Here is a 222,713-nt window from a genome sequence, read left to right as displayed (position 1 = left end):
AGTACGAGCAGATCCAGCACATCCAGGAGGACGACCTCCGGCCCGGCGACCTGATCTTCTGGGCGACGAACCCGAGCGACCCGGGCACCATCCACCACGTCGCGATGTACATCGGCGGCGGGATGATGATCCACGCACCCCGCACGGGCAAGCCGGTCCAGATCGACAGCGTCTACTACTGGATCCCCCCGAACTTCTTCGGTCGCCCGTAAACAACCCAACTCTCAGACCAGCCGGTGGCCGCCGTCGGCGTGTAGGACGGTGCCGGTGATGAAGCCGTTGTGGAGTAGGGCGAGAATGGCGGCGGCGATGTCGTTGGGGTGGCCGATGCGGCCTACCGGGAGGCGGGCGCCCGCAGGACGGGATTGTTCGAGTCGGCAAGCCAGACGGCGGCGTACCGGGCCACCAGTGGGCGGCCCGCCAGAGGTCGCCACACGACGTCCGGGGTAGCGGCGCGGCGGGACCCGAGGCTGATCGCCGACCGCCGTACCAGCAGCGCGGACCGGAGCTGGGAGTGGCTCATGCTGATGTCGCTCAGCCGTACGCCGGGACCGATCCGGCGGAGCGTGTCGTCGTGGAACTCCGGCGCGGCGGCCCGCGGGATCCAGATCAGCTCGAGGCCGGTGAGGTCGTCGAGGGTGAGCTCGCGCCGGTCGGCGAGTGGGTTGCCCGCGGTCAGCAGGACCCCGAGTTCCTCGTCGGCGAGGTGTTCGGAAGTGATTGCCGGTGGCAACGTCAGTGGCGTACGGACCAGGCCGAGGTCGATCTCCCCGGCGCCGAGCATCCGCAGCTGGTCGGTGGTGGTGCCGGCCTCCAGCGTCACGGTGCTGTTCGGGAAGCGTTCGGTGGCGAGCTGTTCGAGGGCGGCCGGGAGCCGGCCGGGGATGCCGTTCAGCAGGCCGAGGCGCAGCACCGGCTCGTCCAGGCCGGCGGCCCGGCGCGTGTCCTTCAGCACCAGGCCGGCCGCCTGCAGGGTTTCCCGGGCGCGGGCCAGGAAGACCTGCCCGGCCGGGGTGAGTTCGACACCGCGGGAGTGCCGGATCAGCAGCCTGGTGCCGACCTCGCGTTCGAGCTGCTTGATCTGCTGGCTGAGCGTCGGCGTGGAGATGTACAGCCGCTCGGCCGCCTTACCGAAATGCAGTTCCTCGGCGACGCCCACGAAGTACCGCAGCTGCCGAAGCTCCACCCCCGGATTTTATTCGGGCGCGGATCGCCAGGCCATCACAATCCGCCGCTGCGCGCCGGCGCACGCGAGAGCTCGCGCGATACGGGCGATTGCGATGGCCTGGAGAATCGCGTCACGGCGTGGCGACGAGGCGGCCGAGGCTGCTGCGGGCGTCGAGGGTTTCGTGGATCTTGGCTACCTCCGCGAGCGGGTGGGTGGCGTGGACGACGGGGCGGAGGTCGCCGGTCTGCCAGCGGCGGACGACCTCGGCGAGGTCGGCGTGGGCCGCCTCCGGGCGGGCGTTGCGCCAGCCCATGATCGCGACGCCGGTGACCGACTTGAACCCGAACAGCGCTCCGGCCGGGACCGCGGGCAGTTCGGTGGTGATGGCGCCGTACGACACCATCGTCCCGACCGGCCGGATCAGGCCGAGGCCCTGCTCGAAGACCTTCCCGCCGATCGCGTCGAGAACCGCGTCGACGCCGTCCGGCGCGAGTTCGCGGACCTTGGCCGGCCAGTCCGGGTCGGTCAGATCGACGGCCTCGGCGCCGAGTGAGCGGATGAAGTCGAGACGGTGCGGCGACGAGGCCGTACCGATGATCGTCTTCGGCTCGTACGAGCGCGCGAGCTGGACGGCGAGGTGGCCGATGGTGCCGGCCGCGGAGTGGATGACCACGGCGCCACCGACCGGGACGTGTGCGCTCTCCAGCAGCCGGTAGGCGAGCGGACCGGTCATCGCCATCATGGTCGCCTCGGCCGCGTCGGCGTCGTCCGGGATCGGCGCGAGGAAGGCGGCGTCGACGGCGGCGTACTCCGCGAACGCGTCCTCGGCGAGCGCGGCGACCCGCTGCCCGACCGCGACGCCGGGCGGGGTCTCCGGGCCGAGCGCGGTGATCCGGCCGACGACCTCACCGGTCAGCGCGCCGGGGAGCGGGCGGTCCCAGGGCGTGCCGCCGCGGCGCCGGACGGTGTCGATCGCGTTCGCACCGATCGCCTCGGCCTCGATCAGGACCTGACCGGGGCCGGGCTCGGGTACGGCGACCTCGTCGAGCTGGAGGACGTCGGGACCGCCGTGGCGGTGGTAGCGCACTGCGCGCATCGTGGGTACTCCATATCGTGGGAGATGGCAATAATGGGAGAATCCCACGATAACTCCGGACGGAGGCGTTGCCAATAGAGTTGGTGAGGTGAACAAGTCGCCGAACCATCGGCTGTCCGACCAGGTGCTGTTCGCGCTCGGCCGGTCGAGCCAGCACGCCCAGCGGCTGGTCCGGCAGCACATGACCGAGGGCGGCGTACGGACGGTGCACTACCACGTACTGGCGAGCCTGGCCGACGACGGCGAGGCGGTGCAGGCGACGCTCGCGGACCGGATCGGGATGGATCGCAGCGACCTGGTCACGCTGCTCGACGAACTCGAGGAACTGAAGCTGCTGGCGCGCCGGGTCGACGCCGCCGACCGGCGCCGCAAGATCGTCGCGATCACGCCGGCCGGGGAGAAATACCTGACCGACATGGACCAGCTGATCTACGCCGCCGAGGCGGACCTGCTGGCACCACTGACCGCGGCGGAGCGCAAGACCCTCCTGGCCCTGCTCCGCCGCGTCTCAGGAGATTAGTGGCCTTCGGCCTTGAGGCGTTCGAAGGAGGCGGTGATCTCCTCTTCGGCGGCGGTGCGGCCGACCCAGGTGGCGCCCTCTACGGACTTGCCGGGCTCGAGGTCCTTGTAGACCTCGAAGAAGTGCTGGATCTCCAGCCGGTCGAACTCCGGCAGGTGGTGGATGTCGCGCAGGTGCTCCTGGCGCGGGTCGCCGGCCGGGACGCAGACGACCTTGTCGTCCGGACCCTTCTCGTCGGTCATCCGGAACATGCCGATCGCGCGGGCCTTGATCAGGCAGCCCGGGAAGGTCGGCTCCGGCAGCAGCACGAGCGCGTCCAGCGGGTCGCCGTCCTGGCCCAGGGTGTCCTCGATGAAGCCGTAGTCGGACGGGTACTGCGTCGCGGTGAACAGGGTGCGGTCCAGTCGCAGACGGTTCGTCTTGTGGTCCAGCTCGTACTTGTTGCGGGTGCCCTTGGGGATCTCGATGAAGACGTCGAACTCCATACGGCAGATACTGTCACGGTTCGGACCGACGAAATGACAGGAGCAGCCCGGTGGCCCGACCTGCCCGTGCGGCATTCGTCACGCTGCTGACCACCGCACTGTGCGCGGGACTCGTCAGCAGCGCCCGCGCCGTACCCGCATCCGTGCAGACAGCCTCCGTGCAGACAGCCTCCGTGCAGGCACCTCCGGTGCTGGCTCCGCTGACGACAGAGGGTGCCGCTCCGACCGCAGCTGGTGTCGGTGCAGCCCTGGCCGCCGTCCTGAAGGACCCGTCGCTCGGCCCGCACCACGGCATCTACGTGTACGACGCCTCGCGCGGGAAGCCGGTGTTCTCGGTCGGCGCGGTCACGCCGTACACGCCTGCCTCCACCCTGAAGCTGCTGACCACGGTGTCGGCGCTGGAGACGCTCGGGCCGGACCACACGTTTGCCACGAAGGTCGTGAGCACGGGCAAGGGCTCGATCGTGCTGGTCGGTGGCGGCGACCCACTGCTCGCTGTGAAGCAGGCGAACGACTACCCCGCCCGTGCGACGCTCCAGGCTCTCGCAGCGAGTACCGCGAAGGCCCTCAAGGCGCAGGGCGTCGCGTCGGTCACTCTCGGGTACGACGCCTCGCTGTTCACGGGCCCTGCCGTCAACACGCACTGGGAGGAGAACTACGTACCGGAGGGCATCGCTGCGCCCACCTCCGCGCTGTGGGTCAACGAGGGCCGCATTGCTGCCGGCATGGCGAAGCGCTCGCCTACACCGCCGCTGGCCGCGGCCATCTCGTTCCAGAAGCTCCTCCAGCAGTACGGCATCAAGGTCGTGGCTGCGCCCAAGGCGGCTGTCGCACCGTCCACGGCCACACCGTTGTCGCAGGTGAAGTCGCCGGCGCTCGGGCAGATCGTCGAGTACATCAACCTGCACAGCGACAACGACGGGGCCGAGACCCTGTTGCGGCACGTCGGCATCGCCACCGGCAACGGAGGGTCGTACGTCGGTGGCGTGAAGGGTGTCCGCGCCACCCTGACCAAGCTGGGCCTGGACGTGTCCAAGGCGACGATCTACGACGGCAGCGGGCTGACCCGCGCCAACAAGGTCCCCCTGGAACTGCTGGCCGGTGCGGTGCGGGTAGCCGTCTCGAAGGACCACCCGGAGCTGCGGCACCTCCTGACCGGTCTGCCGATCGCGGGCTTCAACGGGAGCCTCCGAGAGCGCTTCACGACCGCAGGCACCGGCCCTGGTACCGGACTGGTGCACGCGAAGACCGGCACCCTCACCAGCGTCCACAGCCTCGCCGGGTACGCCCGGGACCGCACCGGGACGCTCCTGGTCTTCGCGATTGCCAGTGACAGCGTCCCGGTCCCCAAGACCCTCGATGCTCGCGCGGCCCTCGACCGCGCGACCGCAGCGCTCGCCAGTTGCGGCTGCTGATTGTTGGGACAAACCACTAGGGTCTTTGTATGAGTACGGCGGAAGGCGGGACCACGACCGAGATGGTCGACTGGCAGCTGGCGACCGGCGTGGCGCGGAAGCTGGTGCGCCCTGGGCCGGCGGTCAGCCGTGCGGAGGCGGACCAGGTGGTCGCGGACCTGCGGCAGTTCGCTGCCGAGTCCGAGGGGCACGTCCGCGAGTTCACCGGTCTGCAGGCCACGTCGGCCACCGCGCCAGTGGTGATCGTCGACCGGCCCGGCTGGGTGCAGGCGAACGCCGACGGCTTCCGGACCGTGCTGCAACCGCTGGCCGACAAGCTGCGCGAGAAGGCGGACCGTGCCGCCCTGTCGTCCGCGGTGGGGTCCCGGGTGACCGGGATCGAGGCCGGCGCACTACTGGCGTTCTTGGCGTCGCGGGTGCTCGGCCAGTTCGACCCGTTCTACCCGGCGCAGCCGGATCCGGACCGGCCCGGGCTGACGGGGCGGCTGCTACTGGTGGCCCCCAACGTGATGCACGTGGAGTCCGAGCTCGGCGTCGTACCGCGGGACTTCCGGCTGTGGGTGTGCCTGCACGAGGAGACGCACCGGGTGCAGTTCACCGCCGTACCGTGGCTGCGGGACCACCTGCGGTCGGAGATCGCCCTGTTCCTGGACCAGGCCGAGCTGGACGCATCGGCGTACGCCGCGATGTTCCGGGAGGCCGTGCAGCGGCTGGGACGGTCGGTGCGGGGTGAGGCCGAGCTGAGCCTGGTGGACCTCATGCAGTCACCCGAGCAGCGTGCGGTGCTGGACCGGTTGACCGCGGTCATGTCGTTGCTGGAGGGGCACGCCGACTTCGTCATGGACGGTGTCGGGCCGTCGGTCATCCCGACCGTCGAGACCATCCGGTCCAAGTTCACCTCCCGGCGGGCCAGTGGGAACCCGGTGGACCAGTTGTTGAAGCGGCTGCTCGGCCTGGACGCCAAGCTCCGGCAGTACAAGGACGGCGCGGCGTTCGTACGTCGCGTCGTCGACCGTGTGGGTATGGAGGGCCTCAACCGGGTCTGGACCGGTCCGAACACGCTGCCGACCAAGAACGAGATCGCGAACCCCGATGCCTGGGTCGCCCGACTCCACGGCTGAGGGCCTGATCGCGCAACGGCGGGGGAAGCTCCACCCCGCCGTCGCCCGGACGCGTGAGGCCGTACGGGCAACGCTGTCCGAGTTGCCGCGGGGTACGACTGTGCTCGTGGCGTGCTCGGGCGGCACGGACTCGCTGGCGCTGGCGGCCGCGACCGCGTTCGAGGCACCGAAGCTCGGGCTGCGGGCGGGGGCGGTAGTGGTGGACCACGGGCTGCAGGCTGACTCCGCACACATTGCGGAGATCGCTGCTGAGCAGTGCCGGTCTGTTGGGTTGGATCCGGTGCAGGTGCGGGCTGTTGAGGTCGGTACTGACGGTGGGCCTGAGGGGGCGGCTCGGGTGGCTCGGTACGACGCTCTGCGTGAAGTAGCGGATGAGCTGGCGGCCGATGTCGTTCTGTTGGCCCACACACGTGATGATCAGGCGGAGACTGTTCTACTGGGCCTGGGGCGTGGGTCTGGGGCTCGGTCGTTGGCCGGGATGGCCCCTGCGGTCGGGTTGTTGAGGCGGCCGTTCCTGGAGGTGCCTCGGGCTACCACGGCGGCTGCGTGTATTGCCTCCGGGCTGCGGCCGTGGCACGACCCGCACAACGACGACCCGCAGTACACACGGGTACGGGTGCGGCACGAGGTGCTGCCGGTGCTCGAGGAGGCGCTGGGGCCTGGCGTGGTCGAGGCCCTGGCCCGTACGGCAGGCCTGCTCCGCGCGGACGCCGACGCGCTCGACCAGCTCGCCGCGGACGTCGCGGAGACCGCGCTGAGCCGTGTGGAAGGCCAGGTCCGCTGCGACGCCGGCGTACTCGCGGACGAGCCCGCCGCGATTCGTACGCGCGTACTGCGGCAGGCTGCGCTGGAAGCCGGTTGCCGGGCCACGGACCTCTCCGCCGGGCACGTCGCCGCGGTCGACGCACTCGTCACCGACTGGCGTGGCCAGCGCTGGATCGATCTACCGCAAGGGATTCGCGCCGTGCGCCGGGGCGGATTCATCGCATTGGGCCCGGATGTGACAGGCTGATCGCGTGGATGCTTCGGACATCGAGAAGGACCTGAGCACGATCCATTACGCCGAGGACCAGATCCTGGCGAAGCTGCGGGAACTGGCCGGGCGGATCGAGCAGGACTACGAGGGCAAGGACCTCCTCATCGTCGGCGTTCTCAAGGGTGCCGTGATGGTGATGGCCGACCTCGCCCGGGCGCTCACCCGGCACGTCGAGATGGACTGGATGGCGGTCTCGTCGTACGGCTCCGGGACCAAGTCGTCCGGCGTGGTCCGGATCCTCAAGGACCTGGACACCGACATCAGCGGCCGGCACGTGCTGATCGTCGAGGACATCATCGACACCGGCCTGACGCTCACCTGGCTGGTCAGCAACCTGCAGTCCCGCGGCCCGGCCTCGGTCGAGATCTGCACCGCGTTCCGCAAGCCCGACGCGGCGGCCAAGATGGCGGTCCCGGTGAAGTACGTCGGGTTCGACCTGCCGGACGAGTTCGTCGTCGGGTACGGGCTCGACTACGCGGAGAAGTACCGGAACCTGCGCTGCGTCGCGACACTGGCGCCGCACGTCTACTCCTGACCGGCCCCGGCAGGCAGACTTGGTGACGGCCTGTACAACAGGTCGCAGCCGTCCTTTCGTGACCCTCGTGATGTGTTGTCTTGTGCGACACGAGACACTTGGGATGGTGTTACCGTCACAAGCCCGCATTCCCGGGCCTGCCGAGCTAGGAGGGACGGGGCCTCGGCCCCGATCATGGACGTGAAGCGCATCTTCCGCGGACCCCTGTTCTGGATCGTCGTCGCCTTCCTGGGCGTGCTGGTGATCGGGCAGCTCCTGACCGGCTCGACCGGGTACAAGACCGAGCCCACCGGACAGGTCGTCCAGCTGATCCAGCAGGCCAAGTCGTCGAGCGACAAGACGATCAAGTCGGTGACGCTGAACAATCCGGACGAACAGATCCGGGTCGAGAAGACCGACGGGACCAAGATCCAGGCGCACTACGTCGACGGCCAGGGCGAGACCCTGGGGACCGATCTGCAGACGCTGTTCCAGGACGGCAAGATCGAGCGGTACGACGTGGAGAACCCGAAGCCGAGCTTCATCGGCCAGGTGTTCTCGACGCTGATCCCGTTCCTGCTGATCGCGGTCGTGTTCATCTTCTTGATGAACTCGATGCAGGGCGGCGGCTCCCGGGTGATGAGCTTCGCCAAGTCGAAGGCGAAGCTGGTCACCAAGGACACCCCGAAGACCACGTTCGCCGACGTCGCCGGTGTCGACGAGGCGATCGAGGAGCTGCAGGAGATCAAGGAGTTCCTGCAGGAGCCGGGCAAGTTCCAGGCGGTCGGCGCCAAGATCCCGAAGGGCGTGCTGCTGTACGGCCAGCCCGGTACGGGTAAGACCCTGCTGGCCCGCGCGGTGGCCGGCGAGGCCGGGGTGCCGTTCTACTCGATCTCCGGTTCGGACTTCGTCGAGATGTTCGTCGGTGTCGGTGCCTCCCGGGTCCGGGACCTGTTCGAGCAGGCCAAGACGAACGCCCCGGCGATCGTGTTCATCGACGAGATCGACGCCGTCGGCCGGCACCGTGGTGCGGGCCTGGGCGGCGGTCACGACGAGCGCGAGCAGACCCTGAACCAGCTGCTGGTCGAGATGGACGGCTTCGACGTCCGCGGCGGTGTGATCCTGATCGCGGCCACCAACCGGCCCGACGTGCTCGACCCGGCGCTGCTGCGGCCCGGCCGCTTCGACCGGCAGATCGCCGTCGACGCGCCGGACCTGCCCGGCCGGCAGAAGATCCTCAAGGTGCACGCCCGCGGCAAGCCGATGGCGCAGGACGTCGACCTCACCGCGGTCGCCCGCCGGACGCCGGGTATGACCGGTGCCGACCTGGCGAACGTACTGAACGAGGCGGCGCTGCTCACCGCCCGGTCGAACGCGCAGCTGATCGACAACCGCGCGCTGGACGAGGCCATCGACCGCGTGATCGCCGGCCCGCAGCGCCGGACCCGGCTGATGTCGGACAAGGAGAAGGTGCTCACCGCGTACCACGAGGGCGGCCACGCCCTGGTCGCGGCGGCGCTGCCGCACTCCGACCCGGTGCAGAAGGTGACGATCCTGCCGCGGGGCCGGGCGCTCGGCTACACGATGGTGATGCCGGACGAGGACAAGTACTCGACCACCCGCTCGGAGATGCTGGACAAGCTGGCCTACATGCTCGGTGGCCGGGCCGCCGAGGAGATGGTCTTCCACGACCCGACCACGGGCGCGTCCAACGACATCGAGAAGGCCAGCGCGCTGGCCCGCGCGATGGTCACCCAGTACGGCATGACCGAGCGGCTGGGCGCGATCAAGTTCGGCCAGGACAGCAGCGAGCCGTTCCTCGGCCGCGACTTCGGCAGCCAGCGGAACTACTCCGAGGAGATCGCGGCCGCGGTCGACGAGGAGGTCGGCAAGCTGATCCTGAACGCGCACCAGGAGGCCTTCGACATCCTGGTCGAGAACCGGTCGGTGCTGGACCACCTGGTCGAGGAGCTGCTGGAGAAGGAGACCCTGGACAAGCACCAGATCGCCCGGATCTTCGAGCCGGTGATCATGCGCGAGCGGCGGCCGGCCTGGACCGGCTCGTCCACCCGGGTGCCGTCCGACCAGCCGCCGGTGATGCCGGTCCCGACCGCCGCCCAGCAGAACGGGCAGAACGGGCACGAAGGCTCGCTGTCCGACGTGCTGCCGGGTGGTTCGGTGGGTCCGGACGAGGCGATCCGCCCGCCGGACTACGGCAGCGGGCCGACCCCGCCGAGCCACCAGTAGTACCAGCGCGAACGCCGCCACCCAGATGGGTGGCGGCGTTTTCGTGTTCCCGGCAGGTAGCGTTCCAAGGATGACGTCACCGAAGTTCGACCACGCGCGGGCGGAGCGGGCGGTCCGCGAGCTGCTGTTCGCGATCGGCGAGGACCCGGACCGCGAGGGGCTGCGGGACACGCCGGCCCGGGTGGCCCGGTCGTACGCCGAGATCACCGCGGGGCTCGGGCAGGGCGCCGAGGACGTGCTGACGACCACGTTCGCGCTCGAGCACGACGAGATGGTGCTGGTGAAGGACATCGAGGTGTGGAGCCTGTGTGAGCACCACCTGGTGCCGTTCACGGGCGTCGCGCACGTCGGGTACATCCCGAGCCGGGACGGGCGGATCACCGGGCTGTCGAAGCTCGCCCGGCTGGTCGACGTCTACGCGAAGCGCCCGCAGGTGCAGGAGCGGCTCACCACGCAGGTCGCGGAGTCCCTGGTCGAGATCCTCCAGCCGCGCGGCGTGATCGTGGTGATCGAGTGCGAGCACCTGTGCATGACGATGCGCGGCGTCCGGAAACCGGGCGCGAAGACGATCACCTCCGCCGTCCGCGGCCAACTCCGCAACCCCGTCACCCGCGCCGAAGCGATGAGCCTGATCGTTGGGTGAACCACCCGTAGCCTGCGGACCCCTGGGCTCGTTGAAGTTTGAGAGTCCGGGACTATGGACATTCTGTCGCTGAGCGTTTACTTTCCGTAGTGGTGCTTGGCCAACGGGGACCAGGTGCCGGTGTGAGGAGGACAGGATGTCGGGGCGTTTCCGGATCGGCGCCGCATTGGCCGGGGTCGTCGTCCTGACGGCGGGCGGACTCGCGGCAGCGAACTGGGCCACCGCGGACACGCGGATCAAGACCACGCCGAAGACAGGCGTCAAGACGCCGGTCGACCCGCTGGTCGCCGAGACCCTGCAGTCCGAGCTCGGCTCGGACGCGGGATTCGTCGGCAGCTACTACGACGATGCCGGCGAGCTGATCGTCGCCGTCTCGGACATGTCGACGGCCGCACTGGTCCGGCAGATCGGGGCGATCCCACGCCTGGTCAAGTACACGGCCCACCAACTGAACGCCGTCCAGGGCGAGCTGAACCACCTGGCCAGCACGTCCAGCGCCGGCAAGGTCCGGTCCTGGTACGTGGACCCGGTATCGGGGACCGTGGTCGTCTCGGTGCCGAGGAACGCGCACGACCTGATCACCGAGCGGTTCCTGTCCCGCGCCGAGGCGAACGGCGACCAGGTCACGATCCGCCGGGTCGCCGGCACGATCCGGACCACCGCGGACGACTTCGGCCTGCGCGGCGGCGTCCAGGTCGACAAGAACACCGGCTACGTCTGCTCGCTCGGCTTCAACGCCCGGACCCGCAAGGGCACCCGGATCTTCCTGACGGCGGGGCACTGCACAGCCGGCAGGCCGTCGTTCTCGCGGAACGGGTACGTCCTCGGCGACACGTACACCTCGACCTTCCCGGGCAGCGACTTCGGCTCGGTCGGCGTGATCGAGGGCTGGGACCAGCAGGGGTACGTCGAGGGCTGGGGCAACGGCAACGTCGCGGTCAAGGGGATCGCGGACGCCACCATCGGGTCCACCCTGTGCAAGTCCGGGAAGAGCACCGGCTGGACCTGCGGCCGGATCGTCGCGCGGAACGTGACCGTGAACTACGGCAACAACCGGGTGGTCCGCGGCCTGTTCGAGCACACCGCGTGTGTCGAGGCCGGCGACTCCGGCGGCGCCAACATGACCGGCAACTACGCCCAGGGCATCACCAGCGGCGCGGCCCTGATCAACGGCCAGTGCCTGGAGAAGTACGGCCAGACCAACGAGTCGTACTCGCAGCCGATCGGTGTCGTTCTGCAGTCCACGGAATCGCGGCTGATCCTCGCGAATTGAGCCCAGCCTTCGGCTTGGGGGTGGCGGCTACTACGGTGTGTGGGTGAGAACTGAGCCGTGGGGTCACGTGGACGGGTTGCCGGTGCTGGACCGGTGCCTCGTCATGGGCGTCGTGAACGTGACGCCGGACTCGTTCTCCGACGGTGGCGAGTGGTTCGAGCCGAGCGCCGCGATCAAGCACGGCCGGGAACTGCTGGCCGAGGGCGCGGACCTGCTCGACGTCGGCGGTGAGTCGACCCGCCCGCGGGCCGTCCGGCCGTCCGAGGAGGAGGAGCTCCGCCGGGTCCTCCCGGTCGTCGAGGCGCTCGCCGCGGACGGCGCGATCATCTCGGTCGACACGATGCGGTCCCGGGTCGCCGAACTCGTCCTGGACGCCGGCGCCACGATGATCAACGACGTGTCCGGCGGCCTCGCCGACCCGGACATGCTCCCGCTGGTCGCGGAGCGCGCAGCGCCGTACCTGTGCATGCATTGGCGCGGCCACTCGATCGACATGCAGAACAAGGCGGAGTACGGCGACGTCGTCGCGGAGGTGATCGCCGAACTGGCCGAACGCCTCGAGGCGTTGCGCGCGGCCGGCCTCGACCTGAACCGGGTCGCGCTCGACCCCGGGCTCGGGTTCGCGAAGAACGCCGACCACAACTGGGAGATCCTCCGCCGGATGCGGGAATTCGCCGTACTGGAAAGACCGTTGCTGATCGGTGCGTCCAGGAAGACGTTCCTCGGTAGGCTGCTCGCCGACGAGCAGACCGGTGAACCCAGACCGGCCGTACGACGAGACGACGCGAGCGTGGCCGTATCCGCCCTGGCCGCCGCCGCCGGTGCCTGGTGTGTCCGGGCGCACGCGGTGGCACCGAACGTGGACGCGGTCCGAGTGGCACAGAGATGGGGAACGGTATGACGGATGCACCACGGCAGGGCACTGGAGGCGATGCTGCACGTGGGGCCACCGTCGAGGACGCCGTCCTGAACGCGAACACCGCGTTCTACAACGCCTTCGAGGCGGGTGACCTGGACCTGATGGCGGCCGTCTGGCTGCCCGAACCGGATCCGGTCTGCGTCCACCCCGGAAACGCGGCGATCTCCGGGTACGCGGAGATGATGCGGGCCTGGGCGATGATCTTCGCGAACACGCCGTACATCCAGTTCTTCCTCACCGATGTGCAGGTGCGGGTTGATGAAGACGTGGCGTACGTCACGTGTACGGAGAATGTCCTGTCGTCGGGCGAGGGTGCGCCGGAGGACGGGTTCGCGGGCGGCAAGGCGTACGCGACGAACGTTTTCCGCCGAACTTCCACCGGCTGGCGGTTGTGGATCCACCATGCCTCCCCGGTACTGTCGTCGTCTGGGGGCCGACAGGAGGAGGCGGAATGAGCGGTACCCCATTTTCTCCTGATGTGATCGAGATCCGGGGCATCCGTGGGTTCGGGCGCCACGGGGTGTTCGAGCACGAGCGGGCCGACGGACAGGAGTTCGTCGTGGACGTCCGGCTCGAGCTGGACACCCGGGCCGCCGCGGCCTCCGACGACCTGGCCGACACCGTGAACTACGGGGTGGTGGCCGAGCAGGTGCACCGCGCGATCGAGAACGATCCGGTGGACCTGATCGAGACCCTCGCCCAGCGCATCGCCGACCTCTGTCTCGCCGACGACCGGGTGACAGCGACGGCCGTGACCATCCACAAACCCTCGGCGCCGATCACGGTGCCGTTCGACGACGTTGTCCTGACCGTGCAGCGCAGAGCCGGAGAATCCTCGTGACTGAGACCCCTAGTCCCCACGTCATCGACGCCGACACCCTGAGCGGCGGCCTGAAGCCGATCCGCCAGGTGATCCTGTCGCTCGGCAGCAACCTCGGCGACCGTGAGGCGAACCTGCAGGGCGCGGTCGACGCGCTGCGGGACACCCCGGACGTCGTGGTGGTCGAGGTGTCGCCGGTCTACGAGACCGAACCGGTCGGCGGCCCGGAGGAATCGGGCCCGTACCTGAACATCGTGCTGCTCGCCGACAGCACGCTCGCCGTCGACCTGCTGCTCGAACGCGCGCACGCGGTCGAGGAGGCGTTCGGCCGGGAGCGCAGCGTGCCGGGCGCGCCGCGGACCCTCGACATCGACCTGATCACCTACGGGCAGAAGACGATCGAGACCGAGGAGCTGACCATCCCGCACCCGCGCGCGCACGAGCGGGCGTTCGTACTGGCGCCGTGGCTCGACATCGAGCGGGACGCCGTACTGCCGGGCCACGGCCCGGTCGCGGAGCTGCTCGCCAAGGTCGGGACCGACGGTGTGACCAAGCTCGACATCGAGCTGCAGTAGTGGTGTCCGGCGGTACCGAGCCCGGTCGGGCACCCCAGCAGGAACCGCCCTCGGGTTCGGTGCGGCCGACGTCGCGCCGGCTGCTGATCGCGATCGCCGTACTCGGCGTCGCGGTCGGCGTCACGCTGGTGAAGGCGGTCGAGGCCGGTGGTGGGGTGGCGCCGGCCGTGTCGTGGCTGACGCTGGTCGCGTGGGCGTTCCTGGCCGCGCTGCTGTTCGCGGCGGCCCGCAACACCCACCAGCGGATCCAGGTCCGGCGGGAACGGATGGAGCCGAGCCGCGCGGTCTTCCTGTTGATGATCGGGAAGGCGAGTGCTTTTGTCGGCGCGTTGTGCGTCGGTGTTTACGCAGGGTTCGCGTTAAGCTTCGTGCAAGCAATGGGCTTCTCGGGGCCTCGTAACCGTGTGATCATGGCCGGCGCTGCGGCGGTGATCTCAGTGCTGGTCGTCACGGCCGGATTGTTGCTCGAACGCGCGTGTCGCATTCCCGAGGACCCCGACGAAACCCCTTAACATGGCGACCCATGGGGTCAAGGGGTAGCCGCCGTCGAACCAGGACCACAGTTCTCACCGTCGCCAACGGTCTGTTGATCGTTGTCTGCCTGGGAGTGAGTATCGCGCTGTTCTCGCAGAACGCGTGGATCCTCCGGGCCGCCGCGGGTGGGGCTGTGCTGGTGGCGATCGCTGCCTCCGTGTTGTTCCGGCACCAGTTGCTGGTGGAGCGGTTGGCGCACTCCGACGAGCGCGCGCAGGTCGCACAGGAGTACTCGCGGATCACCAGCGCGCGGGTTGTCGAGAACGCCGAGTTCGTGGATCTGATGCAGCGCCGGCTGGACAAGATCGATCAGCGGCTGGACAAGATCGACCAGGAGGTCGCCACGGTGGTTGCCGCGGGCGACAAGCACTCGCAGGCCGACGCGCCGACCGTCGTGGACCTCAAGCTGCGAGGTCTGGCCGCTTCCTGAGGTCCCGCCCCATACTGCGGTCATGGGGCTGGACGCGCGCTATCCCGCGGTGACGATGAACGACCCGAACGGCCATGTCACGGTCTACAACGAGGACCACCTCCCGATCGGGCAGCTGGGGCCGACGCCGTACGAGTCGCCGTCCGTCAACGTGACGTGCCGCCGCAAGGCGTGGGACGACCTGTACTGGTACCGCCTGCTGAACCCCGAGGCCTTCCCGTTCCCCGCCGACGAGGCGTACGTCTCCGCCGACGAAACCCACGAACTCAACCCCGGCGAGCCCTACCCCATCCCCGACTGCGCCACCGGCTGCCCGATCAAACTGGCCCAAGCCGCCGCCGTCGGCGCCCTGGCAATAGCCGGAATCACCGCCGCAGCCGCCTGGCACCGCAAACGCCAATCCCTCGACACCGCATAGCCGCCCGCCTGTTGGACCGCGGACAGACGCCCCGCGCCGGCAGCACGTAGGTTCGTGGTGTGGATCTTGCGAGCTTGTTGAAGGTGGCTGGGGCTGCGGTTGAGGTGGGCCGTGGGGTGACGGAGCGGATGGCGCCTGGGGTGCTGACGTCCAAGGGGGATCGGGACATGGCGTCCGAGGTGGACTTCGCCGTGGAGCGGGAGGTGCGGGCGTTCCTCGAGCGGGAGACGCCGGGGATCGGCGTACTCGGCGAGGAGGAGGGCGGCGCGACCGACGGCACCCGGTGGGTACTGGACCCGATCGACGGCACGGTGAACTTCATCCACGGCGTACCGCTCTGGGCGATCTCACTCGGTCTGATCCACGAGGGCCGCGCCGTCGCCGGCGTCATCGACCACCCGGCACTGAACACGTCGTACGCCGCCGCCGAGGGCCTGGGCGCGACCTGCAACTCCAAGCCGATCCGCGGCAGCGAGTGCTCGAACCTCTCCGACGCATTGGTTGCCGTAGGCGACTATGCGGTCGGCCCGAACGCGGACCAGGTGAACGCCGACCGGATCGCCCTCACCCAGCGCCTGTACCCGCGCGCCCAGCGCCTCCGCATGATCGGTACGGCCGCCACCGCCCTGACCTGGACCGCGAACGGCTACTTCGACGCGCTCATCATGTTCTCCAACAAACCCTGGGACACGATGGCCGGCGTAGCAATCTGCCGCGAAGCAGGCGTCACCGTCCTCGACCTCGACGGCACCGACCACACCCCCGACTCCCACGGCGTCTTCGCAGTCGCAGACGGCATCCGCGCAGAACTCCAGGACCTCCTGCGCGGCCGGGAAACTTTTCGCCACTGAGCGACAGTTTGTTTCCCAGCCGAGCGTTGTCCACAAGGGCATCTGCAAGGCGCCGCGGGGTGCGTCATGCTGGCTCGGGTGGATTGGTGGTGGCGACAGCAACTGGCCGACGAGGGTCTCGACGTACTGATCCACGTGCAGAGCCGCGTGGTGTCGCGCGCGCAACTGCTTGCGGCGGGGCGGTCCGAGGCCGAGGTGCGCCGTCGGCTCCGCAGCCGTCGTTGGCAGACCGTCCACCCTGGCGTCTACCTGACCCACACCGGGCCGATCGGGTATGACGAGCGGGTCGTGGCGGCGTTCCTGTACGCGGGGCCGCAGGCGGCGTGGAGCCACTTCACGGCGGCGGAGCAGTTCGGGCTGATCAAGCCTGACGGCCGGCGTCCGGTGTACGTCACCATCCCGTGGCACCGGCGAGTCCGCGCTCGCAAGAACCTGGTGATCACCCGGGATTCGCGCTGGGCGGACCGGCTGGCCGCGGTCAGCCCGCCGCGGAGCCGCCCGGCCGAAGCCGTCCTGGAGATCGTCGGCGTCTCCGGATCGCTCGACGCCGCAGCCGCGTACGTCGCCGAAGCCTGCCAGAGCGGAAGGGTGGCACCGGAACAGATCCTGGCCGCCCTCGACGGCCGCCTCCAGCTCCGGCACCGAGCCGCACTACGGGCGATTCTCACCGATGTCGCGCAGGGCACGCACTCGCTGCTCGAGCTGCGCTATCTGCGCGACGTCGAGCGCGCGCACGGCCTCCCGCGAGCGAACCGGCAACGTGCCGTGGACGGCGAGTACACCGACGCGGCCTATCCGTCGTACGGGCTGGTGGTCGAGCTGGACGGGCGCTTCCACTTCGCTCCGGGGCAACGATGGCGGGACCTCGACCGGGACAACCGTGCCGCGCTGCGGGCCGAGGTGACGTTGCGGTACGGCTGGCTCGACGTCACGAGCCGGCCGTGCGCGGCTGCCGTACAGGTCCTGCAGGTGATGCGGCGCAAGGATCCGTCCCTCAGCGCGCGCCCCTGCACCGCGTCCTGCCCGGTTCGGTGAGGTGGCTGGGAAACAAACTGCCAGTGGTTGGACATTTGTTTCCCAACCGACCGCCCTATTTGTCGATGTCGCCGACGACGAAGAACATGCTGCCGAGGATGGCGATCATGTCGGGGATCATGGTTCCGGGGAGGAGGGCGGGTAGGGCGGAGATGTTGTTGAAGCTGGCTGAGCGGAGTTTGAGGCGCCACGGGGTCTTGTCGCCGCGGGAGACCAGGTAGTAGCCGTTGATGCCGAGTGGGCTCTCGGTCCACGCGTACGTCTGGCCCTCGGGGACCTTGAGGATCTTCGGCAGCCGTACGTTCACCGGACCGGCCGGCATCGCGGACAGCTTGTCGAGGCAGGCGTCGACCAGGTCGAGCGACACCTTCACCTGTTCGAGCAGTACGGCGAACCGCGCGAAGCAGTCGCCCTCCGGACGGGTCACCACCCGCAGCACGTCCTGCAGCTCGCCGTACGCGAGGTAAGGCTCGTCGCGGCGCAGATCGGCGTCCACCCCGGAGGCGCGGGCGATCGGCCCGGAGACGCCGTACTGCGCGACGAGTTCCGGGGCGAGCTTGCCGACGCCGACGGTACGGGCGCGGAAGATCTCGTTGCCGAGGATGATCTCCTCGATGTCGGGCAGCCGCTTGCGGACCGCCGCGGAGGCGGCCGACGCGCGTCCGAGCCAGCCGTACGGGAGGTCCTCCTTCAGCCCGCCGACCCGGTTGAACATGTAGTGCATCCGGCCGCCGGACAGCTCCTCCATCACCGCCTGGATCGTCTCGCGCTCACGGAACGCGTAGAACACCGGCGTGATCGCGCCGAGCTCGAGCGGGTACGAGCCGAGGAACATCAGGTGGTTCAGCACCCGGTTCAGTTCGGCGAGCAGGGTACGCAGCCAGACGGCACGCTCCGGGACCTCGAGGTTCATCATCCGCTCGACGGCGAGCACCACGCCGAGCTCGTTCGCGAACGCCGACAGCCAGTCGTGCCGGTTCGCCAGCACGATGATCTGCCGGTAGTCGCGCACCTCGAAGAGCTTCTCGGCGCCGCGGTGCATGTAGCCGATGATCGGCTCGCAGCCCACGATCCGCTCCCCGTCCAGCGTCAGCCGCAGCCGCAGTACGCCGTGCGTCGCCGGGTGCTGCGGCCCGATGTTGAGCACCATGTCGGTCGTCGGCAGGTCCGTCCCGGCGCCGCCCCGCTCGTACGCAGGGTCGAATCCAGCAGCTCCTGCCCCGACTCCGACCACTCTTTCCGTGCTCATGCCCCCTATCGTGACAGGCTGGACCCGTGGATGACCTCTTCGCACCCTCGGATGTCAGTTGGACGCCGGTCTCGCCGAAGCTGGCTACGCTGCGGCGGCTGACCGCGGCGATCTTCGCCGGGCTGGCTGCGATCGCGGCGCTGCTCGCGCTCGGGCTGACGGTCGGCTGGGCGTACGGCGTTCTCGCGGCCGTGGTGATCGCGTTGGTGTTCGGCTGGGCGTGGATCCTGATCGGGCGCAACCAGCGGTCCTGGAAGTACGCCGAGCGTGAGGACGAGCTGCTGGTCAGCCACGGGATCATGTTCCGCGAGCTGGTCGTCGTACCGTACGGCCGGATGCAGTTCGTGGACGTCACCGCCGGGCCGCTGGAGCGGGCGTACGGGATGGCCACGGTCGAGCTGCACACGGCGACACCGGCCACCGACGCGAAGATCCCCGGCCTGCACCCGGACGAGGCCGGCCGGCTGCGGGACCGGCTGTCCGCCCTCGGTCATTCGCAGGCGTGGGGCCTGTGACGCAGCAGGTTGTGGAGACCGTCGGGCAACGGCTCCATCCGCTGACCCCGTTCGTGAAGGGCTGGGGGTACTTCGTCGTCGCGGCCGTCGCCCTGGTCAACAACGAGGGCCTGCGGCAGAACCTGACCTTCGCCGGTATCGGTCTGGGCGCGGTGCTCGTCGGCGGGATTCTGCTCGGCGCGCTGTCCTGGTGGTTCACCAAGTGGCAGCTCACGGGCGAGGCGATCCGGGTCGACAGCGGGTTCCTGTTCCGGCGGACGCGGATCATCCGGTTCGACCGGATCCAGGCGATCGACGTGGCGCAGCCGTTCGTGGCCCGGCTGTTCGGCATGGCCGAGCTGCGGATGGACGTGGCCGGTGGCGGTAAGAGCGACGGCAAGCTGAGCTACTTCCGGTACGACGAGGCGCAGGAGCTCCGTACGACGCTGCTGGTCCGTGCCAAGGGCGAGAAGGCTGCTGAAGAGCAGACTGTCGAGCAGCAGGCAGAGGCGGTCGCCCCGCCGCTGCTGACGGTTCCTACCAGCCGACTGCTCGGTGCGACGCTGCTGTCGTCGACTGTGGTCGGTAGTGCGGGCGCTCTGATCTGGTTGATCGTCGCGACCATGGTGCTGAACTTCCACGTCGGTCTGTTCGCCGGTCTGCCGCTGCTGCTCGGTGTCGTGCAGCCCATCTGGAAGCAGGTCGTCGGGAACCACGGGTTCACTCTGTCCGAGTCCAGCCATGGTCTGCGGACGAAGCGCGGGCTGTTCGACGTACAGCGGCAGACGATTCCGCCTGGGCGGGTCCAAGGGCTGTTGATCACCGAGCCGCTGATCTGGCGGCTGCTGGGGTGGTCGCGGGTCGAGCTGGACATCGCCGGCGTCGCGGGGAAGAAGGAAGACGGCGACGACATCCTGGAGGGCGCACAGCTGTTGCCGGTGGGCGAGCGGACCGAGGTGGCGTACGTGCTGAACCGCGTGCTGCCTGGGTTCGACCTGAGCCGGATCGAGCTGCACCCGTCGCCGCAGCGGGCCAAGTGGTTGCGGCCGATCGGCTGGCGGTACCTGACGTACGGCGTGGACGAGCAGGTGATGGTGACCACGCGCGGCTGGGTGAGCAAGCGTACGTCGATCGTGCTGCACCACAAGACGCAGTCGGTACGGCTGGAGCAGGGTCCTCTGCAGCGGAGGCTGCGGTTGGCGAACGTACATGTGGATACGCCGCTCGGCCCTACCGATGCTGTTGCGCTGCACCAGGACGAGGTGGCGGCTGCGGCGCTGGTGGACGCTCAGGCGGACAGGGCGCGTGCGGCACGTCGTACTGTCTCTTCGTCGGCCGCGGTCCAGACCCAGCCGAACGCTCCTAGTCCGGAGGGGTCCAGCAACTCGGCGGCCTCACCTGCTGAGGACAGCTCCGACAGGTAGCGCACGGGGTCGTCCTGTGCGAGCTGCAGCAGTGGTCTGGTGGCTGACACGCCGAGGCTCTTCAGTGCGTCCCGCTGCGAGATCAGCCGGCCGCCCAGTGAGTCCAGTGCTACGTGCGCGGTGATGTCACATGTCCCGTCGGGCGTGGGTTCACACTCCCGCCCGTTCCGGAAGCCGGTAAGAGTCCCGTACGCCGGCCTGTTCGCCTTCACGTGCCCGTAGTCGACGGCAACGGCGAGACTTCCTACCGTGAGCCGACTGACGACGTTGGCCCAGCACTGATCACGAGCAAGCCCAACCTCAGCCCGCTCCCCCGGCACCCCGGGCCACCAGTGTTGTAGCCAGGACAGGTCTTCGTCTTTGACAACCGGTCCTGGGCTCTCGTCGGCGAGCAGGTAGCGAGGGATGCCTTCGTCGTCCCACTCGACGACCTCGCACGGGACGTTGTCCAGCCACTCGTTGGCGATCACCAGGCCGCTCAGTTGGTCGGGCAGGTCGTCGTCCAGTTCGATGTCGACAACAGTCAGACCACAGGCTCGCAGTACCTCTCCGAGCTCGCCGGACCCAGCCCCGATGTCCACAACCCGATCGAGGTCGAGCTCAGCAGCCAGCCGCGCAAGCGCCTGCCCGAAGAGCGCCGACGCGTGGACCGACGTACGGAAATGGTCGACCGGCCGCTCCCGGCGGTAGAAGCCGCCGGGGCCGTACAGAGCCCGTTCCCAGGCGTCCCGGAAGGTCCCGGTCACGTCCGCCCTCCGCAGTCGATGTGGACCAGACCGACCCTAGGATCGGTATCGTGGCGATCCTCCCAGAAGAACTCGGTCTGATGTTTGCCGGTCAGCCGGCGTTCGACGTGGTGGGTGCGGACCGGCCGTTCGCCGTCACCCCCGAATGGCTGGCCACGACCACGGCGAAGCTCCGGGAGATCGTCGACCGGGTGCCGAACGACGATCCGACCAACGGCAGAGCCGGTTACCGGGACGGCACGCCGCGGCTGGGCAGCAACTTCTACTACGTGGTCAGGAGCCTGCTGCCGCCGTTGGGCATCGTGATCGGCGGGGCGCGCAACCTGGCCCTGCTGCTGGCCGGTGACTGGCGCACTGAGCCGCAGGCCGTCGACCCCGATCCGCTCACCTGGTCGGCCGGGCCGACCGAGTTCATCATCCCGTTCCCGTTGCGGAACAAGCTGAGCCCGGACCTGCAGGAGCCGTACGTCCGGGCCTGCCGCGACATGCTCGACCTGCTGGCCGGTATCCCGGGGCTGGAGACCCGCCGGGCCGCGATGGCCACCATGCTCGACGACGTCCTGGCCGACCCCGGCTTCCTCGAATCGCACACCAGGTCGACGCGGCCCACGATGACGAAGCGCTGGGCGGAGCGGTTCACCGCCGACGACCTCCGCCACGCGTACCCGCACCTGTCCGGCAACCCGCTCGACCTGATGGCGTACGGCGTGAACCGGCTGCAGGCGGCGTACGAGAAGATCGCCGCGACCACCCCGGAGCAGGAGCAGCCGTTCGCCGTAGAGCTGGCCGCCGTACTCCGGCAGCTCGGCCGCAGCAGCATCCCGGCCGGCCTGTCGTTCACGACGCTCGGGCCGTCCGGCGCGTCCGACGTCCAGCAGGCGCTGGACCGGACGAAGTCCGCGCTCGAACCGGCCGAGTGGCGCCGTCGCCAGCTGGACCGGATGAGCCGGGCCGTCGAGGCCGGAGCGCCCTACGAGGCGCGGGAGTACCTGGCGGCGATCTACCAGGTCTGCGCCAGTCTCAACGGCTTGCCCGACCAGCCGAAGGCGCCGAAGGACCTGCTGATGACCGTCGGGTTCGTCCGCAGGTTGCGGGACCTGAACGCGCTGCGGCCGCCGAGTCCCGCGGAGACCGCCGGTACCGCGGCCGAGGGGGACGAGACGCCGGACCCGCAACGGCCGGAGCCGCCGGCCGGTGGTGACCCGATCGCCGAACTGGCCGCGATGACCGGGCTGGGGCCGGTGAAGGCGCGCGTGCACGAACTGGTCGCCGAGGCGAAGCTGGCGAAGGTGCGGATCGAGGCCGGGCTGCGGCTGCCGAAGCCGATGGGCCACCTGGTCTTCAGCGGCAACCCGGGCACCGGCAAGACCACGGTGGCCCGGATCCTGGCCGAGGTCTACCGGGACCTCGGCATGCTGTCGTCCGGGCATCTCGTCGAGGTCGGCCGCGCCGACCTGGTGGCGACGTACATCGGCCAGACCGCGCCGAAGGTGACCGAGGTGGTCGAACGGGCGCTCGGCGGCGTGCTGTTCATCGACGAGGCCTACTCGCTCTACAACAGTTCCGGGCGGGACTTCGGCCGGGAGGCGGTTGCGACGCTGATCCAGCTGATGGAGAAGCACCGCGACAACCTGGTCGTGGTGATGGCCGGGTACCCGGCCGAGATGTACGACCTGCTGGACAGCAACCCCGGGGTCAAGTCGCGGATCCGGACGTACGTGAACTTCCCGGACTACACCGACAAGGAACTGCACGAGATCTTCCTGGCCGCGGTCGAGCAGGCCGGGTTCGTGCTCGGTGACGGCGTGTCGGAGATGATCCTGGCCGGCCTGCACAAGGTGCCGCGGGCGCCGGGCTTCGGCAACGCACGGACGATCCGTACGCTGCTGGAACGGATCGCCACGCAGCAGGCGGTCCGGCTGTCCGCGCTGGAGTCGCCGAGCCTCGAGCAGGTCCGGTCGATCGAACGCGAGGACGTGCCGACGGCGTCCGAGGGGAGCCTCGGTGACCTCCGCCGGCACCAGGACGCGCGGGCCGAGCTGGCCGCGATGACCGGACTGACCGAGGTGAAGGCCACCGTCGAGCGGCTCGCCGCCGAGGCCAAGGCCGACGTACTGCGGGCCAAGGCCGGGATGCCACCGCCGGAGCGGTCGCGGCACATGATGTTCACCGGCAACCCGGGGACCGGGAAGACCACGGTGGCCCGGCTGGTCGCGGAGATCTACCGGGACCTCGGGCTGCTCGGTGTCGGGCACCTGGTCGAGACGACCGGGAACGACCTGGTGGCTGATCGGTACGGCGGTACGGCGCCGCGGGTCCGCAGGGTGGTGGAGCAGGCCCTCGGCGGGGTGCTGTTCGTCGACGAGGCCTACACGCTGGCGGATCTGGACGATCTCGGGCGGGAGGCGATCGCGTCGCTGATCAAGCACATGGAGGAGCATCGCGACGATCTGGTCGTGGTGCTCGCCGGGTACACCGAGCCGATGGAGAAACTGTTCCAGGTGAACCCCGGACTGCGCTCCCGGATCCCGAACTCGGTGGAGTTCCCGGACTACTCCGAGCCGGAGCTCGAGCAGATCTTCGAGTACCTCAGCGGCAAGGCGGGATACCTGGTGGCCGACGGGGTGGTGGCGAAGATCGCCGGGCTGCTGGAGAACCTGCGGAACGCGCCGAACTTCGGCAACGGCCGCGACGTACGCAACCTGTTCGAGGCGACGGTCTCGCAGCAGGCGGTGCGGATCAACGCACTGCGCGAACCGAGTGTCGAGCAGGTGCGGACGCTGATGCCGGCCGACGTACCGGAGGAGTGGCGGCCGAACGACGCGCCGACCGCTGTGGGGTTTCAGCTCAGGAGCTGAGCTGTACGGCGCCGAACTGGCTCCAGACGCCCTGTGCGTCCTCGCGCCACAGGCCCAGTTCGGTCAACTGAACAGTCGGAGCTGGTGTGGTGGCCAGGGCGGCGTTGGCTTCGGCTACGACCGACGGGCCGCCCTGGGTGGAGGACGAGATCGTCAGGTGTGGATGCGGTTCCGCGAAGTTGCCGCCGTACGGCGGGCATTCCGGGAACGCCGCGAACACCTTCAGCAGCAGCGCGCGTACCTGGTCGAACGGTTCCGGCTTCAACCACGCCGTTCCGTTCGGGAACTGGCCCGCGGTCGGAAAGCTCAGCTCGAACGGCTGTACGTCGGTCAGTGCGGCCTGTAGACGCGCCACGTCCGCGTCCGTCGGCTCGGTGACCCAGGGGACCAGCACAGTCACGTGTGGCGGGATGAGCTCGGTCAGCGGAACCTGCGGCCGCGCAGACGACCGTGACACCGAACGCCACCGGTCCGTGTACGCCGCCAACTCCGGCACTGTGATGAGGATCGCCGTCAATTCAGTCCTTGCAGCCCACGCTTCACTCACCGCGCCATGCTCTCATCACCTACTCTGACAAGTAGATCGTCTGGTACCCCACAGCGGGACTGGAACGAGAAGAGAGTGAGTGATGGAACGGATCGGCTTGATCGGAGCCGGCCGGGCCGGGACCGCCCTGGGAGCAGCCTTGGCGGCAGCCGGACATCCCCTGGTCGGAGTGACCGCGCGGTCGGACGCGTCGCTGGAACGCGCTGCCCGCCTTCTGCCCGGTGTCCCCGTACTGACCGCTGACGAGGTCACCGACCGCGCTGACGTAGTGCTGGTCGCAGTACCGGACGCCGTCATCCGTGAGGTCGCGCAAATGCTGCCGCTGACCAGTGCGCAGTACGTCGTCCACCTGTCCGGAGCCCACGGCCTGACGCCGCTGGCAGGTCTCGAAGCCACGCCCGTCGCGCTGCACCCAGCCATGACGTTCCCGGGCGGACCTGTGGCGCTGGACGGCGTCATGTTCACCGCTACTGGACCTGACACGGCCAGAGCGCTCGTAGAGCCTCTGGTGAAGGCCCTGGGCGCGCAGGTGCAGTGGGTCGCCGACGACCAGCGCACGGCGTACCACGCGGGTCTGGTCCACGGCGCCAATCACCTGACGACCCTGGTCACCCAGGCGGTCGCCGTACTACGGGAAGCGGGCGTGACCGATCCGGTGGCCACCCTCCAGCCGTTGCTGGCCACAACCCTCGACAACACGCTGCGATCCGGTCATCATGCGCTCACCGGGCCGATCGCCCGGGGCGATGTCGACACGGTGGCAGCACACCTGGCCGTACTGAGCGGTCGTACGCGGAGCACCTACGCCGAGCTGGCCAGGGCGACGGTGGAACTGGCCGACTGGCTGGAAGCGGGACAGGTCGCCGGATTCGGCGAAGTACTGAACGGGCACCGGGCAGACCGGACAGGGGAGGCACCGCGATGAGACTCACCCAGACCAAGGCCGAGCTCCGGGCAGCGGCCGCGATCCGGCCGCGGGCCGTCGTGATGACCATGGGCGCCCTGCACGAGGGCCATGCCGCGTTGCTGACCGAGGCCCGCGAGCGGGTCGGACCGGACGGCAGCGTGGTACTGACGATCTTCGTGAACCCGTTGCAGTTCGGGCCGACCGAGGACTTCGACCGGTACCCGCGGACGCTGGCCAGCGACCTGGCGATCGCGAAGAACGAGGGCGTGGACCTGGTCTTCAACCCGTCCCGCGACGAGCTGTACCCGAACGAGCCGTCGATCACCGTGCACCCCGGGCCGCTGGCCGACGAGCTCGAGGGCGTGTTCCGCCCGGGCCACTTCTCCGGCGTACTGACCGTGGTGTCGAAGCTGCTGCACCTGACCGCGCCGGATCTCGCGCTGTTCGGCGAGAAGGACTACCAGCAGCTGACGCTGATCCGCGAGATGGTGTGCGACCTGGACATGGACGTCGACATCGTGCCGGTGCCGACCGTACGTGAGCCCGACGGGCTGGCGCTGTCCTCACGCAACCGGTACCTGAGCGAGACTGAACGTGACGAGGCGTTGGTGCTGTACCGCGCGCTGAGCGCCGGCGCCAAGGCCGGGATGAACGGACCCGACGCTGTCCTGGCCGCCGCGCAGGCCGAGCTGGAGGCGGTGCCGTCGGTGAAGATCGACTACCTCGCGCTCCGCGCCCCCGACCTCGGCCCGGTCATCGGCCCGGGCGAGGCGCGGATGCTGATCGCCGCCCGCGTGGGTCTGACCCGTCTCATCGACAACATTTCCATCACCCTTCGATGAATTCGGTTGATACCGTCGCGGGATGACCGCACCTCCAGTCCCGCAACGGCTGGCCGCTCCTGAGCCTGGTTGGACCGACGCCGTCGACGTGGTGGTGGTCGGGTCCGGGGTCGCCGGGCTGACTGCTGCCCTCAAGGCCCGCGAGCTGGGCTCGGTTCTTGTGGTGACGAAGGATGTCGTTGCCTCCGGCTCCACCCAGTGGGCCCAGGGCGGGATCGCCGCCGCCCTCCATCCGGAGGACTCGCCCGAGGAGCACCTGCACGACACCCTCGTCGCGGGCGCCGGCCTGAGCGACCCGGAGGCCGTCCGCGTCCTCGTCACCGAAGGACCGGACGCGGTGCACGACCTGATCGACTTGGGTGCGCGGTTCGACACGCTGGCCGACGGCGAGATCTCACTCGGCCGTGAGGGCGGCCACCACCGGAACCGGATCGCGCACGCCGGCGGCGACGCGACCGGCGCGGAGATCGAACGGGCACTGGTCGCCGCGGTGAAGCGCGCCAAGGACATCCGGATCATCGAGCACGCGCTGGTGCTGGACCTGCTCAAGGCCGCGGACGGCGCGATCGCCGGCGTCACCCTGCACGTGATGGGCGAGGGGCAACTGGACGGCGTCGGCGCGATCCGTGCCCGGGTGGTGATCCTGGCCTCCGGCGGTCTCGGGCAGTTGTACGCGGCAACGACCAACCCGAGCGTCTCCACCGGCGACGGGATGGCGCTCGCGCTACGCGCCGGTGCGAAGGTACGCGATCTGGAGTTCGTCCAGTTCCACCCGACCGTGCTCTGGCTCGGAAAGAGCGCGAAAGGCCAACAGCCACTGGTTTCCGAGGCTGTCCGCGGGGAGGGCGCGTTCCTCGTCGACCACACCGGAAAGCGTTTCATGCAAGGGCAGCACGAGCTCGCGGACCTGGCGCCGCGGGACGTCGTGGCGAAGGCGATCATGCGGCAGATGCTTGCCACCGGCAAGGATCATGTGTACTTGGACGCCCGGCACTTCGGCGACGAGTTGTGGCGGGTCCGGTTCCCGACCATCCTGGCGTCCTGCCGTTCGCACGGCATCGACCCGGTCCGCGAACTGATCCCGGTCGCGCCCGCCTGCCACTACTCGTCCGGCGGCGTCCGCACCGACCTGAACGGCGAAACCTCCGTTCCCGGCCTGTACGCCTGCGGCGAGGTGGCCTGTACCGGCGTCCATGGCGCCAACCGGCTCGCCTCGAACTCGCTGCTCGAAGGGCTCGTTTTCGCCCGCCGGATCGCGGCGCACCTCGCGGACGGGCTGCCGGCCCAGCGCGAGCCGGTCGAAGACCGCCGTACGCCGGGCCTGGTCGACGCCGACGTCGTACCCGAACTGCAGCGGGCGATGACCGTCGGCGCCGGGGTGATCCGGAGCGCGGCCGGCCTGGCCGAGGCAGGCGCGACGATCGGCAAGCTGGGCGAGCTGCCCGCGGGCGAGCCGGGGACACCCGGCTGGGAGGCGACGAACCTGGTGACCGTCGCCTCCGCGCTGATCGCGGCCGCGACCGCCCGGGAGGAAAGCCGCGGCGCGCACTGGCGCGAGGACCACCCGGACCGCGATGATCTGCTGTGGTTCGGCAGCCTGGACGTCACGCTCGACGCGCACGCTGTGCCGCAGCCCACGTTTGTTCCGCGTGAATCCCGAGGAGAATGACCGGCATGGATGAGACAGTCGACCGGCAGTGGGTCGGTGACCTGGTGCGGGCGACCATCGAGGAGGACCTGGCCGGCGGCGTCGACGTGACCACCACGGCCACCGTCGACCCGGACCAGGTGTCGGTCGCCGAGCTGGTGGCCCGCGCCGACGGCGTGGTGGCCGGCCTGGAGATCGCCGAGCTGGTGCTCCGTCAGGTCGCCGCACCCGACGAGATCGAGATCGAGTACTCGGTCCGCGACGGCGCGTCCGTGCACAAGGGCGACGTACTGATGACGGTGCGTGGCAAGACCCGGCAGCTGCTGACCGCCGAGCGCACCACGCTCAACCTGCTCTGTCACCTGAGTGGAGTCGCTACGCTGACCCGGCGCTGGGTGGACGCGGTCGAGGGCACCGGTGCGATCATCCGCGACACCCGCAAGACGATGCCGCTGCTCCGTTCGCTGGAGAAGTACGCGGTCCGCTGCGGTGGTGGGAAGAACCATCGGATGGGCCTGTCCGACGCGGCACTGATCAAGGACAACCACGTGGTCGCGGCCGGTGGTGTCGCGGAGGCGTTCCGCCTGGTGCGCAAGGCGTTCCCGGACCTGTCGATCGAGGTCGAGGTGGACTCGGTCGACGACGCGCTGATCGCGGTCGAGTCCGGCGCCGAGCTGATCCTGCTCGACAACATGGACGTCCCGCAGCTGCGCGAAGCCGTCGAGAAGGTGGCCGGTCGCGCCCGGCTCGAGGCCTCCGGCGGGCTGACGCTCGAGGGTGCACGGGCCGTCGCCGAGACCGGCGTCGACTTCCTCGCGGTCGGTGCGCTGACACACTCCGCACCGGTCCTCGACATCGGTCTGGATCTTCGGGAGCCCTGATGCTGCTGGCCGTTGCCGTCGAGAACACCAGGACGCTGGTCGGCCTGGTGTTCGAGGGTACGGTCAAGCGGCACTGGTGGGTCGGGACCGATCCCCGTCGTACGGCCGACGAGTGGGCCGTACTGCTCCAGGGTCTGCTCACCGGCGAGGCTCCGGTGAGCGGGATCGCGGTGTGCTCCGCCGTACCGCATGTCCTGCACGAGCTGCGGGCCGTCGTCTCCAGGTACTACCAGGACGTCCCGAGCGTGGTCGTCGAGCCGGGTGTGAAGACCGGGCTGCCGGTGCTGGTGGACAACCCGCGCGAGGTCGGTACGGACCGGATCGCGAACGCGCTCGCCGCGGTCACGCTGTACGGCGCGCCCTGCCTGGTGGTGGATGTGGGTACCGCGATCACCATCGACGTGGTCAACCCGGCCGGCGCGTTCATCGGCGGGGTGATTGCCCCCGGCATCGAAACGGCGACCGACGCGCTCGGCGAGGCAGCCGCGCAACTGCGCCGGGTCGAGCTGGTCCGGCCACGATCGGTGGTCGCGAAGAACACCGTCGAGGCGCTCCAGTCCGGTGCGATCCACGGCTTCGCGGCGCTGGTGGACGGACTGGTCGCCCGGATCCGGACCGAGCAGTCCCTGACCGACGACCTCCCGGTCGTCCTCACCGGCGCCCTCGCCCCGCTCCTCACCGGCCAGCTCACCACCCCCGTCCGCGACGAACCGCTACTACCGCTGCGCGGCCTCTACCAGGCGTACACCCGCAACTTCGGCTAGAAAGCTCTTGTGTGCTTGAGGTGATCTGGATCACCATGAAGGCAGCCGAGGTGGGGGAGACCATGAGAGCTGCTTATCGGGTACTGGCGATTTCTGTTGCGGTCGGTGTGGTGCTGCAGGCGATGTTCATCGCGCTCGCGTGGTTCACGGCGCTGAAGGACATGAACGGCGGCGCGGTGATCGACAAGAACACCGACGAGAACCTCGGTCGGACCCTGCACAGCGTGTTCGGCTCGGGCGTCATTCCGATCCTCGCGCTGGCGTTGCTGATCGTGTCGTTCTTCGCGCACGTCGACCGCGGAATCAGGTGGGCGCTGTACGTCTTCGGAGTGCTCGTCCTGCAGTTCCTGCTCGCGGCCGTCGCGTACAGCGCCCCGGTTGTCGGGCTGCTGCACGGCCTGAACGCGTTCGCGCTGGCCGCGGTCGCGAGCATGGCCGCGCGACGAGCAGCCGGCGCACCAGCCGCCGCTTCGGCCGACTCGACCACTTAGATGCTGTTGGCAACTGACAGCCGGCCAATCAGCCCGAGTGGATCGGGCGGCCGACTGTGAGTGCCGTACGGAGCGAGTCGGGGAGGCCGTTGAAGGCTGAGTCCGGCTGGGTGCCGGTGGCGTCGAGGGTCTTGGAGAAGAACGCCCGCGCCGCCGCGGCCAGGGCGACGTCGAGTACGTCGGTATCCGTGAGCCCGACCGCCTTCAACGCGTCGACGTCGGCCTGCGTGACCGCGTCCGCGCCGAGCGCGACCTTGCGCGCGAACGCCATCACGGCGCGGTCCACCGGGTCGTTAGGCGGCTCCTCGACCAGCGCCGCGACCTCCTCGGACGTGTAGAACTTGTCGGCCAGCACCTGGCCGTGCGCGAGGCTGCAGTAGCTGGACTTCAGCGCGGTCGCCGCGGCCAGCGTGGCGAGTTCGTAGCGGCGCAGGTCCATCGACTCCTTGATCGCGCCGTTCAGCTGTTTCCACGCTTCGTACACGGCGGGTCGCGCAGCGAACGTACGGACGAAGTTGGGCACGTGCCCGGCCGGCGCCCGGTTCGCGTCGAACATCCCGGGATTTTCGGGCGTGCTGATGAAAGCCATCGCGGTATCCCCCCTCTGTGGCTGCTCTCACGTTAGAACCGCGATACCGATCCGGCAACGGTCGTGCCGGGTGGGTACCTGTCACTGGGTATGGTTCACCCGGTTCAGTCGTGAGGCACGGAGGTGGTCGGAGTGCGGCGTACGGTTGCCGGCGCCCTGGCGGTACTGGCGGGGGTCACCTGCCTGACCGCCTGTGCCTCCGATCCGGCGCCCACCGACGTCGGCGTCGCCTGGGCACCCCAGGGCGGCGCGGTACTGGTCACCTGGAAGGACAGCGGCCAGCCGAACCGGATCACGATCGAGGGCGTGCTCAGCGAGAGCCCGTCGTACGTGAAGTACCTGCCGGCGAGCGCGCCGAACAAGTGGCAGATCCCGACCTCGGAGTTCCCGCCGGACGGCAACTACAAGATCGTGGTCGAGACCGGTACGTCGCAGGGCGGCGTCACCAGCAAGCCCTCCAAGTCGCCGGTGTTCGACACCGACGGCCCGGTCCGGCCGAGCGCGGCCACCGTCGCCCAGCAGGGCCGCGGCGTACTGATCAGGTGGTCCGTCCCGGTCGCGCCGCAGGACTTCACGCCGAACGACCCGCTGGACGTGAAGGGCAAGAAGACCCAGAAGTACGTGCCGATGATCGGCCGCCCGGGGGAGATGCTGAAGGCGATCGGACCGGCGACCACCTCGAACCGGCAGGTCGTCAAGAGCATCAAGCCGCCGTACATCTTCCAGCTGCGTACGCAGAACGAGTGGAGCGCCCGCGCCGGTGGCGAGGTGCTCGGGCTGACCAGTTCGATCAGCGGCACCGTTCCGCCGAAGGCGCAGTTCAGCGTGCCGATCCGGGCCCGCGGCCGGGTCATCCTGCACCAGGTCGACTGCGACCTCGACGCGCCGTGTACGAGCCGGCGGGCCACCCCGGCCGGCGTACCGGTCGTCGTACTGACGCAGGTCACGCCGGACGCCCGCTGGACCCCGGCGGCGCGCGGCGCGACGACCGCGGGCGGGTACTACGACATCGCCGTACCGACGGCGGGCAGCCGGCCGTACAAGATCATCGTTCCGGTCAACACCAAGGGCGGGATGTTCACCGGTACGTCGACCAGCAGGCCGGCGTACACGAAGAGCGTGGTGCGGATCGCGTCGGCCGGGTTCACCGGCGGCGACACGGCCGTGAAGAAGGGTTCGACGGTGACCGTGTCGGTGGCGGTCGCGCCGGGGCTGAACACCACCGTGATGCTGCAGGCCTGGAACCGGCAGACCCGGCGGTGGATGGACTCGAAGGCGCTGGCAATGCGTGCCGGGCGGGCGGCGCTCGCGTTCAAGGCCGCGCAGCCGGGTGACTTCGTCTACCGCATCGTGGTGCCGGGCGCGATGATGTTCGGCCGTCCGATGGACGGGATCACCACGCCGGGGTTGCAGCTACACGTCCGCTGACTCGACGGAGCCCGGCGCGGTGCTCTCGACCTGTTCGCGGCGGCGCTTGCGGACCTTGTGGAGGACGTACAGCCCGACGGCGACCACCGCGATCGCGATCAGCGCGCCGACCGAGACCCGGCCGAAGATCTTGTCCGCGTTGTCGCCGATCTTGTACGCGACCACGCCGATCGTGGTCGCCCAGGCGATCCCGCCGGCGGCGTTCGCGGCCAGGAACCGCGGGTAGTGCATCCGCAGCATGCCGGCCATCGGGCCCGCGAAGATCCGCAGCAGCGCGACGAACCGGCCGAAGAACACCGTCCAGACGCCGTACTTGTGGAAGTACTTCTCCGCCCGGACGATCCGGTCCTCGGAGAAGTGGTGGAACCGCCGGCCGAGCCGCTCGAACAGGCTGCGGCCCGCCTTCCGGCCGATGAAGTACCCGATCGAGTCGCCGACGATCGCGCCCAGCGCGGCCGCCAGGATCACGAACTCGATCTTCAGGTGGTGCTGCGACGCGAGCAGCGCGGCCGCGATCAGCGTGGTCTCACCGGGCAGCGGTACGCCCATGCTCTCGACCCCGATGACGAGGCCGACCACGAGGTACGCCAGCACGGCGACACCGGTCGGGATGGCGATGGCCTGCGCGAGCAGCAGAGGTTCCCCCATGCACCCATAGTGACATCGGGAGCCAACCGATTAGGTGCCGGGGCAACTATCTGGGTGAGATTTCAGGGTTGTGCCCGTTTCCTGACGGAATCTCGACGGGAACCTCGGCCGGAACTTTCGGGGTCTCGCCGGTGAACGCCTTGGTGACGTTCTGCAGTGCGGTGGTGACTTCGGACGGGATCACCCAGAACGTGTTGCCCGGGCCCTTGGCCAGTTCCGGCAGCATCTGCAGGTACTGGTACGCGAGCAGCTTCGGGTCTGGGTCGTTGCGGTGGATCGCGTCGAAGACCGTGTCGATCGCCTTCGCCTGGCCCTCGGCGCGCAGGATCGCGGCCTGCCGCTCGCCCTCCGCGGTCAGGATCTTGGACTGCCGCTGGCCCTCGGCGGTCAGGATCGTGGCGCGCTTCTCCCGCTCGGCGCGCATCTGCTTCTCCATCGACTCCTTGATCGAGATCGGTGGCTCGATCGCCTTCAGCTCGACCCGGTTCACCCGGATGCCCCACTTGCCGGACGCCTCGTCCAGGACACCGCGCAGCGTCGAGTTGATGTGTTCGCGCGACGTCAGCGTCTTCTCCAGGTCCAGCGAGCCGATCACGTTCCGCAGCGTGGTCACGGTCAGCTGCTCGATCGCCTGGATGTAGTTCGCGATCTCGTACGCCGCCGCGCGCGGATCGGTGACCTGGAAGTACAGCACCGTGTCGATGTCGACCACCAGGTTGTCCTCGGTGATCACCGAGCGCGGCTCGAACGACACCACCTGTTCGCGCAGGTCGATCAGCTGCCGCGGCCGGTCGACGAACGGGATCACCACGTTCAGGCCTGGTTCCAGCGTGCGCAGGTACCGGCCGAGGCGCTCGACGTTGCTGGCCCGGGCCTGCGGGACGATCCGCACGGTCCGCAGTACCAGTACGACCGCGAGCAGCGCGACGACGATCCCGATGATCAGTTCGGCCATGGCTCCTCCTGGGGATGGACGAGGGCGGTAGCCCCCTCGATGGCGAAGACGTCGACCCGGGTGCCCGCGGGGATGTGCAGGTCGGGGTCGTAGGACCTGGCACTCCACTCCTCGCCGCCGATCCGGACCCGGCCGGCGTCGCGGTCACAGGCCGCGAGGACGACGGCCTCCCGGCCGACCAGCGCGGCCACGCCGGTCCGGATCCCCGGGTGCCCGGTCAGGTGCCGGCGGGCGACCGGGCGGACCAGCGTGATCATGGCTGCCGCGGTGGTCGCGAACGCGACCACCTGGAAGCCGATCCCGAGCCCGGTCGCGCCGATCCCGGCCGCGGCCAGCGCCGCGACGGCGAGCAGGAGCAGGTCGAAGGTCGCTGTCATCAACTCGGCCGTGCCGAGGACGGCGGCGACGATCATCCACAGGATCCACGACTGCATGCGAAGTACCTCTACTTCGAAGGTACTCCGAGATACGCCCCCAAGCAGCTAACGGTTCAGCTCTGCTCCGGGCCGGGCACGATCGCGATCAGGGTGCTGACCTGCCGTGACCCCGGTCGCGGCCCCTTCGACGCCCGCTTCTTCTCGAACCGGTTGATCAGCTCGGTCAGCTCCTTGCCGAGCTCCTTCGCCTCGTCGTAGGTCAGCCACAGGCGCGACCGGCTCAACGAGCTGACATCGTCCCACGGGTCGTCCGCATCGATCTCCGCGAACCCGTTGATGACCGCGTCCGTCGTACTGCGGATCATCGCCTGGCCGGCGGCCCGGCCCGCGCCGGTGGACTGCGACGAGATCACCAGGCTGCGGGCGGGCGCCTTCCAGGGGCGTTCGCGGCCGTCGGCGGACTCGTCGGCGCGTTCGAGGATGCCCCACTTCTCCAGCGCCCGGAGGTGGTAGCTCATCGCGGACGGCGTCAGGCCGACCAGCTCGGCGCATTCGGTCGCGGTCAGCACCTTGCCGTTGAACAGCTCGTCGATGACCCGCTGCCGGGCCGGGTGCGCGAGCGCGCGGATCGCCCGCGGATCAGTGATCACCAGCCGTTTCTTCGTACCCACGAGATCAGCGTAGCGAACCGCTTGACGCCGTCAAGTCTGAAGTGTTTACTTCACAACTATGAAGCAATCACTTCAGACTTCGATCTGGTCGCACCGCGACATCCGGCTGGTCCTGCCGGCTCGCGCCCTGTCGTACACCGGCGACGCGATCGCGATGATCGCGCTGATGCTGCGGGTCTCCGACGGCCACGGCCCGGCCGCGGTCACCGCGCTGCTGCTCGCGTTCGCCGTACCGACGGTCGCGATGATCCCGTTCGCGGGACGGATCGTGGACGGGTACGACTCGCGGACCGTGCTGGTCTGGTCGGGGTTGCTCCAGGTGGCCGCGGGCGCCGGGGTCGCGTTCGTGCACGACCTGGTCCCGACGCTGGCGCTGGTCTGCGTACTGCAGCTCGGCCAGGCGGTGGGCGGTCCGGCGTGGGGTGCGCTGATCCCGCGGATCGTCGGCGAGGAACTGGTCGGTCGCACGACCGGTACGAGTCAGGCGCTGATCGGCGTCGCGACGCTGGCCGGGTCGGCCGCGGGCGGCGTCCTGGTCGGCTCGGTCGGCAGCCGCGGCGCACTGCTGGTCGACGCTTCCACCTTCTTGGTACTGGTCTTCGTCGCGCGGTTGGTCCGCACCCGGCGCCGGCCCGAGCCGGGCAGCGACACGGCGAAGGGCGGCGTGCTGGCCGGACTGCGCGCGATCTTCGGCGACAACCTGCTGCGCATCCTGGTCCCGGCCCTCTGGCTGTTCGTCGTCGTGGGCGAGGCGGTCAACGTAGTGGAGGTCTACCTGATCACCGGCGAACTAGGCCTCGGCCCGGCCCTCTATGGCGCCGCCGGCGCGGCAACCGGCCTGGGCGCCATCGCCGGCTCCGCCTTCACTGCTCGCCTACACACCGACCAAGCACGGTCCCGAGCTGTCATAGCAGGGATGGCGGCAATCGGTGGTTCGTGCGTGTTGATGGGCCTCGCCGGAAACATCGTCACGCTGATGATCGCCGCGACCACCATCGGCGTCGGCAGCGGAATGCTCAACGCCGCAACCAGTTCGCTGGTGGTGACCCGGGCGGCCGAAGCGGTCCGCGGCCGCGTCATCGCCGCTCTGAACGGCACAGTCCGTACGTTCAGTGTTCTCGCCCTGCTCCTCGGTGGTGCGGCAGGCACGCTGCTCGGTCCGCGCGGCACCTTCGTGACCTGCGGTATCGCCTGTGCGGTGGCCGCCACGGTCGCCGGCGTCCTCGTCGTACGGACAAAGGATTCGGAGCTGGAGGCGGTCCTTCATTAGCCTTGAGGCATGACTGACGCACACGTGGACCCGGTGAACCCCGACAGCGGGCAGGACGACCTGCCCGAGCAGATGCGGGTCCGCCGGGAGAAGCGTGACCGCCTGCTGGCGGAAGGAGTACCGGCGTACCCGATCTCGGTCGGCCGGACGCACCTGCTGAAGGACCTGCGGGACAAGTACGACGCGCAGGAGCTGGAGCCGGACACCCGGACCGGCGAGCAGGTCTCGGTGGCCGGTCGGGTGATCTTCCTGCGCAACACCGGCAAGCTCTGCTTCGTCCGGCTCCGCGAGGGCGACGGGACCGAGCTCCAGGTGATGCTGTCGCTGGCCGACCTCGGCGAGGAGGAGCTGGCCCGGTTCAAGCAGCTCGTCGACATCGGCGACCTGCTGGCCGTGCAGGGCGAGGTGATCACCAGCCGGCGCGGTGAGCTGTCGGTGCAGGCGACCGCGTGGCAGATGGCCGCGAAGACGCTCCGCCCGCTGCCGAACGAGCACAAGCCGCTCAGCGAAGAGGCCCGCGTCCGGATGCGGTACGTCGACCTGATCGTCCGCCCGGAGGCCCGGGAGATGGTCCGCGCGAAGGCAGCCGTACTGAAGGCGCTGCGCGCGACGTACGACGAGCACGGCTTCGTCGAGGTCGAGACACCGGTGCTGCAGCTGACCAACGGCGGCGCCGCGGCCCGGCCGTTCTCGACGCACCTGAACGCGTTCGACCAGGAGATGAAGCTCCGGATCGCGCTCGAGCTGGACCTGAAGCGGGCGATGATCGGCGGCGTCGACCGGGTGTACGAGATCGGCCGTACGTTCCGCAACGAGGGGCTGGACTCGACCCACTCGGCGGAATTCTCGATGATCGAGGCGTATCAGGCGTACGGCGATTACGACACGATGGCCGAGCTGATCCAGGAGCTGATCCGGAACGCGGGCCGCGCGATCGGCCGTACGTCGATCACCGGACGCGACGGGCAGCTCATCGACATCGAGCAGCCGTTCCGGCACGCGACGCTTTTCGGGCTGCTCTCCGAAGCGGTCGGCGAGACCGTCGACGTGACCACCGACCTGGCCACGCTGCTGAAGTTGGCAGAACAGCACGGGGTCGAGCTGCAGCCCGGACGGAATGCCGGCGAGATCGCCGTCGACTTGTTCGAGAAGCTGGCCGAGCACACGCTGATCCAGCCCACCTTTGTCCGCGACTATCCGGAGTCGGCCCGGCCGCTGGCGAAGCCGCACCGGGAAATTCCCGGACTGGTCGAGGCCTGGGACCTGTTCTTCAACGGCGTCGAGCTCGGGGTCGCGTACTCGGAGCTGAACGACCCGGTGATCCAGCGCGATCGGCTGGAGGCGCAGTCGGCACAGGCCGCCGCCGGCGATCCGGAAGCGATGGAGCTGGACGAGGACTTCCTCCGCGCGATGGAATTCGGCATGCCGCCGGCCGGTGGCATGGGGATGGGCCTGGACCGGTTGGTGATGTTGCTCACCGGCGTCGGTATCCGGGAGACGATTCTGTTCCCGTTGCTGCGCCCTGAGTGATTCCTGATAGTTGCATAGCACAACGGCTCGGACCGGCCAATTCAGGGTCGAATTGATTCCGGTCCAGCCGGTTTCACAAGCCGTGAATACTCTTGGTCACGACCGCTGCGCAGTGTTGATGAATGACACGGGCCCGGTTTGTGCGGTACAAATCAGGTGCAAACAATTCGGCGCGGAAAGGTTGTCATCGATGGCGCAAAGGGTGCAGGTGGTTCTCGAGGACGATCTCGACGGCGGTAAGGCCGACGAGACCGTCACTTTCGGGCTGGACGGAACGACGTACGAGATCGACCTGTCCAAGAAGAATGCCGCCAAGCTGCGCGACGCCCTGGCCGCATATGTCGGCTCCGGCCGCCGGGTGGCCGGCCGGCGTGGTGCGGCGGGCCGGTCCCGCGGCCGTGGCGGCCGTTCGGCGTCGGACTCCGCGGACATCCGGGCCTGGGCCAAGGAGAACGGGTACGACGTGAGCGAGCGCGGCCGGATCTCCGCCGAGGTGCGCGCGGCGTACAACGAAGCCAAGTAATTCCCAGCAGCCGCCGGTCCCGGCCCCTCATCGAGGGCGCCGGGACCGTCCGCATTCCGGTTGTTCCACAGAGTGGGATCCGGGCGTGTCGGGCGTGATCACTGACCGGACAGGTAGTCCGGGGAATTCGCTGGTGGCGAACATGCTGTTGCGAGCCGGGCAGGCGGGAACACGCTGGGGACCAGGTCGGTTGTTCCCTTGTGATGCCGCCCGGGTGGCCGTCGGAAGCGTGATCGGGTGTTCGCCGAGAGCGAGCCTGTCGGTGCCGGGGACTAGCATGCAGGTACGGGGGTCGGCCAACACGGCACGTCCGACTCCTCTGAGGCAAGGAGCGCTTTGGCGATGTTTGAACGATTTACGGACCGCGCCCGTCGGGTAGTCGTCCTGGCTCAGGAAGAGGCCAGGATGCTCAGCCACAACTACATCGGGACCGAGCACATCCTGCTCGGCCTGATCCACGAGGGTGAGGGTGTCGCCGCCAAGGCTCTCGAGAGCCTGGGTATCTCGCTCGAGGCCGTTCGTTCCCAGGTCGAGGAGATCATCGGCCAGGGACAGCAGGCACCGAGCGGGCACATCCCGTTCACCCCCCGCGCCAAGAAGGTGCTGGAGCTCTCCCTGCGTGAGGCCCTGCAGTTGGGCCACAACTACATCGGCACCGAGCACATCCTGCTCGGCCTCATCCGCGAGGGTGAGGGTGTCGCCGCGCAGGTCCTGGTCAAGCTCGGAGCGGACCTGAACAAGGTCCGGCAGCAGGTCATCCAGCTGCTGTCCGGGTACCAGGGCAAGGAGACCCAGACCACCGGCGCCGGGACCCAGGGTGATGCCCCGAGCAGCTCCCTGGTGCTCGACCAGTTCGGCCGGAACTACACCCAGTCCGCCCGCGAGGCGAAGCTCGACCCGGTGATCGGCCGGGAGACCGAGATCGAGCGGGTCATGCAGGTGCTGTCCCGGCGGACCAAGAACAACCCTGTCCTGATCGGTGAGCCGGGCGTCGGCAAGACCGCCATCGTGGAAGGTCTGGCCCAGCAGATCGTCCGTGGTGACGTCCCGGAGACGCTGAAGGACAAGCAGATCTACTCCCTCGACCTGGGCGCCCTGGTGGCCGGTTCGCGCTACCGCGGCGATTTCGAGGAACGCCTGAAGAAGGTGCTCAAGGAGATCCGCACCCGCGGCGACATCGTGCTGTTCATCGACGAGATCCACACCCTCGTCGGCGCCGGCGCGGCCGAGGGCGCGATCGACGCGGCAAGCATCCTGAAGCCGATGCTGGCCCGCGGCGAACTGCAGACGATCGGCGCCACCACCCTCGACGAGTACCGCAAGTACGTCGAGAAGGACGCCGCGCTGGAGCGCCGGTTCCAGCCGATCCAGGTGGCCGAGCCCTCGATCGCGCACACGATCGAGATCCTCAAGGGCCTCCGCGACCGGTACGAGGCGCACCACCGGGTGACGATCACCGACGCCGCGCTGGTGAACGCCGCGCAGATGGCCGACCGGTACATCTCCGACCGGTTCCTGCCGGACAAGGCGATCGACCTGATCGACGAGGCCGGTGCCCGGCTCCGGATCCGCCGGATGACCGCGCCGCCGGACCTGCGCGAGTTCGACGAGAAGATCGCGACCGTCCGCCGGGAGAAGGAGTCGGCGATCGACGCGCAGGACTTCGAGCGCGCCGCCCGGCTGCGGGACGACGAGAAGAAGCTGATCAACGCCAAGTCCGAGCGGGAGAAGCAGTGGAAGGCCGGCGACATGGACGTCGTCGCCGAGGTGGACGAGGAGCTGATCGCCGAGGTGCTCAGCACCGCGACCGGCATCCCCGTCTTCAAGCTGACCGAGGAGGAGTCCTCGCGGCTGCTGGACATGGAGAAGGAGCTGGCCAAGCGCTACATCGGCCAGACCGACGCGGTCAAGGCACTGTCCCGCTCGATCCGGCGCACCCGCGCCGGCTTGAAGGACCCGCGCCGCCCGAGCGGCTCGTTCATCTTCGCCGGCCCGTCCGGTGTCGGTAAGACCGAGCTGTCGAAGGCGCTGACCGAGTTCCTGTTCGGTGACGAGAACGCACTGATCAGCCTCGACATGTCGGAGTACTCGGAGAAGCACACGGCCTCCCGGCTGTTCGGTTCGCCTCCTGGGTACGTCGGCTACGAAGAGGGTGGCCAGCTGACCGAGAAGGTGCGCCGCAAGCCGTTCAGCGTGGTGCTGTTCGACGAGGTGGAGAAGGCCCACCCGGACATCTTCAACTCGCTGCTGCAGATCCTGGACGAAGGCCGGCTGACCGACGCCCAGGGCCGCGTGGTCGACTTCAAGAACACCGTGATCATCATGACCACGAACCTCGGCACCAAGGACATCGCGAAGGCGGTCTCCCTGGGCTTCTCGCAGGCCAACGACACCACCTCGTCGTACGAGAAGATGAAGGCCAAGGTGACGGAGGAGCTCAAGCAGCACTTCCGTCCGGAGTTCCTGAACCGTGTCGACGAGATCGTGGTCTTCCACCAGCACACGATGGCGGACATCGTCCAGATCGTGGACCTGATGGTCGCCCAGATCGAGCAGCGGCTGAAGGACAAGGACATGGGCATCGAGCTCACGCCCGCCGCGAAGGAACTGGTCGCCAAGCGTGGCTTCGACCCGGTCCTGGGTGCCCGGCCACTGCGCCGCGCGCTGCAGCGCGACGTGGAGGACGTGCTGGCCGAGAAGATCCTGTTCGGGGACCTGCGCCCCGGCCAGATCGTCCTGGTCGACGCGGCACCCGAAGGTACGGTCAACGCCGACGGCCTGACCGAGTACTTCACCTTCACCGGTAACCAGAAGTCGACCACCTCCGACCTGGAGCTGACCGACCTCACCACCGGCGGCGGCACCACCGGCGTCCAGGACTCGTAACCCCAACCGAACACCCCACAAGACGCTCGGGCGGCCCATCCGCCCGAGCGTCTCGCACGTCCACCCACCACCCACCCGGTGCGGGCGTCTCGTACGCGCACCCCATCCCGTCCGCACCTCGTCCGGCGGCCCAGCTCCTCGTTGGCTTGCCCTCCACCACTCCGGCCCTCGCCGCGCCCCCGGCTCTCGCCGCGCCCCCGGCTCTCGCCGCGCCCCCGGCTCTCGCCCCGCCCCGGGCCTCGCCCCGGCCCGGGCGTCGGGTCCGGCCCCTCCAGCCCTGATCGCCTCGGCTCGCTGAGTCGTGGTGGATGTTTCTGGGGGTGGTTGGCGAGTCGTGGAAATCGGTCGTCTGGAGCAGCCGTTTTTCACGACTCGGCGGAGGTGACGGGTGCTTTGTGCACGAGCCGGCGAGGGGCGGGTGTGGTACAGGCCGGATTGAGGGTGGGGTGGGTGGGGAGTACTGCGGGGCGGCGCGGCGTACCGGGATGACACGCGGGATTTGCGCGGAGGCTACTGATTGGTCGTATCGTCCTGCGGAGCGTGATCATTCCGATGCCGATGCGACTCGCGCGCACCGAGGTTTCGATGGGAAGATCGCGCGACTGCTGATGAAGCAGTTACCTACCGCCTGTCTACCGCGTTGTAACCCTGTGAGCACGCTGTTCGGACCCGGACTGTCGGAAAGGGGGCCGGGAATGGAATCATCTCGTCGCATGGACGCTCCGCGTCTGCCGCTGACCCAGGAACCGGTCGCCGACACCGGTTCCTTTGGCGTGCGGCAGGCGGGTGGAGTCCTCGAGCGGGCACAGCGGATCGCGGACACGCTCCGCGAGCAGGCCGAGCACGAGAACGACCTCGCCCGCGACGAGGCGAGCCGGGTCCGGGCCGCGAACGAGCGCCTGAAGGCCGAGGCCGACGCCGCCGCGAAGAAGCTCCGCTCGGACGCGATGACGGCGGCCCAACGGGTCCTGAACGACGCCGAACGGGCCGCCGAACAACTCCGCACCGAGTCCGAGACCGATGCCGCCCGAGTCCGCGATGAGGCCGACGAGTACGCGGACGCGCTCCGCGCCCGATCGACCGCCGATGCCGAACGAGTCCGCGCGGAGGCCGACGAGTACGCCGACGGGCTCCGGGCGCAGTCGACCGCCGAGGCCGCACGGGTCCGCGCGGAGGCCGAGGAGTACGCCGACCGGCTGCGTGCGGAGTCGACGTCGGAGGCGGACCGGGTCCGGCGCGAGGCTGCCGCCGCGGCCGAGCAACTGACGGCCGAGTCGACGGCGGAGGCCGAGCGGGTGCGGCGGGAGGCTGACGCGGCGGCTGAGCAGCTGACGGCCGAGTCGACCGCGAGGGCGGATCAGGTGCGTAGCGACGCCGCGGTCGTCGCGGAGCGGCTGCGGACCCAGTCCGAGTCCGCCGCCGCGGCGCTCCGGGAGGCCGTCGCGGAGGAGGTGGCCAAGCTCCGGGACGACGCGGAAGCGGCGGCCGCCCAGCTGAAGGCCGAGAGCGAGGCCGCGGCCGCGAAGGTGACGGCGGACAGTGAAGCGGCGGCCGCGAAGCTGAAGGCCGAGAGCGAGGCGGCGGCCGAGCGGTTGCGGGCCGAGTCGCAGGCCGCGGCCGATCGGCGGGTCGCCGCCGCGGAGGTCGAAGCGCAGCGGGTGAAGGACGAGGCGGACGAACTGCTCGAGGACGCGCGGCTGGCCCGCGAGTCGGCGCAGACGGCCGTCGACCGGGCCGGCCGGGAAGCGCAGCAGCTGGTCGCGGACGCCGGTGAACAGGCCGCGTTGGTGTCGCAGGCCGCCGTCCGCAACGAAGCCGACCTGATCGCCCGCGCCGAGGCCGAGGCGAGCGAGCTGCGGGCCGCCGTCGAGCGCGAGGTCGAGGGTGCCCGGGAGAAGGCCCGCGTGCAGATCGCCGAGGCGCATGCCGAGATCGAACGGCTGCGCGGCGAGAACCGCACCGAGCTGGAACGCCGTACCGCCGAACTCGAGGAGACCGAGCGCGCCAAGCTGGCCGCGATCTCGCTGGAGATCGACAAGCTCCGCAACGAGGCGCTCGCGGAGATCGCCGAACGCAAGGCCGAGACCGAGGCCGGCAACGAGCGGCTGATGGCCGACGCCCGCGCCCAGGCCAAGCTGGTGGTGGACTCGATCGAGGCGGACCGCCGGACGGCGTCCGCCGAGGCGCAGCGGATCGTCGAAGAGGCGAACCAGGCGGCCGAGGCGGCACTGGCCGAGGCCGAGCAGCAGACGCAGTGGAGCAAGCAGACCGTTGACGGCCTGATCAGCGCGGCCGAGGCCGAGGCGCAGTCGATCCGCGACCAGGCCGTGGCCGACGCGGCGGCGTACCTGAAGCAGAAGCGGGCGCACCTGCGCCGCGTGGTCGGCCGTTCGACCAGCCGGCTGAAGCAGACCCAGGACGCGATCGCCAAGGAGAACGCCGAGCTCACCCAGCTGGCCGAGACCACGCTGTACTCGGCCGGCGAGCAGGCCGAGGCGACCCTCGAGGCCGCCAAGCGCGAGGCCGAGAAGGTCACCAGCCAGGCCCAGCTGCGCGCCGACCGGCTGAAGACCACCGCCGCCGAGGACGCCCGCGAGATCATCGAGCGCGCGAACCGGCGCGAGGCCGAGGCCGAGGCGAGTACGCAGGTACTGCGGGAACGCGCCGCCAACGACCTGTCCGAGGCGCAGCGCCAGTCGCACGAACTGATCCGCAAGTCCCGCGCCGAGGCGCAGCAGCTCGAGGCACAGGCCCGCGAGCACGCCGACGACCTGCGCGCGCAGGCCCGAAAACTTCTCGCCGACGCCGAGGCGAGGGTCGCGGCATTGAACCAGCGCCGTGATGAGATCACCAAGGAGCTCACCCAGCTTTCGGGTGTGATCGAGGCACTCGCTGTACCGGGGTTCCGCCCAGGTGGTGGAATGTCTTCCAGTGAGGGTTCCACGGGGGAATCAGGATGAGGACGTGACAGTCAGATCCTTGTCAGTGACAATGTGTGATCCACCCACCCATCGAAGTGAGCATCGGAAAACATGAGCAGTGAAAGCCCAACCCCGTTCCGTACCGTTCTGCGTGGCTACGAGCCTGCCCAGGTGGACCAGCACATCCGTGAGCTGACCACCTCCCTGACCGCGTTGCAGCAGCAGTCCGAGCAGCTGCAGCGGCACGTCCAGGAGCTGCAGTCCCGCACGGACGCTGCGGAGGCGGCCGTCATCTCCGCCCAGGAGGACTCCAAGGACCGCGCCCCGACGTTCACCGAGTTCGGTGAGCGGGTGGCGAAGATCCTGTCGCTGGCCGACGACGAGGCCCGTGACCTGGTGACCCGCGCCCGCACCGACGCGGAGGCGATCGTCGCCGACGGCGAGGCGCACGCGAAGAAGGTCCGCAAGGAAGCCGAGCAGTACTCGCTGGACTGGAAGAGCGAGGTCGACGCCGAGGCCGCCCGGATCCTCGAAGAGGCCCGGACCCAGGCCGACGACATGCGTGACGAGGCCGAGCGCGACGCCACCGCGCGGCGCAGCGAGGCCCAGGCGCTGTACGAGCAGGAGCGGGCCAAGTCCGCCCAGGCCGCGGCCGCCTTCGAGACCACCCTGGCCGAGCGCCGGGGCAAGGTCGAGCAGGAGTTCGCCGCCCGTACCGCGCTGGCCGAGCAGCAGCTGGCCGCCGTCACCGACCGCGCTGCTCAGGTGCAGCGAGAGGCCGACCGGTCCCGGTCCGAGGCCGAGCGGCTGTCCCAGCAGCAGCTGGCCGACGCGAACCGGCAGGCCCAGGAGATCGTCGCCGCCGCGAAGGACAAGTCCGAGCGGATCCGCGCCGAGTCCGAGCGGGAGCTCGCGGCCGCGACGCAGCGCCGGGACAGCATCAACGCGCAGCTGACCAACGTCCGCCAGATGCTGGCGACGTTGTCCGGCCAGCCCGCGATGCCGCTCGACCTGCTGGCCGACGACGACGCGGACGCCACCACCGGCAGCAAGAAGAACTGAAACACCCTTGAGAAGCCGGCCCGAGAGTCTCTTGGGCCGGCTTCTTCATGTCGGCAACCGATAGTTGCTGTGGGCCAGCGGCTCGACGAGGCCGTCGGCAACCAATCCGTCCAGGGCGCGTTCGCGCTGTACGGCATCCGGCCAGCAGGCGTCGAGGGCTTGTTTGGGCACGGGCGCACTGGCGTTGCGGAGTACTGCCAGGAGGCGGCCCCGGGCTTGACGATCCGTACCTTCGTACGTCTGCCCCTTGCGCGGCGGGCCGTCGTACGGCGGACTTCCGGCCAGGACCCAAGCGCACCGCGACTGGATCGGGCAGTCGGCGCAGTGTGGTGTGCGGGCGGTGCAGACGAGGGCACCGAGTTCCATCGAAGCGACCGCCCAGCGCGCGGCGGTGGACTCGTCGTCGGGCAACGCGCTGACGGCGAGCCGTTGGTCGGCGGCGGTGGGGGAGATGCTCGGTTGCGCGACACCGGTCAGCGAGCGGGCGAGGACCCGCCGTACGTTCGTGTCGACGACCGCGTGCCGTTGACCGAACGCGAACGACGCAATCGCAGCCGCCGTGTACGTCCCGACGCCGGGCAGTGCGAGCAGGGCGGCGTGGTCGTCCGGCACTTCGCCACCGTGACGCTCCACGATCGCCTGAGCGGCCGCGTGCAGCCGTAGGGCGCGCCTGGGGTACCCGAGCCGGTCCCAGGCCCGCACAGCCTCACCTGGAGCCTCTGCGGCCAGGTCTGCCGGAGTAGGCCACCGCTCCAACCAGCGCTGGTACGCCGGGAGCACCCGGTTGACCGGTGTCTGCTGCAGCATGAACTCGCTGACCATCACGGCCCACGCGCCGGCACCCGGCTCGCGCCACGGCAGCACGCGCTTGTTGACGTCGTACCAGGTCAGGACTGGGTAGTGGAGAGCTGACGGCGAGCCTGAGTGGTCCAGCACAGTGCCGATATTAGAGTGCGCTCCATGAGCAGCCTGCTCCGTCCGGTCGGGCACCTGCCTGCCAGCGTGTACTGGTTCCGGCGGGGGCTGGTGCTCGCGATCGTGGTGGTGCTGGTGATCGTCTTCTCGAGCCTGTTCGGTGGCGGCGGCGACGCCGGGAAGGCCTCCGCGTCGGATCCGCAGCAGGACCCGGCCACCGCGCCCCCGGCCTCGACGACTCCGACAACGACGCCGACGGCAACTACCGCGGGGACCAAGAAGCCGACGACGACGCCGACTCCGACCAAGACGAAGACCACGCCGCCGACGGACCTGCCGTGCAAGGCGTCCGACCTGAACGTCAACGCGCTGCCGGCGAACCGGAAGATCGTCTCCGGCTCGGTCCTGAACTTCGTCGTCCAGTTCGTCCCGACCGGCGACGGCTGCAAGGCGTCGATCGGGTCCGACAAGCTGACCGTCACGGTGACGTCCGGTACGGACCTGATCTGGAGCACCACGCAGTGCGAGAGTGCGGTCCAGAACGCCACCCTCGTCGTTGCCAAGGGCAAGCAGTCGGCGGTGACCGTACCGTGGAACGGACATCGTTCCAGGCCTGGCTGTCTGCCGGGTCAACCGGTCGCCAAGCCTGGAACCTATGTCGTCAAGGCCGAGTACAACGGCCGGCTGTCAGCCGCGCAGGCTTTCCAGGTCGTCTGACGGCTTGTCCTGCGCGCGCACCGGCTTGGCGAACAGCAGCGCCGCCAGCAGGCCGACCAGGAGTACTGCCGCCGGCAGGATCAGTGCCTGTGCCATCGAGTCGCTGAAGCCCTGGTGCAGGAACTGCGGCAGCTTGCCGCTGAACGCGCCCTCGCCCGCCGACCCTCCGCCGGGAGCGGCCGGCAGGTTGTGCGCCAGCCGCGACTCCATCAGGACGGCGATTCCCGCACTGCCGAGGACCGCGCCGATCTGCCGGGTCGTGTTGTAGACGCCCGCACCGGCCCCGGCCTGGTGCAGCGGCAGGTTGCGGGTCGCGGTACTGCCGATCGGCGCCCACATGAAGCCGTTGGCCACGCCCAGCAACGCGATCGGCAGCAGCAGCTTCCAGATCGGCACGTCGGGCTCGATCACCTGGCTGAGCCAGAACAGCGCGACCGAGCAGCACGCCAGTCCGAAGCCGGCCAGGTAGCGCGGATGCGCCCGGTCGGTGAGCCGGCCGACGAACGGCGACAACGCACCGGTGATCACCGCCATCGGCACCAGCAGCAACGCCGACTTGGTCGGCGAGAGCCCGCGGACGGCCTGCGCGTACAGCATCAGCGGGAACGTCATCGCGGTGATCGCGAAGCCGACCGAGGTGATCGCGGTGTTGGCCAGCGAGAAGTTGCGGTCCTTGAACAGTCCGAGCGGCAGCAGCGGCTCGCCGCGGTTGCGGGACTGCCAGCCGACGAAGATCGCGATCACGACCAGGCCGGCGATGATCAGCGACCAGACCGAGATCGGTCCGCTGATCTTGCCCCAGTCGTACTTCTGTCCTTCCTGGATGCCGAACACCAGGCAGAACAGACCGATCGAGCTCAGCACCACACCGAGGATGTCGAACTTGTGCTCGTGCGTCGGCAGGTCCGGCACCAGCCGCATCGCCAGCACGAAGCCGACCACGCCGACCGGCGCGTTGATGAAGAAGATCCACTGCCAGCCGAGACCGTCGACCAGCACGCCGCCGAGGATCGGGCCGACCAGGGTCGCGACGCCGGCGGTCGCGCCCCACAGGCTCATCGCCCGGCCGCGCTGGTCGGGCGGGAAGATCCTGGTGATGACGGCCATCGTCTGCGGCGTCATCATCGAGGCGCCGAGGCCCTGGAACACCCGGGCCACGATCAGCATCCCGATCGACGTGGTCAGCCCGCACCACACCGACGCGAGCGTGAACAGTGCCAGGCCGGTCAGGTAGACCTTCTTCGGCCCGATCCGGTCACCGAGCCGTCCGGTCACCAGCAGCGGCACGGCGTACGCGAGCAGGTACGCGCTGGTCACCCAGATGACGTTGCCGACATCGGTCTTGAGGTCGCTGAGGATCGCCGGGGTGGCGACCGAGACGATGGTCGAGTCGACCAGGATCATGAAGAAGCCGACGACGAGCGCCCAGAGCGCGGGCCACGGCCTCACGTGGTCTTGCTGGGAGTCCTGAGGGATAGCCATTCCAAGTCCTTGCTCTCGATACGTTCGACGGTGGCAGCGATCCAGTCGCGTTCGGCCGCGACCTGGCCCCGGACGTAGTCCGCGGCCATCCAGTACCGCTCGGGTACGCCGGCCCCCCGCGCGAGGCCGATCGCCTCGTCCACGTCGGCCAGCCAGTCGTCCAGTTCCCCGACCCGCCGGCGCAGCCGCAGTACGGCGTCGTCGGCCTCCAGGTTGTGCGCCTCGCTCAGTACCACCGGGAACACCGGGTACTCGTAGGCGAAGCTCTCCAGCCCGCGCTCCACCCGGTCGGTCAGCGCAGCGCTTCCTTCGGGGGTGATCTCGTACGTCGTCCGCTCCGGGCGGTTCCCGGCCCGCTCGGTGCCGATCGCGCGGACGTAGGTCTGCCCGGCCAGTCGCTCGACCGTGTGGTAGAGCGAGCCGGGCCGGACCTTGACGATCCGGTTGTTGTGGCGGCTCAGCAGCAGTTGGTACATCTCGTACGCGTGCATCGGCCGCTCGTTCAGCAACGCCAGCACCGACATCGCCAGCGGAGTGAGTTCAGCCATGATCCTCCAAGCGGAATGTTCCATGTGGAGTATTCGCCAGGGTAGGCAGGAATGCAAGACGCCCCCGGTTCTTTCACGAACCGGAGGCGTCGGGTGACTCTCAGTGGCTAGACGTAGCGTTCCAGGATGCTGGACTCGGCCAGCCGGGACAGGCCCTCGCGGACCGTGCGGGCGCGGTTCTCGCCGACGCCCTCGACCGTCTGCAGGTCGTCGATGCTTGCCGCGAGCAACTTCTGCAGGTGGCCGAAGTGGTCGATCAGCCGGTCGATCACGGCCCCCGGGAGCCGCGGCACCTTGGCCAGCAGCCGGTAGCCGCGCGGGGTGACCGCCGCGTCGAGCTGTTCGGCGCCGCCGATCTGCAGGGCGCGGGCGACCTGGCCGATGTCGAGCAGGTCGGTGGCGCTGACCGCGTCGAGCTCGAGCAGCACGTCGTCGGCGGTCTTGGCGCGCTTCCCGGTGGCCGGCGGGAGGTAGTCGCGGACGACCAGTTCGCGTTCGCCGGCGACGCCCGCGACGAGTTCGTTCAGCTGCAGGGTGAGCAGCCGGCCGTCGGTGCCGAGCTCGACGACGTACCCGTCGATCTCGGTCGCGATCCGGCGGACCATCTCCAGCCGCTGCGCGACCGCGGCGACGTCCCGGACCGTGACCAGGTCCTCGATCTCCAGCGCGGACAGGGTGCCGGACACCTCGTCGAGCCGGAGCTTGTACCGCTCGAGGGTCGCGAGGGCCTGGTTGGCGCGGGACAGGATCGCGCCGGAGTCCTCCAGGACGTAGCGCTGGTCGTCGACGTACAGCGCGATGATGTGCATCGACTGCGACACCGAGATCACCGGGAACCCGGTCTGCCGGTGCACGCGGTCGGCGGTGCGGTGCCGGGTGCCGGTCTCCTGGGTCGCGATCGCCGGGTCCGGCATCAGGTGCACGGCGGCGCGGATCAGCCGGGTGGCATCCCGGTCGAGGACGATCGCGCCGTCCATCTTGCTGAGTTCCCGCAGTCCGGTCGCGGTGAACTCGACGTCGATCTCGAAGCCGCCGGTGGAGATCGCGTCCACGGCCTTGTCGTGCCCGAGCACGATCAGTGCGCCGGTCCGGCCCCGCAGGATCCGTTCCAGTCCTTCGCGTAGTTCCGTACCGGGAGCCACCGCTGCCAGCGTCGCCCGCAGCCGGGCGCCGGTGTTGTTCTTGTCCGTGTTCGCCGCCACGGAACCTGAGTCTATGCGGTTCCCAGCGGGCCGGTGTGCGGATATCCGCCGCCCTGCCGGGTCCGGCGGGTGCGTTCCGCTGCACGTATGCAGGTGCGCGTGCACCCGCCCGTGCATCCGGACCGTGCAGTACCTGTTTCGCGCTCGGCGACCTAGGACGCCTGCCGCGTCAGGGGCAGCGGATGACCTGACCGGCGTACGACAGACCGCCGCCGAATCCGAACAGCAGTACCGGCGCGCCGCTCGGGATCTCGCGCTTCTCGACCAGCTTCGACAGTGCGATCGGGATGCTCGCGGCCGAGGTGTTGCCGGACTCGACAACGTCCTTGGCGACCACCGCGTTGACCGCGCCGAGGCGCTTGGCGAGCGGCTCGATGATCCGCAGGTTCGCCTGGTGCAGGACGACGCCGCCGAGCTCCTCGGGCTTCAGGCCGGCCTTCGCGCAGACCTGCTGGGCGATCTCCGGCAGCTGTGTGGTGGCCCACCGGAAGACGCTCAGGCCCTCCTGCTGGAACGGGCCCTCGCGACCCTCGATCCGGACCGCGTCGGACATCTCCGGCACCGAACCCCAGACCACCGGGCCGACACCGGTGGTGTCGTCGTCGGCGACCAGGACGGCCGCGCCGGCGCCGTCGCCGATCAGTACGCAGGTGGTGCGGTCGGTCCAGTCCGTCCAGTCGCTGAGCTTCTCGACGCCGATCACGATCGCCTTGGTGGCGGCACCGGCGCGGATCGCCTGGTCCGCGGTCGCCAGCGCGTACGCGAAACCGGAGCAGGCGGTGTTCAGGTCGATCGCGGCCGGGTTGCCGAGGCCGAGCCGGGCGGCCACCCGGGCGGCGATGTTCGGTGAGCGGTCGATCGCGGTGCAGGTGGCGACGATCACGTAGTCGATCTCGGTGACGTCCAGGCCGGCGTTCGCGATCGCCTTGTCGGCGGCCCGCCAGGCCATCTCGTCGCATGCCTCGTCCGGGGCCGCGATCCGGCGCTCCCGGATGCCGACCCGGCTCTGGATCCACTCGTCGTTGGTCTCCACCATGGTGGCGAGCTCGTCGTTGGTGAGCACCCGCTCCGGCTGGTAGTGGCCGAGCGCGACAACTCTTGATCCGGTCATCTGCCTGCTCCTGCGGGGGTGGTCGGCGTGGGGGCGCCCCCAGCGTACGTTCCCGAACCACTCGCTGTTGATCCCCCGTCTCACACCTGTGGCAGGGAACACAGGGCGTTACGCCAAGCCGGCGGCGCTGAGGGCGGAACGGAGGTCGGGGGCGGCGAAGGTGCGCAGGCCGTACTTCTTCTGGATGTCCATCGGCTTCGCCTCGCGGCTGCGGTTCGGGACGTCGGCCGGGATGATCGCCTTGGTGAACCCGAGCCGGGCCGCCTCCGCGAGCCGTTTCTCCAGGCCGCCGACGCGGCGCACCTCGCCGGCCAGGCCGACCTCGCCGATCGCGACCAGGCCGGGATGGATCGGTTTGTCCATCACCGAGGACGCGACCGCGATCGCCACCGAGAGGTCCGCGACCGGTTCGGTGATCTTCACGCCGCCGACCGTCGCCACGTACACCTCCTGGTCGGTCAGTTTCAGCCCGGCCCGGTTGCCCAGTACGGCGAGCACCATCGCGACCCGCGACGACTCCAGCCCGGACGTCGTACGGCGGGGCTGTGGGGCGGCCGACGGGCCGACCAGGGCCTGTACTTCGGCGAGCAGCGGCCGGCGGCCCTCCATCATCACGGTCACGCACGTACCCGCGACCGGCTCGGCGTGCTCGGAGACGAACAGACCGGTCGGGTCGGTGACCTCGACGATCCCGGTGTCGACCATGTCGAAGCAGCCGACCTCGTCGGACGGGCCGAACCGGTTCTTGGTCGCGCGCACCATCCGGAACCCGGAGTGCCGGTCGCCGTCGAACGCCAGTACGACGTCGACCAGGTGCTCGAGCATCCGCGGCCCGGCGATCGCGCCGTCCTTGGTGACGTGGCCGACCAGGACGACCGCGATGTGCCGCTCCTTCGCCAGCCGGACCAGCGCGCCGGTCACCTCGCGCACCTGGGTGACGCCGCCCGGCGCACCGTCGACCTCGGGGTGCGCCATCGTCTGCACCGAGTCGATCACCAGGAACGACGGCTCGACCGCGTCGACCTGACCGACCACGGCGCCCAGGTCGGTCTCGGCCGCGAGGAAGAGCTCGTCGACCAGGGCGTCCGTCCGGCCGGCGCGCAGCCGCACCTGGGCGGCCGACTCCTCACCGGACACGTACAGCGTCCGTTGCCCGCCGCGCGCGGACTGCGCCGCGACCTCCAGCAGCAGCGTGGACTTGCCGACGCCCGGCTCACCCGCGAGCAGGATCACCGCGCCCGGCACGACACCGCCGCCGAGCACGCGGTCCAGCTCGCCGATCCCGGTCGGGCGGGACTCGGCCTCGATCGCGGACACCTTGGCGATCGGCATCGCCGGTGAGGACACCGGTCCGGCGGTGATCCGGGCGGCCTTCGGCGCACCGACCTCGGCGACCGTGCCCCACGCCTGGCACTCGCCGCACCGGCCGATCCAGCGCGCCGAGGTCCAGCCACACTCCGAGCACGCGTACGCCGGCTTGCCCTTGGTCTGAGTCGCCGCCTTCGCCATGGACCCCAACCTATTCGAGGCCGCCGACAAAACGTCCTAAGGCGCGTTTCAGCCAGGTGCCGGCCTTGCGGTGCGGTGGGTCCTCGCCGACCTCCGGGACGTCGGCGATCCGCTGCGCGGCGTCGAGGTACCGGGTGAGGATCTCGCTCCCGGCCGTCCGCAGCAGCCGACTTTGTTCGAGCAGCAGCAGGGCGGCCTCGCGGTTTCCGGCGACAACCTCCGCGGAGCCGAGGTGCTGCAGGCAGCGGGCGTGGCCTTCGCGTTCGTCGATCTCGGCGTACAGATGGGCGGCGTGCGCCCAGCGGCTCACTGCCTCGTGCCGGTTGCGTTGCATCCATGCGGCGACACCGATGAGCTCCAGGGAGTGGGCCTCGCCGCTGACGTCGCCTGCTGCGGTCGCATGGGCGTGTGCGGGGCGCAGGTGTTCCAGAGCGCCTTGGCTGTCGTACTGGTACAGGTGAACGACCGCCTGGTTGATGGAGATCGCCACGTCGGCTGCCAGGTCCGGTCCGGGTCGTCTGAGGCGTGCCTCGTCCAGCCGGTCCCGTGCGTTCAGCACTGCTTCGTCGCGGTCGTTGCCGGCCGGTGCGCGGTCCGCGACGGCCAGGTTGATCAGGGCTCGCTCGACCTGCCGTCGCATCCGCAGGGCGAACGCGGTCCGGCCGTTGGTGGCGATGTTGGCCGAGACGCTCAGCCTGGCGCTGGCCGTCTCCAGATCACCGAACATCCGGAACGCCGTTGCAGCGCGGGTTGCTGCAAGTTCCGCGAGGCTTCGGCGTCCGGCCGCTTCGGCTGCGGCACTGAGCATGTCGCTGAGTTGCAGGAGGGCGTCCGGATCCGGGCGCCGGACGTACCAGGCCTCCAATGCATCGCAGATGCGGGCGAAATCGTCGATCTCGTCGTTGTGCGGCTTCTCGGTTGCCAGCAGTTGCCGGAGTCGGTCCTCGTTCAGCGAGAACCATTCGGCCGCTGCCATGCCGCCTGCAGTGGAGCCCAGCGCGATCATCCACTGCTCGGCCTCTTCCGCAGCCGCATGCAGGTCAGTAGCTCCTTGTTGCTTGCGTTTGCGTGCCCGCCGGGCGCGCGAGCGCAGTCGCAGGAACGAGACGATCACCAGCAACGCTGTGACGGAGTAGCCGACCCACTGGACGATGCCGCGCTGGCCGAAGCTCTGGTTGAGCAACTGCGACATGAGGTCGGTCAGCAGACCGGATGCGACCGCACCGATCGCCAGTGAGAACTCCTGAGTCCGCGAGGGCTCTTCGGGTTCGTCGCTCATGGTCGGCTCCCTGTGGTCAGCCCGCGTACGACCGTGCGCCAGAACGACAGCAGGAGCACCACGGGTACGACGGACGCAACGGCGGCCGCCGCAGCGACCGGCCCGCTCGACACGGAGAACTGCCGCGCCTCACCCCACAACACCAGTGAGAGCGGCGTCGTACCTGGTCCGCTGATCAGGAACCCGACGATGAAGTCGTTCCACACCAGGGCGAACTCCAGCACCGCAACAGCAACCAGAGCAGGGCGATACGTCCGCTGCACAGTCGCGAGTACGGCGCTCTGCCGCACTGGTCCTTGCAGCGCCTCGGAGACCACGGCTGGTGGTGCGGACGCGAAGGCCGACCTCAGCAGCAGTACCGCGAACGGCAGGCCGGCCGCCGCGTGTACGAGTGCCAGTGCGACCCGTGACCCGGCCAGCCCGGCTGCGTCGATCGCGTCCCGCAGCGGGGCGGCGTACATCTGCACTGGCGTCACGGCGAGTACTACGAGCACGGCCATCGCCAGGCGGCCCAGTCGTGGAGGCAGCCCGCCCCAGGCGATCAAGTAGGCCGTCGGCACAGCGATCACCAGTAGTACAGCGGTGGCAGCGGTCGCGATGACCACCGTGGAGAGCAAGGCGCGGAACAGCCCGACGTTGGCGGCCGCAGCGATCGACGAGAACCCCAGGCCGGAAGGAGACCACCAGCCACGCAGCCCTGCCTCGCGTGGCGAGTGCAGCGCAGTGGCGACGAGTACTACAGCCGGAAACACCCACACCAGTGCGACGGCCGACCCGATCACCCAGCCGAACCGCCGTACTCGCCTGCTCGGCGCGGGCCTTCCGAGCGACGGTTCCTGCCGTACGACGGTCACCGGCATCGCCCAGCGTCGCCGGCGCAGTCCGCGTACGCCGATCAGTCCGACCGCTGCGACGATCGCGAACAGCACCACGCCGAGCGCCGCCGTACGTCCCTGGTCCACACCGGACGTGGTCGCCCGCCACCAATTCAGCCCGAGTACGTCGGCCGACCGCTGCATGGACCCTGGTACGACGATCAGCACCAGGTCGAAGACGCGTACCGCAGCGATGACCAGCGTCAACGTGACGACCCCGGTGATCGGGCGCAGCAGCGGGATCTCCAACGCACGCAGGCGTTTCCAGCCCTTCACCCCTTCAGCCGTGAGCGCCCGCGACACGTCGTCGGGTATCGCGTCCAGGCCGGCGCGGAACAGCGACACGACGTAACCGAGCCACGTCCAGCCGAACGCGGACATCAGGACCAACCAGAACAGACCAGGACCCAGCCATACCGGGCTCGTGCCGAAGAGCTTCGTCCAGACCGCTGTGATCGTGCCGCGTTCCGGTGTGGGGTCGTAGATCATCCGGAAGGTCGCACCGGACGCCAGCACCGACACCGCGAACGGTATGACAAGTGCGGGCTGCAGGAGCGTCGTGACCGCGGGCAGCCGATAACTCAACAGTGCAAGGGAGAACCCGACCGCGACTGTCCCGAACGCGATCAGTACCCACAGCAGACTGTTGCCCACGGCATGCAGTGCGGCCGGGTCGCCGATCACCGCGAAGTTCCCGAGACCGAAGTGGTTGCCGGTGGTGAACGCCTTCACCACGGTCACGCCGATCGGGATCAGTAGCAGGCAGCTCAGCAGTAACGCCGGCAGCCCGAGCAGATAGGGACCGGCCGGACGACGCGGCTTGCCTTGTACGGGCCGCCCGGTGATCTCGCGGCCGACGACCTCCAGCGACAGGCCGTTGGTGTGCAGGCCCATCAGCTCTCCTCCAGCTTCTGCAGGTCGCTCATCGCGGTGTCGACAGCCGCGGGTACGGCGTCCGCGCCATGTCCACCCACTGCGATCAGGAAGTCGGTCAGCACCTTCCAGAGACCGTTGATGCCGCCGAGCGCACCGAGAAGGTCGGACAGGTCGAACTGCAGCTGTTTGCCAGGCAGGGCGAGCTGTTCCGCGAGCCGGGTGAGCTCCGGCGTGTACCCGGTGGTGCGGCCGTCGACGAGGAACCCGCTTTCCTTGATCCACGGGTCCACCGCGGTGGGTTGGGCCAGCCGCCGGACCAGATCGCGGGAGTTGTCGGTGATCGGCGAGGTCAGCACCATCACGTCACCCCCGACGACCACGGGCGCCGCCGCGCCCGACGACATCGGCGGGAACGTGAAGAGCCCGATGTCGCGGGGGTCCGCCGCGAACGAGCGCACCACCGGCTCGGCGAAATCGGACGCGAGCACCATCGCCGCTCTGCGATGCCCGAACACCTCAACGAGCGCATCCGGGAACTGCTGGACGAGCGACTCGTTCACGCCGCCCGCCAGAGCGCCCGGAGCCGACCACATCGTTCCCAGCAGCCGTAGGGCAGCAGCGAACTGGGGCTGTTGCGACGGGCGCGGGTGCTCCGCTGTTGCGAGTCCGGCGTACACAGACGGCGCTATGCCCAGCAGGATGTTCTCCAGGAAGTCGGTGAGTACCCAGCCGTCTCCTGCGCCGAGCGCGAGCGGTGTGACGCCCGCTTGTACCAGTGTCCGGTTCAGCGACAGCCACTCCGACCAGTGCTGCGGTGGCTGTACGCCGACCTTCTCGAACACCGACGGGCGGTACCAGACTGCCGACTTGTGTGCGGTCTTGAACGGCACGCCGTACGTCGTACCGTCCTGCACGAGCAGCTCCCGCCAGAGCCGGGCCTGGCCGGGTCGAGCGATGTCGTCCGGTATCGGCGCGAGCTCCTTCAAGTGCTGCCGGACGAGACCGGGCTGCGGAAGCATGACCACGTCGGGTCTCCTGGCAGCTGGCGAGCCAAACGCAGTGGAGATGTCATCGCCGAGCGGAACCACCTCAACCGGGTAACCCAGCGCGCCAAGATCGTCCAGGACGGTGTGGAACGCGCGTAGCTCCTCACCGCTCCAACTGACAGCCACACGGACTGCACGACGGAGACCGAGCACGTCACTGGAACACCCCGTGAGCAAGAGTGTTCCTGCGGCAGCCAGGAACGTCCTGCGGCTACTCAACATCGTCGAATCCGGTCGTGCGGGTCGTGCTGGTCGTAATGAGCAGCAGAGCGACCGAGGCGAGTTCGGGGTTCGGGCGGATCGACAAGAGCGAGCCCCACGTCGGCAAACCGTTCGCGTCCTCCAGGACGATCGCCCGTGGATAAGCGCCGAGTGCACGAGCCACACCGGCCAAACGGCGACGGCCTGGGGTGATCTCGTGCGGGTAGCGGTCCAGCACGTCCTCGAGACCACAGGCGAAGGCCTGGACCCGGCTCTGGTCGCGGGCAGCCTGCTTGGTGATCGACTGCGTCGTGAGGTGCCCGTGTACGACGTTGCCGAGCACGGTGAGGTGGGGGAGCAGTCCGCCTTCAGCAGGAACCAGCCGGACCGGCCCGCCGGGGAGAACGATCGCCTTGGGTGGCGGTTCCTCCAGGCCACTCACAATGTCGGCAAGCTGCCGACGGTCCGCGGCTTGCGGCACCACCACGGCACGCTGCTCACCTACACCGACCCAGAGCCGCTCGGGCAACCCCGGCACGCGTTCGACCAGCAGACCTTGGTCCATTGGTGGCCGGCGCCTCCCCAGAGTTGCCCCGTCGAATGGTGCGTCAACCCTATGAGTACCGGAGGTCGCCCCGCAGGCCGCAGAGTGTCGCTCAGTAGCTGCGGCTCCACAGGTTGACGGCGTAGTCGACCTCGACACCGGTGTGCGACGCGAGGATCCGCTTGGCGTCCTTCGGGGTGAACTCGATCCGCACCACCGCCTCCAGATCGGCGCGGGTCTCGAACCGCCAGCCCATGTCGAGCGGTGTCCGGTGCCAGCCGCGGTCGGTCCAGAACCGTTCCACGACCGGTGCCTTGATCATCGGGTACGACGTACTGAACCACTGCCCGAACGTCGACCGGGTGCCGTCGTTGTCGATCACGAACGCGGTCCCGCCGCGGCGCATCACCCGGTCCAGCTCGGCCAGTCCGGGCTCGCATCCCGGCCCGAAGAAGTACGCCCAGCGCGCGTGCATCACGTCCACCGACGCGTCCGGTACCGGCAACCGCTGCGCCGATCCTTGCCGTACCTCGACGTTCGGCAACGCCTGGGTACGCCGCCGCGCCGCCTCCACGAGACCGCCGTGCGGCTCCACACCGACCACGCGAGCGGCCGTCGCCGCGAACCTCGGCAGGTAGAACCCGGTACCGCAGCCGATGTCCAGCACGTTGCCGCCGGCCCAGTCCCGGATCGCCCGCATCGCCGGCTCGATCACCCCGTTCGGATCGACAGCCCGGTTCTCGAGCTCGTACACCTTCGGGTGCTGCCAGATGTTCGGGCTCGGAATCCCGCCGTCCGCGATGCTCACCGTCAGACCCTAGCCATTGCCTGCTTGGTCGTGGCGGCCAGCAGGGCCGCCGGAACGAGCAGGATGCCGCAGAACACGGCCAGCCAGTGGAAGCCCAGGTACGCGAGGACCGGGCCGGCAGCTGTGCCCGAAAGGGAAGCCAGGATGCCCATCGTGAGGTCGGAGAGGCCCTGGGCCGAGGTGCGGATCTCGTCGGGTACCGAGCGGGACAGCAGGGTGGAGCCCGCGACCAGACAGGCGGACCAGCCGAGGCCCAGCGTGAACAGCGCGAGCCCTGTCAGCGCATGGGCGTCGTCGGGGGCTACCGCGGCCAGGGTCATCGCGATGGCCAGGATGCCGAGGCCGATGCCGATCGTCGGGATGCGGCCGAGCCGGTCGGCCAGCCAGCCGGTCACCGGCGACAGGGCGTACATGCCGGCCACGTGACCGCTGATGACGAAGCCGACGATCGTCAGCGAAGCACCGTGGTGCCGTAGATGTACGGACGTCATCGACATGACTCCGACCATCACCGCGTGAGCAGTAGCAATTGCCAGCAGGCCCAGGCGGGCGTGGGGGATGCTGATGACCTGGCGGAACGTCTGTGCGAGCGGCTGGCGCTCCACCTTCGTCGGACGTACCTGGCTGCGCATCCCTAGCCAGACCGTGGCGGCGCTGAGACCGAAGGCGACCACGGAGAACACGTACGGACCTGCCAGCGCCAGGAGGCCGAGCGACGTGCCGATCGAGCCGCCGACGCCGGTCAGGTTCGGGCCGACGATGACGCCGATCGTGGTGGCCCAGACGACCAGGCCGAGCGAGCGGGCGATCCGGCTCGGTTCGGCCGCGTCTGTCGCGGCGTAGCGCGACTGGAGGTTCGAGGCTGAGCCGCTGCCGAAGAGGCAGCCTGCCGCTAGGAGGAGGGGGAGGGAGCCTAGTTGTGCGGCGAGGATGGTCAGTGCGGCGCCGGCGAAGGCGATCAGATAGCCGATTGTCAGCGAGATCCTTCGACCGTGGGACCTGGCGAGGCTTGCCAGGGGGACCGCGAGGATGGCGGCGCCCAGGGTGGTGGAGGTGGCGACGAGGCCGGCCAGGGAGGTGGAGCCGGAGACGTTTTCGGCGAGCAGGGCCGCTACCGCGAAACCGCTCGCGGTGGCGACGCCGCCGAGGGCGTTGCCGGCCACCAGGACCCGGAGAGTTGTCCGCTGCCGCTCGCTCGTCACGAGCAAACCCTCTCATGAACCTGACAGGGAAGCCGCTTATAGGATCGACCTGACATAAGTCCGTACGTGCTTCGGTTGGAGTCCGGATGTCCGACATCGCGATCGTTCCTGCCCCGCGTGAACTCACCGTCGACGAGGGCCGGTGGATCACACCCGACCCGGTCGCCGACGCCGTCCGGGACGTCGTCGAGAACCTCGACGCCGCCGAGTACCGGATCGACATCAGTACCGACGGGGCCCGGCTGACGGCCGGTTCCGAGGACGCACTGCGGCACGCGGAGACGACGTACGCCCAGCTCGTCGAGGCCGCCGAGGACGCCGGGGACGGGAAGGTCGCCGTACCGCTCGCGCACGTCGCGGACGCGCCGCGGTTCGGCTGGCGCGGGATGATGCTCGACGTCGCCCGGCACTTCATGCCGAAGGACTTCGTGCTCAAGGTCATCGACGTCCTCGCCCTGCACCGGCTGAACGTGCTGCACTTCCACCTCACCGACGACCAGGGCTGGCGGGTGGAGATCGAGGCGTACCCGAAGCTGACCGAGGTCGGCGCGTGGCGCGAGCAAACGATGGTCGGGAAGATGTCGCACGGCCAGACCGAGTTCGAGTACGACGGGACGCGGCACGGTGGGTTCTACACGAAGGCCGACCTGCGCGAGATCGTCGCGTACGCCGCCGAGCGCGGGATCACCGTCGTACCGGAGATCGACCTGCCGGGGCACATGCAGGCGGCGATCGCGGCGTACCCGGAGCTCGGGAACCACCCGGACCAGCAGCTCACCGTCCGGCCGTACTGGGGGATCAGCGAGGACGTGCTGAACGTCAACGACGCGACGGTTGAGTTCGTGAAGACCGTGCTGCGGGAGGTGCTGGACGTCTTCCCCTCGCCGTACGTGCACCTCGGCGGGGACGAGTGTCCGTCGGTGCAGTGGGGCGAGTCGGAGGAGGCCCAGAAGCGGCAGGCCGACCTCGGGCTGGACGAGCCGGGGCAGCTGCAGGGGTGGTTCACGGCGCAGGTCGCGGAGGTACTCGCCGAGGAAGGGCGCCGGCTGGTCGGCTGGGACGAGATGGTCGAGACCGACTGCCCGAAGGACGCGGTCATCATGGCGTGGCGGAGCGCCGAGCGCGGCGTGGTCGCGGCGAAGGCCGGCCACGAGGTCGTGATGGCGCCGTGCGAGTCGGTGTACTTCGACTACTACCAGGGCGACCCGGCGACCGAGCCGCTGGCGATCGGCGGGAACATCCCGCTGGACAAGGTGTACGACTTCGAGGTGGTTCCGGCGGCGCTGTCGGAGGCCGAGGAGGCGCTGGTCGTGGGGACGCAGTGCCAGATCTGGACCGAGTACATGGAGGGGCCCGAGCAGGTCGGGTACATGCTGCTGCCGCGGCTGTCCGCGTTCGCCGAGCGGGCGTGGGGTTCGCCGAAGGTGTCGTACGAGGAGTTCCTCGGCCGGCTCCGGCCGCACCTCGCCCGGATCGAGAGGCTCGGGGTGAACTACCGGCCGCTGGATAGCTGAGGGGATAACAAATCTCCGTTAGCCCTGTTAGAAGGGGTAGACGACCCGGCCGGGCCCGGCAAAGGATAAGAGGCCGGGTCGGGAGCGGAGGCGCGCACATGACCGCTGTAGGGCCGCTGGATGCGATGTTCCTGGGTGGGGAGTCGCGGGAACAGCCGATGCATGTCGGCGGGCTGATGCTGTTCGAGCTGCCGGAGGGCGCCGGCCGGGACCACGTGTTCCCGGAGAGTTCGCGGGACTTCGTGTCGCGGCTGTACCACGACCTGCTCGCCGCGCCGCAGGTGAACCCGCTGTTCGCCCGGCGGGTGCGGAACCGGGCGGTCGATCTCGGGTACTGGTCCTGGGAGCAGGACGACGACGTCGACCTCGAGTACCACGTACGGCTGTCCGCGCTGCCACGTCCCGGGCGGTACCGCGAACTGTTCGAGCTCACCAGCCGCCTGCACGGCACGCTGCTGGACCGGCACCGCCCACTGTGGGAGATGCACCTGATCGAAGGCGTCGAAGGCCGCCGCTTCGCCGTCTACAGCAAGATCCACCACTCCCTCCTCGACGGCGTAACCGCCCTCCGCCTCATGCAACAAACCCTCACCACAGACCCCACCCGCACGAACATGCCGGCCACCTACGCCCTACCGGGCGGCGGGTGGGCGTCCGGTGGCTCGGGTGGTGGAGGTGCAGGGGCGCCTACGCCGGCCGAGTTGCTCGCGGCCATCGGCCGCCTTCCTGGGCGAGCCCTCGGGTCTGCGGTGCACACCGTTGGTGGGACCGGGCGGTTGCTGGCGGATCTGGCCGGGTTGCCGCCGGCGGGGCTCAGGGGTTTGCTTCATTCGACGATGCCGTTTCAGGCGCCTCGGACGGTGTTGAACCAGCCGGTGACGGGGGCTCGGCGGTTTGCGGCGGAGTCTTGGCCGATGGAGCGGTTGGAGAAGGTGCGGGCGATCACCGGGGCGACGGTCAACGACGTACTGCTGGCGATGTGTTCAGGGGCCTTGCGCAACTATCTGCTGGACCTGAACGCACTCCCCGACAAGGCGCTGACCGCGATGGTCCCGGTGAACCTGCGGACCGCGAGCAGCGGCCCCGGCGGCGGCAACTCGCTCGCCACGCTGATCGCCGACCTCGCCACCGACCTGTCGGATCCGGAGCAGCGCATCCGCCGCATCATGGCGTCGACGGCCCAGGCGAAGAGCGTGCTCTCGGACCTCACCCCGCTGCAGAACCTCGTCGTCGGCGCGCTCGGTTTCGCCGTGGCCGGCCCCGGCGCGGTCCTGCCCGGAGTCGCCGGCCGTACGACGCCGCCGTACAACATCGTCATCTCGAACGTCCCCGGCCCCACGGAGAGCCCGCTGTACTGGAACGGCTCCCGCCTGCTCGGCCTCTACCCGGCGAGCATCGTGATGAACGGCCAGGCGCTGAACATCAGCGTCACCAGCTACGCCCACCAACTGCACTTCGGCCTGATCGGCTGCCGCCGCACCGTCCCACACCTGCAGCGCATGCTCACCCACCTCGAAACCTCACTGGCCGAGCTGGAGAACATCCACTAGATCCGGACAACCCCGTTCGGAGTCTGGAACACGGCGGCCACCAGCCCCGGCTGGCCGTTGGGGCCGACCCAGCCGACGTCGAGGTCGTCGAGCAGGTGGTCGGCGGGGTGCCCGATCCAGTCGGTCACCCGGGTCGGGTCGCCCGCGATCTCCAGACCGGTCAGCTTGACGTCCTTGCCGCCGATCGACGGGTGCTCGCCGAGGTCGTCCCAGTGGATGAAGAACGGCAACTGCGGGTCCGCGATCAGGCCCTTGACGCCGATCTGCCGCCAGGTCAGGTTCACCCCGTCCGGCCGGTGCCGGTTGCCGGGCACCGCCTGCCGGCCGAGGCGCTTCTCCATCGCCGCCATGTCGGTCACCTCGACGACCCAGCCGAGCCAGCCGCCGCCCAGCTCCTTGCGGGCCCGGACCGCCTGACCGAACGGCGCCTTGTCCGACGCCGGGTGGTCGAGCACGTCGACGACCTCGATGTAGCGGTCGTTCTCCAGCGGGAGGATGTGGTTCACCGTCCCGAACCGCGGGTGCACCCCACCGTCCACGAACTCGGCCCCGAGCAGCGCGGAGAGCCGCTCGACGGTCGCGCGGCAACCGTCCGGTCCGCACGCGTACGACAGATGATCCAGACGCATGTCAGCCATTCTTACCCCCGCCACCGACAGTCGCCGTACCCAGGGTGTGTCGGAGCGCACTCGAATAGGCTCGGACCCATGCGTACGCTCGTCATCGGCGGAACCGGTCACATCGGCACCTATCTCGTCCCGCGACTCGTCCGGCTGGGCCACGACGTCACGGTGCTCACCCGCGGCGAACGGTCGCCGCACCACTCCGACGGGACCTGGGCGAAGGTCGCCTTCGTCCAGGCCGACCGGGACGCCGAAGATGCCGCCGGCACCTTCGGCCGCCGGGTCGCCGACCTGAACCCCGACGTCGTCATCGACCTGATCTGCTTCACCGAGGACAGCGCCCGCCAACTCGCCGAGGCGCTCGACGGCAAGATCCAGCACCTGCTGCACTGCGGCACGATCTGGGTGCACGGCCCGAGCGCCACCGTGCCGACCCGCGAGCACGCACCCCGCCGGCCGTTCGGCGAGTACGGCATCCAAAAGGCCGCGATCGAGGACTACCTCCTCCGCAAGGCCCGGCGCGACGGCTTCCCGGTCACGATCGTCCACCCCGGTCACATCTGCGGCCCGGGCTGGGTCCCGGTCAACCCGGCCGGCAACTTCAACCCGGCCGTCTACGAGAAGCTCGCCCAAGGCCGGGAGCTTTCGCTGCCGAACTTCGGGCTGGAGACGCTCAACCCGGTTCACGCTGCCGACGTGGCCGAGCTCTTCGTCGCCGCACTCACCAGCCGGGCCACCGCGCTGGGCGAGAGCTTCCACGCGGTCGCCAGTGACGCGTTGACCCTGCGCGGGTACGCCGAAGGTGTCGCGCAACGGTTCGGCAAGGAAGCACAGCTGGTCTTCCTGGCGTGGGACGAGTGGGCGGACATCATGCCCGAGCAGGACGTGGCGGCGACCCGCGACCACATCCTGCACAGCCCGAACTGCTCGATGGAGAAGGCCGAGCGGCTCCTCGGCTACCGGCCGCGCTACTCCGCGATCGAGGCCGCGCTGGCCGGCATCGACTGGCTCGTCGACACCGGCAAGATCACTGCTTAGAGGCGGGATGCACCAGCAGCGGGCGAGCTGCTTCCAGGTGCTGGCGGCACAGGTCGGCGAGTACGTCGTACGCCTTGTGGCCCATCAGCGTCTGCAGCTCGACCTTGCTTGACTCGAACACCGGCTCGACGGCGATGTGCGCCTCGGTGTTGCCGGTGCAGTACCAGTCGAGGTCGTGCCCGCCCGGGCCCCAGCCGCGACGGTCGTACTCCGCGATGCCGACCTCGGTGTACGACGTACCGTCCGGGCGCTCGACCTCGCGGAACGTCCGCCGGATCGGCAGCTGCCAGCAGACGTCCGGCTTGGTCTCGACGAAGTGCACGCCGCGCTTGAGCGCGAGCCCGTGCAGCGCGCATCCGGCGCCACCCGCGAACCCGGGGCGGTTCAGGAAGATGCAGGCACCGTCCCAGACCCGGGTCTTGCGCTCGCCCTCGTCGTCGGTCTCGACCCAGCCGTTCGCGCGACCCTCCTTGCGGAACTGCCAGTCGTCCTTGGAGAGCTCCTTGACGTACTTCTTCACACGCTTCTCGTCGTCGGCGTCGGAGAAGTGCGCACCGAGCGTGCAGCAGCCGTCGTTCGGACGGCCCTTGTAGATCCCCTGGCAGCCGCCTCCGAAGATGCAGGACCAGTTGGACGTCAGCCAGGTCAGGTCGCAGCGGAAGACCTGGTCGGAGTCGTCGGGGTCGACGAACTCGACCCAGGCGCGGGGGAAGTCGAGAGAAACCTCAGGCACCTGGAAAGCCTACGCGCAACCGGGAAGCCACCGATACTCCGGTTGTCCAGTAGCGTGAGGGTATGCGGCTCGGCGTACTCGACGTGGGATCCAACACCGTCCATCTGCTCGTGGTGGACGCTCATCGTGGTGCCGCGCCGCTGCCGGCGTACTCGCACAAGACCGAGCTGCGGCTGGCCGAGCACCTGGACGAGCATGGCAAGATCGACCAGTCCGGTGCGGACGGGCTGATCGCGTTCACCAAGGAAGCCGTCGAGCTGGCCGAGGACAAGGGCTGCGAGTCGGTGCTCGCGTTCGCCACGTCGGCGCTGCGCGAGGCGCCGAACGGTGAGAAGGTGCTGGACCGCGTCCGCTCCGAGACCGGCGTGGACCTCGAGGTGCTCAGCGGCGAGGACGAGGCGCGACTGACGTTCCTCGCCGTCCGTCGTTGGTTCGGCTGGTCGTCGGGCCGGCTGGCCGTGTTCGACATCGGCGGCGGCTCGCTGGAGATCGCGGCCGGGTCGGACGAGCAGCCGACGGTGGCGGAGTCCGTGCAGCTCGGTGCCGGCCGGCTGACCCGCGAGGCGCTGACGTCGGACCCGCCGGACAAGGACCAGGTACGCGCCCTGCGCCGGCGGATCCGGATGGAGCTCGCCGCGGTCGCCGGTCCGGTCCTGCGGGCCGGCCGGCCACAGCGTTCGGTGGCCACCAGCAAGACGTTCCGTTCGCTCGCCCGGATCACCGGCGCGGCCCCGTCCGCCGACGGTCCGTACATCCCGCGCACGCTGAACCGCGACGACCTGAACGAGTGGATCCCGAAGCTGACCACGATGACGGCCGCCGAGCGGGCCGCCCTGCCGGGGGTCTCGGCCGGCCGCTCCGCGCAGCTGACCGCCGGTGCACTGGTCGCCGACGCCGTGATGGACCTGTTCGACCTGCCCGCGCTCGAGGTCTGCCCGTGGGCGCTCCGTGAGGGCGTCATCCTGTCTCGGCTCGACCAACTGCAACCCCGATGAGCTCTCGTACGACCGCGAAGATCGGTCTGTCCACCGCCTCCGTCTACCCCGAGTCCACCGCCAGCGGTTTCGAACTGGCCGCCCGGCTCGGGTACGACGGTGTCGAGGTGATGATCGGGATCGATCCGCTGAGCACCCAGATCGACGCGATCCAGCGGCTGATCGACTACCACCAGCTGCCGGTACTGGCGATCCACGCACCGACGCTGCTGATCATGCAGCGCGTCTGGGGTACGGACCCGTGGAGCAAGCTGGAGCGCAGCGCCGAGGCGGCCAAGGAGCTCGGCGCGGACGTGGTCGTCGTCCACCCGCCGTTCCGCTGGCAGCGGGACTACGCGCGCGGGTTCGTCGAGGGAATCGCCAAGCTCGAGGCCGAGACCGGCGTGACGCTGGCGGTCGAGAACATGTACCCGTGGCGCGCGCCCGGGCGGGACCTGCAGGCGTACGCGCCGAGCTGGGACCCGACCGAGCAGACGTACGCGCACACCACGCTCGACCTGTCGCACGCGTCCACCGCCGAGCAGGACTGTGTCGAGCTGGCCGCGACGATGGGCAGGAGCCTCACCCACGTACACCTCACCGACGGCACCGGCTCCGCGAAGGACGAGCACCTGGTCCCGGGCCGCGGGACGCAGCGCGCCGCCGACCTGCTGAACGAGCTGGCCAAGCAGGACTTCCGCGGGCACATCATCATCGAGATCAACACCCGGCGGGCGACCAGCCGTTCCGAGCGTGAGGTCGACCTGGTGGAGTCGCTGGAGTTCACCCGCCGGCACTTCGTGAAGTCCCGGCGGACGCCGTTCGCGGTCACCCCGGACGGTGAGATCTCGGAGCTCACGCCGTGACAGCTGCCCGCCGTACGCCGGGCCGCCGACCAGGTGGACCGGACACGCGTGGGGAGATTGTCGAGGCGGCCCGGGAATCCTTTGCGGACAAGGGGTTCGCGGCCACCTCGATGCGGGCCGTCGCGCGCCAGGCCGGTGTCGACGCGGCGCTCGTCCACCACTACTTCGACAGCAAGGACGAGCTGTTCATCGAGGCGCTGGCACTGCCGGTGGATCCGCGGCTGATCGCCGCGCACATCGTCGACGGGCCGCGGGACGAGATCGGCCGCCGGATCGCGACCACGTTCCTCGGCGTCTGGGAGTCGCCGGACGGGCAGCAGCGGATGAAGGCGCTGTTCCGGAGCGTGCTGAGCAGTGACGAGGTGGCCCGGATGATGCGCGAAGGCATCACCCAGCTGATCGTCCAGCCGGTCTCGCAGATGCTCGACGTACCGGACGCCAAGCTGCGGGTCGGTATGGTCGCGACCCAGCTGGTCGGGACCGCGGTCGTCCGGTACCTGGTCGAGCTCGAGCCGGTCGCCTCGGTCGACGTCGCGACGCTGATCGACCGGTTGGCCCCGGTCCTGCAGCAGCACCTGACCGGCTGATGGAGATCCCGCGCGACGCCGAGATCCGCGAGCTGCACCGCACGTATGCGCCGAGCCGGGCGGCGTTCGACGTCGTGTACGAGCACTGCGAGCTGGTGGCAGAGGTGGCGGCGCAGTTCTTCGCCGGCCTGGACGTCGACACGGAGCTGGTCCGGGCCGGGGCGTTGCTGCACGACATCGGGGTGTACCGGCTGGACTCGGCGGCGTACGTACGGCACGGCATCCTCGGGCACGAGCTGCTCGCGTCGCTGGGGTTCCCGGTCGAGCTGTGCCGGTTCGCGTCGTGTCATACCGGCGTCGGGATCACCCGGGAGGACGTCGTCCGGCAGGGGCTGCCGATCCCGGCCGACGACTACCTGCCGCGGACGCCGGAGGAGGAACTGGTGATGTACGCCGACAAGTTCCACAGCAAACGGACGCCGCCGGTGTTCGTGTCGGCCGACACGTACGCCACGGAGGTCGCCCGCTTCGGCGCCGACAAGGTGCTGCGGTTCGCGCAGCTCCGGCAGCGGTACGGCGACCCGCGGCTCGGCGAGCTCAGCGCCGCGACCGGATACGCCGTCGTCTGAAGGTATTGCGGGGCAGCGACCTGCGCGCTAAATTCATCATATGATGAAAAACGCGGTGAGCTGTCACGACCTGGTCGTGGTGCGCGGCGAGCGGGAGGTGCTGCACGGGGTCGGGTTCGACCTGCACGCCGGGACCGTGACCGGTCTGCTCGGGCCGTCCGGATGCGGCAAGACCACGCTGATCCGCGCGATCGTCGGACTGCAGGCGCGGGTCACCGGCGACGTCTCGGTGCTCGGCCTGCCGGCCGGTGCGCCGAAGCTCCGCGGCCGGATCGGGTACGTGACCCAGGAGCCGAGTGTGTACGGCGACCTGACGGTCCTCGAGAACGTACGGTTCTTCGCCGCGGTGCTCGGTGTCGCCGCCTCCGAGGTGGACCGGGTGATCTCGGCCGTCGACCTCACCCAGCATGCGGACGCCCGGGTGGACAGCCTGTCCGGCGGTCAGCGTTCGCGCGCTTCGCTCGCGGCCGCACTGCTCGGCAGTCCCGAGCTTCTGGTGTTGGACGAACCAACGGTCGGCCTGGATCCCGTACTGCGCAGGGATCTGTGGGCGTTGTTCCATCAGTTGGCGGATGCCGGGTCGACGCTGCTCGTGTCCAGTCACGTGATGGACGAGGCGTCGCGGTGCGACCGGTTGCTGCTGATGCGGGACGGTGAGCTGCTCGCCGACGAGACGCCCACGGCGCTGCTCGACGCGGTCGGGACCACCGACATCGAGGAGGCGTTCCTCACGTTGATCGAACGGAAAGCGGGTGCGCGATGACTCCACGGGTGACGTTCGCGATCGCGGCCAGGGTGCTGGCCCAGCTCCGCCGGGACCACCGGACGGTGGCGATGCTGATCCTGCTGCCGGCCTTCTTCATCAGCCTGATGTGGTGGATCTTCCACGACTCCCCGAGGGTGTTCGACCAGGCCGGCGGCCCGCTGCTGGCGGTGTTCCCGTCGATCATCATGTTCGTCGTCACGTCGGTGACGACGCTGCGAGAACGTTCGAGTGGCACGTTGTCGCGGTTGTTCACGATGCCGATGTCGAAGCTGGACTTCCTGCTCGGCTACGCGCTGGCGTTCGCCCTGGTCGCCGTCGTGCAGGCCGTGGTCGTGGTCTCGATTTCCCTTTATCTGCTCGGTTTGGACATCCAGGGCTCCGCGTGGCAGTTGGGCGTGGTCGCCGTCCTGGACGGCGTACTGGGAGCGGCTCTCGGCCTGTTCGCCAGCGCGTTCGCGGCCACCGAGTTCCAGGCGGTCCAGATGATGCCGGCCATCATGATCCCGCAGATCCTGCTCTGCGGACTGTTCGTCCCGCGCGAGCACCTGCCGTCGGTCCTGCACGCGATCAGCGACGTACTACCCCTGTCGTACGCCGTGGACGCCGTCCTGGGAGTTGCCAAGGGCAACGGGTTGACCACCGGAACAGGTGGCGACACCTTGGTCGTGGCAGCCTTCATCCTCGCTGCCCTCGGCCTTGGTGCCGCCACCCTCAAACGCCGTACTGCTTAGGGGAAGCTGCGGATCAGCTTGCCGTTCTGGTCGTAGGCGCCGCCCTTGGGCTGGGCCTTGATGTCGTACTTGTTGTGGGCCTCCCAGGTGAAGGCGAACCAGCCGTCCTTGACCGGGACCTTGGTGACCGGGCCGTTGCCGATCGACAACCGGACCTCCGTGGCGTTCGGCACTCGGCCCCAGCCGACCCAGTTGTACCCGGAGCAGGTGTCGTTGGTGCAGCTGCCCAGGCCACCGCCGCCGGCAACGAACAGCTCAGCGGGCTTGCCTTGGGTGGCCGGCGCGAGGATCGGATCGGACGAACCGAGCCGGTCCAGCGTGAAGAATGCAGTGGAGACCGGAGACCGCGGCGCCACCGTCTTGCTCTTGGAGATGCCGCACGCGACCAGTTTCCGGCCCGACGGCGACACCGCGAGGAGCTCCGACCGGGTGAGGCTGTCCGATCGGGCGGACGCCACCACCCGCCAGCCGGTCAGGTCGATCCAGCTCTGCACCGAACACTTCAGGAGCTGGTCCGCGGTGCTCCGCGGGAACGGGTCCGCCGCCGCGGCGGCGATCGTGGCCGCGGTCGGCCGGTCGCCTCCGGGAACGGTGCACTCGGCGTACTGCTGGCCGCTCTTGATCTGGTACTGGGTCATGTCGCCGACCCGGTAGTAGGTCTGCGGCTGGAGTGGTCGCTTCTCCTGTGGGTTCTGCAGTGCGCAGCGACGTTCGGCCTCGGCCCGTTTGATCCGCTGGTCGGCTGCTTCCTCACCCCGAGGTACGCCGGGGACAGGTTCGAACGATGCGCTCTGCTGCCCACTCCCGGCGACGGTCGGCTGCTTGTCCGCCGCGATCAGATTGGGCACCAGGCTGACCGCAAGAGCCACGGCGGCCACACCGGCGGCTGCCCCACCCGCGCCGAGGAGCCGGCGGCGACGCCTGCCGCGACGACCGCGTTCCAGGACCTGCATCGTGTCCAGGGGCTGCAGTGGTTCGTCGTCGGCGAGCCTGTGCAGCTCGGCGCTGACCTCACGTACGTCTTCCATCTCGTTCTCCTTCACAGCGCCGCCCGGCCCGTCCGCCGGAGGTCGATGGCTCGTCGGAGAGTGTCGAGGCCCCGCGCCGACTGGCTCTTCACGGTGCCTTCGGAGCAGCCGAGGAGTTCCGCCGTCTGCTCGACGGACAGGTCCTCGTAGTAGCGCAGTACGACGCACGCACGCTGCCGCGGTCCGAGTGACTTGAGTGCCGCGAGCACCTCGTCCCGTTCGGCGTACCCGTGCGCGAAGTCGTCGAGGCCCGTCCGGTCCGGTACCTCGGCCGTCGCCACCTCACGCCGCCACGGCCGGCGGTTTCCGTCGTACGCCGCGTTCACGACCATCCGGCGCGCGTACGCCAGCTGGTTGCCGACCCGCCGTACCTTCGGCCATGCCAGGTACAGCCGGTAGAGCGCGTCCTGGACGATGTCGTCGGCCCGGTGCCGGTCGCCCGACACCAGGAACGCTGTTCGCCGCAATCCCGCGCCGGCCTGTTCGACGAACTCGACGAACTCCCGGTCTCGCTCCGCCATCCTGCCTCCACTCTCCATCTCTCCCTCAAGACGGAAAGGCCGAACTCCCAGGTTGCACCCTGATCAGCCCGAGAGATGGGAGACGTTGTGCCAGGCCGGGTCCGGGGTGGTGGTCACGGTGACCTTGCCGTGCGGCCAGCCGGTGGTGGCGGCCTGGAGCTGGGCGTCGGCAGGGGTGGTGCCGTCGGTGTAGTAGTGCAGGATGCGGACGCCGCCGGAGGTTTCGTGCGCGAGGAGGTTGCCGGAGCCGCCGAGGCGGTCGGTGAGGTGGTCCTCGAAGGCGCGGAGTTCGTCGAGCATCTCGGACTCGGGCAGGCCGTCGTCCCGGACGACGGGATACCGGATCGACACCGCCACGTGCGTGTCGAGGTGCGGCCGGCGGATCGAACGCAGCGGGTACTCGGCGGTCGCGATCACCCGTTGCCCGTCCCGCGTACCCTCCAGCATCTTCCAGGCCGGACTGCCGTCCTCGAGCGTGTGTTCTGCCGCGAACCCGGCCACCGCCGGCAGCAGTTCCATCACCGGTACGGCGTCGTCGGGCACGTCCGCGAGCGTGTCGATCGCCCCGACCCAGGTCTCCACCATCTCCTCGCCCAGCACCAGGTCCAAGATCAGGAACGTCACCCGCCGCTGCACGTCCACCGACAGCGACGCGAACGAAGGATGGTGGACGCCGACGTGCACCGACGCGGAGTCCGGCTCGATCGACACCAGCGACTCGTCGATCGCGACCGGCGGGAGGCCCTCGAACTGGATCGTCACGGCAGGCCCCGGCCGGCGCAGATCGGCGTACTCCCAGATGTCGTCCGACGGCGGTGCCGCGCGCAACCAGCGGCGGGCGGTCGCGCGCTGCGCCGGGTTCCCGGCGGCCGTGACGATCAGCACGTGCTCGGCGTGCAGTCCCGGGCCGAGCTCCCATTCCAGGTCCGGGTGGATCCGGCCGACCCGCTCGTTCAGCTCGTCGTTCGCGTCGCCCGGTTCCCGGCGGGCGACGGCGTCCGCGACGGCCGCGCTGCCGGTGGTCGTCCACCAGGACCAGAACGCACCGATCGGATCGGCCTCCACGGCGTTCCGGCGGCGGCGTCTGAAGATGGGCATAGCCGCATCCTCTACCAACCAGGGGTGCGACCAGCGATCCTGAAGCGAACCAGTGGCCACGCTGGTGTGGTGCCCGCCACACGATTAGGGAGCGTCCGGTTCAGGCGCGTAGCCTGCATTCACCACTGGCAATGGGTGGGTTGATGAGGAGGAACACGTAGTGCTTCGGCGAGTCCTGCTGGGCATGTCCCGCAGCCCCCAGATCAAGAAGGCCGTGTCGTCGCTGCCGGTGTCCAGCGGCATCGTCGCGCGGTTCGTCGCCGGTGAGACCGCGCCGGAGGCCGTGCTCGCCACCGAGAAGCTGGTCAGCAACGGCCTGCGGGTCACCCTCGACCACCTCGGTGAGGACGTCACCGACCTGGCCGCCGCGACCGCCACCGCCGACGCGTACCTGGACCTGCTGAAGAAGCTGTCCGCGGCCGGCCTGACCGCGAACGCCGAGGTCTCGGTGAAGCTGTCCGCGGTCGGCCAGGCGCTGCCCGGCGACGGCGAGAAGATCGCGCTGGAGAACGCCCGGACGATCTGCCACGCGGCCCGCAACGCCGGTACGACGGTGACCCTCGACATGGAGGACCACACCACCACGGACTCCACGCTGGGCATCCTCCGCGAGCTGCGCCAGGACTTCCCGGAGACCGGCGCGGTCCTGCAGGCGTACCTGCGGCGGACCGAGGCCGACTGCCGCGACCTCGCGCACGCCGGCTCCCGGGTCCGGCTCTGCAAGGGCGCGTACAAGGAGCCCGAGTCGGTGGCGTTCCAGGAGAAGCGCCAGGTCGACAAGGCGTACGTACGGGCGATGAAGGTCCTGATGAACGGCGACGGCTACCCGATGATCGCCTCGCACGATCCGCGGCTGATCTCGATCGCGGGCGCGCTGGCCGACCGCGCCGGCCGCAAGCCGGGCTCCTTCGAGTACCAGATGCTGTACGGCATCCGCCCCGAGGAGCAGCTCCGGCTCGCGGGTCTCGGCCACACCATGCGGATCTACATCCCGTACGGCGAGGACTGGTACGGCTACCTGGTCCGCCGCCTGGCCGAGCGCCCGGCGAACCTGCAGTTCTTCGCGCGCTCGCTGATCAGCAAGAAGTAGTCAGCACGGATAGCCGTAGTCCGTTCCGTACCAGGCGCTCCAGCCTGTGAAGTTCCTCGTGGTGCCGTCGTTGAGCTCGTACATCTGCCAGCGGACGCACTTGCCTTCGACGTGGTCGTAGTTGCACTTGCCCCAGCCCTGAGCGGCCGGGAGCGCCTGGCAGTACCGGTCCTTGCCGTAGTTGGTCTGTACGTGCACGACGGCGGCCCAGCCGTTGGCGTCGCCGTCGATCACCCATTGGTCGTCACCGACCCACTGGTAGCAGGTGGCGCCGATCTCGTAGCCGTAGAGGATGCAGTGGTCGACGGGCGCTGTGTACGAATAGCCGGCCGCCGACATCGTCGCGGGGGCGACCGCGGTGGCCATGGTCGGGTTGGTCAGCGTTCCGGTGTCGCTGTCATCGGCGACGGCGGTGGCTGGGGCCGGGCCGCTGATCAGCAGCAGGAGAGCGGCGGCGGGGAGGGCGAGGGCGCGCAGCAGTCGCATGGGCGGTTCCTTCTCGGGGCGGAGGAGTGGGAGAGGAGAGCCTATGTCCCGGCTGGTGAGCAGTGGGACCGGGATCTGGGCAGTTCGTCAGTAGTCTGTGGGCATGAGTGCAAAGGTGGCCGTCCTCGGGGCGGGTGTGATGGGGGAGACGTTGCTGTCCGGGCTGATTCGGGCCGGCCGGCGACCGGAGGACCTCCTGATCACCGAGCGCCGGGAGGAGCGCGCCGCCGAGCTCCGTGAGCGGTACGGCGTCGACGTCGTGTCGAACCTGGACGCCGCGAAGCAGGCGGACACGCTGGTTCTGGTGGTGAAGCCGCAGGACATGCCCGACCTGCTCGCGGAGATCGCCCCGGCCGTGCAGCCGACGCAGACGGTCGTGTCGCTCGCGGCCGGTATCAGCACCAGCTTCGTCGAGTCGCGACTGCCCGAGGGTGTCGCCGTCGTCCGCGTCATGCCGAACACGCCGGCCCTGGTCGACGAGGGGATGGCCGCGATCTCCCGCGGCGCGCACTGCGACGAGAGTCACCTGGAGCTGGCCGAGAGCCTGCTCGCCGCGACCGGCCGGGTGATCCGCGTCCCGGAGAAGCAGCAGGACGCGGTGACCGCGATCTCCGGATCGGGTCCGGCGTACCTGTTCTTCGTCGTCGAGGCGATGATCGAGGCCGGCGTCCACATGGGTCTTCCGCGCGGTACGGCGACCGACCTCGTCGTACAGACCGTCGTCGGATCCGCCAAGCTGCTCCGCGAGACCGGCGAACACCCGACCGTACTGCGGGAACGCGTCACCTCTCCCGGCGGTACGACAGCCGCCGCCGTCCGCGAACTCGAGGACCACAAGGTCCGCGCCGCCTTCCTCTCCGCCATCGAAGCCGCCCGCAACCGCTCCCGCGACCTCGCAGCCGAATAACACCTCTTGCTCAGGTGGCGTTAAGGTAACTCCGCCGAGGTTTCCTGCCATGTTCGAGGGATGAGTTCGCCCATGGGTAATGGTTCGGTCGAGCCGGCCACCGCGCCTGTCCAAGCGCAGCAGGAGCACGAGCTGCCGCAGCTTCCGTGGCGGGTGCCGCTGGACCCGGCGCCCTGGTGGGCGTGGGCGTTGTTCCTGCTGCCGTTCGTCGCCGTGCCGGCGCTGAACTCGTGGCTCTGGATGGGTGCTCGCGACATGCTCGCGGTCGGCCTGCTGACGATCATCGGCGCGTCCGTGGTCCGGGTCGCCGGCGGCGTCGTGCTGTACCGGGTCGAGCTGTACCCGACCGGCCTGAAGGCGCGCACCAGCATGCTGATCCGCAGCCTCGCCTGGCAGGACGTCGGCAAGATCGAGATCGGCGAGGACAGCGTCGTACTGACCCGCGGCCCGGACGAGCACGAGATCAACGGCATCCCGAAGGACCGCACCGCCGAGGTCGCCGCGGTGATGGAAGGACTGCGCGAACGCTCGCTGACCACCCAGGTCCGCCGGCACCGCCCGCGCCCCGGCATCGGCACCGCCCTCGTCCTGCTCTACGTCGTACTCTCCATCGGCGCCTTCATGCTCCGCTGGCACCTGGTCATCTGACCCACGGTCCCTCGCCGGAGACTCGCTCCACGGTGACGCGGGCGATCACGCCGGTGTCCCAGATCCCTTCACCGAAAGGGAATTCGGGTACGCCTAGGTAGCGCTGCGACTCGCGGTCCATCAGCGCCTTGTACTCGCGCCGGATCCCCGGCCCCTCGAGCTTCGCCGTACCGCGCAGCACGAGGTACTGCGTGGTCCCGCGCGAGGTGACCTGGTCGTCCTGCACGACCAGCGTCACCCGCGGGTCGCGGAACAAGTTGCGGGTCTTGCGATGCGGCGCCTGGATGCCGATCAGGATGTCGTCGCCGTCGCGCTCGGCCCAGACCAGCGAGGCCTGTGGTGATCCGTCCGGGTCGACAGTGACGATCGTGACGTTCTTCGGCTCCTCGAAGAGCCGGTGTGCGCTGTCCGGAATTGTGCTCATGTCCCGAACGCTAGGTACTGCCGTGGGAACCTCTGGGTACCCTGGCCGCTGTGTACGGTGTAGAACCCGGTGACGTCTTCCTGGCCGACTGTCCGGCGCGCCTCGCGGTGGAGGTGATCGCGGACAAGTGGTCGGTCGTCGTGCTGTGGGGACTGAACGACCACCCGCGCCGGCACTCGGAGCTGATCGACCTGGTCGGCGGCATCTCGAAGAAGATGCTGACCCAGACGCTCCGCCGGCTGCAGGCCAACGGCCTCGTCACCCGCACCGACCACGGGGGCGTCCCGCCGCGCGTCGAGTACGACCTGACCGAGCTCGGCCGCACCCTGATGGGCCCGATCCGCCTGCTCACCGAATGGGCCGAAGAAAACGGCGAGAAGGTCCTCGAGGCCCAAGAGAGAAGATGACCCCATGGACTTCTCTTTGTGGCCCGCAGCGGCTCGTTCCTGGCAGTCTGTGCTCGAAGGGGCGGAGTACGCCGAACGCACCGGATGGCACGGGGTCTGGATCGCCGACCATTTCATGCAGAACGGGGACGACCTCAGCGTCCCGGTGAACGAATGCCTGGCGTTGATCGCGGGGATCGTGGCCCGGACCGAGCGGGTGCGGGTCGGGTCGATGGTGCTCGGCAACACGTACCGGCACCCGGCCGTGGTCGCGAACGCCGCCGCGACCATCGACCAGATGGCGGGCGGGCGGTTCGTGCTCGGGATCGGGGCGGGGTGGCAGGTCAACGAGCACCAGGTCTACGGCATCGAGCTGCCGGCTGTCGGGCCGCGGCTCAAGCGGTTCGAAGAGGCTTGTCAGGTCATCACCGGGTTGCTCACCCAGGAGCGTACGACGTTTGACGGCAAGTACTACCAGTTGCACGACGCCCCTTGCGAGCCCAAGCCTTCCCGGTTGCCGATCCTCATCGGAGCGTCTGGTGAAAAGGTTGCCCTTGGCATCGTTGCTCGGTATGCGGACGAGTGGAACCACTGGGGGCGGCCGGATCTTGCGGCTCAGAAGGGCGTGGTGTTTGCCCAGCACTGTGTGCGGATAGGGCGGGATCCGCAGAGCGTACGGCGCTCGGCTCAGACGTTCCTGGAGGTGGTTGTGCCGGGGGACACCGAGGCGGCCGAGCGCAAACAGCGGCTCGAGAGCCGAGGCATGCACGTAGTGATGGGGTCCGCGCAGGAAGTGCTGGATGTGGTGGCGCAATACCCGGCAGCGGGAATCGACGAGTTGTTGGTGCCGGATGCGTTCCTGGGGGAAGGCAGCCGGCGGTTCGACGCGCTGGACCGCCTCCACAAAGAGGTACTGGCGAAGATCTGAGCTGGCGGGGCGAAATTGGCGGCACGCGCCCACGTGGATATACGTTCCTCGCGTGCTGCTGACCTACCTCGACGAGTCGTATACGAAGGAACGCTTCTACATCGCGGCGCTCGGTTGCCCAGATGAAGTCGCGATCCCGCTCGCGAGCGATCTCGAACAGGTCGTGCAGGACGCGGCGACCGCGTACGCGATCGCACCCACGTCCGAGTTGCACGGGCATGCGCTGTTATCCCGTCAAGATCTTCTTGTGCGGGGTCGACATTCCCGCGCTGCGGCGTCGCTACAGCTATCCCGAAGCACCGCATTCGGTGGTGCTCCAGCATGGGTTGGAGCGCGTGAACGACAACGCTCGCAACACTCCCGAGCGGGTGCTGGTCATCGCGGACGAGGTTGCCGAGGCGGATGCACATCGACAGGCGCTGATCGACTATCGGAGGTATGGAACACCCGGCTACCTGTCGAGCACGCTCGGCCAGGTTGTCGACACCATTCATTTCGTGCCCTCGCACACCAGCCGCCTGCTGCAGGCCGCCGATCTGATCGCCTTCCTCCACCGTCGGCGCGAAACCCACGCCGAGTCGGACGGTCGTGCGCAGCGAGCGAACGAGCGGATCTGGGGGCATATCGAACGCCGGATCGTCCATCAGCGACTGTGGGTGCCCTAGACGCACGGAAGCCCCGCCGTTGGCGGGGCTTCTGGCTTACCGGATTCCCTCTCGGGCCTCCTGTGCCTGATTCTACTACAGGACTCCACGGAAGTGGCACTGGGCGACCACGACCAGCTCAAGATCCGGTGCACCAGGTCCTACATGGAGAGGGTCGCCACGATCGGCCAGTGGTCGCTGGGGAGGTGGCCTTCGGGGCGGTGGTGGGAGACGGACGCGTCGGTGACGGTCCACTCCGGGGTGACCAGGAGGTGGTCGATGCGGTCGCCGTCGACGGCGCCGGTGAAGTCGTGCCAGCTGCCGCCTTCGGACAGCGGTACGGCGAGCCGCAGCCCGGCGTCGACCAGCGTCTTGACCGGCGGCGAGTCCGGGGTCGCGTTCAGGTCGCCCAGTACGATCCACGGCAGCGATCCGCTGATCCAGCGCGCGATCAGCCGCGACGACTGCAGTTGCGCGACCTCGCCGGCGTGGTCGTAGTGCGTGTTGACGACGCCGATCGTCGTACCGTTGCGGTGCCGCAGCCAGGCCAGCGTCGCGATCCGGGTCAGGTCGGCGTCCCAGCCGATCGAGCCCGGCGTCCCCGGGTCGTCGGACAGCCAACGGGTCTCGTACCGCTCGATCCGCCAGTCGCCGGGCCGGACCAGGACGGGGGAGTGCTCGCCGGCACTCATCCCGTCGTCCCGGCCGGCGCCGACGATCTCGTACTTGCCGAACCGCCAGCGCAGGTACTCGAGCTGGTCGGGCAGCACCTCCTGCAGCCCGACCACGTCCGCGTCCAGCTGCTCGATCGCCGCCACCGTCGCCTTCCGCCGGACCGGCCATGCGTTGTCGCCGTCGGGTGCGGAGGAGTTCCGGATGTTGAAGGAAGCGACACGAATACCTGGGCGGATCTTCATGGCGCAGATCCTGCCAAACCCATGGCCCGGTACGCAGCCTGCAGCCGGGGCGTACTCGCGTCGAGCGCCCGGTCCCGGCCCTGCGCGAGCAGGTGATCGATCGCACCCGGGTCGGTCGCCAACCGCGCGTACTCCTTCTGCAGCGGCTCGATGACGGCGAGTACGGCGTCCGCGACGTCCTGCTTCAGCGCGCCGTACGACGTGTACGACGCGGCCAGCTCGACCGGATCGCGGTCCGTGCAGGCGGCCAGGATGTCGAGCAGGTTCGTCACGCCGGGCTTGGTCGCCTCGTCGTGGCGGACCTCGTTCTCGGAGTCGGTGACCGCGCGCATGATCTGCCGGCGGATCACGTCCACCGGGTCCAGCAGCCGGATCGTGCCGACCGCGTCGTCGGCGTCGGACTTGCTCATCTTCGCGGTCGGGTTCTGCAGGTCCTTCACCCGGGTCGCCAGCGCCGCCTTGTTCAGCTGCGGTACGACGAACGTCTCGCCGTACTCGCGGTTGAACCGGATCGCGACGTCCCGGGCCAGTTCGACGTGCTGGTCCTGGTCGCCGCCGACGGGTACCCGCTCCGCCCCGTACAGCAGGATGTCCGCGGCCATCAGGCACGGGTACGTGAACAGCGACGCCCGCGTCATCGGGCGGTTCCTGCCCTTCTCCTTGTACTGGATCATCCGGGACAGCTCACCGACGTACGACGTGCACTCGAGCAGGTACGCCAGCTGTGCGTGCGTGGGTACGTCGGACTGCACGAACACCGTGCCCTCGGGGACGCCGGCCGCGAGCATCAGCGTCGCGAACTCGCGGGTGAGCGTGGCGAGTCTTCGGGGGTCGTGCTTGGTCGTCATCGCGTGCAGGTTCGCGACGAAGTAGAAACCGTCCGGATCCGTGAACCGGCGCAGCGCGCCGAGGTGGTTGCCGAGCGTCAGCCGGCCGGACGGGGTGATGCCGGAAAGCGAGGTCATGATCGTGCCCTTTCGGTGAGATGGCCCCACCGAGAGCACGAAAAAGGCCGCCTCGGTGAGGCGGCCTTGGTGGCTGCGTGCGAACACGCGCTGGGATGGACCGCCCTAGGCGGCCCACCACAGCTGCAAGTTCGTGTTCACGAAATCAGCTTAGCAGCGATTGGACGATCAGTTCGTTGCGCGCGTCCTGGCCCAGCGGCACCGACGGGTGGACGCCGTCGCGCAGGTAGTTGGTCAGCCGGTACGGCTTCACCCACAGCCATTCGGCCCACCGGATGATCCGCAGGTTCGAGTACTTCTCCTGCGCGTCGTACAGCTGCATGTTCAGCCACGAGCTGTTGCGCTGGTCGGCCAGCTGCACCGGCGCGGTGACGGACCTGCGGACGACCTGGAGGTTGACCCAGTACAGCGTCCGGTTCTGGCCGACGATGCTGACCGCGCGGGCGACCTGCGCGGCGAACTTCGGCGGGTCGAAGATGTCGTTCGAGCCGCTGGCCATCAGGATCCGCCGCGGCAGCCCGTACGTCGACGCGATCTGCTGGAGCGCGTCGACCGCGCCGGAGGTCGGGCGGCTGGACCAGTTGTGGACGGCCAGCTGGGTGCCGTTGCGGTTCAGCAGCCGGATCGCCAGCGCCTTGCCGTCCTGGACCGAGATGCTGTCGCCGAACATATAGACGCCGTTGGTCTCGCGGGTGTGCTGGAACTGCGCGGCGGTCGAGATCGCGTGCGTTGCAGTCGTCCAGGACCCGGCCACGCCGGAGCCGTACGGCCCGGTGGACGCGGACGTACTGGCGAACGCGGAGGTGCTGTCAGCCGCGCTCGTCTGCGCGGATGCGGTCTGGGTCGAGCCGGCCGCCGTCACAGCGGCCGCGGCTGCGCCCACCGTGAAGATCTGCCGACGGTTGGGTTTCATTTGCCTCACAGGGAGAACCTTGGGCCCCTCGGTCAAGTACTCGCAAGTCCGAATCTCACTGTCCGCAGTCAGGCGACACCGGAACAGATGCAGATTCTGCGGTTTCTCGACCTGGATTTGCAAAACCTGTAACGCTTTGCAGTCCGCCGCCGATGAATCGACTGTTGGACCTAACGGGTTGGCGCGGCCAGGGAGGGGTGCCGCGCCGCCCGTTCGTCCTTCACCAGGTCTTCGATCAACGGCCCCGCGACCGCCATCAGCTCGGCCGCGGGTACGTCCAGACCGTCGAGCTTGACCAGGTGCCGGGAGATCACCAGCCCGAGCGTGAGCGCGCCGAGCACCCCGGACCGCACCAGCGCGTCGTCCCCGGGCAGTTGGTCCGCGATCTGCCGCTGCTGGGCGGTCATCGCCGTACGGACCTCCTCGGCCGCCTCCGGATGACTGAACATGGCCCGCAGTGCGGCCAGCGCGGCGGCTGGTTCCTCGGTCAGCTTGCCGGTCAGTGCCGCGATCAGCTGCTCCGCGATCTCCGCGGGCGAGCCCTCGATCGCGCCGTCCGGAGGGATCGAGGCTGCCTGCGCGAACAGCTTCTCCTTCGAGCCGAAGTACCGCATCACCAGCCCGGGATCGCTGCCGGCCCGGGTCGCGACCATCCGCACGGTGGTCCGGTCGAACCCGTGTTCGCCGAACAACTCCCGCGCCGCGGTGAGGATCCGGACCTCGGTCTGCCTGCGCTGCTCCGCCCTCGTGGTCACGGCCTTCAGTCTACGCCCGTTGACTGATACGCTTTCGGTCAACAGACGTAGACTGAAGGGGAGAGACGATGATCCAGGCGATCCTGCTGGCCTTCCTGGCCGGGCTGATGGCGCTGAACGGCGTCCCGCACTTCGTCACCGGAATCACCGGACACGAGTTCCCGAACCTGACCGGCAACTCCGCCACCAACAACGCCCTCGACGGCCTCGCGGCCTTCGCGATCGCCGCCGCCCTGCTCGCGGCCGCCCATGTCGGCGCGCACCCCTGGGCTGCCCTGCTCGCGGGCGCGTGCGGCGCCGTCCTGATGACCGTCTTCCACGCCCGCCGGGGTGCCTACTGGATGAGCCGCCGCTTCGGCAGGCCACTTCCGGAAGCCTGACCGTTAAGGTCAGGAGCATGAGTGGTGAGGCGTTGCTGGTCTTCGACGACGGGTTGACGGCGTACGACTTCGGCCGTGGGCATCCGATGAGTCCGATCCGGGTCGAGCTGACGATCAAGCTCGCCCGCGAGTTCGGGGTGCTCGACCAGCTCAAGATCGTGCCCGCGCCGGCCGCGGACGACGCGCTGCTCGAGACCGTGCACACCCCGGAGTACGTCGCGGCCGTGAAGCGCGCCGGCGAGGACCCGGACGAGTCCGACCCGGTGCACGGTCTCGGCACGTCGGACACGTACTGCTTCCCGCACATGCACGAGGTCTCCGCCCGGATCGCCGGCGCCTCCGTCGAGGCGGCCCGCGCGGTCTGGGAGGGCGACGTACTGCACGCCGCGAACATCGCCGGCGGGCTGCACCACGCGATGCCCAACCAGGCCAGCGGATTCTGTGTGTACAACGACCCGGCGATCGCGATCCAGTGGCTGCTCGACCACGGCGCCGAGCGGGTCGCGTACGTGGACGTGGACGTACACCACGGGGACGGCGTACAGGCCGTGTTCTACAACGACCCGCGCGTACTGACGGTCAGCCTGCACGAGTCGCCGACCACGCTCTTCCCGGGTACGGGGAGCGCCGGCGAGACGGGCGGGCCGAACGCGGAGGGTACGGCGGTGAACGTCGCCCTCCCGCCCGGGACCGGCGACGCGGGCTGGTTGCGTGCGTTCCATGCCGTCGTACCCGATGTGGTGAAGGCGTTCCGGCCGCAGGTGCTCGTCACGCAGCACGGCTGCGACTCGCACGTCGAGGATCCGCTCGCGCACCTGACGAAGACGATCGACGGGCAGCGGGCGGCGTACGTCGCCCTGCACGACCTCGCGCACCAGCTCACCGGCGGGAAGTGGATCGCGACCGGTGGCGGCGGGTACGCGATCATCGACGTGGTCCCGCGGGCCTGGACGCACCTGCTGGCGATCGTCGCCGGCAACCCGATCGACCCGGCGACGCCGGTGCCGGACGCGTGGCGCGAGGAGGTGCAGTTGCGGTTCGGGCGGGTCGCGCCGGTCCGGATGACCGACGGCCGGGACGCCTCCTACGTCGACTGGTCGAACGGCTACAACCCCGACACCTGGCTCGACCGCGCGATCCACGCAACCCGCGAGGCCAGCTTCCCTTTGTTAGGTCTTGATCCGAGCTACTGAGTCACACGAGTCCCCCTCTTTCCCATTCGTACCAACAGCCACTACTCTCGTGACATGCACGGACGTAGGTGCCGGAGGGGAAGCCGGCGCACGATCCGTGCTGGAAGTGCGGTGCGCAATGGCATCAAAGAAATCCGGTGGTGAGCAGCCGCTCGCCGAGGTGAAGTTTCTGACCGTGGCGGAGGTCGCCACGGCCATGCGCGTGTCCAAGATGACGGTGTACCGGCTGGTGCACTCCGGTGAGCTGCCCGCGGTGCGGGTGGGTCGTTCGTTCCGGGTCTCCGAGGACGCGGTGCACGACTACCTCAAGGGCGCCTTCTTCCAGGCCGGATAACACAGAAGCCGAAGGGGCCGGATCTACGGACCGGCCCCTTCGTCATGTCCGGAGTGCCCGCAGTGCCACGGCGGCCTGCTCGACCACCTCGGCCGGCAGCCCGGACCACAGCTCGTGATGGGCGGCGGCGCTCGCCTTCACCGCCTTCTCTGCCAGCGCGACCCCCTCGTCGGTCAGGCGAATCTGCGTACCACGGCCGTCGGCCGGATCAGGCTCCCGTACGACCAGACCCCGGCGTACCAGCTGGTTCGTGACGTTGCTCGTACCGCCCGTCGACAGCAGCAGGCTCCGGCTGAGGTCGGACGGCTTCTGGCGGTACGGAGTACCCGAGCGGCGCAGCGACACGATCACGTCGAACTCGGCCGTCGTCAGCGCGAGGTCGCGGAGCACCCGCCGGGTGGCCTCGTTCAGTACGCCGGACAGCACCAGGATCCGCTTCGTCAGCTCGCTGGTCGGATAGAGCACCTCCGGCAGCTCCTGGCCCCACGACGCGATCAGCCGGTCCACCGGATCGTCGTTCATGGTTGACATCCTAGAATGCTTTGATGATAGCTTTTCATAAAGCTTTCTATTGAGGGAGATGTTCGTGAGGCTGTTGCTCAAGGGCGGGACCGTGATCGACACCCACCCGGAGGTGGTCGTCCGGCGGAACACCGACGTACTGATCGAGGGCGGGCGGATCGCCGCGGTCGGGGCCCAACTGGTCGCCGACGCCGAGGTGATCGACGCGCGGGGCCGGCTCGTGCTGCCCGGGTTCGTCGACACGCATCGGCATCTGTGGCAGACGGCGTTGCGCGGGATCGCGGTGGACGCGGACCTCGGGGTGTACTTCGAGCGGGTGCTCGCCGGCTTCGGTTCGCGGTTCCGCGCGGAGGATGTTGCTGCGGGCAACCTTGTCGGGGCGCTGGAGTGCCTGGACGGCGGGATCACCACGGTGCAGGACTACTCGCATGTGCAGCGGACGCCCGATCATGCCGACGCGGCGCTGGACGCGCTGGAGCGGAGCGGGATCCGGGCGGTGTTCGGGTACGGTCCGTCGCCGTTGAGCGGTGGTGCCGTGGATGCGGGGGAGATGCGGCGGATCATGGCGCGGCGGTCGGAGCGGCTCGGGTTGGCGGTGGCGGCGATCGGTCCGTCGTTCGCCTCGTTCGAGACGGTACGGGCGGACTGGGAGCTGGCGGATTCGCTCGGGGTGCCGGTGGTGGTGCACATCAGCAGCAGTTCGGACACGCCGGATCCGGTGACGCGGCTACGGGACGCCGGGCTGGCGCGGGCGAACACGTTGTACGTCCACGGCAACAACCTGCCCGACGCCGAACTGAAGGTGATCGCCGAAACCGGGGCCTCGGTCTCGGTCACGCCGACGGTCGAGGCGCGGATGGAGATGGGCCGGCCGCTCGCCGGCCGGTTGCGCGCGGCCGGCGTCGGCATCAGCCTCGGCATCGACGTCGTCACCACCTCCGGCGGCGACATGTTCCGCGCGATGCACGAGCTCCTCGCCCTCGGCCACAAGACCTTCACCGCCGCCGAAATCCTCCAGCTGGCAACGTACGGCGGCGCCCAGGCCCTCGGCCTCCCCGACGTCGGCTCCCTTGTCGTAGGCAACCAAGCCGACCTGATCCTCCTCCGCACCACAGACCTCAACCTCGCCGACGGCCTCCACGACCCAGTGGCCACGGTCGTCACGTCGGCCCACCCCGGCAACGTAGACACAGTCCTGGTCGCCGGCACCCCGGTCAAGCGCCACGGCCGCCTCACCACCACCACCCTCGACCACGCCCTGGCCACCCTCGCCGACTCAACGACGTACCTCACGACCACCACCGCCACCGCCGAGTCGTGAGTATCGGCTCCCGATCACGACCAGAATCCACGACTCGGTGGAGGTGCGGGTGTTCAGCGCGTCAGGAGGGTGCGGATCGCGGTGGTGATTTCGGTGGGGGACTCTTCTGCCATGAAGTGGCCGGCGGTTGTCGTCTGGTGGTGGAGGTTGGTGGTCCAGGTCTTCCACAGCGTGGCTGCGTCGAAGCCCAGGGCTGTGCCCCAGTCCTGTTGGATCACCGTCACCGGCATCCGCAGTTTGTTGCCTGCGGCAAGGTCTTCCTCGTCCTGCTGTACGTCGACTGTTGCCGACGCGCGGTAGTCGGCGACGATCGACGGTACGGCGTTCCGCGACGCCTGCAGGTACTCCGCTCGGACGTCGACCGGGATCGCCACCGCATCGTTCGCCCACTGATCGAGGAAGTAGCCGAAGAACTCGTCCGCCGCGCCCTCGATCATCCGCTCCGGCAAGCCGGGCGGCTGCGCCATCAGGTACAGGTGGAACCCGACCGCCGCGGTCGTCCCGTGCATCACGTCCCACATGTCCAGTGTCGGCAGTACGTCGAGGCACATCAGGTGCGTGACGACGTCCGGATGATCGAGCCCCGCCCGGAACGCCACCAGCGCACCCCGGTCGTGCCCGACCAGCGCGAACCGCGAATGCCCCAACGCAGCCGCCACCGCGACCACGTCCGCCGCCATCGCCCGCTTCGAGTACCCGTCCACCGGCTTCCCGCTCTCGCCGTACCCCCGCAGATCCGGGCAGATCACGGTGTGGTCCGCGGCCAGGTCCCGCGCCACGTGCCGCCACATCAGGTGCGTCTGCGGGAACCCGTGCAGCAACACGACCGGCGCGCCCGATCCGCCCACGGCGACGTTCAGCTCGACGTCGTCGACGCCACGCAGACGGTGGTACGCAAATCCTTCGATCTTCATGCCACCCAGCGTCGCGCCGACCGATGAGCATTCGATGAGCGCTACCGTGGGCAGGTGGAGTTCGGGGTACTCGGTCCGGTGGTGGCGTGGGACCGGGAGCCTGTTGAGCTGAAGGGCCCGCGGCACCGGGCCGTGCTCGCGCGGCTGATCGTCGCGCGCGGCCGGGTGGTGCCGGCGAACGTACTGGTCGACGACCTCTGGCCCGATCCGCCGGACGGCGCGTTGAGCGCGCTGCGGACGTTCGTCGCGGCGCTGCGCCGGGCGATCGAGCCGGACCGCCGGCCACGCGAGCCCGCTCGGTTACTGGTCACCGAGGGTCCCGGGTACGCGCTCCGCACCGACGCCGTCGACGCCTACAAATTCGAGGCCTCCGTTAAGGCCACCGCGCTGCCCGAGCTGCTGGCCGGGTTGCAGTTGTGGCGCGGGCCTGCGTACGCCGAGTTCGCCGACGAGCCCTGGGCGCTCGCAGAGCGTTCCCGGCTGACCGAGCTGCGGCTGCAGGCGGTCGAGCGGGTGGCATCGACCCGGCTCGAGCTGGGCCTTGCGGCCGAGGCGGTGCCGGACCTCGACGCACACGTCACCGAGCACCCGTGGCGCGAGGACGCCTGGCGGCTGCTCGCAGTGGCGCTGTACCGCAGCGACCGGCAAGGCGACGCGCTCGCCGTACTGCGTCGTGCCCGGACGACCCTCGTCGACCAACTCGGTGTCGATCCCGGTCCCGCGCTGAACCGGCTGGAGCGCGACATCCTCAACCAGGCAACGCATCTCGCCCCGGCCGGCAACGTGTGGGCCGAGACGGCGGCCGCGTACGACCGGGCCGTCGGCGGCACCCGGGCGCGGATCGAGTCCACGGTCGGCCTGCTCCGCAACCTCGCGGTCACCGGCGGTGGTGGGCTCGAGGCCGCACGCCGGCACCGCCTCGCCGCGGTCAGAGCAGCCGAAGAGCTCGCCGACCCCGACCTCACCGCGCGGATCATCGGCGCGTACGACGTACCCGCGATCTGGACCCGATCCGACGACGAACCGCAGGCCGCCGCGATCGTGGCCGCGGCCGAACGCGTACTGCCGACGCAGGACCACCCGAGTATCCGCGCCCGCCTGCTCGCCACGATCGCGCTCGAATCCCGCGGTTCCCGGGCGACCCGTCCGCGCGAGGCCGCGCTCGAGGCAGAACAACTCGCGCGCGGCCTCGACGATCCCGCGCTGCTGGCGTTCACGTTGAACGGTGTCTTCATGCAGACCTGTTACCGCACAGGCCTCGCGTCGGAACGGGACGCGATCGGCGCGGAGCTCGTCACGCTGTCGCAGCGCCACAACCTCTTTACCTATGAGGTTCTCGGCCACCTGATCCGCCTGCAGTCGGCGTGTGCGCGTGCCGACCACACGTCCGCGGACGAACACGCCGCAGCCGCCGACGCCCTGGCTGCGCGACATGAGCTGCCACTGGTCGCGGTCTTCACCCGCTGGTACGCCGCTCTGCGTGACGACACTCCCGACGCCTACCGCGCCGCGGCCGAGCTGCTCGACGGGGCCGGGATGCCCGGGTTGAGCGACGGCCTGCTTCCGTTGGCGTTGGCCGCGTACGCCGTACGTCATGACGAACCCGTGCCCGAGGCGGACTTCCACCCGACTCCTGGGCTGCTTCTCGAAGCCCAGTGGTGTCTGACCGCCCACGCCGCCAAGCAGGCGGGGGATGAGGAACTGTTGCGGAAAGCGCGGAAAGCGTTGGCGCCGGCTGCCGCAGAACACGCGGCCGGCAGCGGTCTACTCACTCTCGGCCCGGTCGCTGACTACTTGAACTAGAGGTCCTCGGGCGACCCGGTCTCGGACTTGCGGCCGGCCTGCAGCCGCAGCTCGTGGTACGAGCGGTGGGCTGTCCCGCGATACGCGTCCTCGTATGCCGCGAGCGCTCCGGCCACCCCGGACCCGCGCCCCGTGCGCCGCGCCCAGGCCGCGAAAGAGGTCAGCCCTGCCAGCACCACGACCAGACCTGCCAGGAACACGACGTTCGCCATGTTCTCCAACGTACCCGGCGTTCCCAGGTGGATCCCAGGAATCTTCCAGGAGCGTCGCAGACCGTGCGACCAGGATGGAATCACCAACCTGAAGGAGGCATCCGATGCCGATCCGAATCGTCAAGACCGTTGCCGTAGGCACCATCGCGACCCTGGGCCTGGCCGCCGTCGCCTTCACCCCCGCCGCCTACGCGAGCACCACCAAGCAGACCGCCACCCCACACCTGGCCGTCCTCACTGACCCGGTCGCCCCGACAGGCAGCCGCAAAGCCGCCTAGAGCTTTCGGGCTCGCACCGCCAAGGCGTGGGGGATGTCGTAGCCGGCGGGCTCCTCAAAGTGTTCGACTACCAGGCCGGACCTGATAACCGCATTCAGGTAGTCGGCCAGCGTCAGGTGGGACATACCGATCCGCCGGCGGATGCCGTCCTCGGCCCACCACGGCATGTCCGTGTGCCACCCGGTCTGGCGGTACGTCGGGTGCACGATCCGGCGGCCGTCGTCCTCGTAGACGACGTGCGGACCGTTGAAGCAGGGATGTACGCCGTACGTGACGAAGACCCCACCGGGTCGCAGTACGCGGGCTGCTTCGCGAAGGACCGCGCCGAAGTCGTCCACGTCCGTGGAGGTCCAGAGCGTGATCGCGGTGTCGAAGGAGCCGTCGGCGAACGGCAGGGCTGCCGCGTCACCGTGCAGCAGCGGACCGTCGGTGCGCATCCGGGCGCGGCGCAGCTGGTCGATCGAGAAGTCCAGTCCGACGACCGAGCGGCCGCTGGCGCGGATGCTGTCGAAGTTCCTGCCGGTACCGCAGCCGATGTCCAGACAGGGCCCCGAACCGGTGCCGAGCAGTTCGAGCAGACCCGGCTGATGAGGCGGCGCGTCGGCCCCGAACCGCTCGTCGTACCACTCCGCCAAACCGTCGTACCGAGCCCGCATCCAGCCTCCCCAGCCAAGGTCTCAGTCTACCGATGGAGCCTGCTTTAGGTCGGGACGCAGACCTACGGGTAAGCTTTGCCGACGTTCTCTTTGAGTTTGGATGGTCAGACGTGGGTTCCGTTATCAAGAAGCGCCGTAAGCGTATGGCGAAGAAGAAGCACCGCAAGCTGCTGAAGAAGACGCGGGTGCAGCGCCGCAAGCTCGGCAAGTAGCCGGTAGGTACTGTTCGGCCGCGCCCGGTCCGGCTGGGGGTAGCTCGTGGCACAGGTAGTGATGGTGACCGGCGTCTCGCGGGACGCCGGTGCTCGCTGTGCCCGGAGACTGGCCGAGGACCCGTCGATCGGCACCGTGATCGGTGTCGACGTGGTCCCGCCGCGCGCGGAACTCGGCCGGGTCCGGTTCGTCCGGGCCGACATCCGCAACCCGGTGATCGCCAAGGTGATCGCCGCCGAGGATGTCGACACGGTCGTACACACCGGCGTGGTGGCCACTCCTGGCAGCGCCGGCGGCCGGTCGTCGATGAAGGAGATCAACGTCATCGGCACCATGCAGCTGCTCGCCGCGTGCCAGAAGGCGCCCGGCGTGGCGAAGCTGGTGGTGAAGTCGTCGACCACGGTGTACGGCGCGGGTCCGCGGGATCCGGCGATGTTCACCGAGGAGATGGCGCCGCGGGCGATCCATCACCACGGTCTGAGCAAGGACGCCGTCGAGGTCGAGGGGTACGTCCGGGGTTTCGCCCGGCGGCGCCCCGACGTCTGCGTCTCCACGCTCCGGATGGCGAACTGGATCGGCCCCAAGACCGACTCCCCGATCACGAGGTACTTCGGCCTGCCGGTGGTACCGACCGTCTTCGGGTACGACGCGCGCCTGCAGTTCCTGCACGAGGACGACGGCGTCGAGGCGATCCACCACGCGACGGTCGACGACCTGCCGGGGACGTTCAACCTGGCCGGTGACGGCGTCCTCTCGCTGTCCCAGGCGATCCGCCGGCTCGGCCGGCCGACGCTGCGGCTGCCTTCGTTCACCGCGTCGAGTACGGCCGCCGTCGTCCGGCGCGCGCGGCTGGCGGACTTCTCGCCGGACCAGATCACGTTCCTGACGTACGGGCGAGGTGTCGACACGACGCGGATGCGCACCGAGTTCGGGTTCGAGCCGAAGTACACGACCGCGGAGGCGTTCGACGACTTCCGCAGGTCACTCGGCACCGGCGCGATGAGCCGCGCCTCGAGCCTGCTGAGCGCCGGCCTGGGAGCCCTCCGTGGCTGACGCCGACGTGATCCCGATCGGCTCCGGCGGCCGCCCCGGCCGCGGCAACCGCCGGACCACCCCCTCAGCCGCGGCTCGCGCGCTGGCCGGCGACAAGGCGCGCCCGAAGAAGGGCCGCAAACATCCCCCCGAAGAGACGGAGCCTGTCGTCGAGTCCCCGGCATACGCCGAGGAACGGCCGACCGCGCCGCCGTTCGACTTCGCCGGGCTCGAGCGGGCCGTGCGTGGGATGTTCGGGGCGGACGGGGAGCGGCGGGTCGCGGAGTGGCTGGCGTTCCTGCGGCGGCGGGTGACGGGGGAGTACGAGCTCGACGAGTTCGGGTACGACGCCGACCTGAACGACCAGGTCCTGCTGCCGCTGCTGCGGCCGATGGTGGAGAAGTGGTTCCGGGTCGAGGTCCGTGGGATCGAGAACATCCCGGCCGACGGCAGCGCGCTGATCGTCGCGAACCACTCCGGCACGATGCCGCTCGACGGCCTCGTCACCCAGGTCGTGGTCGCCGACCACACCGGCCGCCCGCTGCGGACGCTCGCCGCGGACCTGGTGTTCCAGACCCCGTTCGTCGGTGAACTGTCCCGCAAGGGCGGTGCCACCCTCGCGAACAACGACGACGCCGAACGCCTGCTCCGCCAGGGCAACCTGGTCGGGGTCTGGCCGGAGGGCTTCAAGGGCCTCGGCAAGCCGTTCTCCGAGCGGTACAAGCTGCAGCGCTTCGGCCGCGGCGGGTTCGTCAGCGCGGCGATGCGGACCGGCGTACCGATCGTGCCGTGCTCGATCGTCGGCGCCGAGGAGATCTATCCGCTGGTCGGCAACATCGCGTCGCTGGCCCGGCTGCTCGGCGTCCCGTACATCCCGGTCACACCGTTCTTCCCGCTGCTCGGTCCGCTCGGGCTGATCCCGCTGCCGTCGAAGTGGCTGATCGAGTTCGGCGAGCCGATCCGTACCGACGACTTCGCCGACGGCGCCGCGGACGACCCGATGCTGGTCTTCAACGTCACCGACCAGGTCCGCGAGACCATCCAGCAGACCCTGTACACGCTGCTCATGCAGCGCCGCAGCGTCTTCTTCTGACCCAAGAGGGACAGCAACAGCCCCGGCACGTGGTTGTTGTGCCGGGGCTGCTTGCTCAGCGTCCTACTTTTCCGGTCCTACTTCCAGGGTGGGAACAGAGTCTGCAGCACGCCGGGCAGGTTGATCAGCGGGGTGGTCGGGAACGGCCACGGCCACGCCGGTGCGGACGGGGTCAACGTGGAAGGCAGCACCGTGGGCGTCGCAATCGGCGAGTTCGACGACGACGGCTTCGGTGGTGTCTTCAGGGCGCTCGGCGGCGGAGTCTCGGACTCCTCGACGATCGTCGTGTTCGGCAGGTTGGTCGGCGCGGTGGTGGGATTCAGCGACGCCGAGTCGGCCGGGGTCGGGATCGTCGCCGAGGCCTTCGCGCTCGTCGACGCCTGCACCGGATCGCTCGGCTGGGTCGCGCCGGGGGTGGTGCGGTTCGAATGGTTCGAACCGGTGCTCGGAGCACCGGACGCCGGCTTCGGTGCGTCGCACTTCGGGCAGGCGGCCGCGGTGTGGCCGGCCAGCTGCTCGATGGTGGCGAGCGCCTCGACGCCGGACTTCAGCGACTCGGGCGGCAGTTGCGGCGCGAGCTCACCGAGAGCCTGGCGGGCGCTGGTGATGAAGCTCGTGATCGCCGTGATCGAGCTCTGGTCGCTGTTCTGCTGGTACGACGCGAGCAGTCTGGACACGCCCTGACGGGCCTGCTTCGAGAAGTCGTCCAGGGTCGCGTTGATCGTGCCCACGGAGCCGCCGTTGGTGGCCAGCTCCTGGACTTCGGACAGTCGGGTCATGGCATGTTCGAGATCGCGCCGGCCGCGGGAGTCGTCGCCGACGCCCACATTGGTGGCCACGTTCTCGATGCTGCGTTTCATCCCGTACAAGGTGTCGCCGGGCATCGCCTGCTGGGCGGCGGCGGCAGAACCGATGCCACCTCCCAGCAGCACCAGCGCGGCAGTCGATGCCACCAGCCGGATCCTCCGGCTCTGGCGACGGCGGATATCTGTCACGGACGCGCCAACGTCCTCGCTACCCGGCGGGTCGTCCGAGTCGTCTGGTGCGGTGTGCACCGTCAGTTGAGTCCCAGTGGTCGCCGCCCGCGCCGCCGCCTGCTCCATCAGGCGGTGCCGCAGCTCGGCACTGAACTCGGGTCGCGGTGCAACTGCGCCGGCGGTCCTCAGCCGTCCGACCAGTTCCACAGCTTCCAGCAACTCTGGATCGTCGCCCAGTCGCGCGGAGTGACGGGGCCCGTGATCGACGGCGTGCGCGAATGCCTCCGCGCGCGCTCGAGCCCTGTGTAGGTCACTCATGAGTTCTCGTTCTCCTCAATGGCCAGTCGGGGTCACCGACAGGTCCTCACCAGGCAAACGAGGTAACTCCCTGACGGGTTACGAAAGACGTTCGTTGTCATCCGCCTCATCTCAAGTCCTTGGGGATAACCTTCGCCAAGTGCCGTACGGCCCTCAGTTGCAGTTGCTTGACGGCGCCTTCGGACTTCTCCAGCGCCTTGGCCGTCTCGGCGATCGACAAACCGGCGAAGAACCGCATCGTCAGGCAGTCGCGCTGCTCGTCGGGCAGGCCGGCCACCGCGTCCCGGAGTACCTCGGCGGTGGCCGCGGCCAGCACGTCGATCTCCGGGCCCTCGGTCTGCCGGTCGTGGGTCTCGATCTCGTCGGTGACCACCTCGAGCCGGACCCGGCCGGACTTGTAGTGGTCGGTGATCAGGTTCCGGGCGATCGTCACCAGCCAGGCTCCGAAGTCCCGGCCCTGCCAGCGGAACGAGTCCAGCGCCCGGAGCGCCCGGACGAAGGTCTCGCTGGTCAGGTCCTCGGCGAGTGCCGACGAGGACACCCGGGCGTAGATGTAGCGATAGACGGTGAGCGAGTACTCGTCGTACAGCTCACCGAAGGCACCGACGTCCCCGGCCTGGGCGCGATCGACGAGCTCAGCACGTCGCATCCCGTCCGGGCTTGGTTCCGGCGTGGTCAAGTTGTCTCCCCGTTCGACTGACACGTCGTTCGACACATCCGCGAATGGCCTCAGTGACTCTGGGACAGCACCGAACGTTACTGCTCATGCACGGGCTGTCAACAGGCTGGGGCGTGCCGCCTTCCGTCCGGTCCGAAGCTTGCGTGAATGCGCCAGCGGACTGCGTCCGGAAATTGCGGAGCAGCCTGCTGTCGGGGTTGGTACATCGCGCATGAGGGTCCCCGCGCGGACGGGTTTCTGCAGTGTGAGGTTCAGCAGAAGCTCGCTCGCGAAGTCACCTGTATATCGGTGGTCACGCTCTGCTGCAACCGTTCTGGGCAAACCCGGTCGGTCCGTGGCCGAATCCCCGCCGTGACAGACTCGCCTGGTGAACGTGAATTTCGCGGACCTCCTTCGTGACACAGCGCAACGTCACGGCGATCGTCCCGCACTGGTCGACGGGGATCGGCGGCTGACCTGGAGCGAGCTCGACCAGGCCGTCGACCGGACCGCGCGGGGGCTCGCCGCGGCCGGCCTGGTGCCGGGCTACCGGGTGCTGCTGCTGGTTGCCAACAGCATCGAGTTCGTGACCTCCTACCTGGGCGTTCTTCGCGCCGGGCTGGTCGCCGTACCGCTGAACACCGGGCTCACCAAGCCCGAGCTGGCGACCGTCGCGGCGCACTCCGGAGCCCGGCTGGCGATCGCCGACGCGGTCCTTGCCGACCACTTCGAAGGCGTCCGGACGGTGGCCCCGGACGAGCTCCAGGGTGACGTTCCGTTACCGCCGCCGATCGATCCCGAGTCGCTCGCGGTGCTGCTGTACACGTCCGGAACCAGTGGAGATCCGCGGGCCGCGATGCTCACCCATCGGGCACTTTCGGCCAACGTCCGCAACCTCGGCGGGCTCGGCGAGGACCGGATGGGGCCGGACGACGTGGTGCTCGGGGTGCTGCCGATGTTCCACGCGTTCGGCCTGAACGCGGTCCTCGGCTGGGCCGTCGGGACCGGCGCCGCGCTGGTCGTCGAGCGCCGCTTCGATCCCGAGCAGACCCTCGAGCTGATCGGGCGGTACGGCGTGACGCGCCTGCCGCTCGCCCCGCCCGCCCTGAACGCGCTGCTGACCCGCCCGGACCTGCGGGCCGCGCTGAAGACGGTCAAGGTCGTCCTCACCGGCGCGTCCACGCTCGACCGCACGCTCGCGGACCGCTTCGAGCAGGCGACCGGCCTGCACGTCCACCAGGGGTACGGGCTGACCGAGGCGTCCCCGGGGGTCACCACGACCCTCGGCGAGGCCACGCCGAAGCCGGGGTCGGTCGGGCGTCCGCTGCCGAACGTCGAGCTCCGGATCGCCGACGAGCGGGGCGAGGACGTCGAGGGCGACGACCCCGGCGAGATCCTGATCCGCGGCGGCAACCTGTTCTCCGGCTACTGGCCGGACGGTGTCGACGGCCCGGACGCCGACGGCTGGTACCGGACCGGCGACGTCGGGTTCCTGGACGCCGACGGCGACCTGTTCCTGGTCGACCGGCTGCGCGAGCTGATCATCGTGTCCGGCTTCAACGTCTTCCCGAGCGAGGTCGAGGACGTACTGGTCGCGGCGCCGGGGGTTCGCGAGGCCGCGGTGATCGGGATCCCGTCGGAGGAGACCGGCGAGGCGGTGAAGGCGTTCGTCGTACCGTTGCCGGACACATCGGTCGACGTCGCAACGGTCCGCGCTTACGCGGAGGGCCGGCTGGCCCGGTTCAAGAGCCCGGTCGACATCGAGGTGGTCGACCAACTGCCGCACTCGGTCACCGGCAAGGTCGCGAAGGGACGGTTGCGGGGCTTGTGAGTACGAGAGTTGTCATGTACGGCAAGCCGGGCTGTCATCTGTGCGACGACGCCCGGGAGGTCATCCGGGCGGTCTGTGCCGAGGCGGGCGCGGACTGGTCCGAGGTCGACATCACGCATGATGACCGGCTGTTCACGCAGTACGGCGAACAGATCCCGGTGACGTTCGTGGACGGCAAGCAGCACGACTTCTGGCGAGTGGACCCCGCCAGACTGCGAAAGGCACTGATGAGGTAGGGGTCACTTTCGCCGATTTTGTTCTCACGTTCACAAGCTCCTAGAGTAAGAGAGCCGCCGGCCGTCAGACCGCGGTGAACCAACCGCTCCCAGGAGAATTGTGACGCGTGCCAGCAGCCGTCGCCCCGGCCCGCCGACGAGAACCGAACGCGGCATCCCCGAGGCGACTGTCGCGCGCTTGCCGGTCTACCTGCGGGCCCTGACCGCGCTCTCCGACGGTGGTACGGCCACCGCGTCGAGCGAGGACCTGGCGACCGCGGCCGGTGTGAACTCGGCCAAGCTCCGCAAGGACCTGTCCTACCTGGGGTCGTACGGCACCCGTGGCGTCGGCTACGACGTCGAGTACCTGCGCTACCAGATCGCCCGCGAGATCGGCGTCACCCAGGACTGGGCGGTCGTCATCGTCGGGATCGGAAACCTCGGCCACGCGCTGGCGAACTACTCCGGGTTCGGCACCCGCGGTTTCCGGATCGTCGCGCTGCTGGACGCCGACCCGAACCTGGTCGGCGAGCGGATCGGCGACATGGAGGTCCGTGACTTCGCCCAGCTCGAGGACATCGTGAAGGCCGACCGGGTCTCCATCGGGGTCATCACCACTCCCGCCGGCCCGGCGCAGGAGGTGTGCGACCGGCTGGTCGCCGCCGGCGTCACCAGCATCCTGAACTTCGCGCCCGTGGTGCTGTCCGTGCCCGACGGCGTCGACATCCGCAAGGTGGACCTCTCGATCGAGCTTCAGATCCTGGCGTACCACGAACAACGAAAGTCCGGAGAGGCGGCGCTCCCCCAGGTGCCCGAACTACCAGCGATGAACGGCCTGACGGATCTCCCGAGCGTCGGGGGAGGCCTCGGCGCATGAACGAGCGGAGCGAGTTCATCGTTCAATACAGTGCGATTCGTGCCTCATCCGCGCCCGGAGCGAAGCGAGGACGCGGATGAGCTACCTGGTAGTCGGGATCAGTCATCGGTCCGCCGCCATCGACGTGCTCGAGCGGGTCGCCCTGGACGCGGAGGCCGCGACCAAGCTCGGCCTGTCGGTCCGGAACTCGGCCGCCGTCGCGGAGTCCGCGGTCGTTGCCACCTGCAACCGCACCGAGGTGTACGCGACCGTCGACCGGTTCCACGCCGGGATGGACGAGGTCACCGCGATCCTGTCCGACGTCACCGGCGTACCGCTGCTGGACCTCGCCGAGCACCTGTACGTGCACTTCGAGGAGGGCGCGGTCGCGCACCTGTTCCAGGTCGCGGTCGGGCTGGACTCGATGATCGTCGGCGAGAGCCAGATCCTCGGCCAGCTGAAGGAGACACTCCGGGCCGGCCAGGACAACGAGACCATCGGTACGGACCTGAACGCCCTGTTCCAGCACGCGTTGCGGGTCGGCAAGCGGGCCCGCACCGAGACCGGGATCGACGCGGCCGGTCGTTCGGTCGTCTCGGCCGGGCTGGAGGCGGTCGGCGGTACCGAGGGCCGTCGGGCGCTGATCGTCGGCGCCGGCTCGATGGCCTCGCTGGCCGCGCAGACCCTGATGAACAACGGCGCGCGGAGCGTGACCGTTGCCAACCGCAACTACGAGCGCGCGGTCGCGCTGACCGACCGGATCGGCGGTACGGCGATCAAGCTCGCCGACGTACCGGACGCGCTGACCGAAGCCGACCTGCTGGTGTCCTGCACCGGCGCCCGCGGCGTGGTGATCACCGAGGAGATGATCCGGAACGCCGCCGGCGACCGGCCGCTCGGTGTCCTCGACGTCGCCCTCCCGCGCGACGTCGCGCCGGAGGCGGCCCGGATCCCCGGCGTCACGCTGATCACGCTCGCCGACCTGGTCGGTACGGCGGGCGGCAGCGAGGCCGACATCGACGAGGTACGGCGGATCGTCGGCGAGGAGACCGGAGCGTTCGAGGCCACCCGGCGGGCCGCGTCGGTGGCGCCGACCGTCGTCGCACTGCGCGCGATGGCGAGCTCACTGGTCGACCAGGAACTGGCCCGGCTCGAGCGCCGGCTGCCGGACCTCGGCGAGCACGAACGGCACGAGGTCGAACGGACCATCCACCGGGTCGTCGACAAGGTGCTGCACAACCCGACCGTCCGGGTGAAGGAACTCGGCGGCGATCCGGGCGGACCGACGTACGCCGACGCGCTGCGGCAACTGTTCGCACTCGACCAGGCGGCCGTCGACGCGGTCACCACGCCGAAGGGTGGTGAGCAGGCATGATCCGGCTGGGGACGCGCCGCTCGAAGCTGGCGATCGCGCAGTCCACTCTGGTCGCGGACGCGCTCCGGGACAACGGTCACGAGGTCGAGCTGGTCCCGATCTCCACCACCGGCGACGTGGACAAGGTCTCTCCGGTCGAGCAGATCGGTGGCACCGGCATCTACGTCAGTGCGCTCCGGGACGCGCTGCTGGCCGGCGAGATCGACATCGCCGTGCACTCGCTGAAGGATCTCCCGACCGCGGCGGTCGACGGGCTGGTGATCGGCGCGATCCCGGTCCGCGAGGACCCGCGCGACGTACTCGTCGCCCGCGACGGGCTGACGCTCGGCGAGCTGCCCCGCGGCGCGGTGATCGGTACCGGTGCGCCGCGCCGGTCGGCGCAGATCGAGGCGCTCGGTCTCGGGGTCGAGTGCACCGGGATCCGCGGCAACGTGGACACCCGGATCGGCCTGGTTGCCGACGGCAAGGTCGACGCGGTGGTGCTGGCCCGGGCCGGGCTGGCCCGGCTGGGGCGGCTCGACGAGGTGACCGAGACCCTCGACCCGATCCAGATGCTGCCGTCGCCGGGACAGGCGGCGCTGGCCGTCGAGTGCCGCGCGGACGACACCGACGTACTGGCTGCGCTGGCACCGCTGGAGGACCCGGCCACCCGGGCCGCGGTCACGGCGGAGCGGCAGTTGCTGGCCACGCTCGAGGCAGGGTGCACGGCTCCGGTCGGCGCGCTCGCCGAGGTGGTCGAGGGTGAGGACGGCCCGGAGCTGTGGCTGCGGGGCGCGCTCGGCCAGGAGGACGGCGTCCGGCGGCTGTCCGCGAACGGGCCCGTGGACGACCCCGCGGGCCTCGGCAGACGGCTGGCGAACGAGCTGCTGGAGCGAACATGACACCGGCACAGGGCACAAGCACGGCCCACAAGAAGGCCCAGAAGACGGCCCACAGGACGAGCACGAAAACGACGAGGGCGAAGGCAGACGTGAGCGCGAAGACAGCCGCCACCGCGGCACCGCAGAAGGCCGCGACCAGTACCGTCAAGCAGACCAAACCGCTCGGCCATGTCACGTTCGTCGGCGTCGGTCCTGGTGACCCGGCGCTGCTGACGCTGGCCGGCCGGGACGTGCTCGCCAACGCCGACGCGGTCGTTGTCGAGGGCCCCGAACACGACGCGTTCCTGGGCTTCTGCAAGGCAGGCGTCGAGGTCGTGGACGGCTCCGGCGCCGAGGGCAGCCGGGCGCTCCGGGTGGCGGCCCGCGCGCGGCTCGTGGTGAAGACCGCGAAGACCGCCGCGAACGTGGTCCGGCTGCTCAGCGGCGACCCGTTCACCTTCTCCAGCGGCGCCGAGGAGGCCGCCGCGTGCAAGAAGGCCGGCATCGGGTTCAACGTCGTGCCGGGCGTGAGCGAGGTGAGCGCGGTTCCGACGTACGCCGGGATCCCGCTGACCATGAAGGGCGACCGCGAGGTCACCGTCGTCGACCTCGCCGAGAACAAGCTCGACCTGACCCGCCTGCAGCCGAAGCAGACTCTGGTTCTGCTGAACGCCGCGGAAGTGCTCAAGGACACGGTGGTTGCGCTGGTCGAGGCCGGCTTCGACGCCGCGACTCCGGTCGCAGCGACCGTCGGCGGTACGACGACCTCGCAGACCAGCGTGGTCGGCACGCTCGAGACCATCGTCACCGACCTGCGCACCGCGAAGGTCACCGGCGAGCCCGTGATCGTCGTCGGCGCGGTGGTCGAGCAGCGCGAGTCGCTGTCCTGGTTCGAGACCAAGCCGCTCTTCGGCTGGCGGATCCTGGTCCCGCGGACCAAGGACCAGGCCGGCCCGCTGATGGACCGGCTGCGCCGGTACGGCGCGATGCCGGAAGAGGTACCGACGATCTCCGTCGAGCCGCCGCGCAACCCGCAGCAGATGGACAAGGCGATCCGCGGCCTGGTCGAGGGACGCTACGAGTGGGTCGCGTTCACGTCGGTCAACGCGGTGAAGGCCGTCCGGGAGAAGTTCGACGAGTACGGGCTGGACGCGCGGGCGTTCTCCGGGCTGAAGATCGCCGCGGTCGGCGACAAGACCGCCGAGGCGATCGGTGCCTGGGGCATCCGTCCGGACCTGGTCCCGTCCGGTGAGCAGTCCGCCGCCGGGCTGGTCGAGGACTGGCCGCCGTACGACGAGCTGCTGGACCCGATCAACCGGGTCTTCCTGCCGCGCGCCGACATCGCCACCGAGACGCTGGTCGCGGGCCTGACCGACCTGGGCTGGGAGGTCGACGACGTGACCGCGTACCGGACCGTCCGGGCCGCCCCGCCGCCCGCGCCGACCCGCGAGGCGATCAAGTCCGGCAAGTTCGACGCGGTCGTGTTCACCTCGTCGTCGACGGTCCGGAACCTGGTCGGCATCGCCGGCAAGCCGCACGCGTCGACGGTGATCGCGGTGATCGGCCCGGCCACGCTGAAGACCGCCGAGGAGCACGGGCTGCGGGTCGACGCGATGGCCGAGTCGCCGTCGGTCGAGGAGCTCGCGGACGCCCTGGCCCGGTTCGGTGCGGACCGCCGTGACACCATGGTGGAGGCCGGTGAGCCGGTCACCCGTCCGTCCGAACGTCGCTCGGGTTCTCGTCGTAAGAGCTGAGGCAATCGTGTCTGGTGGTTTCCCGGAAGTGAGGCCGCGGCGGCTTCGGTCGTCGGCGGCGGTACGCCGGCTGGTCGCGGAGACGACCATCGAGCCGCGGCAGCTGATCCTGCCGATGTTCGTCCGGGAGGACGCCCGGGAACCGATCCCGATCCGGTCGATGCCCGGCGTCGTCCAGCACACCCGGGACACCGCGCGGAAGGCGGTCGCGGAGGCCGCGCAGCTCGGCCTCGGCGGCGTGATGCTGTTCGGCGTACCTACCACGAAGGATCCGGTCGGGTCCGGTGCGCTGGACCCTGAGGGGATCCTCAACGTGGCGATCCGGGACGCGGTGTCCGAGGTCGGCGACTCGCTGCTGGTGATGTCGGACCTCTGCCTGGACGAGTTCACCTCGCACGGGCACTGCGGCGTACTCGACTCCGAGGGCCGCGTGGACAACGACGCGACGCTGAAGATCTACGCCGAGATGGGCGTCGCGCAGGCGACTGCCGGCGCGCACGTCGTCGGCCCGTCCGGGATGATGGACGGCCAGGTCGGCGTCGTACGTACCGCGCTCGACCAGGCCGGCTTCGTCGACACGGTGATCCTCGCGTACGCCGTGAAGTACGCGTCGGCGTTCTTCGGCCCCTTCCGCGAGGCCGTCGACTCGTCCCTCACCGGCGACCGCAAGACGTACCAGCAGGACAACGCGAACTCCCGCGACGCGATCCGCGAGGTCGACCTCGACATCGCCGAAGGCGCCGACATCGTGATGGTCAAGCCGGCCCTCGCCTACCTCGACATCATTCGCCAGGTCCGCGACCACGTGAACGTCCCGGTCGCCGCGTACAACATCTCCGGCGAGTACGCGATGGTCGAGGCCGCCGCCGCCAACGGCTGGATCAACCGCGAGGCCGCCATCCTCGAAACCCTCACCGCCATCCGCCGAGCCGGCGCCGACACCATCCTCACCTACTGGGCGACCGAAGCCGCCACCCACCTCCTCGACCGCTAACCCTCCGCGGGTGACCCCGGGGCGGAGGATCATCGGCCTCAGGGGGTGGATGCCATGGAGGATCCAGCGGGATTCAAGGCTGTCGACGGGGCGGCCGCGGACTATTTCGTGCGGTTCCTGGACACACGGCGGTCGGTGGCCGGGGAGTTGTACGTCAAGCAGGTGATCAAGGATCTGCTCGACCTCGGTCCGGGACTCGACGTTCTCGATGTCGGCTCGGGGACCGGTGACGATCTGGCCGAGCTGGCGGCGATGCTCGGTCCCGGCGGGAGCGCCACCGGGCTGGATCTGAGTTCGACGATGGTGACCGAGGCGCGGCGCCGTACGGCGGGCTCCGGGTTGCCGATCGAGTTCGTCGAGGGTGATGCCAACGAGTTGCCGTTCGAACCCGCGACCTTCGACCGTGCCCGCGCCGAACGAGTACTGATGGCACTGCCCGACCCGCAACGTGCCGTCCACGAACTCGCCCGGGTGACGCGCCCCGGCGGGATGGTCGTCCTGTCCGAGATGGACGCCGGCACGATCTTCGTCAACAGCTCGAACCGGGAGTTGACGCGGGCCTTGGTCGACGGGTTCGCCACCGAGCTCCCGACCCCCGACGCCGGCCGCAACCTCCAGCGGCTGCTGATGAACGCCGGCCTGCAGGACGTCCGCCTGGTCTCGACCGTGATCCAGAACTCGGTCGCCTTCACCCGCATGCTCTTCGCCGACCGCATCGCCAGGCTCGCGACCGAGCAGGAAGCCGACGCGTTCTGGGCCGAACTGGAACAGGCCGAACAAGAAGGCTGGCTCTGCACCGGCGGCACCAACTTCACCGCCGCGGGGCGTGCGACCACCTGATCACCCCAAGCACTGACGTCGTCTTCCACTCGCCGCTCACCGACAGGCTCACGTTCCGAGTACGCGACGAGGTGGTCGCGCTGCACCGCGACATCTTCGCCGTACTCGAAGACGTCACCACCACCGAACCCCTGGCCGCGGGCAGCGCCCAGACCTTCTCGTTCCACGCCCGGGTGCGAGGCGTGGAACTCGAAGCCATGAACCTCGCCCGCCTCGACGAGACCGGCAAGATCGTCGAACTGACGGTCTTCATCCGCCCGCTGCCGGCCCTTGCGACCCTGTTCGCGACGCTGCCGCCGCGGGTGTCCGCACGTCGCCGCGGTCCGCTCGTCGGCGGTCTGGTTGCCTGCCTGGCCACCCCGCTCGCATTTGCGTTCCGTACTGCGGACCGTCTCGCCCCGCGCTTTCTCTAGGCCTGCAGACGCAGCTGAAAGTGGAGGTCGGCTAGGCGCGGAGCCTGAGTATCTGGCTGCCCGGTGTGCGGCCGGTCAGGTACACGCGGAGGCCGTCCGGGGTGAGGTTTCCGCCCAGATAGGTGTACTGCTCGCCCGGGTCCATCGCGACCCGGGCGGGCCCGTTGCCCGGCCCGAACTCGATCCGGTCGTCGCCGACGGTGTAGGCGCCGACCCCGGACTCGAGCTGGTAGTTGCCGTCGGCATCCAGTTCCCGTACGCCGGAAAGCCTTCCACCCGGCCGGAAACACAGCTCGATCGCGTACGTCGTCTCGTCGCCGTCGAAGCCGAACGTGAGGTCGAACCCGTCCGCCACCTCCTCGACCCGTACGTTGGTCCGCAGCGACCGGTACTGCCGAGGCCGGTGCCCGAAGTCCATCGACGAGTAGAACCGCCCCTCCGGCGTCAACGCGTACTGCCCACCCGTCCGCTGCTCCGGCGGCAACGGCAAGTGGTACGGCGCGCGTACCTCCTGCTGGAGCTCGAACGTGCGCGGTCCGGTGCGGCGCAGACCGTCCGCGCGGAAGTGCCCGGTGCCGAAGAACTGCGGTGCGAGTCGCACCGAGTCCAGGATCGCCGCGCCTTGCCGGAACTTGAAGAACGTCGGGTTCGTCGACAACCCCGACGCGATCACCGGGAACTGGTGGAAGTCCGTGCCGCCGAAGATCGTCGCCGTCCGGCTGCCCCGCCGTACCCGGGCCGATGCCTGGGAAGGGAAGTGCTGGACGAAGTCGGAAGGTGCCGGCGTGGCGTCCGGAAGGATCCCAGCCAGCGAAGGCTGTTCCAGTACCTCGGCCAGGAAGTCGCCGAGCTCGCCGGCCCCGCGCGCCTCGATGCTCTTGGCAACAGACGTGAAGCGGCCGTCGCCGGTGTGCAGCGCGAGTTCGCGGAACTGGGTGAGATACCACCAGACCTCCCGGATCCCCTTCTGGTCCTGGCGGCGGGACGCGGTGGTGTCGACCTCGCCGTTCGGCTCGAGGAGGTACAGGGTCAGCTCGAGGTTGCGGCGTACGTACTCCACCAGCTCCGGTCTGTCGTACAGCCGGGCGATCGTCAGCAGGCTTGGATTCGTCACCTCGGCGGCGTACGTCGAGCTCCGCTCGCTGTAGATCCCGTCGGCCGTCGCGTCGATGCCCTCGGCGAGCCAGTCGTCGATCCGCGTGGTGTAGCGCCGGTCCGGGAACAGGTGGTTCACCCGTGCCAGCGCCGCGGACACCTCCCACCGGTGGTTCGGCGTGTGCACGCCGCCCGAGGCCAGGCCCGGTGCGGCCTTCCGGATGATGTCCGCCAACGTTTTCCGGATCGGCACGTCCGCGTCGAGGAGTACGTACAGCAGGCAGACGTCCTGGATCACGAACGCGGTGTCGGGCGGCGAGTGCAGGTTGCCGATGTCGTACAGCCCGTCCTCGTGCTGCCGCGCGGCGAGCTGCTCGACGAGCCAGGTCAGGGGGCCGAGCAGCGTGGGGTCCTGGTGGTACGCCGACCGCGGCCAGACGTACCCGGACGCCAACCGCCGGGCCTTCCGGGCGACCGCGCGGACGTTGTCGCCGGGGTCCCGGTGGCTCGCGAGCACGAGCGGGAGCTGGGCCTGGTTGGCCTCGGTGAGCAGGTTCAGGAAGTCCTCGTCCACGGCCACCAGCTCAGCACACGACGTCCGGATCCGGACAACCGGCACCCTCGGCGAACCCTTGCATAAACCGGTTTCCCGGGCTAGTTTGACCGGCCAAGGCAAGCGTTTTCCGAGGTGGTGACCATGAGTGCGCTGGGCGAGCTGGGCAGCCTCCGAGGCAAGAAACCCGCAGGTCAGAAGCGGGACAACCTGGCCGGGTACCTGTTCCTGGCCCCGTGGCTGCTGGGGCTGTTCCTGATCACGATCGGGCCGATGCTGGCCTCGCTGTACCTGTCGTTCACGGACTACAACCTGATCCAGGCGCCGAAGTGGATCGGGCTGGAGAACTTCACCCGGATGCTCTCCGACCAGCGGCTGCACAACTCGCTGCGGGTGACGTTCACCTACGTGTTCGTCTCGGTCCCGCTGCAGCTGATGATCGCGCTACTGCTGGCGGTCGTCCTGGACCGTGGTGTCCGCGGGATGGCGTTCTACCGATCGATCTTCTACCTGCCCTCGCTGCTCGGCTCGAGCGTCGCGATCGCGATCCTCTGGCGCCAGGTGTTCGGCACCACCGGTCTGCTGAACCAGGTGCTGGACGTCTTCGGAATCCACGGAAAGGGCTGGATCTCCGATCCGAGTACAGCGCTCGGCACGCTGGTCGTGCTGAACGTCTGGACGTTCGGTTCGCCGATGGTGATCTTCCTGGCCGGACTGCGGCAGATCCCGGCGATGTACTACGAGGCCGCGGCGGTCGACGGCGCCGGGACGCTGCGCAGATTCTTCAGCATCACGCTGCCGCTGCTCACGCCGATCGTGTTCTTCAACCTGGTGCTGCAGATCATCCACGCGTTCCAGTCGTTCACCCAGGCGTTCGTCGTCTCCGGGGGAACCGGCGGGCCGTCGGACTCGACGATGTTCTTCACGTTGTACCTCTACGACAAGGGCTTCGGGAACTTCGACATGGGCTACGCCTCGGCGATGGCGTGGTTCCTGCTCGTGGTCATCGGGGTCTTCACCGCGGCGAACTTCTTCGCCTCGAAGTACTGGGTGTTCTATGACGACTGAAACGCTGTCCCGTACTGTCGCCACCCGCCGCACCTGGGGCATCACCTGGACGCGGATCCGGCCGCTGGTGATCCACGTCGTACTGGCCGCGGCCGCGCTGGTGATGCTGTACCCGGTGATCTGGATGGTGGTCAGCTCGCTGCGGCCCGGCAACGAGATCTTCCGCGATCCGGGCATCCTGGTGAAGGACCTGCGGATCGACAACTACCGGGTCGGCTGGAACGCGCTGACCGAGCCGTTCACGCGCTACCTGCTGAACTCGGCCCTGGTGGTGCTCGGCTCGATCCTCGGCAACCTGGTGTCCTGCTCGATGGCGGCGTACGCGTTCGCCCGGCTGGAGTTCAGCGGCAAGAAGTTCTGGTTCGCGATCATGCTGCTGAGCATCATGCTGCCGATCCACGTGGTGATCGTGCCGCAGTACATCCTGTTCTCGCACCTGGGCTGGATCAACACGGTGCTGCCACTGATCGTGCCGAAGCTGCTCGCCACCGACGCGTTCTTCGTCTTCCTGATGGTGCAGTTCATCCGCGGTATCCCGCGCGAGCTGGACGAGGCCGCCCGGATCGACGGCTGCGGCAAGGCGTCGATCTTCCTGCGGATCATCCTCCCGCTGATGGTCCCGGCCCTGGCCACCACGACGATCTTCACGTTCATCTGGACCTGGAACGACTTCTTCAGCCAGCTGATCTACCTGACCGACCCGCACAAGTACACCGTCCCGCTGGCACTGCGGTCGTTCGTGGACGCGACCTCCAGTTCGTCGTGGGGCTCGATGTTCGCGATGTCGGTCGTCTCCCTGGTCCCGGTCTTCCTCGCCTTCCTGCTCGGCCAGCGGTTCCTGATCAAGGGCATCGCGACCACCGGCATCAAGTAACCCCTGAAAGGTTCCCCACATGAGGCACATCCCCCGCGCCCTCACGGCGCTGGCGCTGGCCACCACGTTGCTGGCGGCAAGCGCCTGCGGCGGCGACTCCGGTGGTGGGTCGTCGTCCGCGGACGGCGGCAAGGTCACGCTCCGATTCACCTGGTGGGGGTCGGACACCCGGACCAAGCTCACCCAGCAGGTGATCGACGCGTACCAGAAGGACCATCCGGACGTCACGATCAAGGGCGAGTTCGGCGACTGGTCCGGCTACTGGGACAAGCTCGCCACCACGGTCGCGGCGAACGACGCACCGGACATCATCCAGATGGACGAGAAGTACCTGCGCGAGTACGCCGACCGCGGCGCGCTGCTCGACCTGAAGAAGGCGCCGGGCCTGGACACCGGCAAGTTCGAGCCGGACACGCTCGGCGCCGGTGAGTTCGACGGCGGCCTGTACGGGCTGAACGCCGGCATCAACTCGTTCGCCGTCGTCGTCAACCCGGCCGCGTTCAAGACCGCCGGCGTACCGATCCCGGACGACAAGACCTGGACCTGGGACGACTTCGCGAAGACTGCGGCCGACATCACCAGCAAGACCGGCGGCAAGATCACCGGGACCGGCCCCCTCGGGACGAACGAGGCCGGCCTGAACCTGTGGGCCAGGCAGAACGGCGAGTCGCTGTGGACCAAGGACGGCAAGCTCGGCGTCTCGCCGGAGCAGACCACCGACTTCTTCAAGTACATCCTGAAGCTGCGCGACGACAAGGCGATCCCGTCGGCCGAGGCCGTCTCGCAGGACGTCAACGCATCGCTCGACCAGTCCGCGTTCGCGACCGGCAAGCTGGCGATGAGCTTCATCTGGAGCAACCAGCTGGTGGCGTTCAGCAAGGCGACCGGCCAGCAGCTGAAGCTGCTGCGGATCCCGAGCGCCGACGGGAAGGCCGCCGACAACGGCTCGTACTACAAGGGCTCGATGTTCTGGTCGATCTCGTCGCGGTCGAAGCACCAGAAGGAGGCCGCGGAATTCGTCAACTACCTGGCGAACAGCACCGCCGCCGGTAACGTACTGCTGGCCGAGCGGGGCGTGCCGCCGAACACCGAGGTCCGCGCCGAGGTGACGCCGAAGCTGCAACCGGCCGACGCCGCGACCGCGAAGTTCATCCAGGACATCAAGGCCGACCTCGGCGACCCGTCGCCGGCGCCGCCGGTCGGTGGCGGCCAGGTGGAGAAGATCATCCAGCGGTACACGACCGACGTACTCTTCGGACGACAGTCGCCGGACGCGGCGGCCAAGGCATTCCTCGACGAGGTCAAGGGTGGGCTCAAATAGTCGCGTGGCCGTGGTGGGAATCCACGGCCACGGAGCCTCCCATGTCCGGAACGTCCTGAGCCTGGACGACGCCGAGCTGGTCGCGGTCGCCGATCCGCTGGGCGGTGCGGACCTCCCAGTTCCGGCCTTCGAGAGCCTGGACGAGCTGCTGGCCGCCGTCGAAGTGGACGTGGTGGTGATCTGTACGCCGATCCAGACCCATGTCCCGCTGGCGGAGCTGGCGATGCGCGCGGGCGCCGACGTCCTGCTGGAGAAGCCGCCGACGGCGTCGATGGCCGAGTTCGAGCAGCTGTCCGCGGTGGTGCGGGAGACCGGGCGCGCGCTCCAGGTCGGGTTCCAGGCGCAGGCGTCGGAGGCGACGCTCGAGCTCGCGGCGATGATCGCCCGCGGCGAGCTCGGTGAACTCCGGGGCATCAGCGCGACCGGTAAGTGGGTGCGCCGGGCCGGGTACTTCCAGCGCGCCCGCTGGTCCGGCCGCCGGCACCTCGACGGGGTCGACGTGGTCGACGGCGCGGTGACGAATCCGCTCGCGCACGCGACCGCGGCCGCCCTGTTGCTGGACGGGTCGACCGGCGTGGACGACGTACGTTCGATCGAGACCGAGCTGTACCGCGCGAATCCGATCGAGTCCGACGACACGTCGTCGGTCCGGATCACCACCAGCCGCGGTACGCCCATCCTGATCGCGGTCACGCTCTGCGCCACCGAACAGGTCGACGCGTCGGTCATCGTCCACGGTTCGAAGCGCCGCGCGGTGCTCTCGTACCAGTCCGACCTGATCGACGGTACGAAGTACGGCCGCGCCGACCTCCTCGAAAACCTCCTCGCCCACCGCACCGACCCCGCCGTACCCCTCTACGTCCCACTCGCCGCCACCGGCGCCTTCACCCGCGTCGTCGAAGCCGTCCGCACCGCACCGGATCCGGCGGAGATCCACCCCGAACTGGTGCAGTGGGAGGGGGAGGGGCTGGAGCGACGGCCCATCGTCCGCGACGTCGAGCAATGGATCGACCGCGCCTCCGACGAACTCTCGCTGTTCAGCGAAATCGGCGCCCCCTGGAGCTGATCGCGGACCGCCAGGCCATCACAATCCCTCGGGCGCAGCCCGCGTCCGCCTGCCGGTCGCGGTCGGCGGCGATTGTGATGGCATGGCGGTCCGCCTCACGCCGGAAGAGCGAGGCTGAAGGTGGTGCTGCCGGGGGTTGACGTGAGGGTGAGGGTGCCGGCGTGGGCGTGGGCGATGGACTCGGCCAGGGACAGGCCCAGGCCGGTGCCGCCGGTGGCGCGGGTGCGGGCGGTGTCGGCGCGGGTGAAGCGCTGGAAGACGTTGGGTAGCAGGTCGGCGGGGATTCCGGGGCCGTCGTCGTGGATGGTGATCACGGCGGCGTTGTCGCGGTGCGCGGCAGCGACCGTGACCGTCGTACCGGGTGGGGTGTGCCGGCGCGCGTTGGTGAGCAGGTTGGTGACCACCTGGTGCAGCCGCTGCTCGTCGCCGATCACGATGATCGGCTCGGCCGGCAGGTCCAGTTCCCAATGGTGGCTGGGGGCAACTATCTCGGCGTCGGCGACCGACTCGCGGGCCAGCCGGGACAGGTCGACCGGGCGCCGGTCGAGCGGCCGGCCGGCGTCCAGCCGGGCGAGCAGCAGCAGGTCCTCGACCAGCGCCGCCATCCGGGTCGTCTCGACCATCACCTTGCCCATCGCGTGCGTGAACAGTTCGGGATCGTTCTGGTGCAGGCTCAACTGCGCATAGCCGTGGATCGTGGTCAGCGGTGTGCGCAGCTCGTGGGACGCGTCCGCGACGAACTGCCGGACCTGCTGCTCGCTGCGGTGCCGCGCGTCGAGCGCGTGCTCCATGTGCCCGAGCAAGGTGTTCAGCGCGACCGCGACCTGGCCGACCTCCGTATGTTCGTCGGTGAGCTGATCGGGGACCCGCGCGGTGACGCCGATCTCACCCGTGTCCAGCGGCAGCGCCGCCACCTCGCGCGCGGTCTGCGCGACCCGGCGCAGCGGTCGCAGTTGCCGTCGTACGACGAAGATCGCGACGCCGCCCGCGGTCAGGACGCCGATCCCGCCGAACAGCGCCTCCCACCCGATCAGGCTGGTGATCGTGTTCTGGATGTCCTTCGTGGGCAGGCCGGTGACGACGGTGATCGGCCCGACGCCGGTCGCGTGGACGCGGTAGGTGCCGAGGCCCGGTACGTCGACCGTACTGCTCTGGCCCGCCGGCACCTGGTCGAGTACGTCGACCGCCTGCTGCGACAGATCGGCCAGCTTGCCGTCGGAGGTGATGACGGTGCCGACTGCTTCGGACGACTGCAGGTAGAGGGTGACCGTACCGGCGTCCTGCCCGTGCGGGGAGTCCGGCGGCGGGCCGTCGTTGTGCAAGGCGCCGATCGCCCGGCCCTGCGCGGCGGCCACCTTTCCATCAAGCTGATTCGTCAGGTAAGAGCTGATCGCGGCGGTCGTCAACGCACCGATCACGATGCTCACCACCGCGACCAGTACCACCATCGCCGCCGCGACCCGCACACTCAACGACCGCGCCGCAACCCTCATACGTCCGAGCATCCGCACCGGTTATGGGTGCAGGCTGCGAACGTCCTGAGAACTCGCTGGGAAATACTGCGCCGGAATCCTTAGTTGGCGCACAGGAGCGACAAGATGCCGAAGATCGAGGTGCTCAGCGCCTGTGACCAGAACGTGTGGGTCAAGCCCGGAAGGTTAGTCGAGACATCGGCCGCAGTGATGAGGGACAGGTGCGAATCGGCAGGCGCCTCCAGATCGTCGGCCACGTTCGGCTGTCCTGGCACGTTCAGGTAGATCGTCGTCGGTCCGGTGGCGGCCACACGCTCTGATGCATAGGAGCTTGCCTGTTTGCAGCCCGTCACGTCCGGCGTTATGTACAGGAACGAGTCAGCTCCATGCTGCTCGACGTAGAAGACGTCACGCCGAGGATTGTCCGCCGCGGTCGGCAACGTGAACTGACCAGCACCCGTCACGTGGTAGGGCTTGGCGAAGGCTCCACGCCAGACATAGTGAGCGAAACTCTTCGCGGTCGAGATGCCGGCGCCGTACGCCCCCTGGCTGCCGATCACGAGTCGATAAGCCGAGATCGATCCTGGTCGAACTCCGCTGATCGTCACCTGGCCTGTCGAGGTGGTCTTGCCCGTCGCGACATTGGTCCACGTCTTGCTCGTGCTGATGTAGCGCTGGAGATACACAAGTGAGCCCGAGGCTGGATGCGGATATGCGTGGCCCGTAGCCCGGAGCTCCCCAGAAAACGCGTCGACCGTCGCGATCGAGTCCAGGGCGATGTATCTGGTCGTCACGGGGTATCGCACCGAACTGAATGCCGGGCGATATCTGCTCGTTCCGGGGAAGTATGCGCGGTAGTCGTACGCGGACAATTGCTTAACCGAGAAGACGAAAGCACCGGACGCGTTGGTGTGCGTACCGGCGAGCGTGTGGAACTGGCGCCTGCCGTGAACGGAACGCTGCAGGTATACGGCGACGCCGCGAAGCTTCGTCGACGTTCCTGTGCGCGAGACAGCGCCGGACAGGCGGATGGTCGATCCGTAGACGCCCGAATACGGCGCCGACAATGAAACAGTCGATCGGATCGAACCGGCAGCTTCCGCTGTCGGCGATCCCCCAATACCTACGGCCGCGAGACCAGCGGCCGCGACACCGGCCACAACAGCGGCCCAACCGAACCTTGGCAAACCGAACCCCCTTGAGCTACGGTCGGGGACTTCCACAACCGTCGATGGCACGCATGAGTGCGCGGACATCCTGCACCGACTACCTGAAATCAAGCTGACGCAGAAGCAAGCCGAGTTCGAGACGTTTCCGGATTCGCCTCCCCTTTCGGGGCCGGAAACCGGTAGCCTCGTGCAGCGCGCTATGGGGGCCGCCGTACCACCCACCCGACGAACTGCCGGAGAGCCCAAACCGGTCAGGAGAGCACGTCTTGCAGGAGAACACCAGCACAACCAGTACTGGCGAACTGGTCAACGTACCCCTCACCGGTGCGGACAAAGTCGCCTACGCTTTCTACGCGACCGCGGCTGCCGCGGCTCTGGTCGGCCAGGTCTGGGCCGGCGTGACCCACATCCCCTGGCCGAGCGACGGCTTCTCGCCGCTGCTCAAGATCATCCTGGTCACCCCCGCGGTCGCGGTGCTCGAGCTCGGTGGTGTCGCCACCGCGGCGCTCGCCGACCTGCGCCGCCGCAAGGGTGAGCAGGCCTACGCCTACCGCGCGATGTCGTTCTTCGCGGCGCTCGTCGCGGTCGTCTTCAACGTCGTCGGTCACTGGCGTCCGGAGGAGCGGTTCCTCGCCTTCGGCTTCGGTGGCCTGTCCGCGTTCGCGTACGTGCTCTGGCTGATCCACAGCTCGGCGCGACGTCGCGACGCCCTCCGCCGCGCGGGGCAGATGCGCGAGACCGGCCCGGTGTACGGCGTCGTGCAGTGGGCTCGTGAACCGCGGGTCACCTGGCTGGCGCGCTCGCTGGCGATCGAGCACGGGTACGGGCTGTACGAGAGCCTGCGCGCGGCCCAGCACCAGATCCGCAACCGCAGTCGTCGCGAGGCGATCGCCGGAACTGTCGCGGAGTACATCCGGTCCGAGCACCAGGACGAGCGGCTGGCGAAGATCGCCGAGACGACGTACGACCCGGACCGGCTGGCCGGGATGCTCGAGGAGCGGATCAACTACGAGGTCATCACCAACAAGCTGACCAAGGCGATCTCGCCGCCGCCCGAGCCCGAGGAGCGTCCCGCCGTACCGGCCGCCGTCTGGGTGCTCGAGGGTGGGCAGCCGCGGCGGGCGGACAACACCGGCGTGGGGCTGCGCGACGACGACGCGTGGACCGGCGAGCTGATGGCGATCGTCGACCCCGACCCGGCCGACAGCGGGAACGTGTCCGAGGCGGTCGTGGTCGAGGACGAGAGCGAACCGCAGCACGTCGTGAACGGTGCGTCGAGCAGCCTGAAGCCGTTCGCCCCGCAGCCGAAGGCCGAACCGCTGGTGGAGAAGCCGAAGCCGCCGTCGCCGTTCGCGACACCGACCGACTCCGAACCCCCGGCGCTGATCACCGCGCCGCCGGTCGAGCCGGTCCTCCCCGACCCCGAGCCGGAGGAGGAGAAGCCGGAGCCGACCGTCCTGGAGAAGAAGCGGATGCGGGCGTTCGCCCTGCTGTCCGACTGGCCGGCCGGGCGGGAGCGGAGCGCGAAGACGCTCGCCGACGCGATCACCTCCAGCGAGCCGATGGCTGCGCGTTTCATCGAGCAGTACGAAGCCGAGCACGGGGTCGTGTTCGCTTCGCAGAACTGATTCATCCGGCTGCCGGTGGACCTCCCAGGTTCACCGGCAGTTCGGCGAGACCGCTGACCAGCACGCGACGCCATTCGAGCTCTTCGGCCGGCTTCGCGAGGCTCATCCGCGGGAACCGCCGGACCAGCGCCAGCAGCGATTCCTGCAGCTCGATCCGCGCCAGCTGGGCGCCGAGGCAGAAGTGCGGCCCGAAGCCGAAGGACAGGTGTTTGTTGTCCGCCCGGTCGATCCGCAGCTCGTCGGGAGCGTCGTACGCGCGCGGGTCCCGGTTCGCCGAGTTGAGAGCCGCCATCACGCCTTCGCCGGCCTTGATCCGTACGCCGTGCAACTCGACATCCTCGAGCGCCACCCGCAACTGACCGACCTCGCTGAACCGGTTGAACCGCAGCAACTCCTCGATCGCGGACGGGATCAGTCCGGGTTCTTCAACCAGCCGCGCCCAGTTGGACGGCCAGCGCAGCAGCGTGGCGACGCAGCTGGAGATCTGGTTAGCCGACGTCTCGTGCCCGGCGACCAGCAGGTTGACGCCGAAGGCAATCAGTTCGTCCTGGCTGAGCCGGTCGCCCTCCTCGCGTGCCCGCACGAGCTCGTCGAGCAGGTCCTCGGCCGGCCCGGACGTGTTCGCGAGCTTCTTGTCGACCAGTTCTTCGATGTACGCGGTCAGGTTGGTCATCGCGTCCTCGACCAGGTCCTTCTCGGCCATCTTCATGCTGTACCCGAGCTCGGTCCACTCCCGGAACTGGGCCCGGTCCGCGTACGGTACGCCGAGCAGCTGGCAGATCACCTGGATCGGCAACGGCAACGCGACCAGTTGGCGGATGTCGGCGCCGTCCCCGGCACGCGCGACGTCCTCGGCGAGCTGTGCGGACAGCTCCGCGACCCACGGCCGGGTGCGCTCGATCCTCCGGTGCGCGAACGTTGGTACGACCAACCGTCGCAACCGGGTGTGTTCCGGTGGGTCGGTGGTGGTCAGGCTGTTCGGCATCGGCTTGGCCAGCGCGACCCGCGGCGCGCCCTGCTTGACCACCGCGGCCCGCGAGAACCTCGGGTCGGCCAGTACCAGCTTCACGTCGTCGTACCGTGTCACCAACCAGACCTCGGCCCCCGCCAGCGTGCGCACCCGGGCGACCGGCCGGTCCTCCCGGAGCTCCGCGAACGTCGGCGAAGGGTCGAACCGAAACGCATCCTCGAACGGAATCTGCAGCACCGGATCCATAGCTAGACCCTAAGGAACTTAGGTAACCCTTGCTTGTGGTTGCGGCGCGTCGTCCTACAGCCGGGCGGCCGGGGTGCCGACGCCGTGCAGGAGGGTGTCGACGACCTGGGTGGCGAGGGTGTCGGTGCCGATCTCGTCGGGGTCGCCGCTCTGGGCCACCTCGTGCAGGAGCGCGTAGTAGACGCGGCGGGCCCAGATCAGGTCGACGTCTGCGCGGAGTACTCCGGCTTGCTGCAGGCGGCCGAACAGGCGGTCGCAGGAGGCGACGACGCCGGCCATGATCTCGTCGCTCTCGTTGCTCGCCGCCAGGGCGCTGTTCATCGAGAAGCCCCAGGACAGCTTGACCTCCAGGGCATTCGTGGTTGCCTGGTAGAGAGCGACGAGTGGTGGTGCGGTGTCGAAGCGCGCCTCGTCGACGGCGCTCGCCAGCTGGCGGGAGGCCCAGGTCTTCATCGTGGTGACGAGCGCCTCGCGGGTCGCGAACCGCCGGTGCACGGTCGTCCGGGCCACACCGGCCGCCGCGGCGATCTCCTCCATCGAGGCAGACGGATTGCGGTTCAGGACCCGCTCGGCCGCTTCCAGGATGGTCCGTACGGTCCGCTCGGCGTCGCTGCGCAAGGGTCGAACGGTCATACCGAAAAGACTACCTGCATGTTCTTCCTGAAGCTGTACTTGCGACAGATATGTTGCAAGTAGTAGCTTTAAAGCGTCACTCAAGATGCAAGAGGGGTTGTTATGGATCTGCAGTTGAAGGACAAGACGGCGCTCGTCACCGGAGCCAGCCGAGGGATCGGGCTCGCGGTGGTCGAACAGTTGCTGGCCGAGGGCGTACGGGTGGTGGCGGTCGCGCGGACGACCACGCCGGAGTTGAAGGCGACCGGTGCGTACGTCGTACCGGCCGACCTGACCGCGGCCGACGGCCCGGAGCAGGCGGTGGCGGCAGCGCTCGCTGAGGTGGGCGAGCTGGATCTGCTCGTGAACAATGTCGGTGGTGGGGACGGAGAGCTGGCGTCCGGGTTCCTGCAGCTCGATGACGAGGCGTGGCGGCAGCTGTTCGACGTGAACTACTTCGCGACCGTACGGACGACGCGGGCCGCATTGCCCAGCCTGATCCGGCAGGGCGGCGCGATCGTGAACGTCTCGTCGAACGGTGCGCGGATCCCGTCGGCCGGCCCGGCGCCGTACACGACCGCGAAGGCGGCACTCACCGCGTTGGGCAAGGCGCTCGCGGAGGAGTTCGGTCCGCAGGGAGTCCGGGTGAACACGGTGTCGCCGGGCCCGGTGCGGACGGCGTTGTGGACGGATCCAGGCAAGTACGGCGGGCAGCTCGCGCGGGCGCTCGGTGTCCCGCAGGAGGACCTGCTGGCCGGGCTGCCGCAGCAGACGGGCATGCTCACCGGCCGGCTGATCGAGCCCGCCGAGGTGGCGGCACTCGTCGTACAGCTGCTCTCGCCGGTAACCGCCAGCATCGTCGGCGCCGACTACCTGATCGACGGCGGCAGCGTGAAGACGGCCTAGCTCTCCCAGACCGGTACGGACGGGAGGCCGCGGCGGGCCCTGGCCTCGTCGGTCAACTGCTGTACGAGGTCCGTCTTCGCAACGGTGTAGTCGAAGCCGGTCAGGCCGTTGGCGGCGAGTTCGCGTTTCAGGGCGGCGTACCGTTCGACGGCGTGCGGGGTCTCACGGAGGTAGTCGCGGAGGATGCGCTGGTTGAGCGTGTCCCAGACTTCTGGTGGGAAGACGTGCAGGTTGTGCGTGAGTACGTCGCCGACGACGCGCGTGTAGGTACGCCGTCCCGGCGGGCCGTCCGGGTGGTACTCGAAACCGAGGCCGCTGAGGTCCTTCGGCGCGACCGCGTCGAGGCTGACGGCGCGTGCGGCGATGTCGATCACCGGCTTCGCCAGCAGGCCCGGTACGGCCGTACTGCCGATGTGCTCGAGCTCGGTGACGCTGTCCCCGAGGACCGGGCGCAGGCGTTCGGCCATGTCGGAGAACAGCCCGGGCCAGCTCTCGTCGTACTCCGCTAGAACAGTCATGAGGGCTGGCCCGGGCCTCGGCTACTTCGTGCCGAAGGAGTAGATGGTGGTGGACTTGTAGGTCTCGCCGGGGCGGAGGACCGTCGGCGGGAAGTTGGCGTGGTTCGGGGAGTCGGGGAAGTGCTGGGTCTCGAACGCGAATGCGTCGCCCTGGCGGTAGGCCTTCTTGCCGATGCCGAGGAACGTGCCGTCGAGGAAGTTGCCGCTGTAGAACTGCACGCCCGGCTGGTCGGTGTGTACTTCGATGGTGCGGCCGTGCTCCGGCTCCCAGAACCGGCCCGCGAACCGCAGGCCGTTGCTGTCCGGCTGCCCACCGAGGACGAAGTTGTGGTCGTACCCGCGGCCGAAGACCAACTGCTGGTGGTCGCCCCGCAGTCGCTTGCCGATCGCGGTCGGCCTGCTGAAGTCGAACGGCGTACCCGCGACCGGGGCGATCTCGCCGGTCGGGATCAGTGTCGCGTCGACCGGTGTGTACTTCGGTGCGTTCAGCTCGAGCACGTGGTCGTAGATCGTGCCGTTGCCCTCGCCGAGCAGGTTGAAGTACACGTGGTTGGTGAGGTTCACGATCGTCGCCTTGCCGGCCACGGTCGCGTGGTAGTCGATCTTCAGGTTGTCGCGCCTGTCCAGCGTGTACGTGACGGTGCTGGTGAGCTCACCGGGAAAGCCCATCTCGCCGTCCGCGCTGACGTAGCTGAACGCGACGCCGACCGACTTGTCGTCCTGGACGACCTTCGCCTTCCAGACCTTCTTGTCGAAGCCGATCGTGCCGCCGTGCAAGGCGTTCTCGCCGTTGTTGACCGGGATCTGGTACGCCACCCCGTCGAGGGTGAACTTGCCCTTGGCGATCCGGTTGCCGTACCGGCCGATGGTGGCGCCGAAGTACGGGCTGAGCGTCGCGTAGTCCGGCAGGTTGTCGAAGCCGAGGCTGATGTTCTCGGTGTGGCCGCGGCGGTCCGGCGTCTCGACCCGCTGGATCGTCGCGCCCCAGGTGAGCATGGAGACCGTCATCCGGCCGTTGGTGAACGTGTACACGTCCACCGCCTGGCCGTCCGGGGTGGTACCGAACGGGTCCTTGCGGATCTCGAGCTTGCCGTGGTGTGCGCCCATGCCGTGCAACTTATCCGGCGTACCAGTGGTTCCGGCGGTTCGGGTGGCCGCTTCCGCGGTGCTGCTGAGAGCGCCCGCGGCGGCGGCACCGAGGCCCAGGGCGCCGGCGGTCCGCAGGACCTGGCGGCGGGGCAGGTGATCGGGCATCGCAATCCCCTTCAATCGTTGTAGATGGCAGACCTCGGCACGATAAAACGGTCTAGGAGTGTTTGGAACAGTTCGGAACGGTGTGAATTCGTCCGATCTCTAGGCCAGTGACCGGATCCGTCCGCTACCGGCCCCGATAGAGCCTTCAGCGGTACGTTGTTCAGCGCGCACGATGGAGTCATGAGCCGAACCGCACTGATCGTGATCGACGTCCAGGAATCGTTCCGGGTCCGCCCGAACTGGCAGCTGGTGAACCACCCCGACATCGCCGACCGCGTCGGCCGCCTGGTCGACGCCGCCCGCGCGAAGGGTGACCTGGTCGTCTGGGTGCTGCACACCGAACCGGGGACCGGTGGCGCCTTCGACCCGGCCGAGGGGCACGTCCGGCTGATCGACGGTCTCGAACCGTTGCCGACGGAAACGATCATCACGAAGACCTCCCACAACGCCTTCACCACAACGAATCTGCAGCAGTATCTGACCCAGCACGGCGTGTCCGAAATCGTCGTCTGCGGCATCCGGACCGAGCAGTGCTGCGAGACCACCGCTCGTGTCGGCTCCGACCTCGGGTACGACGTCGTGTTCGTCACCGAGGCGACCGCGACGATGGCGCTGGCCCACTGGTCGACCCGGGAGCAGGCGAGTGTCGAGGAGATCCTCGCCGACCCGCGGACGCTGACCGCGGATCAGGTCGCCGAGCGTACGGAGTACGTGCTGGCCGGCCGGTTCGCCACGATCCGGACCCTCGACGAGCTGACCGCCGTACCTGTGGGATCCTGACCGGATGCGCCCTACCCGCGTGGTCTTCGTACTGGTGCCGCGGCTCCACTTACTGGATCTGGCCGGGCCGGCGCAGGTGTTCAGTACTGCGAAGGACTTCGGGTACGGGTACGAGGTCTCGTACGTGGCCGAATCCGACGAGGTCACGACCGCTCAGGGCGTGCCGTTGCGGGCGCAGTCGGTGTGGCCTGAGCTCGAGGCGGGCGACCTGATCGTCGTACCCGGATGGCGGTCGCCGCGGCTGTCGCCGGAGCCGCCGATCGGGCCGGAGTTCCGGCAACAGCTCCGTACGCACCACGCCCGCGGCGGGACGGTCGCGAGCGTCTGCTCGGGCGCCGACGCGCTCGGGTGGGCCGGGCTGCTCGACGGGCGGCGGTTCACCACCCATCACGACCTGACCGACGAACTGGCCGCCCGCTACCCGGGGGCGACCATGGTCCGGGACGTGTTGTACGTCGAGGACGACCGGGTGATCACCTCCGCGGGTATCGCGAGCGGGATCGACCTCGCGCTGCACCTGGTCGCGGTCGGCCGCGGCGCGGAGGCGGCCGCCCGGGTCGCGCGCGAGATGGTCGTGTACGCCCGGCGCAACGGTGACGAACTGCAGGAGTCCGCGATGCTCCGGCACCGCGACCACCTGAGCGACCTCGCCCACCGCGTCCAGGACGTGATCGACGCCCGGTACGCCGACAAGTTGCCGCTCGCCGAACTCGCGGGTGACGTCGGCGTCAGCGAACGCACCCTGACCCGGATCTTCACCACGGCTACGGGTCTGACCCCGTTGAAGTACCAGCAACTCCTCCGCGTGGAGCGCGCCGAGCACCTGATCGGCCACGGCAGCACCGTCGAGTCCGCGGCCCGGACAGTCGGCTTCGAGGACCCGCGAATGCTCCGCCGGCTCCGTTCCCGAACCTCTGTCTAGACCGGAACAACTTTCCCCGCCTGACCTGCGTCTACCCGTGCACAAGCGATCGACGAGGGGACGGATCATGAAGTTTTCGGGGGGATTCCGCCGCGGCGCGCTGGCGACCGGGCTGGCAACGAGCGTGATGGCCGTGGGCCTCAGCCTGCTGGCAACACAGGGTGCGGACGCCGGCACGACGTCGGCCACGTCGTTGAGCCGGTCGCAGTTGCTGACCGTCAGCCAGGTGAAGACGGCTGACGCACGCCGCAACTGGTTCCGGCAGGTCGACAGGGGAATCCTGCCGCGCACCTACTGCGGCCCGGCCTCGACCGAGGGCAAGCACGTGTCGGCGCGGATGGCCCGCGGATTCACCGACGAGCTGGACGCCTATGGCGCGCAGTACGTCAGCCAGTACGCGAACGCGGCCGCCGCGCGAGCGGCGTACAACTCGGTCATCGCGACGCTGAGGTCCTGCACCTACAGCAAGCCGGCGCCGACGCACGCCCGCAAGATCACCGAGAACCGCGTCGTCAAGGGCGCCTCCGGCGACCTCACCCAGGTCATCCGCTGGTACGACTACCCGAAGCCGAACGACCCGGGCAGCGAGGCCGGCGGCTTCCCGTACGCGGTCACCCTGAAGGGCCGCAACGTCTCGGTCCTCGCGTTCAGTGAGATGGGCCCCGGCGTCCCCGCCCCCAACTTCGACAAACTCGCGCGCGCAGCAGCGGCCAAGCTCACCCGGTAGGGGATGCGGGGCGTGCCGGCCGGAGCGGATGAGGGGTCACCGCTCCGGCCGGCACTTTTCGGTTTTCTCGAAGCACCGAGGACTGGACAGGTGACCGGTGGGTAGATGACTGTGGGTCGCGACCGCTCGGGTGGGGGAGAGGACATCGGATGAAGCTTCGGTATGTGTTCAGTTCGGTGATGCTGGTTGTTCCGCTGGCTGTGGTGGCGGTGGTCCAGCCGGCCACCGCGGCGCCACAAGGGGCCGGAGGCAAGGTTCCTTCCTTGCTGCGGCAGGAGGCGAACGAGGCGGCCGGGAAACAGCAGGCTCGATCTCTGGGCGCAGGGCGGCTGGGGGTGCAGGTCTATGCGGCTGCGCCCGTAGACGCTCAGCAGCAGAGTGAGCTCAGTCAGCTCGGTGTGACGGTGCAGACGAACTCCGCGGACTTCAAGAGTGTCCCGGGAGCTGATCTGCCGAGCACCGGGCTGGTCCTGGCCCAGGTGCCGTACGACAAGCTCGACGCCGTGGCGGCGTTGCCCTGGGTGACCGCGTTGCGGCCGGCCACTCGGCCGGCGGTGGACGTGGGGCCGGTGACAGCCGAAGGTGTGCAGCTGCACAAGGCGGACCAGGCCCAGGCTCGTGGTCTGACCGGGCGTGGCCAGACGATCGGCGCGATCTCCGGCGACGTCGACCACCTCGCCGACGCGATCGCCGCCGGCGAGCTGCCGGCCGACGTCCAGGTGCTGCAGCAGGCCGCGTCGTACACCGACGACGAGGGCACCGCGATGCTCGAGATCATCCACGACATCGCCCCGGGCGCGAAGCTCGCGTTCGCGAGTGCGCAGGACACCACCGCGCAGTACGTCGAGGCCTTCCACACACTCGCGAACGCCGGGGTGTCGATGATCGCCGAGGACATCGCGGTCGACGACGAGCCCGCGTTCCAGCAGGGCATCGCGGCCGCGACGGCGGAGGCGCTGGCCAAGCACGGGATCTTCATCAGCTCGTCGGCCGGCAACTTGGGTACCCGGCACGCCCCGCGGGTGACCGCGGTCGGTACCGGCAAGGGCGCCGACGGCGCGACCGGGCCGTACACGAACTGCCCGACCGACCCCGACAACGTGGTGAAGCTGCGCGGCGACGACACGTCGTACGACCTGAACCTGCTGCCCGGCGCGCGGGTCATGCCGACCCTGCAGTGGAGCGAACCGCGGGCGATCTACCCGACCGCGGGCCAGGGCGGATTCACCGACCTGAACCTGTACCTGATGGACCAGACCGGTACGAAGTGCCTCGCGGTCAGCAACAACGTGCAGGCGAACGGTGTCGGCGACACCATCGAGCAGTTCGACTACACCAACACCACGGGCGCGCCGCAGCGGGCGAAGCTCGTCGTCGACGTCCAGGGCACGTCGACCGCTGTCCGGCCGCCGGTCCTGGACCTGCGCTGGCGGGCGTTGGCGGCCGGTGTGCAGACGCTCGACCCGGCGGACCCGGCCGGTTCGCTGAACCCGGACTCCAACTACACGTACTTCGCCACCAGTGCGGGTGCGGTCAACTCGAGCGTGTCGACCGACCCCGCGACCACCCCGGTCGAGGCGTACAGCGGTGCCGGGCCGGTGCAGTTCCTGACCACGACGCGCTGCCCGGGCAACAAGCCGGGTCCGTGCCGTGGCATCTCCGGCGGCGGCGGGCTGAGCTTCCCCGCGCCGAACTGGCTGGCCGCGGACGGTGAATCGGTCAGCGGCGCCGGTGGTTTCGGCTCCGGTACCTGCCCGACCAGCACCCAGGGCGCCTGCCGCTTCTTCGGTACGTCGGCCTCCGCACCGACCGCGATCGGTGTCGCCGCACTGACCCGGCAGGAGTTCGGCGGCCGGCTCGCCCCGATCGCTCTGAGCACCATCCTCTCGGCCCGCGCCGTACCCCGGACCGGCCCCGGAACCGGAGCCGGAGTCCTGAGCGCCCGATGAATTAAGAAGTCGCAGTGGTCCGATTGAGAACGAATTCAGTACTCGTATTCATGGACCGATGCCGCCATCCCCCGAAAGGATGGCGGCATGACTACACGTTTCGGGGTATTCGTACCGCAGGGCTGGAAGATGGATCTGGCCGGGATCGCGGATCCGATCGAGCAGTGGGAGGCGATGACGGACGTCGCCAAGCGCGCGGACGAGCAGTCCTGGGACTCGATCTGGCTGTTCGACCACTTCCACACGGTGCCGGAGCCGAGTGACAACACCACGTTCGAGTGCTGGAGCGCGACCGCCGCGCTGGCCCGCGACACCAAGCGGGTCAACATCGGCCAGATGGTCGGCTGCAACGGGTACCGCAACCCGGCGCTGTACGCGAAGATCGCCTCCACCGTCGACGTCGCCAGCCACGGCCGCCTGTACGCCGGCATCGGCGCGGGCTGGTACGAGCACGAGTGGAAGGCGTACGGCTACGAGTGGACCGACGTACCGCAGCGGATGGCGGCGTTCCGCGAGGCCACCGAGATCATCTACAAGATGTGGACCGAGGACAAGCCGGTCTACAACGGCAAGTACTACTCGATCGACGCGCCGATCAACGAGCCGAAGGGTGTCCGCAAGCCGCACCCGAGCTTCTGGATCGGCGGTGGCGGCCCGAAGGTCACGCTGAAGCTGGTCGCCCAGTACGCCGACGCCGCGAACATCGGCGGCGGCAACCCCGAGGTGATCAAGGAGAAGTGCGACATCCTCCGGGAGCACTGCCGCACGATCGGTCGCGACTACGACGAGATCATCAAGTCGACCGGGCTGAACGTGTTCCCGATCGACAAGGGTGACGACCCGCAGAAGGCGACCGAGAAGGCGCTCGGCCCGATGAACCGGGACAAGTTCGACCGGGACAACTTCGTCGGCACCGAGGACGAGATCGCCGACAAGGTCGACGCGGCCCTCGAGGCCGGCGCCGACTACGTGATCTTCTACGTCCCCGGCGTCGCCTACGACCTGGACCTGCTGGAGCGGGTCGAGAACGTCGCCAAGCGCTTCGCCTGACACCTGAGGCCTGACACCTGAGGCCTGACCGGAACCGGTCATGGCGGATGTAGGTCAGTGAGAGTGGTGGACTGGGGCTCAGGGCAACTGTGAGGCTCCTGCCGATGGCCTCGCGTGGGTCGGGGCATCGGGAGGTGTCCCAGTTGTATTCCCGATTGTCCCGGGCCGCGTCAGGTCTGCTCGCTGCGGTGGTCGCCGGTTCCCTGCTGCTGCCGGCCACTGCGGCGAATGCGGTACCACCCACCCAGCTCGCACCGGGCGCCCAGGCGACGCCCGGTGCGAGCACCAAACGCATCACGCTCGTCACCGGCGACGTCGCCGAGCTGACGACCAGCGCCGACGGCCAGTCCTCGGCCCGCCTGCTCGACGACGAGCCGTACTACTTCGGCACCTTCGATGGCGATCTCACCCTGGTCCCCGCCGACGCGTACGCGCTGCTGTCCGCGGGCCGCCTCGACAAGCGCCTGTTCAACCTGACGGAGCTCGCCGCCCAGGGGTACGACGACGCCAGCAGTAACCAGTTGCCTTTGCTCGTCACGGGCTCGTTGCCCAGTACCGCGGCCACGCTCCGTCGTACGCTCCCCAGCGTCGGAAGCACCGCGGTGTCCGTGCAGAAGGCAGACGCGAAGACCTTCTGGGCCGGCATCAGCGGCCCGACCACGTTCAAGTCGAGCGACGTCAGCAAGATTTGGCTGGACGGTCGCACCCACACCACCGACGAGCAGTCGCTCAAGCAGGTCGGCGCGCCGACGGCGTGGAAGCAGGGGTACGACGGCCACGGTGTGAAGGTCGCCGTACTCGACACCGGGTACGACGCCGGCCACCCCGACCTGGCGAAGCAGGTCGTCGCCTCGCAGAGCTTCGTACCGGATGAAGCGGTGCAGGACCTGCACGGCCACGGTACGCACACCGCGTCGATCGTCGCGGGCCTCGGTACGGCCTCCGACGGCAAGCGGAAGGGGGTCGCGCCCGGGGCCGAGCTGCTGATCGGCAAGGTGCTCGACAACACCGGCGGCGGGTACGACTCCGAGGCGATCGCCGGCATGGAGTGGGCCGTCCAGCAGGGCGCGAAGGTGATCAGCATGAGCCTCGGCGGCTGGCCGTCCGACGGCACCGACCCGATGAGCGAGGCCGTCGACCGGCTGTCGAAGTCGAGCGGCGCGCTGTTCGTGATCGCGGCCGGCAACTCCGGCGCCGAGGAGACCGTCGGTTCGCCGGGCGCCGCGTCCGAAGCGCTGACCGTCGGCGCCGTCGACCACAACGGCAACCTCGCGAACTTCTCCAGTCGCGGCCCGCGCCTCGGTGACGGTGCGCTGAAGCCCGAGGTGACCGCACCGGGCGTGGAAATCGCCGCGGCCCGCGCCGCCGGGACCGAACAGGGCCATGTCCTCGGCCAGTACTACACCGCGATGAGTGGTACGTCGATGGCGACGCCGCACGTCGCCGGTGCCGCCGCGATCCTCGCGCAACGGCACCCCGACTGGACCGGCCCGCAGCTGAAGGCCGCCCTCGCGTCGACGGCCGTACCGTCCGCGGGGGCCCGTCCCGACCAGCAGGGCCTCGGTCTGATCGACATCCCGGCCGCGCTCGACCCGAAGATCCTCCCGGACACCGCGAACCTGTTCTTCGGCGACCTGTCCTGGACCGGGCCGGACGCGCCCGCGCCGGTCACCCGTACCGTTGCCTACCGCAACAACACGAACCGCCCGCAGACACTCACGCTGTCGGTCGGTGCCCAGTCCCCGGCGGGGGTGCAGGCCGGGCTGACGGTGAGCCCAGCCCGGCTGACCATCCCCGCCGGCGGTACGGCCTCCGCGACCGTCACGCTCGACCTGGCGAAGACCTCGGCCGGGAAGTACTCCGGCGTCGTCACAGCCAGGTCCGGCACCACGTCGTACCGGACCGGGCTCGGGTTCGCGGCCGGTGGACGGCTGAACCAGGTGACCGTGAAGGCGATCGGCCGCGACGGCCGGCCCGCGACCACGGCCGCCGGTGCGAGCGGCGTACAGCTGTGGAACCAGGACACCGGCGACGTGAACGCGATCGCGTTCGACCAGAACGGCAGCCGGACCCTCGACGTACCGACCGGCCGCTACAGCGTGATGGCGTACGCCGTCGGTGGTGACGAGGCGAACTGGGCGAACTCGCTGACGCTGCTCGGCGACCCGGACGCGTGGATCGACGGCGACCGGACGTTCACGTTCGACGCCCGCGCTGCGCACAAGGTGACGATCAAGACGCCACGGCCGGCCGACGCGCAGAGCATCGGCGTCGCTTGGCACCGCAAGGTCGGCAGCCGGGACGCGGTGTCCGGCTGGGCGTTCAACGGCCGGATTGCCGACGGGGTGTACGTACAGGACTTCGCAAAGGTTGCCAACGGCACCTTCCAGGTCGTGCAGCGCTGGGACCTGGCGCAGCCGCAGCTGACGGTCAACCTGCCTGACGGCAGCAAACTGCCGACCCCGGCGTCCGGCTCGTCCAGGACCGTGTACGTCGGGAACGAGACCCTCCCGCTCTACAACGCCGGCGACGGCACGACCGCCGAGCTGACCGGGGCGAAGGACAAGATCGCGCTGATCCGCTGGGGCGGTTTCGACAAGACGACCGCGCAGGTGCAGGCGGCGAAGGCGGCCGGGGCCAAGGTCGTGTTCCTCTACAACGAGTCGCCCGGCTACTGGTCCACCGGCACCGAACAGGGCATCCCCGTCTACACCTTGCGGGCGGATCAGGCGAAGCCGTTGCTGAACGGCCCGACCGCGCTGCGGTTGAGCGGCGTCCGGGACAGCACGTACCGGTACGACGTCGCGATCGGCCCGTCCGTCGTCAAGGGCGGTCTGACGTACGACGTCGCGAGGATGAACCCGGCCGTCGTGACGACCGACTTCCAGCGCAACGACGCGTTCTGGCTGCACAACGACCAGCGGATCGCCCACCTGCCGGGCATCTCGACCGGACTGTCGGCGTCCCGGTCGATCGCGGCCGCGGTCAAGCGGACCGACTACCTGGTCACCGACCTGAAGGGCGTCACCTGGGACGAGAAGACGTCCGCGGGGGAGTGGAACGAGACGGGCTTCGAGGCAACGATCCCGCGCTCGTACCGGCCGGGCGAGCACGTCACGCGCGGGTGGTGGCAGTCGCTGACCCGTCCCGCCGTACCAGGGCTGTCGGACGCTCCGGGGGACGTGGATCAGGGCTGGCCGCCGGCGCGGTTCGAGAACGCGTTGCGGATCGCGATTCCGCAGTACGTCAGTGGCGACCGGAGCGTGTTCGGTTGGGGTGACCGCGGCGACGTGACGAGCCTGAAGCTGAGCAGCAACGGGGTTCAGCTGGGGACCAAGAACTGGTCGGTCGCGCAGTTCGCCGTACCGGCGAAGGCAGCCTGGTACGACCTGACGCTCGACCAGCAGCGCGGCCCGAAGAGCTGGGCGACCACGTCGACGTCGACGCACACCCGCTGGCACTTTCTCTCGGTGCCGACGAAGGGCCGCGCCGTCCTGCCGCTGGTCCAGGTCGACTACCAGCACACGAACGGATGGCTCGAGCTGACGCCGCGGTACCAGCCCGGAGTCCGCGGAGTAGGTGTCTTCCGCACCACCGCAGAGATTTCCTTCGACGGAAAGAGCTGGCAGAAGCTGCCGCTGCGCGGTTTCGGAACCTTCCGCACCCCGGTTCCGGCCGGCGCCTACCCGAGCATCCGGGTCACCGCCACCGACCTGATCGGCAACAGCATCACCCAGACGATCGACCGCGCCTGGGCGAACTGAACGTTAAAAAGGCGACGCCACGAAGCCGGGGGGAGATGCTCCGTGGCGTCGCCAGGGGCGCGCCAAGGGAGGGGTGGGGGCAGGCGCGCCGGTCTGGGTGTGTTCGTTTGTCCGGGAGGGTCAGCTCCCGAGGACGCCTCCACCGAGGACGCCCAGCAGCCCCAGCAGGGACAGCAGGTTGCGGATGACTTGGTCGACAGCCTTCGCGCCACCGGTCTGGTAGGCGGTCACGCACTTCTGCAGCTGGTCCTGGGTCGGCTTGGTGATCGTCACCTTCGCCATCTCGGACTGGCAGTACGTCGTCGCGGTTTGCAGCTGCTGCAGCGTGCTGCCGACAGTGCCGACGATCAGGCCGGCTGCGGTCGTCAGCGTCGCCACACCGGGCGTCGAGGGGGTCGTGGTCGGCGTCGTCGGCTTGGTGGTCGGCTTCGTCGTGGTGGGCCGGGTGGTGGTCGGCTTCACGGTCGGCTTCGCCGTCGGCCTGTCGGTCGTCGTCGGCGGCTTGCTCGGCTCGGCGGTCGGCTTGGCGCCGCCGCGCTCGTCGGTCAGGATCGGGGTCGGCTTGGCCGGCGGCGGCGTCGGGATGTCGGTCGCCTCCGGCAGGTTCTTGTCGGCCGGCGGGTCGATCCCCGGGTCGGTGATCTGGTCGCCGGCCTGGTCCACGTCGTCGCCCGACGTACCGTTGCCGACCGCGATCCAGCTACCGCCGGCGTACGCCTTGGCGATGCTGAGCACGAGGTCGACGTACGCCTGCGAGTGGTTGTAGCGCAGCACGGCCGCGTTCAGGTCGGACGCCTTGGACAGATCGGTGTTGCCGGAGCACAGGTACACCGCGGTGGACATCGCCGCGTCGTCGATGTCCTGCGGGTTCCGGACGCCGTCGCCGTCGCCGTCCACTCCCATGGCTCGCCAGGTGCCGGGGATGAACTGCATCGGGCCGACCGCACGGTCGAACGCGCCGTCGCCGTCGAACGCACCGGCGTCGGTGTCGGTGATCCGGGCCGTGCCGGACGAGCCGTCCAGCCGCGGGCCGTAGATGCCTGGGACGGCGACACCCTTCGAGTTCAGCGAGTTGCCGCCGAAGCGGCCGTGGTTCGACTCGACCCGCCCGATCGCGGCCACCAGCGTCCAGGGCAGGTGACAGCTCGGGTCCGCCTGGGCCAGCACCTGCTGGGCCCGGGAGTACGCCTTCAGGGCAGCGTTCGGGATGCCGTTGCGGGACAGGCCGGACACCACCTGGGTCGGCTGCTCACCCGGGTCGACACCCGGCCCGACCGTGCCCGGAACCGTCACGTTCGCGGGCACCGTGATCGGCTGCTTCGGTACGACGACCGGGTTCCCGCCGGACAGCCCGTGGTCCAGCGACGCCGTGGCGATCGCCGGATTGTCCGTGGCGCTGACGGTGAACGCGCTCGCGAACAGCGCCAGCGGGATCAGCGGCGCCACCTGACGCCACCCGCCACTCGTGGCGCGGCGTTTGCCCTTCGCCATCGATGATTCCCCTCCGTGACTCATCGACTCGTCCGGCCCCACGCCGCGGACAGTCTTTGTGTCTTTGCCGGTTTACCGTCGTGATAGGTCTAACGTCCGCCCCGTTGCGTGGGTTACGCGCCGGACCCAGACCGTGTACGTGCGGTCACCGGGTACCCATACTGGCGCGTAACAAAGCGCCTGTGAACCCCTTGTGAACGATCGGTACCGGAAAACTCCCTGGCCCTGCCGGTCCGGGCGCCGCACCGGTCGGGGAGAATGGCCGCCGTGCCCGACAACTCAGAACAGTCCGCCGCGCTCTTCGACAGGGCCTCCGCTGTCACCCCGGGCGGGGTCAACTCTCCCGTCCGCGCGTTCCGCGCCGTGGGCGGCGTGCCGCGTTTCATGGCCTCCGGTGACGGATGTCACATGACCGACGTCGACGGCAACCGCTATCTCGACCTGGTCAGTTCCTGGGGCCCGCTGCTGCTCGGCCACGCACACCCCGAGGTGATCGCCGCGGTCCAGGCCGCCGTCGCCCGCGGTACGTCGTACGGGACGCCGACCGAGACCGAGGTGCTGCTCGGTGAGGAGATCGTCGCACGGACGCCGGTGGACAAGGTCCGGCTGGTGTCGTCCGGGACCGAGGCGACGATGTCCGCGCTCCGGCTCGCCCGCGGATTCACCGGGCGGAACAAGATCGTCAAGTTCGCCGGTTGCTACCACGGTCACGTGGACGCGCTGCTCGCGCAGGCCGGTTCCGGCGTACTGACGCTGGGCATCCCGGGGACGCCCGGCGTCACCGAGGCGACCACCGCGGACACGATCGTGCTGCCGTACAACGACCAGCCGGCCGTGTCGGCCGCGTTCGCGGAGTGCGGCGACCAGATCGCGGCCGTGATCACCGAAGCGTCGCCCGGCAACATGGGCGTGGTCCCGCCCCGGGACAACTTCAACGCCTTCCTTGCCCGCACGTGCAAGGAGAACGGTGCGCTGTTCATCTCCGACGAGGTGATGACCGGGTTCCGGATCACCAGGTCCGGCTGGTACGGCGTCGACGGCGTGCGGCCCGACCTGATGACGTTCGGAAAGGTGATGGGCGGCGGCTTCCCGGCCGCGGCGTTCGGCGGTCGCGCGGACGTGATGGCGCACCTCGCACCCGAGGGCTCGGTCTACCAGGCCGGGACGTTGTCCGGGAACCCGATCGCCACCACCGCCGGACTGACCACGCTCCGGCTGGCCACCGACGAGGTGTACGCCAAGCTCGACGAGACCTCGCTCACCATCCAGCGGCTGGTCTCGACCGCTCTGGACAAAGAAGGTGTGCCGCACGTCATCTCCGCGGCCGGGAACCTCTTCAGCGTCTTCTTCGTGGAGTCATCGGAGGGACCTGCCGAGATCCGGGACTTCACCCAGGCCAACGCCCAGGTGCTGCCCCGGTTCACGGCGTTCTTCCATGCCATGCTGGACGCCGGCGTCTACCTGCCGCCGAGCGCGTTCGAGGCCTGGTTCGTGAGTGCGGCGATCGACGACGACGCGCTCGCGTCGTTGGAGTCGGCCCTCGTACCGGCGGCCCGTGCGGCCGCTGCCGTAGAGAACTGAAGGGACAGCGGTGACCGAAACGACGGTCGTGCACCTGATGCGTCACGGCGAGGTGTACAACCCGACCGGTGTGCTGTACGGCCGGATCCCGGACTACCACCTGTCCGAACTCGGCCGGCAGATGGCCGACCGGGTCGCCGAGCACGTCAAGGGGCGCGACATCGTGCACCTGGTCAGTTCGCCGCTGGAGCGGGCCCAGGAGACGATGGAGCCGATCGCCAAGGTGTTCGGGCTGACACCGGACATCGACGAGCGGGTGATCGAGGCCGCGAACCTGTTCGAGGGCAAGAAGTTCGGCGTCGGCGACGGCGCGCTGAAGAACCCGAGCGCCTGGTGGCTGCTGCGGAACCCGTTCAAGCCGTCCTGGGGTGAGCCGTACCAGCAGCTCGTCCGCCGGATGCGGGACGCGATCGAGACCGCCCGGCAGAAGGCCGCCGGGCACGAGGCGCTGATCGTCTCGCACCAGCTGCCGATCTGGATCGTCCGGTCCGCGATCGAGGGCCGCCGGCTGGCGCACGACCCGCGCAAGCGCCAGTGCAGCCTCGCCAGCCTGACCTCGTTCACCTTCCACGGCGACCAGATCGTCTCGGTCGGGTACTCCGAACCGGCGAAGGACCTGCTGCCGGTGAAGAACCCGAAGAAGTTCGTCGGAGGCGCCTGATGCGACGCGTCGTGCTGTTGACCGCCGGTGTGCTGCTGGCGGTCACCGCCTGCTCTTCGGGGCAGCAGGCGGCGCAGAGCAGGCAGGGCCAGGCCGGTTTCGTCAGCGGCAACGGAAACGTGTCGGTGTTCGCGGCCGCCGACCGCAAGGCGGCTCCCGAGCTGACCGGCAAGACCCTCGACGACAAGACCTGGACCCTCTCGGACCATCGCGGCCAGGTGGTGGTGCTGAACGTCTGGGGCTCCTGGTGCCCACCGTGCCGCAAGGAAGCACCTGATCTCGTCGCCGCCGCCAAGGAGCTGGGGGCGTCGGTGCAGTTCGTCGGGTTGAACACCCGCGACCTCGATCCGGCACCGGCGAAGAAGTTCGTCCAGGAGTTCGACGTCCAGTACCCGAACCTGTACGACCCGAACGGCAAAGCGTTGCTCAGGTTCCGCGGCCAGATCTCGCCGGCCGCGATCCCGACGACGTTGGTGATCGACAAGACCGGCAAGGTTGCCGCCCGGGTCGTTGGCGAGGTCACCAAGCAGACCCTCCTCGGAATGGTGAAAGACGCAGGCTGATGGGTGAGTGGTTCGCCTCGTCGATGACGGGCTCGATGCTGGTAGCGCTGCCGATCGCGGTGCTGGCCGGTGCGATCTCGTTCTTCTCGCCGTGCGTCGTACCGCTGCTGCCCGGCTACCTGTCGTACGTCACCGGCCTGTCCGCGGCCGAGCTGGGTTCGGAGAAGCGCGGCCGGATGCTGGCCGGTACGGCGTTGTTCGTCGCCGGGTTCTCGGCCGTGTTCATCCTCACCGGCGTGCTGTTCGGCAAGGCAGGCGACCTGCTGATCGACCACCAGACCGCGATCACCCGGGTCCTCGGCGGGCTCACCGTGCTGCTCGGCGTGGTGTTCCTCGGCGGCTTCGGCTTCATGCAGCGCGACCTGCGAGTCCACCGGGTGCCGGCGGTCGGGATCGCGGCCGCGCCGCTGCTCGGCGTACTGTTCGGATTCGGGTGGACGCCCTGTATCGGGCCGACGCTCGGGACCGTGATGACGCTGGCCACCACCGAGGGCAGTACGGCGCGCGGCGCGACGCTGGCGCTGGTGTTCAGCCTCGGACTGGGGATTCCGTTCATCGTCGCGGCGCTGGCGTTCCGGCGGATGCTGGGCGCGGTCACATGGGTCCGCAAGCACCAGTTGCTGGTGATCCGGATCGGCGGCGTACTGATGATCGCGGTGGGACTGCTACTGCTGACAGGAGTGTGGGACTCGATGACCGCGGACCTTCGGCAGTGGGTCGCCAACTTCGGATCGGCGGTCTGAGATGACGGACATCAAGGACCACATCACCGCGCCGACCGGCAACTCCGGGAACGAGCCGCCGCCCGCCCTCGGCCTGGTCGGCTGGCTGCGCTGGACCTGGCGGCAGCTGACGTCGATGAAGACCGCGCTGGTGCTGCTGTTCCTGCTCGCGCTCGGCGCGGTGCCCGGATCGCTGATCCCGCAGACGCCGATCGACCCGATCAAGGTCTCGGACTTCCTCGCGGCGCACCCGAAGCTCGGTCCGCTGTACGACAAGCTCGGACTGTTCGACGTCTTCAAGTCGGCGTGGTTCTCGGCGATCTACCTGCTGCTGTTCATCTCGCTGATCGGGTGCGTCGTCCCGAGGCTTTCGGTCTATTTCAAGGCGTTGCGGGCCCGTCCGCCGAAGCCGCCGCGGAACCTGAACCGGCTGCCAGGGTACGAGCGTTTCGAGGTCGACGAGGCCGGCGACGTGCTGGCGATGGCGACCCGGGAGCTGAAGCGCCGCCGCTTCCGCGTGCAGTCGTACGACGGCGCCGTCGCGGCCGAGCGCGGTTACCTGCGCGAGGCCGGCAACCTGCTCTTCCACTTCTCGCTGATCCTCGCGCTGGTCGGCGTCGCCTGGGGCTCGCTGTTCGGGTACCGCGGCACCGTATTGGTTGTCGTCGGCAACGGTTTCTCGAACTCGGTCGCGCAGTACGACGACTTCGCGCCGGGCCGTGCGTTCAGCGGCGACGACGACCTGCCGCCGTTCTCGCTGACCGTCAAGGACTTCCAGGTGAAGTTCCAGCAGGACGGCCCGCAGAAGGGGGCCGCTCGCGAGTTCAAGGCACAGCTGTCCTACCAGGAGACGCCGGACGCACCGGAGAAGTCATACCTGCTGCAGGTCAACCACCCGCTCAAGCTGGACGGCAGCAGCGTGTACCTGCTCGGCCACGGGTACGCGCCGCGGGTGACGGTCCGCGACGGGCAGGGGAACGTGGCGTTCTCCGGGCCGGCGCCGTTCCTGCCGCAGGACAGCAACTTCTCGTCGTTCGGCGTGATCAAGGCTCCGGACGCGCGACCGCTGACGCTCGGTTTCGAAGGATTCTTCCTGCCGACAGCGGTGATCGGCCAGCAGGGTCCGGTGTCGGTGTTTCCCGACGACCTGAACCCGGCGCTGGTGATGACCGGGTACTACGGCCGCCCGCAGCCGGAGACCGGTAAGCCCGAGTCCGTGTACCAGCTGGACAAGACCAAGCTGACGCAGTTCACCAAGGACGGCGACAAGTGGCGGTTCCAGCTCGCGCCAGGGCAAAGCATCGCGCTGCCGGACAAGGCGGGGTCGATCACGTTCGACGGCTACAGCCGCTGGGTGAAGCTGCAGATCAGCCACACGCCCGGGACCGGCCTGGCACTCGCGGGCATCCTGCTGGCGATCCTCGGACTGATGGGATCGCTGTTCGTGCACCCGCGCCGTACCTGGGTGCGAGTCCGCGAAATCGACGGGCGTACCGTTGTCGAGGTCGCCGGTCTGGACCGTGGCCCCGAGCGTGGCCTCGGCGACGAGATCCAGGCGATCACCGACCGACTTAGACCTGCCAGCTCGACCAACCAGGAGCAGTCATGAGCCCGGAGACCTACGCGCAAGTCTCCAACTTGCTGATTCCGACGGCCACGGTGATCTACGCCCTGGCCATGGTCTCCCACGCGATGGAGTGGGCCGTCGGCCGTGCCTCGGTCGCGCAGCCGGCCCGGGTACGGGAAGAGGTGCTCGTCGCGTCGGACGGCGCCGCGGTCGCGGGCGGGACCACCGACACCCCAGCGGTCGAGGAGCCGGCATCCGCCGGGCGGATGGACGCGGCCAGCCGGATCGGGCTGCTGCTGACCTGGCTCGCGTTCGTGCTGCACCTGGGCGGTGTGGTGACCCGCGGACTCGCGGCCGGCCGGGTGCCCTGGGGCAACATGTATGAGTTCTCGATCACGGCCTCGCTCGCGGTCGCGATCGTGTACCTGATCTTCGTGCAGCGGTACAAGCTGCAGTACCTCGGGCTCGGCGTGACGTTCGTGATCGCCGCCGTCCTCGGCCTCGCGACGCTGGCGCTGTACACCCCGGCCGGCCCGCTGGTCCCGGCGTTGCACTCGTACTGGCTCGTGATCCACGTGTCCGCGGCCGCGATCTCCGGTGGTGCGTTCACCGTCGGCGGGCTGGTGTCGGTGCTGTACCTGCTGAAGGCGCGGGCCGAACGCAAGGTGCTGGCCGGCGGCACGATGTCCGCCTCGCTGCGGCGGCTGCCCAGCTCGGAGGCGATGGACGGTACGGCGTACAAGGTGCTGGCGTTCGCCTTCCCGCTGTGGACCTTCGGGGTGCTGGTGGCCGGTCCGATCTGGGCCGAGCACGCCTGGGGCCGGTACTGGGGCTGGGACCCCAAGGAGGTCTGGTCGCTGGTGACGTGGGTGGTGTACGCCGCCTACCTGCACGCCCGCGCGACCGCCGGCTGGCGAGGCCGCCGGGCCGCCACGATCGCGATCGTCGGCTGGTTCGTGTTCATCTTCAACTTCGTCGGCGTGAACCTGTTGGTGTCCGGCATGCACTCCTACGCCGGGGTGTGAGATGAAAGAGTTCGGTATCTACACCGGCCTGCGCGCCGCGCTGTTCGCGGTCTGCCTCGCGGTGCTGTGGGTCGTCCTGCGGAGCTGGCTGTCGATCTGGCCGATCGCGCTGCTGGCGCTGATCGTCTCGTCGATCCTGTCGATCTTCGTGCTCCGGGCCGCCCGTGACCGGCTGGCCGGCAAGATCGACACCCGGGCCGCCAAGCTCAGCACCCGCCTCGAGCAGGCCCGCTCCGCCGAGGACGACGACTAGCAGGCAACTGCCGCCTGCCAACGCCGTACCAGTCATCGACTGGTACGGACAGTGACGTATGCCACTCGGGAATTCCCGGCAAATTCGTTTGTGCATTCCTTCACACGAGTCGTAACGTGGTGGATGAAACGAAACGGTTTCGTTCCATCGTGATGATGTAGCTACGCAGGGTGATGGATGTGGAGACAGCACGGCAGCGGCCGCGGGTGGCCGGCGGGCGTGAGGACGAGATCCTCGACGCGACCGTCGCGGTGGTGGCCGAGCTCGGCTACGACCGGCTGACCATGGACGCGGTGGCAACTGCGGCGAAGGCCAGCAAGGCGACGCTGTACCGGCGCTGGTCCACCAAGGCCGAGCTGGTCGTGGACGCGATCAGCCGGGCCAAGGGCTGCCCGATGCCGGAGGACGTCGACACCGGCAGCCTCCGCGGCGACATGATCGCGATGGCGTGCGGCGACGGCGGGTTCATGGACGAGGTGCCGATGTCCGTGATGGCCGGTCTGTTCACAGCTCTGCAGCACGACGCAGAGTTGAAGCGGGCCGTCCAGGAGCGGTTCCTGGCGCCGCGGCTCGGGCTGGTCACCGAGGTCTACCAGCGGGCGGTCCGGCGCGGCGAGATCGCACCCGACGTCGACATCGAACTGCTCTCCGCGACGTTTCCCGCGGTGATCATCTACCACGCGTTCGTCCTGGGCATCGAGCCCACCGACGACCTGATCCTCCGAGTGATCGACAACGTGATCCTGCCTGCGGCGCGGGGGTCGCAGGCGAGCTGACCGGTGAGGGGCCGGTCCGCGACCAAGCAAGACAGTCTGCCAAGAGGGGAAGTTTTTCTTATGTCCGAAGAAGTCATCAACGCCGATCCTCCGGAGGCGGCACACGGCCATCGCAACCTCGGCATCGCGCTCGCACTGATCTGCATGGCGCAGCTGATGGTGGTGCTGGACGGCACGATCGTGAACATCGCGCTGCCGCACATCAAGGACGCGCTGGGCTTCAGTGACGCGTCGCTGCCGTGGGTGGTCAACGCCTACGCGCTGGCGTTCGGCGGTCTGCTGCTGCTCGGCGGCCGGATCGGCGACATCGTCGGCCGCCGCAAGGTGTTCGTGTTCGGCGTCGTGCTGTTCGGCCTGGCGTCGTTCGTCGGCGGTATCGCGCAGAGCGAGAGCGTGCTGCTGACCAGCCGGATCCTGCAGGGCCTCGCGGCCGCGGCGGCCTCGCCGAACGCGCTCGCGCTGATCACCACCACCTTCCCGGCCGGCAAGGAGCGCAACCGGGCGATGGGTGTGTACGCCGCGATGTCCGGTGCGGGCGCGGCCGTCGGCCTGATCCTGGGCGGCGCGCTGACCGAGGCGTCCTGGCGCTGGACGTTCTTCATCAACACTCCGATCGGCCTGCTGGTCGCCGTCCTGGCGTTCCGGTTCCTGGGCGAGTCGGAGCGGCAGTCCGGCAAGTTCGACCTGCCCGGCGCGGTCACCGGTACGGCCGGTCTCACCTCGCTGGTGTACGGCCTGACCCACGCCGCCACCAACGGCTGGGGCGACACCTGGACGCTGATCTTCATCTTCACCGGCCTGGCGCTGATCGGGATCTTCCTCGCCATCGAGGCGCGCTCCCGGCACGCGCTGATGCCGTTCCGGATCCTCGCGAACCGGACCCGTGGAGTCAGCTTCTTCGTGATGCTGATCGTCGGCGCGGCGATGTTCTCGATGTTCTACTTCCTGGGCATCTTCGTGCAGAGCATCATGGGCTACAGCGCGCTGAAGACCGGTATCTCGTTCCTGCCGTTCAGCGTCGGCATCGTGGTCGCGGCCCAGGTCGCGTCGTCGCTGGTGGCCCGGATGGACCCACGCTGGATCTCCGGCGTCGGCGGCCTGTTCGTCGCGGGCGGCATGTTCGGGTTCAGCCGGCTCGAGGTCGACTCGACGTACTGGACCCACCTGCTGCCGTACATCCTGGTGCTCTCGTTCGGCATGGGCCTGATCTTCGTACCGCTCACGCTGACCGCGGTCAGTGGTGTCGCGGCGGAGGACTCCGGCGTCGGTTCCGCCGTACTGAACACCGTGCAGCAGATCGGTGGTGCGGTCGGCCTGGCGCTGCTCGGCACGATCTCCGCCAACGCGATCAAGGACAAGTTCGCCGAGCTGGCCCCGGGCCTGCAGAAGGCGGCCGAGTCCGGGCAGTCGCCGGACCAGATCAAGCAGCTGCAGGGACAGTTCACGGCGGTCGCGACGACGCACGGGTTCACCCGGGCGTTCATCTGGTCGGCGTTCCTGGCGCTGGGTGCAGCGTTGATCACGCTGGTCGGCCTGTCGATCAAGCACAAGGACCTGGCCAACGACGGCCAGACCACAGTCCACATGGGCTGAGTACGGTCTCGAAGGGCTCGCTTCCGGGAGGGGGAGGCGAGCCCTTCGTCTTGTTCTACAGGGGTTTGTGCATCACGAGTTCACGGCGTACGCCGTCGGCCATCAGGTCGCCGAGCTCGTCGGTGTCGACGTACCCGTGGCGCAGGTACAGGTTGTGCGCCGGGTCGTTGCCGGGGACAACGGACAGCTTGAGGGCGGTGGCCCCGATCGACCTGGCCCAGTCCTCGATCGCCTGCATCAGGGCGTTCCCGACACCCTTACCGCGGCCCTCCGGTGCGACCCACATCGAGACCAGCTCGGCGTGGTCCTCGTCGGGGAATCCACCGGCCAGACCGGCCGGCGTATCGTCGATGCTCGCGATCACCTGGTAGGCGCCGGGCGCCCCGAGCCGCTCGCGCCAGCGCTCCTCCGGCGCGTCGACCCAGTCCGCGTACTGCGAACCGAACGCGAACGCGGCCTCCTGCAGCGCGGCCAGGCGCAGCTCGCGCCAGGCTTTCCAGTCGTCGGGGCCGATGGATTGGATGTCGATCATGTCGTCTTGATCCGTTGGGTCAGGGGCGGCAGCCAGTAGAACGGGATGAGCAGCGAGAACGCGATGATGCCGAGCACCGGCAGGATCGCGCCCAGCGCGGTGCCCGCGCCGTACAGTAACGGGCCCATGAGGAAGCGCCGACTCATTTTCCGCGCCTCCTCAGGACTGATCGTGTCACCCAGCAGCCGGTGACCGCGGCGCGCGTACTCCCAGATCGCGTTGAACGGCAGCCCGCCGGCGACCAGCACCACGCCGTACAGGACGACCGCTGTCCGCTCGCCCTCGTGGTTGCGCAGCGCGGACGCGAGGACACCGGCCGTGAACGGGATCAGCGCGACCAGCATCAGCAGGATCGTGTTCAGGAACAGCAGCACCCGGTCCGCGCTCGCGATGTGGTCGAACATCGCGTGATGGTTCGCCCAGACCAGGCCGATCACCAGGAAGCTGATGACGTAGCCGAGGTACGACGGCCACAGGTGCCCCAACTGCTGCAGCAGGTGGGCGGTGTCCTCGGGAACCTTGATCTCGATCACCAGCAAGGTGATCGCGATCGCGAAGACACCGTCGCTGAACGCCTCCAGACGGGCGGTCTTCAGCACTGCCCCCGTCACCGGGGTGGGAACTTGGACGAAACCCAGTCGCGGACCCCGCCGAGACCGTCGCCGAGGTCGCGGAGGAACTTGGCGAGCGGGTCCTGGGAGCGGTTGAACGCGTCGGAGTACGACTTGGCGGCGTTCTTCGCCTCCTGGGAGATCGAGGCGTCGGCGTCGTCCTGGCGCTTCGGGTACTCGCCGGAGACGATCGTGGTGTACTCGCCCTCGTCCACCCAGCGGCGCAGCTCGTGCGCGCGGATCACGGCCAGCGGGTGCGACTGCGCCTCGAGCAGCAGCAGCTTCAGCACGCTGTCGCGCAGGTCGCCGGCGCTCTCGTACTCCGTGCCCTGGGCAAGGAACGCGGTGGTGTCGAGCTCGTTCAGCTGACCACCACTGGCCAGCTTCATCTGCACCCGCAGCGCGACCGCCGGGTCCTGGGTGGCGAGCAGGCCGGCCCGGTCGCCGGACAGCTCGGCCTTGCGGGACCACTCGTGCAGCGCGGCGATGATCGCCCGCAGCCCGAGCGCGCCGATCGGCATCCAGTTGAACGCCCCGGTCAGCCGCATCAGCCACATCAGCAGCGACTGGTACAGCGCGTGACCGCTCTGCGCGTGGCCGAGCTCGTGGCCGAGTACGAACCGTAGTTCCTCCTCGTCCAGCCCGGTCAGCAGCGCGCTGTTCACCACGATGAACGGCTTGTCCATGCCGATCGTGACCGCGTTCCAGATCGGGCTGTTGGTGACGAACAGCTCCGGCAGTTCGCGTACGTCGAGCGTGCTCGCCGCCTCCGTGTACAGCCGGTTCACGGTCGGGAACTGCCGCTCGTCGACCCGGATCGCCGACCCCAGGAACTGCAGCCGGAAGGCCCGCTCGTTGATTAGACCGGACATCTTCCGCAGTACGTAGTCGAACCCCTTCAGCTGCCGCAGCGCCACCAGCGCACCGCGGTCCGCAGGATGCTCCCACGCCCGCGAACTGATATCGGTCAACGTCACCCGCTGCCGAGTCGGCCGATCGTTGCTGTCGCTCATAGCTCCCCCAACCCAGTCGTCATGACCTCCGACACTAGCTCGCCCCCGGGGTCCCGCGGACCTGGTTACCGAGCGTAGGAATACTCAAATCGCGCCGTACGTCTTAGCCTGGCCCGCATGAGTGAGGTAGACGGGGTGTGCCGCGAGGTCGATCGCCGCGACGACAAGGCCCGGGCCTGGGTCTCCGAAGCGATCCGGATCGTGGACGCCGACGCGAACCGGAGCGCGGACACGCACCTGCACGTGTTCCCGATGCCGGACGGTACTGGTGTGGACCTGTACCTCAAGGACGAGTCCGTACACCCGACCGGCTCGCTCAAGCACCGCCTGGCCCGGTCGCTGTTCCTGTACGCCCTCTGCAACGGCTGGATCCACGAAGGCACCACGGTGATCGAGGCGTCCAGCGGCTCCACCGCGGTCAGCGAGGCGTACTTCGCCCGCCTCCTCGGCCTCCCGTTCATCGCCGTGATGCCGCGCTCGACGAGCCCCGAGAAGGTCGAGCTGATCGAGTTCTACGGCGGCCGCTGCCACTTCGTCGAACGCTCCGGCCAGATCTACGGCGAGGCCAAGCGCCTCGCCGAGGAGACCGGCGGCCACTACATGGACCAGTTCACGTACGCCGAACGCGCCACCGACTGGCGAGGCAACAACAACATCGCCGAGTCGATCTTCGGCCAGCTCTCGCTTGAGCAGCACCCGATCCCGACCTGGATCGTGGTCGGCGCCGGCACCGGCGGTACGTCGGCCACCATCGGGCGCTACGTCCGGTACCAGCGCCACGAGACGTGCGTCGCGGTCGTCGACCCCGAGAACTCCGCGTTCTTCCCCGCCTTCGAAGCCGGCGACCACGACTTCGCCACCGGCCGCCCCTCCCGCATCGAAGGCATCGGCCGCCCCCGCGTCGAACCCTCCTTCGTCCTCGGCGTCGTCGACCGGATGATCTCCGTACCCGACGCCGCCTCGATCGCCGCGATGCGCTTCTGCTCCCGCGTCACCGGCCGCCTCGTCGGCGGCTCCACCGGCACCAACCTCTGGGGCTCCCTGCGCCTGGCTGCCGAGATGCGCCGCACCGGAGCCCGCGGCAGCATCGTCACCCTGCTCTGCGACAGCGGCGAACGCTACGGCAACACCTACTACGACGACACCTGGCTCCGCACCGCCGGCATCGACATCACCCCCTACACCACCACCCTAGAAACCTTCGCCACCACCGGCCACTGGACCGAACCGGAATAGCCCCCACCCCCCAAACCCAACCCACCCGCCCCCGCCCCACCGCCCCACTCCAAACGCCCTCACAGCGCCCACCGCACCGACGCCTACCGCATCGCCTACCGCACCGGCGCCCACCGCCCCCGCACCCACCCCACCGCCCCACTCCAAACGCCCTCACAGCGCCCACCGGACCGGCGCCCACCGCAGCGCCTACCGCACCGGCGCCCACCGCAGCGCCTACCGCACCGGCGCCCGCCTCGCTGGGCTCGCTCCGCACGTTCCGCTCCGTGCCTGCTCCGCACGTTCCGCACCTCGTCCGCCTGACGGCATCGCCTGACTGCGCCCGCCGGACCGCGCCCGTTCCGTACGTTCCCACCGCGTCCGGTCCGCGCTCCCACCCTCCGACTCTGCGCCGGCATCTCAGCTACCAGGCGACGCCGGGGGACCCGCGGCTGCCGCCGGACTACTTTCGCCTTGCACGAGACTCCTGCGGACTTGCGCCCGCCCGCCGCGTGACTATCGCACCGCGTGCCCCGCAGCCACGCACATCGTCGCTCCACCATTACCCGCGTCTCGTCCCGACCGACCGCCCCGACCGACCGCCCCGACCGACCGCCCCGACCGACCGCCCCGACCGACCGCCCCGACCGACCGCCCCGACCGACCGCCCCGACCGTCCCGACCAGCTGCCGCGGTCCCGACGGCCGTCCTGGTTCCGACCCCACCGTCTCGACTCCGCCGTCCCCGTCCCCACCGTCCCCCGTCCCCGTGCCCACCACCCTCCGAGTCTCACCGGCCGGTCAGCGTTCGACGACCTCCCGCGGGCTACCGCTTGCCTGTCGGTGCCTGGCTGACCGCCGTCAGGCGAAGCGCGCGTGATAGCCGCCGAACTGGCGAGCCGATCCGAAACCGCGAACGTATACCCGGTCCAACACCTGGTCAGCATGTGACGTTTCCCCTTGTGGACAAGGGATTCCGGAGCTCCCGGCGTTTGGCGGGATGGCAAGTCTGCTATAGAATCGAAGACATGTTCGAAGAGGATCTGGACGCCCTAGCGACTCGCGACCTGCTGGAGCGGGCCGCCGAGCGCCGCGCAGCAGCCAGTCGCGCCGACGCCGAACTGCTCACCTGCGCCCAGATCTACGCCGACCGCTGCCACCCCGCGAACAGCGAAACCCCGTCCACCCACCGATCCCGCGACGGCCGCGAACGAGCAGTCGTCCTAGGCGGTGACGGCTGCCCCGCCATCGCCGAGTTCGCCGTCGCCGAGTTCGCGGTCATGATCGGTGTCTCTCCCGGGGTCGGCCGTGACGTAATCGCCGACGCCCTAGCCCTCCGCCACCGCTTTCCCCGCACCTGGGCGCGGATCAACCAAGGCGAGGCCACTCCCTGGAAAGCCCGCCAAATCGTCCGAGCCTGCACGAAGCTCGATCAACCCGCCGCGGAGTACGTCGACCGCCGAGTCGCGGGCATCATCGATTCGATCTCCCCGTACCGGCTGGACAAGATCGTCCAGGCCGCGAAGCTGTACGCCGACCCGAAACTAGCCGCGGACGAATCCGCCGAGGCAGCCGAGGAACGAGGCGTATTCGTCGGCCGTGGCGACAAGAACGGCAACAAGACTATCTACGTCAAGGCCGCGGCGGCCGCCGTCAACCGCCACGACTCGGCCATCGCCGACATCGCCGAAGCCCTCAAGACGCTCGGCGACACCCGCTCGGTCCAGCACCGCCGCGCCGAAGCGATCGGCATCCTCCCCGACCCGCTCTTCACCCAGGAACTCCTAGACCAAGCCAACCAGTCCCACCGAGCCCACCACCAAAATCCCGCCAACCCCACCAGCCCCAATCCCACCCCAGCCCCCGTCTCCCCCAAGCAGCCCGCCGCCGCCAGCGCGGGCCCCAATGCGGGCCGTAGCACCGACCCCAGCCCCGCCCCCACCGCGGGGAACAGTACCGCCCACAGCGCAGGGAACAGCACCGCCCACAGCGCAGGGAACAGCACCGCCCACATCGCACGGAGCAGCGCGGGCCAGGGCACCGGTCACGGCACCGCCCCCAGCGCAGGCAACAACGCGAGCAACAACGCCAGCCATGGCACGGTTCGCGGGGCGGATTGGGAGACAGGATCGGGCGATGGGCCTACCTCGGCGCCTGAGGGAGACGGCCCCAACCAGCACACCGACGGCTCCGTAGCGGCCAGGATCCATGCCCGGATGGCCACGCCTGACGTATCGGACCGGACCGACCGGACCGACCGGATCGACCGGCCTGATGGGACCTATGGGACCGACCGGACCGATGGGACCGACCGGACCGATGGGACCGACCGGAGCGCTCCGACCGATCGGATCGCTCTGACCAGCCTGACTGACGCGACCGGCCCGGTCGGCGTGACCGAGCTGACCGAGCTGACGGAGCTGGTCGGGCCCGAGGGGTCGGGTGGTGGGCTCGATGTGGTGGAGCCGGTGGGGCCACCGGATGATCCGTGGTTGGAGGCCGCCGGGCCGGCGGACCCTGACCCGTCGGCCGATCCGTACGACGGTTGCGTAGATGCGCATCACGACGACCCAGGTCGCGAAGCCGGCGGCGGTTCCCCGATGGATGCTGGAGCGCTCCGAGCATTGAACGCCCGGCTCGCCCAGATCAAGCATGATGCGTATGCGAACGCGATCCGTGCTGCCAAGCGAAGCATTCTCGCGACGCCTCCAGGCGCATCCAACCCGGCCACCCCGAACGGCACCGGCATCGGCACCGGAGGCGCTGTCCTCCAGCACTCAGCCGGCGCAACGGCCGATGCCCGCCGCAGTCGTCCGGTGCGTCCCGGCCAGACCGAGGTCGTCGTGCATCTCACCGATCACACCCTTGCTACTGGCAACGGAGTGCTGCGGGCGGAATCCATCGGACCGCTGCTGGCCGCCCAGTTGACCGAACTCCTCGGCTTCGGCCCTTACACGGTCAAGCCTGTCATCGACCTCAACGACGCCGTCAGTGTGAACGCGTACGAGATCCCGACCAGGATCCGTGAGCGGGTCAAGCTCATCCACCCCGTGGAACTGTTTCCGTACGGCACCCGCGAAACCACGAACGCCGTCGACCTCGACCATATTCAGCCGTACGACCCGCATGGACCTGATGGTCAGACCAGTACGACCAACCTCGCGCCGCTGGGACGGTTCGGCCACCGGGTGAAGACCCATGCCCGTGGCTGGTCGGTTCGCCGCGTCGACCGCACGACCCTCGAATGGACGACACCTCATGGCTTCAGGTTCCGCGTCGATCCCACCGGAACCCGGCGAGCAGACATCGGACGCGGCAGTACTGGAGTCGGCGTCGAATCGTCGATGGGATCCTCCGAGCGTACGAATGGGGGACCGGAAGGATGAGCATCGGCTGGTCAGGAATCTTCACGAGTGGCGGGCTCGGCCTGGTCGCTGTGGGGTTGATGCTGACGTTGGTTTGTTTGCTTACGGCTGTTGACCCGATCGCCCGGACGCGTAAAGGGCCTGCCGGGGGCGTGGTGTGCGTTTGCGTCGATCGGGTTGATGCGCAGCGCGATTGTCGGGAAACCGTTGGCGTTCCCGGCGTGGGCGGCGGCCGGGGTCTATCTGCTGGCGATCGTCGGGTCGTTGGGGCGGCCGTTGCTGATCGTGTCAGAGCTGGTTGAGCGGCGGTATGGGTATCAGGTGCTGAGCAACGGGGAGTACCGTCGGGCGCGGGTGGGGCAGGTCATTCGCATCGCGGGCATCGCGGGGATGGCCGCGCTTTCGGTGTGGTGACGGGTAGGGGATCGATGGCTAGGAGCACGGTGATCGCTATCGGCGCTTGCTTGCTGGCAGTGGGGCTCGCGCTCACGGGCCTGGTCATCATGGTTGTCGGTGGTGAACCGGGGTCGCGTGGGTACGTCGTGAGGGACGAGACGGGGCGGTTGGTGGTCGGGTACCGGAACTGTCCGGGCGAGGCGATCGCCGAGCTCGTCGTCACCGATCGAACGGTGTCGCCTGCCGCGAGCGTCTGGGAGGTGTCTCGGTCGGGGGATACGCGTACGACTGAGTTGACACTCGGGCAGGTGCCGGCTGGTTTCGACGAGGTGCGCGGGTTTGTGCGTCCGGTGGAGAGCCACACGCTGCGGTTCGAGCTGACGAGTACGGCTGGAGGGTCAGACACGGTCGAGTTTCAGCTTGATCGCCTGCATGCCGGCGAGTTCTGGGATGGGGGCGAGTTGCGGCCCTCGCCTGTGTCGAAACTGGATCGCACCTTCGGCAAGTACTGCTGAGCCGATCAGGGTCGGAGGGCCAGTTTGCCAGTGGTGGCTCGGGATTTGAGTTCGGTGAGAGCTTTGGGGCCGTCGGTCAGGTCGTAGGTTGTTGGCTGTCCGGGGCCTAGTACGCCGGTGGTGATGAGGTTGAACAGTTCGTGCATGACTTCGCCGAAGGTTTGTGGGGCATGCTGGATCAAGGCGCCGAGGTTCAGGCCGATGAGGTGGACTTGGTGTTTGTAGACGAGGTCCCAGTTGGTGATCGACGCGGTGCCGGCGGGGAGGCCGTAGATGACTACTCGGCCGGTTACTCGTTTGGTGGCGGCGAGGCTGGCTTCGAGGGTGGGGCCGCCGATGGATTCGAGGGTCAGGTCTACGCCGTTGGTGAGGGTCAGGATTTCCGTGGCCAGGTTGGGGTTGCGGGCGTCGAGGACGTGGTCGGCGCCGAGTCGGCGTACGGTTTCGTGCTTTTCTGGGGATGCCGTTGCGACGACGGTGGCGCCGTAGTGTTTGGCCAGTTTGACGGCGGTTTGGCCGGTGCTGCCGGCGGCGGCGTGGATGAGGACGGTTTGGCCCGCGGTCAGGGCGCCGAGGCGTAGGGCGGCTAGAGCGGTTGGCCAGCTCACGGCCAGGCCTAGCGCTTTTTCGTCGTCCCAGCCGGGTGGGACCGGGATCGCCGCGACGGCCGGGATTACGCAGTACTCCGCGAAGGCGCCGCCGCCGATGGTCGCGCCGACAACATGGGTGCCGACAGCAACCGTCGCTCCCGCGCCACCAGCGGCCGTTGGGCCCGTGCCGATGGCTACTACCTCTCCTGCGGCTTCGATGCCGGCGGTGTATGGGGGTTGGGGGCCGGTCGCGAAGGTGCCGTGTGACTGGGAGATGTCGACGTAGTTGACGCCGGCGGCTGTTACCCGGAGGAGGAGTTCGCCGGGGCCGGGGTGGGGGATCGGTACGTCGGTCAGCTTCAGGTCCTGTGGTCCGTCGAGTGACGTCTGCTGCAGCGCGCGCATGCCGTGCCTCATTTCTTGGTCGAGCGACCAACAAATCCTGGCATTGGCGTGCGAAGCCGGTCAAGGTTAAATTTGGTCGATCGACCAACAATCTGCGGAGGATCGGATGGCGACGCGCGGCAGACCGCGGACGTTCGACCCGGACGTCGCGTTGCGGCAGGCCCTCGACGTGTTCTGGGAACGCGGGTACGAGGGCACCTCGCTGAGCGATCTCGCCGCCGCCATGGGGATCCGTTCCGCGAGCATCTACGCGTACTTCGGCAGCAAGGAAGACCTGTTCCGCCAGGTGATGGCGCTGTACGGCGCAACCGCCGGCGAACCGCCCCGCCGCGCTCTCCGCGAGGGGCCGACCGCCCGTGAGGCGATCCACGCGATGCTGCGGGCGACCGCGGACCAGATCACCCACCCCGAACACCCGCACTACTGCATGCTGATCCTCGCCGCCCCCACCGGCGCCGTCGAGAACCATGCCGTACGCCAGTTCCTGGCCGACGGCCGCCACGGGATGTACCTGGAGATCAGGGACCGCCTGGCCAAGGAAATCCCGCCCGCCGACCTCGACGCGATGGCGCGCTACTACACCACCGTCGTCCAAGGCCTGTCCATCCAGGCCCGCGACGGCGCCACCCGCCCCGAACTGGAAGCCGTCATCACCTGCGCCATGGCCGCCTGGGACACCCTGACCGCATGACCCGGATCCTGATCACCGGAATGTCCGGCGCCGGCAAGACCACCGTGCTCGACGAACTCGCGCGCCGAGGCCGCCAAACGGTCGACACCGACTTCGACAACTGGACCCAGGACGGCATTTGGAACGAGGCCCGGATGGCCGACCTGCTGACCCAGCCCGATGTCATCGTCTCCGGGACCGTCGAGAACCAGGGATTGTTCTACGACCGCTTCCACCACGTGGTCCTACTGACGGCCCCGCTGGACGTCCTGATCGACCGAGTGAGCCGCCGTACGAACAATCCGTACGGCAAAACGCCCGCACAGCTGGCCGAAATCGCCCACTACGTGCGGACCGTCGAACCTCTGCTCCGCCGAGGAGCAACTCTCGAGCTCGACACCCGTCAACCGGTCAGCGCGCTCGCCGACGCGATCGACAACCTGTCAGGAATCTAGCCGCCCAGTGCGAGGCCGATCGCGAGGCCGATGGCGTAGAGGAGTTCGGTCAGGCCGGTGTTCTTGAGGACTGGGATGAGGGCCGGGCCGACTGCGTCGCTCAGGATTACGCGGGTGGACTTGATCGCCAGTGGGACTGCGATGAAGGCGAGGAGGGTCCATGGGGTCGCGATGGCCGAAACGGCGGCCAGGACGAAGGCGAGCACGACGAGGGCGGCGTACAGGCGGCGGGAGTTGGCGGCGCCGAGGACCACGGCCAGGGTGCGCTTTCCGGTGACTGTGTCGGTCGGGATGTCGCGGAGGTTGTTCGCGACCAACAGTGCGCAGGCGATCGAGCCGACCGAGACCGCGCCGGCGACGGCGGTCCAGTGCAGCGTCTCGGCCTGGACGTACGTCGTACCGAGTACGGCGACCAGTCCGAAGAAGAGGAAAACGCTGACCTCACCCAGCGCGCGGTACCCGTACGGCTTCTTGCCGCCGGTGTAGAACCAGGCGCCGAGCAGCGACGCCGCGCCGGCGACCAGTAGCCACCAGGTGGTCGTTGCGCAGAGCACGATGCCCAGCGCGGCGCCGACGCCGAAGCAGGTGAAGGCGGCCGTCTTGACGGCCTTCGGGGTCGCGACCTTGGAGCCGACCAGGCGGAGCGGGCCGACGCGGTTCTCGTCGGTACCGCGGATGCCGTCGCTGTAGTCGTTGGCGTAGTTGACGCCGATCTGCAGCGCGAGCGCGACGCCGAGAGCGAGCAGCGCCTTCCACCAGACGAAGCCGTCCAGGTACGCGGCCGCGCCGGTTCCGACGAGCACGGGGGAGATCGCGGCGGGCAGGGTGCGGGGGCGGGCGCCTTCGATCCACTGGGCAGGGGTAGCCATGAGCACCGATTCTGTCAGCCGGGCGGCCGACCGCGAGAGCCGGGCCGTACGCTCGGGGTGACATGTCTACCTTGCGGCTGATTCCCGGTACGCCGGATGCGGTGCTGTCTGCGTTGAGCGGCGTACTCGACGGGACGGGTACGCCGTTCGCGCCGGTGCCGGAGGATGCCGCCGGGGCCGCCCGGGTACGTCAGGCGGCGGCGCCGGACCAGCCGGTCGAGGACGACTGTGCCGTCGTACTGACCACGTCCGGGTCGTCGGGCGAGCCGAAGGGCGTGCTGCTGTCGCGGGACGCGCTGATCGCGTCGGCGGCGGCCACCCACGACCGCCTCGGCGGCCCGGGGCAATGGTTGCTGCCGATGAAGCCGTACTTCGTCGGCGGCCTGCAGATCCTGACCCGCTCGCTCGTCGCCGGTACGACGCCCGTACCGGTCAAGGACAGCTTCACCGCCGCGGCCGAGCGCATGACCGGCGGGCGGCGCTACACGGCGATGGTGCCGACGCAGCTGGCGCGGTACCTCGACACGGACCTGGAGGCGCTCCGGTCGTTCGACGCGATCATCATCGGCGGGGCGTCGACGCCGGAGCCGCTCAAGCGGCGTGCGCGCGACGCCGGCGTGAACGCGATCCCGGCGTACGGCATGACCGAGACGGGGAGCGGGTGCGTGTACGGCGGCGTGCCACTGGACGGTACGGCGATCGACCTGGACGGCGGGCGCATCCTTATCAAGGGGAACACGCTGTTCTCCGGGTACCGCCTACGGCCGGACCTCACCTCGGAGGTGCTGCGCGACGGGTGGTTCCGTACGCAGGACCGGGGCGAACTCGTGGACGGGCGGTTGCGGGTGGTAGGCCGCGTGGACGACGTGGTGATCTCTGGTGGCGTGAACGTCACGCTGACGACAGTGCAGGCGCGGTTGCTCGAGCACCCGAAGGTGCAGGACGCAGTGGTACTGGGCGCGCCGGACGCGGAGTGGGGTACGCGAGTGGTCGCGTTTGTCGTCGGCGAGCCGACAAGGGACGAGCTGCGCGACTGGGTCAGTGCGACGTTGCCGCGGACGTGGGCGCCGCGCGACGTCGTACAGCTGCCGGCGTTGCCGATGCTTGCTTCGGGCAAGGTTGATCGCCAGCGGCTGCTGGAGGGCGTGCGGTGATCACGTACTCGATCGGCCTCAAGAACAAGTTCCGGGGCATCACCGTGCGCGAGGGCATGCTGTACGAGGGCCCCGCGGGCTGGGCTGAGTGGAGCCCGTTCCTGGACTACGACGACACCACCTGTGTCTCCTGGTTGCGTGCGGCGCGTGAAGCGGCCGAGGACGGGTGGCCGGCGCCGGTACGCGATCGGGTGCCCGTGAACTGCACGGTGCCCGCGGTCGGCCCGTTGAAAGCCGCGGAGATTGTCAGAGCGTCGGGGTGCAGTACGGCGAAGGTGAAGGTGGCTGAGCCGGGGCAGACGCTTGCTGACGACCTCGAGCGGGTCGAAGCAGTACGGGATGCCATCGGTGACGGCAGGGTTCGCATTGACGCCAACGGGCTTTGGTCGGTCGACCAGGCAGTGCAGAACCTCAAGCAGTTGCAGCGGTTCGACCTGGAGTACGTCGAACAGCCGACGGCGACCGTGGAGGAGTTGGCTCAGGTCAGGCGGCGTACGGAGGTTCCTGTTGCCGCTGACGAATCCATCCGCAGGGCGGAGGATCCGCTGCGAGTGAAGAAGCTCGACGCGGCCGACATCGCCGTACTGAAGGTGCAGCCCATCGGTGGCGTCCGCGCATGCCTGGAGATCGCAGAGCAGATCGGACTGCCCGTGGTGGTGTCGTCGGCGCTCGAGACGTCAGTAGGAATCGCTGCAGGCGTGGCACTCGCCGCGGCACTTCCGGAGCTTCCGTACGCGTGTGGTCTGGCCACGGTGTCGATGTTTACCCGAGAGGTCGTCACGGAACCTCTCCTTCCCACCAACGGCTTCTTGCCCGTCAAACGCGTCGCACCTGATCCCCAACTGCTGCAGGCAGCACGGGCCGACGCTGAACGGGCCAGGGTGTGGGAAGAGCGCCTGTCCCGAGTAAGGAGTGCCCGATGAACCCGTCCACTGCGTTTGCGACGGTGGTGGTCGACGAGCTGATCCGCAACGGTGTGCGCGAGGCCGTGGTGTCACCTGGGTCCCGCAGCGCGGCCCTGGCGTTGGCCCTGGCTGCTGCTGATCGTGACGGGCGGCTGCGACTGCATGTCCGCATCGACGAACGTACCGCGGGCTTCCTGGCTATCGGGTTGATGCGGGGTAGTGGGCTGCCTGTGCCTGTGGTTACGACTTCGGGTACGGCTGTGGCCAACCTGCACCCTGCGGTGCTGGAGGCCTCGCACAGCGGGCTTCCGCTCGTTGTGCTGAGCGCCGACCGGCCGCCGGCGCTGAGGGGCAGCGGGGCGAATCAGACGACGGATCAGTTGAAGGTGTTCGGGTCTGCGGTCCGGCTGTTCCACGAGATGGGTACGCCGGTCCGTGAGATCGGGCAGGTGGCGTACTGGCGGTCGCAGGTCGCGCGGGCGATGGCTGTGGCTACCGGGGCGCGGTCTGCTGATCCTGGGCCTGTGCAGCTGAACTGTCCGTTCAGTGAGCCGTTGGTGCCTACCGAAGGCCCTGATTGGCCTGAGCCTCTTACCGGGCGCAGTACGGGGCCCTGGACTGCTGTGCATGCTGCGAATGCTCAACCCGCCGCGGTGGCTCCGGGGCCTCGGACTGTTGTAGTTGCGGGGGATGGGGCCTCTCAAGCGGCGCGGCTGGTTGCCGAGGCTGGGCGGTGGCCCTTGTTTGCGGAGCCGTCCAGTCGGGCTCGGACTGGGCCGGCCGTGATCAGCGCTTACCGGTTGTTGCTACAGGCAAGCACACTCGCCGATGAGATCGAGCGGGTGCTGGTGTTCGGGCATCCCACGCTGTCGCGGCCGATCTCGAAGTTGCTGGCGCGGCCGGACCTCGAGGTGGTCGTGGTGTCGCCGACCGGCCACTGGCCGGATCCCGCGCGCCGTGCGGCCTCCGTGGTCACCGGGCTGACGGTCACCGCGGCCGACCCGACCGACTGGCTCGCCAGGTGGCAGGACGCCGACCAGGCCGCGCGGCCGGCCATCGACAAGGTGCTGGCGGACGGCCTGAGCGGTCCGCGCGTCGCGGCACTGGTGGGCGAGGCTGCCGGCGCCGACGGCATGCTGGTGGTCGCGTCGTCCAACCCGGTTCGCGATCTCGACCTGGCCCCGGTCGTGCCGATCCGTACGATCGCCAACCGCGGCCTCGCCGGGATCGACGGCACGATCTCCACGGCCGTCGGCGCGGCGCTCGCGAACGCGGGCCCGACGTACGCGCTGATCGGCGACCTCGCGTTCCTGCACGACAGCAACGGCCTGATCATCGGGCCGGACGAGGCCCGTCCGGACCTGCGGATCGTGGTCGTCAACGACAACGGCGGCGGGATCTTCTCCACGCTCGAGCAGGGCGATCCGAACCACGCCACGCACTTCGAGCGTGTCTTCGGTACGCCGCACAACGTCGACCTGTCCGCACTGTGCGCCGCCAGCGGTACGCCGTACACGCTGGTGCGCACCGTCGACGAACTGCGCGCCGCGCTCGCGCCTACTGTGGCGGGGCTGGACGTGGTGGAGGTACGGCTGTCGCGAGACGACCACCGGCCGTTGAGCCAGTCGCTGGTGGAGGCACTACGGCAGCTGTAACAGGCACCTTCCGCGCCGGCTGCAGTGTGCGGAGGTGATTGAGCAGCGGCAACGCGATCGCGATCACCAGCGCGGTCGTCGTGAGGATCGGGATGGTCGCACCACGCAGCGACGAGTTGAGTGGTGCGGCGATCGTGAAGATCAGGCTGACCGCGGTGATGATCGTGGTCAGCCGCCGGCCGGGACGTGCGACGGCGAGGAACGGCAGGCACCACAGGAAGTACCAGTCGTGCGCGCTCGGACCTAGTACGACAACCGCGAGCAGTGCGACTCCTACAGCCCGCGCTGCGTAGTGGATGGACGACCTGAGGCTCAACCACGCGATCAGGCCGAGTGCCGCGATCATCCCGATCAGCCGGACGATCTGCAGCGCCTGTGCGGCCGCGGTGTCTTCACCGAGCCACCCGAGTACGCCGGACGCTGCCATGCCGATGAGGTTGGCGATGGAGAACGGTGAACGCACCAGCCCGGGAACGTCGAGGGCACCGAGCCAGCCAGAGCCGACACCGGTAAGAGCGCCGACGGTGACCAGGGTCAGTACTGAGACCGCTCCCGCGATCACCAGGCTGGCGAACCGGTGCAGACGTCCTGCAAGCGGGCTCATGACCGCGGCGATCGCGATCGCGACCAGTCCGCCCGGGAGCTTCACTGCGGCTGCGGTACCCGCGACGACGGCCGCCGTACCCCAGTGGCCCGTCAGGGCCAGCGCGAACGCGCTGCAGGCGAGCCCCAGCATCAGCATGTCGTTGTGAGCCGCGCCGATGCCGTGAGTGATCAGCATGGGGTTCAGTACGACCAGCCACGTGGCAAAGGCCGGGTCGACGCGACAGGCGGTTGCAAGGCGCGGTACGGCCCACGCTATGAGTACTACGCCGACCACTGCGAGGAGGCGGTGCGCCAGCATCAGCAGGTACGGGTTCATGGTGAGGTGCGCGACGAGACCGCCGTACGCGAGCGGCAACGGGCCGTACGGGGCCGGTGTCTGCATCCACATCGGGTCCACGGCCTCGACGATGTGGCCGGACAGCACACCGGGACCCACCTCGTACGGGTTGTAGCCCTCGGCGACCAGTGCGCCCTGGGCGGCGTAGCTCCAGGCGTCGCGGCTGAACAGCGGCGGCGCCAACAGGAGCGGGATGCTCCAGTACGCCGTCATTCGCAGCAGCGGCAGCCTCTCGCCGGCCATGACGCGGCGGCCCACGGTCAGCCAGGCCCAGGCCATCAGGCCGAGCCCAGCCACCATGAACGTCAGCCCGACCATCCGGCCGGGCAGGGAGTCGCGCAGCGGGAACGAGGCGGCCCAGGAGGACTGCGGCACCACCGACGTCACCAGGCTGGCGACAGCGACTACGACAGAGCCGACGACCCCACGGACCATCGGCGAGCGCATGGCGGCACCGTAGCGCCGCCATGCAACACGTCGATGAACATCAAGCAGATTCCTTACGGAACGTACGTGCGCCGACGGCCAGGCCGACGACGGTCAGCAGGACCACCCAGAACAGGCCCCACAGTGAGGCGGAGCTGCTGATGTCGCCGCGGAACAGGGCGCGGACACCGTTCACCACGTGCTTCAGCGGGCTGATGTCGGACAGCCGCTGCAGCCACTTCGGGCCGATCTGCATCGGGAGGAGGATGCCGGACAGCAGCAGGAGCGGCATGGCGATGCGGTTCAGCAGCGGAGCCAGCGCATCCTCGCTCTTGGTGATGAGCGCGACCGAGTACGACAGCGAGGCGAACGTGGCGCCGAGCAGCGCGACGATCACCAGCGACAGCAGTACGCCGCCCCACGGCGCGCGCAGACCCAGCGGGAGTGCGGCGAGCAGGAGGAGCACGGACTGTACGACGAGTACTACGACGTCCCGCAGTACCCGACCGGCCATGAGCGCGATCCGGGACGCCGGGGTGACGCGGTCGGCCTCGATGACGCCGGCCCGGTACTCCGCGATCAGGCCGAAGCCGACGAACATCGCACCGAACATACCGAGCTGCACGATCAGCCCGGGGATGAACACCTGGTAGGCGTTGGTGGCGTGGCCCTGGCTGATCTGCGCGGTGATCGGCTTCAGCAGCGGACCGAACAGGAACAGATACATCAGCGGCTGGCTCAGCATCAGGATCGACCACATCGGGTTCCGCAGCGACAGCCGCATGGCCCGGTGGAAGACGATCCACGTCTCACGCAGGACGTTCATGCCGCGGTCTCCTTCTCGGTGGCAGGCGTCGTGTCCTCGTCGCGCAACGAGCGCCCGGTCATGGTCAGGAAAACGTCGTCGAGCGTCGGCCGGTGCACCTCGACCCCGTGCAACTCGATGCCCTGGGCATCGATCTGGCGGAGCAAGCCGGGCAGTACGGAACCACCGCGCTGGATGCGGAAACCGACCACGTCGTCGTCGGTCTCGATCTCGACGGCGCCGTCGAGCAACTCGACGATCTTCATCACGCCCGGCGCCTGGGCCGGATCGGCGAGACTCAACCGGACCGCGTCACCGGAGACCTGCTGCTTCAGGTTGTCCGGCGTGCCCGAAGCCACGATCTTGCCGTGGTCGATGACCAGGATCCGGTCGCAGAGCGCGTCCGCCTCGTCCAGGTAGTGCGTGGTCAGGAAGATCGTCGCGCCGCGGTCCCGGAGGCCGCGGATGTGCTCCCAGAGGTTGGCCCGCGCCTGCGGGTCGAGGCCGGTGGTCGGCTCGTCCAGGAAGATCAGCTTCGGGTCGTGGATCAGGCCCATCACGATGTCCAGCCGGCGCCGCTGCCCGCCCGACAGCGTCTTGCACTGCCGGCGCCACAGGCCGGGCAGGTCGAGCTCCTCGAACAGCCGTTGCCCGTCCGCGGCCGCCTTCGCCTTCGGTACGCCGTACAGCCGGGCGTGGTCGACGACCTCGTCGCCGGCCACCGCCTCGGGCAGCGTCGAGCCGCTCTGCGGGACGTACCCGATCCCGCGGCGGACGCCGACCGGGTCCTTCGCCAGGTCGCACCCGGCGACCGTCGCGGTCCCGCTGGTCGGCTTGATCAGCGTCGCGAGCATTCGCATCGTCGTGGTCTTGCCGGCCCCGTTCGGCCCGAGAAAGCCGACGATCTCGCCGTCGGCCACCTCCAGATCAACCCCTTGGACGGCTTGGACCGCCCCCCGTTTCGTCTTGAACGTCCGCACCAGCCCGCGCGCTTCGATCATCATGCGAGCCAGTGTGGGTGATCAATCTTGACTAGTCAATGTTGATTATGGGGTCCGGGGGGTGGATCAGGGATCTCCCCCCAGTGCGTGACCATGCCCGGGTACGGGGCCCAGTCGGCGGGCTCGCCGGCGAACGCGTAGTCGCCGTTCCGGATCCGGTCCAGGAACTCGCGGGTCCACTGCAGCTCGCCGCTGTCGCGCGCGGTGGTGATCCGGAACATCTCGACCACATGGTTCGGGGTGCCGGGGTCCTCGAGGATCGCGCGCTCGGAGAACGGCTCGGACTTGAGCCACGACTCCAGCTGGGCGATCCGGGCCTCCAGGGCGGCGATCACCTCGTCGCGGCGCAGCGACCACATGAAGCTGATCGTCGCCTGCATCTTGTCCGGATGGAACCCGTCGACGGTCCAGAGCATGCCGCGCAGCAGCGAGAAGTACTCGGTCTCGCCGTCCGCGGTCAGCTTGTACGACGTCCGCCCGGGGCGGTGCGCGCCGTCCTGCTCGAGCTCCTGCAGGTACCCGTGCTTGGCCAGCGTCCGGAGGCCGGTGTAGATCGAGCCGGGGTTGATGTTCGCCCAGTCCTGCACGTTCCAGGTGAGCAGCTCGCGGCGCAGCTGGTACCCGTACGCCGGCTGGAAGATCCGCACGACGCCGAGCAGCAACAACCGCGTGGTGGACATAGCCGCAGTGTAAATCCGGGCGACCGTCCGGGGCCGGGAGGCGTACGCTCCGCTGCATGGATGTCCGTGTCACGAGCGATCCGCAGGCCTTCGAGCGGACGGTTTTCCCTTTCCTGCAACGGGATCCGGTGCTGCACACGATCATCATGAGCAACGTCCACGAACGCGCCGACGGTACGGTACGCGCCGAGGACGAGCCGTCGTACTTCGTGTCAGTGCACGACCCGGACGTCGTCGGCGCCGCGATGCGGACACCCGGGCGCGGGGTGTACGTCGGCGCACTGCGGGAGGACCTGGCGGAGCCGATCGCCGACGCGTACGCCGACGTACTGCCGGAGCTGAAGGGCGTCGCGGGCGACCGTCCGGCGGCGCTCCGCTTCGCCCGCCGCTGGTGTGAACTCCGCGGCGGCAAGGCGACCGAGACACGCGGCACCCGGCTGCACAAGCTGATCGAGCTCAGCCCGCTGACGGCGGACGGCAGCGCACGGCTGATGCAGGCGGAGGACGTCGATGTGGTCGCCACCTGGGGCGACGGCTTCGCGGCCGAGATCGCCGACGCCATCGCGACCGACCACCGCGAGTGGGCCGAGCGCCGGCTCGACGACCGGACCCTGTGGATCTGGGAGGCCAACGGCGAACCAGTCAGCATGGCCGCCTACCACATGCCGCTGTACGGCGTCTGCCGCGTCGGCCCCGTCTACACCCCGCCGGACCACCGCCACCACGGCTACGCCGGCGCCCTCACCACCCACGTCACCGCCAACATCCTTGCCGCCGGCAACCAGGCCTGCCTCTACACCGACCTCGCCAACCCCACCTCGAACAAGATCTACCACCAGGCGGGCTACCGCCCGGTGGCCGACTTCATCGATGTGGACTTCAGCTGAGGTCGAGCGACTGGCCGGAGGTCAGACCGTGGTACGGGCGGCCGCCGGCCTCGGTGATCCAGTGCTTCATCATGCCGAGGCCCACCTCGCTGAGCAGGGCGTTGTGGATGCCGACCGTCTGCTGCGCCTTGACCGAGCGGGCGTACTCGACGGCCGGGGCCAGTGAGAACCACGGGCCGGAGATCGGGACCAGGTTGGTGTGCACTTCGCGGTCCGGCTGGGTGAACGAGTCGCCCGGGTGGTAGACGGCGTCCTCGATCAGGAACCCGATGTTCTCGCACGGTACGCCGAGCTCGGGCAGGATCACGGCGTGGTCCTTGCCGTAGGCACTGATCGAGAAGCCGGCCGCCTCGAACGACTGACCACCCTCGACCACGTGCACCCGGTCGCCGAGCGCGGTCAGCTGCGCCGCGACGCCCGCGTTCGTGTAGACGGGTACGTCGAGGGCGGAGACTCGGTCGACGTCCAGGTGGTCCTGGTGCTCGTGCGTGACCAGGATCGCGTCCGCCTTCTCGAAGGCCGCGTCCTCACTGAACGACCCGGGGTCGACCAGCAGCACCCGCCCGTCCTTCTCCAACCGGACACACGCGTGCGCAAACTTCGTGAGCTTCACAGTTCAGTCTCCTAGGGCGTCTCGCATCGGTACCAGCTTGGCGTTCGTCTCGGCCAGTTCGGCGTCCGGGTTGGAGCCCGCGACGATGCCGGCGCCGGCGAACAGCCGCATCCGGCGGGCGTCGCCGGGGTCGGCCTGGCCGCAGCGCAGCGCGATGCACCACTCGCCGTCGCCGGCCGCGTCCATCCAGCCGACCGGTCCGCTGAACCGGCCGCGCTGCATGCCCTCGATCTCGCCGATCAGGTCCCGCGCGACCGGCGTCGGCGTACCGCAGACCGCCGCGGACGGATGCAGCGCGGCGGCCAGCCCGAGCGCGGAGGCGCCGTTGTTCGCGACACCGGCGACGTCGGTGGCCAGGTGCATCACGTTCGGCAGGTGGAGTACGAACGGGGTCTCCGGGACGTTCATCGACGAGCAGTGCGGCTCGAGCGCGTCGGCGACCGAGCGGACCGCGAACTCGTGCTCCTCGAGGTCCTTCGACGACCGCGCCAGCGACGCCGCCAGCGCCAGGTCGTGCGCGTCGTCGCCGGTACGGCGGATCGTCCCGGCCAGAACGCGGGACGTGATCAGGCCCTTCTCCCGGCGGACGAGCAGCTCCGGCGTCGCGCCGATCAGCCCGTCGACGGAGAACGTCCAGCAGTTCGGGTACGCGGTCGCGAGCCGGTGCAGCGGCCAGCGCAGGTCGATCGGCTGCTCGGCGATCGCGATCAGGTCCCGGGCCAGTACCACCTTGTCCAGGTCGCCCGCGGTGATCCGGCGGACCGCGTCGGCGACGATGCTCGACCAGTCCGTCCCGGTCCGGGCGCCGTCCGCGAACGTCACGTCGTACACCGGCGACGGCTCGTGTACCTCGAGCTCCGGCGGCGCGGTCAGCGAGCTCGCCGGGGAGATCGTGGTCACCCAGGTGGTGCCGGCGCGGCGGCCGACGATCACCTCGGGTACGACCAGTTCACTCGGGTCGGCGTCGGTGAAGCCGAACGACCCGAAGCAGACCAGCCCGGAGCCCGGTATGCCGATCTCGTCGCGGACCACCGCGGCGCCGACGAGTTCCTGCCACCAGCGCGCGGCCTTCTCGAACCGGTTGCTCCCGGCAACGTCCAGCCGGGCGGCGACGCCCCAGCCGACGTGGCCGTCGCCACGCCGTACCCACGCGAGTCCGCCCTCGTCCGGCAGGTGGTCGAGCAGGTGCGCCGACACCCCCTCCACCGGCTGACTGCGAACCACCAACTGCGGTGCGGGGCCTCGGGTCGCGAGGGCCGCACGGCTACCTGGAGATGCACTCACGAGATGCAAGCGTATGCCTGCCGTCCGCCGGACCAATGCTCGCGTGATGAACTAGACAGGTGACACGCGCAGATCTGAGCAAACAACCGCAGGCCGTGGCGGCGATGTTCGACAACGTGGCCGAGGGGTACGACCGGACGAACGCGGTCGCGACGATGGGCCTGGAGAAGCTGTACTGGCGCCCGGAGACGTTCAAGGAGATCGCACCGCGGAAGGGGATGAAGATCCTCGACCTGGCGGCCGGCACCGGCGCGTCCAGCATCAAGCTCCGCGAGGCCGGCGCCGAGGTGGTGTCCTGCGACTTCTCGGTCGGGATGCTGACGGTCGGCAAGCGCCGGCACCCGGAGCTGGACCTGATCGCCGGCGACGCGCTCCGGCTGCCGTTCGCCGACGGTACGTTCGACGTGGTGACGATCTCCTGGGCGCTGCGGAACGTGAACGACGTACCGCTCGCGCTGGCCGAGATGCTCCGGGTCACCCGGCCGGGCGGGCGGCTGGTCGTCCTCGAACAGTCGCACCCGACCTGGAAACCGTTCCGGGTGGTCTACCTGGAGTACATGATGCGCGCGGTGCCGGCGGTGGCGAAGGTGGTGTCGACCAACCCGGACGCGTACGAGTACCTGGCCGAGTCGACCCGCGCCTGGCTGCCGCAGGAGCCGCTGGCCCGGGTGATCGACGCGGCCGGCTGGACCAGGGTGCAGTGGCGCAACCTGACCGGCGGCCTGGTCGCCATCCACAGGGCCGTCAAGCCCAGTTAATTACGCAACGGAAATTATGCGTAATTGGCTTGCCTGCAAGGGGGTTGGGGCGAGTTTCGTGTCCGAGTCAGGCAGTCCTAGACTGTCGAGTGAAGAGGGCTCGTGAAGTCGTTCACGAGCGCACACGCCCCCAAGAACATCCAGGCCGGAGAGATGAGCCAGAGCGTGCCGAGCGGGCAGCAGGCGGAGACCGCCGATGTGATCGTCGTCGGTGCCGGACCCGCCGGTTCGGCGGCCGCGTACCACCTGGCGAACGCCGGTCTCGACGTACTGCTGCTGGAGAAGACCGCGTTCCCGCGGGAGAAGGTGTGCGGTGACGGGCTGACCCCGCGCGGCACCAAGCAGCTGATCAACATGGGCATCGACATCTCCGAAGACGCCGGCTGGATCCGCAACTACGGCCTCCGGATCCAGGGCGCCGGGCACCAGCTGCAGCTCGACTGGCCGGATCTGGCCAGCCACCCGAACTACGGCCTGACCCGGAACCGGATGGACTTCGACGACATGCTCGCCCGGCAGGCCGTGAAGGCCGGGGCGCGGCTGCGCGAACGGACCAACGTCAGCGGGCCGATCCTGGACGACCGCGGGCACATCGTCGGCGTCACCGCGAAGCCGGTCGACGACAACGGGCGAAGAGCCGGCGACGACCTCGAGTTCCGGGCGCCACTGGTGATGGCGGCCGACGGCAACTCGTCCCGGCTGAGCATCGCGATGGGCCTGCACAAGCGCGACGACCGCCCGATGGGCGTGGCCGTCCGGACGTACTTCACCAGCCCGCGGACGAACGACGACTACCTCGAGTCCTGGCTGGAGCTGTGGGCCGACGACCCGAAGCAGCCCGGCGGCAAGGTACTGCTGCCCGGGTACGGCTGGATCTTCGGGATGGGCGACGGCACCGTCAACGTCGGCCTCGGCATCCTGAACACCTCCGAGGCGTTCGGCAAGGTCGACTACGCCGACCTGCTGAAGGCATGGCTGAAGAACACGCCGGAGGAGTGGCAGTTCCGCGACGAGTTCCAGACCATCCCGATCCGCGGCGCGGCACTGCCGATGGGCTTCAACCGGCAGCCGCACTACACCCGCGGCCTGATGCTGCTCGGCGACGCCGGCGGCATGGTCAACCCGTTCAACGGCGAGGGCATCCCGTACGCGATGGAGTCCGGGGCGTTCGCCGCCGAGGTCGCCGCCCAGGCGCTGCGCCGGCAGCCGAACCAGCGCGAGCGCGCGCTGTCGGCGTACCCGAAGGCGCTGAAGCAGGAGTACGGCGGCTACTACACGCTCGGCCGGATCTTCGTGAAGCTGATCGGAAATCCGGAGGTGATGCGGCTCTGCACCAAGTACGGTCTGCCGCGCACCACGCTGATGAAGTTCACCTTGAAGTTGCTCGCGAACCTCACCGACCCGCGCGACGGGGACGTGATGGACAAGATCATCAACGGGCTCACGAAGCTGGCTCCGGCGGCCTGACCGGCGGGGCGGGTGAGCTGAGCCACAGCGGTACTGATAACAACAGACAAGAACAGACACAGACAGACCACCGGCTGAAGGAGGGAGCACGCAGCGATGCACCCCTACACACCGATTCTTGCTCTTGGTGTGCTCGCGCTGCTCTTCGTGGCGGGCAGCATCACCGTGAGTGCGCTGGTCGGCCCGAAGCGGTACAACCGGGCCAGGCTGGACTCGTACGAGTGCGGCATCGAACCGACCCCGCAGCCGGTCGGCGGCGGCCGCTTCCCGGTGAAGTACTACATCACCGCGATGCTGTTCATCGTGTTCGACATCGAGATCATCTTCCTGTACCCGTGGGCGGTCGCTTTCGACCAGATGGCCATGTTCGGGCTGGTCGAGATGGTCATCTTCATCGTCACCGTCTTCGTCGCGTACACCTATGTGTGGCGCCGCGGCGGACTGGAGTGGGACTGACATGGGTCTTGAGGAACAGCTTCCGGCCGGCGTCCTGCTGAGCACCGTCGAAGGACTGCTCGGCTACATGCGCAAGGCCTCGTTGTGGCCGGCAACCTTCGGGCTGGCCTGCTGCGCCATCGAGATGATGACCACCGGAGCGCCACGCTACGACGCCGCCCGGTTCGGGATGGAGGTCTTCCGGGCCTCGCCGCGGCAGGCCGACCTGATGATCGTGGCCGGCCGGGTGAGCCAGAAGATGGCTCCGGTACTGCGCCAGATCTACGACCAGATGCCCGGCCCGAAGTGGGTGCTGGCGATGGGCGTCTGCGCGTCGTCCGGCGGCATGTTCAACAACTACGCGATCGTGCAGGGCGTGGACCACGTGGTCCCGGTCGACATGTACCTGCCGGGCTGCCCGCCGCGGCCGGAGATGCTGCTGGACGCGTTCCTGAAGATCCACGACCAGATCCAGCACATGAAGCTCGGCGCGCACAAGAAGGCGCTGCAGACCGAGCAGGAGGCCGCTGCACTGACCGCGGCCCCGACCATTGAGATGAAGGGTCTGCTCCGGTGAGTGACTCCCAACCCGAGAACCTGCCGGCGACCTCTGCCGCGAGTGACGCGCAGACGCCGCAGGCCGAGGTGGTCGACCAGCGCGAGGGCATGTTCGGTGTCCGCGGCACCGGCGACACCTCCGGCTTCGGCGGCCTGAAGCGCCAGGTCGCGCTGCCCGGCGCGACCCCGCGGCCGTACGGCTCCTGGTTCGACGCCGCGGTGGACCGGCTGGAAGGCCTGGCCGCCGACGGCTCGATCGAGAAGGTCGTCGTCGACCGCGGCGAGCTGACCCTGCACGTCAAGCGCGAGAACCTGGTCGAGGTGTGCAAGCACCTGCGCGACGACGAGGCGCTGCGGTTCGAGTTCTGCTCGGGCGTCAGCGGGGTCAACTACCCGCACGAGACCGGCCGCGAACTGCACGCCGTCTACCACTTCCTGTCGATCACCCACAACCGCCGGGTCCGGCTGGAGGTGTCGGCGCCCGACGCCGACCCGCACATCCCGTCGATCGTCTCGGTCTACCCGGCCAACGACTGGCACGAGCGGGAGACCTGGGACATGTTCGGCATCGTCTTCGACGGGCACCCGGCGCTGACCCGGGTGCTGATGCCGGACGACTGGCCGGGCCACCCGCAGCGCAAGGACTACCCGCTCGGCGGCATCGACGTCGAGTACAAGGGCGCCGTCATCCCGCCGCCCGACACGCGGAGGTCGTACAACTGATGACACAGAGTCAATCCACGCAGGCAGATCCGTACGCGACCACTCGGGACACCACCGAGGGTAAGGTTTTCACGGTCACCGGCCAGGACTGGGACTCGGTCGTCTCCGGTCTCGGCGAGGAGCCGGAGGAGCGCGTCGTCGTCAACATGGGCCCGCAGCACCCGTCCACGCACGGCGTCCTGCGGCTCATCCTCGAACTCGACGGTGAGAACGTGACCGAGGCCCGCTGCGGCATCGGCTACCTGCACACCGGTATCGAGAAGAACATGGAGTTCCGCTCCTGGACGCAGGGCGTCACGTTCTGCACCCGGATGGACTACCTGTCGCCGTTCTACAACGAGGCGGCGTACTGCCTGTCGGTCGAGCGGCTGCTCGGGATCGAGGACCAGATCCCGGAGAAGGCCAACGTCATGCGGGTGCTCCTGATGGAGCTCAACCGGATCAGCAGCCACCTGGTCTGTATCGCCACCGGCGGTATGGAGATCGGCGCGCTGACCGTGATGACGATCGGCTTCCGCGAGCGCGAGAAGACCCTGGACCTGTTCGAGCTGATCACCGGCCTGCGGATGAACCACGCGTTCATCCGGCCGGGCGGTGTCGCGCAGGACCTGCCGCCGGGTGCGCTGGACAAGATCCGCGAGTACATCACCTGGATGAACCGGCATCTCAAGGAGTACGCCGAGCTCTGCAACGCCAACCCGATCTTCAAGGCGCGGCTGAACAACGTCGGCTACCTGGACCTGGCCGGCTGTATGGCGCTCGGCATCTCCGGCCCGACGGTGCGCTCCACCGGCTACGCGCTGGACCTGCGCAAGATGCAGCCGTACTGCGGTTACGAGACGTACGACTTCGACGTACCGACCTGGGACACCTCCGACGCGTACGGGCGGTTCCGCGTCCGGCTGCAGGAGATGCACGAGTCGCTGAAGATCGTCGAGCAGTGCGCCGACCGGCTGGAGAAGATGGACGGCCAGCCGGTGATGGTCGCGGACAAGAAGATCGGCTGGCCGAGCCAGCTGGCGGTCGGCGCCGACGGGATGGGCAACTCGCTCGACCACATCAAGCACATCATGGGCGAGTCGATGGAAGCCCTGATCCACCACTTCAAGCTGGTCACCGAGGGCTTCCGGGTCCCGGCCGGCCAGGCCTACGTGGCGATCGAGTCGCCGCGTGGCGAGATGGGTGCGCACGTCGTCTCCGACGGCGGCACCAAGCCGTTCCGGGTGCACTTCCGTGACCCGTCCTTCGCAAACCTGCAGGCGATGCCGATCATGTGCGAGGGCGGCCAGGTCGCCGACGTGATCGTCGCCGTCGCCAGCCTTGACCCGGTGATGGGTGGAGTGGACCGCTAAATGGCCGAGAACCACACAACTGCTACCGACAAGACCGTGCCGTACAGCACGGGCGACTCGAAGATCACCGAGACCACGATCGCGGAGATGCGCGAGCTCGCGGCCCGGTACCCCGAGGGCCGGTCCGCGCTGCTGCCGATGCTGCACCTGGTGCAGTCGGTCGAGGGCCGGGTCACCCCGGAGGGCATCGAGGCCTGCGCCGACGTGCTCGGGCTGACCGGCGCCGAGGTGTCGGCGGTGGCCACCTTCTACACGATGTACAAGCGCCGCCCGGTCGGCGACTACCACGTCGGCGTCTGCACCAACACGCTGTGCGCGGTGATGGGTGGCGACCTGATCTTCGACCGCCTCAAGCAGCACCTGGACGTCGGCAACGACGAGACCACCGAGGACGGCAAGATCACCCTCGAGCACCTCGAGTGCAACGCGGCCTGCGACTACGCGCCGGTGATGATGGTCAACTGGGAGTTCTTCGACGACATGACGCCGGAGTCCGCCACCCAGCTGGTCGACGACCTGCGCGACGGGACCGAGGTGAAGTCGCCGCGCGGTGCGACGATCTGCACCTGGCGCGAGGCCGAGCGCGTCCTCGCCGGGTACCCGGACGGCCGCGCCGACGAGGGCCCGACCGGTGGCAAGGCGACGCTGGCCGGCCTGCGGCTGGCCCGCGAGCGCAACTGGTCCGCCCCGAACGGCTCCGACACCCCGAAGGAGGGCTGACGATGACCGACGTGCTGACCCCGGTGCTGTCCGACAACTGGGACCAGATCAACGCCTGGCAGCTGGCCTCGTACCAGCGCACCGGTGGGTACGACGCGCTCCGCAAGGCGCTCGCGATGCAGCCGGCCGACGTCGTCGCAACGGTCAAGGACTCCGGTCTGCGCGGCCGTGGCGGCGCGGGCTTCCCGACCGGGATGAAGTGGTCGTTCATCCCGCAGGACAACCCGAAGCCGAAGTACCTGGTGGTGAACGCGGACGAGTCCGAGCCGGGCACCTGCAAGGACATCCCGCTGATGATGGCCTCGCCGCACACGCTGGTCGAGGGCGTCATCATCGCGTCGTACGCGATCCGCGCGTCGGCGGCCTTCATCTACGTACGCGGTGAGGTCCTGCACGTGATCCGCCGGCTGCAGCAGGCGGTCCAGGAGGCCAAGGACGCCGGCTACATCGGCAAGAACATCCTCGGCAGCGGCTACGACCTGGACGTCGTCGTGCACGCCGGCGCCGGCGCCTACATCTGCGGCGAGGAGACGGCGCTGCTGGACTCGCTGGAAGGACGTCGCGGTCAACCCCGTCTGCGTCCTCCCTTCCCGGCCGTGGCCGGTCTGTACGGCTGCCCCACTGTCATCAACAACGTCGAGTCGATCGCATCCGTTCCCGTCATCATCAAGAACGGCGCGGACTGGTTCTCCTCGATGGGCACCGAGAAGTCCAAGGGCATGACGCTGTACTCGCTGTCCGGGCACGTGACGCGCCCCGGTCAGTACGAGGCGCCCCTGGGCATCACGCTGCGCCAGTTGCTCGACCTGGCCGGCGGTGTCCGGGAGGGACACGAGCTGAAGTTCTGGACGCCGGGTGGTTCCTCGACGCCGTTGCTGACGGCCGAGCACCTCGACGTACCGCTCGACTACGAGGGCGTCGGCTCGGTCGGTTCCATGCTCGGTACGAAGGCGCTGCAGATCTTCGACGACTCCGTGTGCGTCGTCCGCGCCGTACTGCGCTGGACCGAGTTCTACAAGCACGAGTCCTGCGGCAAGTGCACCCCGTGCCGCGAGGGCACGTGGTGGCTGGTGCAGATCCTCGAGCGGCTGGAGAAGGGCCAGGGGTCCGAGGAGGACCTGGAGGTCCTGCTCGACCTGTCCGAGAACATCCTCGGCCGGTCGTTCTGTGCGCTCGGTGACGGTGCCACGGCGCCGATCACCAGCTCGATCGCGCACTTCAAGGACGAGTACCTGGCGCACTTCGAGAACGGCGGCTGCCCGTTCGACCCGATGGCAAGCACTGTCTTCGCGACTGCTGGAGCTAGCGCATGACGATCCAAGCGAACCCGCCGGCCGGGTCGGAGGTGGAGCGCACCGACCTGGTCACCGTGACCATCGACGACATCGAGGTCAAGGTTCCGAAGAACAGCCTGGCGATCCGGGCCGCCGAGCAGATCGGCATCCAGATCCCGCGGTTCTGCGACCACCCGCTGCTCGACCCGGTCGGCGCCTGCCGCCAGTGCCTGGTCGAGGTCACCGACGCCGGCAACGGCCGGGGCATGCCGAAGCCGCAGGCCTCGTGCACGCTGACGGTCGCCGACGGCATGGTGATCCGGACGCAGGTGAGCTCGCCGGTGGCCGACAAGGCCCAGCACGGGAACATGGAGTTCCTGCTCATCAACCACCCGCTGGACTGCCCGGTCTGCGACAAGGGCGGCGAGTGCCCGCTGCAGAACCAGGCGATGAGCAACGGCTCCGGCGAGTCCCGCTTCCACACCAGCCACGGGGTGAAGCGGACCTACCCGAAGCCGATCAACATCTCCGCCGAGGTGCTGCTGGACCGCGAGCGCTGCATCCTGTGCGCGCGCTGTACCCGGTTCTCCGAGCAGATCGCCGGTGACCCGTTCATCGCGCTGATCGAGCGCGGCGCGCTGCAGCAGGTCGGCATCTACGAGAAGGAGCCCTTCGAGAGCTACTTCTCCGGCAACACGATCCAGATCTGCCCGGTCGGTGCGCTGACCAGCGCGGCGTACCGGTTCCGCTCCCGGCCGTTCGACCTGGTCTCGGTGCCGTCGGTGGCCGAGCACGACTCGTCCGGTGCGGCGATCCGGGTCGACTACCGGCGCGGCAAGGTGATGCGCCGGCTGGCCGGCGACGACCCGCAGGTCAACGAGGAGTGGATCTCCGACAAGGACCGGTTCGCGTTCCAGTACGCGAGCACCGGCGACCGGTTGACGCACCCGCTGATCCGCGAGGACGGCGAGCTGCGGCCGGCGTCCTGGCCGGAGGCGTTGGCTTTCGCCGCCGGGCAGCTGAACGCGGCCCGCGGTAACGCGGCGGTGCTGACCGGCGGCCGGCTGACCCTCGAGGACGCGTACGCGTACTCGAAGTTCGCCCGGGTCGCGCTGGGCAGCAACGACATCGACTTCCGGGCCCGGCCGCACTCCGCCGAGGAGGCCGACTTCCTGGCCGCCGCGGTGGCCGGCACCGGTCTCGGTACGACGTTCGCGGACCTGGAGCAGGCCGGCTCGGTGCTGTTCGCCGGATTCGAGCCGGAAGAGGAAGCGCCGTCGGTGTTCCTGCGCGTCCGCAAGGGCGTGAAGACGCACGGCACCAAGGTGTTCACGATCGCGGCGTATGCGTCCCGCGGGATCGAGAAGCTCGACGGCGTCGTCGTCGCGGCGTCGCCGGGCACCGAGGCCGCGGTCCTGTCCGACCTCGGGAACGCCGGTGCGGCCGGGGCAGCCGCCCGGGCTGCGCTCGGTCCGGACTCGATCATCGTCGTCGGCGAGCGGCTCGCCTCGGTGCCGGGCGGGTACTCCGCGGCACTGCGGCTGGCGCTCGACTCCGGCGCGCAGCTGGCCTGGATCCCGCGCCGTGCGGGCGACCGGGCCGCGCTCGAGGCCGGCTGCCTGCCGGGCCTGCTGCCGGGTGGCCGACTGGTCACCGACCCGCAGGCGCGGGTCGACCTGCAGGCCGCCTGGGGCGTCGAGAACCTGCCGGGCGAGACCGGCAAGGACCTGACCGAGATCGTCGCGAACGCCGGCTCCCTGCAGGCGTTGGTTGTGGCCGGGGTCGAGATCGACGACCTGCCCGACCCGGCCGCGGCGCTGGCCGCGCTCGCGGCGGCGCCGTTCGTGGTCAGCTTCGAGGTGCGCAAGTCGCAGGTGACCGAGTACGCCGACGTCGTCTTCCCGGTCGTACCGCCGGTGGAGAAGTCCGGCACGTTCGTGAACTGGGAGGGCCGCGAGCGGCCGTTCCCGGTGGCACTGAAGGTGCCGGCCGCGATGCCGGACACCCGGGCGCTGGCCGCGCTGGCCCAGGAGATGGGGCAGTCGCTCGGCTTCAGCACTCCCGAGGGCGCGAAGAAGGAGTTCGACGAGCTCGGCCGCTGGGACGGCGACCGCGCGCAGGAGCCGACGTACCAGGCCGGTCCGGCGCTCGGCGCGTTCGACTCGACCCGGCTCGCGACCTGGCGGATGCTGATCGACGACAGCCGGGCCTGCGACGGTGAGCCGCACCTGACCGCGACCGCGCGCAAGCCGGTCGCCCGGATCTCGGTCACCACCGCGCGCCGGATCGGGGTCGCCGACGGGGACGAGCTGGCGGTGAGCACCGACGCCGGGAGCATCCGGCTGCCGGTCGTGATCACGCCGATGACCGACAACGTGGTCTGGCTGCCGACGAACTCGGCCGACTCCCACGTCCGCCGTTCGTTGCACGTAGACCATGGCTCGATCGTGACGATCGCCGGAGGGAACGCATGAACATCCCGCTCGCGGTGCCGGATGCCGGGGTTGGACACGACCCGTGGTGGGTCATTCTCATCAAGGTCCTGTTCATCTTCGTCTTCCTGGTGGTGCTGACGCTCTTCAACATCTGGTGGGAACGCCGGGTCGTCGCGCGGATGCAGCACCGGATCGGCCCGAACGTGCACGGCCCGCAGGGACTGTTGCAGTCGCTGGCCGACGGCGTGAAGCTGATGCTGAAGGAAGACCTGATGCCCAAGGGCGTCGACAAGGTCGTCTTCGTGCTGGCGCCCGCGATTGTCGCCATCCCGGCCTTCCTCACCTTCGCGGTGATCCCGTTCGGGCCGACGGTGAAGATCCCCTGGACCGACACCTACACCCGGCTGCAGCTGACCGACCTGCCGGTCTCGGTGCTGTACGTGATGGCGATCGCCTCGATCGGCATCTACGGCATCGTGCTGGGCGGCTGGTCGTCGAACTCGACGTACTCGCTGCTCGGTGGTCTGCGCTCCAGCGCCCAGATGATCTCGTACGAGGTCGCGATGGGCCTGGCGCTGGTCACGGTGTTCCTGTTCGCCGGCTCGCTGTCCACCTCGGAGATCGTGGCCGCGCAGGGGCACCAGACCGTGCACTGGTTCGGGGCGTCGATCCCGCTGCCGGGGTGGTACGGGTTCCTGCTGTTCCCGTCGTTCGTGATCTACGTGATCTCGATGGTCGGTGAGACGAACCGGGCGCCGTTCGACCTCCCGGAGGCCGAGGGCGAGCTGGTCGCGGGCTTCCTGACCGAGTACTCCTCGATCAAGTACGCGATGTTCTTCCTGGCCGAGTACATCAACATGGCGACCGTGTCCGCGCTGGCCACCACGCTGTTCCTGGGCGGCTGGCGGGCACCGTGGCCGATCTCGATCTGGGACGGCGCGAACTCCGGCTACTGGCCGGTGCTGTGGTTCATGGGCAAGCTGATGTGCTTCATCTTCTTCTACATCTGGCTGCGCGGAACGCTGCCGCGGCTGCGCTACGACCAGTTCATGAAGCTCGGCTGGAAGGTCCTGATCCCGGTCTCGCTGGTCTGGATCCTGCTGGTCGCCACCGTCCGCGCGGTCGGCCGGGAGACCAACTTCAGCCGGACCACGCTGCTGGTCGCGGCCGCGATCGTCCTGGTGCTCGCGGTGATCAGCATGTTCGTGCCGTCGAAGCCCAAGCCGGAAGAGCCCGAGGTTGCCGACGGCAAGGACTTCGACGCGTTCGCCGGCGGCTTCCCGGTGCCCCCACCGATGGCCGTCAACACTTCCAGCCAAAGCAAGGAAGGCAGCCGTGGCTAGTGTCAAAGAGTCCCTCTGGGACCCGGTAGCCGGTTTCGGCGTCACCTTCCGGACGATGTTCCGGAAGGTGTTCACCGAGCAGTACCCGTTCGAGAAGAAGCCGACGGCCCCACGCTTCCACGGCCGGCACCAGCTGAACCGCTGGCCGGACGGGCTGGAGAAGTGCATCGGTTGCGAGCTGTGCGCGTGGGCCTGCCCCGCGGACGCGATCTACGTCGAGGGTGCCTCGAACACCGAGGGCGACCGGTTCTCGCCGGGCGAGCGGTACGGCCGGGTGTACCAGATCAACTACCTGCGCTGCATCCTCTGCGGTCTGTGCATCGAGGCCTGCCCGACCCGGGCGCTCACCATGACCAACGAGTACGAGCTGGCCGACACCAGCCGCGAGTCCCTCATCTACGAGAAGAAGGACCTGCTGGCGCCGCTGCTCCCCGGCATGCAGGAGCCGCCGCACGAGATGCAGCTGGGCAAGACCGAGAAGGACTACTACCTCGGTCTGACCGGCGCGGCGACCAAGCCTGAGGGGAGTGACGCCAAATGATCGCCATGGTCACCGGCGGACAGGTCGCCTTCTGGCTGCTCGCGCCGGTCATGATCCTGGCCGCGATCTGCATGGTGCTCGTCCGTAAGGCCGTGCACTCGGCGCTGCTGCTGGCCACCGTGATGATCTGCCTCGCGGTGCAGTACGCCGCGCAGGACGCGCCGTTCCTGTTCGCGGTCCAGATCATCGTCTACACCGGCGCGATCCTGATGCTGTTCCTGTTCGTGCTGATGCTGGTCGGCGTCGACGCCTCGGACTCGCTGGTCGAGACCATCCGCGGGCAGCGGCTGCTGGCCGGGCTCGCGTTCCTGGGCTTCGGCGTCCTGCTGATCGCCGCGGTCGGCAACGCGATCTACGGGCACCCGACCGGCCTCGCCGACGCGCAGCCGGACGGCAACCCGAAGGGCATCGCGCAGTTGCTGTTCGGCAAGTACGTGTTCGCGTTCGAGGTCACCTCGGCGCTGCTGATCACCGCGGCGATGGGCGCGATGATGCTGGCGCACCGCGAGCGGCTGACCAAGAAGCGCACGCAGCGCGACCACGCCGAGGAGCGGATCCGCAAGTACGCCGAGCAGGGCATCCACCCGGGCCCGCTGCCGACGCCCGGTGTGCTCGCCCGGCACAACGCCGTCGACACTCCGGCGCTGCTGCCGGACGGGTCGATCGCACCGACCTCGGTTTCGCGGGTGCTGCAGGCACGTGGCACCGTGTTCCCCGAAGCCGAGGAGCGCGCGGACGTCGAAGAGGTCCGCGAACTCGACCTCGGCGAGGCGTACCCGCGTGAGGCCGAGAGCACCGACACAACGGGATTTGTGGAGGAGGAGAAGTGACCACCGAGCCGTACATCGTGCTCGCCGCGATCCTGTTCAGCATCGGCGCACTGGGCGTACTGGTCCGCCGGAACGCGATCGTCGTCTTCATGTGCGTCGAGCTGATGCTGAACGCGACCAACCTCGCGTTCGTGAGCTTCGCCCGCCAGCACGGCAACCTCGACGGTCAGATCGCCGCCTTCTTCGTGATGGTGGTGGCCGCGGCCGAGGTCGTGATCGGGCTGGCGATCATCATGGCCATCTTCCGCACCCGTCGTTCGGCCTCGGTCGACGACGCCAACCTGCTCAAGTACTGAGGTAGCAAACCGATGAGTCATGAGCTGACGTGGCTGCTGGTCGCTGTGCCGGCGCTGTCCGCGGCGATCCTCTTGCTCGGTGGCAAGGCCACCAACGCGTGGGGTCACCTGCTGGGCACGCTGGCACCGGTGATCTCCTTCGCCTTCGGTGTCGTGCTGTTCTTCCAGATGCAGGGCAAGCCCGAGGGCGACCGGTCCGCGACGGTCCGGCTGTTCGAGTGGTTCTCGGTCGGCCAGATCAAGGTCGACTTCACCCTGCTGATCGACCCGCTGTCGATCCTGTTCGTGCTGCTGATCACCGGTGTGGGTTCGCTGATCCACATCTACTCGATCGGCTACATGGAGCACGACGCGCGGCGGCGCCGGTTCTTCGGGTACCTGAACCTGTTCATCGCGTCGATGCTGCTGCTGGTACTGGCCGCCGACTACCTGCTGGTCTTCGTCGGCTGGGAAGGCGTCGGCCTGGCGTCGTACCTGCTGATCGGCTTCTGGCAGCACAAGAACTCGGCCGCGGTCGCCGCGAAGAAGGCGTTCGTGGTGAACCGGGTCGGTGACATCGGCCTCTCGCTCGCGGTGATGAGCATGTGGGCGCTGTTCGGCTCCTCGGCCTTCTCCTCGGTGAACGCCGGTGCCGAGCACCTGTCGAAGACCTGGGCCACGCTGCTCGGCCTGATGCTGCTGCTGGCCGCCTGCGGTAAGTCCGCGCAGGTGCCGCTGCAGTCGTGGCTGCTGGACGCGATGGAGGGCCCGACCCCGGTGTCAGCGCTGATCCACGCGGCGACCATGGTCACCGCCGGCGTCTACCTCGTGGTCCGCTCGCACGCGATCTTCGAACAGTCGCACGCGGCCGCGACCGCGGTGGTGATCGTCGGTACGGTGACGGCGCTCGCCGGTGCGATCATCGGTTGCGCCAAGGACGACATCAAGAAGGCGCTGGCCGGTTCGACGATGAGCCAGATCGGCTACATGATGCTCGCCGCGGGCCTCGGCCCGGCCGGGTACGTGTTCGCGATCTTCCACCTGCTCACGCACGGTTTCTTCAAGGCGAACATGTTCCTCGGCGCCGGCTCCGTCATGCACGGCATGAACGACGACGTGAACATGCGGCACTACGGCGCGCTCCGGTCGGCGATGAAGGTCACCTTCGTGACGTTCGCCTTCGGGTACCTGGCGATCCTCGGCATCCCGCCGTTCGCGGGCTTCTTCAGCAAGGACAAGATCATCGAGGCCGCGTTCGCGGACAACACGGTGATCGGTCTCTGCGCGCTGCTCGGCGCCGGCATCACCGCGTTCTACATGACCCGGGTGATGCTGATGACGTTCTTCGGCAAGAAGCGCTGGGCCGAGGACGTACACCCGCACGAGTCGCCGAAGGTGATGACGTGGCCGCTGATCATCCTGGCGGCGCTGTCGCTGGGTGGCGGTGCGCTGTACTTCGCCGGTCACTGGATCGTCGACTGGCTGACCCCGATCGTCGGGCACGAGGAGGAGCACGCTCCGCTGAGTGCGACGGTGATGACGATCATCACGCTCGCGGTCGTTGCCGTCGGCATCGCGATCTCGGTGCTGATGTACCGCCGGGACATCCCGCGCGAGGCGCCGGTCGGCTCCCCGGTCACCCGGTTCGCCCGGCGTGACCTGTACGGCGACGCGCTCAACGAGGCGCTCTTCATGCGTCCCGGGCAGTACCTGACCCGGACGCTGGTCTGGCTCGACAACCGGGGCGTCGACGGCCTGGTGAACGGCCTGGCCGCACTCTTCGGCGGACTGTCCGGCCGGCTCCGCCGGTTCCAGACGGGCTTCGTCCGTTCGTACGCACTCAGCATGGTCTTCGGCGCCGCATTCGTGGTCGTCGCCCTCCTCGCGGTGAGGTTGTCGTGAACATCGGTTGGCTGACCCTGTTACTGCTCCTGCCGTTCGTCGGGGCCATCGCGACGATGCTGGTGCCGAAGGCGAAGGCGCTGACGGCCAAGCAGGTCGCGCTCGGGTTCTCGCTCGTGACGCTGGTACTGACCGTGATCGTCGCGATCGGGTACCACCGCAACGGCGCCGCGGACTACGCCGAGACGCACACCTGGATCAAGGCCTTCGGCGCGCACTACGCGCTCGGCCTGGACGGTCTGGGCATCGTGATGGTGGTGCTGACCGCGCTGCTGAGCCCGATCGTGATCATCGCGTCCTGGAACGACGCCGCCAGCGGTCGCTGGTCGGAGAAGTCCTTCTTCGCCTGGATCCTCGGCCTGGAGGCGCTGTCGATCGGGGTCTTCTCCGCGACCGACGTGTTCCTGTTCTACGTGCTGTTCGAGGCGACGCTGATCCCGATGTACTTCCTGATCGGTGGCTTCGGCGGACCGCAGCGTTCGTACGCCGCGGTGAAGTTCCTGCTGTACTCGCTGCTCGGCGGTCTGCTGATGCTGGCCTCGGTCGTCGGCCTGTACGTCGTGTCCGCCAAGCACGGCGACCCGTCGTACCTGCTCGCCGACATGGTGAAGCTGGACATGAGTCAGAACACCGAGCGCTGGTTGTTCCTCGGCTTCTTCTTCGCGTTCGCGGTGAAGGCGCCGATGGTGCCGTTCCACACCTGGCTGCCGGACGCGGCCGGTGAGGCGACGCCGGGCACCTCGGTGCTGCTGGTCGGCATCCTGGACAAGATCGGCACCTTCGGGATGATCCGGTTCTGCCTGGGCCTGTTCCCGAACGCCTCCCAGTGGGCCACCCCGGTGGTCCTCGTACTCGCACTGATCTCGGTGCTGTACGGCGCGCTGCTGGCGATCGGCCAGACCGACATCAAGCGGCTGATCGCGTACACCTCGATCTCGCACTTCGGCTTCATCGTGATGGGCATCTTCGCGCTGACGTCGCAGGGCCTGACCGGGTCGACGCTGTACATGTTCAACCACGGGCTCTCCACCGCGGCACTGTTCCTGGTCGCCGGGTACCTGATCTCCCGGCGCGGGTCCGCGCGGATCGCCGACTACGGCGGCGTCGAGAAGGTGGCACCGGTCCTGGCCGGCACCTTCCTGTTCGCCGGCCTGTCCAGCCTGGCGCTGCCTGGTCTGTCGCCGTTCATCTCCGAGTTCATGGTGCTGGCCGGGACGTTCAGCCGGCACAAGGTGATCGCGGTGATCGCCGTCCTCGGGATCGTGCTGGCCGCGCTGTACATCCTGCTGATGTACCAACGCACGATGACCGGCCCGGTCCGCGACGGGATCGAGAAGCTGAAGGACCTGAACCCGCGTGAGGTGCTGGCGATCGCACCGCTCGTGATCCTGATCATCGGCCTGGGCATCTTCCCGAAGCCGATCGTCGACATCATCAAGCCCGCGGTCGACTCGACCATGCAGCGGGTGGGCGTGACCGACAAGGCACCGCAGATCCCCGTGACGGAGGGACAGAAGTGACCGCGATGTTGCTGCCGCTGGCGGACTTCACCAAGCCCAGCATCGAGTACGGCGAACTGCTCCCGCTGTTCGTCGTCTTCGGTGCCGCGGCCGTGGGCGTCCTGGTCGAGGCGTTCGTGCCCCGGCCGCTGCGGCACCTGGTGCAGCTGACGATCACGGTGGTCGCCGTGATCGCGGCCGGGGTGCGGACCGGCGTGCTGATGCACGGCAAGAAGGAGATCATCGCCGCGCAGGGTGCGATCTCGGTCGACGGCCCGGCGCTGTTCACCTGGATCATCTTGCTGGCGCTGACGCTGATCAGCGTGCTGCTGTTCGCCGAGCGTTCGATCGACGGCGGCCTGTCCGCGTTCGCCGGCCAGGCGGCCGCGGTGCCGGGTTCGGAGGCCGAGCGGGAGGGTACGGCGGCCCGCGTCGAGCACACCGAGATCTTCCCGCTGACGCTGTTCGCGGTCGGCGGCATGATGCTGTTCGCCGCCTCGAACGACCTGCTGATCCTGTTCGTCGCGCTCGAGGTCTTCTCGCTGCCGCTGTACCTGCTCTGCGGCCTGGCCCGCCGGCGCCGGCTGATCTCGCAGGAAGCCGCGATGAAGTACTTCCTGCTCGGTGCGTTCTCGTCGGCGTTCCTGCTGTTCGGGATCGCGCTGCTGTACGGGTACGCCGGCACCATGTCGCTCGGCGGCATCGCCGACGCGCTCGGTACCCAGACCGGTGGCGACACGATTCTGCTGGCCGGTACCGGCCTGCTCGGGGTCGGCATGCTGTTCAAGGTCGGCGCCGTACCGTTCCATTCCTGGACCCCGGACGTCTACCAGGGCGCCCCGACGCCGGTCACCGGCTTCATGGCGGCCTGCACCAAGATCGCGGCGTTCGTCGGCCTGATGCGGGTCTTCTACGTCGCGCTCGGCGGCTCGCGCTGGGACTGGGCGCCGATGATGTGGATCATCGCGATCCTCACCATGGTGGTCGGTTCGATCGTCGCGATCACCCAGACCGACGTGAAGCGGATGCTGGCGTACTCGTCGATCGCGCACGCGGGCTTCCTGCTGACCGCGTTCGTCGGCCTCGCGCAGGCCGGCAACGGCGTGCACAACGGGATCACCTCGACCCAGGCGGTGCTGTTCTACCTGGTCTCCTACGGCTTCCCGACGATCGGCGCGTTCGCGGTCGTCACGCTGGTCCGGGACGCGGGCGGCGAGGCGACGCACCTGTCCCGCTGGGCGGGCCTGGGCAAGAAGTCGCCGCTGCTGGCCGGTATCTTCGCGTTCTTCCTGCTGTCCTTCGCCGGCATCCCGCTGACCGCGGGCTTCACCGGCAAGTGGGCGGTCTTCAGCGCGGCCTGGACCGGCGGCGCGTGGCCGCTGGTGGTTGTCGCCGTACTGTCCAGCCTGGTCGCGGCGTTCTTCTACATCCGCGTGATCGTGCTGATGTTCTTCTCCGACCTGCCGGCCGACGCGCCGGACGTGGCGCTGCCGGGCTGGCAGACCACGTCGGCGGTGGCGCTGGGTCTCGCCGCCACGGTGGTGCTCGGTCTGGTTCCCGGACCGGTGCTCGACCTGGCGGCCCGAGCTGGTGAGTTCATCCGTTGAGTACGACCCCGCTGCCGGCCGAGAGCCTGGGATTCGAGTTCGCCGACGCGGCGCTCGAAGCCCGGGTTCGCGCGGGCCTGGAACGCGTCGAGCAGGCCTTGCTCGACGCGACCGAGTCCGAGGCGCCGTTCGTCACCGCTGCTGCCCGGCACGTCATGGTTGCCGGTGGCAAGCGGTTCCGGCCGTTGCTGGTACTGCTGGGGGCAGAGTTCGGCGCTGACACGCTGGCCGACGACGTCGTGAAGGCGGCGGTGGTCGTCGAGCTCACGCACGTCGCGACCTTGCACCACGACGACGTGATGGACGAGGCGGCGCTGCGCCGCGGCTCGTCCACCGCGAACGCGCGCTGGGACAACTCGGTCGCGATCCTGTCCGGCGACTGGCTGTTCGCCCGCGCGTCGGACCTGGTCGCGGACCTCGGGCCGGAAGCGGTCCGGATCCAGGCGCGCACCTTCGGCCGGCTGGTCGAGGGACAGATCCGCGAGACGATGGGTGTCGGCGAAGGCCAGGACCCGTTGAAGCACTACCTGTCGGTGGTCGCCGACAAGACCGGTTCGCTGATCGCGACCTCGGCGGTCTTCGGTGCCCGGTACGCCGGTGCCTCCGAGGAGATCCAGGAGGCGCTGAAGGCGTTCGGCGAGGAGATCGGCGTCGCGTTCCAGCTCGCCGACGACATCCTCGACATCGCGTCCGAGTCCGGCCAGTCCGGCAAGACTCCCGGTACGGACCTGCGCGAGGGCGTACCGACCCTCCCGGTCCTCATCTTCCGCGCCCAGGCCGATCCGGCGGACCCGACCGACGCGCGCCTGCTGGAGCTGCTCGACTCGGACCTGTCCGACGACGCCCGCCTCACCGAGGCCCTCGAGCTGCTCCGCTCGCACCCCGCCTTCCACCAGGCCGAGGAGGACGTCCGCCGCCGCGCAGCCGACGCCCGCAAACTCCTCGCCACCCTCCCCGACGGCCCAGGCCGCCAGGCCCTCGACGCCCTCTGCGACCTGGTAGCAACCCGCTCCGTCTGAAGAGCAAAGAAAGAAACAAAAGAAACAAAAGAAAAGAAACAAAGAGAAGACAAGAGATTTAGGTGCCTGAGTGCCTGGCCGGGTCAGTCTTCATGCGCGGCTTGGCTTGAAAGGCGCAGACTCAGGTTGTCGTTGGCAGGTTCCACGACAATGCGCCGGTCGGGTCGCCGAACCAGACCGTTTGGGACTCCGGTGAGACGCTGACCCGGAACTGATCGAGTGAAGGTGATCCGGCCGACCACCACTCTTCGATGGCCACTTCGACCTTGTCCCAAAGGTTGACGGGCCCTGCTTGGCGGACAGCCGCGGACCTGCCTGGCAGCCTGTCCACGATGGCGACGGCCCGTTGGCCTGCGTCGATGATGTGGTCGAGCAACGGGCCGTCGTCCAGCGCGTAGCTGAGAAGTTGTGCATCCGGGACGGCGAGCTGGGCGATGAACAGAGAAGTCCATCCGTCCCAGGGATCAAGAATCTCAGGGCCGGCAACCGTCGTGCGCTCGGCAGTTTCTACAGCTTCAATCCAGTCGCAGATGTTGTCGGTCAGCGGCGGAGCTGCGTGGGGGCGGGCTGGCATGAAGGAGTCTGTGCCTCCGAGGAACCTGCCTTCGGCGGTGCCGTCTCCGGTGACTTCGAGACGCACCAGCCCGGAAGACGCGCCCAGCCAACCCAACATGGTGGTCAGAATCAGACCTCCGGGCCGCGTCTGAGCTACCCACGCAGACGGAATGTGCCGAACTGCACAGGTTGCGATGACTCTGTCGTACGGGGCGCCGGGGGGATGACCGAGGATGCCGTCACCGATGATGAGGCGGGGTGCGTATCCGGCCTCGTGAAGGCTCTGCCCCGCGCGACTGGCAACTGCCGGGTCGACCTCAACCGAGGTGATCAGCTCTGGGCCGAGGCGTGCTGACATGAGCCCTGTGGAGTAGCCGGTTCCGGTTCCGATCTCGAGTACTCGGCTGTTGTCATTGACCTGGAGGTCCTCCAGCATCCGCACGACGAGGCCTGGCAAGGTTGATGACGAGGTCGGTACACCAGGAATCGGCACGTCCGTGTCGAAGGCCGTAACGCTGTGGTTGAGCTGCGTCACCCAGGTCTCGTCCGTGTACGTCAGCGTCAGCCGCTCTTGTGCGCCGACCAGCTCGGGTGTGATCGGCCGCCACATCGTCTCGCGAAGGTCGTCGAGCCGCTCGAAGAAGCCCGGGATGAACGTCTCGCGAGGGACAGTCTCGACTGCGGACCGCCAGCGAGCGGTACGCAGGTCTCCGGACGCTGCGAGCGTCTCGGCCAGCCCGAGTCGTAGTGCCGTTGCCGAGGCGTCGCCCGGTTCATCCGTCGTCATCGTGTACCGCGTTCCAGTAGGTTGGCGAGCGCGGCGGTCATCGGCAGGCCTGTCTCCTCTTCCAGCCAGCCCCACTGGCCGTTCGGATTGCATTCGAGGAAGATCGGCGTTCCATCTCGGGGCACAGCGAAGTCGAAGCAGCCGAAGACGAGGTTGAACTGCTTCATGTACGCCCTCATCCCGTCGACCAGTTCCGCTGGTGGCTCGACCACTGAGTAGGACAGGTGTTCGTAGTCATACCGCCAGTCCAGCAGTTCTGGATCTTCAGAGAAGATCTTGACGCAGAACACCTCGTCACCGATCACTGTGACACGAAGGTCCGAAGCTTTGTCACAACGTGCCTGGAAGAGGTGCATCGTTCCAGCGATCGAGTCATCCATCTCTTCTTCGTGAACTTCCCTCACCCAGATACTTGCCGGCTCGCCGTCGAGGTCGTGCACGCCGATGTAGAGCGGCTTGTAGATGATCCTTCCGACGTCATGCGCGAAGGCTCTTGCTTCCGCTGGATCGTTGGTGATGATCGTCGGTGGCACCCTCATGCCCACTGCGGTGGCCGTCGAGAGTTGAACGGGTTTGTACTCCGCATCAGCGATCGCGTTCGGATGGTTGACGTACCTGCAGCCCGGCAAGTCAGCCAGCAACCCACCAAGCCCGAAGCGGGCCTGAGCGGCTGCGAAGCGAGCGGCCTGTGGCTCAAGGTGCGCGAAGTCGAAGTCGTTCGGGCGGCGGAAGTACAAAGACCGAACGGCTGCGAGTTCCACTTCGCGTGTCGGCGTCCGTAACCGGCCTCGCCATCCTTGGCGGCCGTTGATGTTTGCGGCGACCGTCAGGCTGGTTGGGAAGTCGGACGAGTCGAAGCGGATGAGCGGCACGTCTCGTTTGTTCAGTTCCGCTATCACCATGTCAGCCGTGGGATCGTCCACCTCGGTCATGACCAGGACCTGCCGGGAATCGCTCGCCATCAGTCGAGTTTGGTGTCTTGCTTGTGGTCGGTGTCAGGCCGCGGACCAGAGCCATCCGACTTGTTACTGGTCTTCGTCCCCTTCTCCGTGCCTGAACGAGATCGGCTGTGCTTACCCGGCGACATCACGATCGTGCCGTCGGGCAAGGTGTAGACGCCCCGCTGGGTTGCGGGATCGATCCCGGCCGGCTCGTCGTTGACGACGTCGAACGAGCCGTAAGGCTCCAGTCGCGACATCCCCCACGGAACCGGGGACGCCGTACCGGTCCCCGATGCCGGTCCGACGGGGATGCGATCTGCGTATCTGTACACGGTGGTACCTCCTGGAATGCTGGAGAACGCGAGGATGATTGGAAGAACGGTGGAAGGTAGGGCGTACGCGGACGCGCAGGGGTCGGCACGTACGCCCCACCAGTCTTGAGGAACGACCTAGTCGTCCAACCACTTCGCGCCTGTGGCGTCGCGATGGTGCCCGCGGTGACAGCTCCACCTTGGAACGGGCATCGTGGGCTCCGTCAGGCCCCGGCGAGCGTCCACTCCGTTCCTCGTGTGACTCTGCATGTAGAGACACTAAGCGCGCGTTCTGCACACGACAGGGACAGAATGTCCCCCTAGGATCAACGCACGGCTTTGAGCCGGTCCACGAGTTGCCTCGCGCTGCGTCGCAGGTCGGCCGGAACATCATCAGCAAGCTGGTCGGCCAACTGCCGTGCCCAGGGAATCAGAGCCACGGCCTCGTCGGAGACATCGGTGGCTGCACTCAGGTACCTAGCCGCAGACGCAGGATCATTTCGCAGCGCATGAGTCTGCGAGATCTCCAGAAGGAACCGAGATCGGCGTACGACGGAGGGAATGTTCGAGGGATCCAATCGTCCTGCGTGCATGATCGCTTCACCGGTACGCCGCAGACCGTTGCTGACGATGACGCCGATGATTGCGACGCTTGTGGCGTCAAATCCCGACTGCAGGTGTGAGGCTCCACCAGGCAGCCGACGAGCTGTCGCCGCGGCCTGGTCGAGGTAACGGAACGCATCACCAGCACGCCCGGCGAAGCCGTGCGCGGCAGCCGCTTCCAGTTGCAGAGATCCAAGTATGCCAAGAGCCTCAACCGTTGGTTTCGCCAATGTGGGGCCGAGAGTCTCTACGCCGGTGTCAGCTAGGTGCGCTGCCTCATCGTAGTAACCGGAGGCACTCAGGCTCACCGCCGACGACCAGGCTGCGAGGGTGACCGACAGCCGCGTATCCGCGCTCTCGGACATTGCGCGCCCGCGCTCGACGGCCACCGCATGGAGCTGGGGCTCGCTGATATGAGCCAAGAGGCGCTGCACGAGTCGATAGAGATCACCTGCCGCAGCCTGCGCCTGCCTCCGGTGCGCGCCGTCATGTCCATGAATGGATCCGTGCGCTTGATGAATCAGAGTCGGGAGCTTCGCCCCCACGACCGTGCGCTGACGTGGCGCTGAGTGCCAGACCTTCCACAATCGATCGACACGACCTTGCAGATCCTGGGGCGTCAGCAGGGGCTGCCCGGACGGCACCAGGCCCGCAAAGCCTGCCCGTCGGATGGCATCGCGGATGGCTGGAACGACGTGGTGGATCTCTCCGTCCCACAAGCTCGGAGCCACCGGCCTGTCGTCACCCGTCAGGATGGACAGGTCGGTGATGGCAAGCGCTTCGGCCACGGCCAGCAGCATCGGCAATTTCGTGATCTGACGTTGGCCGGTCTCAACCTTCTTCAACCAGTCCGCACTACGACCGACCAAGCCGGCCAGCACGGGACGTGACATACCTCGTTCCCGGCGGAGCATCTCAATCCGCTTGCCGGTCGTCAATGCCCGCAGGTCTGGCATGTCGTATCTGCCTCGTCCTCCAAATTCCAACCCTTCACAATGTAGAACATGACGACACTCGGCGTGACCGGACACAGCAGGCTCAGCGAACGTGGTGCGCAGCTTGTGTATCGCGCGCTGGCCGCGCATATCGCCGGTTACCCGCGGGAGGGTCTCGTCGGGATCAGCTGCCTGGCGCGTGGGGCTGACCAGCTCTTCGCCGAAGCGATCCTTGACCGCGGCGGTCGGCTCGAGGTCATCGCACCGTCGGTCGACTACTTCGATCTCGTCACCGACCCGCAAGACCGGGCGCGCTGCTCGGACTACCTGGAGCGAGCAGCGTCCGTACACACCATGCCGGTGCAGCACGCAGGCTCGGCTGCCTACCTTGCCGCAAGTGAGCTACTGGTCGAAAGGTGCGACAGGTTAATAGCGATCTGGGACGGAGAAGACTCCAGCGGCACTGCTGAAGCCGTGGCGTACGCTCGCTCGATCGGGCGAGAAACCACCGTCATCTGGCCCGATGGTGCGGAGCGGCTCTGACCTCTCTTTCAGGGTCCCGCACCAGTTGTCGCTGTAGGCGAGTGTCTGCTCTGGGCTCGGTGCGGCTGAGGTCTGTGCCGTTTGGCGACGGTGTGCGATGCTGTGCCGACTATGGGTGATGTTGTGGAGCGTGCGGGGCTGTCCGTCGAGGGGTTGGCGGAGAGTGTGTTGCGGCATCTGCCGGAGTTGACCGATGTGTTGGTCGCGACCATCTACGAACAGAATCCGGCGTACCAGGAGCTGGATTCGGTGCCCCGGCAGGACTTGTGGCGGTCGTGTCATGACAACGTTGCCCGGATCGTGCAGATGATTGCCGACAGCGACGACCACTTCGATGCGGCGCAGGCGACCGGGCGGCGGCGGGCGGAGCAGCGGATGCCGCTGGACGACGTACTGAAGTCGTACCGCCTCGGTGGCCGGCTGATCTGGGAGGCGCTGATCGACGAGGCGCGGGCCCAGGGAATGGCCCAGGAGATGGCGCAGTCCGAGGTGTTGCTCGACGTGGCCGGCAAGGTCTGGGAAGTCGTCGACCGTACGTCGTCACAGGTCGCGACCGCGTACCACGCCGCCGAACGTTATCTGGTCCGCGCGGACGAACAGCGCAGGTCGACGCTCTGGGAAGGTCTCCTGCAGGGCCGGGCGAACCGTGCGTTCGTCCAGGAGGCGGCCACCGTCCTCGACATCCCGGTGAACGGCCCGTACGCCGTGGTCGCGATCGACAACCTGGTCGACGACGACTGTACGACAACCTCGTTCGCCCGCCGGCTCGCCGGCGTCCGGGTCGCGTCGGCGTGGCAGGTCCGCCCGCAGACCGTCGTCGGTTTGCTTGCCCTCGGCACCGAATCCGCAGCTGCGGTGCTGCGTACGCTGCGGCAGTTCGTAGCTGCGCCTGCCGGAATGTCGGGCGTGGTCGCAGGTCTGGCGGAGGTGGATGTCGCGTACCGGCAGGCGATGCTTGCCCGCCGTACGCTGCCGCCCGGCCGGATCGACGTTGCAGCGTTGACGGAACGCCTGCCCGAGGCACTGTTACTCAGCGCACCCGAACTGGCCGACCAGCTGATCCAGTCCTGGCTGATGCCGCTGACAACCACCTCCGTCCCGGAACGCGAGCTGTTACTGGACACGTTGGACAAGTGGGTGCTGGCCGCCGGCTCGGTCCGTCGTACGGCGGAACTCGCGCACTGTCACCGGAACACGGTCATCAACCGCCTGCACCGGGTCGAGCAGATCACCGGCCGTGACATCACCGAGGACGGCTTCCAGTTGGAGCTAGGCCTTGCACTGAAGGCATTCCGGCTTTTCCCCGCGTGACCGAACGGCCTACCTGTGCGTTGTGCACAGTGAAGCCGTTGGAAACCTAGGCATTGCGGCCATCCCGCAGCGACTCCGGCGGTGCCAGACTGCGTTCCCAGCATTGCTAGAGCTCGGAGGATCCGCATGGCCGAACACCGTCGATCGTTGGCGCCACCAAGCGAGGACAAGCCCGGTCTGCTCGGCCGCCGGCGCGTCCTCGGGTACCTGATCGCCGCGCCGACGCTGGCGGTCGGGGTGAGCTGGCTGGTCAACGATTCCGACCCGCGGCCGGCCGACGCCGCCGTACCGTCGTTGCCGCAGCCGGAGGACATCTTCGACCTGGGCGACCTGCAGAACCTCGCCGCGTCGCCGACGTCGGGCCTGATCACGGTGCAGATGCGTGCCGACGGTACGGCGTACTTCGCGGTGCCGCGGACCGAGGTGGGGCAGGGCATCACGACGGCGTTCGCGATGATCGTCGCCGAGGAGTTGGACCTGCCGATCGACAAGGTGGAGATCGCGCTCGCGGACGCCCGCCCCGAGCTGCTGATGAACCAGTTGACCGGCGGCTCGAACTCGATGCGCAGCATGTACACCCCGGTCCGTACCGCCGCCGCCATCACCCGGCAGCGCCTGGTCGAGGTGGCCGCGCTGCAATGGGGTGTCGCGGTCGACAAGGTGACCGCGGCCGCGGGCGTGCTGACCGGCCCGAACGGGCTGACGGCGACGTACGGCTCGCTGGCCACGGCCGCCGCCGTGACGAAGACGCTCAAGGTCGCCGCGGAGCTCAAGTCCTCGTCGGAGTTCACGGTTCTCGGTAAGCCGCACAACCGGGTCGACGCGCACGAAATCGTCACCGGCCGCAAGCAGTTCGCGATGGACATGCACGTACCGGGCGCGAAGCCGACCATGGTCGCGCGGCCGCCGACGATCAACGGGACGCTGCGCCGGATCAACAACCTGTCCGCGCTCCGGGCGCTGCCCGGGGTCACCGATGTCGTTGGCATCGCCCACGGTGTGGCGATCCGCGCCGACACGTTCGGCCAGTGCATCGACGCGATCCAGAAGGTCGACGCGACGTGGGGACCGGGCACGGTGGACGACGAGTCCGACGCGACCGTGCTGGCGAAGCTGCGGGCGGCCCAGCTGCCGATGACGGTGCCGCCGTTGCTGACCAAGACGATCGACACGGAGTTCGTGTTCGCATTCGCCAGCAACAGCCCGCTCGAGCCGGACTGCGCAATCGCGGATGTCGGCCCGGACAGCGCCGAGATCTGGGCCTGCCTCAAGGTGCCGATCGTGGCGCAGGAGGACATCGCGAAGCAGCTTGGTCTGCCGATCGACGCGGTCAAGGTGCACGTGGTCCAGGGCGGTGGCTCGTTCGGCCGGCACCTGTTCCACGACGTGGCCGCCGAGGCGGCGGAGATCTCGCAGAAGATGGGCAAGGCGGTGAAGCTGTCCTGGTCGCGGACCGACAACTTCCGCCAGGGCCGGACGCACCCGATGTGTACGTCGCGGGTGCGGGTGAACTACGCGGCCGGCAACGTGCTCAGCTACGAGCAGCGGCACACCAGCGTCCAGACGGACTTCGGCCACGGTCTCGGCGAGATGCTCACCGCGTACGCGGCGGACCTGCCGATCGGCGGCAACCTGTCGTTCGCCGAGTCGATCTTCGAGCTCAGCCAGTCCTCGCCGTACAACTTCGGGGTCACGACGCAGCTGCTGAACGAGGTACCGCTGAAGTTCAACACCGGCAGCATGCGCAACATCTACTCGCCGAACGTGGTCTGCGCCGAGGAGCTGATGGTCGATCAGCTGGCCGGGAAAATGGGCCAGGACCCGGTGCAGTTCCGCCGGAACTTCCTCAGGGACCAGCGGCTGCTCGCCGTGCTGAACAAGGCGGCCGAGGTCGGCAACTGGGGCAACGCGATGCCGAAGGGTACGGCGCAGGGCATCGGCGTGCACTCGGAGTACCGGGCCGCGGTCGCGACGCTGGTCGAGATCGACTGCCGCCCGGAGACGGTGAACCGGCCGCTGCCCGTCGAGGGGGTGACCGGGCCACGGGTGACCAAGGCGGTGATCGTCGTCGACCCCGGGTTCTGCATCAACCCGAAGGGCCTGGAGGCGCAGATGTTCGGCGGCCTGCAGGACGCGATCGCGCTGGCACTCACGTCGAGCCTGCACATCAAGGACGGCATCCCGCTCGAGGGCAGCTGGGACAACTACTTCTACACCCGGGAGTGGAACACGCCGCTGGACGTACAGGTGGTGATTATGCCGAACACCAGCGACAGCCCGAGCGGTGCCGGTGAGCTCGCGGTGGCGCCGGCGTTCGCCGCGGTCGCGTGTGCCTACGCACGGGCGACCGGCACGCTGCCGACGTTCTTCCCGATCAACCACGGCAAGCTCGGGTTCGAGCCGTTGCCGGTCCAGCCGTCCACCCCACAGTCGCCGACCGACGGCCTCGACCACACGTTCTGAGGGATCATGCCTACGCACACTTTCAAGCTCAACGGTGAACAGGTCAGCGTCGAGGTCGAGGACAACGTCCGGCTGCTGTGGGTGCTGCGCGACCTGCTCGGCGTCACCGGACCCAAGTACGGGTGCGCGCTGAACGTCTGCAAGTCGTGTACGTCGCACATCAACGGCAAGGCGTTCAACCCCTGCTCGGTCCCGGTGAAGGACATCGGGCCGACCGACGAGGTGACCACGATCGAAGGGTTGCCGGCGACGGTCGGCAAGGACCTGCACCCGATGCAGGAGGCCTGGCTGAAGTACGACGTGGCGCAGTGCGGGTACTGCCAGCCCGGGCAGATCATGGCTGCGACCGCCCTGGTGAGGCGGGCGCAGGCGGAGGGCCGGACGATCACGGACGCGGACCTCGACGAGCTGCGGAACATCTGCCGTTGCGGTACGTACACACGGATCCGGGAAGCGGTCAAGGCCGGCGCGGAGCACATGGGTGCGTGACGTACTCGCGCACGTCCGGGAGTGGTACGCCGCCGGCGAACGGTTCGCGATCGCGACGGTGATCGACACGTTCCGCTCGGCGCCGCGGCAGCCCGGGGCGACGATGGCGGTGTCGGCCGGCGGCGTGGTCGTCGGCAGTGTGTCGGGCGGTTGCGTCGAGGCCGACGTGTACGCGGTGGCCGAGGACGTGATCCGGACCGGGGTTCCGGTGGTACGGCGGTACGGGATCTCCGACGACGACGTGTTCGCGATCGGGCTGACCTGCGGCGGCCTGCTCGACGTACTGGTCGAGCCGGTCGATCCGGAGTCCTACCTGGAGTTCGGCGCGGTCGCGGCCGCGATCGAGTCGGGCCGGCCGATGGCGGTGGCGACAGTGGTCACGGCGGGCGAGCGCCTTGGCCGGCGCCTCGTCATCGGCCAATCAATCGATGGCAGTCTGGGGGACCCCGGACTGGACCGGGCGGTGGTCGAGGACGCGCTCGGGATGCTCGACAGCGGGTCGACCGGGATCCGCTCGTACGGCGTCCACGGGGAGTGTGAGCGTTCCGAGGTCGCCGTCTTCGTACAGGCGTTGACACCGGCGCCGCGGATGTTCGTGTTCGGGGCGATCGACTTCGCGGCCGCGGTGGCCCGGGTCGGCAAGTTCCTCGGGTACCACGTGACCGTGTGCGACGCGCGCGCCGTGTTCGCGACACGCGCGCGGTTCCCCGAGGCGGACGAGGTGGTGGTCGACTGGCCGCACCGGTTCCTCGCCGGGGTGCTCGACACGGTCGACAGCCGTACGGCGTTGTGCGTGCTGACCCACGACCCGAAGTTCGACGTACCGCTGCTGGAGTTGGCGTTGCGGACCGGCGCGGGCTACATCGGCGCGATGGGATCACGTCGAACTCACGAGGACCGGTTGGTCCGGCTGCGGGCCGTTGGTCTGAGCGAGACCGAGATCGCGCGGATGTCGTCCCCGACGGGCCTGGACCTGGGCGCCCGTACGCCTGAGGAGACCGCGATCTCGATCGCCGCCGAGATCATCGCGAGCCGTACGGCGGCCAGCGCGCGGCCGCTCTCCGCGACCACGGGCCGCATCCATGGCAGTGCCTTGGTCGGGACTTAGAAGGCATTGGCGCGGCGGGCCGCGTGCGTACGGCCGTCCGGATCGTAGAGGTGATGCGCCAGCCAGCCGGCCCAGCGTGCCTGGAACCGGCTGACGGCCTGCGGGTGGTGCGGGCGGATCCGGCCCGGAGGTCGTGGCCCTCGGCAACCATCGGCGTACCACTTGTCGAGGGCGGCGGCCGTCGATCGCCACTGCGCGAAGCCGGCGATCGGATCGCTGCCGGGTGCGGCCGTGCCGAGGTGTTCGGACCAGAGCTGCGTGCGCAGGGACCGGGCGAGTTCGGGGGAGTCGATCGCGCAGGTCAGCTCGCTGTCGCTGGTCCACGACCTGCGGTTGAAGTTGTCGGAGCCGCAGGTCATCCACTGGTCGTCGACGATGCAGACCTTCGCGTGGACGTAGATCGGTACGCCGTCGTCGTTCTCGAGGTCGTAGACGGCGACCCGGTCGGAGTCCAGCTTCTGCAACGCCTCGAGTTGCGCCTGCCGGGTCGGCGGTCCGCTGAGCCCGCCGTCGTGGTCCGGGTACCGCGGCACGACCGCGATGACCCGCAGCGACGGCGATCGTGCCAGCGCCGCCCGGAGAGCGTCGGCGACCGGGTCCGACCAGAGGTACTGGTCCTCCACGTAGATCAGGGACTTCGCCCGGCCGAACGCCTTCAGATACGCGCGGGCGATGCTGTACTCACCACGCGGCGCGAACGGGAAACCGGGATGCTTGTGCGCGTACGTTCGCAGGACCTGGACGGCGTGCGGACCGGCGGGCGGTGGATCCGGGAACGCCTCCGGGAGCTGCCCGGGATGGCGCGGCATCCGCGCCAGCCGCTGGACGATCATCCGGTACGGCGTCCGCCGGTCCAGCGGATGCCGGTCGTCCCAACGTTCGGCGAAGCAGCGCAGCAGGTCGCCGACCACCGGCCCGCGGACCTCGAGCGTGACATCGTGCCACGGCGGCCGTTCGCCGTACCGCTGATCCATCGGTGCGGCCTGCGGGTCGCCCTGGTGCCGGGCGTCGTCGCGCCGCCCGTGGCACAGGTCGATGCCGCCGACGAAGGCGACGTCGTCGGCGGCCGCGTCCCGGTGCCGGACGACGAACAGCTTCTGGTGATGGGAGGCCAGGCGGCGGACCCGCTGGTCCAGCAGCACCTCGCCGCCGGCCTCGTTCAGTTCGGTGCCGAAGTGCCGGTTCTCCCGCGAGCTGAAGGTGAGGTGGTCGGAATGCGAACGCCACAGCAGCGCGCGGACCTGCACCCCGGATCGGGCCAGGTCGCAGAGCAGCTCGCCGATCGACGGGCCGTCGCCGGTCAGGACCTCGTCCGGGTCGCCGCGCCAGTCGGTGAAGAACACCTGGTCGCCGGGACGCAGGGCACGCAGTTCGTCGTACAGCCGCTGGAAGTACGTCGCTCCGTGTACCAGCGGCCGGACCAGGTTGCCCTCGGTCCAGGAATCGATGCGGCTAGCCGGGTTACCCCGCTCGGCCGCCGTCAGGAACCATTCGTGCGTCACCGGCCCCCGGTGCCCCGGACGGTGTCAGCTCATGAGGCCGGTGCACCTCGACGTACCCACCGTCCGGTCGCCGCAGGATCCGGCCGGTCTCGAATTCGTTCTGCCCCAGGCCCAAGCAGATACGGCGCGTGACGAACAACGCGGCGGGTGGGCCGAAGATCAGCAGGACTTGAAAGGCGTGCAGCAGGGTGTTCATCGACAGGTGGAACTGGACGGCCATCGTGTCGGCGCCGGCCGCGGCCCACAACACGCCGTAGAAGGTCATCCCGGCCACGCCGATCCCGGTCCGGGTCGGGTGGTCGCGCGGTCGCGCCAGGACGTCGTGGTCCTTCCGGTCTCCGGTCAGCCGCTCCTCGATGAACGGGTACGCGGCGACAAGCGCGAGGAACAGCGTGCAGGCCGCGACTGGTACGAGAACCGCGAAGCTGATCGTCTTGCCCCACCAGACCACCTCCCAGCCGGGCGCCAGGCGCAGCGACCCGTCCAGGAACGCGAGGTACCAAGCCGGGCCGACGCCGGCCGAGGTGTCCGCCGGGTCGGCCGGTCCGTACAGCCACACCGGGTTGATGGTCGCCGTCGCGCCCATCACGACTGAGATCCCGGCGACGAAGCCGAACAGCCCGGCACCCTTCGCGACGGCGACCTTCGCGGTCTTCGTCCGCCCGTTCGCGAAGTGCGCCGGCTTGTGCTTCAGCCCGAGGACCGCCCAGGCCGCGAACAGCAGCAGCAGTACGACGGGCAGCACGATCACGTGCAGCGGGTAGAACCACGAGATCACGTCGCCCGGGAACTCGCCGCCGAACAGCACGTACGACAAGGCCGATCCGACGAACGGTGTCGCCTGCAGGACACCGTCGAGTACGGCGAGACTCGTACCCGACGCCATGTCGTCCGGCAGCGACGTACCGGTGAGGGCCGCACCGAGCGTGACCACGAGCAGCCCGAACACAACCAGCCACCCGAGCCGCCGTGGCCGCCGGAACTCAGCCGTGAAGAACAACCGCAACAGGTGCAGGGTGATCGCCCCCACCATCAACAACGTCGACCAGTGGTGGATCTGCCGTACGAGCAGCCCACCCCGCACCTCGAACGTGATCCGCAAGGTGGAGTCCAACGCCCGCGACATCGGCAACCCACGGAGCGGCCCGTACGGCCCGTCGTACACAACACGACCGACGGAAGGCTCGTAGTACACCGCGAGCACCACACCACTCAGCACGAGCATGACAAAGCTGTAGAAGGCGATCTGTCCGAACAACAACGACCAATGATCAGGAAACACCTTCGAACGAAGATTGCCCCACGCACGCCTCATACCCCTACGACCCCACAATCCCCGCGATTGTGACGTCCCGTGTCTCACGTCACTTGAGTCAGCGGTTCTGCCAAGTCGGGCTCTCGACGTAGTGGTTGTCGTAGAGGTCGCTGGTTTTGGCGACCTCGGACCAGGCGGTTTCGCCTGTGTAGGCGGACTCGAGGAGGCGGTAGTAGCCGAAGCGGGGCTTTGCTTGGGTGAGTACGAAGAGCACCTCGGCCGGCTCGTCCCCCGCGGCCTCGAAGGCGTGCGGGGTGTTCGGCGGGACATGCAGGAAGTCGCCTTCCGCCAGCGTCACGATCGCCTCGCCGGTCAGCACCCGTAGAGAACCCTTCAGTACAAAGAACAACTCGGCCGCCTCGCGATGCAGGTGCGGAGGAGCACCTTCCTTACCCGGCTGGAAGACCGACCGATGGCTGGTCAGGTGCCCACCGGTATCGGTCATGTCAGCAAGCAAGGTCACCCCACTGGCGGGCAGCGTCTCGCCTTCGGCAGCGCGGATCAGAACGGTCATCGACTTATTCGGGACATTGGACATCTAGAATTACCTCCAGAAAAAGGGCCTGTCAGGCCTTCAGGTTTGCGAAATGGTTGCGGGTGTTTTCCGGTGCGTCCGGTGCCTGGTTGACCACCCGCTCGGCGATGTCGGCGATGCTCTGGCCGGCCAGCTCGCGCCGGTAGGACAGTTCTGCGGAGCGCATCGCCTGTGAGATCAGGCAGGCCTTCGTGTAGTCGGCCTTCGGGTCGGCGCCGGGTCCCGCGTGCAGGATCTCCGTGCACCGGAACGCCTCGTCCGGTCCGTCGATCGCGACCACGATGTCGAGCAACGAGATGTTCCGCGGATCCCGGGCCAACTGGAAGCCACCTTTGGGCCCGGAAACCGAAGTGAGGATGCCGGCCCGCGCGAGCGCCTGCAGTTGCTTGTTCAGATACGCCGTGGGCAGCTCGTAGAAGGCCGCGAGCCGCTTGGCGGTGACCGCCGCGCCAGGCATCCAGCTGAGATTCACACAGCTGTGCATCGCCCACTCGACGCCCTCGTTCATCTTCATAACCTGGATACTAAATGTCCAAGATGGCGAAGGTCAAGCGGTGGCAGTGATCGCAGCACGTTCGAGGGCTAGGGTGCGGCGGCGGGTGTGCATGCTGTCGAAGGTGAAGAGGGCGAGGGCTACCCAGACCAGGCCGAAGCCGAGCCAGCGCATCGGGGTCATGCGTTCGTGGAAGATCACCAGGCCGCAGATGAACTGCATGATCGGGGCGATGTAGTTCAGCAGGCCGAGGGTCGTCATCGAGACGCGGGTCGCGGCGGCGCCGAAGAGGAGGAGGGGTACGGCGGTGATCGGGCCGGTCAGCATGACCAGGATCAGGTAGGCCGTGCCGTGGTGTGTGACGGTGGCGTGGCCCTGCAGTCCGAGTACGACGATCGCCGCGACCGCGAACGGTACGACGGTGCCCGACTCGACGGCCATGCCCTCGATCGCGCCCGCGCCGGCCTTCTTCTTCGCCAGGCCGTAGCACCCGAACGAGAACGTCAGGATGATCGCGACCCACGGCGGCCGGCCGTTCTCGACGGTCAGGCCGACGACCGCGACGAACGCGATCCCGAGTGCGGTCCACTGCACCGGGCGGAGCTTCTCCTTGAGTACGAAGACGCCGAGCAGGACCGTGAACAGCGGGGTGATGAAGTACCCGAGCGAGGTCTCGACGACGTGACCGTTGCCGACGCCCCAGATATACGTGCCCCAGTTCGCCGAGATCAGGAACGCCGCCGCGATCAACGGCCAGCGCCGGCGCGGCTCCGCCAGCAGTGCCTTCACGGCGCCGAACTTCCGCAGTACGGCGACCAGGATCGCGATCGTGATCAGCGACCAGAGCACGCGATGGGCGAGCAACTCGATCGCACCGGAGGAGTCGAGGAGCTTCCAGTACAGCGGGAACAGGCCCCAGATCAGGTAGGCGGTGAACCCGTACGTGAATCCTTTTCGCTGTTCCGGCACGCCGCTCAGCGTAAGCCCGCCCGACAGCCGCATCCAACTACTTTGCTCATGACGTGAGACGGAAACGGCCCCGGGCGCGGTTACCGTGTGCACTTCCACACCGGAGGAGGAATCGAATGGCCCAGTCCCGCGGCAAGCTCATCGAGGACCTGACCCAGAGGATCGCGCGGACGGCGATCGGTGCGGCGAATCTCTCGGCGGAGGATCGCGTGCTGGCCGGGCAACGCGTCCAGCGGGCGATCGCGGCGGAGGCGACGGCGGCGCACCGCGATGTGGCTGCGTGGCACCGCGACAAACAGAGCCCGGACGCCGAACCGTTCTTCGACTACCTGCACAGCACCGATCGACCGCATGTCGAGCAGGACCGGGCGCGGCCGGACGGCGCCGCCGCGCTCGACCTGGCGGCGGAGATGCTGGCCACGGACACAGCAACTAACGACTTGGACAAGCGGACGGCGGAGTACGCCGCGGACTACATCGCGCACGCAGCGCTGTTCGCGGCGGAGGCGGAGGCTCGCAAGCTGCCCGGCGGCCCCTCCCAGGGGCCCGCGGTCGCGGCCGGTGCCGCGGCGGCCGGGCCGGTGGCTGCTCCCGTTGCCGTGGCCAAGGCCGGGGGGCAGGCCACGAAGCCACCGCTGATCCGTAACCAGCCACCGTCCATCGGCTGACTCGTGGCGTGAGTCTGCTGGTGTGATGCGGTTGGATGGGTGGGTGGATACCAGGAGGCACGCGTGGGTGTGAGGACCGGTCTGGTCTCGGTGACGTTCCGGCAGTTGGCGGTCGACCAGGTGGTCGAGGTGGCGGCGGAGGCGGGGCTCTCGGCGATCGAGTGGGGCGGGGACGTCCACGTACCGCTCGGGAATCTGGTCAACGCCAAGCGGGTCCGCAACCTCACCGAGGTGCACGGCCTGCAGGTCGCGGCGTACGGCTCCTACCTGCGGGCCGGCAGCGTCGACCGGGAGGAGATGCGGTCGGCGGTCGCCACCGCGGAAGCGCTCGGCGCGCCGCGGATCCGGGTCTGGGCGGGCAACGTCGGTACGGCGGACGCGGGCGTCGGCGACCGGATGGCGGTCACCAGGGGCCTCGGTGAACTGGCCGACATGGCCGCCGGCGCGGGCATCGAGATCGCGATGGAGTTCCACCGGAACACGCTCACCGACGAGGTCGACTCCACGATCACGCTGCTGCTCGACGTCGGCGCTGCGAACCTCACGACGTACTGGCAGCCGCCGGTCGACCTGGGCGACGCGGAGTGCCTGCGGCAGCTCGAATCGCTGATGCCCTGGCTGAGCACGGTGCACGTGTTCTCGTGGTGGCCGTCCAACAACCGGCTCCCGCTGGCGGCCCGCGAGTCGCTGTGGCGCCCGGTCCTGGACCGGCTGGCCGCGGAGCCCCGGGAGATCAACGCGCTGCTCGAGTTCGTCGCCGACGACTCGACCGAGCAGTTCACCAAGGACGCCGCGGACCTGCACAGCTGGGTCTAGGGGACCGGCTCGTAGAGCCCGATCGCGAGCTTGCCGCCGGTCGGTTTGCCGGCGTTGATGTAGAAGTCCACGGTCTTCGGTGCGGTCTGAGCCTCCTCGGTCATCCAGTGGAAGCCGCCGGACCGCGGGCCGTCCTGGTGTGCGGTCAACCCGTCCCAGCGGGTCCAGACGGCCGGGCCGACGTCCACGCTGCCGAACGTCCAGAGGAACGGCTTGCCGACCGGAGTCGTCAGCGTCACCTTCCCGGCCGACGCCGGGACCACCACCGAGCGGACGAACCGGTAGCGGGTGCCCCCGTCCTCCTTCTCGCGGTCGAAGTCGATCCCGTTCTGGGTGACCTGCGGGCCGGGGTCGTACACCGCGACCCCGATCCGCGCCTTCGGCGGCATGGGTACCGTACGGCCGTCCTTGTCCACCAGCCTCGCCGTGACCCCGAGCTGCTGACCGGGCGGCGCGGTCAGCTGGACCGGCTCGGCGACCTCCTGCTGCGACAGGTCGCCGGAACCGGGATAGCAGTTCACGACGGTTCCGTCGCCGAACCGCACCTGCACCCGGTACTCGGTCCCGTTCGGGGTTCCGGGGAGTACGTAGTCGTCCTGGGTCCCCACCACTTGGACGACGACCGAACGGCTCTTCGGGACGAAGCTGCCCGCGACCTGTTCCTGGCCGCGGTCTCCGATCACCGCGCCCAACCGGGTCTGGGCTCCGACCCGCTGCCGGAACCGCAGCCCGTCGCGGCTGTAGTCGTCCGGCCTGGCAGGCCCGGACGGCTTGCTGCCGACCCCGCCCGACGGATCGGTGTAGATCCCGGCCCCGAGTTGCTGCTTCGCGTCCGCCAGCGGCTTGCCGTCGATGGTGTACAGATCCAGCGTGACCTTGGCAGGCTTGCCGATCGGCGCATCCGCCCACAGTGTGGTGTCGGCGCGTACGGAGTTGTTGACCGGGCGCGGGTCGTCCGTGCAGTAGCTTGTGTCGACGGTGAAACCGTTGACCCGGATCCACACCAGCGCCTCCGCATTCTGCTTGCAGTAGGCAAGGAACTTGACGTTCTTCGAGGTCGGCGTCCAGGTGAACTCGACGTGGTGCTCGCCGGCCTTGCCTGCCCAGCCCTTCACCAGCGGCTGCCCGTCGCTGACACCAGGCACCGTGAAGCCGTTCTGCGTGTACGGCGGGGTGCGCGCGGGATCGCGCTCGGAGTTCGTGAGTACGCCGGGCACGACGGTGATCGCGAGCGCTACCGCGACGGCAGCCGCTCCGGTGGCGGCGACGATCCGGCGTTGCTTCGTACGGCGGATCTTGTGCCGTACACCGGGAAGGAGGTCGTTCTGGTGCTGGTCGGCGTCGGCGGCTCGGGTGCTGAGCTCGTCGCGGAGGTCTCGGAGGTTCATCGCGGGGTCTCCAGATCTGCCGGCGTGGTCAGCGCCGGGTCGAGGCGGAGTTTCGTCAGGGCCTTGGCGGTCTGGCTCTTGACGGTGCCGACGCTCGTGCCCATCAGGCGGGCGGTCTCGGCCTCGCTGAGGTCTTCGTAGAAGCGCAGTACGACAACGGCGCGTTGGCGGCGGGGGAGGCGGCCGATCGCGTCCCACAGATCGAGGCGGTCCTCGCCGTTCGGGGCGGGTGTCTCGGGCAGTTCCTCGGTCGGGATCTCGCCGGTCCACTTGCGCCGCCACCAGGAGGCGTACGTGGTGACCAGGATCCGCCGGACGTACGGTTCCGGGTTGTCGTCGCGGATCCGGCTCCAGTGGAACCACGCCTTCGCCAGCGCGGTCTGGACGAGGTCCTCGGCCAGCGCGTGGTCGCGGGTCAGCAGGTAGGCGGTCCGCACCAGAGCCTGCGAGCGGGCAGCCACGAACACGTCGAAACTCGCCGTACCGTCGGTAGGCACCGCTCTCACCCCCGTGACCACGCCGTCGTCAACACTCACACCCTGACCGACCACCCGGCCCACTCAGATGGTTGCCTCACCAGGCCAATTGGGTCAGGCAGTGCGTTCGGTGGCGGGGCGGGTTGTGGGGGTGGGGACTCGGGGGGTGGTGGTGAGGCGGGTGGGGAGGGGGAGGTGGACGACCCGGTTCAGGTAGCCCATGTCGCGGAGGATCGTGTGTGCGGCGGCGGCCGCGGCCTGGCCCGGTTTGTAGCCGACTGCGAAGCCGACGGCCTCGAACATGTCCACGTCGTTGCTGCCGTCCCCGACCGCGATCGTGCGCTCCCGCGGAATCCCGAGCTCGGCGTTCCAGGCGCGGATCGCGACGGCCTTCCCGGGGCCGTCGATCAACCCGCTGACGTTGCCGGTGAGTACGCCGTCCTCGAGCTCCAGCTGCCCCGCGACATACCGCTTCACGCCGAGCCGCTTCGCCAGCGGGCCGACGATCGCGTCGAATCCACCGCTCGCGATCGCGACCTCGTGCCCGGCGGCCTGCAGGTCCCGGATCAGCTGCTCGGCACCCTCGCTCAGCTGGATGTTCTGCGCGACCTCCTCGACCAGGCGCGCGTCGACCCCCGCTAACTGGTTGATCTTGGCGCTGATCGAGGTCACGTAGTCGGGGGCGTGCACCGCGTTCACGGCGTCGAGCCGGTCGGCCAGCTCGGCGAGTTCGTGCAGCGTGTCGTTCGCGCTCAGCGTTTGATCGACGTCGAAGACGAACAGGTGCTTCTGCATCGGCACGATCGGCTCCCGGGCGGCATCGGCCGCCTTGGGAGCCATCGCGTGATCGATCGTCGACGCGACCTCGCTGCGAACCGACGGCCGCCACTGCCCGCGAGCCGGATCCCAGACGCCGTTCGCCGGATCCGCGGCACCGTCCAGGAACCTGCCGATCGTCTCGGTCATGGTCTTGAAGTCCGGATAGTCCCGCAGCTGTTCCAGACCCTCGCGTTCCCGCAGCTGCCGAAACCCCTGTTCCCACAGGATTTCCGTCTCGTCGTCCCGGGCCGGCGGCTGGCCGTAGAAGCGGTACGGGTGCGGCGGGCCGGACACGCCCGCCTCGCGCCAGTGCCAGTTCTCCGACAGCGCTTTCCGGAGTTTCTCGCCATCCACCGGGCAGGTCCGCGCGATGTAGTACAGGTCGGCGATGTCCTTGAAGCGGGGCGCCGCGATGCCGTCGCCGACCCCGGGCTGCAGAGCGAGCGCGGCCATCTTGTCCGCGGCCAGATCCGCCACCGGCCGCAACAGCGGCGTGATCGGCTTCAACCCGTCGAGTTGGACGCCGACCACCGAGCGGCGGGCCCGTTCCGATTCGCTGGACCGCTGGATCATCGCCGGCAGCTTGACGTCGATCTCGAGCGAGAACTTGTCCCCCGCGGCGCGCACACCGAGCGGCCCGCGGCTGTCGTCGACGGGTTGTACGTCGATGGTGAAGACCGCGTGCCCGCTGCCGGCGATCTCGATGCTGCGGGTCGAGTACCGGACCAGGCCGCCGAGGCCCGGCGCACCATCGAGCGGGTCCCGCCGCATCGGCGCGACCTTCAGGATGTCCGCGCGGACGCGGGCCACGTACTCCTCGGCGCTCAGGTCGCCGAGCGCGCCGTTGTAGATGTCGAGGTCGTTGGCCGTCCGCGCCATCTCGTAGACGGGGTCGATGCCGGTGCCGGTCGTACCGTCCCAGGTCTCGGCGTACGCGGCGAGCGGGTCCGAGCCGGTCTTCTCGTAGTCGTCGCCGCCCCGGTTCAGCTGGCTGATCAGGTCGCCGCCGATCAGCTGCTTCTTCGCGCGCTCGGCGGAGAACCGTGGCGTGCTGCTTTCCCGCAGCCGCGCCATCAGCCGGTGCCACTGCGGGAAGGCGGCGCGGAACACCTTCAGATCGAGGTGGCCGATGTACACGTCAGCCCCTCGCAGCGGCGTCGAGCGCGGACCGGAGCCAGGTCGGGCCGTCGTACGACGGATCGCGGCCGGCGAACTGCTCCGTCAGCTCCGGGCCGAGCTCGTCGGCGGTCGTCCAGCCCTGGCCGATCAGCGAGCGGGCCAGCCGCCCGAGGTCGGACAGGTCGAAGCCCTGACCGTCGGCGAGGTCGGCCAGCGTCCGCGCCGGGCCCGTGACCGGGAGGCCCTCGATGACGATGCACTGGTCTTCGGCGACCGAGCGCGGATGTACGGTGACGCCGTCGGGCAGCGCGGTGCGGGCGCGGCCGGAGAACTCGATGCGGGGCGCGCTCACGGTGCCGGCGCCGTACAGCTCGGCGGCTGACTGGTGCGAGACGACCAGGGTGTTGAGGGTTCGTTCCCAGGCCGGCGCGGCCTCGGCGAGGAGCCAGGTGGCGTACAGCGTCGGGTGCGGGTGGCTCGCGCCGGCGCGGACCCGCAGTACGCCCTCGACGACCGGCTCGACGACCTCGGCGTCCCGCAGCTGGGTCAGCACCTGTTCGGATACCTCGCCGCGCAGCTGCGCGATCGCGACCAGACCGTGCTGGCCCTCGGCCAGCGTGCAGATCCGGACGAACGCGTCCAGCGGGTTCGAGCGCGAGAAGCCCTTCATCGTGAACCCCACAACCGGTCGTCGGACAGTACCGCCGCCATCATCGCTGGCCCGGGGTTCGCGAAGGTTAACAGCTGGTAGTCGAAACGGTCTCTAGATGAGCTGGCTGACGGTGTGGATCAGGAGGCCGACCAGGGCGCCGACGACGGTGCCGTTGATGCGGATGAACTGGAGGTCGCGGCCGACGTGCAGTTCGATCCGGGCAGCGGCCTCGCGGCCGTCCCAGCGTTCGATCGTGTCGGAGATGACCGAGACGATTTCTGTGCCGTAGGTGCGGACCACGTACCCGACCGCCTCGGCGGCGCGGGTGTCGACCTTCGTCCGGAGTTCGTCGTCGTGCTGGAGCCGGGCGCCGAGGTCGTGCAGGACCTTGATGCCGCGGACGCGGAGCGTACTGTCCGGCTCGTTGATCGCGTCGATCAGCGCGGTCCGCATCGCGTCCCAGACGGCAGTGAGGCTGTTGCCCATGTCCGGGTGGGTCAGCATCCGCGCCTTCCAGGCCTCGAAGCGTTCCATCGTCTCCGGGTCGTGCTGCAGGTCCTCGGCCAGCTGCGCGAGCAGCCGGTCGACGGCCCGGCGTGCCGGGTGCGTCTGGTTGTCCCGTACGTCGGCCAGCCAGGCCAGCGCCTCGCGGTGGATTCGGTCGATCACCAGCCGGTCCACCCACTGCGGCGACCAGCGCGGCGCGCGCGGGCCGACCACGTCAGCGAGGAGATCGCGGTTGTTCGACAGCCAGTCGTACGCCTCGACCATCAGCAGGTCGAACAGCGCGTGGTGCGCGCCGTCCTCGACCACCGACTGGACGAAGTGCCCGGCGATCGGGCTCAACGGCTCCTGGACGAACCGCGGCAGCAACGACCCGCGGACGAACGCGGCCACGTCGTCGTCGCCCAGCTTCGGCAGCGCCGCGCCGACCGTCCGGGCGCCCTCGGCCACGATCCGTTCGGCATGGTTGCCGTCGGCAAGCCACTCACCGACCCGGCGGCTGATCTCCGCGGTCCGCATCTTCTCCGCGACGACTTCTTCGGAGAGGAAGTTCTCGGTCACGAACTGCTCGAGGCTCTCCGCCAGGCTGTCCTTGCGGGTCGGCACGATCGCGGTGTGCGGGATCGGCAGCCCGAGCGGCCGCCGGAACAGCGCGGTGACCGCGAACCAGTCCGCCAGCGCACCCACCATCGCCGCCTCGGACGCCGCGTTCAGGTAGGCCCAGCCGCCGGTCCGGTGCAGCGTTGCCACGTAGATCGCCGCCGCCAGCACCAGCAGGGCCAGTGCCACCGAGCGCATCCGCCGCAGCCCACGCCGCCGGACCAGATCGGCGGCGCCCAACGTCAAGGTCGCCATACTCCGATCTAACCAACTCGGTGGTCAGGAAACCCTCAGGCAAGTACCTGAGTCGACCCTCGGCGTTCCAGCAGGCCGGAGATCACGGCCAGCACCAGGCCGGCCAGGGCGAGCGCGGCGCCGAGGCGGCTGGGCCATTCGTAGCCGTAGCCGGCGGCCAGTACGACGCCGCCGAGCCAGGCACCGAGCGCGTTCGCGATGTTCAGCGTGGAGTGGTTCAGCGAGGCGGCCAGCGACTGGCCCTCGTGGGCGACGTCCATCAGGCGGGTCTGCAGGGCCGGGACCAGGATGCTGGCGGAGCAGCCCATCGCGAACACCGCGACCAGCGCTCCGGGCTTGGTGTGCGCGAGCCAACCGAACGTTCCGAGGACGACGGCGACCGCGACCAGGCCGCCGTACACGCTGCCCATGAGCGAGCGGTCCGCGAGTCGGCCGCCGAGGACGGTGCCCACCGTCATACCCACGCCGTACACACCGAGCACAATCGTCACCGCGGACTCGGAGAAACCGGCCAGTTCCGTCATCGTCGGCGTGATGTACGAGTACGTCGCGAACATCCCGCCGAAGCCGACCATCCCGACGAGCAGTGCCATCCACACCTGCGGCCGGGCCAGCGCGCTCAGCTCGCTGCGGACGTTGACGTCGCTCCCGACAGGCTGAGGCGGGACCCACAACCAGACGGCGACCAGCGTCAGGAGGCCGAGTACGCCGACTGCGAGGAAGGGCACCTGCCAGCCGAGCTTCTGCCCGAGCAGGGTGGTGACCGGTACGCCGATGATGTTCGCGACCGGCAGCCCCACCATCGTCATCGACACCGCCCGCGCGCGCCGCCCGGCCGGCACCATCGACGCGCCGACCACGGCCCCGATCCCGAAGAACGCGCCGTGTGGCAGCCCGGACAGGAAGCGCGCGGCCATCAGGAACTCGTAGTTCGAGGCGACGGACGACAGCACGTTGCCGACCACGAAGACCGCGACCAGCCCCAGCAGCAACCGTTTCCGTCCAGTCCGGGCGCCGAGTGCCGCGATCACCGGGGCGCCGACGACGACGCCCAGCGCGTACGCCGAGACGACGTGGCCGGCGGTCGGGATCGAGATCCGTACGCCGTCCGCGATCTGCGGGAGCAGCCCCATCGTGACGAACTCGGTGGTCCCGATCGCGAAACCACCGGTCGCCAGCGCGAACAACGCCAGGTTCAGGTGCCGCGAGGTCGTGTCAGGACCGACTGAACTTGTCACACCTGATTGTCGCAGAGATCAGCACGGCCACCGCGAGCAGGGCGAAGACGGTGTTCCCGATCAGGTCGACGGTCATCGAGGCGCCGAAGACAGGGCTTTCCGGAAAGGCGTGCCACGCGTAGGTGAGCATCGCGCCGCCCGCGGCGGCCAGCGTGTGCATCCGGGTCCAGGTCGTCCGCCGCGACCAGGTGACGAAGAGGACGATCGCCAGTACGTCGATCACGATGGAGACCCCGGCGCAGAGCCAGCCGTTCTTGAGTTCGTCGTTCACGAGCATCCAGCCGCTGCTCAACACGAGTCCGGCGATTCCGACGATCCACGGCGACGGGACGTTTCCGGTGGTACGGCGGGGAGTGCGGCGGCCGACCCAGGCGGCGAGAGCTATCAGTACGACGACTGCGACGGCGGCGCCGATGTTCTGGCCAGGAGATGCGCGGAACGGGTCCTTGGCGTAGCCGAAGGCGGTGGTCGCGACGACGCCGAGGACGAAGAGTACGCCGTACACGCTGAAGCCGATCTTGCCGAGCCAGGGTTCGCGTGGGCGGCTCGACAGGGACTCCATCACCACGATCGGGACCGTGATGCTCCAGAGCGTGTGCAGGCCGAGGACCATGACCGTCCACGGTGCGCCCATGCCGAGGAACGAGATGTGGCCGGGGTCGAGCAGCCGCAGGTGGGCGTAGTTCGGGTTGAAGAGCGATTGGGTGGTGATGCCTTCCTCGATCACGCCGTACGCCAGGGCCAGGATCAGGATGCTCGGGTAACCCCAGCCGCGGCGGCGGGCGACCTCGCGAATCAGGACCGCGCCGCCGCCGTACAGCGGGGCCAGGGCGAACAGGGCGAAGAGGCCGCTGATCGGGATGTTCCCGAGCAGGAACTCCGCGACCAACGGGGACAGGAAGAACAGGCCGAGAGCCGGCAGTGCGCGCTTCATGCCGCTGCGTGGGGGAGCGGTCACCACGTTCGTGTTCGTCATGGTCATCACTGTGGTCCTGGCGGGCGGGTGGTGCGGATGCGATCCGTCCCGATCCTGGGCTGACGTCCGGTCCGGTCCGGTCGGTGACGGATGTCACGGTTCAGGGTTCAGTCAGGGTCGCATTCCCTATACGGCGTATAGGGAATGTGTCCTTAATGATTCGGTGACGACAAAAGAGAGGATCATTGCGGCGGCCACGTACCTGCTGACCGAGCACGGCGCGGCCGGGGTGTCGATGCGGAAGGTGGCGGCGGCGGTCGGGATCACGCCGATGGCGATCTACCAGTACTTTCCCGATCGGGAGACGCTGCTGAACGCGGTCGCGGACGCGGCGTTCGCGGAGCTGGTACGGCGCTGGGAGTCGGCGGAGCGGCCGGTCGCGGCGGACGAGCGGATGCGGGAGATGCTGCTCGACCACGTCGACTTCGCGCTCGCGCAACCGCGGTTGTACGACTACATGTTCACCGAACGGCGCGATCAGGCGCGACGCTTTCCCGCCGATTTCCGGGCCCGTAGGTCGCCGACGCTCAACCTGGTCGCCGACGCGATCACCGCCGGCGTCGAACAGAACCTGTTCCGGGACGAGGACATCTGGGAAACCAGCCTGATGTTCGCCGCCCTTCTTCACGGCCTGATCCAACTCCACCACGGCGACCGCATCAGCATGCCGGACAAGTCTTTCCGCGCCCTGTGCCTCCGCCTGGCCGAAAGGATGATCGATGAACTACGACGGTGAAGGGACCGCCGGAAGGGCGGGGTGGGTTGTCGGTGTCGGGGCCGCGCTTGCTACGGGGGTTTTGCTGTTCTTCGGGTCCGGATTGCATACGGTTCCCGTGTTGACCTGGCTCGCCCCGGTGCCTGTGTTCTTTGTTGCGCCGCGGCTTCGGGCGGGAGTGGCAGGGCTGGCGGCCTTTGTGGGGTGGCTTCTGGGGCTTTCCAATCTGGTGGGGTATTTGCTCGGGGATCTTGAGGTTCCGCCTGTGGTGCTGGGGTTTCTGGTGGGGTTGGCTTTGGTGTTTGCGGGGACTGTGTTGTTCTTCCGAGGGTTGGTGGTGCGGGGGCACCCGGTGATGGCGGTTGTGGCGGGGCCCGCGTTGTGGGCTGCGCTCGACTGCTTGATCGCAACGGTCTCGCCGCACGGCGCGTTCACGAGTCTGGCGTACACGCAGGCAGAAGTTGCCCCGATCAACCAGATCGTTTCGTTGGCCGGCCCCTGGGGTTTGAGCTTCCTGCTCCTACTTCCCGCCGCGGCGATCGCGGCTCGGCGCTTCGTGCTGGTGCTTGTGGTTGCCGTAGGCACCTGTGTGTACGGCGTCGTACGACTCCATGCGGGCGCCGACGACCAGCCGGTGAAGATCGCCGTACTGTCCGCCGAAGGTGCCGACGACGCCGGCTGGCCCAACGCGGGTGGCCCGGCGATTCTGAAGCGGTATGAGCCGCTGATCGTCAACGCAGCAAAGGAAGGCGCGCAGATCGTACTGCTGCCGGAGAAGACGATCGACGCGCAATCCGGGCAGCTGCCGCCTGAGTTCCAAGAGCTTGCCATCAGCAACAAGATCGAGCTCGTCGTCGGCGTGACGGCGCTCGGCGGCGGCGACCACAACCGCGCCTTGATCTTCCACCCGGACGGCAGCGCGCCGACGTCGTACGACAAGCACCACCTGATCCCCGGCCTGGAGCCGTACGAATCCGGCGACAAGCTGGCGACGTACAACAACTACGGGCTGATGATCTGCAAGGACATGGACTTCCCCGCGCTCGCCCGGCAATACGGTGAACTCCGCACCGGGCTGCTCCTCGTCCCCGCGCTCGACTTCGTCGACGACGGCTGGTTGCACAGCCGGATGGCGATCCTGCGCGGCATCGAGAACGGCATCCCGATCGCCCGCGACGGCAGCAAAGGCCGCCTCACCCTGACCGACTCGCAAGGCCGCATCGTCGCCGAGACAACCGCACCGGCCGACGCGCCGGCAAGCCTGATCGGCGAGCTGCACCCAGGCGTCGACCGAACCCTCCACACCGCCTGGGGCGACTGGTTCGCCTGGCTGTGCGGCCTGATCGCGCTCGTCGGGGTGGTGCTGTTGAGTCGGCGTGGTGGGCGTGGGAGCATCCGGCATGGCCAACTTCGGGGACTACCAGTTGCAGATCTACCTGCAGGGGATGCTGCAGGGGACGACGCCGGAGATCACCACCGACCTGGCCCGGCTGGAGTCGCAGGCGGCCGGGAAACTGCCGGTCGAGGCGATGGGGTACATCGTGCCGAGCGCGGGCGGCGGCGCGACGGCCCGGGCGAACCAGGCGGCGTTCGACCGCTGGCGCCTGGCGCCGCGGATGCTCCGGGGCAGCACCGACCGTGACCTGTCCTGCACGATCCTCGGTACGCCGATGCCCGCGCCGGTCCTCGTCGCGCCGATCGGCGTCCAGACCCTGGCCCACCCGGACGGCGAACTCGCGACCGCCCGGGCCGCCGACACCCTCGGCCTGACCTACACGCACTCGACCCAGGCCAGCCACGCGATCGAGCAGATCGAAGCCACGAACAAGTGGTTCCAGCTGTACTACCCGACCGATCGCGACGTCTGCCTCAGCTTCCTCCGGCGCGCCAAGGCCGCCGGGTACTCCGTACTCGTCGTCACGCTCGACACCGGGACGATCGGCTGGCGGCCGGCCGACCTGGACCGCGGGTTCCTGCCGTTCCTCAAGGGCGAGGGGCTGGCGAACTACTTCAGCGATCCTGCGTTCCAGGCGAAGCTGGCCAAGCCGATCGCGGAGGACCCGGGCGCGGCGGTGATGCTGTGGGCGCAGCTGTTCCCGAACGTCGGCCTGGCCTGGGACGACCTGTCGTTCCTGCGCGACAACTGGGACGGCCCGATCGTGCTGAAGGGCATCACGCACGTCGAGGACGCCAAGCTCGCGGCCGAGAACGGCGTCGACGGCATCGTGGTGTCGAACCACGGCGGCCGCCAGGTCGACGGCGCGGTCGCCGCGCTGGACGCGTTGCCGGCGATCGCGGACGCGGTCGGTGAACAGTTGACGGTGCTTTTCGATTCGGGCGTACGTACTGGGTCCGACGCCGCGAAGGCGCTCGCACTGGGCGCCAAGGCGGTGCTGCTCGGTCGCCCCCTCCTCTACGGCCTCGCGCTCGCAGGGCAGGCCGGCGTCGAACACGTCCTCCGCTGCTTCCTGGCCGAACTCGACCTCACGCTGGCGCTTTCCGGGTATGCGAATCACCGCGAGCTGAACCGTGACTCGGTGGTGGCTGTACCGAAGAACGGGTAGTGGTAGGTGTTTCGGCGGCGTCGGCAGGGTGGTTGCGGTGGCGCGGAGTGGTGATGGGCACACCTCTACCCGTTCTTCGGTACGCCAGGGGAGGATGGCGCGGATGAAGGCTGTCGTTTTCGATCTGGACAACACGTTGTTCGACCACACCGGGTCGGCCGAGCGGGCGCTGCGGGCGTGGGTCGCGGGGCTCGGGATCGCGCCGGCGGACGAGCTGGTCGCGGAGTGGTTCGCGATCGAGGACCGGGTGTACGACGCGTACCTGCGGCGAGAGCTCACGCATCAGGGGCAGCGGCGGGAGCGGCTGCGGGCGTTTCTGCCGCTTCTCGGGCGGGAGGTGCCGTCGGCGGATGCCGAGTTGGACGAGGTGTTCGAGGGGTATCTGGCGCAGTACCGGTCGCACTGGATCGCGTACCCGGATGCGCGGCCCGCGCTGGAGGTTGCCCGGGGCAACGGGTGGCGGGTCGGGGTGTTGACGAACGGGAATACCGTGCAGCAGAAGCAAAACTCGCCGCAATCGGGCTCGCGGAATACATCGACGTCGTGTGCGCATCCGAATCACTCGGCGTCAGCAAGCCCGATCCGTTGGCCTACCAATGTGTCTGTGAAGAGCTCGGCGTTGAGCCGGGTGAGGCGTTGATGGTGGGGGACAACCTGGAGCTCGACGTGCTGGCTGCGCGGCGGGCCGGGTTGGCGGCGCGGCACCTGGATCGCTCGACCGGGCACAGTCTGCTCGATCTGCTGTAGATGCGCCGGACCCGCGCGCTGCTGTAGATGTGCCGGACCCGCGCGCTGCTGTGGGTGTGCCAGGACCCGCGCGCTGCTGTAGGTGTGCCGGACCCGCGTGCTGCGGGTGGGTGTGCTGGATCTGCGCGCTGGTGTAGTGCAGCACGCCGGATCTGCGCGTGGTGCGCAGGTCCGGCGTGGGGGGTGCTAGTTGATGGTCCAGGTGTCGGCGCCGGTGACGAGTGACTGGAGGTCGCCGGGGCCCTGGGATTCCTGGGCGGTTTTGATTTGCTGGCGGACCAGGTCGTCGTACGCGGGGCGGTCGACGTTGCGGAAGACGCCGATCGGGGCGCGGTGCAGGACGCCGCCGTCGGTGAGGCGGGACAGGGCGAACGCGTACGCCGGGTCGTCGACGTGGGCGTCGTGGACGACCAGGTCGGCCTCGCCGCCGGGCAGGTCCGCGACCTCCCGGACCGCGAGCGACGCGAACCCGTCGCGGACCACGCCGAGGTGCCCGTCGGTGCCGAACCGGATCGGTTCGCCGTGCACCAGCGGGATGATCGCGTCGTCCCGGGTCTCCGGGTCCTTGAACGCCTCGAACGCGTTGTCGTTGAAGATCGGGCAGTTCTGGTAGATCTCCACGAACGCCGTGCCCCGGTGCTCGGCCGCGGCCCGCAGTACCGACGTCAGGTGCTTGCGGTCCGAGTCGACCGTCCGGGCCACGAACGTCGCCTCGGCGCCGAGCGCCAGCGAGACCGGGTTGAACGGGTTGTCCACCGACCCCATCGGCGTCGACTTCGTCACTTTGCCCGGCTCCGAGGTCGGCGAGTACTGCCCCTTGGTCAGCCCGTAGATCCGGTTGTTGAACAGCAGGATCTTGAGGTTCACGTTCCGCCGCAGCGTGTGGATCAGGTGGTTGCCGCCGATCGACAGCGCGTCGCCGTCACCGGTCACCACCCACACGCTCAGGTCCGGGCGGGCGGTGGCCAGCCCGGTCGCGATCGCCGGCGCGCGGCCGTGGATCGAGTGCATGCCGTACGTGGACAGGTAGTACGGGAAGCGGGACGAGCAGCCGATACCGGAGACGATCGCGACGTTCTCGCGCTTGATCCCGAGCTCGGGCAGGAACCCCTGGAAGGCCGCGAGGACGGCGTAGTCACCGCAGCCGGGGCACCAGCGGACCTCCTGGTCCGACACGTACTCCTTGCGATTCTGCGGCTCGGTCGCGAGTGGAACACCCGCCAGTCCATGACCCGGCATGCCGAGTTCAACGGCGCTCATCGTGCACCCTCCTTCAGGTGGCCGTTCTGGTCGGCGAGCGCCTCGCCGTGCTTCACGGCGGCGGCGGCCGCCCCCAGGTGGCGGGCGTCGTCGTCGATGCCCTCGGTCTCCTCGACCAGGTTGCCGATCACCTCGGCCAGCTCGGCCGCACCGAGCGGCATCCCGCGGACCTGCGCGTACGAGACCACGTCGACCAGGTACTTCGACCGCAGCAGCATCGCCAGCTGGCCGAGGTTCATCTCCGGCACCAGGACCTTCTCGTACGACCTCAGCACGTCACCGAGGTTCGACGGGAACGGGTTCAGGTGCCGCAGGTGCGCGTGCGCGATCTTGCCGCCGACCGTGCGGACCCGGCGGCACGCTGCGCCGATCGGGCCGTACGTCGAACCCCACCCGAGCACCAGGACCTTCGCCGTACCGTCCGGGTCGTCCACCGTGATCGGCGGGATGCTGCGGGCGACCGCGTCCACCTTCGCCTGCCGGGTCCGGATCATCAGGTCGTGGTTGGCCGGGTCGTAGGAGATGTTGCCGGTCTTGTCCTCCTTCTCGAGGCCACCGATCCGGTGGTCGAGACCGGCCGTACCGGGCACGGCCCAGGCGCGGGCCAGCGTCTCCGGGTCGCGCTCGTACGGGAGGTACTTGCCGTCGGGCGCGTTCGGCGCGGTGGTGAAGTTCGGGTCGATCGTCGGCAGGTCCTCGATCACCGGGATCTGCCACGGCTCGGAACCGTTCGCCAGGTAGCCGTCGGACAGCACGATCACCGGCGTCCGGTAGGTGATCGCGATCCGGGCCGCCTCGACCGCGATCGCGAAGCAGTCCGCGGGGGACTGGGCCGCGAGCACCGGCAGCGGGGCCTCGCCGTTGCGGCCGAACATCACCTGCAGCAGGTCGGCCTGCTCGGTCTTGGTCGGCATCCCGGTCGACGGACCGGCGCGCTGGATGTCGCAGACGACCAGCGGCAGCTCGAGCATCACGCCGAGGCCGATCGTCTCCGACTTCAGGCTGATCCCCGGGCCGGACGACGTGGTCACGCCGAGCGCGCCGCCGAACGACGCACCGAGGGCCGCGCCGACGCCGGCGATCTCGTCCTCGGCCTGGATCGTGGTGACGTTGAACCGCTTGAGCTTGGACAGCTCGTGCAGGACGTCGGACGCCGGGGTGATCGGGTACGCGCCGAGGACCAGCGGCAGGCCGGCCCGCTGCGCGCCCGCCACCAGGCCGTACGCCAGCGCCAGGTTGCCGGAGATGTTGCGGTACGTCCCGCTGGCCATCTGCGCCGGCTTCACCTCGTACCGGACCGAGAACTCCTCGGCGGTCTCGCCGAAGTTGTAGCCCGCGCGGAAGGCGGCGATGTTCGCGTCCCGGATGTCCGGCTTCGCGGCGAACTTGGTCTCCAGGAACTTGATCGTGGAGTCGGTCGGCCGCTGGAACAGCCAGGACACCAGGCCGAGCGCGTACATGTTCTTCGCCCGGGACGCGTCCTTGCGGGACAGGCCGAACTCCTTGACCGACTCCACCGTCATGCCGGTGAGGTTCAGCGGTACGACGTGGTAGCCGTCCAGCTCGCCGGTCTCCAGCGGGTTCTCGTCGTACCCGATCCGCTTCAGATTGCGCGCGGTGAAGTCGGCGGTGTCGACGATCAGGGTCCGGCCGCGGGGCACGTCCTTGAGATTCGCCTTCAGTGCGGCCGGGTTCATCGCGATCAGCACGTCGGGCGCGTCGCCCGGCGTGAGGATGTCGTGGTCGGCGAAGTGGAGCTGGAAGGAGCTGACTCCCGGCAGCGTCCCGGCTGGTGCCCGGATCTCTGCTGGGAAGTTGGGCAACGTCGACAGATCATTGCCGAACGACGCCGTTTCCGCTGTGAACCTGTCCCCCGTGAGCTGCATCCCGTCGCCGGAGTCGCCGGCGAAGCGGATCACCACGCGGTCGAGCTGCTTGACCTCGATGGTCACTGTTCTGTTCATCTCCAAGTCGAAGCTTGGGTCGGTCTGCCGCTTCGTGGACGACAGGTCGATCCCCCCGTCAGGGCGATAACCCCAATATTAGTTCGCCCTTAGAACGGAACCATGCGGAAGCCCCGGTGGTCCACTGCCTGGGACGCGGTGTTACAAGCCGGCCGGGTCAGGTAATGGAGGTTCATCACCGTCCGCGAACGCTCGCTTGCGATCCGCAGCCGGAAACGGCAGGGTGGCCGCAACTGACTGCGACTTCAGGGAGTTGTGCGATGCGCCGACTGCTGGCCGGACTGCTGCTGGTGCTGTGCCTCGGCGGCGTCGTCCCGACTGCGTCCGCGGTCCCGTCGCCGGTGCGGACCGTGACGATCTCCAGCATTCGTACGACCGACGCGACGAAGGGTGTGATCACCGTCGTCGGCACGGTGACGCCGGCACCCGCGAACGGTACGCGGATCCCGCTGCACCAGTGGATCCCGTCGCTGAAGCGCTGGCAGGAGGTCGCGCACGGGTACTCGAACGGCACCGGCGTGACGATCACCACGGTCCAGCCCGGGTCGATCCGGACGTACCGGATCGCGATCGGGGCGCAGGCGCCGTACGCGGCTGGGCTGTCGCCGATGATCAGCTTCAAGCACTACGTGTGGCGGGGCATGTTCAAGAAGGGCCTGCTGTCCGTGGGCGGGGCGGGGCAGCCGCAGTTCAACGTCGTACCGCCGAACGAAGGGCCGCGGCGGTCCGAGGCGGACCTGCTCGCGAACCAGGGCGGGTACGTGTGGGGCGAGGTCGACTCGACCGGTTGCCGGTACTCGCGGAACTGGCTCGGCAACCTGACCGACGGGCTGGTCCGGGTGTCGCTGCACAACGGGACCACTGCGATCTCGTCGGTGCGGATGCAGCAGGAGACCGAGGGTTGGCTGAACTCCGACATCTCCGGCGTCACCCGGTTGCGGTTGCAGCTCGCGGACATCCGCTCGGGCTACGGCCCGTACGTCTCGATCGACTCGCTGCTGCTCTGTACGAACTAGACTGCTGCCTGTGTCGGACAGCTATGGCGTCGTCGCCGCGGTGGTCGCGCTCGGCCTGGTCGGGCTGATCGGCGCGTTCGCGCTGAACAAGGCGCTGACCGTCACGTATCCGACCGAGGGCAAACTCAAGACGTACGAGTCCGGCGTCGACCCGGTCGGCGAAGGCTGGGCCCAGGTCCACATCCGGTACTACCTGTTCGCGTACCTCTACGTGATCTTCGCCGTCGACGCGATCTACCTCTTCCCCTGGGCCACCATCTTCAACACCCTCGGCTACGCCACCCTGATCGAAATGTTCGTCTTCCTCGCCTTCGTCGCGGTCGGCTTGTTGTACGCCTACCGCAAGGGCGTACTGCGCTGGACCTAGGAGCGAGTCTTTGCTCCGGCTAGGGCGGCGGCGATGGCCCAGTCCTGGCAGCCGATGCCTACTGATTTGAAGATCGTGCGGCCGACGGGGTGTGGTGGGTTCGAGAGCGCTGGGCCGAGCTCGATCAGGTCCTGGGTGCCAAGAAGCCCGGCGTCGACGGCGTCGATGATTTCGCCGGATTCTTCCAGGGCGGCTTCGCGTTGGTCGACCACGGTTGTGCTGTTGGTGAAGAGGGTTCGGGGGAGTTCTCGCATGGTGGGGCGGAAGGCGCCGATGGCGTTGATGTGGACTTCGGGTGGGAGGGCGTCGGCTTCGAAGAGTGGGGTGCTGGACGAGGTGGCGCAGCAGATGATGTTCGGATTGGCGATCGACGCTTCGATGTCCGTGGTGGGGGTGAAGCGGACGTCGGGGAACTCCGCGGCGAGGGTTTGAGCCAGCGCGGTGGCGCGGTCCGCGGAGCGGCCGGTGAGGGTGACGTCCGTGATCGGGCGGACGGCGAGGACCGCGCGGACCTGGTCGGGTGCTTGCGCGCCGGTGCCGATCACGGTCAGACGCGTCGCGTCGGCGGGGGCGAGCAGGTCGGTCGCGACGCCGACGACCGCGCCGGTCCGCAGGGTCGTGATCGAGCTGCCGTCGGCGACGAGTTGCTCCCCGCCGCCGGTCCAGATCACGGTCGCGCGGATCGCCGGTACCTGGTCGAGCGCGATCCCGATCTTCTTCACCACCGCGGTCCCGGTCGGCGAGTGGTACGCCGACATCACCAGCACCGCGCCGTCACCGAAGATCTGCCGCGGCGGCAACACGAAATGCCCGGCAGCGAGTTCGCGGAACGCGTCCCGGACCGCGTCGATCGCCGTACGCATCGGAACGGCCTTGCGGACCTCATCGGCGGAGAGCACGAGCACCTGCCCGAGCATATGCTGATGCCCCGCCTTCCGAAGGAGCACGGACGTGCAGAGCTGGCTCGACGAGAACCTCGCGGAACTGATCACCAAGCACGGCGTACCGGCGGCCTCGGTCGCGGTGCTGGCCGACGGCGAGGTGAGTACGGCGGCCGCGGGCATCCTGAACCTGAACACCGGCGTCGAGGCCACCACCGACTCGGTCTTCCAGATCGGCTCGATCACCAAGCTCTGGACGACCACGCTGATCATGCAGTTGGTCGCCGAAGGCCTGATCGACCTCGACCGCCCGGTCCGCGAGTACCTGCCCGAGTTCAAGCTCGCCGACGAGACCGCGGCCGCCGCGATCACCCCACGCCAGCTGCTCACGCACACCAGCGGGTTCTCGGGCGACGCGTTCACGCCGACGTCGCGCGGTGACGACGCCGTCGAGCTGTTCGTCCGCGACGTACTGCCCGGGCTGCCGCAGGAGGTCCCGCCCGGCGCCGGCTTCTCGTACAACAACTCCGGCTTCGTCGTACTCGGCCGGATCGCCGAGGTACTGCGCGGCAAGCCGTTCCACCAGCTGATCCGCGAGCACATCGCCGGACCGCTCGGGATCGAGCACGTCGCGACGATCGCCGACGAGGCGCTGCTGTACCGAGCCGCCCTCGGGCACGTCGCCCCGGAGCCGGGCGCGCCGGTGCAGGCCGCGCCCGTCTGGAGCCTCGTGCACGCGATGGCGCCGGCCGGGTCGTTGCTCGCGACGAGCGCGGGCGACCTGCTCGCGTTCGGCCGTGCGTACCTGGACGCGACGCTGCTCGACCGGGCGACGGTGGACCAGCTGTGGGCGCCGCAGGTCGACGTACCGGCGATCGGCGGGTTCGCGGAGCAGTGGGGGCTCGGCTGGATGATCTTCGACGGCGGCCGGCTCCTGGGCCACGACGGCGGAACGGTCGGACAGTCCGCGTTCTTCCGGCTGGTGCCGGACAAGGGGGTCGCGGTCGTACTGCTCACCAACGGCGGCAGCACAGGAGCCCTGTACGACGAACTCGTCGGCCACGTACTGCGCGAGACGGCGGGGATCGAGCTGCCGACCCGCCCGGTGCCGCCCGCGGAACCGGCGGAGATCGCGGCGGAGCTGGTCACCGGCCGCTACACCGGAGTCCTCATGCAGTCCACGATCACCGTCGAGGACGGGGAGTTCTGGGCGCTCGACGAGGCGGTCAGCGACGAGGCGCGGCTGCTGATGCCCGAGCCGCGGCGGACCCGGTTCGTACCGCTGGACGAGTCCCGGCTGATCGCCGCGGAGCCGGAACGGGAGCTGCACGAGGTGCTGGCGTTCCGGGAACCGGTGGACGGTCGCGCTGCGTATCTGTTCCGCGGCGGACGGCTCACTCCCCGGAGTAACTGAAAGTCTCTGCAATTTCTGTTGCCCTGGTCACCGTTTGTGCTTGCGTGTGGCAACAAACGAGAGTTTCAAGCGCAGTTCTTAACGGAATGCGTACAGCTGGTCGCCAAGCGCTGGGTTGAGGGCTATGGTGATTACTCGGGGGAACGGGGCGAGTACGTGGTGGTGAGGCTATGTCGTGGCAACTGTGGGTGTTGATCACTCTCGCTGCGGCCGGGCTGGTGTTCTTGGCCGCGGCGCGGATGCGGCACGCCCGCAAGGTCTTCGACGACATCACCGAACTGCACCGCCCCGCAGCACGCCGCGAGGCGGTCGAACCGGAGCCTGACGAACTGGCCCGCGCCCGAGCCCGGCACCTCGAAGCCGAGCCCAAGCGCCGGCACGGCTAGGCCCTAATCCTCCGCGAGCAACCCGTCCCGTCGCGCGACCGCGGCGGCTTCGGTCCTCGAGCGCACGCCGAGCTTGGCGAGGATGTTCGACACGTGCACGCTGACGGTCTTCTCGCTGATGTACAGCTCGCGTGCGAGTTGCCGGTTCGTACGGCCCTCGGCGAGCAACCGCAGTACCTCGGTCTCCCGTGACGTCAGCGCACTCCCACCGTGCGCGCCACCGCCGGCCTCCTCCAGCAGCGGCCGTGCGCCCAACTCCCGCCCGACCTCGGCCGCCAGCGCGGACTGCTCGTTCGCCTCCGCGACCCGGCCGGCCGCACGCAGCGCATCCGACAGCCGGACCCGCGACCACGCCTGCTCGAAGACGTACCCGTACCCGAAGGCGTCCGTGGTCCGCTGCCACGCGGCGACATGCTCCTCGGGCGTCGGCGCGTCGATCCCGGTCAGCCAGCGCAACCGGTCCCACTCCGACTCCAGCCGCGCCAGCCAGGCCAGCCCCTCGACCCCCATCAACCGCCCCGGCGGCAGCCCCTTCTCGGCGGTCGCCTGACCGGCCGACACCAGTTCGGCTCCGCGCGCGACCAGCTCTGCCGCGGTCGACGGCTCGCCGACCGCGCGGTGACACAACAACTGCAGGCCGAGCGCGGAGAACCGGATCCGGGCGAGATGCCACTCGGTCTGGAACAGGTCGGCGCAGAGCGCGGAGACGTCGGCGATCAGCTTCTCCGCCTCGGCCGGCTTGTCCAGCGTGCGGTACGCGTCCACGGCCGGCTGCAGCCCGATGATCGGCAGCAAGATGTCCAGGTCCCACCACTTGCGGGACATCTCGAACTCCTCCGCGACCGCGGTGTCACCACGCCCGCTGCGGACCGAGAACTCCACCGCCCGCAGCGCCGCTCCGGCAGCCGCCGGAGTCATCGAGTCCGTCCGTGCGGTCGCCGACGCCTCGTCCCACTCACCGAGCGTGAACTGCGTCAGCGCCAGCAGCCGCCGGGCGTCGAACCCGTACGCCGCCCACTGCCGGCCGAGCTCCCCGGCCCGCTTGGTCGCGAACGACAGCGCGGCCTTCGCGTTCAGCAGGTCACCCTGCTCGTAGCGCGTGGAGCCCAGCAGGAACCGGCTGCGCACCTCGGCCGCCGGATCTCCGGTGAGCTGAGCCCGGACGGCGGCCTCCTCGAGCTGCTTCACCGCCGTCTCCGGATCGCCGGCCCGGCGGCGGAGCTGCGCGAGCGTGATCCCCGCGTCGCTGGCCGCGCTCTCCTGGCCGGCCTCGCGGGCGATCTCGAGGGCCTTGTGTGCCCAGCGCTCCGCCTCCATCGGGCGGCCGAGCGCGTCCGAGACCCGTGCGTACAGCGACGCGACCTGGGCCTTGAACACGCTGGCCGGCTCGTCGTTGACGAGTTTCACCGCTTGCGACACGGCCTCGTTGGACTCCTGGTCCTGGTCGATCACCAGCGCGATGTCGGCCAGCGGGAGCAGTAGCTGTGCCCGCTCGAGCTTCGGGGCGTCCGCCGGGAGGTCGGCCAGCGCCTTGCGGAGGATCTTCACCGCCCGCAGGTGCTGCGACGACAGGGTCGCGGCGGTCGCGGTCTGGACGATCAGCCAGGTCTTGTCGATCGCGCTGTCGGGCGCCCGGTTCGGGAACAGCTCCAGAGCCAGCTCGTAGTGCTTCAGCGCGTCCTGCGGCGCGGCGACCGAGATCGCCTCGTCGCCCGCGCGGACCCGCGCCTCGAACGAGACCGGCAGGTTGTGCGACCGCTTGGCGTGCCGCGCAAGCTCGGCCGCCGTACCCGCCACGGTCTGGTCCTGCAGGGCCTTCACGTACGCCGCGTGCAGGCGGACGCGCTCACCAGGCAGGAGGTCGTCGTACACGGCCTCGGCCAGCAGGGCGTGGCGGAAGTAGTACCGATCGGTGGTCGGGATGTCGATGATGTGGGCGTCGATGAGCTCGCGCAGGGCCTCGTCGAGCTCGCGGTCCGGGAGGTCGGCGACCGCGGTCAGCAGCGTGTGCGGCACCCGATGACCGGCGACCGCGATCACGCGGGCGACCTGGCGGGCGTCGTCGGACAGCGGGTCGAGGCGGACCAGGAGGAGATCGGCGAGATCGGGCGGTACGCCGTCGTTGTCGCCCATCGACGCCGCGGCCGCGAGCTCCTCGGTGAAGAACGCGTTGCCGCCGGCCCGTTCCAGGATCCGCTGCTCCTCGACCGGGGGCAGCGGGGCGGGCAGCAGCGAATGCAGCAGGGTGCGGGCCTCGTCGGCGTCGAGGGGCAGCAGGTTGACCCGACGGACCCGGGGGTTGCGGGACCACTCGGCGATCGGCCGCCGCAGCGGGTGCCGGCGGTGCAGGTCGTCGCTGCGGTACGACACCACGAGCGCGAGCCGCTGCGAGGTCAGCCGGGTGATCAGGAAACCGATCAGGTCCCGGGTCGAGTCGTCGGCCCAGTGCGCGTCCTCGATGATCACCAGCTGCGGCTCGCTGGTCGCGAGCGCGGTGAATGCGCCGAGCACAGCGTCGAACAGCGCGGCCCGGTCGAGCTGCCCCTCCTGCGGGGCGGGCTGCGCGCCGAGCAGCCGGTGCGCCGGCAGCAGCCGGGCGATCGCGGGGAAGTTCGTCAGCACGCCCTCGACCAGGTCGGGGCGGTCGCCGGCCAGCCGGCCGAAGATCTCCGAGAACGGCTGGTACGGCAGGCCGGCGTCGCCGAAGTCGGTGCAGTGGCCGACCAGTACGCCGAATCCGCGCTCGTGCGCACCGGTCGCCACCTCGTCGAGCATCCGGGTCTTGCCGACGCCGGCGTCGCCGGACAGCACCACGGCGCCGGCGCGCCGGGTCCGGGCGTCGTCCACGGCGCTGAGCAGGGCGGCCATCTCGGACGAGCGGCCGACGAGAGGTGTCGAGTTCCAGGGCACGTCGTCCATCTTCGCCCCTGGCGCCGACACAATTCGACGGCATCCCGTTCCGTGGGTTCTGCTCGTCACAGAATTGCCTACAGAATCGGCTACAGAAAAGCCGTCCCTGATCGGTGCTTCTCGATCAGGGACGGCGGTCCTGGCGGTCATGCGGCCGGACGGGGTCGAAGGGCGGGGCGCGCGTCGGGGCGCTCGGTCTCTTTGGCGGTCCGCTTCCGGCGGTTCGCGGCCCGGTAGTCGCGCTTGGCGCGCTCCAGCCGGTACGCGGTCTCCGCTCGTACGGAGTCCGGGGTCAGTGGCATGTTGATCATGGTCGGTTCCTCCTCTCAGGCTTTCCGGCCGAACAGGTGGCTGATGGTCCGGCGGCCCCGGTTCTCCCGGTGCTGACGGAAGTCACGGCTGAGGCGCTCCCTGCGGTAGTCGACCTCTGCCTTGACCGATGCGTTGGTGAACATGTGTTCCTCCGTTGTTCTGCGCCGGCTCCCTGCCGACATCCACTAATCTGCGCGTCTGAGGTGGACCGCCACATCGGAACTCCTCCCTATCCCCGGCGGTACCGACCACCTAGGTGCTCTTAGGGGGTCCTAGGCACCGCTTTCGTGCCCTGAACGACGGAGGCGCGGCCGGCTCCGAAGGGGGAGCCGGCCGCGCCGGGGGAGGGGGACTTTGTGGGGGTGAACGCGCCGTCACATCGCGGGCCGGGCCCGCAGTTCAGGCGCACAGGGCTGCGGCGGCTGCGGAACCCGCTTGCGGAACCACGACGGCCGCTGGAAGTCGCGACGAATCCGATCCTGGCGGTACTTCATCTCCGCCTGTACCGCGGCGGTCGAGTAAACGAACATGATCTCCTCCGACTGCTTCTCGCTACTGAGAACACAGTCCGCCCCTGAGGAGACGCCCCACATCGGCACAACTCCCTATGCCCGGGGCAACTACCCCCTTAGGGACCCGATTCAGCTGTTGTAGGAGAGGTTCAGTTCGTAGTGGGTGGGGTCGAGGAGTTCGTCGGCGTGTTCGGCGAAGTCGTTGGCGGCGGTCCAGCTGGTCCGGGTGGTGTGTAGGAACCAGGTGCCAGGCGGGCGGTTCAGGTGGCCCGCTTCGACCGGGGTGAGCGGGCGGCCGCGGAGGCGTTGTTCACAGTGGTCCAGGTAGAAGCCCGCCCGGTTCAGCGTGACGCTGATGGAGCCGTTGTCGAGGCCTCGTTCCGGCAGGTCGCGCAGGCTGTCGACGGCGGGGATCCGGCTGCGTTCGAGCGAGATCGACGTACCGTCCGTGAGCTGCCGGACGCGTTCGATCACCACGAACGACGCCGATCCGAGGCCGAGCCGCGCGGCCAGGTCCGGGTTGTCGTCGAGTTCGATCCGGACCGTCCGCATCCGGGTCTCCACACCCTGCTCGGACAGCGCGTGCGTCCACCCGAGCCGCCCGTCCAACGGCCGCCCGTCGAACAGTACGTACGAGCCCTTGCCGGTCCGGGTGGCGATCAGCTCGTCCTCGGCGAGTACGGCGAGGGCCGCGCGAACCGTGTTCCGGCTGACCGAGAACCGTTTCGCCAACTCCACCTCACCCGGCAGCTGCGACCCCCGCCGGACGACGCCGGACTTGATCTCCCGCGCCAGGACCCGCGCCACCCGCTCGTGCTTGAGCCGGATCATCGCAACTGCTCCACGCTCACGATCTCCAGCATCGGCGCGTACAGCCGCATCACGTCGATCGCCTTCGCGTGGTTCTCCGCGGTGGACCCGGCACATGCCTCCTCGACCACCTGGACCTGGATGCCGGCGTCGACGGCCGCGAGCGCCGTACTGATCACGCAACAGTCCGTGGCCACCCCGGCCAGCACCAGCCGCCCGTCGACCCGTGCCGCCAACTCGGGGCCCCAGGCACCGAACGTCGTCTTGTCCAGAGTTGGAGCGCCCTTGAACTCGTCCACCAACTGGTAGTCCTCGGCGTCGGCCGGCTGCAACGCGAACGGGAACGCCTCGTAGTACCCGGCCCAGGCTCCGCGCGGCTGCTCCGGCGCCACGAACCGGGTGAACACGACGTCCGGCGAGCACAGCTTGATCAACTCGCGGACCGGCCCGACCACCCGCTGGAAGTCAGGTGCCGCCCATCCTGACGACGGGTCCGCGAAGATCCGCTGCAGATCGATCAGCGCCAGCACCGGTCACGCCTCCTGACGCCGAACGGCTGCCCGCCCGCCGAACCACTGCGCGACGAACCCGAGCACCAGCGCCGCCAGTACGCCGAGGTTCGCGTACGCCCAGGCCCCGTCCTTCGCGCCGAGGCCGAACGCGCCGAGCAGGTACCCCTGCCAGGTCAGCCACGACGCCGCCGTGTTCGTGACCAGGCCCCACCCGATGCCCGTGGCAACGACCATGGTCAGCACCGGCAGCCACCGGACGTCGCCGTACCGCCCGGCCGGCCGGTACAGGTCGTCCTCGGCGTAGTCGCGGCGGCGGGACGCGATGTCGGCCAGCATGATCCCGCACCAGGCCGCGATCGGTACGCCGAGCGTGATCAGGAAACCCTGGAACTGACCGAGGAACTTTCCGCCGTAGAACACCACGTAGATCGTCCCGGCGATCATCACCACGCCGTCGACGAACGCCGCGACGTAGCGCTTGACCGGCAACCCGAGCGACAGCAGCGCGAGCCCGGACGAGTAGATGTCGAGGACGGCGCCACCGATCAGCCCGAGCACCGCGACGATCACGAACGGCACCAGGAACCAGGTCGGCAACGCCTCGGCGAGCGCGCCGATCGGGTCCGCGCCGATCGCTTTGCTGAGGTCCTGCGAGGAGCCGGCGAGCAGCAGACCGAACACCAGCAGTACGACCGGAGCGACCGAACCGCCGAACGTCGTCCAGCCGACCACGCCGCGGCTCGACGCCCGGCGTGGCAGGTACCGCGAGTAGTCCGCGGCCGCGTTCACCCAGCCGAGCCCGAAGCCCGTCATCAGGAACACGAGCGCGCCGATCACCGCCTGCGCCGACCCGTTCGGAATGCCCGAAACCGTCTTCCAGTGCAGCTGGTCGGCGACCAGGATCAGGTAGACGACGGTCAGTACACCGGTGACGATCGTGATCACCGTCTGCGCGCGCATGATCAGGTCGAACCCGAGGACGCCGCAGGCCACGGTCAGCAGGCCGACCACGATCAGCGCGATCACCTTGGTCAGTGCGCCGCCGCCCCAGCCGAGCCGCTCGAAAACGGTTGCCGTCGCCAACGTCGCGAGGATCGTCAGCACGGTCTCCCAGCCGACCGTCAGCAACCAGGAGACCAAGGACGGGAGCTTGTTGCCGCGGACCCCGAACGCGGCCCGGCTCAGCACCATGGTCGGCGCCGAACCACGTTTTCCGGTCAGCGCGATCAGCCCGCAGAGCAGGAACGAGAACACCACCCCGATCAGCCCGGCGATCACCGCCTGCCAGAAGGAGATCCCGAACCCGAGCGCGAACGCGCCGTAGCTCAGCCCCAGCACCGAAACGTTGGCCCCGAACCACGGCCAGAACAACTGGCTCGGGCGGCCCTTGCGGTCCGCGTCCGCGATCACGTTCAGCCCGTTGCTCTCGACGGAGAGCGCGCGGGTCTGCTGCACCTCGACCTGGTCGGTCATCCCGGCTCCTTCGAAGGACCTGTTCAGTCCTGTTCAAAACGACGGTAGGGCGCGGCCCGGCGATGGTCAACAATGAATGGCATGCAGCTCAGCGCCGCGGTGGACGGATTCAGACTGGCCTACGACCGGTACGGCGACGGACCGGCGGTCGTGCTGCTGCACGGCTGGCCCGGGGACCGGACCGACTACCGGCTGCTCGCGCCGATGCTCGCGGAGCGGGGCTGCGAGGTGGTGGTGCCCGACCTGCGTGGGTTCGGTGCGTCGGACCGCCTCGACCCGGATCCCCTGCAGTACGCCGCCGACGCGCAGGCGCGGAGCGTACTCGCGCTGGTCGCCGAGCTCGGCCTCGACCGGCCGGTGCTCGCCGGGTACGACATCGGCAGCCGGATCGCCCAGCAGATCGCGCGGACCCGGCCCGAATCGGTGGAGGGGCTGGTGATCGCGCCGCCGCTGCCCGGCATCGGGAAACGGGTGTTCTCGGAGCAGGCGCAGACCGAGTTCTGGTACCAGGCGTTCCACCGGCTGCCGGTCGTCGAGGAGCTGATCGACGGGAAGCCGGACGCGGTCCGCGCGTACCTGCGGCACTTCTGGACGCACTGGTCCGGGCCCGGCTTCGAGCCGGAGCTCGATCACCTGGTCGAGGTGTACTCGGCGCCGGGCGCCTTCACCGCGTCGATCAACTGGTACCGGGCGGGTGCCGGGGCGGTCGCCGTGTCCGCGGCCGAGACCGCGCCGCCGTCGTACGACCGGATCGCCGTACCGACCGTGGTGCTCTGGCCGGAGTTCGACCCGCTGTTCCCGCGCGCCTGGTCGGACCGCGTCGACGACTTCTACAGCGACGTACGCGTCCGCCCGGTCGACGGCGTGGGCCACTACGCGCCACTCGAGTACCCGGAGATCCTCGCGGAAGAGATTGTCGGACTAGGCTGACGTCATGGCCGAGACCGAGCTGGGGATGCCGACCGTGCGGCCGGCTGTGGGTGCGCTGGCGCGGCTCGCGCCGGAGCCCGTGCGGTACCTGCTGAACTGGGGCCGCAAGTACTCGCTCTGGGTGTTCAACTTCGGCCTCGCCTGCTGCGCGATCGAGTTCATCGCCGCATCGATGGGCCGGCACGACTTCATCCGGCTCGGCGTGATCCCGTTCGCGCCCGGGCCGCGGCAGGCCGACCTGATGGTGGTGTCCGGCACCGTCACGGACAAGATGGCGCCGGCGATCAAGCGGCTGTACGACCAGATGCCCGAGCCGAAGTACGTGATCTCGTTCGGCTCCTGCTCGAACTCCGGCGGCCCGTACTGGGACTCGTACTGCGTGACCAAGGGCGTCGACCAGATCATCCCGGTGGACGTGTACGTACCCGGCTGCCCGCCGCGGCCGGAGGCGCTGCTGCAGGGCATCCTCAAACTGCAGGAGAAGATCGCCGGCGAGACGGTTGCGAGCCGGTACGACGAGCCGTCGGCGGGCGCGCTGACGCGGGGCCTGGTGCAGCCTTGAGTTCGGACGCCCTGCAGGCGCTGACCGGCGCTGGGATCGCGGCCACGTCCGCGGACAGTTTCGGCCCGACGGCGGTCGACGTACCGCCGGAATCGTGGGTGGCGGCGCACGAGGTCCTGCGGGATGCGGTCGGGTTCACGTTCTTCGACTTCCTGAGCGCGTCGGACGAGCTCAAGGACGGGTTCCGGATCGTGTCGCACCTCGCGGACTTCTGGGGCGGGTCGCATGTCGAGCACGTGCTCGTACGGACGCTGGTGCCGCGCGACAACGCCGTACTGCCGACGCTGACCGACGTGTACGCCGGGGCGAACTGGCACGAGCGGGAGACGCACGAGATGTTCGGGATCGGCTTCGCCGGGCATCCGAACCTGACCACGTTGCTGTTGCCGGAGGAGTTCGAAGGACACCCGCTGCGCAAGGAGTTCGTGCTCGCATCCCGGGTCGCCAAACCGTGGCCCGGCGCGAAGGAACCCGGCGAGTCCGACCACGCCCCGGCCGGCGCCCCGAGCCGCCGCCGCACCCTCCCGCCCGGCGTCCCCGACCCGGAAACCTGGGGCCCCCGCCCACCCGGCTCCCCAACCCCCGACCCCCTTGCACCGGCCGAAGCCGCCTCGACCCCCGCCCGCCCCCGCCGCACAGCCACCCCCGGCGAACGCCGCGCCCGGCGTCAACCGACCTCACCCGCCACGCCGGCCCCCGACTCGCCGACAGCCGCGCCTCCCGCGTCTGCGCCGTCGGAGGGCGACCCGGCTGCTGGGGCGGATGAGTAGGCTGAGGGGTTGTGATTCCAACTGCTGAAGAGCTGGCCGGCTGGACGTTGGAGCGGCAGCACCCGGTCACACGTACCTGGGTGAGCGACGCGCGCCGGCTCGCGATCCTCGCCGAGGAGCATGCTGCGCTCGACATCCTGCTGGCCGAGGACCTCGACATCGCCGCCCAGCGCGCCGCCCGCCTCGCGCCGGGCAAGCCGGCCGAGACGATGCTCAACCGGTGGGTTGCTGTCGGCAACGACCTGGGCGTGATGTTCAGCATGCGGTTCGAGAACATGAACCTGGACCGGCCGTTCGTCGACGCCACGCCGATGACCCGTTCACCGGAACCGCACGACCTCCCGGCGATCGCGGCCGCGGCCCGCGAGTACTACGGCGTCCACAACCCGCTGTACGTCCGCCTGTGGACCGCGGACGCCGGCGTCGACGGCACCACCCCGGACCGCCGGTTCCTCGGCGCACCGATCAGCGAGCTCCAGCCGTACGACGTACCGCCCGGCCTCACGCTCCGCCCGGCGAAGACCGTCGACCACTACGACGACGCCCGCCGCGCGTACGCCGCCGTCGACGCCGACCACCCGCACCACGTCGAGGAAGCCACCCTCCAGGACCTCGCCGACCTGCAGGAATCCGCCGAGGACGGCCTGCTGTACGACGTCACCGTGAACGGCGAGTGGGCCGGATACGCCGCCGCGATCATCAAACCCGACGACGCCCTGGGCCTCCCCGCGTACGTCGTCCGCGAGCTGGTCCTCTCCCCGGAACACCGAGGCCACGGCTACGGCCGCCACCTCAGCGCACTCCTGGCCCAGTCCCTCCCCGACCCCACCCGCATCCTCATCGGCACCATCCACGCCGCCAACCAAGGCGCCCGCACCGCCGCCCTCAAATCCGGCCGCCAAGACGTCGGCGGCTGGCTTCAACTCCCACTCGGTGGGGTGTAGTAGAAGACCTCTTCGCGGGTGATTTGGCCTTGGTCGACTGTGCAGAGGGAGAGTTTGGTGGTGTGGGTGGGGCCGTGGTGGAAGGTGAAGCGGATGGCGAAGTGGTTGTCGGTGATGAGGGGGCCCAGGACGTCGATCGCGTCGTAGTGGATGCCGGCGGTTTGTCGGCGGGCGTTTTCTAGGATGGCTTCGGTGCCTTTCACCTCGACTTCTTCGCCGTCGGTTTCCAGGGGTGCGACGCGGATGATGTCGGGGGCGGTGAGGGCGAGCGCTTCGTCGAGGCGGCCGGCGGCGAGGGCCTCGGTGTAGCGGTGGGCTACCTCTGACGTGGTCGGTACGCGGAAGTCGGCGGCGTGTTCGGTGGCCCATTCGGCGAAGGTGCGGGCGGGTTGGCCGGTGAGTTCGGCGACTGTGGTCGTGACCGGTTCGGGGTTGTCGACGAGAGAAGCCCAGTAGCCGACTGAGCTTTCGGCGAGGATGGGGTCGGCGCCCAGGTCGAGCATCGCCTGCCGGGCGGCGGCGTCGGAGAGGGCCTCGACGCGCATCGGCTTGCCGATCGCGCGGGCGATCGTCTCGATCTGTTCGGTCTGGGTGACGACCTCGGGGCCGGTGATGTCGTACGTCCGGCCGATGTGGTGGGCGTCGAGCAGGGTGAGTACGGCGACCGCGGCGATGTCGCGTTCGTGGATCATCGAGCGGCCCGCCTCGGGGTACGGGACCCGGACCACGTCGCCGGTACGGAAATCTCCCGCCCAGTTCTGCGCGTTGACGGCGAACCCGCTCGGCCGGACGAAGGTCCAGTCCTTGTCCTGCAGCAGTTGTTCTACATCGCCCCAGACGCCGCCGGACGGCGCGCTCAAAGACGACAGGTAGACGACCCGGCGCGGGACTTCGCGAACGACCGCCGCGGCGCCGTCCGCACTGAACGACGGCCAGAGCAGGAACGCCGCGTCAGCGTTCTCCGCGGCCCGCCGGACGGCGGCCGGATCGTGGATGTCGCCCTGGATCAGCTCGACGCCGGACGGGAGGCCGGCGGTTTCCGGCGTACGGACAAGGGCGCGGACGGAGACACCCGCGGCCTGCAGGCCGGCGACGACATGGCGGCCGACGCGGCCGGTGGCTCCGGTGACAAGGATTGTTCGCATATGACCCACCTTCCGACCTCAACGTTGGTTGAGGTCAAGTCGGAGCCACTAGGCTGATCGTCATGCTCGAGTTCGTGGTGCGGGTGGTGGGCGTACTGGTCGCCTTCCTGGTGGCGCCCTTGTTGGTCGGCCAGGCCGAACACAAGGTGATGGCGCACATGCAGTCACGACTCGGCCCGATGTACGCGGGCGGGTTCCACGGCTGGGCACAGCTGGTCGCGGACGGCGTGAAGTTCGTCCAGAAGGAGAGCGTGGTCCCGGCCGCCGCGGACAAGCGGGTGTTCGAGTGGGCGCCGATCGTCGCGATCCTGCCGTACCTGGCCGCGCTGGCCGCGATTCCGCTGGCGCCGGGTCTCGTCGGCGCGGACCTCGACTCCGGTCTGTTCTTCGTACTCGCCGTGATGAGCATCGGCGTAC

The 222,713-nt window shown here is 69.0% G+C and carries 220 protein-coding genes and 2 pseudogenes (2 of these 222 cut by a window edge); 136 read left to right on the top strand and 86 right to left on the bottom strand.

All coding sequences use genetic code 11. From position 1 onward, the window contains the following. Positions 1–212, top strand: partial view of an NlpC/P60 family protein gene (locus tag ACFYRU_RS07480; protein WP_387654213.1) — the 3' portion only. 1,204 nt of this gene lie to the left of the window's left edge; only the last 212 of its 1,416 coding nucleotides appear in the window; the start codon falls outside the window, past its left edge; the stop codon is at positions 210–212. A gap of 122 nt (positions 213–334) precedes the next feature. Here ACFYRU_RS07480 and ACFYRU_RS07475 read toward each other — a convergent pair whose 3' ends face one another. Further along, on the bottom strand, positions 335–1,186 hold the full coding sequence (locus ACFYRU_RS07475) for a LysR family transcriptional regulator (protein WP_387654210.1): 852 nt from the start codon (positions 1,184–1,186) through the stop codon (positions 335–337). A 112-nt stretch (positions 1,187–1,298) separates the two neighbouring features. Beyond that, entirely contained in the window at positions 1,299–2,264 is a 966-nt protein-coding gene (locus ACFYRU_RS07470) for a zinc-binding alcohol dehydrogenase family protein (protein ID WP_387654207.1), read from the bottom strand. An 88-nt stretch (positions 2,265–2,352) separates the two neighbouring features. Here ACFYRU_RS07470 and ACFYRU_RS07465 point away from each other — a divergent pair, with 88 nt between their 5' ends. Next, positions 2,353–2,784: a MarR family winged helix-turn-helix transcriptional regulator gene (locus ACFYRU_RS07465; protein WP_387654205.1), complete on the top strand. Its 432-nt coding sequence runs from the start codon at positions 2,353–2,355 to the stop codon at positions 2,782–2,784. Here ACFYRU_RS07465 and ACFYRU_RS07460 read toward each other — a convergent pair. Beyond that, positions 2,781–3,269: an inorganic diphosphatase gene (locus ACFYRU_RS07460; protein WP_387654204.1), complete on the bottom strand. Its 489-nt coding sequence runs from the start codon at positions 3,267–3,269 to the stop codon at positions 2,781–2,783. The two genes, ACFYRU_RS07465 and ACFYRU_RS07460, sit on opposite strands and share 4 nt — an antisense overlap. Positions 3,270–3,319: 50 nt before the next feature. Here ACFYRU_RS07460 and dacB point away from each other — a divergent pair, with 50 nt between their 5' ends. The 16 genes from dacB (at position 3,320) to ACFYRU_RS07380 (ending at position 17,100) form a co-directional block, all read left to right on the top strand. Next, on the top strand, positions 3,320–4,684 hold the full coding sequence (gene dacB, locus ACFYRU_RS07455) for a D-alanyl-D-alanine carboxypeptidase/D-alanyl-D-alanine-endopeptidase (protein WP_387654201.1): 1,365 nt from the start codon (positions 3,320–3,322) through the stop codon (positions 4,682–4,684). A gap of 29 nt (positions 4,685–4,713) precedes the next feature. Next, complete coding sequence (locus ACFYRU_RS07450; protein ID WP_387654198.1) at positions 4,714–5,805, top strand: zinc-dependent metalloprotease; 1,092 nt, start codon at positions 4,714–4,716, stop codon at positions 5,803–5,805. After that, a complete protein-coding gene (gene tilS, locus ACFYRU_RS07445) occupies positions 5,777–6,817 on the top strand; it encodes a tRNA lysidine(34) synthetase TilS (RefSeq protein WP_387654195.1) in 1,041 nt (346 codons plus the stop codon). The genes ACFYRU_RS07450 and tilS overlap by 29 nt, the downstream gene beginning before the upstream one ends. Before the next feature lie 4 nt (positions 6,818–6,821). Next, positions 6,822–7,376 (top strand): hypoxanthine phosphoribosyltransferase, encoded by a 555-nt coding sequence (gene hpt / locus ACFYRU_RS07440; RefSeq protein WP_387654193.1) that lies wholly within the window; start codon positions 6,822–6,824, stop codon positions 7,374–7,376. Between the two features lie 174 nt (positions 7,377–7,550). Further along, a complete protein-coding gene (gene ftsH / locus ACFYRU_RS07435; protein ID WP_387654192.1) occupies positions 7,551–9,602 on the top strand; it encodes an ATP-dependent zinc metalloprotease FtsH in 2,052 nt (683 codons plus the stop codon). Positions 9,603–9,672: 70 nt separating this feature from the next. Further along, entirely contained in the window at positions 9,673–10,245 is a 573-nt protein-coding gene (gene folE / locus ACFYRU_RS07430; RefSeq protein ID WP_387654189.1) for a GTP cyclohydrolase I FolE, read from the top strand. 136 nt (positions 10,246–10,381) lie between these two features. Continuing rightward, entirely contained in the window at positions 10,382–11,518 is a 1,137-nt protein-coding gene (locus ACFYRU_RS07425; protein ID WP_387654187.1) for a S1 family peptidase, read from the top strand. Between the two features lie 103 nt (positions 11,519–11,621). Continuing rightward, positions 11,622–12,419 carry a dihydropteroate synthase gene (gene folP / locus ACFYRU_RS07420; RefSeq protein WP_387658040.1) on the top strand — a complete coding sequence of 266 codons (798 nt, stop codon included), beginning with the start codon at positions 11,622–11,624 and terminating at the stop codon, positions 12,417–12,419. Continuing rightward, on the top strand, positions 12,416–12,892 hold the full coding sequence (locus ACFYRU_RS07415; RefSeq protein WP_387654184.1) for a nuclear transport factor 2 family protein: 477 nt from the start codon (positions 12,416–12,418) through the stop codon (positions 12,890–12,892). Before folP ends, ACFYRU_RS07415 begins: the two co-directional genes overlap by 4 nt. After that, positions 12,889–13,278, top strand: a complete 390-nt coding sequence (gene folB, locus ACFYRU_RS07410; RefSeq protein ID WP_387654182.1) for a dihydroneopterin aldolase — start codon at positions 12,889–12,891, stop codon at positions 13,276–13,278. Before ACFYRU_RS07415 ends, folB begins: the two co-directional genes overlap by 4 nt. After that, complete coding sequence (gene folK, locus ACFYRU_RS07405) at positions 13,275–13,832, top strand: 2-amino-4-hydroxy-6-hydroxymethyldihydropteridine diphosphokinase (protein ID WP_387654181.1); 558 nt, start codon at positions 13,275–13,277, stop codon at positions 13,830–13,832. Before folB ends, folK begins: the two co-directional genes overlap by 4 nt. A 59-nt stretch (positions 13,833–13,891) precedes the next feature. Beyond that, positions 13,892–14,344 (top strand): DUF3180 domain-containing protein, encoded by a 453-nt coding sequence (locus ACFYRU_RS07400; RefSeq protein ID WP_387654178.1) that lies wholly within the window; start codon positions 13,892–13,894, stop codon positions 14,342–14,344. Between the two features lie 95 nt (positions 14,345–14,439). Beyond that, the gene (locus ACFYRU_RS07395) at positions 14,440–14,796 is read left to right on the top strand and encodes a hypothetical protein (RefSeq protein WP_344197441.1); all 357 of its coding nucleotides are present in this window, start codon (positions 14,440–14,442) and stop codon (positions 14,794–14,796) included. Between the two features lie 22 nt (positions 14,797–14,818). After that, entirely contained in the window at positions 14,819–15,214 is a 396-nt protein-coding gene (locus tag ACFYRU_RS07390) for a hypothetical protein (protein WP_387654175.1), read from the top strand. Between the two features lie 59 nt (positions 15,215–15,273). Next, the gene (locus ACFYRU_RS07385; RefSeq protein ID WP_387654172.1) at positions 15,274–16,065 is read left to right on the top strand and encodes an inositol monophosphatase family protein; all 792 of its coding nucleotides are present in this window, start codon (positions 15,274–15,276) and stop codon (positions 16,063–16,065) included. Between the two features lie 66 nt (positions 16,066–16,131). Next, complete coding sequence (locus tag ACFYRU_RS07380) at positions 16,132–17,100, top strand: hypothetical protein (protein ID WP_387654169.1); 969 nt, start codon at positions 16,132–16,134, stop codon at positions 17,098–17,100. Positions 17,101–17,155: 55 nt separating this feature from the next. On the opposite strand, the gene ACFYRU_RS07375 is transcribed toward ACFYRU_RS07380, so the two are convergent. Beyond that, the gene (locus ACFYRU_RS07375; protein ID WP_387654166.1) at positions 17,156–18,349 is read right to left on the bottom strand and encodes an NADH-quinone oxidoreductase subunit D; all 1,194 of its coding nucleotides are present in this window, start codon (positions 18,347–18,349) and stop codon (positions 17,156–17,158) included. A gap of 26 nt (positions 18,350–18,375) precedes the next feature. On the opposite strand from ACFYRU_RS07375, the gene ACFYRU_RS07370 reads away from it, so the two are divergent. Both ACFYRU_RS07370 and ACFYRU_RS07365 read left to right on the top strand, forming a co-directional pair. Further along, positions 18,376–18,864: a PH domain-containing protein gene (locus ACFYRU_RS07370; protein WP_387654163.1), complete on the top strand. Its 489-nt coding sequence runs from the start codon at positions 18,376–18,378 to the stop codon at positions 18,862–18,864. Continuing rightward, a complete protein-coding gene (locus ACFYRU_RS07365) occupies positions 18,861–20,267 on the top strand; it encodes a PH domain-containing protein (RefSeq protein ID WP_387654162.1) in 1,407 nt (468 codons plus the stop codon). Before ACFYRU_RS07370 ends, ACFYRU_RS07365 begins: the two co-directional genes overlap by 4 nt. Positions 20,268–20,374: 107 nt before the next feature. Here ACFYRU_RS07365 and ACFYRU_RS07360 read toward each other — a convergent pair. Further along, positions 20,375–20,848, bottom strand: a pseudogene (locus ACFYRU_RS07360) (SAM-dependent methyltransferase); the annotation flags it as partial. Positions 20,849–21,063: 215 nt separating this feature from the next. Here ACFYRU_RS07360 and ACFYRU_RS07355 point away from each other — a divergent pair. Next, entirely contained in the window at positions 21,064–23,871 is a 2,808-nt protein-coding gene (locus ACFYRU_RS07355; protein WP_387654159.1) for an AAA family ATPase, read from the top strand. Here ACFYRU_RS07355 and ACFYRU_RS07350 read toward each other — a convergent pair. Then, complete coding sequence (locus tag ACFYRU_RS07350; protein WP_387654156.1) at positions 23,861–24,388, bottom strand: 2'-5' RNA ligase family protein; 528 nt, start codon at positions 24,386–24,388, stop codon at positions 23,861–23,863. The genes ACFYRU_RS07355 and ACFYRU_RS07350 overlap by 11 nt on opposite strands. 112 nt (positions 24,389–24,500) lie before the next feature. On the opposite strand from ACFYRU_RS07350, the gene ACFYRU_RS07345 reads away from it, so the two are divergent. The 6 genes from ACFYRU_RS07345 to ACFYRU_RS07320 are packed head-to-tail and all read left to right on the top strand — an operon-like array spanning position 24,501 to position 29,951. Then, on the top strand, positions 24,501–25,343 hold the full coding sequence (locus ACFYRU_RS07345) for a Rossmann-like and DUF2520 domain-containing protein (protein ID WP_387654154.1): 843 nt from the start codon (positions 24,501–24,503) through the stop codon (positions 25,341–25,343). Beyond that, positions 25,340–26,167 (top strand): pantoate--beta-alanine ligase, encoded by an 828-nt coding sequence (gene panC / locus ACFYRU_RS07340; RefSeq protein WP_387654151.1) that lies wholly within the window; start codon positions 25,340–25,342, stop codon positions 26,165–26,167. Before ACFYRU_RS07345 ends, panC begins: the two co-directional genes overlap by 4 nt. 22 nt (positions 26,168–26,189) lie before the next feature. Continuing rightward, positions 26,190–27,836, top strand: coding sequence for an L-aspartate oxidase (locus tag ACFYRU_RS07335; protein WP_387654148.1), 1,647 nt, complete (start codon positions 26,190–26,192; stop codon positions 27,834–27,836). Between the two features lie 5 nt (positions 27,837–27,841). Next, positions 27,842–28,696, top strand: a complete 855-nt coding sequence (gene nadC, locus ACFYRU_RS07330; RefSeq protein ID WP_387654146.1) for a carboxylating nicotinate-nucleotide diphosphorylase — start codon at positions 27,842–27,844, stop codon at positions 28,694–28,696. Further along, positions 28,696–29,460: a type III pantothenate kinase gene (locus tag ACFYRU_RS07325; RefSeq protein ID WP_387654143.1), complete on the top strand. Its 765-nt coding sequence runs from the start codon at positions 28,696–28,698 to the stop codon at positions 29,458–29,460. The genes nadC and ACFYRU_RS07325 overlap by 1 nt, the downstream gene beginning before the upstream one ends. Before the next feature lie 11 nt (positions 29,461–29,471). Next, positions 29,472–29,951 (top strand): hypothetical protein, encoded by a 480-nt coding sequence (locus tag ACFYRU_RS07320; protein ID WP_387654140.1) that lies wholly within the window; start codon positions 29,472–29,474, stop codon positions 29,949–29,951. Between the two features lie 28 nt (positions 29,952–29,979). On the opposite strand, the gene ACFYRU_RS07315 is transcribed toward ACFYRU_RS07320, so the two are convergent. Further along, positions 29,980–30,540 carry a carboxymuconolactone decarboxylase family protein gene (locus ACFYRU_RS07315; RefSeq protein ID WP_387654137.1) on the bottom strand — a complete coding sequence of 187 codons (561 nt, stop codon included), beginning with the start codon at positions 30,538–30,540 and terminating at the stop codon, positions 29,980–29,982. A gap of 132 nt (positions 30,541–30,672) precedes the next feature. Here ACFYRU_RS07315 and ACFYRU_RS07310 point away from each other — a divergent pair, with 132 nt between their 5' ends. Beyond that, positions 30,673–31,968, top strand: a complete 1,296-nt coding sequence (locus ACFYRU_RS07310; RefSeq protein WP_387654134.1) for a hypothetical protein — start codon at positions 30,673–30,675, stop codon at positions 31,966–31,968. Here the strand turns inward: ACFYRU_RS07310 and ACFYRU_RS07305 are convergent. From ACFYRU_RS07305 to ACFYRU_RS07290, 4 genes are read right to left on the bottom strand one after another with little or no spacing between them, the layout of a single operon-like run. After that, positions 31,954–32,616 carry a DedA family protein gene (locus ACFYRU_RS07305; protein ID WP_387654131.1) on the bottom strand — a complete coding sequence of 221 codons (663 nt, stop codon included), beginning with the start codon at positions 32,614–32,616 and terminating at the stop codon, positions 31,954–31,956. The two genes, ACFYRU_RS07310 and ACFYRU_RS07305, sit on opposite strands and share 15 nt — an antisense overlap. 46 nt (positions 32,617–32,662) lie before the next feature. Next, positions 32,663–33,571 carry an SPFH domain-containing protein gene (locus ACFYRU_RS07300; protein ID WP_387654129.1) on the bottom strand — a complete coding sequence of 303 codons (909 nt, stop codon included), beginning with the start codon at positions 33,569–33,571 and terminating at the stop codon, positions 32,663–32,665. Beyond that, a complete protein-coding gene (locus ACFYRU_RS07295) occupies positions 33,559–34,005 on the bottom strand; it encodes an NfeD family protein (protein ID WP_387654126.1) in 447 nt (148 codons plus the stop codon). The genes ACFYRU_RS07300 and ACFYRU_RS07295 overlap by 13 nt, the downstream gene beginning before the upstream one ends. 56 nt (positions 34,006–34,061) lie before the next feature. Beyond that, positions 34,062–34,619 carry an ArsR/SmtB family transcription factor gene (locus ACFYRU_RS07290; RefSeq protein ID WP_387654123.1) on the bottom strand — a complete coding sequence of 186 codons (558 nt, stop codon included), beginning with the start codon at positions 34,617–34,619 and terminating at the stop codon, positions 34,062–34,064. 58 nt (positions 34,620–34,677) lie between these two features. Between ACFYRU_RS07290 and ACFYRU_RS07285 the strand changes: the two genes are divergently transcribed. From ACFYRU_RS07285 to ACFYRU_RS07260, 6 genes are all read left to right on the top strand, one after another. Beyond that, the gene (locus ACFYRU_RS07285; protein WP_387654120.1) at positions 34,678–35,889 is read left to right on the top strand and encodes an MFS transporter; all 1,212 of its coding nucleotides are present in this window, start codon (positions 34,678–34,680) and stop codon (positions 35,887–35,889) included. Positions 35,890–35,898: 9 nt separating this feature from the next. Then, positions 35,899–37,419, top strand: coding sequence for a lysine--tRNA ligase (gene lysS / locus ACFYRU_RS07280; RefSeq protein ID WP_387654117.1), 1,521 nt, complete (start codon positions 35,899–35,901; stop codon positions 37,417–37,419). A gap of 190 nt (positions 37,420–37,609) precedes the next feature. Next, entirely contained in the window at positions 37,610–37,942 is a 333-nt protein-coding gene (locus ACFYRU_RS07275; protein ID WP_141855383.1) for an Lsr2 family protein, read from the top strand. 342 nt (positions 37,943–38,284) lie between these two features. Beyond that, positions 38,285–40,828 carry an ATP-dependent Clp protease ATP-binding subunit gene (locus ACFYRU_RS07270; protein WP_387654114.1) on the top strand — a complete coding sequence of 848 codons (2,544 nt, stop codon included), beginning with the start codon at positions 38,285–38,287 and terminating at the stop codon, positions 40,826–40,828. 713 nt (positions 40,829–41,541) lie between these two features. Further along, positions 41,542–43,788 carry a kinetoplast-associated-like protein gene (locus ACFYRU_RS07265; protein ID WP_387654112.1) on the top strand — a complete coding sequence of 749 codons (2,247 nt, stop codon included), beginning with the start codon at positions 41,542–41,544 and terminating at the stop codon, positions 43,786–43,788. Positions 43,789–43,860: 72 nt separating this feature from the next. Beyond that, positions 43,861–44,811, top strand: coding sequence for a DivIVA domain-containing protein (locus ACFYRU_RS07260; RefSeq protein WP_131335484.1), 951 nt, complete (start codon positions 43,861–43,863; stop codon positions 44,809–44,811). Positions 44,812–44,856: 45 nt separating this feature from the next. Here the strand turns inward: ACFYRU_RS07260 and ACFYRU_RS07255 are convergent, their stop codons facing one another. Beyond that, positions 44,857–45,747 (bottom strand): A/G-specific adenine glycosylase, encoded by an 891-nt coding sequence (locus ACFYRU_RS07255; RefSeq protein ID WP_387654108.1) that lies wholly within the window; start codon positions 45,745–45,747, stop codon positions 44,857–44,859. Between the two features lie 24 nt (positions 45,748–45,771). Between ACFYRU_RS07255 and ACFYRU_RS07250 the strand changes: the two genes are divergently transcribed. Continuing rightward, positions 45,772–46,443: a hypothetical protein gene (locus ACFYRU_RS07250; protein WP_387654105.1), complete on the top strand. Its 672-nt coding sequence runs from the start codon at positions 45,772–45,774 to the stop codon at positions 46,441–46,443. On the opposite strand, the gene ACFYRU_RS07245 is transcribed toward ACFYRU_RS07250, so the two are convergent. From ACFYRU_RS07245 to ACFYRU_RS07195, 11 genes are all read right to left on the bottom strand, one after another. Continuing rightward, a complete protein-coding gene (locus ACFYRU_RS07245) occupies positions 46,414–47,925 on the bottom strand; it encodes a DHA2 family efflux MFS transporter permease subunit (RefSeq protein ID WP_387654102.1) in 1,512 nt (503 codons plus the stop codon). The two genes, ACFYRU_RS07250 and ACFYRU_RS07245, sit on opposite strands and share 30 nt — an antisense overlap. Then, positions 47,889–48,473 (bottom strand): PadR family transcriptional regulator, encoded by a 585-nt coding sequence (locus ACFYRU_RS07240; RefSeq protein ID WP_387654099.1) that lies wholly within the window; start codon positions 48,471–48,473, stop codon positions 47,889–47,891. The genes ACFYRU_RS07245 and ACFYRU_RS07240 overlap by 37 nt, the downstream gene beginning before the upstream one ends. Before the next feature lie 107 nt (positions 48,474–48,580). Beyond that, positions 48,581–49,675, bottom strand: a complete 1,095-nt coding sequence (gene disA, locus ACFYRU_RS07235; protein ID WP_387654097.1) for a DNA integrity scanning diadenylate cyclase DisA — start codon at positions 49,673–49,675, stop codon at positions 48,581–48,583. Positions 49,676–49,844: 169 nt separating this feature from the next. Further along, positions 49,845–50,786, bottom strand: coding sequence for a beta-ketoacyl-ACP synthase III (locus ACFYRU_RS07230; RefSeq protein ID WP_387654094.1), 942 nt, complete (start codon positions 50,784–50,786; stop codon positions 49,845–49,847). A gap of 108 nt (positions 50,787–50,894) precedes the next feature. Then, positions 50,895–52,295 carry a DNA repair protein RadA gene (radA, locus tag ACFYRU_RS07225; RefSeq protein ID WP_387654091.1) on the bottom strand — a complete coding sequence of 467 codons (1,401 nt, stop codon included), beginning with the start codon at positions 52,293–52,295 and terminating at the stop codon, positions 50,895–50,897. Between the two features lie 10 nt (positions 52,296–52,305). After that, a complete protein-coding gene (locus tag ACFYRU_RS07220) occupies positions 52,306–53,574 on the bottom strand; it encodes a hypothetical protein (RefSeq protein ID WP_387654088.1) in 1,269 nt (422 codons plus the stop codon). Then, positions 53,571–55,343 (bottom strand): sugar ABC transporter permease, encoded by a 1,773-nt coding sequence (locus tag ACFYRU_RS07215; RefSeq protein WP_387654084.1) that lies wholly within the window; start codon positions 55,341–55,343, stop codon positions 53,571–53,573. Before ACFYRU_RS07215 ends, ACFYRU_RS07220 begins: the two co-directional genes overlap by 4 nt. Further along, entirely contained in the window at positions 55,343–56,593 is a 1,251-nt protein-coding gene (locus ACFYRU_RS07210; RefSeq protein WP_387654059.1) for an ABC transporter substrate-binding protein, read from the bottom strand. Before ACFYRU_RS07210 ends, ACFYRU_RS07215 begins: the two co-directional genes overlap by 1 nt. Continuing rightward, a complete protein-coding gene (locus ACFYRU_RS07205) occupies positions 56,583–57,137 on the bottom strand; it encodes a hypothetical protein (RefSeq protein WP_387654056.1) in 555 nt (184 codons plus the stop codon). Before ACFYRU_RS07205 ends, ACFYRU_RS07210 begins: the two co-directional genes overlap by 11 nt. Positions 57,138–57,228: 91 nt before the next feature. Then, positions 57,229–57,924 carry a class I SAM-dependent methyltransferase gene (locus ACFYRU_RS07200; protein WP_387654054.1) on the bottom strand — a complete coding sequence of 232 codons (696 nt, stop codon included), beginning with the start codon at positions 57,922–57,924 and terminating at the stop codon, positions 57,229–57,231. A 2-nt stretch (positions 57,925–57,926) separates the two neighbouring features. Then, a complete protein-coding gene (locus ACFYRU_RS07195) occupies positions 57,927–59,126 on the bottom strand; it encodes an MFS transporter (protein WP_387654052.1) in 1,200 nt (399 codons plus the stop codon). Between the two features lie 86 nt (positions 59,127–59,212). Between ACFYRU_RS07195 and ACFYRU_RS07190 the strand changes: the two genes are divergently transcribed. Beyond that, positions 59,213–60,640, top strand: a complete 1,428-nt coding sequence (locus ACFYRU_RS07190) for a beta-N-acetylhexosaminidase (protein WP_387654049.1) — start codon at positions 59,213–59,215, stop codon at positions 60,638–60,640. 98 nt (positions 60,641–60,738) lie between these two features. Then, positions 60,739–62,190 carry a wax ester/triacylglycerol synthase family O-acyltransferase gene (locus tag ACFYRU_RS07185; RefSeq protein WP_387654047.1) on the top strand — a complete coding sequence of 484 codons (1,452 nt, stop codon included), beginning with the start codon at positions 60,739–60,741 and terminating at the stop codon, positions 62,188–62,190. Here ACFYRU_RS07185 and ACFYRU_RS07180 read toward each other — a convergent pair. Then, positions 62,187–62,819 carry a VOC family protein gene (locus ACFYRU_RS07180; protein WP_387654044.1) on the bottom strand — a complete coding sequence of 211 codons (633 nt, stop codon included), beginning with the start codon at positions 62,817–62,819 and terminating at the stop codon, positions 62,187–62,189. The genes ACFYRU_RS07185 and ACFYRU_RS07180 overlap by 4 nt on opposite strands. A 78-nt stretch (positions 62,820–62,897) precedes the next feature. On the opposite strand from ACFYRU_RS07180, the gene ACFYRU_RS07175 reads away from it, so the two are divergent. After that, on the top strand, positions 62,898–63,851 hold the full coding sequence (locus ACFYRU_RS07175) for an NAD-dependent epimerase/dehydratase family protein (RefSeq protein WP_387654042.1): 954 nt from the start codon (positions 62,898–62,900) through the stop codon (positions 63,849–63,851). Here ACFYRU_RS07175 and ACFYRU_RS07170 read toward each other — a convergent pair. Continuing rightward, positions 63,841–64,584, bottom strand: coding sequence for a hypothetical protein (locus ACFYRU_RS07170; RefSeq protein ID WP_387654039.1), 744 nt, complete (start codon positions 64,582–64,584; stop codon positions 63,841–63,843). The two genes, ACFYRU_RS07175 and ACFYRU_RS07170, sit on opposite strands and share 11 nt — an antisense overlap. A gap of 62 nt (positions 64,585–64,646) precedes the next feature. Here ACFYRU_RS07170 and ACFYRU_RS07165 point away from each other — a divergent pair, with 62 nt between their 5' ends. Genes ACFYRU_RS07165 through ACFYRU_RS07140 form a run of 6 tightly spaced genes read left to right on the top strand, consistent with a single transcriptional unit; the run spans position 64,647 to position 69,077 of the window. Continuing rightward, the gene (locus tag ACFYRU_RS07165) at positions 64,647–65,579 is read left to right on the top strand and encodes a Ppx/GppA family phosphatase (protein WP_387654037.1); all 933 of its coding nucleotides are present in this window, start codon (positions 64,647–64,649) and stop codon (positions 65,577–65,579) included. After that, positions 65,576–66,424: a sugar phosphate isomerase/epimerase family protein gene (locus ACFYRU_RS07160; RefSeq protein WP_387654034.1), complete on the top strand. Its 849-nt coding sequence runs from the start codon at positions 65,576–65,578 to the stop codon at positions 66,422–66,424. The genes ACFYRU_RS07165 and ACFYRU_RS07160 overlap by 4 nt, the downstream gene beginning before the upstream one ends. Next, complete coding sequence (locus ACFYRU_RS07155) at positions 66,421–67,011, top strand: TetR family transcriptional regulator (RefSeq protein WP_387654031.1); 591 nt, start codon at positions 66,421–66,423, stop codon at positions 67,009–67,011. Before ACFYRU_RS07160 ends, ACFYRU_RS07155 begins: the two co-directional genes overlap by 4 nt. Continuing rightward, positions 67,011–67,580 (top strand): HD domain-containing protein, encoded by a 570-nt coding sequence (locus ACFYRU_RS07150; protein ID WP_387654028.1) that lies wholly within the window; start codon positions 67,011–67,013, stop codon positions 67,578–67,580. Before ACFYRU_RS07155 ends, ACFYRU_RS07150 begins: the two co-directional genes overlap by 1 nt. A 40-nt stretch (positions 67,581–67,620) precedes the next feature. Then, positions 67,621–68,343 (top strand): ABC transporter ATP-binding protein, encoded by a 723-nt coding sequence (locus ACFYRU_RS07145; RefSeq protein WP_387654025.1) that lies wholly within the window; start codon positions 67,621–67,623, stop codon positions 68,341–68,343. After that, on the top strand, positions 68,340–69,077 hold the full coding sequence (locus ACFYRU_RS07140; RefSeq protein WP_387654022.1) for an ABC transporter permease: 738 nt from the start codon (positions 68,340–68,342) through the stop codon (positions 69,075–69,077). Before ACFYRU_RS07145 ends, ACFYRU_RS07140 begins: the two co-directional genes overlap by 4 nt. Here the strand turns inward: ACFYRU_RS07140 and ACFYRU_RS07135 are convergent. The 3 genes from ACFYRU_RS07135 to ACFYRU_RS07125 all read right to left on the bottom strand — a co-directional run bounded on the left by ACFYRU_RS07135 (position 69,074) and on the right by ACFYRU_RS07125 (position 71,724). Next, positions 69,074–70,105, bottom strand: coding sequence for a hypothetical protein (locus ACFYRU_RS07135; protein ID WP_387654021.1), 1,032 nt, complete (start codon positions 70,103–70,105; stop codon positions 69,074–69,076). The genes ACFYRU_RS07140 and ACFYRU_RS07135 overlap by 4 nt on opposite strands. 11 nt (positions 70,106–70,116) lie before the next feature. Beyond that, positions 70,117–70,626, bottom strand: coding sequence for a SigE family RNA polymerase sigma factor (locus tag ACFYRU_RS07130; protein WP_387654018.1), 510 nt, complete (start codon positions 70,624–70,626; stop codon positions 70,117–70,119). Between the two features lie 63 nt (positions 70,627–70,689). Next, a complete protein-coding gene (locus ACFYRU_RS07125; RefSeq protein ID WP_387654016.1) occupies positions 70,690–71,724 on the bottom strand; it encodes a DUF695 domain-containing protein in 1,035 nt (344 codons plus the stop codon). 160 nt (positions 71,725–71,884) lie between these two features. Here ACFYRU_RS07125 and ACFYRU_RS07120 point away from each other — a divergent pair, with 160 nt between their 5' ends. Beyond that, positions 71,885–72,814, top strand: coding sequence for a proline dehydrogenase family protein (locus ACFYRU_RS07120; protein ID WP_387654014.1), 930 nt, complete (start codon positions 71,885–71,887; stop codon positions 72,812–72,814). On the opposite strand, the gene ACFYRU_RS07115 is transcribed toward ACFYRU_RS07120, so the two are convergent. After that, entirely contained in the window at positions 72,815–73,300 is a 486-nt protein-coding gene (locus ACFYRU_RS07115; RefSeq protein ID WP_387654012.1) for a hypothetical protein, read from the bottom strand. A 103-nt stretch (positions 73,301–73,403) separates the two neighbouring features. On the opposite strand from ACFYRU_RS07115, the gene proC reads away from it, so the two are divergent. Next, positions 73,404–74,207, top strand: coding sequence for a pyrroline-5-carboxylate reductase (gene proC, locus ACFYRU_RS07110; RefSeq protein WP_387654010.1), 804 nt, complete (start codon positions 73,404–73,406; stop codon positions 74,205–74,207). A gap of 60 nt (positions 74,208–74,267) precedes the next feature. Beyond that, complete coding sequence (locus tag ACFYRU_RS07105) at positions 74,268–74,855, top strand: hypothetical protein (protein WP_387654008.1); 588 nt, start codon at positions 74,268–74,270, stop codon at positions 74,853–74,855. On the opposite strand, the gene ACFYRU_RS07100 is transcribed toward ACFYRU_RS07105, so the two are convergent. Further along, positions 74,848–75,279 (bottom strand): pyridoxamine 5'-phosphate oxidase family protein, encoded by a 432-nt coding sequence (locus tag ACFYRU_RS07100; protein ID WP_387654007.1) that lies wholly within the window; start codon positions 75,277–75,279, stop codon positions 74,848–74,850. The genes ACFYRU_RS07105 and ACFYRU_RS07100 overlap by 8 nt on opposite strands. Positions 75,280–75,329: 50 nt before the next feature. Here ACFYRU_RS07100 and ACFYRU_RS07095 point away from each other — a divergent pair, with 50 nt between their 5' ends. From ACFYRU_RS07095 to ACFYRU_RS07085, 3 genes are all read left to right on the top strand, one after another. Continuing rightward, positions 75,330–75,686 carry a winged helix-turn-helix transcriptional regulator gene (locus ACFYRU_RS07095; RefSeq protein WP_387654004.1) on the top strand — a complete coding sequence of 119 codons (357 nt, stop codon included), beginning with the start codon at positions 75,330–75,332 and terminating at the stop codon, positions 75,684–75,686. A 4-nt stretch (positions 75,687–75,690) separates the two neighbouring features. Next, a complete protein-coding gene (locus ACFYRU_RS07090; RefSeq protein WP_387654002.1) occupies positions 75,691–76,593 on the top strand; it encodes a TIGR03560 family F420-dependent LLM class oxidoreductase in 903 nt (300 codons plus the stop codon). 218 nt (positions 76,594–76,811) lie between these two features. After that, positions 76,812–77,258: a DUF3800 domain-containing protein gene (locus tag ACFYRU_RS07085; RefSeq protein WP_387653999.1), complete on the top strand. Its 447-nt coding sequence runs from the start codon at positions 76,812–76,814 to the stop codon at positions 77,256–77,258. Between the two features lie 140 nt (positions 77,259–77,398). On the opposite strand, the gene ACFYRU_RS07080 is transcribed toward ACFYRU_RS07085, so the two are convergent. From ACFYRU_RS07080 to ACFYRU_RS07065, 4 genes are all read right to left on the bottom strand, one after another. Further along, positions 77,399–78,154 carry an endonuclease/exonuclease/phosphatase family protein gene (locus ACFYRU_RS07080; protein ID WP_387653996.1) on the bottom strand — a complete coding sequence of 252 codons (756 nt, stop codon included), beginning with the start codon at positions 78,152–78,154 and terminating at the stop codon, positions 77,399–77,401. Then, positions 78,151–79,119, bottom strand: coding sequence for a tryptophan--tRNA ligase (trpS, locus tag ACFYRU_RS07075; protein ID WP_387653994.1), 969 nt, complete (start codon positions 79,117–79,119; stop codon positions 78,151–78,153). The genes ACFYRU_RS07080 and trpS overlap by 4 nt, the downstream gene beginning before the upstream one ends. Positions 79,120–79,264: 145 nt before the next feature. After that, positions 79,265–80,032, bottom strand: coding sequence for a hypothetical protein (locus tag ACFYRU_RS07070; RefSeq protein WP_387653991.1), 768 nt, complete (start codon positions 80,030–80,032; stop codon positions 79,265–79,267). 170 nt (positions 80,033–80,202) lie between these two features. Further along, positions 80,203–80,787 carry a TetR family transcriptional regulator gene (locus ACFYRU_RS07065; RefSeq protein WP_387653988.1) on the bottom strand — a complete coding sequence of 195 codons (585 nt, stop codon included), beginning with the start codon at positions 80,785–80,787 and terminating at the stop codon, positions 80,203–80,205. 68 nt (positions 80,788–80,855) lie between these two features. On the opposite strand from ACFYRU_RS07065, the gene ACFYRU_RS07060 reads away from it, so the two are divergent. The 3 genes from ACFYRU_RS07060 (at position 80,856) to ACFYRU_RS07050 (ending at position 82,694) form a co-directional block, all read left to right on the top strand. Next, positions 80,856–81,167, top strand: coding sequence for a hypothetical protein (locus ACFYRU_RS07060; RefSeq protein WP_387653986.1), 312 nt, complete (start codon positions 80,856–80,858; stop codon positions 81,165–81,167). 17 nt (positions 81,168–81,184) lie between these two features. Next, positions 81,185–82,360: an acetoin utilization protein AcuC gene (locus ACFYRU_RS07055; RefSeq protein WP_387653984.1), complete on the top strand. Its 1,176-nt coding sequence runs from the start codon at positions 81,185–81,187 to the stop codon at positions 82,358–82,360. A 118-nt stretch (positions 82,361–82,478) separates the two neighbouring features. Continuing rightward, on the top strand, positions 82,479–82,694 hold the full coding sequence (locus ACFYRU_RS07050) for a helix-turn-helix domain-containing protein (protein ID WP_012923942.1): 216 nt from the start codon (positions 82,479–82,481) through the stop codon (positions 82,692–82,694). Positions 82,695–82,736: 42 nt separating this feature from the next. On the opposite strand, the gene ACFYRU_RS07045 is transcribed toward ACFYRU_RS07050, so the two are convergent. Continuing rightward, positions 82,737–83,216, bottom strand: a complete 480-nt coding sequence (locus ACFYRU_RS07045) for a MarR family winged helix-turn-helix transcriptional regulator (RefSeq protein ID WP_387653981.1) — start codon at positions 83,214–83,216, stop codon at positions 82,737–82,739. Positions 83,217–83,280: 64 nt separating this feature from the next. On the opposite strand from ACFYRU_RS07045, the gene ACFYRU_RS07040 reads away from it, so the two are divergent. Further along, the gene (locus ACFYRU_RS07040; RefSeq protein ID WP_387653978.1) at positions 83,281–84,537 is read left to right on the top strand and encodes an amidohydrolase family protein; all 1,257 of its coding nucleotides are present in this window, start codon (positions 83,281–83,283) and stop codon (positions 84,535–84,537) included. Positions 84,538–84,590: 53 nt separating this feature from the next. Here the strand turns inward: ACFYRU_RS07040 and ACFYRU_RS07035 are convergent, their stop codons facing one another. Further along, entirely contained in the window at positions 84,591–85,451 is an 861-nt protein-coding gene (locus tag ACFYRU_RS07035; RefSeq protein ID WP_387653975.1) for an alpha/beta fold hydrolase, read from the bottom strand. 54 nt (positions 85,452–85,505) lie between these two features. On the opposite strand from ACFYRU_RS07035, the gene ACFYRU_RS07030 reads away from it, so the two are divergent. Further along, positions 85,506–87,254, top strand: coding sequence for a BTAD domain-containing putative transcriptional regulator (locus ACFYRU_RS07030; protein ID WP_387653973.1), 1,749 nt, complete (start codon positions 85,506–85,508; stop codon positions 87,252–87,254). Here ACFYRU_RS07030 and ACFYRU_RS07025 read toward each other — a convergent pair. Next, positions 87,251–87,466, bottom strand: a complete 216-nt coding sequence (locus tag ACFYRU_RS07025) for a hypothetical protein (protein WP_387653971.1) — start codon at positions 87,464–87,466, stop codon at positions 87,251–87,253. The genes ACFYRU_RS07030 and ACFYRU_RS07025 overlap by 4 nt on opposite strands. 104 nt (positions 87,467–87,570) lie before the next feature. On the opposite strand from ACFYRU_RS07025, the gene ACFYRU_RS07020 reads away from it, so the two are divergent. Beyond that, positions 87,571–87,744 (top strand): hypothetical protein, encoded by a 174-nt coding sequence (locus ACFYRU_RS07020; RefSeq protein WP_387653969.1) that lies wholly within the window; start codon positions 87,571–87,573, stop codon positions 87,742–87,744. Here ACFYRU_RS07020 and ACFYRU_RS07015 read toward each other — a convergent pair. Continuing rightward, a complete protein-coding gene (locus ACFYRU_RS07015) occupies positions 87,741–88,400 on the bottom strand; it encodes a class I SAM-dependent methyltransferase (RefSeq protein ID WP_387653968.1) in 660 nt (219 codons plus the stop codon). The genes ACFYRU_RS07020 and ACFYRU_RS07015 overlap by 4 nt on opposite strands. A 110-nt stretch (positions 88,401–88,510) precedes the next feature. Between ACFYRU_RS07015 and ACFYRU_RS07010 the strand changes: the two genes are divergently transcribed. The 3 genes from ACFYRU_RS07010 (at position 88,511) to ACFYRU_RS07000 (ending at position 90,738) form a co-directional block, all read left to right on the top strand. Continuing rightward, positions 88,511–88,612: a 30S ribosomal protein bS22 gene (locus ACFYRU_RS07010; protein WP_008356322.1), complete on the top strand. Its 102-nt coding sequence runs from the start codon at positions 88,511–88,513 to the stop codon at positions 88,610–88,612. 61 nt (positions 88,613–88,673) lie between these two features. Next, positions 88,674–89,666 (top strand): NAD-dependent epimerase/dehydratase family protein, encoded by a 993-nt coding sequence (locus ACFYRU_RS07005; protein ID WP_387658037.1) that lies wholly within the window; start codon positions 88,674–88,676, stop codon positions 89,664–89,666. Continuing rightward, a complete protein-coding gene (locus tag ACFYRU_RS07000) occupies positions 89,659–90,738 on the top strand; it encodes a lysophospholipid acyltransferase family protein (RefSeq protein ID WP_387653961.1) in 1,080 nt (359 codons plus the stop codon). Before ACFYRU_RS07005 ends, ACFYRU_RS07000 begins: the two co-directional genes overlap by 8 nt. 77 nt (positions 90,739–90,815) lie before the next feature. On the opposite strand, the gene ACFYRU_RS06995 is transcribed toward ACFYRU_RS07000, so the two are convergent. Then, on the bottom strand, positions 90,816–91,691 hold the full coding sequence (locus ACFYRU_RS06995; RefSeq protein ID WP_387653958.1) for a DUF5667 domain-containing protein: 876 nt from the start codon (positions 91,689–91,691) through the stop codon (positions 90,816–90,818). 448 nt (positions 91,692–92,139) lie between these two features. Next, entirely contained in the window at positions 92,140–92,712 is a 573-nt protein-coding gene (locus ACFYRU_RS06990) for a sigma-70 family RNA polymerase sigma factor (protein ID WP_238332099.1), read from the bottom strand. A 367-nt stretch (positions 92,713–93,079) separates the two neighbouring features. Here ACFYRU_RS06990 and ACFYRU_RS06985 point away from each other — a divergent pair, with 367 nt between their 5' ends. The 9 genes from ACFYRU_RS06985 (at position 93,080) to ACFYRU_RS06945 (ending at position 101,829) form a co-directional block, all read left to right on the top strand. Next, the gene (locus ACFYRU_RS06985) at positions 93,080–94,522 is read left to right on the top strand and encodes a class I adenylate-forming enzyme family protein (RefSeq protein ID WP_387653956.1); all 1,443 of its coding nucleotides are present in this window, start codon (positions 93,080–93,082) and stop codon (positions 94,520–94,522) included. Beyond that, on the top strand, positions 94,519–94,758 hold the full coding sequence (locus tag ACFYRU_RS06980) for a glutaredoxin family protein (RefSeq protein ID WP_387653953.1): 240 nt from the start codon (positions 94,519–94,521) through the stop codon (positions 94,756–94,758). Before ACFYRU_RS06985 ends, ACFYRU_RS06980 begins: the two co-directional genes overlap by 4 nt. A 100-nt stretch (positions 94,759–94,858) precedes the next feature. Then, on the top strand, positions 94,859–95,614 hold the full coding sequence (locus tag ACFYRU_RS06975; RefSeq protein WP_387653951.1) for a redox-sensing transcriptional repressor Rex: 756 nt from the start codon (positions 94,859–94,861) through the stop codon (positions 95,612–95,614). A 76-nt stretch (positions 95,615–95,690) separates the two neighbouring features. Next, positions 95,691–96,968 (top strand): glutamyl-tRNA reductase, encoded by a 1,278-nt coding sequence (locus ACFYRU_RS06970; RefSeq protein ID WP_387653949.1) that lies wholly within the window; start codon positions 95,691–95,693, stop codon positions 96,966–96,968. Further along, a complete protein-coding gene (gene hemC, locus ACFYRU_RS06965; protein WP_387653946.1) occupies positions 96,965–97,849 on the top strand; it encodes a hydroxymethylbilane synthase in 885 nt (294 codons plus the stop codon). Before ACFYRU_RS06970 ends, hemC begins: the two co-directional genes overlap by 4 nt. Continuing rightward, positions 97,846–99,582 (top strand): uroporphyrinogen-III synthase, encoded by a 1,737-nt coding sequence (locus ACFYRU_RS06960; protein WP_387653943.1) that lies wholly within the window; start codon positions 97,846–97,848, stop codon positions 99,580–99,582. Before hemC ends, ACFYRU_RS06960 begins: the two co-directional genes overlap by 4 nt. Positions 99,583–99,589: 7 nt before the next feature. After that, complete coding sequence (hemB, locus tag ACFYRU_RS06955; RefSeq protein WP_387653940.1) at positions 99,590–100,576, top strand: porphobilinogen synthase; 987 nt, start codon at positions 99,590–99,592, stop codon at positions 100,574–100,576. A 54-nt stretch (positions 100,577–100,630) separates the two neighbouring features. Next, complete coding sequence (locus ACFYRU_RS06950) at positions 100,631–101,416, top strand: methyltransferase domain-containing protein (protein ID WP_387653937.1); 786 nt, start codon at positions 100,631–100,633, stop codon at positions 101,414–101,416. 71 nt (positions 101,417–101,487) lie between these two features. Beyond that, positions 101,488–101,829: a hypothetical protein gene (locus ACFYRU_RS06945; RefSeq protein WP_387653934.1), complete on the top strand. Its 342-nt coding sequence runs from the start codon at positions 101,488–101,490 to the stop codon at positions 101,827–101,829. A 31-nt stretch (positions 101,830–101,860) separates the two neighbouring features. Here ACFYRU_RS06945 and ACFYRU_RS06940 read toward each other — a convergent pair whose 3' ends face one another. Beyond that, the gene (locus tag ACFYRU_RS06940) at positions 101,861–103,543 is read right to left on the bottom strand and encodes a hypothetical protein (protein WP_387653931.1); all 1,683 of its coding nucleotides are present in this window, start codon (positions 103,541–103,543) and stop codon (positions 101,861–101,863) included. Between the two features lie 78 nt (positions 103,544–103,621). Between ACFYRU_RS06940 and ACFYRU_RS06935 the strand changes: the two genes are divergently transcribed. From ACFYRU_RS06935 to ACFYRU_RS06920, 4 genes are read left to right on the top strand one after another with little or no spacing between them, the layout of a single operon-like run. Beyond that, on the top strand, positions 103,622–104,545 hold the full coding sequence (locus ACFYRU_RS06935) for a carbohydrate ABC transporter permease (protein WP_387653928.1): 924 nt from the start codon (positions 103,622–103,624) through the stop codon (positions 104,543–104,545). Then, positions 104,535–105,419, top strand: a complete 885-nt coding sequence (locus ACFYRU_RS06930) for a carbohydrate ABC transporter permease (RefSeq protein WP_387653925.1) — start codon at positions 104,535–104,537, stop codon at positions 105,417–105,419. Before ACFYRU_RS06935 ends, ACFYRU_RS06930 begins: the two co-directional genes overlap by 11 nt. Positions 105,420–105,438: 19 nt before the next feature. Next, positions 105,439–106,740 (top strand): ABC transporter substrate-binding protein, encoded by a 1,302-nt coding sequence (locus ACFYRU_RS06925; RefSeq protein WP_387653922.1) that lies wholly within the window; start codon positions 105,439–105,441, stop codon positions 106,738–106,740. Positions 106,741–106,744: 4 nt separating this feature from the next. Continuing rightward, on the top strand, positions 106,745–107,806 hold the full coding sequence (locus tag ACFYRU_RS06920; RefSeq protein ID WP_387653919.1) for a Gfo/Idh/MocA family protein: 1,062 nt from the start codon (positions 106,745–106,747) through the stop codon (positions 107,804–107,806). Positions 107,807–107,901: 95 nt separating this feature from the next. Here the strand turns inward: ACFYRU_RS06920 and ACFYRU_RS06915 are convergent, their stop codons facing one another. Both ACFYRU_RS06915 and ACFYRU_RS06910 read right to left on the bottom strand, forming a co-directional pair. After that, positions 107,902–109,299 (bottom strand): sensor histidine kinase, encoded by a 1,398-nt coding sequence (locus ACFYRU_RS06915; protein WP_387653917.1) that lies wholly within the window; start codon positions 109,297–109,299, stop codon positions 107,902–107,904. 80 nt (positions 109,300–109,379) lie between these two features. Further along, positions 109,380–110,345, bottom strand: a complete 966-nt coding sequence (locus ACFYRU_RS06910) for a hypothetical protein (RefSeq protein WP_387653914.1) — start codon at positions 110,343–110,345, stop codon at positions 109,380–109,382. A 368-nt stretch (positions 110,346–110,713) separates the two neighbouring features. Here ACFYRU_RS06910 and ACFYRU_RS06905 point away from each other — a divergent pair, with 368 nt between their 5' ends. Continuing rightward, on the top strand, positions 110,714–112,075 hold the full coding sequence (locus tag ACFYRU_RS06905) for a hypothetical protein (protein ID WP_387653911.1): 1,362 nt from the start codon (positions 110,714–110,716) through the stop codon (positions 112,073–112,075). Position 112,076: 1 nt separating this feature from the next. Here the strand turns inward: ACFYRU_RS06905 and ACFYRU_RS06900 are convergent, their stop codons facing one another. Both ACFYRU_RS06900 and ACFYRU_RS06895 read right to left on the bottom strand, forming a co-directional pair. After that, positions 112,077–113,291 (bottom strand): cytochrome P450, encoded by a 1,215-nt coding sequence (locus tag ACFYRU_RS06900; protein ID WP_387653908.1) that lies wholly within the window; start codon positions 113,289–113,291, stop codon positions 112,077–112,079. Between the two features lie 54 nt (positions 113,292–113,345). Continuing rightward, on the bottom strand, positions 113,346–113,924 hold the full coding sequence (locus ACFYRU_RS06895) for a TetR/AcrR family transcriptional regulator (RefSeq protein ID WP_387653906.1): 579 nt from the start codon (positions 113,922–113,924) through the stop codon (positions 113,346–113,348). Positions 113,925–114,026: 102 nt separating this feature from the next. On the opposite strand from ACFYRU_RS06895, the gene ACFYRU_RS06890 reads away from it, so the two are divergent. Then, entirely contained in the window at positions 114,027–114,809 is a 783-nt protein-coding gene (locus tag ACFYRU_RS06890) for an SDR family NAD(P)-dependent oxidoreductase (RefSeq protein WP_387653903.1), read from the top strand. Here ACFYRU_RS06890 and ACFYRU_RS06885 read toward each other — a convergent pair. Both ACFYRU_RS06885 and ACFYRU_RS06880 read right to left on the bottom strand, forming a co-directional pair. After that, entirely contained in the window at positions 114,806–115,327 is a 522-nt protein-coding gene (locus tag ACFYRU_RS06885; RefSeq protein WP_387653901.1) for a GrpB family protein, read from the bottom strand. The two genes, ACFYRU_RS06890 and ACFYRU_RS06885, sit on opposite strands and share 4 nt — an antisense overlap. A 21-nt stretch (positions 115,328–115,348) precedes the next feature. Then, positions 115,349–116,581 carry an aldose epimerase family protein gene (locus ACFYRU_RS06880; protein WP_387653898.1) on the bottom strand — a complete coding sequence of 411 codons (1,233 nt, stop codon included), beginning with the start codon at positions 116,579–116,581 and terminating at the stop codon, positions 115,349–115,351. Positions 116,582–116,761: 180 nt separating this feature from the next. On the opposite strand from ACFYRU_RS06880, the gene ACFYRU_RS06875 reads away from it, so the two are divergent. The 6 genes from ACFYRU_RS06875 to ACFYRU_RS06850 all read left to right on the top strand — a co-directional run bounded on the left by ACFYRU_RS06875 (position 116,762) and on the right by ACFYRU_RS06850 (position 125,773). Continuing rightward, positions 116,762–117,361, top strand: a complete 600-nt coding sequence (locus ACFYRU_RS06875) for a cysteine hydrolase family protein (RefSeq protein WP_387653895.1) — start codon at positions 116,762–116,764, stop codon at positions 117,359–117,361. Positions 117,362–117,365: 4 nt separating this feature from the next. Continuing rightward, the gene (locus ACFYRU_RS06870) at positions 117,366–118,283 is read left to right on the top strand and encodes a GlxA family transcriptional regulator (RefSeq protein WP_387653893.1); all 918 of its coding nucleotides are present in this window, start codon (positions 117,366–117,368) and stop codon (positions 118,281–118,283) included. Between the two features lie 67 nt (positions 118,284–118,350). Further along, entirely contained in the window at positions 118,351–119,010 is a 660-nt protein-coding gene (locus ACFYRU_RS06865) for a hypothetical protein (protein WP_387653891.1), read from the top strand. A gap of 149 nt (positions 119,011–119,159) precedes the next feature. Next, positions 119,160–120,959, top strand: a complete 1,800-nt coding sequence (locus tag ACFYRU_RS06860; RefSeq protein WP_387653890.1) for a hypothetical protein — start codon at positions 119,160–119,162, stop codon at positions 120,957–120,959. Between the two features lie 87 nt (positions 120,960–121,046). After that, positions 121,047–122,009, top strand: coding sequence for an LLM class F420-dependent oxidoreductase (locus tag ACFYRU_RS06855; RefSeq protein WP_387653888.1), 963 nt, complete (start codon positions 121,047–121,049; stop codon positions 122,007–122,009). 143 nt (positions 122,010–122,152) lie between these two features. Next, positions 122,153–125,773: a S8 family peptidase gene (locus ACFYRU_RS06850; protein WP_387653886.1), complete on the top strand. Its 3,621-nt coding sequence runs from the start codon at positions 122,153–122,155 to the stop codon at positions 125,771–125,773. A 120-nt stretch (positions 125,774–125,893) separates the two neighbouring features. Here ACFYRU_RS06850 and ACFYRU_RS06845 read toward each other — a convergent pair whose 3' ends face one another. After that, a complete protein-coding gene (locus tag ACFYRU_RS06845; protein WP_387653884.1) occupies positions 125,894–127,264 on the bottom strand; it encodes a lytic transglycosylase domain-containing protein in 1,371 nt (456 codons plus the stop codon). A 258-nt stretch (positions 127,265–127,522) separates the two neighbouring features. Here ACFYRU_RS06845 and hemL point away from each other — a divergent pair, with 258 nt between their 5' ends. The 9 genes from hemL (at position 127,523) to ACFYRU_RS06800 (ending at position 136,005) form a co-directional block, all read left to right on the top strand. Further along, positions 127,523–128,845, top strand: coding sequence for a glutamate-1-semialdehyde 2,1-aminomutase (gene hemL / locus ACFYRU_RS06840; protein WP_387653882.1), 1,323 nt, complete (start codon positions 127,523–127,525; stop codon positions 128,843–128,845). Positions 128,846–128,882: 37 nt separating this feature from the next. Beyond that, positions 128,883–129,506: a histidine phosphatase family protein gene (locus ACFYRU_RS06835; RefSeq protein ID WP_387658034.1), complete on the top strand. Its 624-nt coding sequence runs from the start codon at positions 128,883–128,885 to the stop codon at positions 129,504–129,506. Then, positions 129,506–130,069, top strand: coding sequence for a TlpA family protein disulfide reductase (locus ACFYRU_RS06830; protein WP_387653880.1), 564 nt, complete (start codon positions 129,506–129,508; stop codon positions 130,067–130,069). Before ACFYRU_RS06835 ends, ACFYRU_RS06830 begins: the two co-directional genes overlap by 1 nt. Continuing rightward, complete coding sequence (locus tag ACFYRU_RS06825; protein WP_387653879.1) at positions 130,069–130,812, top strand: cytochrome c biogenesis CcdA family protein; 744 nt, start codon at positions 130,069–130,071, stop codon at positions 130,810–130,812. Before ACFYRU_RS06830 ends, ACFYRU_RS06825 begins: the two co-directional genes overlap by 1 nt. Before the next feature lies 1 nt (position 130,813). Next, a complete protein-coding gene (locus tag ACFYRU_RS06820; protein WP_387653877.1) occupies positions 130,814–132,400 on the top strand; it encodes a cytochrome c biogenesis protein ResB in 1,587 nt (528 codons plus the stop codon). Further along, positions 132,397–133,383 (top strand): c-type cytochrome biogenesis protein CcsB, encoded by a 987-nt coding sequence (ccsB, locus tag ACFYRU_RS06815; RefSeq protein ID WP_387653875.1) that lies wholly within the window; start codon positions 132,397–132,399, stop codon positions 133,381–133,383. The genes ACFYRU_RS06820 and ccsB overlap by 4 nt, the downstream gene beginning before the upstream one ends. 1 nt (position 133,384) lies before the next feature. Next, a complete protein-coding gene (locus ACFYRU_RS06810; protein WP_387653873.1) occupies positions 133,385–133,636 on the top strand; it encodes a DUF4229 domain-containing protein in 252 nt (83 codons plus the stop codon). Between the two features lie 179 nt (positions 133,637–133,815). Beyond that, positions 133,816–134,412, top strand: coding sequence for a TetR-like C-terminal domain-containing protein (locus tag ACFYRU_RS06805; RefSeq protein ID WP_387653871.1), 597 nt, complete (start codon positions 133,816–133,818; stop codon positions 134,410–134,412). Between the two features lie 60 nt (positions 134,413–134,472). Then, positions 134,473–136,005 (top strand): MFS transporter, encoded by a 1,533-nt coding sequence (locus tag ACFYRU_RS06800; protein WP_387653869.1) that lies wholly within the window; start codon positions 134,473–134,475, stop codon positions 136,003–136,005. 55 nt (positions 136,006–136,060) lie between these two features. Here ACFYRU_RS06800 and ACFYRU_RS06795 read toward each other — a convergent pair whose 3' ends face one another. Genes ACFYRU_RS06795 through ACFYRU_RS06785 form a run of 3 tightly spaced genes read right to left on the bottom strand, consistent with a single transcriptional unit; the run spans position 136,061 to position 138,161 of the window. Next, on the bottom strand, positions 136,061–136,537 hold the full coding sequence (locus ACFYRU_RS06795; RefSeq protein WP_387653868.1) for a GNAT family N-acetyltransferase: 477 nt from the start codon (positions 136,535–136,537) through the stop codon (positions 136,061–136,063). After that, on the bottom strand, positions 136,534–137,148 hold the full coding sequence (locus ACFYRU_RS06790) for a TMEM175 family protein (protein ID WP_387653866.1): 615 nt from the start codon (positions 137,146–137,148) through the stop codon (positions 136,534–136,536). The genes ACFYRU_RS06795 and ACFYRU_RS06790 overlap by 4 nt, the downstream gene beginning before the upstream one ends. After that, complete coding sequence (locus ACFYRU_RS06785) at positions 137,145–138,161, bottom strand: M48 family metallopeptidase (RefSeq protein ID WP_387653864.1); 1,017 nt, start codon at positions 138,159–138,161, stop codon at positions 137,145–137,147. Before ACFYRU_RS06785 ends, ACFYRU_RS06790 begins: the two co-directional genes overlap by 4 nt. A 117-nt stretch (positions 138,162–138,278) precedes the next feature. Here ACFYRU_RS06785 and ACFYRU_RS06780 point away from each other — a divergent pair, with 117 nt between their 5' ends. From ACFYRU_RS06780 to ACFYRU_RS06765, 4 genes are all read left to right on the top strand, one after another. Beyond that, on the top strand, positions 138,279–139,397 hold the full coding sequence (locus tag ACFYRU_RS06780) for a PLP-dependent cysteine synthase family protein (RefSeq protein WP_387653862.1): 1,119 nt from the start codon (positions 138,279–138,281) through the stop codon (positions 139,395–139,397). 1,006 nt (positions 139,398–140,403) lie between these two features. After that, complete coding sequence (locus tag ACFYRU_RS06775; protein WP_387653860.1) at positions 140,404–142,761, top strand: hypothetical protein; 2,358 nt, start codon at positions 140,404–140,406, stop codon at positions 142,759–142,761. A gap of 159 nt (positions 142,762–142,920) precedes the next feature. Beyond that, entirely contained in the window at positions 142,921–143,154 is a 234-nt protein-coding gene (locus tag ACFYRU_RS06770) for a hypothetical protein (protein ID WP_387653859.1), read from the top strand. 290 nt (positions 143,155–143,444) lie between these two features. Next, positions 143,445–143,651 carry a hypothetical protein gene (locus tag ACFYRU_RS06765; protein ID WP_387653857.1) on the top strand — a complete coding sequence of 69 codons (207 nt, stop codon included), beginning with the start codon at positions 143,445–143,447 and terminating at the stop codon, positions 143,649–143,651. Between the two features lie 5 nt (positions 143,652–143,656). Here the strand turns inward: ACFYRU_RS06765 and ACFYRU_RS06760 are convergent, their stop codons facing one another. Continuing rightward, positions 143,657–144,646 (bottom strand): zinc-binding dehydrogenase, encoded by a 990-nt coding sequence (locus tag ACFYRU_RS06760; RefSeq protein ID WP_387653853.1) that lies wholly within the window; start codon positions 144,644–144,646, stop codon positions 143,657–143,659. A 106-nt stretch (positions 144,647–144,752) separates the two neighbouring features. On the opposite strand from ACFYRU_RS06760, the gene ACFYRU_RS06755 reads away from it, so the two are divergent. Then, complete coding sequence (locus ACFYRU_RS06755) at positions 144,753–145,337, top strand: TetR/AcrR family transcriptional regulator (RefSeq protein WP_387653851.1); 585 nt, start codon at positions 144,753–144,755, stop codon at positions 145,335–145,337. Next, on the top strand, positions 145,334–145,771 hold the full coding sequence (locus ACFYRU_RS06750) for an AAA family ATPase (protein ID WP_387653848.1): 438 nt from the start codon (positions 145,334–145,336) through the stop codon (positions 145,769–145,771). Before ACFYRU_RS06755 ends, ACFYRU_RS06750 begins: the two co-directional genes overlap by 4 nt. On the opposite strand, the gene ACFYRU_RS06745 is transcribed toward ACFYRU_RS06750, so the two are convergent. Continuing rightward, positions 145,768–146,640 carry a 1,4-dihydroxy-2-naphthoate polyprenyltransferase gene (locus ACFYRU_RS06745; protein ID WP_387653846.1) on the bottom strand — a complete coding sequence of 291 codons (873 nt, stop codon included), beginning with the start codon at positions 146,638–146,640 and terminating at the stop codon, positions 145,768–145,770. The two genes, ACFYRU_RS06750 and ACFYRU_RS06745, sit on opposite strands and share 4 nt — an antisense overlap. Before the next feature lie 62 nt (positions 146,641–146,702). Between ACFYRU_RS06745 and menE the strand changes: the two genes are divergently transcribed. The 3 genes from menE to menD are packed head-to-tail and all read left to right on the top strand — an operon-like array spanning position 146,703 to position 150,354. Continuing rightward, a complete protein-coding gene (gene menE / locus ACFYRU_RS06740; RefSeq protein WP_387653843.1) occupies positions 146,703–147,794 on the top strand; it encodes an o-succinylbenzoate--CoA ligase in 1,092 nt (363 codons plus the stop codon). Then, entirely contained in the window at positions 147,791–148,717 is a 927-nt protein-coding gene (locus ACFYRU_RS06735; RefSeq protein ID WP_387653841.1) for an o-succinylbenzoate synthase, read from the top strand. Before menE ends, ACFYRU_RS06735 begins: the two co-directional genes overlap by 4 nt. Continuing rightward, complete coding sequence (gene menD / locus ACFYRU_RS06730; protein ID WP_387653838.1) at positions 148,714–150,354, top strand: 2-succinyl-5-enolpyruvyl-6-hydroxy-3-cyclohexene-1-carboxylic-acid synthase; 1,641 nt, start codon at positions 148,714–148,716, stop codon at positions 150,352–150,354. Before ACFYRU_RS06735 ends, menD begins: the two co-directional genes overlap by 4 nt. On the opposite strand, the gene mptB is transcribed toward menD, so the two are convergent. The 4 genes from mptB to ACFYRU_RS06710 are packed head-to-tail and all read right to left on the bottom strand — an operon-like array spanning position 150,257 to position 154,209. After that, complete coding sequence (mptB, locus tag ACFYRU_RS06725) at positions 150,257–151,744, bottom strand: polyprenol phosphomannose-dependent alpha 1,6 mannosyltransferase MptB (protein ID WP_387653835.1); 1,488 nt, start codon at positions 151,742–151,744, stop codon at positions 150,257–150,259. The genes menD and mptB overlap by 98 nt on opposite strands. A 40-nt stretch (positions 151,745–151,784) precedes the next feature. Then, a complete protein-coding gene (locus ACFYRU_RS06720) occupies positions 151,785–152,549 on the bottom strand; it encodes an ABC transporter permease (RefSeq protein WP_387653832.1) in 765 nt (254 codons plus the stop codon). Then, positions 152,546–153,532, bottom strand: coding sequence for an ATP-binding cassette domain-containing protein (locus ACFYRU_RS06715; protein ID WP_387653829.1), 987 nt, complete (start codon positions 153,530–153,532; stop codon positions 152,546–152,548). Before ACFYRU_RS06715 ends, ACFYRU_RS06720 begins: the two co-directional genes overlap by 4 nt. A 32-nt stretch (positions 153,533–153,564) precedes the next feature. After that, positions 153,565–154,209: a PadR family transcriptional regulator gene (locus tag ACFYRU_RS06710; protein WP_387653826.1), complete on the bottom strand. Its 645-nt coding sequence runs from the start codon at positions 154,207–154,209 to the stop codon at positions 153,565–153,567. 56 nt (positions 154,210–154,265) lie between these two features. On the opposite strand from ACFYRU_RS06710, the gene ACFYRU_RS06705 reads away from it, so the two are divergent. Then, entirely contained in the window at positions 154,266–155,096 is an 831-nt protein-coding gene (locus tag ACFYRU_RS06705; RefSeq protein ID WP_387653823.1) for a GNAT family N-acetyltransferase, read from the top strand. On the opposite strand, the gene ACFYRU_RS06700 is transcribed toward ACFYRU_RS06705, so the two are convergent. Further along, positions 155,089–155,709 (bottom strand): MBL fold metallo-hydrolase, encoded by a 621-nt coding sequence (locus tag ACFYRU_RS06700; RefSeq protein WP_387653821.1) that lies wholly within the window; start codon positions 155,707–155,709, stop codon positions 155,089–155,091. The two genes, ACFYRU_RS06705 and ACFYRU_RS06700, sit on opposite strands and share 8 nt — an antisense overlap. 3 nt (positions 155,710–155,712) lie before the next feature. Next, positions 155,713–156,993, bottom strand: coding sequence for an isochorismate synthase MenF (locus ACFYRU_RS06695; RefSeq protein WP_387653819.1), 1,281 nt, complete (start codon positions 156,991–156,993; stop codon positions 155,713–155,715). Positions 156,994–157,052: 59 nt separating this feature from the next. Here ACFYRU_RS06695 and ACFYRU_RS06690 point away from each other — a divergent pair, with 59 nt between their 5' ends. From ACFYRU_RS06690 to ACFYRU_RS06610, 17 genes are all read left to right on the top strand, one after another. After that, positions 157,053–157,751 carry a demethylmenaquinone methyltransferase gene (locus tag ACFYRU_RS06690; protein ID WP_387653816.1) on the top strand — a complete coding sequence of 233 codons (699 nt, stop codon included), beginning with the start codon at positions 157,053–157,055 and terminating at the stop codon, positions 157,749–157,751. Between the two features lie 153 nt (positions 157,752–157,904). Then, positions 157,905–159,218: a geranylgeranyl reductase family protein gene (locus ACFYRU_RS06685; RefSeq protein ID WP_387658031.1), complete on the top strand. Its 1,314-nt coding sequence runs from the start codon at positions 157,905–157,907 to the stop codon at positions 159,216–159,218. Positions 159,219–159,314: 96 nt separating this feature from the next. Further along, positions 159,315–159,674 (top strand): NADH-quinone oxidoreductase subunit A, encoded by a 360-nt coding sequence (locus ACFYRU_RS06680; protein WP_387653813.1) that lies wholly within the window; start codon positions 159,315–159,317, stop codon positions 159,672–159,674. A 1-nt stretch (position 159,675) separates the two neighbouring features. Beyond that, on the top strand, positions 159,676–160,230 hold the full coding sequence (locus tag ACFYRU_RS06675) for an NADH-quinone oxidoreductase subunit B family protein (protein WP_131286677.1): 555 nt from the start codon (positions 159,676–159,678) through the stop codon (positions 160,228–160,230). Further along, positions 160,227–160,934: an NADH-quinone oxidoreductase subunit C gene (locus ACFYRU_RS06670; protein ID WP_387653810.1), complete on the top strand. Its 708-nt coding sequence runs from the start codon at positions 160,227–160,229 to the stop codon at positions 160,932–160,934. Before ACFYRU_RS06675 ends, ACFYRU_RS06670 begins: the two co-directional genes overlap by 4 nt. After that, the gene (locus ACFYRU_RS06665; protein ID WP_387653807.1) at positions 160,934–162,286 is read left to right on the top strand and encodes an NADH-quinone oxidoreductase subunit D; all 1,353 of its coding nucleotides are present in this window, start codon (positions 160,934–160,936) and stop codon (positions 162,284–162,286) included. The genes ACFYRU_RS06670 and ACFYRU_RS06665 overlap by 1 nt, the downstream gene beginning before the upstream one ends. Next, on the top strand, positions 162,287–163,006 hold the full coding sequence (gene nuoE / locus ACFYRU_RS06660) for an NADH-quinone oxidoreductase subunit NuoE (RefSeq protein ID WP_387653804.1): 720 nt from the start codon (positions 162,287–162,289) through the stop codon (positions 163,004–163,006). Positions 163,007–163,008: 2 nt separating this feature from the next. Continuing rightward, positions 163,009–164,319 carry an NADH-quinone oxidoreductase subunit NuoF gene (gene nuoF, locus ACFYRU_RS06655; RefSeq protein ID WP_387653801.1) on the top strand — a complete coding sequence of 437 codons (1,311 nt, stop codon included), beginning with the start codon at positions 163,009–163,011 and terminating at the stop codon, positions 164,317–164,319. Continuing rightward, entirely contained in the window at positions 164,316–166,754 is a 2,439-nt protein-coding gene (locus ACFYRU_RS06650) for an NADH-quinone oxidoreductase subunit G (RefSeq protein ID WP_387653798.1), read from the top strand. Before nuoF ends, ACFYRU_RS06650 begins: the two co-directional genes overlap by 4 nt. Then, complete coding sequence (gene nuoH, locus ACFYRU_RS06645; protein ID WP_387653795.1) at positions 166,751–168,058, top strand: NADH-quinone oxidoreductase subunit NuoH; 1,308 nt, start codon at positions 166,751–166,753, stop codon at positions 168,056–168,058. The genes ACFYRU_RS06650 and nuoH overlap by 4 nt, the downstream gene beginning before the upstream one ends. Beyond that, complete coding sequence (nuoI, locus tag ACFYRU_RS06640) at positions 168,051–168,599, top strand: NADH-quinone oxidoreductase subunit NuoI (RefSeq protein WP_387653792.1); 549 nt, start codon at positions 168,051–168,053, stop codon at positions 168,597–168,599. The genes nuoH and nuoI overlap by 8 nt, the downstream gene beginning before the upstream one ends. Next, positions 168,596–169,429 carry an NADH-quinone oxidoreductase subunit J gene (locus ACFYRU_RS06635; protein WP_387653789.1) on the top strand — a complete coding sequence of 278 codons (834 nt, stop codon included), beginning with the start codon at positions 168,596–168,598 and terminating at the stop codon, positions 169,427–169,429. The genes nuoI and ACFYRU_RS06635 overlap by 4 nt, the downstream gene beginning before the upstream one ends. After that, positions 169,426–169,725 (top strand): NADH-quinone oxidoreductase subunit NuoK, encoded by a 300-nt coding sequence (gene nuoK / locus ACFYRU_RS06630; protein WP_130384807.1) that lies wholly within the window; start codon positions 169,426–169,428, stop codon positions 169,723–169,725. The genes ACFYRU_RS06635 and nuoK overlap by 4 nt, the downstream gene beginning before the upstream one ends. Positions 169,726–169,737: 12 nt before the next feature. Then, entirely contained in the window at positions 169,738–171,606 is a 1,869-nt protein-coding gene (gene nuoL / locus ACFYRU_RS06625; RefSeq protein WP_387653786.1) for an NADH-quinone oxidoreductase subunit L, read from the top strand. Then, positions 171,603–173,126, top strand: coding sequence for an NADH-quinone oxidoreductase subunit M (locus tag ACFYRU_RS06620; protein WP_387653783.1), 1,524 nt, complete (start codon positions 171,603–171,605; stop codon positions 173,124–173,126). Before nuoL ends, ACFYRU_RS06620 begins: the two co-directional genes overlap by 4 nt. Positions 173,127–173,131: 5 nt before the next feature. Further along, positions 173,132–174,712 carry an NADH-quinone oxidoreductase subunit NuoN gene (gene nuoN, locus ACFYRU_RS06615; RefSeq protein ID WP_387658028.1) on the top strand — a complete coding sequence of 527 codons (1,581 nt, stop codon included), beginning with the start codon at positions 173,132–173,134 and terminating at the stop codon, positions 174,710–174,712. After that, the gene (locus ACFYRU_RS06610; RefSeq protein ID WP_387653780.1) at positions 174,709–175,731 is read left to right on the top strand and encodes a polyprenyl synthetase family protein; all 1,023 of its coding nucleotides are present in this window, start codon (positions 174,709–174,711) and stop codon (positions 175,729–175,731) included. Before nuoN ends, ACFYRU_RS06610 begins: the two co-directional genes overlap by 4 nt. A 121-nt stretch (positions 175,732–175,852) precedes the next feature. On the opposite strand, the gene tgmC is transcribed toward ACFYRU_RS06610, so the two are convergent. From tgmC to ACFYRU_RS06590, 4 genes are all read right to left on the bottom strand, one after another. Continuing rightward, on the bottom strand, positions 175,853–177,073 hold the full coding sequence (tgmC, locus tag ACFYRU_RS06605) for an ATP-grasp peptide maturase system methyltransferase (protein ID WP_387653777.1): 1,221 nt from the start codon (positions 177,071–177,073) through the stop codon (positions 175,853–175,855). Further along, positions 177,070–178,035, bottom strand: a complete 966-nt coding sequence (gene tgmB / locus ACFYRU_RS06600; protein WP_387653774.1) for an ATP-grasp ribosomal peptide maturase — start codon at positions 178,033–178,035, stop codon at positions 177,070–177,072. The genes tgmC and tgmB overlap by 4 nt, the downstream gene beginning before the upstream one ends. Next, positions 178,035–178,346 (bottom strand): putative ATP-grasp-modified RiPP, encoded by a 312-nt coding sequence (gene tgmA / locus ACFYRU_RS06595; protein WP_387653771.1) that lies wholly within the window; start codon positions 178,344–178,346, stop codon positions 178,035–178,037. Before tgmA ends, tgmB begins: the two co-directional genes overlap by 1 nt. A 305-nt stretch (positions 178,347–178,651) precedes the next feature. After that, entirely contained in the window at positions 178,652–179,884 is a 1,233-nt protein-coding gene (locus ACFYRU_RS06590; RefSeq protein WP_387653768.1) for a helix-turn-helix domain-containing protein, read from the bottom strand. A 48-nt stretch (positions 179,885–179,932) separates the two neighbouring features. On the opposite strand from ACFYRU_RS06590, the gene ACFYRU_RS06585 reads away from it, so the two are divergent. The 5 genes from ACFYRU_RS06585 (at position 179,933) to ACFYRU_RS06565 (ending at position 185,777) form a co-directional block, all read left to right on the top strand. Beyond that, complete coding sequence (locus tag ACFYRU_RS06585; protein WP_387653765.1) at positions 179,933–180,406, top strand: hypothetical protein; 474 nt, start codon at positions 179,933–179,935, stop codon at positions 180,404–180,406. Positions 180,407–180,517: 111 nt separating this feature from the next. Then, the gene (locus tag ACFYRU_RS06580; RefSeq protein WP_387653763.1) at positions 180,518–181,717 is read left to right on the top strand and encodes a PucR family transcriptional regulator; all 1,200 of its coding nucleotides are present in this window, start codon (positions 180,518–180,520) and stop codon (positions 181,715–181,717) included. Positions 181,718–181,864: 147 nt separating this feature from the next. Beyond that, positions 181,865–184,180, top strand: a complete 2,316-nt coding sequence (locus ACFYRU_RS06575; protein ID WP_387653760.1) for a molybdopterin cofactor-binding domain-containing protein — start codon at positions 181,865–181,867, stop codon at positions 184,178–184,180. Between the two features lie 6 nt (positions 184,181–184,186). Continuing rightward, positions 184,187–184,669, top strand: a complete 483-nt coding sequence (locus ACFYRU_RS06570) for a (2Fe-2S)-binding protein (RefSeq protein ID WP_387653758.1) — start codon at positions 184,187–184,189, stop codon at positions 184,667–184,669. Continuing rightward, positions 184,662–185,777 carry an XdhC family protein gene (locus tag ACFYRU_RS06565; protein ID WP_387653755.1) on the top strand — a complete coding sequence of 372 codons (1,116 nt, stop codon included), beginning with the start codon at positions 184,662–184,664 and terminating at the stop codon, positions 185,775–185,777. The genes ACFYRU_RS06570 and ACFYRU_RS06565 overlap by 8 nt, the downstream gene beginning before the upstream one ends. Here the strand turns inward: ACFYRU_RS06565 and ACFYRU_RS06560 are convergent. The 5 genes from ACFYRU_RS06560 to rarD are packed head-to-tail and all read right to left on the bottom strand — an operon-like array spanning position 185,774 to position 190,591. Continuing rightward, positions 185,774–187,279, bottom strand: a complete 1,506-nt coding sequence (locus ACFYRU_RS06560) for a phospholipase D-like domain-containing protein (RefSeq protein WP_387653752.1) — start codon at positions 187,277–187,279, stop codon at positions 185,774–185,776. The two genes, ACFYRU_RS06565 and ACFYRU_RS06560, sit on opposite strands and share 4 nt — an antisense overlap. After that, positions 187,239–188,594, bottom strand: a complete 1,356-nt coding sequence (locus tag ACFYRU_RS06555) for a cytochrome bc complex cytochrome b subunit (RefSeq protein ID WP_387653749.1) — start codon at positions 188,592–188,594, stop codon at positions 187,239–187,241. The genes ACFYRU_RS06560 and ACFYRU_RS06555 overlap by 41 nt, the downstream gene beginning before the upstream one ends. 58 nt (positions 188,595–188,652) lie before the next feature. Beyond that, entirely contained in the window at positions 188,653–189,108 is a 456-nt protein-coding gene (locus ACFYRU_RS06550; RefSeq protein WP_387653746.1) for a cupin domain-containing protein, read from the bottom strand. 52 nt (positions 189,109–189,160) lie between these two features. Beyond that, a complete protein-coding gene (locus ACFYRU_RS06545; RefSeq protein WP_387653743.1) occupies positions 189,161–189,643 on the bottom strand; it encodes an RrF2 family transcriptional regulator in 483 nt (160 codons plus the stop codon). Positions 189,644–189,676: 33 nt separating this feature from the next. Further along, positions 189,677–190,591: an EamA family transporter RarD gene (gene rarD, locus ACFYRU_RS06540; protein ID WP_387653741.1), complete on the bottom strand. Its 915-nt coding sequence runs from the start codon at positions 190,589–190,591 to the stop codon at positions 189,677–189,679. A gap of 116 nt (positions 190,592–190,707) precedes the next feature. Between rarD and ACFYRU_RS06535 the strand changes: the two genes are divergently transcribed. Beyond that, positions 190,708–191,259, top strand: coding sequence for a hypothetical protein (locus ACFYRU_RS06535; protein WP_387653738.1), 552 nt, complete (start codon positions 190,708–190,710; stop codon positions 191,257–191,259). A 63-nt stretch (positions 191,260–191,322) separates the two neighbouring features. Continuing rightward, entirely contained in the window at positions 191,323–192,075 is a 753-nt protein-coding gene (locus tag ACFYRU_RS06530; protein WP_387653735.1) for a sugar phosphate isomerase/epimerase family protein, read from the top strand. Here ACFYRU_RS06530 and ACFYRU_RS06525 read toward each other — a convergent pair. The 7 genes from ACFYRU_RS06525 to ACFYRU_RS06495 all read right to left on the bottom strand — a co-directional run bounded on the left by ACFYRU_RS06525 (position 192,072) and on the right by ACFYRU_RS06495 (position 200,102). After that, positions 192,072–193,463 (bottom strand): hypothetical protein, encoded by a 1,392-nt coding sequence (locus tag ACFYRU_RS06525; RefSeq protein ID WP_387653734.1) that lies wholly within the window; start codon positions 193,461–193,463, stop codon positions 192,072–192,074. The genes ACFYRU_RS06530 and ACFYRU_RS06525 overlap by 4 nt on opposite strands. After that, positions 193,460–193,960, bottom strand: coding sequence for a SigE family RNA polymerase sigma factor (locus ACFYRU_RS06520; protein ID WP_387653731.1), 501 nt, complete (start codon positions 193,958–193,960; stop codon positions 193,460–193,462). The genes ACFYRU_RS06525 and ACFYRU_RS06520 overlap by 4 nt, the downstream gene beginning before the upstream one ends. 93 nt (positions 193,961–194,053) lie before the next feature. Next, on the bottom strand, positions 194,054–195,895 hold the full coding sequence (locus ACFYRU_RS06515; protein ID WP_387653729.1) for an HAD family hydrolase: 1,842 nt from the start codon (positions 195,893–195,895) through the stop codon (positions 194,054–194,056). Position 195,896: 1 nt separating this feature from the next. Continuing rightward, positions 195,897–196,559, bottom strand: coding sequence for a hypothetical protein (locus ACFYRU_RS06510; RefSeq protein ID WP_387653726.1), 663 nt, complete (start codon positions 196,557–196,559; stop codon positions 195,897–195,899). An 81-nt stretch (positions 196,560–196,640) separates the two neighbouring features. Beyond that, the gene (locus ACFYRU_RS06505; protein ID WP_387653723.1) at positions 196,641–197,888 is read right to left on the bottom strand and encodes a DUF445 domain-containing protein; all 1,248 of its coding nucleotides are present in this window, start codon (positions 197,886–197,888) and stop codon (positions 196,641–196,643) included. A 35-nt stretch (positions 197,889–197,923) separates the two neighbouring features. Further along, a complete protein-coding gene (locus ACFYRU_RS06500) occupies positions 197,924–199,126 on the bottom strand; it encodes an MFS transporter (RefSeq protein WP_387653720.1) in 1,203 nt (400 codons plus the stop codon). Further along, complete coding sequence (locus ACFYRU_RS06495) at positions 199,104–200,102, bottom strand: hypothetical protein (protein ID WP_387653718.1); 999 nt, start codon at positions 200,100–200,102, stop codon at positions 199,104–199,106. The genes ACFYRU_RS06500 and ACFYRU_RS06495 overlap by 23 nt, the downstream gene beginning before the upstream one ends. Positions 200,103–200,265: 163 nt before the next feature. Between ACFYRU_RS06495 and ACFYRU_RS06490 the strand changes: the two genes are divergently transcribed. The 4 genes and pseudogenes from ACFYRU_RS06490 to ACFYRU_RS06475 form a co-directional block, all read left to right on the top strand. Then, complete coding sequence (locus ACFYRU_RS06490) at positions 200,266–200,838, top strand: TetR/AcrR family transcriptional regulator (protein ID WP_387653715.1); 573 nt, start codon at positions 200,266–200,268, stop codon at positions 200,836–200,838. Further along, positions 200,822–202,459 (top strand): nitrilase-related carbon-nitrogen hydrolase, encoded by a 1,638-nt coding sequence (locus tag ACFYRU_RS06485; RefSeq protein ID WP_387653712.1) that lies wholly within the window; start codon positions 200,822–200,824, stop codon positions 202,457–202,459. The genes ACFYRU_RS06490 and ACFYRU_RS06485 overlap by 17 nt, the downstream gene beginning before the upstream one ends. Further along, positions 202,347–203,381 carry an alpha-hydroxy-acid oxidizing protein gene (locus ACFYRU_RS06480; RefSeq protein ID WP_387653709.1) on the top strand — a complete coding sequence of 345 codons (1,035 nt, stop codon included), beginning with the start codon at positions 202,347–202,349 and terminating at the stop codon, positions 203,379–203,381. Before ACFYRU_RS06485 ends, ACFYRU_RS06480 begins: the two co-directional genes overlap by 113 nt. 94 nt (positions 203,382–203,475) lie before the next feature. Then, positions 203,476–204,017: pseudogene (locus tag ACFYRU_RS06475) on the top strand (HAD family hydrolase); the annotation flags it as partial. A gap of 297 nt (positions 204,018–204,314) precedes the next feature. Here the strand turns inward: ACFYRU_RS06475 and ACFYRU_RS06470 are convergent. Together ACFYRU_RS06470 and ACFYRU_RS06465 are read right to left on the bottom strand one after the other, a co-directional pair. Next, complete coding sequence (locus ACFYRU_RS06470) at positions 204,315–205,388, bottom strand: 2-oxoacid:ferredoxin oxidoreductase subunit beta (protein ID WP_387653707.1); 1,074 nt, start codon at positions 205,386–205,388, stop codon at positions 204,315–204,317. After that, on the bottom strand, positions 205,385–207,352 hold the full coding sequence (locus ACFYRU_RS06465; RefSeq protein ID WP_387653704.1) for a 2-oxoacid:acceptor oxidoreductase subunit alpha: 1,968 nt from the start codon (positions 207,350–207,352) through the stop codon (positions 205,385–205,387). The genes ACFYRU_RS06470 and ACFYRU_RS06465 overlap by 4 nt, the downstream gene beginning before the upstream one ends. 260 nt (positions 207,353–207,612) lie before the next feature. On the opposite strand from ACFYRU_RS06465, the gene ACFYRU_RS06460 reads away from it, so the two are divergent. Beyond that, the gene (locus tag ACFYRU_RS06460) at positions 207,613–208,368 is read left to right on the top strand and encodes a hypothetical protein (RefSeq protein ID WP_387653702.1); all 756 of its coding nucleotides are present in this window, start codon (positions 207,613–207,615) and stop codon (positions 208,366–208,368) included. Positions 208,369–208,378: 10 nt separating this feature from the next. Beyond that, on the top strand, positions 208,379–208,735 hold the full coding sequence (locus ACFYRU_RS06455) for an NADH-quinone oxidoreductase subunit A (protein WP_387653699.1): 357 nt from the start codon (positions 208,379–208,381) through the stop codon (positions 208,733–208,735). Here the strand turns inward: ACFYRU_RS06455 and ACFYRU_RS06450 are convergent. Continuing rightward, positions 208,732–209,640 (bottom strand): ornithine cyclodeaminase family protein, encoded by a 909-nt coding sequence (locus ACFYRU_RS06450; RefSeq protein ID WP_387653696.1) that lies wholly within the window; start codon positions 209,638–209,640, stop codon positions 208,732–208,734. The two genes, ACFYRU_RS06455 and ACFYRU_RS06450, sit on opposite strands and share 4 nt — an antisense overlap. Before the next feature lie 46 nt (positions 209,641–209,686). Here ACFYRU_RS06450 and ACFYRU_RS06445 point away from each other — a divergent pair, with 46 nt between their 5' ends. Beyond that, positions 209,687–211,030 (top strand): serine hydrolase domain-containing protein, encoded by a 1,344-nt coding sequence (locus tag ACFYRU_RS06445; protein WP_387653693.1) that lies wholly within the window; start codon positions 209,687–209,689, stop codon positions 211,028–211,030. 170 nt (positions 211,031–211,200) lie between these two features. After that, positions 211,201–211,416 carry a hypothetical protein gene (locus ACFYRU_RS06440; RefSeq protein ID WP_387653690.1) on the top strand — a complete coding sequence of 72 codons (216 nt, stop codon included), beginning with the start codon at positions 211,201–211,203 and terminating at the stop codon, positions 211,414–211,416. A gap of 3 nt (positions 211,417–211,419) precedes the next feature. Here ACFYRU_RS06440 and ACFYRU_RS06435 read toward each other — a convergent pair whose 3' ends face one another. From ACFYRU_RS06435 to ACFYRU_RS06405, 7 genes are all read right to left on the bottom strand, one after another. Then, complete coding sequence (locus ACFYRU_RS06435) at positions 211,420–214,335, bottom strand: AAA family ATPase (protein WP_387653687.1); 2,916 nt, start codon at positions 214,333–214,335, stop codon at positions 211,420–211,422. Positions 214,336–214,472: 137 nt separating this feature from the next. Then, positions 214,473–214,637: a hypothetical protein gene (locus tag ACFYRU_RS06430; RefSeq protein ID WP_387653684.1), complete on the bottom strand. Its 165-nt coding sequence runs from the start codon at positions 214,635–214,637 to the stop codon at positions 214,473–214,475. Positions 214,638–214,652: 15 nt separating this feature from the next. Then, positions 214,653–214,781 carry a hypothetical protein gene (locus ACFYRU_RS06425; RefSeq protein ID WP_387653681.1) on the bottom strand — a complete coding sequence of 43 codons (129 nt, stop codon included), beginning with the start codon at positions 214,779–214,781 and terminating at the stop codon, positions 214,653–214,655. Positions 214,782–215,012: 231 nt separating this feature from the next. After that, a complete protein-coding gene (locus tag ACFYRU_RS06420) occupies positions 215,013–215,168 on the bottom strand; it encodes a hypothetical protein (protein ID WP_387653678.1) in 156 nt (51 codons plus the stop codon). A gap of 111 nt (positions 215,169–215,279) precedes the next feature. After that, positions 215,280–215,981: a GntR family transcriptional regulator gene (locus tag ACFYRU_RS06415; protein ID WP_387653675.1), complete on the bottom strand. Its 702-nt coding sequence runs from the start codon at positions 215,979–215,981 to the stop codon at positions 215,280–215,282. Then, positions 215,978–216,490, bottom strand: a complete 513-nt coding sequence (locus ACFYRU_RS06410) for a cysteine hydrolase family protein (RefSeq protein WP_387653673.1) — start codon at positions 216,488–216,490, stop codon at positions 215,978–215,980. Before ACFYRU_RS06410 ends, ACFYRU_RS06415 begins: the two co-directional genes overlap by 4 nt. Positions 216,491–216,493: 3 nt before the next feature. Further along, the gene (locus ACFYRU_RS06405; RefSeq protein WP_387653670.1) at positions 216,494–217,945 is read right to left on the bottom strand and encodes a purine-cytosine permease family protein; all 1,452 of its coding nucleotides are present in this window, start codon (positions 217,943–217,945) and stop codon (positions 216,494–216,496) included. Between the two features lie 81 nt (positions 217,946–218,026). On the opposite strand from ACFYRU_RS06405, the gene ACFYRU_RS06400 reads away from it, so the two are divergent. Genes ACFYRU_RS06400 through ACFYRU_RS06385 form a run of 4 tightly spaced genes read left to right on the top strand, consistent with a single transcriptional unit; the run spans position 218,027 to position 221,151 of the window. Then, the gene (locus tag ACFYRU_RS06400; RefSeq protein ID WP_387653668.1) at positions 218,027–218,875 is read left to right on the top strand and encodes an alpha/beta fold hydrolase; all 849 of its coding nucleotides are present in this window, start codon (positions 218,027–218,029) and stop codon (positions 218,873–218,875) included. Between the two features lie 4 nt (positions 218,876–218,879). After that, the gene (locus ACFYRU_RS06395) at positions 218,880–219,437 is read left to right on the top strand and encodes an NADH-quinone oxidoreductase subunit B (protein WP_387653665.1); all 558 of its coding nucleotides are present in this window, start codon (positions 218,880–218,882) and stop codon (positions 219,435–219,437) included. Beyond that, a complete protein-coding gene (locus ACFYRU_RS06390) occupies positions 219,434–220,207 on the top strand; it encodes an NADH-quinone oxidoreductase subunit C (protein WP_387653663.1) in 774 nt (257 codons plus the stop codon). The genes ACFYRU_RS06395 and ACFYRU_RS06390 overlap by 4 nt, the downstream gene beginning before the upstream one ends. 11 nt (positions 220,208–220,218) lie before the next feature. Then, entirely contained in the window at positions 220,219–221,151 is a 933-nt protein-coding gene (locus ACFYRU_RS06385; protein ID WP_387653660.1) for a GNAT family N-acetyltransferase, read from the top strand. On the opposite strand, the gene ACFYRU_RS06380 is transcribed toward ACFYRU_RS06385, so the two are convergent. Continuing rightward, entirely contained in the window at positions 221,127–222,296 is a 1,170-nt protein-coding gene (locus tag ACFYRU_RS06380) for an NAD(P)H-binding protein (RefSeq protein WP_387653657.1), read from the bottom strand. The genes ACFYRU_RS06385 and ACFYRU_RS06380 overlap by 25 nt on opposite strands. A 62-nt stretch (positions 222,297–222,358) precedes the next feature. Here ACFYRU_RS06380 and ACFYRU_RS06375 point away from each other — a divergent pair, with 62 nt between their 5' ends. Then, positions 222,359–222,713, top strand: partial view of an NADH-quinone oxidoreductase subunit H gene (locus tag ACFYRU_RS06375; protein ID WP_387653655.1) — the 5' portion only. The gene runs 593 nt beyond the window's last position; the window shows 355 of its 948 coding nt (coding positions 1–355); it begins with the start codon at positions 222,359–222,361; its stop codon lies beyond the right edge, outside the window.

It is taken from the genome of Kribbella sp. NPDC004536 (genome assembly GCF_042873835.1).
In the GTDB taxonomy this organism is placed as follows: Bacteria; Actinomycetota; Actinomycetes; order Propionibacteriales; family Kribbellaceae; genus Kribbella.
Note: the sequence above shows the minus strand (reverse complement) of the source record. Positions and strands in the feature narration are given on the sequence as shown.

Excerpts from the sequence above, each read along its gene's own strand:
- ACFYRU_RS07470 (WP_387654207.1), bottom strand. The coding sequence starts at position 2,264 with ATGCGCGCAGTGCGCTACCACCGCCACGGCGGTCCCGACGTCCTCCAG.
- ACFYRU_RS07460 (WP_387654204.1), bottom strand. The coding sequence starts at position 3,269 with ATGGAGTTCGACGTCTTCATCGAGATCCCCAAGGGCACCCGCAACAAG.
- ACFYRU_RS07450 (WP_387654198.1), top strand. The coding sequence starts at position 4,714 with ATGAGTACGGCGGAAGGCGGGACCACGACCGAGATGGTCGACTGGCAG.
- tilS (WP_387654195.1), top strand. The coding sequence starts at position 5,777 with ATGCCTGGGTCGCCCGACTCCACGGCTGAGGGCCTGATCGCGCAACGG.
- ftsH (WP_387654192.1), top strand. The coding sequence starts at position 7,551 with ATGGACGTGAAGCGCATCTTCCGCGGACCCCTGTTCTGGATCGTCGTC.
- folE (WP_387654189.1), top strand. The coding sequence starts at position 9,673 with ATGACGTCACCGAAGTTCGACCACGCGCGGGCGGAGCGGGCGGTCCGC.
- ACFYRU_RS07425 (WP_387654187.1), top strand. The coding sequence starts at position 10,382 with ATGTCGGGGCGTTTCCGGATCGGCGCCGCATTGGCCGGGGTCGTCGTC.
- folP (WP_387658040.1), top strand. The coding sequence starts at position 11,622 with ATGGGCGTCGTGAACGTGACGCCGGACTCGTTCTCCGACGGTGGCGAG.
- ACFYRU_RS07415 (WP_387654184.1), top strand. The coding sequence starts at position 12,416 with ATGACGGATGCACCACGGCAGGGCACTGGAGGCGATGCTGCACGTGGG.
- folB (WP_387654182.1), top strand. The coding sequence starts at position 12,889 with ATGAGCGGTACCCCATTTTCTCCTGATGTGATCGAGATCCGGGGCATC.
- ACFYRU_RS07390 (WP_387654175.1), top strand. The coding sequence starts at position 14,819 with ATGGGGCTGGACGCGCGCTATCCCGCGGTGACGATGAACGACCCGAAC.
- ACFYRU_RS07380 (WP_387654169.1), top strand. The coding sequence starts at position 16,132 with ATGCTGGCTCGGGTGGATTGGTGGTGGCGACAGCAACTGGCCGACGAG.
- ACFYRU_RS07375 (WP_387654166.1), bottom strand. The coding sequence starts at position 18,349 with ATGAGCACGGAAAGAGTGGTCGGAGTCGGGGCAGGAGCTGCTGGATTC.
- ACFYRU_RS07345 (WP_387654154.1), top strand. The coding sequence starts at position 24,501 with ATGGAACGGATCGGCTTGATCGGAGCCGGCCGGGCCGGGACCGCCCTG.
- panC (WP_387654151.1), top strand. The coding sequence starts at position 25,340 with ATGAGACTCACCCAGACCAAGGCCGAGCTCCGGGCAGCGGCCGCGATC.
- ACFYRU_RS07335 (WP_387654148.1), top strand. The coding sequence starts at position 26,190 with ATGACCGCACCTCCAGTCCCGCAACGGCTGGCCGCTCCTGAGCCTGGT.
- nadC (WP_387654146.1), top strand. The coding sequence starts at position 27,842 with ATGGATGAGACAGTCGACCGGCAGTGGGTCGGTGACCTGGTGCGGGCG.
- ACFYRU_RS07325 (WP_387654143.1), top strand. The coding sequence starts at position 28,696 with ATGCTGCTGGCCGTTGCCGTCGAGAACACCAGGACGCTGGTCGGCCTG.
- ACFYRU_RS07315 (WP_387654137.1), bottom strand. The coding sequence starts at position 30,540 with ATGGCTTTCATCAGCACGCCCGAAAATCCCGGGATGTTCGACGCGAAC.
- ACFYRU_RS07305 (WP_387654131.1), bottom strand. The coding sequence starts at position 32,616 with ATGGGGGAACCTCTGCTGCTCGCGCAGGCCATCGCCATCCCGACCGGT.
- ACFYRU_RS07300 (WP_387654129.1), bottom strand. The coding sequence starts at position 33,571 with ATGGCCGAACTGATCATCGGGATCGTCGTCGCGCTGCTCGCGGTCGTA.
- ACFYRU_RS07295 (WP_387654126.1), bottom strand. The coding sequence starts at position 34,005 with ATGCAGTCGTGGATCCTGTGGATGATCGTCGCCGCCGTCCTCGGCACG.
- ACFYRU_RS07285 (WP_387654120.1), top strand. The coding sequence starts at position 34,678 with ATGAAGCAATCACTTCAGACTTCGATCTGGTCGCACCGCGACATCCGG.
- lysS (WP_387654117.1), top strand. The coding sequence starts at position 35,899 with ATGACTGACGCACACGTGGACCCGGTGAACCCCGACAGCGGGCAGGAC.
- ACFYRU_RS07275 (WP_141855383.1), top strand. The coding sequence starts at position 37,610 with ATGGCGCAAAGGGTGCAGGTGGTTCTCGAGGACGATCTCGACGGCGGT.
- ACFYRU_RS07270 (WP_387654114.1), top strand. The coding sequence starts at position 38,285 with ATGTTTGAACGATTTACGGACCGCGCCCGTCGGGTAGTCGTCCTGGCT.
- ACFYRU_RS07265 (WP_387654112.1), top strand. The coding sequence starts at position 41,542 with ATGGACGCTCCGCGTCTGCCGCTGACCCAGGAACCGGTCGCCGACACC.
- ACFYRU_RS07260 (WP_131335484.1), top strand. The coding sequence starts at position 43,861 with ATGAGCAGTGAAAGCCCAACCCCGTTCCGTACCGTTCTGCGTGGCTAC.
- ACFYRU_RS07250 (WP_387654105.1), top strand. The coding sequence starts at position 45,772 with ATGAGCAGCCTGCTCCGTCCGGTCGGGCACCTGCCTGCCAGCGTGTAC.
- ACFYRU_RS07245 (WP_387654102.1), bottom strand. The coding sequence starts at position 47,925 with ATGGCTATCCCTCAGGACTCCCAGCAAGACCACGTGAGGCCGTGGCCC.
- ACFYRU_RS07240 (WP_387654099.1), bottom strand. The coding sequence starts at position 48,473 with ATGGCTGAACTCACTCCGCTGGCGATGTCGGTGCTGGCGTTGCTGAAC.
- ACFYRU_RS07230 (WP_387654094.1), bottom strand. The coding sequence starts at position 50,786 with ATGACCGGATCAAGAGTTGTCGCGCTCGGCCACTACCAGCCGGAGCGG.
- radA (WP_387654091.1), bottom strand. The coding sequence starts at position 52,295 with ATGGCGAAGGCGGCGACTCAGACCAAGGGCAAGCCGGCGTACGCGTGC.
- ACFYRU_RS07220 (WP_387654088.1), bottom strand. The coding sequence starts at position 53,574 with ATGAGCGACGAACCCGAAGAGCCCTCGCGGACTCAGGAGTTCTCACTG.
- ACFYRU_RS07215 (WP_387654084.1), bottom strand. The coding sequence starts at position 55,343 with ATGGGCCTGCACACCAACGGCCTGTCGCTGGAGGTCGTCGGCCGCGAG.
- ACFYRU_RS07210 (WP_387654059.1), bottom strand. The coding sequence starts at position 56,593 with ATGTTGAGTAGCCGCAGGACGTTCCTGGCTGCCGCAGGAACACTCTTG.
- ACFYRU_RS07205 (WP_387654056.1), bottom strand. The coding sequence starts at position 57,137 with ATGGACCAAGGTCTGCTGGTCGAACGCGTGCCGGGGTTGCCCGAGCGG.
- ACFYRU_RS07190 (WP_387654049.1), top strand. The coding sequence starts at position 59,213 with ATGTCCGACATCGCGATCGTTCCTGCCCCGCGTGAACTCACCGTCGAC.
- ACFYRU_RS07185 (WP_387654047.1), top strand. The coding sequence starts at position 60,739 with ATGACCGCTGTAGGGCCGCTGGATGCGATGTTCCTGGGTGGGGAGTCG.
- ACFYRU_RS07180 (WP_387654044.1), bottom strand. The coding sequence starts at position 62,819 with ATGCGTCTGGATCATCTGTCGTACGCGTGCGGACCGGACGGTTGCCGC.
- ACFYRU_RS07175 (WP_387654042.1), top strand. The coding sequence starts at position 62,898 with ATGCGTACGCTCGTCATCGGCGGAACCGGTCACATCGGCACCTATCTC.
- ACFYRU_RS07165 (WP_387654037.1), top strand. The coding sequence starts at position 64,647 with ATGCGGCTCGGCGTACTCGACGTGGGATCCAACACCGTCCATCTGCTC.
- ACFYRU_RS07160 (WP_387654034.1), top strand. The coding sequence starts at position 65,576 with ATGAGCTCTCGTACGACCGCGAAGATCGGTCTGTCCACCGCCTCCGTC.
- ACFYRU_RS07150 (WP_387654028.1), top strand. The coding sequence starts at position 67,011 with ATGGAGATCCCGCGCGACGCCGAGATCCGCGAGCTGCACCGCACGTAT.
- ACFYRU_RS07145 (WP_387654025.1), top strand. The coding sequence starts at position 67,621 with ATGATGAAAAACGCGGTGAGCTGTCACGACCTGGTCGTGGTGCGCGGC.
- ACFYRU_RS07140 (WP_387654022.1), top strand. The coding sequence starts at position 68,340 with ATGACTCCACGGGTGACGTTCGCGATCGCGGCCAGGGTGCTGGCCCAG.
- ACFYRU_RS07135 (WP_387654021.1), bottom strand. The coding sequence starts at position 70,105 with ATGGAAGACGTACGTGAGGTCAGCGCCGAGCTGCACAGGCTCGCCGAC.
- ACFYRU_RS07130 (WP_387654018.1), bottom strand. The coding sequence starts at position 70,626 with ATGGCGGAGCGAGACCGGGAGTTCGTCGAGTTCGTCGAACAGGCCGGC.
- ACFYRU_RS07125 (WP_387654016.1), bottom strand. The coding sequence starts at position 71,724 with ATGCCCATCTTCAGACGCCGCCGCCGGAACGCCGTGGAGGCCGATCCG.
- ACFYRU_RS07115 (WP_387654012.1), bottom strand. The coding sequence starts at position 73,300 with ATGCGACTGCTGCGCGCCCTCGCCCTCCCCGCCGCCGCTCTCCTGCTG.
- proC (WP_387654010.1), top strand. The coding sequence starts at position 73,404 with ATGAGTGCAAAGGTGGCCGTCCTCGGGGCGGGTGTGATGGGGGAGACG.
- ACFYRU_RS07105 (WP_387654008.1), top strand. The coding sequence starts at position 74,268 with ATGAGTTCGCCCATGGGTAATGGTTCGGTCGAGCCGGCCACCGCGCCT.
- ACFYRU_RS07100 (WP_387654007.1), bottom strand. The coding sequence starts at position 75,279 with ATGAGCACAATTCCGGACAGCGCACACCGGCTCTTCGAGGAGCCGAAG.
- ACFYRU_RS07090 (WP_387654002.1), top strand. The coding sequence starts at position 75,691 with ATGGACTTCTCTTTGTGGCCCGCAGCGGCTCGTTCCTGGCAGTCTGTG.
- ACFYRU_RS07085 (WP_387653999.1), top strand. The coding sequence starts at position 76,812 with ATGCGCTGTTATCCCGTCAAGATCTTCTTGTGCGGGGTCGACATTCCC.
- ACFYRU_RS07080 (WP_387653996.1), bottom strand. The coding sequence starts at position 78,154 with ATGAAGATCCGCCCAGGTATTCGTGTCGCTTCCTTCAACATCCGGAAC.
- trpS (WP_387653994.1), bottom strand. The coding sequence starts at position 79,119 with ATGACCTCGCTTTCCGGCATCACCCCGTCCGGCCGGCTGACGCTCGGC.
- ACFYRU_RS07070 (WP_387653991.1), bottom strand. The coding sequence starts at position 80,032 with ATGAAACCCAACCGTCGGCAGATCTTCACGGTGGGCGCAGCCGCGGCC.
- ACFYRU_RS07060 (WP_387653986.1), top strand. The coding sequence starts at position 80,856 with ATGATCCAGGCGATCCTGCTGGCCTTCCTGGCCGGGCTGATGGCGCTG.
- ACFYRU_RS07055 (WP_387653984.1), top strand. The coding sequence starts at position 81,185 with ATGAGTGGTGAGGCGTTGCTGGTCTTCGACGACGGGTTGACGGCGTAC.
- ACFYRU_RS07050 (WP_012923942.1), top strand. The coding sequence starts at position 82,479 with ATGGCATCAAAGAAATCCGGTGGTGAGCAGCCGCTCGCCGAGGTGAAG.
- ACFYRU_RS07045 (WP_387653981.1), bottom strand. The coding sequence starts at position 83,216 with ATGAACGACGATCCGGTGGACCGGCTGATCGCGTCGTGGGGCCAGGAG.
- ACFYRU_RS07035 (WP_387653975.1), bottom strand. The coding sequence starts at position 85,451 with ATGAAGATCGAAGGATTTGCGTACCACCGTCTGCGTGGCGTCGACGAC.
- ACFYRU_RS07025 (WP_387653971.1), bottom strand. The coding sequence starts at position 87,466 with ATGGCGAACGTCGTGTTCCTGGCAGGTCTGGTCGTGGTGCTGGCAGGG.
- ACFYRU_RS07020 (WP_387653969.1), top strand. The coding sequence starts at position 87,571 with ATGCCGATCCGAATCGTCAAGACCGTTGCCGTAGGCACCATCGCGACC.
- ACFYRU_RS07015 (WP_387653968.1), bottom strand. The coding sequence starts at position 88,400 with ATGCGGGCTCGGTACGACGGTTTGGCGGAGTGGTACGACGAGCGGTTC.
- ACFYRU_RS07005 (WP_387658037.1), top strand. The coding sequence starts at position 88,674 with ATGGTGACCGGCGTCTCGCGGGACGCCGGTGCTCGCTGTGCCCGGAGA.
- ACFYRU_RS06970 (WP_387653949.1), top strand. The coding sequence starts at position 95,691 with ATGAGCTACCTGGTAGTCGGGATCAGTCATCGGTCCGCCGCCATCGAC.
- hemC (WP_387653946.1), top strand. The coding sequence starts at position 96,965 with ATGATCCGGCTGGGGACGCGCCGCTCGAAGCTGGCGATCGCGCAGTCC.
- ACFYRU_RS06960 (WP_387653943.1), top strand. The coding sequence starts at position 97,846 with ATGACACCGGCACAGGGCACAAGCACGGCCCACAAGAAGGCCCAGAAG.
- ACFYRU_RS06950 (WP_387653937.1), top strand. The coding sequence starts at position 100,631 with ATGGAGGATCCAGCGGGATTCAAGGCTGTCGACGGGGCGGCCGCGGAC.
- ACFYRU_RS06935 (WP_387653928.1), top strand. The coding sequence starts at position 103,622 with ATGAGTGCGCTGGGCGAGCTGGGCAGCCTCCGAGGCAAGAAACCCGCA.
- ACFYRU_RS06930 (WP_387653925.1), top strand. The coding sequence starts at position 104,535 with ATGACGACTGAAACGCTGTCCCGTACTGTCGCCACCCGCCGCACCTGG.
- ACFYRU_RS06925 (WP_387653922.1), top strand. The coding sequence starts at position 105,439 with ATGAGGCACATCCCCCGCGCCCTCACGGCGCTGGCGCTGGCCACCACG.
- ACFYRU_RS06915 (WP_387653917.1), bottom strand. The coding sequence starts at position 109,299 with ATGAGGGTTGCGGCGCGGTCGTTGAGTGTGCGGGTCGCGGCGGCGATG.
- ACFYRU_RS06900 (WP_387653908.1), bottom strand. The coding sequence starts at position 113,291 with ATGGATCCGGTGCTGCAGATTCCGTTCGAGGATGCGTTTCGGTTCGAC.
- ACFYRU_RS06895 (WP_387653906.1), bottom strand. The coding sequence starts at position 113,924 with ATGACCGTTCGACCCTTGCGCAGCGACGCCGAGCGGACCGTACGGACC.
- ACFYRU_RS06890 (WP_387653903.1), top strand. The coding sequence starts at position 114,027 with ATGGATCTGCAGTTGAAGGACAAGACGGCGCTCGTCACCGGAGCCAGC.
- ACFYRU_RS06885 (WP_387653901.1), bottom strand. The coding sequence starts at position 115,327 with ATGACTGTTCTAGCGGAGTACGACGAGAGCTGGCCCGGGCTGTTCTCC.
- ACFYRU_RS06880 (WP_387653898.1), bottom strand. The coding sequence starts at position 116,581 with ATGCCCGATCACCTGCCCCGCCGCCAGGTCCTGCGGACCGCCGGCGCC.
- ACFYRU_RS06875 (WP_387653895.1), top strand. The coding sequence starts at position 116,762 with ATGAGCCGAACCGCACTGATCGTGATCGACGTCCAGGAATCGTTCCGG.
- ACFYRU_RS06870 (WP_387653893.1), top strand. The coding sequence starts at position 117,366 with ATGCGCCCTACCCGCGTGGTCTTCGTACTGGTGCCGCGGCTCCACTTA.
- ACFYRU_RS06865 (WP_387653891.1), top strand. The coding sequence starts at position 118,351 with ATGAAGTTTTCGGGGGGATTCCGCCGCGGCGCGCTGGCGACCGGGCTG.
- ACFYRU_RS06860 (WP_387653890.1), top strand. The coding sequence starts at position 119,160 with ATGAAGCTTCGGTATGTGTTCAGTTCGGTGATGCTGGTTGTTCCGCTG.
- ACFYRU_RS06855 (WP_387653888.1), top strand. The coding sequence starts at position 121,047 with ATGACTACACGTTTCGGGGTATTCGTACCGCAGGGCTGGAAGATGGAT.
- ACFYRU_RS06845 (WP_387653884.1), bottom strand. The coding sequence starts at position 127,264 with ATGGCGAAGGGCAAACGCCGCGCCACGAGTGGCGGGTGGCGTCAGGTG.
- hemL (WP_387653882.1), top strand. The coding sequence starts at position 127,523 with ATGGCCGCCGTGCCCGACAACTCAGAACAGTCCGCCGCGCTCTTCGAC.
- ACFYRU_RS06835 (WP_387658034.1), top strand. The coding sequence starts at position 128,883 with ATGCGTCACGGCGAGGTGTACAACCCGACCGGTGTGCTGTACGGCCGG.
- ACFYRU_RS06830 (WP_387653880.1), top strand. The coding sequence starts at position 129,506 with ATGCGACGCGTCGTGCTGTTGACCGCCGGTGTGCTGCTGGCGGTCACC.
- ACFYRU_RS06825 (WP_387653879.1), top strand. The coding sequence starts at position 130,069 with ATGGGTGAGTGGTTCGCCTCGTCGATGACGGGCTCGATGCTGGTAGCG.
- ACFYRU_RS06820 (WP_387653877.1), top strand. The coding sequence starts at position 130,814 with ATGACGGACATCAAGGACCACATCACCGCGCCGACCGGCAACTCCGGG.
- ccsB (WP_387653875.1), top strand. The coding sequence starts at position 132,397 with ATGAGCCCGGAGACCTACGCGCAAGTCTCCAACTTGCTGATTCCGACG.
- ACFYRU_RS06810 (WP_387653873.1), top strand. The coding sequence starts at position 133,385 with ATGAAAGAGTTCGGTATCTACACCGGCCTGCGCGCCGCGCTGTTCGCG.
- ACFYRU_RS06800 (WP_387653869.1), top strand. The coding sequence starts at position 134,473 with ATGTCCGAAGAAGTCATCAACGCCGATCCTCCGGAGGCGGCACACGGC.
- ACFYRU_RS06795 (WP_387653868.1), bottom strand. The coding sequence starts at position 136,537 with ATGATCGACATCCAATCCATCGGCCCCGACGACTGGAAAGCCTGGCGC.
- ACFYRU_RS06785 (WP_387653864.1), bottom strand. The coding sequence starts at position 138,161 with ATGAGCGACAGCAACGATCGGCCGACTCGGCAGCGGGTGACGTTGACC.
- ACFYRU_RS06780 (WP_387653862.1), top strand. The coding sequence starts at position 138,279 with ATGAGTGAGGTAGACGGGGTGTGCCGCGAGGTCGATCGCCGCGACGAC.
- ACFYRU_RS06775 (WP_387653860.1), top strand. The coding sequence starts at position 140,404 with ATGTTCGAAGAGGATCTGGACGCCCTAGCGACTCGCGACCTGCTGGAG.
- ACFYRU_RS06770 (WP_387653859.1), top strand. The coding sequence starts at position 142,921 with ATGCGCAGCGCGATTGTCGGGAAACCGTTGGCGTTCCCGGCGTGGGCG.
- ACFYRU_RS06760 (WP_387653853.1), bottom strand. The coding sequence starts at position 144,646 with ATGCGCGCGCTGCAGCAGACGTCACTCGACGGACCACAGGACCTGAAG.
- ACFYRU_RS06755 (WP_387653851.1), top strand. The coding sequence starts at position 144,753 with ATGGCGACGCGCGGCAGACCGCGGACGTTCGACCCGGACGTCGCGTTG.
- ACFYRU_RS06750 (WP_387653848.1), top strand. The coding sequence starts at position 145,334 with ATGACCCGGATCCTGATCACCGGAATGTCCGGCGCCGGCAAGACCACC.
- ACFYRU_RS06745 (WP_387653846.1), bottom strand. The coding sequence starts at position 146,640 with ATGGCTACCCCTGCCCAGTGGATCGAAGGCGCCCGCCCCCGCACCCTG.
- menE (WP_387653843.1), top strand. The coding sequence starts at position 146,703 with ATGTCTACCTTGCGGCTGATTCCCGGTACGCCGGATGCGGTGCTGTCT.
- menD (WP_387653838.1), top strand. The coding sequence starts at position 148,714 with ATGAACCCGTCCACTGCGTTTGCGACGGTGGTGGTCGACGAGCTGATC.
- mptB (WP_387653835.1), bottom strand. The coding sequence starts at position 151,744 with ATGCGCTCGCCGATGGTCCGTGGGGTCGTCGGCTCTGTCGTAGTCGCT.
- ACFYRU_RS06720 (WP_387653832.1), bottom strand. The coding sequence starts at position 152,549 with ATGAACGTCCTGCGTGAGACGTGGATCGTCTTCCACCGGGCCATGCGG.
- ACFYRU_RS06715 (WP_387653829.1), bottom strand. The coding sequence starts at position 153,532 with ATGATGATCGAAGCGCGCGGGCTGGTGCGGACGTTCAAGACGAAACGG.
- ACFYRU_RS06710 (WP_387653826.1), bottom strand. The coding sequence starts at position 154,209 with ATGTCCACCACGCGGTTGTTGCTGCTCGGCGTCGTGCGGATCTTCCAG.
- ACFYRU_RS06705 (WP_387653823.1), top strand. The coding sequence starts at position 154,266 with ATGGATGTCCGTGTCACGAGCGATCCGCAGGCCTTCGAGCGGACGGTT.
- ACFYRU_RS06685 (WP_387658031.1), top strand. The coding sequence starts at position 157,905 with ATGAGCCAGAGCGTGCCGAGCGGGCAGCAGGCGGAGACCGCCGATGTG.
- ACFYRU_RS06680 (WP_387653813.1), top strand. The coding sequence starts at position 159,315 with ATGCACCCCTACACACCGATTCTTGCTCTTGGTGTGCTCGCGCTGCTC.
- ACFYRU_RS06675 (WP_131286677.1), top strand. The coding sequence starts at position 159,676 with ATGGGTCTTGAGGAACAGCTTCCGGCCGGCGTCCTGCTGAGCACCGTC.
- ACFYRU_RS06665 (WP_387653807.1), top strand. The coding sequence starts at position 160,934 with ATGACACAGAGTCAATCCACGCAGGCAGATCCGTACGCGACCACTCGG.
- nuoE (WP_387653804.1), top strand. The coding sequence starts at position 162,287 with ATGGCCGAGAACCACACAACTGCTACCGACAAGACCGTGCCGTACAGC.
- nuoF (WP_387653801.1), top strand. The coding sequence starts at position 163,009 with ATGACCGACGTGCTGACCCCGGTGCTGTCCGACAACTGGGACCAGATC.
- ACFYRU_RS06650 (WP_387653798.1), top strand. The coding sequence starts at position 164,316 with ATGACGATCCAAGCGAACCCGCCGGCCGGGTCGGAGGTGGAGCGCACC.
- nuoH (WP_387653795.1), top strand. The coding sequence starts at position 166,751 with ATGAACATCCCGCTCGCGGTGCCGGATGCCGGGGTTGGACACGACCCG.
- ACFYRU_RS06635 (WP_387653789.1), top strand. The coding sequence starts at position 168,596 with ATGATCGCCATGGTCACCGGCGGACAGGTCGCCTTCTGGCTGCTCGCG.
- nuoL (WP_387653786.1), top strand. The coding sequence starts at position 169,738 with ATGAGTCATGAGCTGACGTGGCTGCTGGTCGCTGTGCCGGCGCTGTCC.
- nuoN (WP_387658028.1), top strand. The coding sequence starts at position 173,132 with ATGTTGCTGCCGCTGGCGGACTTCACCAAGCCCAGCATCGAGTACGGC.
- tgmC (WP_387653777.1), bottom strand. The coding sequence starts at position 177,073 with ATGACGACGGATGAACCGGGCGACGCCTCGGCAACGGCACTACGACTC.
- tgmB (WP_387653774.1), bottom strand. The coding sequence starts at position 178,035 with ATGGCGAGCGATTCCCGGCAGGTCCTGGTCATGACCGAGGTGGACGAT.
- ACFYRU_RS06590 (WP_387653768.1), bottom strand. The coding sequence starts at position 179,884 with ATGCCAGACCTGCGGGCATTGACGACCGGCAAGCGGATTGAGATGCTC.
- ACFYRU_RS06585 (WP_387653765.1), top strand. The coding sequence starts at position 179,933 with ATGACGACACTCGGCGTGACCGGACACAGCAGGCTCAGCGAACGTGGT.
- ACFYRU_RS06580 (WP_387653763.1), top strand. The coding sequence starts at position 180,518 with ATGGGTGATGTTGTGGAGCGTGCGGGGCTGTCCGTCGAGGGGTTGGCG.
- ACFYRU_RS06570 (WP_387653758.1), top strand. The coding sequence starts at position 184,187 with ATGCCTACGCACACTTTCAAGCTCAACGGTGAACAGGTCAGCGTCGAG.
- ACFYRU_RS06555 (WP_387653749.1), bottom strand. The coding sequence starts at position 188,594 with ATGAGGCGTGCGTGGGGCAATCTTCGTTCGAAGGTGTTTCCTGATCAT.
- ACFYRU_RS06550 (WP_387653746.1), bottom strand. The coding sequence starts at position 189,108 with ATGACCGTTCTGATCCGCGCTGCCGAAGGCGAGACGCTGCCCGCCAGT.
- ACFYRU_RS06545 (WP_387653743.1), bottom strand. The coding sequence starts at position 189,643 with ATGAAGATGAACGAGGGCGTCGAGTGGGCGATGCACAGCTGTGTGAAT.
- ACFYRU_RS06535 (WP_387653738.1), top strand. The coding sequence starts at position 190,708 with ATGGCCCAGTCCCGCGGCAAGCTCATCGAGGACCTGACCCAGAGGATC.
- ACFYRU_RS06525 (WP_387653734.1), bottom strand. The coding sequence starts at position 193,463 with ATGAACCTCCGAGACCTCCGCGACGAGCTCAGCACCCGAGCCGCCGAC.
- ACFYRU_RS06505 (WP_387653723.1), bottom strand. The coding sequence starts at position 197,888 with ATGGCGACCTTGACGTTGGGCGCCGCCGATCTGGTCCGGCGGCGTGGG.
- ACFYRU_RS06495 (WP_387653718.1), bottom strand. The coding sequence starts at position 200,102 with ATGACGAACACGAACGTGGTGACCGCTCCCCCACGCAGCGGCATGAAG.
- ACFYRU_RS06485 (WP_387653712.1), top strand. The coding sequence starts at position 200,822 with ATGAACTACGACGGTGAAGGGACCGCCGGAAGGGCGGGGTGGGTTGTC.
- ACFYRU_RS06480 (WP_387653709.1), top strand. The coding sequence starts at position 202,347 with ATGGGGTACATCGTGCCGAGCGCGGGCGGCGGCGCGACGGCCCGGGCG.
- ACFYRU_RS06470 (WP_387653707.1), bottom strand. The coding sequence starts at position 205,388 with ATGAGCGCCGTTGAACTCGGCATGCCGGGTCATGGACTGGCGGGTGTT.
- ACFYRU_RS06465 (WP_387653704.1), bottom strand. The coding sequence starts at position 207,352 with ATGAACAGAACAGTGACCATCGAGGTCAAGCAGCTCGACCGCGTGGTG.
- ACFYRU_RS06460 (WP_387653702.1), top strand. The coding sequence starts at position 207,613 with ATGCGCCGACTGCTGGCCGGACTGCTGCTGGTGCTGTGCCTCGGCGGC.
- ACFYRU_RS06440 (WP_387653690.1), top strand. The coding sequence starts at position 211,201 with ATGTCGTGGCAACTGTGGGTGTTGATCACTCTCGCTGCGGCCGGGCTG.
- ACFYRU_RS06435 (WP_387653687.1), bottom strand. The coding sequence starts at position 214,335 with ATGGACGACGTGCCCTGGAACTCGACACCTCTCGTCGGCCGCTCGTCC.
- ACFYRU_RS06430 (WP_387653684.1), bottom strand. The coding sequence starts at position 214,637 with ATGATCAACATGCCACTGACCCCGGACTCCGTACGAGCGGAGACCGCG.
- ACFYRU_RS06425 (WP_387653681.1), bottom strand. The coding sequence starts at position 214,781 with ATGTTCACCAACGCATCGGTCAAGGCAGAGGTCGACTACCGCAGGGAG.
- ACFYRU_RS06420 (WP_387653678.1), bottom strand. The coding sequence starts at position 215,168 with ATGTTCGTTTACTCGACCGCCGCGGTACAGGCGGAGATGAAGTACCGC.
- ACFYRU_RS06415 (WP_387653675.1), bottom strand. The coding sequence starts at position 215,981 with ATGATCCGGCTCAAGCACGAGCGGGTGGCGCGGGTCCTGGCGCGGGAG.
- ACFYRU_RS06405 (WP_387653670.1), bottom strand. The coding sequence starts at position 217,945 with ATGACCGACCAGGTCGAGGTGCAGCAGACCCGCGCGCTCTCCGTCGAG.
- ACFYRU_RS06400 (WP_387653668.1), top strand. The coding sequence starts at position 218,027 with ATGCAGCTCAGCGCCGCGGTGGACGGATTCAGACTGGCCTACGACCGG.
- ACFYRU_RS06395 (WP_387653665.1), top strand. The coding sequence starts at position 218,880 with ATGGCCGAGACCGAGCTGGGGATGCCGACCGTGCGGCCGGCTGTGGGT.
- ACFYRU_RS06380 (WP_387653657.1), bottom strand. The coding sequence starts at position 222,296 with ATGCGAACAATCCTTGTCACCGGAGCCACCGGCCGCGTCGGCCGCCAT.